Here is a 230,686-nt window from a genome sequence, read left to right on the forward strand (position 1 = left end):
GCATTCGCAATTTTTCCATCATCGCTCATATCGATCATGGTAAATCAACTCTCGCCGATCGCCTCCTGCAAATTACGGGAACCGTAGCCCAACGGGAGATGAAAGAACAATTTCTTGATAATATGGACTTGGAACGGGAACGAGGTATCACCATCAAGTTACAAGCGGCACGCATGGATTATACCGCTAAGGATGGTCAAAAATACGTTCTCAATCTGATTGACACCCCCGGCCATGTGGATTTTTCCTACGAGGTTTCTCGGTCTTTAGCGGCGTGCGAGGGAGCTTTATTAGTTGTGGATGCGTCCCAAGGCGTAGAAGCGCAAACTTTAGCCAATGTTTACCTAGCACTGGAAAATAACCTCGAAATTATCCCAGTTTTAAATAAAATCGACCTACCCAGTGCCGAACCAGAACGGGTCGCTGCGGAAATCGAGGAAGTGGTGGGTTTAGACTGTAGTGAGGCGATTCGGGCCTCGGCTAAGGCTGGGATCGGTATTAATGATATTCTAGAGTCGATCGTCCAATTAGTTCCCCCTCCCCAAGATACCCTCGAAGAACCCTTCCGAGCTTTAATTTTTGATAGTTATTACGACGCTTATCGAGGGGTAATTGTCTATTTCCGCGTCATGGATGGTCGGGTGAAAAAGGGCGATAAAATTCGTTTTATGGCTTCTGGTAAAGAATTTGTGATCGATGAATTGGGAATTTTATCACCGCAACAGGTACAGGTAAATGAACTTCACGCGGGAGAAGTGGGTTATCTGGCAGCCGCGATTAAAACCGTCGCTGATGCCCGGGTGGGTGATACGATTACTCTAACCGCTAAACCGGCACAAGAGCCTTTACCCGGTTATACAGAAGCAAAACCGATGGTTTTCTGCGGATTATTCCCCACGGATGCTGATCAGTATGCCGATCTCAAAGATGCCCTGGAAAAGTTAAAATTAAACGATGCAGCCCTATCCTACGAACCGGAAACTTCTAGCGCCATGGGTTTTGGTTTCCGTTGCGGTTTCTTGGGACTGCTACACATGGAAATTGTGCAGGAAAGACTAGAAAGGGAATATAACTTAGATTTAATTACCACTGCTCCCTCGGTAGTTTATCAGGTCACTACCACCGATGGCGAAATTGTCGAAGTGGATAATCCCAGTTTGTTACCTTCCCCACAAAAACGGGAAAAAATTGAGGAACCTTATATCCAAGTGGAAATGATTACTCCGGAAACCTATGTAGGCGCTTTGATGGAATTATGTCAAAGTCGTCGGGGAGTTTTCAAGGATATGCGTTATTTTACTAAAACCCGCACCGCTTTGATTTATGAGTTACCTTTAGCAGAAGTGGTGACGGACTTTTTTGATCAATTAAAATCTCGATCGCGCGGTTACGCTAGTATGGAATATCAATTAATTGGCTATCGGGAAAATGAGCTAGTTAAATTAGATATTATGGTCAATGGTGATCCCGTTGATGCTTTAGCGATGATCGTTCACCGGGATAAAGCTTATTATGTTGGTCGTGCTTTAACTGAAAAGTTAAAAGAATTGATTCCCCGGCATCAATTTAAGGTTCCCATTCAGGCCGCTATTGGTTCTAAAATTATCGCTAGTGAACATATTCCCGCTTTAAGAAAGGATGTCTTAGCTAAGTGTTATGGTGGCGATATTAGCCGCAAGAAAAAGCTGTTAGACAAGCAAGCAAAAGGGAAGAAACGGATGAAAGCGATCGGAACTGTTGATGTCCCGCAAGAGGCATTTATGGCAGTCCTAAAACTCGATCCTCAGTAAAATCTTGGGGTGAGTCAATCCTCACCCTTTTTAGTTTTGGCAGAGGGAAAGAAATTATTATGAAACTTTTGAAATTATCCTATCAAGATTTATCCTCTGGATTAAGTATAGATTCTTGCAAATTTTTTCCAGATTTGAATTTATTAGTTGGTATCTCAGGTGCAGGAAAAACCTCGATTTTAAAGGCTATTAGTAATTTAAAAAGAATCGCTAACGGTGCATCCATAAATGGGGTGAAATGGGATGTGGAACTTTTAACCAATGATAATGTTCGTTATCATTGGTTGGGTGAATTTGAGGTAAAAAAAGCGCGTTCTCTCATCAAGATTGAAGAAGATGAAGTCAATGTTAATGACGGCGAAAATAAGGTTAGTATAATTAGGGAAACTCTTTTAAAAGATCAAGATGTTTTGATCGCAAGAAATCAAGAGGTAATTGAGTTTAAACATTCAAAGACACCAAAACTACCATCTTATTTAAGCTGTATAGAGCTTTTCAATCAAGAAGAAGATGTTTTCCCTGTTCGACAGGAATTTAACAAAATGATTTTCAATCCACTTAAGTTTAATACCTCATATTATTCAACATTTGATAAAATCTTTAGAAACGACGAATATACCGAATATAACTCTCTCTCTGAATTACAATCGAGTCAACTTCCTATTTCCGACAAACTACTGATCACTTATGAAAAATATCCCGATACGTTCGAGATAATAAAGAGAAAGTTTTTAGATATTTTCCCTCAAGTTGAAGATTTAAAAATAGAATTTTTAGAACCATCCAAACTAGGTGATCTGTTTGTTTCATCAACTCCAATAGTTTTATTTGAAGAGCCACCTCACATACAAATAAAAGAAAAAAACTCTCATGTCTGGATTTTAGACCCAAATATCTCCTCTGGAATGATAAAAAGCCTGATGTTCTTAGCAACGATCGAATTATCTCCTGATGGCAGCGTTATATTAATCGATGAATTTGAAAATAGTTTGGGGGTTAACTGTTTGGACACTTTAACAGAAGATTTATTAGTTAATTATCGAGATTTACAGTTTATTATTACCAGTCATCATCCCTATATAATTAATAATATCAGTCCTGCCTATTGGAAAATAGTCACTCGTAAAGGAGGAGTAATTCAGGTACACAATGCGGCTGATTTTCATATTTCTAAAACTCGACAAAAAGCCTTTATTGATCTTATCAATGTCTTAGAAGAATTTCCCCAAGGAATTAGTTAATCGATGAATATTTATTTTTTAGTTGAAGGAAGAAGTACCGAAAAAAAGCTTTATACTGCCTGGTTAACTTATCTTATTCCCGAATTTAAGCGAGTTGATTTTTACGATCAAGTCAATCACAACAATTACTTTCTGATTAGTGGTAATGGCTACCCCTCGATACTTGATGAGGGAATTCCTAACGCCATCGATAAAATTCAAGAAGTATCCAAATATAACTATCTAGTCATCTGTCTCGATGCTGATGAGGATACTGTCGAAGAAAGAGAACAATATGTTAATGACTTTATCACCAAACATATTACTATCCCCGCACAACTTGAAATCGTGATCATTATTCAAAATCGCTGTTTTGAAACATGGCTATTAGGCAATCGCACAATATTTAATCCTAAACAACCTTTACAGGGACTTTTAGCTGATTATGTTCAACACTATGATGTTTACGAAAATGATCCCGAACTAATGGGTAGATTTAATTGCAGAAATCATGCCGATTTTCATTTTGCTTATCTAAAGTCTATTTTTAAAGCTAAAGGTTTGTCTTATTCTAAAAAATTCCCTGGGGAAGCTCAAGAACAATACTATCTTAATCAATTAAAAAAGCGTATCGATAAAACCGAACACTTAAAAACCTTTCAGAAATTTATTAATTTTTGTGATAATATTCGTCAAAATTTTAGATAAATTGATCTCTGGTGCTTCTGACGAGGATGAAATATAAGCTGATCTGGCATCGTCTCCTGACTAATAGCTGATTGAGAATACAAGACTATGACAAGGCTTTTGTCCTATAAATTTCTAGGTCGGCAGATTTTTGTAGTATTGTAGTATAATGGTAACTCCAGAAAAACAATCCCAAAAGTGCCTTTAGTCTCTTCAGTTATCAGTTACCAGATAGAAGTTAAAAATTGGCAATTTACTTGATGTTATGGCTTCCTTACGCGATATTCTCAGTTACTATCGCAATTATCAAAAAGCCGCCTTTTTGAGCATTGCTGCCTCCAGTGTCTTTGAAATTATCGATCTGATGGTTCCCTACGCTGTCGGACAGATTCTTAATGTTCTTTCCGATCAACCTTTAGATGGATTCGTGCAATCTTTAGTTGATCGCACCATGATTTTAACTCCCTTTGCCTCAGAAAAGTGGGTTAGTTTGGCGGTATTATTAGGCTTAATTTTCCTAACCACAGTAATTAAAGCACCAATTCAGCCTTGGCTGAGTGTATGGTTTCACTGGGAAATATCCTTAAGAGCGCGACGAGATCATCTCAGAAAAATTATTGCCAAAATTCTCACCTTACCCCTATCTTTTTACGATGAAAATAATCCAGGACGCATCGCTAACCGGATTGCCAAAGGGATAGAAAGTTATACTTGGACTTATCCCGAAGTGGCGGGAATGATGATCCCAAAATTGTTTAGAGTTTTTGGTATCTTTATTGTTATTTGGGTAATTCAATGGCAAATCGCCCTCGCTTTTGTCATTTCTTTTGTATTAATTCTAGTTTTTATTGTCAGAGATTTAAAAGATTTAATGCAAAAAGAAAGAACTCTTGATCGGCACATCGAAAATACTCAAAGTCGCAATTCTGAGATTATTACTAATATCAAAACTGTCAAAGCTTTTGCCACGGAAGGACAGGAGTTATATCGTCAAAAACAGCGTTTAGAGAGAGAATTTACCTACGTTATCCATCGCATTCATAAGGGTTATGTGGACTTAATTACTTGGGAAAAAACCCTTGTACAAGCTAGTTTATTTGGAGTATTTTTCTTTACTCTTCTAGCCACCGTTCAACAGAAAATCTCGATCGGGCATTTTATCACCACCTATACCCTAGCTAGTATGGCCTATGCGGAATTAGATCCCCTATCCCAAATGGCAGAAACTTTCGCTCGTCGCTATGCTTCTATGGCCCGTTTACAGGAATTTATCAACTTACCCAGTGGCACTGATGCAGGTAGTCTTTTAGCCGATCATGCTCAAGATAATCCCTATCATTTTACGGGGAAATTAGAATTAAGAAATCTTAACTTTGGCTATAGTCCAGAAAGAACTATTCTCAAGGATATTAATCTGCTGATTGAACCCTATCAAACCGTGGCATTAGTAGGAAGATCGGGTTCAGGAAAATCCACTTTAGTTAAGTTACTTTTCCGCTATTTTGAACCGAATCAAGGGCAAATTATGATGGATGGCGAGGATATTCGTCGCTTAGATGTCACTTGGTATCGGCGACGGTTAGCGATTGTCCATCAAGAAGTAGATGTGTTTAATGGTACGGTATTAGAAAATCTCACCTACGGTAATCCTAATATTAGCTTCGAGAAGGTAGCAGAAGCCTGTAAAATTGCCCGCGTCGATGAATTTATTCATGAATTACCTAATGGTTATTCCACTATTGTAGGGGAAAGGGGCGTGCGTCTTTCGGGGGGACAAAGACAGCGTTTAGGAATTGCTAGGGCCTTAATTGTCGATCCGGATGTGTTAGTTTTTGATGAGGCTACTTCTAGCTTAGATTATGAGTCAGAAAGAGCCATTCAACTAGCCATGAAATCCATTTTAGGCACTCGCACCACGATTATTATCGCCCACCGTCTCAGTACCGTTCGAGAAGCGGATCAAATTGTCGTCTTGGATAATGGTCGTATTGTCGAGATCGGTAGCCATGATCAATTATTAAATCAGCAGGGAATCTATCAACGTCTCCACTCTTTACAAGAAAGCGGTGAACTGGTTTAGTCTTAAAATAGTCCCGATCGATGACTGTCGATCGGGAACCGAGAAAATATGATCTAATGGGAGTTGCTCACCATGTCTAACGAAACCGTTACCTATTCCCTAGAAGCTGTTTTGACTAGGATTGAGGGGAAAATTGACAGCTTCCAAAAAGATGTTAACCAAAAATTTGACACCTTCCAAAAAGATGTTGACCAAAAATTTGACAAAATCGACGAACGGTTAAATAAGCTAGAGGTAGGACAGGCAAAGTTAACCGAAAAGGTTGAGGGAATCGATAATCGCTTACAATCAGTGGAAGGAACCCAAAAAAATCAGGTTTGGACATTAATTATTCTTTTGGCAAGTGCGATCGCTACAGCTGGTTGGAAAGTATTTTTTTCGGGTAATCCCTAGAATTAATAGTAGCAACCTCACCCCCCCTTATCCTGATCGGCATGGGTTCAATCATCAAGTTTAACCCTCTGCTAACCAGCGCACGGCATCCTTAGCGTGGTAGGTTAAGATAATATCGGCACCGGCCCGTTTAAAGCTGGTTAAAGTCTCTAAAGTCACCCGTTTTTCGTCAATCCAGCCATTTAACGCCGCCGCTTTAATCATTGAATATTCCCCCGATACATTATAGGCAGCCACGGGTAAATTAGTCATTTCCTTGATTCTCCAGATAATATCCAGGTAAGACAGGGCAGGTTTTACCATTAACATATCTGCTCCCTCTAATACGTCTAATTCCACCTCTTTTAAGGCTTCTCTGGCATTACCCGGATCCATTTGGTAGGTTCTGCGATCGCCGAATTGGGGCGTAGAATCAGCCGCATCCCGAAACGGACCATAATAGGCAGAGGCATATTTAGCGGTATAGGAAAGAATTGGTGTATCACTATAACCAGCCTCATCCAATCCTTGACGAATTGCCTGGACAAAACCATCCATCATTCCCGACGGTGCAATGATATCCACTCCCGCTTTTACCTGAGAAACGGCGGTTTTTTGCAATAATTCCAGAGTAGGATCGTTTAACACCCTGCCGGTTAAATCTCCCGTTTGCAGATAACCACAATGACCATGGTTGGTATATTCACACAAACAAGTATCGGCGACAATGAGTAGATCGGGAACTGCCTCTTTAATTGCTGTGGCTGCTTTTTGCACAATACCATGATCGTGCCATGCTCCCGTCGCCTCTGTGTCTTTACTTTCTGGCAGCCCGAATAAAATAATCGCTGGAATTCCTAAATCCCGCACTTCCTTGGCTTCGTCAACAATTTTATCGATTGATAATTGATACACCCCCGGCATCGATTTGACTTCTAAGGCAATACCTTCCCCCGTCGTGGCGAAAAGAGGATAGATAAAGTCATTGGCTGTCAAGACGGTTTCACTCACCAGACGGCGCATTTGAGGGGTTTGACGCAGACGACGGGGGCGATGAATAGGAAACATAGTTTTTTGTGATTAAATCGGGAATCTGGTCTCGATTCTTTAGTTTAAATCTTTGCTGAGGATGAACACAAATCAATTCAGCCAGCTGCTGGCTGCCGGCAGCTATAGGCAATATTTAGTTATTTTGAGCTTAATCAAACTATTTAGGTCAAAAATGACCTGATGAGGCTCTATCGTCGTTTTGAGGGCGAAAAACCAGCAATTTGACTAAAATTTAATCTTTATAGCGATCAATTTTGCTGTCGCCACCACCGCATCTATTTACAAAACTTTACCTCATCAGTTATCAGTTACCAGTTATCAGTTATCAGTTATCAGATGTGAGTTTTCAGTTCACTGATGGCTCTCTTGGATATTGGCTGAAAAATGTTCATGGTGTTACATTAGCGGCGCAAGCGTTCACTGATTACTGATTACTGTTCACTGTTCACTGACTCCCAAAACCCATCTCCATTTGGGAGAAGGATCGTTTATTCTAGTAGGTAAGAGCGATCAATTCAGGATTTTTGCGATGGCCAACTTAGGTGATTTAGTCAAAAAAGCAGTTTATTTGGGTGTAGGCATTGCTACTTATGCCGCCGAAAAAGCTGAAGTAAATTTACAAGAATTAAGAAATCAAGCCCAAAAATTAGCCGATGAAATGATTTCTCGCGGCGAAATAAACGCGGAAGAAGCGAGGAAATACGTTGATGAGTTGGTGAAACAGGCACAACAGCAAACGGTAGCAGCTAACGAATCTAATATTCCCCATGAACCCCGACGGATAGAAATCATTGAAGATGAGGAGGACACCAAAGCAGCCGATCCAAAAGTAGATGAATTGCGGCAACAGGTGGAACGTCTTCAGGAGGAATTACGGAAACTGCAACGGGATTAAAACCTAGATTTTAGCGACAAATAATTAATTATTACCAGACAAGGGATGCAAGTATAAACATGGACGATTGGCAGAAAGATTTTTGGGAAGTTATCGAAACTGTGGCACTGGGAATTGAAACTTTTTTCCAAGAAGTAGCCCAAACTATCGAAGAAATTAATGAGGAGATTATCATCGATCTGGAACAGTTTATTCAAGAGGTTTTACCCCAGGAATTAGAAGAATTTTTTAACCTCGATGAATACCCCTTTTCGGGATTAGATGAACCCTCGGATTTTATCCTCACTCCTAAGGTTAACCCCGATCCTAACACCCATCCTGCTTGTATCGGTTGCCGTAATTATCACGGTTATATCTACGGAGGCAATCTTCTCGTCTGCGGTTTCCATCCCTACGGTTGGGATAGTGATAGTTGTCCCGATTGGCAAGCAGAGGATTAATTATTTTTCTATAAAATCAGGTAGGGTTATTATCCCTACCCATAGCTTTTATCTCAAAGCAATTACCCGTCATTTTTAGTTAAGAATTACCCTTGGGAGCATGGTAAGGTTCAGAATCAAAAGGCTGCATCCCCACATCGGGATATTCATCATTGTTGGGGCTAAAAATGCGAGCGAAAGCCTCTGTTAGGTACTGGACAAAATTGTGTAATGTATCCTTGATATTCATTGCTTTTCTCTCCGACTCTCGACAACAATCTCTGTTCAACTTCGGGTAAGGTTGATTCACCCCTCCATCCCCATTATCTGGCCAGAATCTCATCAATTGCTGACTTTTGAGATAATTCTTGAATAATCTTCATAAGACTTTATGTTTTTTATTGTTTATCTAAACTTTTATAATAATTCTTGTCTTTTTGTCAAGGAACGATTATTCAATTAAATCGCTGATTTGTTGATCATCTAAGCATAAATATCCATTGACAAAGACTTGTAATTGAGCATTATCTATCTCCTCATCCAAAAAAGGCTCGATGGCTTTCTGACGAAGTTATTTAATTTTGTTGAGGTTTAATCCCAACTTTTCGATAGTATTAAAAGATGGGGTCACTAAAATAGATTCAGGTAAATAGTTAATCGTGAATATAAGCTTTTTACAGTTGTTTTTTTTCGGGGCGATCTCGCTAACCCTAACTTTCACCCTCGGCTATGTTAGCCTGAGAGCGATCTCGCGCTTTACCGTCAAGGAATGTATGGCCCTTGCTGGTGCTTGGGGAATGGCTTTACAATCGGCGATCGCTTTCGTTAATTTTCTTTGTGGCTTTTCCGGAAGAACTTTTTTCCTGTTAGCAACGGCTGGTTTATTTATTATCTCTCTATGGTTACTGACGCGACAATTGTGGCAAGCGGAAGAAAGAGAAAACTATAGATGGCTATACCTAGCGATCTTGTTCTGGCTCGTCCTGCTAGGGATGCAATTCTTCGTCGTGCTTTACAGTGGGGGATTTTACTACGGGGATTGGTGGATGCACTTCGATATCGCTCAAATTTTTTTGGGACTTCAGAAAACCGATACGGTTTACTTTGGAACTTATAATGTTACTTCTAGAACTCCTTTGTTCAATCTATTTTCTAGTTATTATCTGGCACTTTTAGAAAATTCATTTGCGGTTTATCAAATTACCGCAATTTTACCCGGAGTATTCCTGACCCTCCTAATCCCTCTCTTTCTGCGTCCGTCGTTAATTCCGTTAGCCTTTTTCCTCGTGGCTTTCAGTCCCTATTTGAGTAATATGATCACCTACCCGTGGCCGAAGGTATTGGCCACGGTCTATATCTTAACCGGCATCTATTTCTATCTCGACTTGAGAAACAATCCCCGCACAAGAGTCTATTCGCTTTCCGGGATTGGCTGTGGAGTTAGTTGGGGATTAGCTTTTCTCAGTCATCCTTCCGCTATACTCTATGTTATCGCCCCGATCGTCGATAATCTCTGGGTAAATCGTAAAAATTTAGCTCTTGTAGTTCGTCAGTTATTTTTTCCATTAATCCTCATGATCGCCGTGTGTCTTCCCTGGTATTTATGGGGAATCTCTCACTTCGGTCTCGCTTCTATCTTCCAGACGGCAATGGGAACGACGGGGGGGGCGACCGCGAGCGTTAGAATTTCCGATGCTTTCAACAATGCGTGGTCTACCGTTTATCCCCTAGAACTTTCCGACGCGGTTCAAGATCGAATCCAGAAAGGCCCCAGAGAGGGGGGCGAGTTTTACATCTTACGCTATCGGCTGTGGAATTCATGGTTTCGCTTGTATTTTAGTGTTTTAGCCGGCTCTATAACGATAACCCTGAGCGCCGTCCTTCTGACGGTTTTCGGGAAACGAGTTTTGGGAAAAGTTAAGGGTAAACCTTTGTTTCCCAGATCATTTTTAGTATCGGTACTTGTGATCGGTTTTTTGGGAGGTTGTTTCCTGCAACCCGGATTTCATCGCGGGGGAATTATCGGCGAGAGTATGACTCCTATCGTGGTTCTGTTGCTCTTGATCGTTACCGAATATCTGGCCATGTTACCCGTGAGACTGAAACAGTTAATTATCTTCACTATCGTGGGAGAGTTCGTTCTTTCTCGGGGGATTCACTTGTTATTTCTCGGTGCGGAAAAAACGGTAGTTTGGGATGGAAATGCCGATCTAAAAACTAACTATAGTTTACAATTCGCCCGGGATCTGATCGGTACTCCGATCGGCTTATTTATGGCGATAGTTGCTTTAATCATTTTTCTGGTGATCGGTTGGAAAACCGTATCGGGAGGCGGTGATCTTCGAGAATCCCTGAAATAACGATTTCCCTTTGCGGGCGATCAATTTTTTGCAAGCAGGATTAGCAATCAATAGAACTGCAAGTGAAATCAATCGAGTGACCGAAAAACCATTTTTATTTTGCTACTCCTTATCATTCTTGGGAGTTAATCGTACTATTAAAAACGGATTTAGTATCATACCCTATTGACAATTGGCCAATTGTGTGGGCATTTCAAGTGATACCAGTCAATCAGAATAGTTACGAACTCGACCCATTTGGTCGATTTTTGTTTAACAATTGAGATGGCAAATTCTCCTCAAATATGCCTGAATCGTCATCTGGGTAAGCAACTCACATAAAGTTCATTTTGTCAAGGATTTTTAAGATACCCTTACCCTGTCTGTTAGGTACTGGACAAAATTGTGTAATGTATCCTTGATATTCATTGCTTTTCTCTCCGACTCTCGACAACAATCTCTGTTCAACTTCGGGTAAGGTTGATTCACCCCTCCATCCCCATTATCTGGCCAGAATCTCATCAATTGCTGACTTTTGAGATAATTCTTGAATAATCTTCATAAGACTTTATATTTTTTATGGTTTATCTAAACTTTTATAATAATTCTTGTCTTTTTGTAAAGGAAAAATTATTCAATTAAATCGCTGAACAAATATTTGATTGTTGTCCAGAAAGGTTTGTATCTTTGTTGATCATCTAAGCATAAATATCCATTGACAAAAACTTTTAATTCGTCATTATCTATCTCCTCATCCAAAAAAGGCTCGATGGCTTTCTGACGAAGTTATTTAATTTTGTTGAGGTTTAATCCCAACTTTTCGATAGTATTAATTGCTTTTTGATCATCTTCTTGTACGGGTTTAATTGTGCCATCATAGTTAAAAGCAAAGTGAGACTCACAATCGGGATTAAGTGGAGAGATTAAGAGATTTTCATCAAACCAGTTATCTTTTAGATTACCACAGTGCCGAGGTTCACCAGACTTAAGATTTGCCTGACAGGAACATAGCAAATTGGCATAATCTAGGGGATCAACAGTGGGATAACTTTAAGGTTTAAAATGTTCTATATGGCATTTACCATCAATCAATCGATTTTCACAATAACAACATATTTCTCCCTGTTCTGTCATCAACGCTTTAATTAGTATTTCTTTTGGTTTTCCCGCTAAATTTCTAAAGTCGGGCTGCCAATCTGAGTTAGCTTGCTCTTTCCAATTCTTAAACTCCGGTGGTTCTTGTCTTTTCCTAATATACTTCATTTTCCGATAATTTCCTTGCGTCGAATAATAACTTCAGCTTTAATTAATTCTGGATCATTTTGAATTTTAGCTCTGAGATCATTGATATTATTTTTAGCTGCCTCTAATTGATTTTGAGATATTTGTTCATAGATATCTTTCAAAGCTTCAGCGATTTCCTTGGGACGAGTTGTCTCTAATCCCATCAAATCTTCTAAAATTCGATCAACATTTTTGCCGTAGGACTCCTGCACGGGATGAACTTTTATTCCCATTTCTGTTTGTTCCATGAAGTGTAAACTTTCTGGTTGAACATGAGTGATAATATTAGGAGAATGGGTGGAAATAAAAAATTGACAGTTAGGAAAAACTTCTAGTAATTTAGGTACTACAAATCTTTGCCATTGAGGATGTAAATGTAAATCAATTTCGTCAATGATAATAACACCATTACCCGTTAAGGGATAAGGATTTTGAGGATTAGCAATCGCCATTCTTCGAGCTAAATCTCCAAGCATAGCAATCAGACATTTTTCTCCATCAGAAAGTTGATTAACAGTAACTATTTTATTCTTTTTTGTTACTTCCATTCTCAAGGGATTACGACGGACGCTAAGATTACTAAAATCGGGTAGAAAACGTTCGATCGTTTCCCGAACCGCTTCCAATTGGGGATCAGGAAAACAAAAACCTTCTGGTTTAATTAGATAATCCTGATATTTTCTATTTTCATTTTCTAAATCTTCGCGCTCGCGAAACCATTCAAAAAAAGTGCGAAAATCTGATCCACTGGTTAAAGCATTTTCGTAGGCACTTAGAGATTCAAATTGATGTTTTGTTTTAATTTTTAAGGGTATATCCAGCACTGCTCGATTAACAGAATAATAAACAAATAAAGGTAAGTTAATTTGTCCTTGATGATCAGTAATTTGTCGTTGTATTTCTTGACTGTATTCATTTAATTGGCTAAAATTACTCCGTTCCCCAGCGTGGATATATCCAGTCCTAGTTTTTACTATTTTCCAAGTAATCTCTTGACTATCTTCCGTCACCCCAGTGATTTCAATTATAGCCGTCCACTGACCATTATTAATCTCGGTTTCGTTAATCTCTGGAAGTCGTCCACTGGCATTAGTATTTTTTAGGCGATTAACTAACCATGAAAGCATAATAGCCAAACTGTCTAAAATGGTGGATTTTCCCGCACCATTAACTCCTATGAATACGTTGAGTTGCCGATGAAAGTCGATGTTTAAACTGACTGCACCTCGATAATTAATAAGCTTTATAGACTTAATTTTCATGGTTTTTGTATCGGCAAGAGCTGCTTGTATTTGAGATAATTGTTAGAGAATGACTCTCCAATAATTGCCAGTAAAACTTAGATAGGGTTAAGAGACAGTAGGACAAGGAATAGAAAAAAATATCGACCAAAGAAATAATATCTAGTTTTGGCACAGAACTGGATAGTCATAATGATTATTTATCATTTACCCTCGACTAACTCAAAAAAACCCCGGCTGACTTTCCCGATCGCTGCCGTCTGTGAGACAATCGATCGAGTGTTATCCTAAACTCTGCCAATTTTCATGTCCGACGACGCTACTATTCGCACTGCTGTACAACGTCTCTACAATACCTATCCTTTCCCCCCCGAACCGCTCCTAGATGAACCTCCTCCGGGTTACAATTGGCGCTGGAATTGGATTGCTGCCTATAACTTTTGTTGTCATCGTAAACCCGAACGAGAGGATATCCGCATTCTCGATGCGGGTTGTGGTACTGGTGCGGGAACTGAATATCTGCTTGCGCTCAACCCTTTCGCTCATGTAGTCGCGATAGATATCAGTGAAAAAGCACTAGAAATTGCCAAAGAACGCTGTAATCGTTCGGGAGTTGCGACAAAGCACCGAGGTTCTCTGGATTTTCACCATTTACCCCTTGAATCAGCCACTAATCTCCCGGGAGAATTTGATTTAATTAACTGCGTCGGGGTGCTGCACCATCTCCCGGACCCGATTAAAGGGATTCAATCCCTCGCACAAAAACTGGTCCCCGGTGGTCTGCTGCACATTTTCGTCTATGCACAATTGGGACGCTGGGAAATCCAGTTAATGCAATCTGCGATCGCACTTTTGCAGGGAGACCGACGCGGCGATTATAAAGATGGGGTCGCTGTCGGCCGAGAGATTTTTGCCTCCCTACCGGAAAATAATCGCATTTTGAAACGGGAAAAAGAGCGTTGGTCAATGGAAAATCATCGCGATGAGTCCTTCGCTGATATGTACGTTCACCCCCGGGAAGTGGACTACAATATCGATACCCTCTTTCAACTGATTGATGCGTCAGGATTAGCCTTTATTGGCTTTTCTAACCCTTCCTACTGGCAATTAGAGCGTTTATTGGGTAAATCCCCCGAATTGATGGCTAGAGCGCAAAATTTAGGGGAAAGGGAACGTTATCGCTTGACGGAATTATTAGACCCGGAAATCACCCACTATGAATTTTTCCTCGCTAAACCACCGATTCTGACTGCCGATTGGTCCGGGGATCAAGTCCTAGAGAATGCAGTGGCCGAAGTTCATCCCTGTCTTTACGGCTGGCCTAGTGCAAGTGTTCTAGACTACGATTATCGACCGGTTAATCTCTCGGAAAGAGAATTTGCTTTTTTACAAGCTTGTGATGGTCGTTTAACCGTGGGAGAAATCGACGCTCAAGTTGCTTTAGGATTAACTGGTGTGCGTTCTTTACAACAGCGCCAACTACTGATTTTAAGTTAGAGAAAATTCTGGGATGTTAGAGATAGCGTCCCTTGGCAATGGGCAACTTTTAAACTAACTTGGCAAAATTTTGCCAAAACTTCTTTTTTCTTAACAATTACACCCTTCCTATCCCCATAGTTTCAGCCCCAGAATTAACCGGGGCTGAATTATAATAGTTTAAGAAAGTGGACAAGGCTGCTAAATTTCTGATCAGTCCGATTTTTGCCCATCGGCAAACGGGAGATTTTAATCATTATCCCAAGATTCCGAGGCGATTAAGTCACCAATTTGGTCTCTGAGAAGGTAGTCACATCGTTCTAGTTCACATTCAACACAAACCCACTCCCGGGGGGGAATGAACTGACAGAGGGTGTAGATCGGTTGGTGTCTGCTCACTACCCCCTGTTCTACCATCTGACGGACTTCGTCCTTAATCATCCTGATAGAGTAAGCGGTGGGAGCGGTGGAGAAAGTTATGGCACTCATGGGAGATTTCCTGCAAGATCTACAAAAGAAGTCTTATCACTAACTATATTCTAACCTATAGGGGGACAAAAGAGATTTTTTGCTGTATCGACGATTACAATTTTTTATATATAGCGAAACCCTCTCCCCTCGCCAGTTTAGGCTTAGGTTAAGAAAAGTTAAATTTATCGGCTAAAAGCTGTCGAGTCCCCTTATGTCAAATCAGTGATCAGTGATCAGTTATCAGTTAAGCTGTTGACTATCTAGGGTTGGCTGAATAAATGTGAAATGTAGGCAAGGTAAGGGTTTTGGGGCTTTTCTTGCGAAACAGGTGCAAGATTTTGAGAGAATCGTGGTTCAAAACCTTGCATCTTCATCGGCCCGCGTCCTGTAGGGGCGAAGCATTCGGGCAATAACCTATCGGTGAAACCGGAGATTTTCTATCCGAATGCTTCGCCCGTACTTTTTGCCGCAAACCCTATCTAAATTACTGGTTAGGACTGCACTGGAGTGCCGGAGTTGGCAGCAGGGAGGAGAAGTCAGAGCATTTGTACTTAATTTTTCCCTACGCAGTTTAAATTCAGTACAGCTGATCACGGAAAAAAGCTTCCAGCTTAAACTAATAAATGGGGAATAAAAATAAAAGCCGCTACGAGTAAAGCGGCGATCGAGGCGATTAAAACGGCACCAGCGGCACAATCTTTCGCTATTTTGGCTAAATCATGGTAGGATTGCCCCACCGTCAGGTCTACCACTGATTCTAGGGCGGTGTTGATTAATTCTAAGACCATCACCAGAGCGCAGGTAAGGGTGACAATCGCCATTTCCATGGCATCAACCCGCAAAAATAAGCCCCAACTAACCGCTACTAGGGTAATCAGGGTGTGAATGCGAAAATTTCTTTGACTGACAAAAGCATAACGGACTCCGGCCCAAGCGTAGCGAAAACTGACTAACAGATTCGAGGCGACTTGCCAAGCGTATTCTCTTTGAGTGGGATTGTTGCCCTCACTCACCTGTCCCGATCGAGGGATAAAATTATTGTTGAGATAGGGATTAGATAGGCTGGCAGATTGGTTGGCTTTATGATAGTTTGTCTTCATATTCCTCAATAATGCTTGACAAAAATAACTAACTATGTATCGGCAATTTTGACGGTTTTTAACAAAGTTTCCTGTAAAGATAGCATTTCCAAGAGACTTGTTTCATCGGGATGATCCCAACCCAAGAGATGTAAACAAGCGTGGGCAGTTAACCAGGCCAATTCTCGCGCCAAAGGATGATTTTGTGTTAAAGCCTGTTGTTGTGCTGTCTCCACAGAGATGATAATATCCCCCAAATATAAAGGTTCTGTCTCTAAAATGCCCTGATCGATCGGGAAATCCACTTCGAGAGCGGCAAAAGCGAGAACATCCGTCGGTTGATCTTTGTGGCGATATTGGCAATTATAGGTCCGAATTTCTTGATCGTCTGTTAAACGCAAACTTAGTTCATAACCGGCGGCAACGGGGAGATAATCCGATAGATAGCCTAACCATGTCTCCAACCAATAGTGCCAAGTTTGGCCATCCACAGGACTATTTCCGGGATTAAAATAATTATCCTGTAGGCATAAATCCACCACTAGGGGCAAAGTCTCACTCACCAGATTTCATCCTAGGGACGCGTCAGATAGGAAACACCGACAAAAAAGGCCAGTAAGGCTGCCGTAGTCAAAAAAAAGTGTTTTAACGAGACGCCTTTTTTCTTGACCATATTCCGCATCGCCAGCTTAACGTAACTGGGTTGCGCTTCCGTGGCGGTTTCTACTGCGGGGTCAGTGGTGCTAACAGGTTCAGTCATCAGTAATTCCCCAGACAAAGATTGATCGCTATAAGTGTAACAGATTATTAAAAAAGTGCCAAAAAAATTCAATTATGGGAAAAATTGTTACCCTTCCAGGATAGTAAAAACCGCTCAAACTGTTTAACCCAGAGGTTTCTAACCGGTTGCGCCTTTAAACCAGCCCCTGAATTTTAATACAAATGCTCTCCCCTCCCCCGCTCCTTTCTCCCCTCTCCCGGCTCTTCTAGGTTCTGTGTGATAAGTTTAACTTATATAGAATCGATCAATCTTTGTGTCCTTTGTGTCTTTGTGGTTCCTTCCACTCGCTCGCTAGGAAGAATGTATCTTAGAATACATTTTGCCCACCAAACCTAAGAGAGCCCTCTCCCCAATTCATAATTCATAATTCATAATTCATAATTCCCACACCCCACACCCCACTCTCCTGCTCCCCAATTCATAATTCATAATTCATAATTCATAATTCCCAGCAGTCTAACCATGTCTTCCCAAGATCCCGAAAGCATCCAGACTATTTTTCAAAAAATTTGGGGCTATGAGGCCTTTCGCTTTCCCCAACAGGAGATTATCGAGACAATTCTAGCGGCACAAGATGCCCTAATTGTTATGCCCACGGGATTCGGTAAATCTATCTGTTTTCAATTGCCCGCTTTATTAAAAACCGGCTTAACCCTAGTGATTTCTCCCCTAGTGGCCCTGATGGAAAATCAGGTGGAGGAATTATTAGCTAAAAAACTACCCGTTGCCCTGATTCATCACGAAATCCCCCGACAACAGAGAAAGAAAACCTTAGCAGCGATCGCAGACCAAACCCTGCGACTTCTCTATCTTTCCCCAGAAACCCTCTTAAGTCCGCCCCTCTGGTCAAAATTAACCCTTCCCCACGTTAAAATTAACGCTCTCATCCTCGACGAGGCCCATTGTTTAACCCAGTGGGGCGACAATTTTCGTCCTGCTTACCGTCGTCTTGGGGCTGTCCGTCCCGCTCTGCTGCAATCGAAACCGGCCGGCAGCCAAATAGCGATCGCTGCTTTTACCGCCACCGCTAACCCCGCCACCCGTGAGAGTCTCACCCGCGTCTTACAACTAGAAAAACCACAACTTTTCTTAATAAATCCTTACCGTCAAAACCTTGACTTAAGCACCAAAATATGTATTAGCCCCGGTTGTCGTCGTCATCAACTATTAAACTTCCTCACCAGTCAACCTCGACAATCCGGCCTGATCTATACTCGTTCCCGTCGCCATAGTGAAAATTTAGCGGCATGGTTGCAATCTCTCCACTATCGCACCAGTGCCTACCACGCCGGTTTATCCCCCTTTCAGCGTCGGGAAATAGAACAAAATTGGCTGCGGGGAGATTTAACTTTTGTTGTCTGTACCTCAGCTTTTGGCATGGGTATCAATAAACCCGATGTGCGTTGGGTTGTCCACTACCAACCCCCAGCTTTACTATCGGAATACCTACAGGAAATCGGCCGCGGTGGTCGCGATGGGGGTAAAATGCAGGCTCTCACCTTAATTAGTGAACCGACGGGATGGTTAGATAATAGCGATAAAAACCAGCAAAAATTCTTTAACTCCCAACAGGAGCGCCAATACCGACAAGCTTGGCAAATTTTAGCCCAAATTCCCCTAGAGGGCAAAGTAGAGGCGATTAGTGCCGAATTTCCCGATGGTGCGCTCATTCTCTCCCTTTTACACAGTCTCGATCGCCTAGAATGGCTCGATCCTTTTCATTATCGGCTTATTTATCGCCATAATTCAGCCAAGATGACTTTTAAACCCAAAAATGAGATATTTCCCTACCTCTATACCCGTCGCTGTCGTTGGCACTTTCTCTTAAATGCCTTTGGTTTTCAGGAAAATGCCGATAATTTTCGCTGTGGTCATTGCGATAATTGTCGTCGCAATCGACCTCTGGTAAGCTAGGGAGCGCCAGAGCAGGGAGAGCAGAGCGTTTGTACTAAATTTTCTATGTCTTTTTTCTCCTCCTGTCTAGGATTCTCCTCACTTAAGGTCAGATTTTTGATTTTTGCAGAAGATCTATAGCGGGTTTCCCAGAAGTTAGTCCCGATTGAATCTATCAAGGGATTTACCATACCTTACCCGAAATAATAGTGAAATTCTGTGACAAAGTGCAGCCAGATACAAGAATCTTTGCTAGATTCCTAGAAAGCTTCTGTGATAAGTTTCCTTAAAAGGAGATTGTTTGCAGTAAGCTAATCTGGCTAACAGGCTTTTGGGCGTGATATGGGGGAGGATACAACCATGACTCATGAGATTTTAGGTGAATTTTTATCTTTGCCTGCTGAAGCACAGAGCCAAGTAAGCTAAAACGCACTTAAACCACCTAAAATAGTACGATCGCCGATCTTGTAGGGTGCGTTCCCTAATGTGGCTCCTACTGCTCCACCGATCGATTTTTGGGGAACGCACCATGCACATTTATTGAAGCTGTGATACCAAATCCTGTTATAATAAAACGAGATATAGGGTGCGTCCCATGCAGCCTTTACCTTTTTGAAAACACTTTCAATGATGTAGCTATGGACTGGGAAACTCGAATTACACTAAATCCCGATATTTTGGTGGGAAAACCTATCATTAAAGGAACAAGGATTGCGGTTGAATTTATCATCGATCTTCTCGCCCAAGGTTGGAGTATTGATGAAATTCTGCGAAACTACCCAGGTATTACAGTAGAAGATATTCAAGCTTGTCTTAGCTATGCTAGTGTAATGCTCAAATCTGAGAAAGTCTATGCTATTCCTGCTTAACTGATCCGTTTTCTAGCGAACGAAAATTTCCCCCTTGATGCGGTTGAAGCCCTACGACAAAATGGCCATGATGTCCTGTGGATTAGGGTGGAATCCCCCGGAATCTCGGACTGTGAAGTTTTAAGTCGCGCCCAAGCAGAAAATCGTATTCTCTTGACATTTGATAAAGATTTTGGAGAACTCGCCTTTCGTTCAAGGTTGCCGGCCAGTGTTGGTATTATTTTGTTTAGAATAAGAGTACCTTCTGGATCTGTAGTCGCTGAGAAAGTTGCCAAGGTTATCTCATTGCGGGATGACTGGTATGGACACTTTACAGTTATTGAAGAAGACAAAATTAGAATGAGAGACTTAACGGTGAGATGCCGAAGGCACTGCGTAGCAGTACGCCGATCTTGTAGGGTGCGTTCCCTAATGTGGCTCCTACTGCTCCAGCGATCGATTTTTGGGGTACGCCAATTTACGCCATTGAACCCCTTGGCTCTTTTTCCCGCGAAGTTTATGCGGCTTTACAGGAACTTCTTTCGGGACAAGTGCAAGCAGAAGACAGCCCCGAATATATCGAGCGTGTCAGTATTCCGGGACGGATTACTGGGCGGACAGTACGCCTGTTCTCAGGGCAAGTTGTTCCCGTCATTGAACCGGATAGCCCCCGGGGAATTTATGGTTGGCACGTTAATACTTTAGTCAGTGCGGCAATAGAAGCCGTTGGTGCAGAACAAACAGAAGCCCAAGAAAGCCAAATGCGCCGCACTTTGAGTAGTTTCCTCAACCGCATCTACTACGATTTACGCAATTTAGGGCAAACTTCCCAAGACCGCGCCCTCAATTTTGCCGCGACTAACGCTTTCCAAGCAGCGCAAACTTTTTCTGAGGCTGTGGGTGCGGGGATGGAACTCGACAGTATTAACGTTTCTAAGAGTCCTTTCTGTCGGCTGGATAGCGATTGCTGGGACGTACAGTTAAAATTCTTCGACCCGGAAAATAGCCGCCGCGCTCGTAAAGTCTTCCGTTTTACAATAGATGTGAGTGATTTAATTCCTGTTACTTTGGGCGAAGTGCGTTCCTGGTCTTCTCCTTATTAGTCCTCTCCCCTGCGCTGACTTCTGACTTCAAGTACAGGCGAAGCATTCGGATAGGAAATCTAAGGTTTCAGCGATAGGTTATGCCCGAATGCTTCGCCCCTACCCCCATTATTTACCCGAAAACAACCGTGAGACTTCCCAAACAATCTGCTCCCGTCAAACGACCCCATTTTATTCATCCCCATGAATGCGTCGATATTGTTCATGGAGATGGCGATGATTTAGTATCTATCTTAGTTAAGTTAGTTCATGGCGCTAACTACAATGATCCAGCACAATTCCAATACCCTCACTATGGCTATCTGAAAATGTCCTCTTTTGGCGGTTTTCGTTATTAGTATCGACTTCTAAAACCTAGTAAAAAACACTGGAGGAAATCAAACAATGGCTAGTAAACCTAAAGGTGCGCCAGAATCAACACCCGCTGCTGCGAATGTTGACCAACCAACCACGGAAAAACCCAAGATTGAGCAACCAGAAACAACTCAACCTAAAGCTAAATACGTTCCCGCCACTGGTTTAGAAGATTACGGACGCTGGAAAACCATGTTCAAAGATCGCAAAGCGAATCCCAATGATCCGCCGTTTCGTCGGGGTCGAATTTGGTGTTAAACACTTTCCATTAATCTTCAGGTTCTATCCCCAAGGCCCTTAACTGTTCCGCTAGGCGATCGGCTCGTTGTCGTTCCTGTTCGGCTCGTTGTCGTTCCTGTTCGGCTCGTTGTCGTTCCTGTTGAGTAGATTCCTGGGAAGTTAACAACAAGTTACCTTCCCCATCCCACCAGCGAAGCCAGGGAAAGGATTGATTTTGGTATTCCCCCTGCCAAATTCCTAACTCTACCTTTAAAGGAACAATGGGATAATGACCGCGCTGATTAGGAGTCATTTTTTGGTAACGGCCATTAACTAACTGGTACATCTCGATCTGGGCCTTGTTAACCTCATAAATTCCATAAAAAGGAATTTGAATCGCTCGCTCATAGATCCAAAATTTACCCTTAACAGGCGTTTTATCCCGTTCTTCTTCACCATTGCCAGAGACAAATTCTAAGGCAATAACCGGTTCAATGGTTTCTTTCCACATCACAAAGGAACGGCGAACTTGACCCTCAATCGTTGTAGGGACATGGGGAACATAAAACCAATCGGGAGCAACAGCCCCCTTTTCTAGGGATTCTGGATACTCTGGTAATCGCCAATAAATCCCACAATCTCGACCCAAACAGTAATTACCGTCAGGATGTAATTGCTCTAAAAGGGGTGTAATAGTATCCGTTAAAAGGTCTGCTTGGGGAGGCTCTTGATAGTTTTTCACAAAACTTCCATCTTTATCGGGGAGTTGGGTGTGGTCGGGTAAAGGGGAAGAGCAATACACCGTTGCAGAAGTTTCCTGAATTGTGGTTGAGGATTGTACCGTTGGGGTCATTGAACTCATCTTTAATTCCCCTATTTATTGTTATCTAGCTTTTATTCTATAACTGTTCTTGAAAACCTGCAAAAACTATGCCTGATCTCAATGCTATCCCCGGAATGACTGCTCTTCGCTCCCATACCAAAGGCGATCCCCGCATCAAAATCGCCGTTCTTGATGGACCGATTGACTTAGACCGCGCCTGCTTTCAAGGAGCAAATATTACCCGCCTTGATCCCTATTGGTCGCAAGAATTTCCCATCGATCCGCAATACTTACAAGCCTTTTTAGATGTAGAAAAAAGTGACAAAAGTGAGGAAGAAAAAGAGCATCTGTTCAAAGAAGCAATCCCCGATAAAAACATCCTCCAGAGTTTGCATTTGCGCTTCCATGCTAACCATATTATCAGCACCATTTGCGGCCAGCCAGATTCACCGGTAGAAGGGATTGCTCCTAACGCTACTGTAATTAATATTCCCATCGCCTATAGCAACGAAGATTTTATTAATCCCCTCAATCTTTCCAGGGCAATTAGTACCGCAATTGAACAGGGAGTTAATATTATCCATTGTGCGGCTTGTCACCCAACTCAAAGCGGATTAGCTCACGAATTTATTGATAAAGCAATTCGTCAGGCTCAAGCTAATAATATCCTGGTGATTGCCCCCGGAGGTAATGATAAAGGAGAGTGTTGGTGCGTTCCTGCGGTATTAGAAAATGTCCTGACAGTAGGAGCAATGAAAGATACAGGCGAGCCATTTAAATTTAGTAATTTTGGTGGTAAATATGCAACTCAAGGGATTCTCGCTCCAGGAGAGAATATTTTAGGCGCTCAACCCGGAACCGATGACCCCATCCGCAAAAAAGGCACTAGCTGCGCCGCTCCAATTGTGACAGGAACAGCCGCTTTATTAATGAGTTTGCAATTAGAACAGGGGTTATCTCCCGATGCAGAAGCAGTAAGAGCCGCCTTGACAAATAGTGCCATCCCCTGCGATCCTAATGAAGTAGAAGAACCGGAACGCTGTTTATTAGGAAAAATTAATATTGCGGGTGCTTATGAACTGCTGACGGGAGAGAAATTACAAACTGTTGAAGCGGATAACAATTCGTCGAATAATATCATAGAATCGGCGGTAATTCCGATGACAGTGACAACCTCGGTTATCCCATCTAATACAACCGAGATGGCAACTCAGGGAATAACTATAACCCCCCCAACAGCAGCGACAATAGAACTGGCAATCCCTCCTAGCAATGCTTCAGAAAATGTTTCCTCAACTGGATTAATACAAAATCATCAAACAAATAACAAGATTGTCTTTAATAGTGTCGTTCCTAGTCAACGGTCAAACCTGGTTTATGTGTTAGGAACTTTAGGTTATGATTTCGGCACAGAAGCGCGTCGGGACACCTTTAAACAGTTAATGCCAACCATCACGAACGATAATCTTGAATTACCTCCCAATCCCTACGATGCGCGGCAAATGGTAGATTATTTAGAAAGTAATCTATCAGAAACTAAGTCTTTAATTTGGACAGTTAATTTAGAACTAACTCCCATCTATGCAATTAAACCCGTGGGAGCTTTTGCCGCCGAGATTTATCAAGTCATGCAATATATGTTAGCAGGCCAAATATTGCCAGAAGCTGACGAAGATTATGTGGAAAGGGTGAGTATCCCCGGTATGCTGACCGAGGAAACCGTGAGACTTTTTTCGGGTCAAATTGTTCCCGTCATCAAGGTTAATAGTCCCCGGGGAATGTATGGCTGGAAAGTTAATACTTTGATTGAATCAGCGCTAGAAACTGTTAGCGCAGAACATGAAATCGCCGATGAAGCGAGGATGCGTCGTTCTCTGACCAGTTTCTTGAATCGCATTTATTATGACTTACGCAATGTCGGACAAATCGCCCGCAATCGCGCTTTAAATTTTGCAGCTACTAACGCTTTTCAAGCCGTACAAACCTTCTCCCAAGCAGTGGCGATGGGAATGGAATTACACAGTATTGAAGTGGAAAAAAGCCCCTTCTGTCGCTACGGAAGTGAATGCTGGGATGTGAAATTAAAATTCTTCGATCCCGAAAATGGTCTGCGCGCTAAACGAGTTTTTCGCTTTACCATTGATGTTAGCGATCGCACCCCTGTAACCCTAGGTGAAGTGCGTTCTTGGGCTGTTTCTAAATAGCCTCAGTCTGCTAAGTACCTAAGCAAAAAATGATTAACCAATAAGGCCTAGGTTAACTTGTCAAAATTGTACCAAATGTACTTAGCAAAAATGTTGCTCAAATTCAATTATAAAGCGTTTCCTAAGCTAGTGAGGTACACCTATTTTTCTTCCCTTTTGCCTTTTGCCTAAAACCCATAACTTTTGTACCTCAGCAGCCCGAAAAACGCTATAATTAACTTCTTATTCAAAATTTTAGTTAATTATGCGTTACAAACTTTTAGGTAATAGTGGTCTGCGGGTTTCCGAACTATGTCTAGGGACGATGACATTCGGGCAAGATTGGGGTTGGGGGTCGGATAAAGAGGAAAGTCGGGCGGTTTTTCAGGCTTTTGCGGAAGCGGGGGGCAATTTTCTCGATACGGCCAATATCTACACAAACGGAACCAGTGAAACATTAGTGGGGGAATTTGTCAAGGGCGATCGAGAAAAATGGGTAATCGCCACGAAATATTCTCTCAACACGCGCCCCGGCGATGTCAATGCTTGCGGAAATCATCGAAAAAACCTCTTTCAAGCGGTAGAAGCTAGTTTAAAGCGTTTAGGCACTGATTACATCGATTTACTCTGGCTTCATATTTGGGACTCTCTCACTCCTATCGAGGAAGTGATGCGCGCTTTCGATGATTTGGTCAGGATGGGAAAAGTCCTTTATATTGGCATTTCTGACAGTCCTGCTTGGATTGTCTCCCAAGGGAACACCCTGGCCACCCTACGGGGATGGACACCCTTTATCGGACTACAAATAGAATATTCTCTCAAGGAACGCACCCCCGAACGGGAATTATTGCCCATGGCCAAAGCATTAAATATCGGGGTGACAGCTTGGAGTCCCCTGGGAGGAGGAGTTTTAACGGGAAAATATAATCAACCCAACCCCGTCGATGGTCGTTTAAGCATGACCGACCAACCTTTTCAAATTCTCGATCGCGATCTGAAAATTGCCGAGACCGCCCTAGAGATTGCCAGAGAAATCGGCAAATCACCGGCACAGGTGGCGTTAAATTGGCTCAGAAATCGCCCTAACTCCGTAATTCCCATCATTGGCGCTCGAAAATTGTCCCAATTGCAGGATAATTTAGCCTGTGTGGACTTTAACCTGACTGGGGAACAGCTGCAACGACTCGATAATATCAGTGCCATTTCCCTCGGTTTTCCCCACGAACTTTTAGCCAGTCAATTTGTTTGCGATATCCTATTAGGAGGAGTAGCAGCACAATTGGATCGATGATGGAAGTCTTTGTTTATGGAACCCTGAAACCCAAGGAAAGTAACTATTCTGCCTACTGTGCAGGAAAAGTGATCAACTCTAAAACCGTCTACACAAGGGGGCATTTATACCATCTTACCGCCCTCGGTTATCCCGGACTGACCGAGGGCGAGGGCTGGGTGAAAGGAATTTTATTGACTTTTAACGCAGATTATGATCTGGGGCTTTTGGATGGGTTGGAAGATTATCAACCCGGCAGAGATCCAGAAGAAAACGAGTATCAGCGTCGCAGAATCCCTATTTATAATCTAGAGCGAGAATTAATCGGCGAAGCTTGGGGATACATGATGACACCGGCAAAAATAGCTGTTCATGGCGGTGTTTGGCTGCCTTCCGGTTGGTGGACCAGTAGCGATCGAGAATAGGGATGAGGGGGCCGATTCTGTTAAGATATACAAATTAAAAGCTTAATCGTGAAAAAATTATGTATCTACTCCTAGAAGTGGCCAGTGGCAAATTCCCCGTTTATTTTGTGGCCGTTTATGTGGTCGGTTTTCTGGCTGCTGTCACCATCGGTTCGATCGCTTGGTACAATTCTAAACGCCCGGTCGGTTGGGAAGATGCCCAAAGACCTGATATTATCCCTGAAGTGAAGACCGGGATAGATTCTGATTCTCAATCCTAGAAAAAGGCAGTGATCAGTTATTTTAACCGTCAGCTTTTTTCTCCCTTCTCAGCAATCAGGTTAGTCGCGGGGGCTAAAGACCTTACTAGGCGGTTATTTCAGGCATTTGGCTCCTTATTTGATGCCTAAACGTTTCGCACCTATGAGAAACGCTCTCAATCAACCAAGATCGATCGCAAATCGCTATGATAGAATATTGGGTCTTTAATTTCCGTCCCCTCCTCCTCTTATGAAACTGCCTGTTGTCGCTATCATCGCTAGGATATTTAGTTGACAAGAGGCTCCGAATACGATAGTATTCAACCATGAAACAACAAATTATCGACTTATTTTCTGGTGCGGGCGGATTGACCACGGGATTTCATTTAGCCGGGTTTGAATCTATCTGTGCAATTGATGTAAATGCGAAAGCATTAGCAACCTATCAACATAATTATCCTAAAACACGCACTTTTCAGGAAGACATCCGCAAAGTTAATCCATCAGAACTGCGCTTATACTTAGGTTTACAAAGAGAAGAATTAACCGCCCTTATCGGGGGTCCACCCTGTCAAGGATTTTCACGAAATATCCCGGCTGGGTATCGCTATCTTAATGATTCTCGCAATCATTTATATAAGTCTTTCTTAGGATTTGTTCAAGAGTTTCGTCCTCTTCATGTAGTCATGGAAAATGTTCCTGAAATTTTGAAAGCTTATGGCGGTATCATCAGAGATGAAATTGTAGCACATTTAGAATCTTGGGGTTATCAAGTAGTTACTACTTCCCTAAACGCCGCTTATTATGGAGTGCCACAAACTCGCTCAAGAGCCTTTTTTTTAGCTAGTCTAGAGCGTTTACCATCCCTTCCCCAAGCAACTCATTCTGGTGATATCAGAAGTGATTATAAAGCTGTAAAATCTTGGACACAGCTTACTGTACTAGAACCAAATATTGCCCCAGTTACTACTGTTAAAGATGCCATTAGTGATTTACCTACTTTAGAAGCAGGACAAGCTTATGATCACGAAATTTATACTAGGGAACCCGAGACCATATATCAACAGAAGATGCGTGAGCAAAGTCAAAAAATTGTTAATCATATTGCCCGTGCTTTAACACCAATTCAAATGTCAAGAGTGCAAATTCTGGCGGAAGGACAAGATGCGAGAGATTTACCTGCTGAATTAGCACCGAAAAAACACTATAGCGGGGCCTATGGTCGACTTTCTTGGGATAAACCAGCAAGAACAATTACAAGGTGGTTTTTTCATCCCGGTTCTGGCAGATTTTTTCATCCGACCCAGAATCGGACAATCACAATTCGTGAAGCAGCAAGATTACATTCTTATCCCGATCATTTTCACTTTTTAGGGACTTATACTGATATGGCCTCTCAAATTGGAGAATCTGTGCCACCACTGTTAGGCAAAGTGGTAGCAGACTCTATGGGACAAAATCTTGAGTATTAGTTTGGGTTTGTAGCGCTGCAAAAATTGTCTCCACATATCGATCTATTGTCAGACGAGTTCTCTCAATTCTCAGACGAATAGCGGCAGCGGGGATTGTTCTGCTTCTAAACAACTGTTTCTGATTTTTGTACCAAACTAACTGAGTTTTGCCAGCGATGCTTCCCTGTAAACCTGCCCCTACTCCCCCAGTTTTTTTATCTATTGCCCATGCCCAAGAAAAAACATTAGGATCAAGAGGATTAAGGGGGTATTCACAGTAAACATATTCATTGCCCTCTCGGTTTTTTAGCAATATTCCCTCATAGCTGTTGATGACATTTTGAGCAGTTTGACTGGAGCGAATCTTCTCGTTCCAGTGTTGAATAATAGCGGTTCCCAGTTGTGCGGGGGAAGATTGCAGATTCAAAGAGGGAACCCCAAGTTGAATGGCTTTTTTGATAATATCTGCTCGTTGAATTACGAACAAAAAGGTATTATCTGTAGTTAAACTATTCAGTTGTAGAGATTTTAGCGACCAACCACTGGCAGTTTTACTGTCCACTGCATCGTAGAGTAGTTTGCTTCTGCCTAGGGCAGGATCGGATAAAGGAATATTCTTGATATAATGGAAAATTGCTTCCCAGCTATAATCCTCGATCGAGCCAATCAATGGTGAGGCAATTGCGGCTAGAATGTCCTGCTTTAGTCTTTTAGTCTCGTCGTTCGTTAACACTTAGGGATTCCTCTACGGAATACAAAAATTCACTCATCCTCAGACCTAAAGCATTAGTAATATGACTAAGCACTCTCACCGATGGACTTTTTAATCCTCGCTCTAGTTGACTGATGTAAGTTCTATGCAGACCTGTTACTTCCGCCAAATACTCTTGCGACCACCCTTTTTCTTGGCGATAACGCTGTAGCTCTCGTCCTAAAATTTGCTCTAGTTGACCAGATTGCATAAGCTGAATTCTAGTCTTTTGTATACCAAAGTTCTACAGACTAAAGTATTCAATGTCTCGGTGCCGAACAGAAACAGATAAATCAACCAAGGTCGATCGCAAATCGCTATGATAGAATATTGGGTCTTTAATTTCCGTCCCCTCCCCCTCTTATGAAACTGCCTGTCGTCGCTATTATCGGTCGTCCCAATGTGGGCAAATCCACCCTCGTCAATCGTATCGCTGGAGATCAACAGGCGATCGTTTTCGATCAACCCGGGATTACCAGAGATCGCACCTATCAACCAGCTTTCTGGTGCGATCGAGATTTTCAAATTGTCGATACAGGGGGGCTAGTTTTTAACGATGACAGTGAATTTCTCCCTTTAATCCGCGAACAGGCTTTAATCGCCCTAGCAGAGGCAAGTGTGGCGATTTTTGTCGTCGATGGCCAGGCAGGAATTACCGCCGGCGATCGAGAAATTGCCGCTTGGTTACGACAGCAAAATGTGCCGATACTTTTGGCCGTCAATAAATGTGAATCGGTGGAACAGGGTATCCTGCAAGCGACGGAATTCTGGGAATTGGCCATCGGTGAACCCTTCCCCATCTCGGCCATTCACGGTTCTGGTACGGGAGAACTACTTGATGCCCTGATTAAATATTTGCCACCCGGGGCGGAAATTCCCGAAAATGAAGAGATTAAAGTGGCAATTATCGGTCGTCCTAACGTGGGTAAATCCAGTCTCCTCAATGCTTTAACCGGACAACAACGGGCGATCGTCAGTCCGATTTCGGGAACCACCAGAGACTCGATCGATACTTTAATTGAACGAGAAGGACAGGTGTATCGGTTAATTGACACCGCCGGCATTCGCCGTAAGAAGAATGTGGACTATGGAGCCGAATTTTTCAGTATTAACCGTGCTTTTAAGGCAATTCGCCGGTCTGACGTGGTGCTATTCGTCATCGATGTGCTAGATGGTGTCACCGAACAGGATTTAAAATTGGCGGGACGAATCATTGAAGAAGGGCGCGCGGTGGTGCTAGTAGTCAATAAATGGGATGCGGTGGAGAAAGACACCTACACCATCAATACTTATACCAAAATACTCCAAGATCGACTGTATTTCATGGATTGGGCAGAAATGATCTTTGTCAGCGCCATGACGGGGCAAAGAGTCACCAAAATCCTCGAATTAGTCGATATTGCCGCCGAATCTCACCGTCGTCGCGTCAGTACCTCGGTAATCAACGATGTGATCGAAGATGCGGTTAAATGGCACAATCCCCCCACCACCAGGGGTGGAAAACAGGGGAAACTATACTATGGCACGCAAGTATCGAGTCAACCCCCCACGATCGCCCTTTTCGTTAACGATCCCCAGCGCTTTAATGATAACTATCGCCGTTACATCGAAGGGCAATTCCGGCAACAGTTAGGCTTTAAAGGAACCCCGATCCGCTTAATCTGGCGCGGCAAACCGGCGCGAGAAGTGGAAAAAACGGTTAATAGAGCCACCAAGGTCTAATTTATGGATTTATTGCGAAGTTTGCCCATCGGTCTTTATCTCGATCAACCGATTACCCGACTACATCAACTGGATGCGCGGGTAAAATTTATCTGGTTAATGGCTTTTTTAGCAGCACCCTTATTGGCTAATCCTTGGTGGCGTTTAGCTTTGGTGGGATTGTTAATATTTTTAACCCTGCTGGCACCTATTCCCCCCCGCGTCTGGCGGCAACAGATGGGCTGGCTGATATTTTTGGCGATTATCGTCTTTCTGATTACTGCTATCACTCCCGATGGTTTAGCGGTGAGTATTCAGCCGCGTTTACCAGAGGAAGGGCTGAATTTACCGCCAGCAAGTGATTATCAGTATGTTTTATGGGATAGAGGTCGTTTATTTGTTACCCGGCGTTCTTTGGAATTAGCAGTGAGAATTAGTACCTTAGTTTTTACTTTAATTTATAGCACTAATCTCTTTTTGTTGACGACGGCCCCGGAAGAAATTACCGAAGGTTTAGAGAATTTAATGAGTCCTTTACGGCGATTTAATGTGCCGGTGACGGAAATTTCTCTGACTCTGACCCTGTCTTTGCGCTTTATTCCTCTGGTTTTAGAAGAAGTGCAAAATCTAGCCAGGGCAGTGCGAACTAGGGCGATCGATTGGCAAAAATTAGGGATTAAAAGAAGTTTAAACCTCTGGTTAACAGTAGTGGAAAAATTACTAGATAATTTGCTTTTGCGCGCTGAACAAATAGCGATCGCTATGGAGGTTCGCGGTTTTACCAGTCCCAATCAGCATCAAGTACGCTGGCACCAATTACAGTTAAGATCGGCTGATTTTATCGCTTTATTTTTGTTAATTCCCTTTTGGGCAGCCCGATTAGTTTGGGGTGGTTTATAGCCGTGATCGGTGATCAGTTATCAGAGGCGAGTTTTCAGGATCGAAAACAATTGACAAAAATCACCGAATGCCTTTCTCTATAGTGGTTTCATCCCTGATCACCCCGTCCATTGATAACAAGAACCCAAGAGCCTCACTCCTCATTTCCCCACCTCCCCACTTCCGTTCGGACCTCGGCGTGAGACTTCGGACGTTCGGCGAGACTTCGGACGTTCGGCGAGCTCAGTCGAGCCGCGTGAGCTTTTGTCGAACGCTCGCTCGAACGCTGATCTCACGGCCGAAGCCCACTCGCTAATTTCCTACTAAAGATAGATATTTAAACACATCAAAAGTATTACTTATAAAAGTAAGTTACAGCGTTTCTGATCATAGATGAAGTATGACACAATTTAGCATTTGGCAAAGCCCATCTCATTTTTGTAAATCCACTAAGTTGCGATTTTTCAAGGGAGACTCACTGCCAAAATTGGGCGTTAACTGCGATTTTATCACTTAATCCCAGCTTTTGGCCAGTTATAGACCCCAAACTATCCGTCGGGGGACTAAGCTCCCGAACGCCAGATCAGAGGAATTGTCTTATTTTTTCCGTGAGATACCTACAAGCATTTGTTAATGTATTTGTAGCAACTCATCTAAGAGTCACCGATCATTACTAATGATCTATATTTATCATTCCTAATTGTCTATACTTCTGCCAATGTGAGATGCAGCCATTTGGCATCATCTCCAGGGGACTAGCTCCTGTTCTGGTGTTGCCTAAAACTGGAGACTTCGTACCTCACTATTAAGATAACTGCCATAGCCATAACAACTAACAACTTAAAAACTATGTTCGATCCAGATATTCCCGATAGTGCCTATTTACCCCTGATTTCCCTCCTCGACTTGAGAACGTACCTGAGATTCATAAATCTCATTACCACGTCGAGCAAACTCTTCTTTGCTGTAGCGGGTTTGACGGACTGTCATGATTGTAAATTTTCCTCGATCATTGCCTTATCTGGCATGATAACTGACCAGAAACTGCGCTGAATAGATTGCTTTGATTAAAACAAAATAAGGTGCGTTACATTTCATTAACGCACCCTACAAGATCGGCGTACTGCTACGCAGTGCCTTCGGCATCGCACTGTATCGACTTGCAACCGATAACCGCGCAACAGGCTCATTCCAATCAATGGCTCTGTCTCTGCCGCGTTAATCTCGATTTCTCAATACTGCCCACCCCAAATCACCATGCCATCATAGCTATCAAATAAGACTTCGCTACCATCGCCCAAGGTTGCCCGATCGCGGTAACTCGAAGACAGTTCAAGTTCTCTAATAGTAGCAATCGGGAGACTCAAGACCCCTACCCCTGTAAACCCTGTATCGATCACAGCAGTAATGGATTTAAGTTTGTCGCCGTTCCTCACAACCAAGGAAAGCATTAGACCTCTGGTAAAAATCAAAAATTGTTGTTAGGGTTAGGAGTCAGGAGTCAGGAGTCAGGAGTCAGGAGAATTAGGAATGAACAATAATCAATTAAATGGTCTATTTAAGGATTTTATGCAATTTAATCCTTATTCTTACCGTTTTTGAACCCTCAAAAATTAATTATGCAAGAGGTTTATTGCTTCGTAATTCTGATTGACGTAACCCTGCATCATCATAGAGCGTCTTTCAAACTCCGTGCGCCGAAACGATGAACGGCGCGATAGCCGATCCGAACAACCCAAGGCTGAGCATCAGGCAATCGTTCATAAAGTCGCCGAGTCGCAGTCATCGTATCGTCGGCAAGCTCAAACGCTCCAGTTTCGATGTCGATCGCCACAATTCTACCATGATTACCTTCCTCAATTTGGGGGCGCACCTGAGATTCATAAATCTCATCGCCACGTCGGGCAAGCTCTTCTTTGCTGTAGCGGGGTTGTCGAACTGTCATAGATTTGACCTCTTTTCAACTATGCCCCTTCATTTTACCCTAAGCAATGGAGGTGTCTATCGTTGAGGTGGCGGAGGGGATTAAACTAGAAGTTGTTGGGTTTCCTTTTGTCAACCCAGCCTACATCTGACTTTAACTTGCATTAGGGAACGCGCCCTACAAGATTGCGATCGCACTACGGCGATGGCGATCTAACTTCAATTACTGCATACATATTTTAGGGACGAAGGAGACTCTGAACGCTGTTCCAAACATCTTGTTGATTGCCAAAACTAAATTTGACTTTGAGAGGAACTATATGAGCATCTTGACCAGAAGGTGATGCTAGAGGTAATGATTGGGTAGTAGTGGCGTAGCCCTCTTGCTTACCTGGTATGAATTGTGTAAAATATTTATTAATAAAAATAATTGGAACCCGATCAGTCTTTAAACCTCTAGCTTGATCATGACTTTTCTGATAAATATCTTTTTCTGGCTCCTGTCTGGCTTACTCAAATATCAGTCTAGCACCGAACAAAATCCCCCCCTAGTTCACCTCTATTCCCCTGTCCTAATTGTGGTTCTCACCATAGGATTAAGAATGGTTCTATTCATAATGGAAAACCCAAACGTCAATGTAAAGAGTGTGGTCGTCAGTTTGTGATCAATCCCACTAATAAAACCGTCTCTGACGAAACCAAACAATTAATTGATAAACTCTTGCTCGAACGAATTTCCTTGCGAGGAATTGCTAGAGTAACAGGGGTAAGTTGGTCATGGTTACAAAACTATGTCAACAATAAACTGGCGGCTGTCCCCCGTCAAATAAAGGTTTCGGACAAACCAAAAGGTAAATTGGTTAGAGAATGTGATGAGATGTGGTCTTTGGTTTTTTCTAAGACGATAAAGGTTTATATTTGGCTGGCAATTGATAGAAAAACAAGGGAAATTATTGGTTGCTATGCGCGGAGATAGTAGTCGTCAATCAGCTAAAAAACTTTGAGGCCAGTTTACCAGGTGTTTACCGACAATGCGCGGTTGCTTACACAGACTTTTGGGAGTCCTATAAGACAGTAATTCCTAGTAAACGTCATCGACCCGTCGGAAAAGAAACTGGTCAAACTAATCATATTGAAAGATTAAATAATACCTTTCGACAAAGGATTTCTCGGCTGGTGAGAGAGAGTCTATCTTTCTCTAAAAAAATGGAGAATCACGTTGGGGAACCCTTTGGTATTTTATCCATGACTACAATGCACAGCAAAGCAAAGGATTAAGCCGCCATCACTACTACCGAATCACCACCAATTAATAAACCTGATCATGAGTACCAATATCAATTAGAATAATTACCTCTTTTTGCTCCTTATCATTAGTTTCTGTTGTTTCCAAAGAAAATACAATTCTACAATCATAACCACAAGAACAAGCTTTTAATCCTAGCAATTTTCCCTGTAATGAATGAGTAGCTAACTGGGGGGTAGAAATATCTTCTTGCATTAACTTTAATGTTTCAATAATTTTTTGTTCAAGTTGAGCATTACGCTTGACAAATTTACGAAATGATCGTTTAAACTTCTGTGTTGCAATAATCTCTCTCATTCATCTTCTGTTAATATAGTTTTTAATTCATTAATAATATCTTCTAAGGGTTGAGGTTTTAATTCTCCTCTTTGAAAAGCTTCCTTTGCTTCTTTAGCATTTCGGGCTATTTCTTCTCGATAGGATTCTATCATTTGATTTTTGATAATTTCTATTAACATTTCTCTCTGTTCAATAGGTAGTTGATTAACTGTTATAAGAGCTTGTTCTAATGTTATCATAATTGATCCTCTCTTGATTTAATTTAAGTAATAAGTTTAACTGATTGGCATCTTGAATATTAGAATAAGCAATCCGATCATTGATGCTTTCTAAATCTTATTTAGCTCTTGCGGATATTAAAATAACGATCATAATTTAATATTCACAATTCTGAAGATTGTTTGCTTTAAATCTGTTGATGACTTCTCTACCATCAAAACTTTCCCCACGTTTCAACTCTTGCCCCCCAATCATGACTTCCCGTTTCAATTCTTCAAATCTTCCTCGGTAAATTCTGTCTCTTTCTGCCAATAAACGCAATCCCTCTTCAATAACGGCTAAATCATCTTGATATTTTCCTGTTTTGATTTGTTGAGCAATCAAATCTTCTATTTCCGGTGTCAGTTGGATAGTGTTCATCGCTTCTCCTAATTACCTTTATATCATCCTAATGGAGTATTATAGCGCAGACTTTTTAGCATCTTATAATTTTAACAGATTATACAAGACTTGTCACACCCCCCAGCAAATTACCTGATCGATCAAATCTTGACTGATGCCAAAAAAAATGGCTCTCCCCGGTTTGGTGGGTAAAATGTATTCTAAGATACAGTCTTGGGGCAGTGAGTGGAACGAACCACAGAGACACAAAGGACACAAAGATCGATCGATCATATTGTAAGTTAAACTTATCACACAGAATCTAGAAGAGCCAAAAACTTAAATATAGAATAGTGATTCAGTGGTCTGAGGAAGACAATTGTTATCTAGTTGGCTTACCAGACTTTCCAGGACAAAAATGGATAACTCATGGTAATACTTATGCTGAATCAGTGAAAAATGCTGAAGAAGTCCTAGAATCTCTGATAGAACTTTATCAGAAATTAGGGGAATCTTTACCTGAGACTGAAGTAAATAAAAACAGAGAAATTTTACCCAAATAAACTCTTGTAAGGGAATTGATGATTATTGCATTGATAAATTAGCCAAAAAGGGTTAATTGTTCTTAGGAAATTAATTTTGCACTACTACTTAGAGCAGTTATCTTAATAGTGAGGTACGAAGTTTTCGTTTTGGGGAGTCGGTCCTCGATGGCAAATTATACAATTTTTCTAAAGTAATGGCAGAGATAGTTAATTGGCCTGACCCCCAATCCCTCTCCCAGAAAGGGACAAGGTTGGGGTTGAGGGACACGAATAAAGAAAAATGGTATGACGGCGTGATTGTTCTAAAATAAGGTTATCGCCTGATCAGTATATAGCAATGACCTTAATCGCTGTCATCGATTACGACATGGGAAATCTGCACTCTGCCTGTAAAGGACTGGAAACCGTGGGTGCAGTGCCGAAAATTACCGATTCTCCCCTAGATCTGGAAAAAGCTGACGCTATTGTCTTACCCGGAGTCGGTTCTTTTGATCCTGCTGTCCGGCAAATTCGGGCCCGTCATCTCGAAAAACCGATCAAAGCTGCGATCGCTAATGGTAAACCCTTTCTCGGTATCTGTCTCGGTTTACAAATTCTCTTTGACTCATCGGAGGAAGGACAAGAGGCGGGTTTAGGGATTATTCCGGGGACAGTGCGCCGTTTTCGCTCGGAACCTGGCATTACCATTCCCCACATGGGTTGGAATCAATTAGACTTCACCCAGCCGGATGATGCTCTTTGGCAGGGATTACCCCCCCATCCTCACGTCTATTTTGTCCATTCCTATTATGTCGATCCCCTTGATCGTCATCTAACTGCCGCCACCGTCACCCACGGCAGTCAAACGGTGACAGCAGCGATCGCTCGTGATCGTTTGGTAGCGGTGCAGTTTCACCCGGAAAAATCCTCGACTAATGGCTTAAAAATTCTGGCTAACTTTGTTGAACAGGTGCAAAAATTAGCTTTAGTCTCCTAAATAAGCCTTTAAAACCCGCTCGTTTTTTTGGATTTCGCTGGGAATGCCATCGGCTAAATTTGTCCCTTCTGCTAATACCCAAACGTGGTGACAAAGAGACATAATCACATCCATATTATGCTCGATAATTAAAAAGGTAATTCCCTGACGATTCCATTCGATAATATGGTCGCTGATTTGACCGATTAAAGTGGGATTAACTCCGGCGGCTGGTTCATCTAATAAAATTAATTTTGGCTCGGTCATTAGCGCTCGGCCAATCTCTAATAATTTCCGCTGTCCTCCCGATAAAGCTCCCGCATAATCGTGCGCTTTCTCCCCCAGACCGATCGAATCTAATATCTGCAAAGCTTTGTCACGATTGTCCTGTTCCTGTTGGCGAATTTTTGCCCCCTGAAACCAGACTTTGAGAAAATTTTCTCCCGTTTGCCCCGGACTAGCTAAGAGCATATTTTCTAACACCGTTAATCGGGATAATACCCTGGCGACTTGAAAAGTTCTTACACATCCTTTCAGGGCAATTTGATAGGGAGGCAGCTGATGAATGGGCTGACCATCAAGAAAAACTTCCCCTTTATCCGGGCGAATAAAATTAGATAAAAGGTTAAAAAGTGTGGTTTTGCCGGCTCCATTTGGCCCGATTAACCCGGTGATACTGCCCTGCGGCACGTCCAAATAAGCATTATTGACGGCGCGAATGCCTCCAAAACTTTTCGATAATCCTTTGGCAGAAAGTAACATATATAAATTATGAATTATGAATTATGAATTATGAAGTGGGAAGTGTTTTCAGTGAAGAGTAATCGATGAACTGATAACTGATAACTGATAACTGAAATTATTTTCCCAAAGTTAACTCCTCTTTTTTGCCGAGGATACCCTGGGGGCGCCAGATCATTAAAACCATGAGCAGCAGACCGATAATCATAATCCGTAAAGCCCCTAATTGGCTATCATTAAAAATATCTAATTGGGGCAGAATAAAGCGAGTCAGGGAATCGTAAGCCCAGAAAATTACTGCTCCTAGTAAGGTGCCGGCATTGCTACCAGAGCCACCGAGAATGATAATAATCCAAGCGTTAAAAGTCAATAACGGCTCAAAATTAGTCGGGTAAATAGTGGTTAATTGCCATGCTAAAAAAGCCCCGGCTAAACCAGCGATCGCACCGCCTAACATCAAAGATTGTAACTTATACCAAAAGACATTTTTTCCCAAAGCCCGGGGAATTTCTTCATCTTCCCGAATCGCTTTGAGGATGCGTCCCCAAGGCGAGCGCAAAAGTAATTCTAAACCAGTATAAACGAGAGCGAGGAGTATTAAAACTACCACCATCAGCCCGGCTTTGTAATTATAGTCATTCAAGGCAATTACACCGTTTATATACAGAAAAAGCAGGATTATCGCCCCTAAAGACCCCCAAAAGATTAAAGCACTCTTTGGCGTCGGTTGATAGCTTTTACCGCTAATTTGCGACGCTTCGCGCCATTGTCGTTGCAGATTGCGCCCCAATTGCCAGAGAGCAAAGATAGCAAGCAGGGTAAACAGGGCAATAATTAATAATTTGACGGGAAAACTGGGATTTATATCCAAAGGTAGGGGATAACGTTGTAGTCCGAAACTGCCTTTCGTTAACCAATCCTCGTTAAGCACCAGTAAACGAATTAACTCAGACACCCCGATGGTGACAATCGCTAGATAATCGGCTCTTAATCTCAGGGTGGAAAAACCGATGGCTAATCCCAACAATGCCCCTAGGAACGCCCCGACAATGGCGGCAAAAATCATCGGTACACCCTGTAAAGTTAATAAAACCGTTGCATAAGCCCCTAAAGTGGCAAAAGCAACGTGACCAAAGTTAATTAAGCCAGTAAATCCCCATTGTAGATTTAAACCGAGGGCAAAAATCGCGTAAATACCCGCCCAAATTGTCAGGGAAACTAAATAATCTGTCATGTTATGGCAATTATCTTAATAGTGAGGTACGAAGTTTTCGGTTTCGGGAGTCAGGAGCCAGAAGTCAGGAGTCAGGAATCATGAGACGATGCCCAATCCAGTTATACTTCATACTTATGAGAAACGCTATAACTAAAAAATGATCTTCAAAGTAAAAAGTAAACAAGGGGTTGGGGAAGTGGGGAGATGGGGGAGTGGGGAGATGGGGGAGTGGGGAGTGGGGGAGTGGGGAGAGGAGGAGAAAAAAGCTGAAAACTCACATCTGATTACTGATTACTGATTACTGATTACTGATTACTGATCACTGAAAAGGCTGATTGCTAACTGCTAGTATAATATCAGTTAAAACGGCCTCTGTAGCTTGATAGACGATTGTGGCGAGCGGAGGGTGCTAGGCTATCAATACCGAAAAAACCTTGTCCTGTTAATTTCTATGCCTCTTTTGATTCTAATTGCCGATGATGACCCCGGTATCCGCCTAGCAGTCAAAGACTATTTGGAATTAGCAGGTTATAGTGTCGTAGCGGCGAGTAATGGTTTGGAAGCTTTGACTTTATTGGATACCTATCATCCCCATCTTTTGGTATCGGATATCAAAATGCCCCGTTTGGACGGTTATTCTTTGGTGACTAAGGTGCGGCAACAGCCAGAATTTAGGTTATTACCGGTAATCTTTTTAACCGAAAGAGGGTCAACGGAGGAAAGAATTCGCGGTTATCAAGTGGGTTGTGATATCTATCTTCCTAAACCTTTTGAGATGGAGGAATTAAAAGCGGTTATTCGCAATCTTTTAGAGCGAGCGCAAATGGTGCAAAGCGAACGTCAATATCAGAAATTAAAACCAGAAGAAAGCCCCAAAACTAGGGATGTTTTAACTTCTTCTTTACAGGACGATTTTAAGTTAACTAATCGCGAGCGGGAAGTGTTAGAACATTTAGCCCGGGGACTTTCTAACAGTGAAATTGGGCAAAAACTGCATCTTAGTTCTCGCACGATCGAGAAATATGTTAGCAGTTTACTCAGAAAAACCAATACTAACAATCGGGCTGAATTGGTTCGTTTTTCCCTCGAACATAGATTAATCGATTAGCTGAAAGAAAAAACTTAAATTTTGTTTTTTACTTCCTCCAAAAGACTGCCACAGGAGTCTAAAAGTAGCTCGATTACGCGGTCAAAACCTTCACGACCACCGTAGTAGGGATCGGGAACTTCTTTTTCTGGGTGATAACGAGCATAGTCACACATTAACTTGACCTTTTCTTGATATTTTCCTGTCCGATCTAGGGATAAAATATCTTGATAATTGGCTTTATCCATGGCTAAGATTAGATCAAAATTATCGAAATCTTCGCGGGTAAATTGTCTGGCTGTCCCTTGCAGAGGAATACCGCGTTTTTTGGCCGCCGTATTCATGCGAGAATCGGGAGGAGAACCGATATGATAACCGGCAGTCCCCGCAGAATCACAGAGGATTTTATTACCTAATCCTTCTTGTTCAATCAGATAAGTCATGATATTCTCGGCAGCGGGAGAACGACAGATATTTCCTAAACAGACGAAGAGTAGTTTATAGGGCATAAATTCACTGGTAGAATCATCACTAAATTGCCAATTATAGGGCATTTCTAACATCCCGATAAAGATTTATCCTCAAAAAACTCCTCGCTGTCCATTAACCTAATTTTGGCTAATCCCAAGCTTTCTAAATAATCTTGCCACCCTTGGGGAGTATCTTCGATCGCTAATAATCCTAATACCCTAGCTACGTCTGCTACCCAGGGTAGGGTATGAATTCTATAACCCTGCCAGTTTACCTCTAAGGATAACCAAGCGGGAATCTCTTGGGGGTTAAATTGTTGGGAGGCAAGATAATCAGCTTGAAAGCAGTAAATTCGAGGTGGTTTTTGACTCTCTAACAAGGTTAAACACTCCTTCTAATCTGGACATTAATCTCTTTCCTCGTATTTTAGGGGAACCTCAGCATAATTTTTGTTAAATATGAACTTCTCTTGTCAAGAAATAGTTAAGTTTGCTCAAGACAATTTACCCTTAATTCTCCCCTAAGCGAGGACGAATAATTAAATAAATTGCCGGACCGATTAGAGGCAAAAGGGAAATTACCGGCAACAGGAAAGGATTTTTTAACCCCCGTCGGGTTAGATCATCTTGCAGCAAAATTGGACATAATAGGGTTAAAAGACAGAAATCTAAACTCATAACATGAATAAAACGGCTAGTTTGCCACTGATGCCAAAAATCAGACCAATTGCCGTTAATTAATCCGTAAGCGATTAAAATTGCCGCAGTAATTAGGGCAATTACTCCCAACCAAGGTGAGTCTAAAAGTTTAATGACCAGATTTTTTTTACCGGTAAAATTGCTGTTGGGTTGACGGAGAGTTAGATAGGGTAAAATAGCGAAAGCACCCACGGCAAAGGAGGCAAAAGTAAAGGGCCAAGCGATGATTTTTTGGTCACGACCATCGATAATTAAAAGGCTAGTGTAGATAAGTGGCCAAACTCCCATCAGGTTAAAAAGAGCGATAATTAACGGGTTGATATTTTGCCATTTTCCAGTGGAAAGATCGATAATTAAATTCACTGTATCTGGTTGATCAGGGGGTGCTAGTAAAAAAGCGTATAATCCGAAGCCTAACCAAAGCAAACCGAGAATAATTTTTGTTAACATGGGAGTAGATAATTAGGTTAATTGAGTAATGGGGTGTCTAGCAGATATTTTACTAGAAAAGTGATCAAAAAATCAAGCAATATTACCTAATCAATGATCATTAAGTAGGTAGGCACAATTATTTGTAGGATGGGTTAGCGGTAGCGTAACCCATGCGGGCGTTGGGTTTCATGCTTCAACCCAACCTACGTTCATTTTATATTTAATTCCACCCACCTACTTAAGTAGGTAGGCGTTAAAAATTATCAGATGCCCCCCTTATCAAGGCTATCCATTAGTCAGATCTTTCTTAACAAAAAGAGAAGAAACTTAAAAAAAGGGGAAACGATTGATAGGTATAGTTTTGAAAGAAGGAATTAAGGTGGAGGTAAGCAAAAAAATGGAGAAATGGGCAGCCCAAGAATTACAGTATGCAGACCTAGGGGACACCAGAAGAAAGAAAAGGTTAATCAGTATCGTAGAAAACTTGGCCAGCCAACCTAGTACAAGTGTGCCACAAGCTTCGGGAAATCTAGCCGCCGCCAGTGCCACCTACGACTTTTGGAATTCCCCCTATTTTCACCCCTCAGATATAATTGCCGCCCAAGCTAAAAGTACAGTAGAAAGAATCAAAGAACATCCAATAGTTTTGGCAGTGCAAGACACAACAAGTTTAGACTTTACGACGCAAAAAGCCAAAAAAGGAATGGGTTATCTAGATTGTAAAACATCCTTTGGTCTCAAAGTTCATACCACCTTAGGAGTCTCAGCGCAAGGAGTACCTTTAGGACTGATTAATCAATATGTCTGGGCAAGAGAAGAAAAGAATTTAGGGATTGCCAAGCAAAGAAAAAAAAGAGAAACTCAAGAAAAAGAAAGTCAAAGATGGTTAGATTCTTTGTCAGAAACACAACAACAAATACCCGAAGAAATTCAAGTCGTAACAATCGGAGATTCTGAGGCAGACATATTTGATTTATTTGCCCAGTCAAGAAATCCTAACTCTCATTTATTAATTCGAGGAACTCATAACCGAAAAGTTAACTATCTCGAAGACAAGCAAAGGTCAGGGCATCCAGAGACTAAATATTTACATCAATCCATCAGAGAAATAAAAGCCTGTGGTAGCCTAGATGTGCAAGTAAAACGCAATCCTAATCACGAGGCTAGACTAGCTAAACTAACAGTTAGATTTGCCAGTTTTGAAATACAAGTACCTAAGCATCACTCGAAAGCGAACCCTCGTCAACCGGTCAAATTACAGGTAATTTTAGCTGAAGAAGAAAATCCGCGTCCTGGAGTTAATCCTATCAGTTGGCTCCTCTTAACTAGCCTAGACATTAGTAGCTTTGAATCAGCGATAACCTGTGTGCGCTGGTATAGTTATCGCTGGTTAATAGAACGCTATCATTTTGTTTTAAAAAGTGGTTGTGGATTAGAAAAACTGCAATTAGAAACGGGTCGGAGAATTGAGATGGCCTTAGCTACCTATTCAATTGTAGCTTGGAGATTACTTTGGTTAACCTATCAAGCACGCTTACACGGAGAGGAGAGTTGTGAAAGTTTTTTGGAAGAACATGAATGGCAATCTTTGTGTGCCACTATTCATAAAAAGAGTCCGCCACCTGAAAAGCCGCCCTCCTTTCGAGAAGCGGTCAGAATGATTGCTTCTCTTGGGGGGTTTTTAGGTAGAAAAGGTGACGGTGAACCAGGTGTTAAAACTATTTGGTTGGGACTGCGAAGGTTACATGATATCAGCCAGACTTGGAAACTATCTCATCAAATTAGTTCCCCCATAGAACCCCCTTGAGCCATCTGGCACACTTTTCTCTTTTTGTCAAATTTTATGTTAAGAAAGATGTGACTAATGGATAGCTTATCAAGGGGAGATCCCCCCGCCTATCGGCACCCCCCTTATCAAGGGGAGATCCCCCCGCCTATCGGCACCCCCCTTATCAAGGGGAGATCCCCCCGCCTATCGGCACCCCCCTTATTAAGGCTATCCATTAGTCACATCTTTCTTAACATAAAATTTGACAAAAAGAGAAAAGTGTGCCAGATGGCTCAAGGGGGTTCTATGGGGGAACTAATTTGATGAGACAGTTTCCAAGTCTCGCTGATATCATGTAACCTTCGCAGTCCCAACCAAATAGTTTTAACACCTGGTTCACCGTCACCTTTTCTACCTAAAAACCCCCCAAGAGAAGCAATCATTCTGACCGCTTCTCGAAAGGAGGGCGGCTTTTTAGGTGGCGGACTCTTTTTATGAATAGTGGCACACAAAGATTGCCATTCATGTTCTTCCAAAAAACTTTCACAACTCTCCTCTCCGTGTAAGCGTGCTTGATAGGTTAACCAAAGTAATCTCCAAGCTACAATTGAATAGGTAGCTAAGGCCATCTCAATTCTCCGACCCGTTTCTAATTGCAGTTTTTCTAATCCACAACCACTTTTTAAAACAAAATGATAGCGTTCTATTAACCAGCGATAACTATACCAGCGCACACAGGTTATCGCTGATTCAAAGCTACTAATGTCTAGGCTAGTTAAGAGGAGCCAACTGATAGGATTAACTCCAGGACGCGGATTTTCTTCTTCAGCTAAAATTACCTGTAATTTGACCGGTTGACGAGGGTTCGCTTTCGAGTGATGCTTAGGTACTTGTATTTCAAAACTGGCAAATCTAACTGTTAGTTTAGCTAGTCTAGCCTCGTGATTAGGATTGCGTTTTACTTGCACATCTAGGCTACCACAGGCTTTTATTTCTCTGATGGATTGATGTAAATATTTAGTCTCTGGATGCCCTGACCTTTGCTTGTCTTCGAGATAGTTAACTTTTCGGTTATGAGTTCCTCGAATTAATAAATGAGAGTTAGGATTTCTTGACTGGGCAAATAAATCAAATATGTCTGCCTCAGAATCTCCGATTGTTACTACTTGAATTTCTTCGGGTATTTGTTGTTGTGTTTCTGACAAAGAATCTAACCATCTTTGACTTTCTTTTTCTTGAGTTTCTCTTTTTTTTCTTTGCTTGGCAATCCCTAAATTCTTTTCTTCTCTTGCCCAGACATATTGATTAATCAGTCCTAAAGGTACTCCTTGCGCTGAGACTCCTAAGGTGGTATGAACTTTGAGACCAAAGGATGTTTTACAATCTAGATAACCCATTCCTTTTTTGGCTTTTTGCGTCGTAAAGTCTAAACTTGTTGTGTCTTGCACTGCCAAAACTATTGGATGTTCTTTGATTCTTTCTACTGTACTTTTAGCTTGGGCGGCAATTATATCTGAGGGGTGAAAATAGGGGGAATTCCAAAAGTCGTAGGTGGCACTGGCGGCGGCTAGATTTCCCGAAGCTTGTGGCACACTTGTACTAGGTTGGCTGGCCAAGTTTTCTACGATACTGATTAACCTTTTCTTTCTTCTGGTGTCCCCTAGGTCTGCATACTGTAATTCTTGGGCTGCCCATTTCTCCATTTTTTTGCTTACCTCCACCTTAATTCCTTCTTTCAAAACTATACCTATCAATCGTTTCCCCTTTTTTTAAGTTTCTTCTCTTTTTGTTAAGAAAGATCTGACTAATGGATAGCTTATTAAGGGGAGATCCCCTCGCCTATCGGCACCCCCCTTATCAAGGGGGGCAGGGGGGATCGAACCTAAAATCCATTTTTAATTTAATTATAACCAGCTACTTAATTTTTAGGGAAGACGACGGGAATTCATGGTTTCTGCTGGGTTAGTTTCTGCACTTTGAGAGTGGAGTAAGCGAGTTTGTTCGAGGATAGTTTCTAATTCTTCATCCGAAAATTCTTGTACATAGTTTAATTTCACTTCTTCTAGGAAGATAATTAACAACATCTCGATTCTTTCTAAACTGTGACGGGATTGTAATTCCCCAGCGAGAGATTGCCCGAAACGCTGGACTAATTGCTGTAATAAACGTTCAAAAACTTCGTCTTCTTGGGTAATCTTTTCCGCTATGTTAACAAAGGATTGATACAGTTGACTAGATATACGATTGCTCAAGTCAGTTTTTAATCCTTTCATGCCGGGTAATCGCAATAAGCTTTGATAAGCGGGAGTTTGACTGAGAATTTTCTCGATATTGTATTTAATTAAAGCTTCTGCTTCTGGTTTAACTTGCGGTAAAACCTTGTTAACGGTGCTATTAACTACTAACTGAAAAATTTCGATAACTTCATTAGTATCATTGAGATTATTATATCCGCCATTGAGGGATCGATCGAGAATTTTTTCCACTTGTCCCTGTCGAATATATTCCTGAATTTTATTAATGATTCTCAGGACAATTATCTCAGTAATATCTTTAGAAATTAGCGCTACTAAGCCTTTAACTGCCTGTTCTTTAATCAACCTTAAGTTAATGATTTTAACTTGATCTAGGCGAATAACGGTAGGAATAAATCGCAGCCATCTCCAGATAGGAATAAACAGAAAAATATCGTACCATCGCCATAACATAGCCTCCCGCCAACGCAGACCTTTATGAGTGCGAGCAATCCACCAAGTTCTCAGCATAAATTCCCAGAAAAAGATGGTTCCAAAGAAAAAATCGATCGCCTCAAAGTTATCTATCGGTCTCCCATCTTCTCCCAGGGGACGAAAATAATTAGTTTCTATTAAAGGTTGAATTTCTTGATTAAAAAACTTTAACTCTTTTTCCCAGCCATTTTGACTGAGATAATCCCAAGTCCAAAACTTCTGAAAGGCTGCTTTTGCGGAAATATTTTCTGTTTTAAAAACCCGCAGGCGCATTTTATTTTTAATCTTTTCTAAAGTCCCAGTTTTCTCGGCCGAGGCAAAGGGATTATTATCGATCATATCGACACTTTTTTGGCGTAAATTGGCTAAAATTTTCTCAATCTCTTGGCGATATTCTTGCAGATTAAACTCTGGGTTAAAGACCTTTTGATTGATTAGTTCATTAAGTTTATCAACCGTAGCTAAATATTCACTGGTACTGCGATAGGGTTTAATCCCTTTCACCACATCATACTTAGCAATTCCTTTAACAAAGGGAATTTCTAGGGGTTTATCGGGAGGTATTTGTAATTCTTGAAAGGAAATCGGCCCGAATTTTATTGGTTCATTAAATCTTAATAAAGTTATTTGCAAGCGTCCCTGTAACCAAAAATCTCGCAGGGGAATATAAGTTAAATCGAAAATAACCAGAATATAATTACATAACACCAATAGGGCCATGCAAGTCTCAAAGAGATTGCGCGGGGAAAAACGACGGTTTCTGCTCACGGGGTTTTTAGTCAAAGTCATTAGCCTAGAAAGCACACTTTGACTATGGTAAACCGAAAACGCCTAATTTTTTTACCTGAAAGCGATATAAGTAGTTAAAAAAGGAGCGGTTAAACTTAGTTCTGCCTCAGCAATTAATAGATGTAGTCTTCTATTCTGTAATAGCATCCTAGCAGATTCAGTTAAGTAGTTAGCTACAACTTCTTTGGCAAGAACATTTTTATTATAAGTCGGTAAGTTGCAGATTAGCATAAAATCACCCTGAATTGATTTTTATCTGTCAATAAGCCTAGAGCCTCGTAGGGTGTTTTTCCTTGCGTCAACCCAACCTATAATAAGTAGGTGGGTGGAATTAAATATAAAATGAACGTAGGTTGGGTTGAAGCATGAAACCCAACGCCCGCATGGGTTACGCTACCGCTAACCCATCCTACAAATAATTGTGCCTACCTACTTAATTGCTGCTCTCGTAGGGTGTGTTAATAAAGTATTGACAATGTAAATACATCCTGCCTATACTACAAGTATGGATGTCTATTTTGTCCTCAGTGGCATTACTTTTGTTTGGAATGACGAGAAATCTAGGATTAACCCGATCAACCATGACGGTATTACGTTTCAGCAAGCAGCAGAAGTCTTCTTCGATCCACTGCTGGTTGTTGTTGATGCAAGTCGCAATGATGAGGCACGAGATGCGATCATTGGGTTAGATAGACGGTGGAATCTCCTGTACGTCGTTTATATTGAGCGTGAAAACGACATCATTCGGATCATTTCGGCTCGCAAAGCCACACGCAAGGAACGTGAGTATTATGAAAGTTGAGGCATTAAAAAAACGGCTGGAGAGAAATCGCCCTATGACTACAATCACGATTCGTATTCCTGAAGATGTGATTGAAGATTTAAAGCGGGTTGCACCGTTGCTTGGTTTCTCAGGTTATCAACCTTTGATGCGTGCTTACATTGGACAAGGGCTGCGTGCGGATTTGGAGCGTCTAGAGGGAGATACAATTTCTGCTCTCGTTGCTAGTTTGAAGCGTCATGGTGTAAGTGATGAAGTGCTGCAAGAAGCGTTGAGTGAAGTTACTCCGCGTTAGTCTAGGTTTTCAGTTGTAGTGCGATCGCTTGTAGAACATAGAGTTTTATCTGTCGAGGGCGCTTCTTGCGGATAGATTGCTGGAGAGTTTGGAATTCGACACCGATTCAGCGATTGAGTCGATTGAGTTTCTTTAATCTAGCTTTCCAAGAACCAGACTCAGTTTAGTTCATTTGTTCGCTTGTTTCCCTCTATTTTCTCAGCTTACAATATTTTTTTCTCACCCATCAATTTTTCCAGCTTCCCTCAATTTTCTGGGATAAGTCCTCATGTACTATCCTAAATAAATGACTAAAGATTATTGTCAGGAGTGACTTTAAAAATGCGACCAGATTTGCAAGAACTAGAAATCACGCTAGGAGAGTTAAAAAGATTAACCGGATTTAATTGGCAGAGATATCAAAAATCAAAAAGAGTATATCTGTTGCGTCCAATAAGGACAATATTGTTTTTGCAAATGTATTTATTGGGTATGCTAGGTTCATTTTTTGGAATTGGTGCTTTCGGAGTATTGTATGATTCAGGTAACTTTTGGAGTTTTATTTTATGCGCTTTACCCTCTATGTTCTTTTTTTGGCTACTTGCAAGGCTTGGCAACGAATATAATAAAACAAATGTTTTTGGTCAAGAAATCAATCAATATTATCAACTTATTTTAAACATTAATACTTTAGATCAATTAGAAGCAGTGGGTAATCCCGTTAAATTAAATGAAAGAGAGAAAGTTTTAGAAGCATTAAGAATTAATCGGGAAAATCTAGTTCGAGCTTTACAAACAGAACGAATTTTGAGAGAAAATCCCCAATTTAGACCAGAACAATTTAATATTGATTTAAGTGACTTGAGAACCTTACAAGCAACCGAAAAAGCCACAGAATACGGTAGATTTTTAGATGAAGCCTTACAAATTGGTGTTAGCGTACAAACAGAGATGAGAAAACTAGAAAATAAACGTTTGGGTTTATAGTCGGCTCTCCATCTTGTATATCTTGTCGGCTGCATTGAGGGTTAAAATTGGTTCCTTCTAATGGTTGCTAGAAATGGGTTATGATGTTTATGTGTTTAGGCGCTAAAGGAGAAAAATTATGGTACGTTGGTCACTAACCGGATCAGCTTTAGGACAAAAAGGCGCAAAAAAGGGAAGCTTATCCCAATACGTTGAAGAAGCGGCACAAAGAGCGAGCTTTGAAGAAACCGTGGATTCTGTCCAAGAACGTAACTCGCGTTATTCCGAGGAAGAAATCGAAGAATCTATCAATGAGGCTATCCGAGAAACTCGTGCTGCGTCTCGTTCTTGATACCAATATTCTAATTTCTGCACTGTTACGCAAAAACACACCGCCTTATCTTCTTTATACAGGTTATCCCTACCTAGGATGAAAATAATTATAAATTTCCTTAGCTAATTGTTCCCCAATTCCTGTCACCTGTTGCAATTGTTCTAGGGAAGCTTCGCGAATATAATCCAGAGAATGAAAATGAGCTAATAACTCTTTTTGTCGCTTAAAACCTAACCCCGGTATCTCATCCAGACGGGAACGGCGACTTTTTTGCATCCTTTGTTGTCGGTGAAAGCTAACAGCAAAGCGGTGCGCTTCATCCCTGACTCGACGCAATAATTGCACTCCGGGTTGTTCCTTATCCGTCTCTAAAGGAGAGGATTCCCCTGGTAAAAAAATCTCCTCTCTCTGTTTAGCTAAACTAACAACTTTTACCTGTTCTAATAAATTCATCTCCCCTAAAACTGTCACCACGGCCGATAATTGTCCTTTTCCCCCATCAATCATGACCAAATCGGGAAAATCATCACTTTCGGCAATATTATCGGGATTTTCGGCATAACGACGGAAACGCCGGCGAATTACTTCTGCTAAACTGGCGAAATCATCGGAATGGCCGATTTTAACCTCGGGATTTTTGATTTTATAGTGACGATAATGTTGATTAGCGGCCACCCCATCGATAAACACCACTCCCGACGCGACTGCATTAGAACCCTGAATATGAGAAATATCATAACCCTCGATGCGGTGGGGTAGTGCCGGTAAATCGAGAATTATCGCTAAATCCTGCAAAGACTGTAAATCTCGGTCGGCGCTTCTTTTCGTCTTTTCTAACTCATAAAGAGCGTTTTTCTCGACCATGGCTAATAAATCCGCTTTACTTTGCCGTTGGGGGACAGTTAACTCGACTTTGCGACCTTTTTTTTCCCTTAACCACCCCGCTAACACCTCACCTTCCGGTAATTCGCAGGGTAACAGGATTTCGCTGGGAATTTCCACCCCTTCCACCGATAAATAATGTTCTTCCAGGACTTTTTGCAGGATTTCTCCCTCGTTTGCTGACTGACTATCGGCAAAAAATCCCAAACGTCCCACCAAACGACCAGAACGCACTTGGAATAATTGTATGCAACAATGCTGCTCGTCTTTAGCTAAAGCGATCGCGTCCCGGGATACGGTATCATCAGGTAAAGAGACTTTTTGATCGGTATTAAGGGCCTGTAATCCGCGAATTTGATCCCTAATCGTGGCCGCTTTTTCAAAATCTAGGTTTTCCGACGCTTCTAGCATCTTTGCTGCTAATTTCTCTAATAATTCCCCCGTCCTTCCCTGAAAAATCATCGCCACTTTCTGCAAGGTTTCCCGATAATCTTGGGGACTAATTAATTTTTGACAAACCCCCGGACAACGACCGATATCATAATTTAAACAGGGACGGTCTTTAAACAGAGGTTGGGGACGTTGACGCAGGGGAAAAGTGCGTTTAATTAGGTGTAAAGTGTAGCGCAGCAGCCTAGTATCGACGTAGGGACCATAATAACGGTCTTTTTGGTTATTTATGCTACGTTTGCGGGTGATAAAAATGCGCGGGTAGGTTTCCGACCAAGTAATACAAATGTATGGATATTTTTTATCGTCCTTGAGGAGAGTATTAAAATGGGGCTGATGTTGTTTAATTAGATTAGCTTCCAGGGCCAAGGATTCTGCTTCCGTGTCGGTGACGATAAATTCAATTTCTGTCACCTGTCGCACCATCAAAGCAATGCGGGGACTGAGGGGTTGACTGGGACGAAAATAGGAACGGACTCTAGACCGGAGTTTTTTGGATTTACCGATGTAGAGAATTTCGCCATTTTGGTCGCGCAGGAAGTACACCCCCGGTTCGAGGGGAATTTCCCGAAGACGATTTTCTAGGCGATCGAGGTCTTGGATTAGGGTAGAGTTAAGATTATTCCCGAACATCTTTTTAAGTAGGTGGGTGGAATTAAATATAAAATGAACGTAGGTTGGGTTGAAGCATGAAACCCAACGCCCGCATGGGTTACGCTACCGCTAACCCATCCTACAAGTAATTGTGCCTACCTACTTATATTAGGGTTTGCGGCAAAAAGTTTGTCTTGGGTGTGGGGTGTGGGGTGTAGGGTGTGGGGTGTAGGGTTTTACCGATTTTCAGGGAAAAAGTCCAGGAATTTTCCCCCCCATTACTCCAATGGCCGGTACTTTTGGATTGCAAAAAGGTCTAAAAGTCTTATCGAACAATGTTTTTAGATTTATTCAGCAAACCCTATGTTAGACAAAAAAATTACGCCAGTGGGTATTAGCTGACGTTTGGCAAGATATTTAGGGCAAATCTTCACAAAAATTAATAGGCTTCTGATTCGATTTGCTTAATCGGGACGAAACACTCTCCCGGGAGAAGAATCGGTTTATTGTTAAAAATCAATTGGCCGCGATGATTGTCGCGGTTAATAGCGACACCGAAAGGACGTTTACTAACTCTGCTATTGAGGGTACAGTAGATGCGATAAATGCGTCTGGCTGCCCGTAAGACAGTAGGATCTAACAAAATTGGGATTTCCATATCGACACGCTGTTGTTCTGTTTTCTCGGATAGGGCCACCATCTCACTCGTCTCCCCACGATTAAATTGACGTATTTATTAAATCAATGGTATATGACGATTTCCGAATTTGTCACTTTTGTTATGATTCTAAAACTTTCAGGATGGCCTGGCCCATAGCTTGGCATCCCACTAAGGTCATACCCTCCGAGAAAATATCTCCAGTACGATAACCGAGATCTAAGACTTTTTCTACGGCTTTTTCCAGCGATACTGCCGCTAAAGGCTGATTTAGGCCATATCTTAACATCATAGCAGCACTGAGAATCTGGGCGATCGGATTGGCCTTATCTTGGCCGGCGATATCCGGGGCCGAACCGTGGACGGGTTCAAAAACTCCCACCCCAGCAGTCCCTAAACTAGCGGAGGGTAACATTCCGATACTACCGGTTAACATGGCCGCTTCATCGGAGAGAATATCACCGAATAAATTGCCCGTGACGATAGTATCAAATTGTTTGGGGGCCCGGACTAACTGCATGGCTGCGTTATCGACGTAGAGATGGGAAAGTTCCACATCGGGATAATTAGCGGCCATTTTCGTCACCCGGTCGCGCCAGAGTTGGGAAACATCAAGAACATTAGCTTTATCGACGGAACAGAGTTTCTTGCCGCGTTTTTGGGCAATTTCAAAGGCCACCTTAGCGATGCGGTCCACCTCCGATTCCAAGTAAACCATGGTATTTACACCGCATTTTTCTCCCGTTTCCGTCTCAAAAATCCCCTTCGGTTGACCGAAATAGACACCCCCGGTCAATTCCCGGACGACCATGATATCCACTCCCTCGATAATCTCCCGTTTGAGACTAGAAGCGTCGATTAATTGCGGAAAAATGGTGGCAGGACGTAAATTAGCAAAAAGACCTAAACCAGATCTTAAGCCTAATAATCCCGTTTCCGGCCTTTGCTGCCGGGGTAAATTATCCCATTTATAACCCCCGATAGCGGCCAGGAGAACAGCATCACTATTTTTACAGGCGCTCAGGGTTGCTTCGGGGAGAGGATTGCCGGTTTCATCAATGGCTGCCCCTCCAATTAAAGCGGTTTGGAAGTCCAACTGGAGGTCAAATTTTTTAGCGATGACTTTCAGTATCTCTACGGTGACAGCGAGGATTTCCGGCCCGATGCCATCGCCGGGTAGTAGGGTAATGCGATACTGTTGCGTCATAGTTCTAGAACGGTAAAATAGGTCAGACTCTTGATTATAACATAGTTAGGGTTGGCTGAAGAAATCTAAAAACCTTGTTGGATAAGGCTTTTAGACTTTTTTCCCAGCAAAAAGTGCCAGCGATTGGAGTGATTGGGGTGAAAATTCCGGGACTTTTTCCCTGAAAATCGGTAAAATCCTACACCCTACACCCAGGAAAAACTTGGCTCTCCTAGGTTTGGTGGGTAAAATGTATTCTAGGATACATTTCTCCTAGCGAGGGGGTGGAACGAACCACAAAGACACAAAGGACACAAAGATCGATCGATCCTATGTAAGTTAAACTAATCACACAGAACCTAGAAGAGCCAAAACTTTTTGCCGCAAACCCTAATTAAAGGGGCAGTTAATCCCCAATAACTACACTAATTCCACATGGGAATCATCCCCAATCATAAAGCGTAAAGCTTTTGGACGTTGGGGAGCAATTTCTAATTTTGCCCGTCGTCCAATTACACTATCAACTATGCGCTGATGAATGCCAATAATCGTGGCATCTTTGAGAATTACACTGTGTTCTATGTCGGCATCGATTAATTTTACTCCATTAGCGATACTACTATATGGACCGATAAAACAATTCTCAATCTGACAATTTTCTCCAATAATGACAGGGCCGCGAATGGTACTATTAATAATTTTACTCCCCTGACCAATTTGTACCCGTCCGATCACCTGACTATTAGGATCAACTTCTCCTAGTAAAGCAATTTCTAGAGAGGTATCTAGGATAATCCGATTTGCTTCTAATAAATCATCTTTTTTACCCGTATCTAACCACCAACCCAGTAGTTTATTGGCTTCTACTGCTTTATTTTGATTGATTAATTCTTGGATAGCGTCGGTAATTTCTAACTCACCCCTGGCCGATGGTTGAATAGATGCGATCGCTTGGTGAATGGTGGGGGCAAAAAAATAAATCCCCACCAAAGCTAAATTTGAGGGGGGTTCTTTGGGTTTTTCGACTAAGTATAAAACTTTGCCGGTTTCATCTACTTTTGCCACCCCAAAAGCACTAGGATTAGACACTTTTCGCAGGAGAATTAAAGCATCAAGGGACTGTTTTTGGAAAGAGTCTAAAAAGGGCGATAAATCATCCTCAATTAGGTTATCACCCAAGTACATAATAAAGGGGGAATCTCCTAGGAAAGATTGGGCAGTTTTAACCGCGTGAGCTAATCCCGCTGGTTGGTCTTGGCGAATATAAGTTATCTTAGCCCCAAACTGTTCACCACTGCCCGTGGTCTGACGAATTTCTTCCCCGGTTTCGGGACTGATAATAATGCCAATATCGGTAATTCCTGCGGCCACAATTGACTCGATTCCATACCATAAAATCGGTTTATTGGCCACGGGAACTAACTGTTTTGCCCCAGTATAGGTTAGGGGACGTAACCTCGTACCTTTACCACCGGATAAAATTAGTGCTTTCATAGTTTTAAAGATTAAATATTTGGGTGAGCATAGCTTTGAGAGAATCTCGCCAATAGGGAGGAATATAACCCAATTGTTGCGAGATTTTTTGACCAGAAAGAACCGAATAGGCCGGACGCACCGCCGGGGTAGGATATTCAGCAGTAGTAATGGGAATTACTCTCTGAATTTTTAGGGGAATACCGCTTATTTTTGCCTCCTCAAAAATCGCTTTAGTTAAATCAAACCAACTGGCGACACCGCTATTAGTAAAATTATAGATTCCTGTGGGATTATCGGCATTAATTAAAAGGTGAGTAATGGCCGCGGCGATATCTTTTGCCCAAGTGGGACTTCCCACCTGATCAACAACTACTTTTAACTCCTCTCTTTCCTTGCCTAATCTCAGCATGGTTTTGACAAAATTACTTTTGCCATAACTGCCGTAAACCCAAGCAGTCCGCAGGATAATTGCCTGAGAATTAACAGTTTTAATCTCCTCTTCTCCCCTTAACTTTGATTGTCCATAAACCCCTAAAGGATTAGTCAAATCGGTTTCTAGATAGGGGGTATTTTTCCGACCATCAAAGACATAATCGGTAGAAATATGGAGAAATTTAGCTTTAATTTTCTCGGCAGCTTCCGCCATGATTTTTGGAGCTATAGCATTGATAGAATAGGCTAAATCTGGTTCGGTTTCGGCTTTATCCACTGCCGTATAAGCGGCGGCATTAACCAGATAATCGGGGTGAATTTCCCTAATTAACTGGCTGATTTTTTCCGAGTTAGTTAAATCTAGTTCTTCTCGACCGATACTAATAACTTCGCCCAAGGATGGTAAAGTTACTTGTAACTCTTGTCCCACTTGACCTTTAGCACCAATTAATAAAACTTTTTTCATCGTCTTTAGGGGAAAACTTCCACGGATTTAAAGGGTTGTCCAGCTTGGTCTTTAGGGGAGAGAATCGGCGGGGTATCTAGGGGCCAATCAATCCCTAAATCGGCATCATTCCATAAAATAGTTTTTTCGTATTGGGGATAATAATAATTAGTGGTTTTGTAGAGAAATTCTGCTCGATCGGAGAGGACTAGAAAACCATGGGCAAAACCTTCGGGAACCCAGAAAATACGTTTATTTTCCGCACTTAAAACACAGCCTACCCATTGCCCAAAAGTGGGGGAACTTTGACGCGCATCCACTGCCACATCAAAAACACTACCGCTCACTACTCGCACCAGTTTACCCTGGGGATTGGGGATTTGATAGTGCAATCCTCGCAGGACATTTTTTAAGGACATAGAGTGATTATCCTGGACAAAAGTGGTATTAACCCCAGTTTTTTCTCGAAAATCTTTCTGATTAAAACTCTCCAAGAAAAAACCTCGATCGTCTCCGTAAACTTGCGGTTCAATGATTAAAACATCAGGAATTTCCGTGGGAATAACTTTCATAAAATCGGAGACAAGATAACTTTTGCGGGTAGTTTAGCACAAAAGGGTATTTTTTTCTAAAGTTTTTTATTAATCTTTCCCCGGTAACTGAATAATGATAAGATGAGCCTAACTTAGTTAGAGCATAAACGACGTGGTACAAGTCTCTACACACACCGCTACTCAATCTATCCCCGTGGAGGGAGAAGCCTTAAAAAACTGGTTACAGACTAGGGCTAATCAGATTATCGCTGGCGATCGACTCAGTAAGCAAGAGGCCCTAGCTTTAACTGCGATCGAAGGTCAGGAAAATATCTTCAGCTTATGTGAAGCTGCCGATCGCATTCGTCAGGCCTGTTGTGGCAATACGGTGGATTTATGTAGCATAATCAACATAAAATCGGGAAGTTGTTCGGAAAATTGCAGTTTTTGTTCCCAATCCGCCCACCATCCCGGACAAGATTCGCCTATCTACGGTTTAAAAAGTCGCGAGGAAATCGTCAGCCATGCGAAAGCGGCAGCCGACGCGGGGGCCAAACGCTTCTGTTTAGTTAGTCAAGGTCGGGGATTAAAGTACAATAGCCCCAAATCGCAGGAATTCGAGGAAATACTGGCCACAGTTCAAGAAATCATCGAAACCGCCAAGATTAAACCCTGTTGCGCCCTAGGAGAGTTAACCCTCCCCCAAGCGCAAGCCTTAAAAGAAGCCGGAGTTACCCGTTATAATCACAATCTGGAAGCTTCCGAGAATTTTTATCCTAACGTGGTCTCCACCCACAGTTGGCAGGATCGGGTAGAAACGGTAAAAAACCTGAAAGCTGCGGGAATTCAAGCTTGTACGGGCGGAATTATCGGTATGGGGGAAAGTTGGACCGATCGCATTGATTTAGCTTTTTCCCTAGCGGAATTAGAGGTGGAATCAGTGCCGATTAACCTATTAAACCCCAGAAGTGGCACCCCTCTAGGTCATTTACCCAAACTGGATCCTTTTACTGCCCTAAAAGCGATCGCTATTTTCCGGTTTATTTTACCCCAACAAATCCTTCGTTATGCCGGGGGACGAGAGGCGGTGATGGGAGAATTGCAAAATCTGGGGTTAAAATCGGGAATTAATGCTATGCTGATTGGACATTATTTGACCACTCTAGGACAACCCCCCCAACAGGATCAGGCGATGTTGGCTGATCTTAGTTTAATAGGAGGAGAAGCCCCCATCCCCGGTGAATACCAACCCTAACAGGCAACCTAAATCACGTCGAGGAGGAGAATCTCCGCCGCGGCGCACTTCCGCATCGGTTCCCAATGAGTTAATCTGGGCCTTGATTGGTTTGTTGCTGACAATTTTTAGTACATTTGTTCCAGTAAGCCTAGCTAGTTGGTCGGCTGCGGGTCTATCTTCGCAAAAACTAGGCATAACTTACCAAATTGGCGCAGTATTGTTAACGGGCTGTCTGGGGGGCAAAAATGCCGGGCTTCTTGCCCAGGTGGCCTATATTTTTCTCGGTTTAACTTGGTTGCCTGTGTTTGCTCAGGGTGGGGGAATAGGTTATCTGAAAGAACCCAGTTTTGGCTATATTTTAGGCTTTATGCCGGGGGCATGGCTGTGTGGTTGGTTGGCTTTTCGCTGGCGCGCCAAGATAGAAACCCTGGCTTTAAGTGCCTTTGCCGGTTTGTTAGTGATTCATCTGTGCGGTTTATTATATATGCTGGGATTGTCGATTTTTCAGCCCCAAGCTAGTCAAATCACCTTTCCCGATAGTTTGCCCACCCTATTTATGAATTATTCAGTCTGGCCATTTTTAGGGCAGTTAGTAGTAATTTGTGTGGTGGTAATTATTGCCTTTTTCTTCCGTAAATTATTATTTTATTGATGCCACAGCCAATGTTAAAAAAGAATCGCTGGTTTTGGATAGTGGCGGTTATTGGTCTAATTTTAGACCAAGTAACTAAGTATATAACCGTGCAGAGTTTTGAGCAAATTGGTGATACTTTCCCGATTATTCCGGGGGTTTTTCATTTCACCTATGTGATTAATACCGGGGCGGCTTTTAGTGCTTTTCGGGGCGGTGTTGGTTGGCTAAAATGGCTATCCTTATTAGTTAGTTTGGCATTAATGGCTTTTGCTTACTTTGGACCCCATTTAACCCGTTGGGAACAATTGGCCTACGGTTTTATTTTAGCAGGGGCTTTCGGCAATGGTATCGATCGCTTTTTGTTTGGTTATGTGGTGGATTTTCTCGATTTTCGATTGATTAATTTTCCTGTTTTTAATCTGGCTGATGTCTTTATTAATATCGGTATTATTTGCCTATTAATTTCGACTTTTCCCCACAAGTCAAGGGTCCCGTAGGGGCAAAACATTCGAGCCATAACCTATCGCTGAAACCTTAGATTTCCTATCCGAATGCTTCGTCCTTACTTTGCATCGATAATACTAATATTCCCATTAAGAAAATTCTGTTTAATAGTGCGGCGTTATTTCGCCCACTTCAATAGCCCTCCAGTTGTGTCGTGGCGCGGTAACGTAAGAGTTCTACTAGGGCTGCCGGTTGAATTAAGGTTTCAGTCATCGTTGTTATCGGGCTTATTGGCGCTATTGTATAGAAGTTTTAAGATATTTGCCGATGGCGCTAGGATAAAGTGCGAAAGGCGATCGGTCAAGGTATAGGATTAAGTTATTGGTTATAATTAAATTAAAAATGGATTTTAGGTTCGATCCCCCCTAGCCCCCCTTGATAAGGGGGGAAGCCGAAGGCGGGGGGATCCCCCTTGATAAGGGGGGTGTCTGATAATTTTTAACGCCTACCTACTTAAGTTATTGGTTAAAATCCCCCCGCCTTATCTCTGCAATTGTGAGAAAAAGCTATAATTAATCAATCCTAAAATACCGGGAAAAAGTCATGACAGCCCTAGACATTATCCCAGATGTCACCTATCCCCCCACAGATTTATGGAGTGATGAACCACCATTGGAAAGTGATCTACACCTGCAACAGATCATCATTCTCCTTAGTTGTCTAGAATTATTATGGCGCGAGAGGAGTGATTACTACGCTTCGGGAAATCTAACCATCTACTACAACGAGGAACAACTAAAAAAACGCGATTTCTGGGGTCCCGATTTTTTTGTGGTTTTAGATACCGAAAAACGTCCCCGCAAAAGTTGGGTGGTTTGGGGAGAACAGGGTAAATATCCCGATGTAATTGTCGAGATTCTCTCCGATTCTACGGCCAATATTGACCGCAATAACAAGAAAATTCTCTATCAAAATACCTTTCGCACTCCTAATTATTTTTGGTTCGATCCTAATACTTTAGAATTGCAGGGATTTAGACTAATTGAGGGACAATATCAAGCCATTTCTCCCAATGAACTGGGTTATCTGTGGGGTGAACAGTTAGGATTATATTTAGGTATATTTGACCGTAAACTGCGTTATTTTACCGCCAATGGTCAATTAGTCCCCACTCCTCAAGAAGCGGAATTAGAGCAAAGACAGGCAAAAGAACAGGCTCTTTTAGAAAAAGAACAGGCTATTTTAGCCAAAGAACAGGCTCTTTTAGAGAAAGAACAGGCTCTTTTAGAGAAAGAAAGGGAAGGTCAGGCTAAGGAAAAATTGGCACAAAAACTACGAGAATTAGGCATCGATCCCGATACAATTTAACTGAAGTGGCAAAAGTCCTAGAGAAAGTAAACCTAAATGAGAGGTCGTGAGAAAACTTATGAGTGATATTGAACTTCGGCAGTCAGTTTATGACCTTCTTTCATCCCTGAGAGGATTAGATGCGCTCAAAAAATTATTCTGGTCCGAGTTAAATTACGAGCGAGAAAATCAAACCCTGTCCCGACGCAATTGGCCGGATAAAGCAGTAGAAGCATTAGCAGAAGACCCAATTTTATTGGCTTCTGGGGGGGAAGATTTTCAGGTTATCTATGCTCGTCTCAACTCTAAGCAACTGCTGCTCAATTTAGAGCGTCTTGTCGTTACTCAACTGCTAAAAAACCATCCCTACTCTCTCTTTGTTTTCTCTGATTTCCACCAAGAACGGTGGCATTTTCTCAATGTTAAATATGATGTAAAACAAGAAAAACGGCAAGTCTTGCGGCGAATTACAGTGGGTCGGGGGGAACAGTTACGAACCGCCACAGAACGCCTAAGTTTACTAGATTTAGATAATATTAGTTCCGAGTCTCCTTTAGCGATTCAGGAACGTCATGATGAAGCTTTTGATGTTGAGAAAGTTACTAAGAAATTTTTTGAACAGTATCGCTCGGTCTTTGAAAAAGTTGAGCAATTAATTACTAAAACTATCCCTAATGCTGACCAGAGAAGACTATTTACTCAGAAGCTATTTAATCGCCTGATGTTTATTGTTTTTATCCAGAAAAAGGGTTGGCTGAAGTTTAACGAACAAACAGACTATCTAGAAACATTATGGCAGGATTATCAGAATGATAACAGCACCTCGGACAAAAACTTTTATCATAATCGCTTGACTCATCTGTTTTTTACGGGACTAAATAATCCCCAACAAACGGATATTATTGGTATCAATAACGGTGGTTTTCTTCGGCAAATAATTGGCACAGTTCCCTATCTTAATGGGGGATTATTTGAACAGGATGAAGATGACCGCAATCCTAATATAATAGTACCCGATCAGGCGATCGATGTTATCTTACAGGGCCTTTTTAGTAATTTTAATTTCACTGTAACTGAGAGTACACCCCTTGATGTGGAGGTAGCAGTGGACCCAGAAATGTTGGGAAAAGTGTTTGAGGAATTAGTCACGGGAAGACATGAATCAGGTAGTTATTACACACCTAAACCGATAGTTTCTTTTATGTGTCGGGAGGCTTTGAAGGGATATTTAAGCAGTAAATTAACTTCTGAAAACAAAGAAGCGATTGAGCTTTTTGTTGACGAATATAATGCTATTAACTTAAAGAATCCAGAGGCAGTTTTAGAAACCTTAAAACAGGTCAAAGTCTGTGATCCTGCCTGTGGAAGTGGAGCTTATTTATTGGGAATGTTGCATGAGTTATTAGATTTGCGTCAGTGTTTATTTGCTACTAAAGGCATTGATTATAAAACGGTTTATCAGCGCAAGTTAGAGATTATTGAAACTAATATCTATGGAGTTGATATCGATCCTTTTGCGGTTAATATTGCTCGCTTAAGGTTATGGCTTTCCTTAGCGGTTGAATATGAGGGAGACAATCCGCCACCGCTACCCAATTTGAAGTTTAAAATCGAAACAGGAGATAGTCTAACTGCTCCTAATCCCCAAGGTTCTGGGATGGTGCGCGAGGAGTTTATCCATCGGTTTAGGGAAGCTAAAGCGAAGTATTTAAGAGCGCATTTAGGCAGTGATAAACAAAGTCTTGAACAGGAGATTAATGAGGTTAAGAAACAGATTGCTTTATTAACCCATGGCAGTGCTTCTGTGATTGCGAGTGAAAAGGAAGCTATCTCAAAAGGGTTTGATTGGGTGGTGGAGTTTGCCGAGGTATTAGCGGAGGGAGGTTTTGATATTCAGGTAGCAAATCCCCCCTATGTGAGACAGGAATTAATTAAGGATTTAAAACCAACTTTAAAGCAAGTTTACCCGGAAGTTTATACGGGAACATCGGATTTATATTGTTTCTTTTATGCGAGAGCTTTACAATTACTTAAAACTGGGGGAATGTTAGCTTTTATTTCTTCTAATAAGTGGTTTCGGGCAAAGTATGGGGAGAAGTTAAGAAAGCATATCGCTGATACTTGTCAGGTGAGAAGTATTACCGATTTTGGGGAATTGCCAGTTTTTGAAAGTGCAGCTGTTTTAGTGATGATTTTTCTCGCTCAGAAGCAATCAGATATAAAATTAAACACTCAATTTACTCAAGTTCAATCTTTAGAGTCACCTTATCCTGATATTAAAACTGTTATTAATGAACAGGGAACAATTTTACCTAATAATTCTTTAAATGGTAAAAATTGGCTATTAAGTGATTCTACTACGGCAAGTTTAATCAATAAAATGTCAGCAGCCGGTATTCCTTTAGGTGAATACGTCAATGAAAAAATTTATTGGGGTATTAAAACTGGTTTTAATCAAGCTTTTGTGATTGATGGTGCAAAACGAGCAGAATTAATTGCTAAAGATCCTAAAAGTGCAGAAATTATTAAACCTTTAGCTGTGGGTGATGATGTGAGAAAATGGTGTATTAGAAGTAAAGATAAATACCTAATCGTTACTAGCATTGGAATTGATATTAAAAAATATTCTGCTATTTTTGAACATTTAAACCAGTGGAAGCTCGAACTAGATAAACGCTATGATAAAGGTAAATTTTACTGGGAATTACGCGCTTGTGCTTATTATGCAGAATTTGATAAACCTAAGATTGTTTTTCCAGATATTGCAAAAGAGTCACGTTTTGCCTTAGATGAAAAAGGTCTTTATGTTAACAATACAACCTTTATGATTCCAGTTTATGATCTTTATCTTCTGGGGGTACTTAATTCATTAACGGTATTAAAATATTATCATCAATTAAGCCCTCAGATTTTGGGGGGACATTTAAGATTTCAACGTCAATATGTAGCCAAAATCCCCATCCCTCCCGCTTCTGAATCTGAAAAAGAACCCATCATCAAATTAGTACAAAAATGCTTAGATGCCAAAGGAGTTAACTGTGAAGAATGGGAAAAAGAGATAGATGAGAGAGTAGCGGCATTGTATGGATTGTAAGGGGTTAGATACCCGACTTCTTAAAGAAGTCGGGTATCTGAAATCATCACAGCGAATCTGTTAAAATAGAGGTAAATAAACCAGTCGTCAGATGAGAGAGTAGCGGCATTGTATGGATTGTGAACCTTAAGATTGTTACAAGATGCTAAAATTAGGAAAACCTGCTAAAATTAGGATATGCCAGCTAGGGATATCACAGAGAGGAGATCGTAGAATGGCAATCAACTACAGTGAATTAGTTAAATCCCTAATTGAAGAACAAGCTAAAATTCAGCAGTCTAGTGAAATTTCCCTAGAAATAATCTTTGACGATCTGAGAAAACATTATTTATTAGTACAAGTTGGTTGGCATAATAATCATTGGATTTATGGATGTCTTTTACATTTAGATATTATTAACAACAAAGTTTATCTTCAACAGAACAACACAGAAATTTCAGTAGCTGAAAAGTTAGTTAAACTAGGAATTCCTCAAACAGATATTGTCATCGGATTTCACTCTCCATTTAAACGAAAATTCACAGAATATGCCATTAATTAGGAGTAAAAATAATATGGAAAAACAACTTATCAAGCATTACAATTACCGATTGAATTAATTCAGAAAACTCTCTCTATTCTAGATCGTGAAACTGCCGTCTTAGTTGAGCAAGCTTTATCCTAAAATACCATGAAAATACAAGGAATTATCAAAGGCAATACTATCGAGCTATTAGAGGATTTATCTCTTCCTAATGGCGTAAAAATTTCTCGGTCAATCCCCGATAATTTAATTCAAAAAAAATTATTGTGGGAAGACTTAGAAACTCTTATTGGAGTATGGAAAAATCAACCAGAACTCGATGATATTTTTTCTGAAATTGACCGAGAGCGCCATAGATCATAGTTCAATCAAGGCAGCAGAGACAATGATTGAGTAGGTGGTATAATGTGAAATTACCCAATCCTAAAAATACCATTATTGATGATAACAAATTGACCGGTTATGCCCTGAATCTAAATCATTCAGATGGACAGCATAAAGCTAGGGTTTTTAAATCCGTCTTAAACTTAGATATTAATAACGTTCAATTTCTTAAAAATGCACTCCTAGAAGCAGTTAAAACCTATGATGCTATTCCTGACAAAATCAATCAATATGGACAAAAGTATGTTATTGATTTTCCCCTGACTCATCAAAACAAAACCGCCATTATTCACAGTGTTTGGATCATCAGAAATGACGAAAACTTTCCCCGCTTAGTGACTTGTTATGTACTTTAAGGAGATAATCAAATGAAACTCTTAGATGTAGTTGCCTTATTAGAAGACTTACCCCAATTAGGATTATATTGCGGACAAGTCGGAACAATTGTAGAAGTTTATGAACCGACAGTTTTTGAAGTGGAATTTAGCGACACATCAGGACGTGCTTATGCTATCGAAACCTTACAAGAAAATCAACTAATGTTATTACATCATTCTCCCTTAGAACCTAAAAATTTAGTTGTAAATATAGGGTAAATTTTCTTAAAAAACATTATTGATATAAGTAGTCGTGCAAAATAAATTTCCTAGTGAAGAAAGGCAAAAGGCAAGAGGCAAGAGGCAAGAGGCAAGGGGGGGTTAGATTTGTGTAATTAATTTTGCTTAGGTACTTAACAATTATCTTATGGATATCGAACTATGCCTACCCACGACATCATCGACAATCGCCAGCAAAAATTAGTCGATAACATCAACCAAATTCTCCACTCTTCAGAAGCCGCTCATTTTGCCGTCGGTTACTTTTTCCTCTCCGGCTTTACTGCGATCGCACCCCGTCTCGCCACCATCCCACAAATGCGCCTCCTAATTGGCAACACCAGCAACCGGGAAACCATCGAACAACTAGCAGAAGGCTACCGCCGCTTAGAACTAATTAAAGACCATCTGGAAGCACAAGAATACCCCAAACGGACAGAACGCAAGCAGATGGCAACAGAAACCGCCGACAATATTCGTTCCAGCGTCGAACTGATGGACCAAACAGATCAAACAGAAACCTTAGTAAAAAATCTGGTTCTTATGATTGAAGAAAAACGCCTTCAGGTGCGAGTTTATACTAAAGGGCGACTCCACGCTAAAGCCTATATCTTCGACTACGGGACAATTTATAACCAGCAGGGACAACCTTTGGAACGTCAAGAAAAAGGCCTTGCTATCGTTGGTTCTTCTAACCTTACTTTATCAGGAATTTCCCACAATACCGAACTTAATGTTATCGTTCACGGTAATGAAAATCATGCCAGTTTAACAGAATGGTTCAATCAACTTTGGCAGGAAGCAACAGAATTTGATGAAACACTGATGCAGTCTTTACAACAGTCTTGGGCGATGATGCCAGTACGTCCCTACGACATCTATATGAAAACTCTCTATATGCTCGTGCGCGATCGATTGACAGAAGAAACTGCCAGCGAAATGATGATAGATAACGAAATTACCGAGAAACTAGCAGACTTTCAAAAAGTAGCAGTTAACCAAGCGATCAAACTCATCCGCGAGTACGGAGGTTGTTTCGTTTCCGATGTGGTAGGACTAGGAAAAAGCTTCATTGGTGCTGCCATTGTCAAACGCTTTGAACAAGTGGAAAAAGCCCGCCCCCTCATTATTTGTCCAGCGCCACTGGTGGAAATGTGGGAACGCTACAACGAAATTTATCAACTTAACGCCCGCGTTTTATCGATGGGATTGCTGCGGGAAGATGAAACCAGTGGCATCAGAGTTTTATTAGAAGATTTTAAATACAAAGATCGAGATTTTATCTTAATTGATGAAAGTCATAACCTGCGGAATGCCGCAACCCAAAGATATAAAATCGTCGAAGCCTTTTTAGCAGCTGGGAGACAATGCTGTTTCCTGACAGCAACTCCTCGCAATAAAAGTGCTTGGGATATTTACCATCAGATTAGGCTTTTTCATCAAGATGATAAAACAGATTTACCCATAGATCCGCCCGATCTAAAAGAGTATTTTCGATTAGTAGAGAAAGGAGAAAAACAGTTACCTGACTTGTTATCTAACATCTTGATCCGGCGCACTCGCAACCACATTTTACGCTGGTACGGCTTTGATGCCAAGACTCATAAACCCGTAGATTCAGACAATTTCAAGGATTATTTAAACGGAAATCAACGCGCTTACGTTATTGTGGGTGGTAAGCATCAGTTTTTTCCCAAAAGAGAACTACAAACCATTGAATATAGTATTGAAGATACCTATCAAGGACTTTACCAAGAACTGCGCCAATATTTAGGGAAATCTCGCCAACAGCAACCAGCCAAACCTCGTAAAAATGAACTTTGCTATGCTCGTTATGGTTTGGGAAATTATGTATTACCAAATAAGCGCAAACAAGAACCATTACTCAGTTTACAAACTGGAGGGGCAAATTTAAGAGGACTGATGCGAGTTCTGTTATTCAAACGCTTTGAATCTAGCGTTTATGCCTTCCAACAAACTGTTAAGAAATTACTGCAAGTCCATCAACGCTTTCGAGAAGCTTTACGCCAAGGAATTATCCCCGCCGGAGAAGAAGCTCAGGCAATTCTCTATGAGCCAAACAATGGGGAAGAACAAGACATTATCGATGCCTTGCGTCAGGCATCTGGGAAGTATGATATAGCTGATTTTGATGCCCCAAGATTGCAGAAACACCTCGAACATGACATCCAATTGCTAGAGAAAATTTTGCACTTAGTTGAGCCAATTACCCCAGACAAAGATGCGAAATTACAAACTCTCAAAAATTGGTTGAATAAACCTCCGCTGCAAGATAGCAAGTGCCTCATCTTTACTCAGTATGCTGATACCGCCTATTACTTGTATCAAAACCTCAATCCTAACGGCGATCGAGACGATCTAGAAGTCATCTACAGTGGCGATAAAAATAAGGCGCGGGTAGTGGGAAGATTTGCCCCCAAAGCCAACAAATACTATAAATTACAACAGGGAGAGTCGGAAATCAAAACTTTAATTGCTACCGATGTTTTAGCCGAAGGTTTAAACCTACAAGATGGCAACCTGATTATTAATTATGACCTGCATTGGAATCCCGTCCGACTTATTCAAAGGTTTGGTCGGATTGATCGGATTGGCAGCGAGAATGATGTGGTTTACGGCTTTAATTTTCTCCCAGAGACTGGATTGGAGCGGAATCTAGGATTACGACAAAAACTCAAAAACCGCATTCAAGAAATTCATGAAACCATCGGCGAGGATGCGGCAATTCTCGACCCAACGGAACAGCTTAACGAAGAGGCTATGTATGCAATTTATGAAAAAAGTGGTAGTCATCAATTAAGTTTGTTTGAAGATGAGGGAGAATTTCTCGACCTCAACGAAGCCGAAGAAATTCTCAGACAACTCCAGCGAGAAAATCCGGCTGAATACGAACGGATAGCTAACCTGCCTCATGGCATCCGAACGGCTCGCTTTTCTCTCAATAAGGGCATAATTGTCTTCTGTGAAGCTTCTTATCCGAACCGCAAAGATTGGAAGGGCTACCAGCAATTATATTGGCTCGATGAACGGGGAGAGATCATATCAAAAGATACTGCCCGCATTTTAGGAATGCTCAAAACCACCCCAGAAGAAGCAGCGCTGCCGCTGCCCAAAAATTACAACCAAGCAGTCATGCAAGTCAAGATTAAATTTGCCCAAGAAGTCCAACACCGCCAATCGGAACGGGAGTACAGCCGTTCTCTGACTCAAGCACAGCGCTACATCTTGCGAGAACTAGGACTGCTGTTTAAAACCACTCAGGATGAAGAAATCCGTAAGCAGGTTAACCTATTAGAACAGGCCTTTCGCCAACCGATTACCACTGTACTCAAGCGCGAGTTAAACCTGATTAAGCGCCGTAGCCTGACAGGAGAAGCTTTGTTTAGCGAACTGAAGAAATTATACAGCCAACATGAGATGCGGGACTGGTTAGATCGCCGCCGCTTGCAAGGTGAGGAGCAACCAATTCCCATCATTATTTGCAGTCAGGCTTTAGTTTAGAAACGGCGATCGGTCAAGGTATAGAATTAAGTTATTGGTTAAAATCCCGCCCGCCTTATCTCTGCAATTGTGAGAAAAAGCTACAATTAATCAATCCTAAAATACCGGGAAAAAGTCATGACAGCCCTAGACATAATCCCAGATGTCACCTATCCCCCCACAGATTTATGGAGTGATGAACCACCATTGGAAAGTGATCTACACCTGCAACAGATCATCATTCTCCTTAGTTGTCTAGAATTATTATGGCGCGAGAGGAGTGATTACTACGCTTCGGGAAATCTAACCATCTACTACAACGAGGAACAACTAAAAAAGCGCAATTTCTGGGGTCCCGATTTTTTTGTGGTTTTAGATACCGAAAAACGTCCCCGCAAAAGTTGGGTAGTTTGGGGAGAACAGGGTAAATATCCCGATGTAATTGTCGAGATTCTCTCCGATTCTACGGCCAATATTGACCGCAATAACAAGAAAATTCTCTACCAAAATACCTTTCGCACTCCTAATTATTTTTGGTTCGATCCCAATAGTTTAGAATTGCAGGGATTTAGACTAATTGAGGGACAATAAGTAGTCGTGCAAAATTAATTTCCTAGTGAAGATAGGCAAGAGGCAAAAAGCAGGAGGCAAGAGGTGGTTAGATATGTGTAATTAATTTTGCTTAGGTACTTATCAAGCCATTTCTCCCAATGAACAGGGTTATCTGTGGAGTGAACAGTTAGGATTATATTTAGGCATATTTGACCGTAAACTGCGTTATTTTACCGCCGATGGTCAATTAGTCCCCACTCCTCAAGAAGCGGAATTAGAGCAAAGACAGGCAAAAGAACAGGCTCTTTTAGAGAAAGAACAGGCTCTTTTAGAGAAAGAAAGGGAACGACAAGCTAAGGAAAAATTGGCCCAAAAATTGCGAGAATTAGGCATCGATCCCGATACAATTTAGGGGAAATATTATTTTCTAGTAACTATGGTGACAGCAGCGCCCCTAGTGGGTGTAATTATGGGTAGTGATTCCGACTTACCCACCATGAAAGAAGCGATCGCAGTTTTAGAGGTTTTTCAGATTAGCCACGAAGTCGCCATCGTCTCAGCCCATCGTACCCCCGAAAAAATGTTTGAATACGGCAAAAACGCTCATTTAAGGGGAATAAAAGTGATTATCGCTGGAGCCGGCGGCGCTGCCCATTTACCCGGGATGGTGGCATCTTTAACCCCCTTACCCGTGATTGGAGTTCCCGTAGTCACGCGCACTTTACAAGGGTTAGACTCTCTCTATTCAATTGTACAGATGCCCGCAGGCATTCCCGTGGCCACAGTGGCGATCGGTAATGCCAAAAATGCCGGACTTTTAGCGGTTCAAATTCTCGCCACTGGTAATGCTGATCTTTTAGAGCAAGTTATCGCCTATCGTCAATCCCTCACCGATTCCGTCCTCGAAAAACAAAGCAATCTTCAACGAGTAGGCTATCAAGACTATCTAGAGCAGAGTTCACCTAAGTAGGGTAGATTGAGAAAAGATTAAGTAACAAATTATGAAGTAATTATGCGTTGGATCACCGCTTGTGTATTGAGTCTATTGCTCTTTTTTGCCCTACCCATGGCCGCTTATGCCGATAGCCCGACTATTAGCGAAGAACAGATTAGAGAAGGGGAAGTTATCGCCGAAAAAGCCCTAGAAGCCACAGAAAAAGGGGATTACGCCCAGGCCGAAAGCTATTGGACCCAATTAGTCGCCAAATTCCCCACTAATCCCGCCGTCTGGAGTAATCGCGGCAATGCCAGAGTCAGTCTCAATAAATTAGAGGATGCGATCGCTGATTTTAACCAAGCGATCGCCATTGCCCCCGATGCCCCCGATCCCTACCTCAATCGCGGCACCGCTTTAGAAGGAGAAGGCAAATATCAAGAAGCGATCGCCGATTATAATAAAGTTTTAGAACTAGATCCCAATGATGCCTTTGCCTATAACAATCGCGGCAACGCTGAGGGCGGTTTAGGGGACTGGGAAGCCGCCGTCAAAGACTATCGCCAAGCCACTCAACTAGCCCCGAATTTTGCCTGGGCGCAAGCTAATCTGGCCCTGGCCCTGTACGAATTGGGCAGATATCCAGAAGCAGTCCAAAAAATGCGGAATATTGCCCGCAAATACCCCATGTTTCCCGATGTCAGAGCCGCCTTAAGCGCCGTTTTATGGACCCAAGGACAACAGGGAGAGGCGGAAAGCAATTGGGTAGCCGCCGTCGGCATGGATACCCGCTATCAAGACCTCGATTGGGTAAAAAGCGTGCGCCGTTGGCCGCCAAATATGGTTCTAGCCTTAGATAAGTTTCTTAACTTAAAGTAAAGAAGGACTAAATAGCAATTTTTCTCGCAGTAGCGGGACTCAGAGGCAAATTATCCAGAAATCGGCGACTAAGATACAGTTGAGATGTGCTGGGTTGTACTGCATTTAAACTGCGTCGGGGAATTTTTAGTACAAATGCTCGAACTTCCTCGACCCAGATATGGTTAAATTATCATTTCTGGACGACCGGCTACTGTTGCCCGTTCCCCAAAAAGAAAACTTTGCACCTTACCATTAAGATAACTGCTTTATCTGCAATGGCCTTTTTTACTCTCACTCACATTAACCATGACCGAGCCAACCCAATTAAACTATCACGATACCTATTCTTGTCCCGTCTGTCGCCATGGTAAAATTGCCGCTTTACCACTAATGGAAGCCTATGCTTGTAACTTTTGTCAACACATTTTTACTGCTAATTTAGAACAACAGGTTTTAAAAATGGCCGATAGTCAATTACCCTTAACTTGGTATTGGAATGGTAAGTATTGGCAGGGTTTACCGAGAGAAGGAATGGAGATGGCAGGTTTTTACTTAATTATCGGTTTAGGATTTGTGATTTTTCCCACGGCAATTGTGGCTACGGGGGCCTATCTTTTTCCTCCAGTCGAGGGGAGTCCTTTGTCATGGTTGCCTCTATTTTGGTCGATTTTAACCTTTGTTTGCCATGGTATTTGTTTACTCTGGTTAATTATCGAATATTATCAGTTTCCCGTTAATATGTATCTGCGGGCCTTGGCTCGTCGTTGGCAAAATTCTGTCGTCACTAGATTATTATCCTAGTAGTGATTCAATCCCAGACAGGGGAGCAGGAAGTGGGGTGTAGGGTGTGGGGATAAAAAATCTGATAACTGATAACTGATAACTGATAACTGTTCCCTAAATTATCCCCAAAGGACAAAATTGACCCGATAATTCTAGTTTATTGTTTTGCAGCAGATATAAACCGTATTCAATTCCTTCTACTACTGCTTGATAGGAAGCTTCCAAAATATTACTAGACACTCCCACGGTAGTCCATCTTTGTTGACCGTTACTTGACTCGATTAAAACCCTAGTTTTCGCTGCCGTCCCCGAACCACTATCGAGGATTCTCACTTTATAATCGGTCAGGTGAAAGTTAGCAATTTCGGGATAGAATTTGACTAAAGCCTTTCTTAAAGCTCGATCTAAAGCGGCCACCGGTCCGTTACCCTCGGCCACTTCTAATAAATCTTCCTCTTTTACCCGTACTTTAATTGTAGCGATCGCATTACCACTATCCCGCAGCATATCACAATAAACTTGGAATCCTTTTAATTCAAAAAGGTGGCTTCTCTGTCCCAAAGCTTCCCGCATTAATAACTCAAAACTAGCTTCGGCCGCCTCAAATTGATAACCCTGACTTTCCAAGATTTTTAAACGTTCCAAAATTTGCCGGCAGGTGGGATCATCTTTATTTAAATCGATGCCAAAACTGCGCGCTTTCGCTAACACATTACTTAATCCCGATTGGTCAGAAATGACGATGCGGCGCTGATTCCCGATCGCTTCTGGGTTAATATGTTCGTAGGTGAGGGGATTTTTCGCCACCGCAGAAACGTGAATACCACCTTTATGGGCAAAAGCGGAACGTCCGACGAAGGGAGCATGATCATCTGGGGCTAAATTGACCATTTCGCTGATTTTTCGGCTAGTTCCCGTCAATCGGCCTAATTGATTTTCTTCTAGGCAAGAAAAGCCCATTTTTAACTGAAGATTGGGAATTAAAGTACATAAATTGGCATTGCCGCAGCGTTCCCCATAACCGTTAATTGTGCCTTGAATCATGCGTGCGCCCTCGTTAACTGCCGCTAAGGAGTTAGCCACGGCGGTTCCTGCGTCATTATGAGCATGGATGCCTAATTTAGTCCCATTTTCGTTATCAGGATCGATGCCCAATTGCTCCCGCACTTTCTCCACAATCGGGGCGATTTCTTGGGGTAAAGTGCCACCGTTGGTATCACAGAAAACTAACCATTCGGCCCCAGCAGCTAGGGCGGTTTTGAGGGTTAAAAGGGCGTATTCGGGGTTATTTTTGTAACCATCAAACCAATGTTCGGCATCATAAATGACTCGTTTTCCCTGACAGCGTAGATACTCGATCGTATCTCCTATCATGGCTAAATTCTCCTCCAGACTGGTTTTTAAGCCCTCTGTGACGTGCATATCCCAAGATTTGCCGAAAATTGTCACCCAACGGGTTCTAGCGGCGAGAATGGCGGTTAACATCGAATCTTCCCGGGCCTCGATATGGGGGCGACGAGTGGAACAAAAAGCGACTAATTCCGCTTGTTTTAGGGGTTCTTCCTGCATTTTCCAGAAAAATTGACCGTCCCTAGGGTTTGCGCCCGGCCAACCGCCTTCGATAAAAGGAATACCCATTCTATCTAATTCCCTGGCGATTTTAATTTTATCTTCTAGGGAGAGGGAAATACCTTCTCGCTGGGCCCCATCCCGGAGAGTAGTGTCATAGACCCAAATGCGCTTACCATTGTTCATAGAAATAGTCAATAAGTGTTAATATTAATTAATAACTGTAGCCACTTAAAATCACGTCCCTAATGCCTAGAATAACAGTTTACGGTCAAACAATCACCTGCGATCGAGGTGCAAATCTCCGCCGCGTATTATTAAAACATGACATTTCTTTGTATAACGGCGGTTCCCAGTTGATCAATTGTCGCGGCATCGGCAGCTGTGGAACCTGTGCGGTGGCAATTGTGGGCGAAGTTTCTGCTATCAATTGGCAGGAAAAAGCGCGTCTTTCTTTACCTCCCCATAACCCCGATAATCACCGTCGTCTTGCTTGTCAAGTCAGAGTTTTTGGTGATATTGAAGTGACTAAATACGATGGTTTTTGGGGACAAGGAGACTCAGTGATCACTGATCACTGAGCAGTTTTGAGTTTTCAGTGAACAGTATTAAGTGTTAAAGTGTTAAATTATTAACTGGCAAGTTCGCAGCCTTCTTTTCACTGATTACTGATGACTGATTACTGCGGGTCGATCTCCTATCTGTGACTTTCCCTCACCTATAGGTGAGCAGCAGCAGTTATTCAAAGAGGACGCAGGCAATCATTAGTGTCAACTTAAGGAAATAGCCGCCCAAATTTGTTGAGAGAGAGCATCCCTTTGCCTGTGTCGTTTACTTTCAGCTTTAACTAAGCCAAAAAGTTGAGCTCCGTCGGCTAAATAACTTAGCACATTGGCTGAATGCTGCCACTATCATCATTATCTTACTGGCCAATTGCACTTTTTGCTCTGGGGCGATTTTGAGTCTTCTTCTTAACTGCTCTAGGGTTGAGCCATCTGCTATCCAGATAGCAGTAAATTTTGGTCTAACTCTTGGCCATCGGGCTTTTCTCGGCAGATTTTGCGGTTTTTCCTGACTTTTCTCTAACACCTGTTTGAGCAGAACTGACCAGATTTCACAGGGTAAGTGGATCAAGCGTTTGGAGACAGCTTGTTTACTTACTTCTCAAGGCTTTACCCATAATAATCCTTCTTCTTTTAAGACTCTTACTGCTTCACTTAATCCCGCTATTTGACAATAGACTAAGCTCAATACTAAAGGGACCATTACTGGTGGATTTAAAAGCCTATTTCTCATTAATTTCTCATGATTTACCTGGAGATATTTTAAGGGAGCAAATAAAGTGGGTGTTAAGTATTGAGTTAATTCTTCTACCATGGGAGGAATTGCCAAGGTGGGTGACTGACATTAACGGCGTAAGTCGGGATTCCCCTCTTTTTTCGCTCGTTGCTTAGAGTGCGTTTCCCCTGACTCACCTCTGATTTCTCTGGGCTATTTTACCATTTTTTACTTCCTTTCTCTGGGATGATCAGCTACTCTTGATCATTCAGCTTCTTGCTTAAGTTGACACCAATGACCGCGGGAGCCCAAAATGTCCTCGAGATATTTCGACCAAATTGAGATGCACAACCCAGAAACCATCACCTCTATATATTGTTACATTCCCCAAGATGTTTTGACGAAAAAGCTTCCTTGTAGAAACTACGATTGAGAACATTTTCAATACTTGATTTTTTCTGAGAAAAAAAATTACGATTCTTCACCTTGATAAAAATCAATCATACTAAATTCGGTTATTAAAAACTGATTATCTATTACCTCTTTTGCCTTTTGCCTATTGCATGAGTGCCTGTCCTCATAAGTAGCCTATACTCAACGGATTGAGTCTCATTGTCGCTATAGTCCCCACGGGGAATCGGTGTTAAGCAATATATTAGTAAAAATTATCAATTGAATGTTAAGAAGTGCAAAAAGTGGGATAAATTTTCTTTTGCCTGTTAGCTGCACTGAAAAAATGGGCATACTATAGGGATGTAGTGGGTTGTACAGTCTTAACTGGCTCTATTCCATGTCATCAGCAAACGAGAAACTTCCTACCAAGCTGTCTTCCTTTGCCCAAAAGTTAGTGCAATCGGGTTATGTCACGATCCCGCAACTACAAAAGGCAATGATCGAGAGGCAGAAAAGTCATCTACCTCTAATCGAAATTTTACCCCTGATCACCGGCCGTCCTTTACCCAAAGAGGTACTGGCATACTACCGACTCGAACAACTGTCAAAATTAAAAGCCAAGTATGGGGTAGAATATCTTGACCCTGAAAGTGAGACCCTCGACTGGAGAGAAATCGAGAATCTGTTTCGCACGCTCCTTCCCTTGGAAATTTGCCGTCGTTATCGGATCCTGCCCCTACAAAAACAGCAATCCGCTGCCAATGTCCTGCACCTAGCCATGGTGGATCCGGCTAATCAGGAGATTCTCGATGATTTACGTCGTATCCTCCGAGATCAAGAATTGCAGTTTGAACGTCGTGTCATCGATCGAGCAGATTACCATAAATTGGTCGAAATCTATCATTCTCGCCAAGAAGAAGCCCTATCTAGCCGTTTTCTTCCCGAAGAACAAGAGCTAGAGACCATAGTTGACATAACCAGCCTTTTTGAAGATGGCCAATCTCTCCCCCATCCCCAGCACAAATTAGCCGACAAGGATCTCGGTCTGATTCAACAGGCCAATCAAAGGATGATCGTCAGTGTCGTTAATAATATCCTGCTTCAAGCCATCGAAAGTAAAGCCACGGAAATTCACCTAGAACCCCAAGAAAATCAATTAACTGTCCGTTTTCGCCAAGATGGTCTCCTGCGTTCTGCCTGGGAACCGATTTCTCCAGAAGCGACCCCAGGGATTATCTCACGGTTTAAAATTCTGGCTAACCTCGATGTCAGCGAAAAATCGCGACCCCAACAGGGAAAAATGACCATAACTTTTTCCGGTCGCAAAATAGATTTTCGTCTCCACACCCTACCCCGTCCACAGGGAGAAAAAATTCTCCTGCGGGTTTTTGATTCTCGATCGCCACTTTGGCTCCTCGATGAGTTGATTACTAGCCAAGAAACCTGTAAACTGGTACGCACCATGATCGATCGCCAGGCGGGGTTGATTCTGCTCACCGCACCGGCCGGAGGCGGTTGTTCCACCAGTTTCTATTCTCTACTAGCCCATCGAAACCGGGGTGGGGTTAATATCGCTACCCTGGAAACCTCGATCGAACGCAGCCTTAACGGTATTACCCAAGTGGAAATCGCTGATGGTCAAGGCCGAGATTATGCCTCGATTTTGCCCTCTTTGCGCCATCAAGACCTGGATATCATCGGTATCGATCGCCTGGCGGATTCTGCCACCCTTACCCATGCCCTAGAAGCGGCTTTGACTGGACATTTAGTTATCTCTAGTTTACCCCTCAATGATGCCTTTGCCGCGATCGCTCGCCTCCATCAATTAGCGGAGCCGGCCCTAGTGGCTGATAACCTAATTGGAGTGATCAATCAAAGACTGGTGCGACGGGTTTGTCCGGTTTGTCGGCTGAAACATCAACCAAAAAGGGAGGAATTAGCTAAATTTGGTCTTTCTCCCGCCCAAGCTGCTCAATACAGCTTTTATAAAGCTAATTCCCTCACTGCCGAAGAAATCATCCAAGCGCGGGAAAAAGGCAGATTATGCCGTCATTGTCACGGCAGCGGTTATCATTGCCAGATTGGGGTCTTTGAAGTAATCACGATTACCCCTGACCTGAAAACTTGCATCGCTGGCAGGAAACCCGCCGATATACTCAAAAAAGCGGCAACACGGGCAGGATTCAAGTCTCTCCTCGCCTACGGTTTGGAATTAGTCCGCCAAGGTTATACTACCCTAGAGGAAATCGAGCGCGTCATGGCTGATCAATTAACTTTACCCTCCCTCTCTGCTGCCAATAATCCTGAGATTCCCCCGGATGTTTTCGGGAGAATCGAGGCGATCGAGCAGTTATTACAGGCTCTCAACCGTGAATTACAGTCACTAAAGCGAGAAATTAGCCTAAATTCGCCCATAGCTTCCCCTGAGAGCGCAAATCCAACTACTATCGACCAGGAGTTGCCTGATTTGACTAATCCAGTCCTTCCTTCCCGAAACTGGTCATCGGACAAAGAAGCGATCGTTTCCGATGATCCTGTTTATGAGGAGTTAACCGACCCCGGCGATTGGGAACAGTTAAAACGGGAACTAGACCAGAATCAAGAACTGATCGTCTCCTCGCCAGTCGATACCTTTTTTCCTTCCGCCCTCGATCCTTGGTCTTAGTCGGGGAAAAGAATTAAAATTTAACCTGGACAATATTTGAGAACTAAAAAGTAATGACCACAGAATTAGAAACCAAAAAAGTTACTCCTACTCGCTGTTTAGTTGGTGCGGCAATTTCGGCAGCACTGGGGACAATTCTCTATTATCTCACGGCAGCGATCGGTCATTCTTTTTACTCAAAACCAATGGTTGCTCACAGTCCGATCGCCTTGAGAATTGGCAGTGCTGTCCGGACTTTAGTTTTTGGTTTAGCTTCTCTAGGAACCTTTATTTTTGTTTTTGTCACCATTGGTTTAATTCTTTTGGCTATCCAATTACTACTTAAAGGCCCTCAAAAAATATAAATTATGAATTATGAATTATGAATTGGAAGTGGGGAAGTGGGAAAGTGGGGAGCTTTTCAGTGTTGCCAAAGGCACGGCGTAGCCGTCCAGTAAACAGTAAACAGTGAACTGATAACTGATAACTGATAACCGATTAACGGACATTTTGAGCGGTAAAATCTTCGATGAGTTGTTCTAAAGCGGCCGAGGAGGCGCGGGTAATCAGAAAACATCTAAACTCTTGGCCTTGACTAAGATATTGGGAATAGGCCGCCTGTAAAAAAGGTTTATAGCTGGGGTTTTTGCGAATATAAACCTCAAAAAAGGCCAAAGATAGGGAATGGGCGTAACTATCGATCAGATATGGTGCTGGCAGGGTAAGATCGGCTACGGATTCGATCGCTTCGTTAATTCCCGCATCTAGTACCGAAAAATCAACGTGAGCTTGACCTTCAATCAGAGCTAAATATTTATTTTCAGTATTGAGCAGGGGAAAAGAGCGCACCTGTTCAAAAATAGCGGGGGTAGCGGGATCGTAGGTTCCTGCCGCCACAAAAGTGGGAATTTCGATCTTAGCCAGTCCTTTAGCCCCGAAAATACTCCAATTAAACGGATTAACCGCAAAAATCGCTTTTATTCTCGGATCGCGAAAGTTGTATTCTTCTCGGGGTAAATCCAAAGCACGACACTGCAGCAAGAGGGAGAGATTGAGAAAAGCTAATCTTCTTTGACAGTCCCGTTGTAAATTCTCGAAATCGATCGTCGCTCCACCTACAGCTAAGGCTGTATAACCGCCGAAGGAATGTCCAGCGACTCCCACATTATCTAAATCTAATTGCCCCTGAAATTCCCTAGCGTTGCGTCTTTGCAATTCATCGATCACAAAAGATATGTCCAATGGACGATTGACAAATTCGTTGCTATAAAAAACCATCCGCGATAAACCGGCGAGCAGATTCTGCACCTGTAGGGTATCGCTACCGGGATGTTGGGGCATGGCAACGAGATAACCGTAACTAGCCCAATGTTCCGCTTGTCGGACAAAATCTTCAGGACGGGAAGCTAAACCGTGGGAAAAGACGATAACAGGGGTTTTCTCGGTTAATTGCCCCTTGGGTTTGACAATGATTAGATAAAGTTCCCTCTGACGACGGCTATCGGTTAAATCCAGCCGCATTTGTTCCACTTGTCGCGGTCCCGGTTGTCGGGGGTCGGTCATGGCGGTAAAATTAATTTCACCGGCCTTTTTAGCTTCTTTTAAGGATAATTGCGCCACCTTTTCCGTGAATACTGTGGTGGCTTTCAGGACGATATCGATCGCCCGGGCTAATCTTTGCACTCTGGTGACATCAATCTGCATATTAGTGGGCAGATTACGCAGCAGGTTAAGAATAGTTACCCCTTCCGGTTCAAAGGCTGATTTAACTAGGGCAGAACGCAGGGCAAATTTACCATTAATACCCCCTTGAATGGTGATCAGTTCCCCTAAAAGGGTTAGGATATCTTCCCCCATTCTGGTGTTAAAAAAGCGCGAGATCAGGACGGGATTAACTTCTTTACTTGTGGTTAAAGCTTGGCGAAATTCTTTTTGTTGTTCGGCGGTTGTATTACCTAAATATTGTCTTAGATTAGCGTCAATTCTGCCAGTTTTGGCAAAGTTTTCTAGGGAACTAATTTCTAGGGTACGACTAAAGGGCACTAAGATAAAAGTGATTCTCTCGGCCGAGAGGACAGGAAAGCTAGTCAGTATCGTTCCTAAGCAACCCAGAGCGATTGAGCGGCTAATTTTGGCTAATTGCAACAAGTTTTTCTGCTCCTTTTCTTCCTGCGATCTTATTCCTCCTGGATTATAACAGTAACCTAGCAGTTTTTAACGGTTTTCTTGTTTGATTATCAACAAAAGTTATCAATTTACCTTGATCGATAATCTTGACCTAGAATAAGTACCTGGGCAAAATTAATTATACATATCTCACTACTTTTTGCATGAGTGTATGAGTGCCTATCCTAACCAAGAAATTAATTTTCTACGACTACTTAATAGGTAACAAGTCTCGAAAATTTCCATCTTGCCGATTTCAAGATTTCAGGGTAAAAATGCCAAAGTTGCCACCACTTTCACACCAAATTCTTCCTCAAAAACAGGTTTTTTATAGTCTAAACTCCATAATTCTAAAGCACAATCATCTTCAGCATTATTGGGAAAAAGATGCAGATGTAGGGTTCTATACTCAGGATCGTACTTACATTCAATCTTTTTAATCGCTCCTATTTGTCGTCGATCTAAAGCCACAGCCAAGCGCAGTATAGCACTTAAATGTCTGATCATATACTGATAGTATTCCGTTAATTTCATAAAATCATCGTGTCTTTTCTTCGGTTTACTTTTGCGGTGATAACGAGCGATATTAGCGATAACTTCTAACTCTATTTCTGTATAGCCCAACAGTTCACCATTGCGAATTAAATAATAGGAATGTTTATGATGGGCCGCATGACTAACATATAAACCACTATTATGTAAAATTGCCGCCGCCCATAATATATCTTTAGCCTCCTGATTCCAGGAATGTAATTGACCTTGAGTTTGCTCGAACAAAGACAGGGAAAATGTCGCTATTCTCTCAGCAGATTCTAAATTAACTTGATACTTTTTGCCTATTTTCAAGACACTGCGCTGGCGGATTTCACTCTGATAAAGTAACCGATTATCAATTAACCCGTGGGTCAGCATCCAATCGACGATTACCCCTTCTCGCAAGGCCCTTTCACAGAGAACTAACTTATCAACATCTAACATGGTCATCGCTTCCAAAAGCACGATCGAACCGGCTAGAATTATCTCGGCCCGTTTATCGGACATCCCCAGAATTGCCAGTCTTTGGTGATAGTCCAAAGTGGCGAAACGTTTGACTAATTCTTTGACATCTTTGCGGGTTAATTGATAGCCATTTAAAGGATTGGGAATTTCCCCCAATTTCTCCAAAGCATGGATAGTCATCAAAGTTTCGATCGTCCCAGAAGTTCCCACTAACCGCGGCACTTCTCCCAGCTGTAAATGATGTTTAATTTCCTCTACTGCCCGCTCTAACATTCCGCGGGTGTATGCCCTTAAATAGGCCAATTCTGTGGTACTAATGGGATCGGTGGTCATGAAATCCTGGGTCAAACGCACCGCGCCGATTTTGGTACTACTAAGAAAGCGAATTTCTTGACTATCAGCTAAGATTAATTCCGTGGAACCGCCACCGATATCGATAATAATATGGGCTTGATTTTGGAAATCCATCCCCGAGACGACACCGAGATAAATCCGGCGCGCTTCCTCCTGTCCAGAGATAAGATTTACAGAAATACCGACTTCTTTCTCGATTAAAGCCAAAAATTCGTCACCGTTGGCCGCTTCCCGGGTGGCGCTGGTGGCGACGGCAATAATCTGATCCGCATGGAGACTAATAGCTAAATCGTGACAGCGTTTTAAAGCGGCGATCGCTCTTTCCATGGCTACTAGGGTTAATTTACCGGTTTTCCGATCTCGATCGCCGAGACGAACTGTATCCTTTTCTCGGGCAATAATCGTAAAAGCGGGTAAAGACGGTTCAATTTCCACCACTACCATGTGAACCGAATTCGTACCAATATCGATCGCCGCTAGGATTTGGGCATCGGGGACTTTTGCCAGGGGAGCTAGTCCCTGATCGGGTGTAACTTGATTAGAAATATTCACCATCGCTTATCAGTGATCAGTTACCAGTCGGTGGATAGGGGTTAGGGAAAAGGGCAAATAACCTTATCGAGCATCGGCAGCTAACTCCGCTGCCGCTGACACCCGATCGATCGGGGTTGGTCTTATTATCCCTCTAATTGTCCGCCTCGGCGCCGCAATTTTAGCTTTGTATAGCAGTTATCGAAAATTTGGGTTGAAAACCCCGTGGTAGAACGACGGCTTTTCTTGCTTCTTAATAGAGTATCTGAGAACTGCCAAAGGCTTAGATCCCACAGAAGAAACAGAATAACCAGGAGACCAAAGAGCATCTTTCCCCTCTGGTTTAGGATAGCCAGCTTGTCCATGCCTGCGACTAGAAACCCATTTTATCCTAAATCCTGTTTAAAAAGTATAGGATAGTGGGGTGTGGGGAGAAACAATTCATAACTTGAGAGTGATCAAAATTCTCCGTCGTCAAGCTTCCCAAGCTGAAAGTTTAGGTGACAGGGGAACCCGTTATCTCTACGAACAAATCCCCCTGAAAACCGAAGAAAGGGCCTATCATCTCAGTCATTTCTTAACCCGAGACAGTTTAACTGTTGCCTTTGTTGGTCATAGTGCCAATTAATAGCATCTGGGTCAATCATCTCCAATAGAGGGTCGAAGACTAGACTCTCTTTTTTTATGGCCATTTTCACCCCCTGGGGAACAGCTTATCTGTGGATTCCACTTTTTTCCACTTCTGTCACCCAGAATTATGGGACTGACATCACCCCAAACCCTCTCGTATTCTAAGGTTATCGACAGGAAAGAGAGGTAACAACCATGTTAGTCAGCCACCAAAATCCAACTTTTGTCCGTAACTACTTAATCGCAGTTATCTCCGTGGTGATGATGGGTGTGGGAGTTGCCGATCTCGTCAATAATCCCTCTCGAATCGCTCAACAAAACCGTCTTGATGGTTATGGTCGCTATGTTAGCGCTGGTTTGGTTAGCGGTGCGGTCAATAATATGCGTTAATTTGCCTCTGATTCTCAATCCTGTTGAAAAGGTGTGAGTAATTATGAATTATGAATTATGAATTATGAACTGGGGAGAATAAATAAAAATAATCTCCTGACTCCTGACTCCTGACTCCTGACTCCTGACTCCTGACTCCTGATAACTGATAACTGATAACTGACTCCTGACTCCTGACTCCTGATAACTGATAACTGATAACTGATAACTGATAACTGATAACTGATAACTGATAACTGATAACTGATAACTGATAACTGATAACTGATAACTGATAACTGATAACTGATAACTGATAACTGATAACTGATAACTGATAACTGATAACTGATAACTGATAACTGATAACTGATAACTGATAACTGATAACTGATAACTGATAACTGATAACTGATAACTGATAACTGATAACTGATAACTGATAACTGATAACTGATAACTGATAACTGATAACTGATAACTGATAACTGATAACTGATAACTGATAACTGATAACTGATAACTGATAACTGATAACTGATAACTGATAACTGATAACTGATAACTGATAACTGATAACTGATAACTGATAACTGATAACTGATAACTGACTCCTGATAACTGATAACTGATAACTGATAACTGATAACTGATAACTGACTCCTGATAACTGACTCCTGATAACTGATAACTGATAACTGATAACTGATAACTGATAACTGATAACTGAAACTGCCTAAACCCAAGAATGGAGAGCGCGTAATTGGGGGGTTTTTTTAGCTTGGTGGCTCTGCATTCTTTGTAAAACATCATCGAGAATTGTCACCGCTTCCCGGATATATTCCCCCTTATTCAGCATGACACATTCGGCCCTTTCGGCCATAGCGGCATCGGTAATCTCGGCCCGGGAGGGAATACTTTTCTTGACCAGATTTTCTAGGACTTGGGTAGCCCAAATTACTGGAATATGGGCCGCTTCGCATAACCAGAGAATTTCCTCTTGAATTTCTGCTAATCTTTGATAGCCAATTTCTACAGCCAAATCACCCCGGGCAATCATCACCCCAAAAGGTTGTTTACCGGCGGCATGGATGATTAATTCCGGTAGATTTTTCACGGCTAAAGGTGTTTCTATTTTGGCGACAATTGCTTTTTGTCGCCAAGCATCCCCCAAACGACTTTGTAACTCTAGCTGTAGTGTCTCGATATCGCTGGCTTTTTGTACGAAAGAGTAACCGATAATATCGGCATTTTCGGCAATAAAATCTAAATCTTGCCGGTCTTTTGCGGTCAAAGGATCGATATTTAAGACCGTATCGGGGAAATTTAAGCCCTTATCTGCTTTGAGTTTTTCCCCTTTCTCCCTAGCGTGGGTAATTTTTAGTAAGAGACCTTCTGGCATTATGGCAATAACTTCAGCCCCGATATGACCATCATCAATCCAAACTTTCGCCCCGACGGGAATTTGGGGAATAATCTCCGGTTGGGAACAATTAGCCTGAAAATACTGAGGATGGGCAGTATGGGGCGGTTGGGTGGTTAAGAGGAGAAAATCCCCTTGATATAGTCTGGTTTGGGACTGGGGGGCTAAAATCTGTTCTAAACGGATTTTCGGGCCGGCTAAGTCCATATAAACTTTACAGGTATGTCCATTGACTAAATTTTCGGGATTTTTGACCGCCTCGCGCAGATTTTCGATCATTCCCTGCCACTCTTTGGGTCCATCATGGGCGCAATTAATGCGAATACAGTCCATCCCGCAACGCAGTAATTGAGCGATAAAATCGGGGTCGGTTGCCGCCTCCGTCGGCATTGTCACCATAATTCGCACCCGACGCCGGGGGGAAGGCAGGCCGAAAACTTCGGCGCTATGGGAGGCTAAAAGTTGATCTCCTTGGAAAAATGCCTCTAAAGGGGGATGTTTTGGCAATAATGAGGCTTCTTGATGACAAACCGCCCCTAAAGTGGCAATTACGGCATCGAGGGTCGGTAAAACTTTCGATTCAATCCGGCCGAGGGAAGATAATCCCCAGGGCATTAAAGCTAATTGTAAATCCCGGATATCTTCTTGTCTCAGGGCGAGATAATAGGCTAAATTACGGGTGCTAGGTTGAAAATTATCCTTTTCAATCAGGTTTTTCCACTGCTGCAATTTCTCCTCTCCTTCTACTGTCACAAAATGCCGTAACCTTTGCAGATGATGGAGGAGAGTTTGGGGATAGGATAATTGTTCTCGTTTGAGTTGTTCTGAGAGAGTTAAAGACATAAAATCAAGTAAAAATTAAAAATCGTCAATTACTAAGGCAATACTTGCCTAGAAAATGATCACTTTCGCCGCTTATATTGCTTGTGGGCGGTTATGGGGTCAGTTCTCAGGTATAATCTCTCTATTTCTATACTAAGCAAATATCCTGTCTCTAGAAGTTAATTTTTGCTGCGATTTATGGCGGTTATCTTCATGGTGAGGTGGGAAGTTTTGGTTTTCGGGGTTCGCTGGTCGGTGGTCGCTACTAGAAAAGCTAGGTTTATCGGTGAAAAACTATCGATAAGCTTCCCTGTTTTATTCCATAAAATTAAAAATAATGGCGGACATTGGTTGAATCAATTATCTTTTTTGAGCTATATTCAGGCTGTATAAAGTGATTAGTAACTACAGTATTAAGTTTTATGAAGGGAGGGAATGCTCCAGAATCGCGACTATAATGAGTAAACAGATCATTCCTGTGTCGGCGAGAGCGAGAAAATATGTCTGCCACTGAATACGAAGCAATTATCGGTTTAGAAACCCACTGTCAACTCAACACCAAAAGCAAGATATTTTGTCCCTGTCCCACCAACTTCGATAGTCCCCCCAATACTAACGTCTGTCCCGTCTGTTTGGGTTATCCTGGGGTATTACCCGTCCTTAACCAAGAGGTCCTAGCCAGTGCCGTTAAACTGGGATTAGCTATCGATGGTAAAATTACACCTCATAGCAAATTCGATCGCAAACAGTATTTTTATCCCGACCTGCCGAAAAATTATCAAATTTCCCAGTATGATCTCCCTATTGTCGAACAGGGTCAACTAGAAATCGAGATCGTCGATAAAAAAACTAAGGAAGTTAGCCGCAAAATTATCGGCATTACCCGTCTGCACATGGAAGAAGACGCGGGAAAACTGGTTCATGCCGGCAGCGAACGTCTCTCCGGTTCCACCCATTCCCTCGTGGATTTTAATCGTACAGGTGTACCATTATTGGAAATTGTCTCGGAACCGGATTTACGCACTGGGGCCGAAGCGGCGGAATATGCCCAAGAATTAAGGCGTTTAGTGCGTTATCTCGGCATCAGTGACGGTAATATGCAGGAAGGTTCCCTGCGCTGCGATGTCAATATTTCCGTTCGCAAAAAAGGCACTGAAAAGTTCGGGACTAAGGTAGAAATTAAAAATATGAACTCCTTTAGTGCTATCCAAAAAGCCATAGAATACGAGATTGATCGACAAATTGAAGCGATCAAAAATGGGGAATTGATCGTACAGGAAACCCGTCTTTGGGAAGAAGCTACTCAACGGACGATTAGTATGCGGAAAAAAGAAGGTTCTAGCGATTATCGCTATTTTCCCGAACCGGATTTACCCCCCCTAGAAGTCTCCCCAGAACAGTTAAAAGCTTGGGCGGAAGAATTACCGGAATTACCCGCGCGTAAACGTCGTCGTTATGAAGAAGAATTTGGTCTTTCCGCCTACGATGCCAGGGTTTTAACCGATGATCGCACCGTGGCCGAATATTTTGAAACTGCTGTAATTGCGGGGGCAAATGCGAAATTAGTCGCTAACTGGATCAGTCAAGATATCGCCGCTTATTTGAATAATAATAAGCTGACGATCACAGAAATCGCCCTGCAAGCGTCAGACCTAGCCGAATTAGTTAAACTGATTGAAACCGGAACAATTAGTGGCAAAATTGCTAAGGAAATTTTACCCGAACTTCTCACCCAGGGCGGTTCACCCAAAGCGCTGGTGGAAAAGAAAGGATTAATACAAATTTCTGACACTTCTGCCATCGAAAAACTGATCGAGGAAATTATCGCCGCCCATCCAAGTGAGTTAGAAAAATTCCGGGCTGGTAAAACCAATCTTAAGGGATTTTTTGTCGGTCAAGTCATGAAAAAAAGCGGCGGTAAAGCCGATCCTAAATTAACTAGCCAAATCTTAGATCAAAAACTTTCTGGTTAGTTATATTCAGTGATCAGTAATCAGTAGAAATTATGAATTATGAATTATGAATTATGAATTATGAATTATGAATTGGGGAGGGGGGAGAATAAATAAAAACACTCTCCCGAATACTGTCTCCTCTCTCCTGTTTCCTGTCTCCTGAGAGCTAAAATAACCGATAACTGAAAATGCCAAATTCCCCAACAAACTCGCAATTAAAGCCTAATAGCCCAAAAATTCTCGCTGTTGTCAACGGTAAAGGTGGTGTGGGTAAAACCACCACTGCGGTTAATTTAGCGGCAATTTGGGGGCAGAATCAGCGTGTTTTGCTGGTGGATGCGGATCCGCAGGGTTCCTCCACTTGGTGGGTGGAAAGAAATCAAGCGGGTATGGTATTTGATTTAGCCAAGCAAATCAATACAGAGAAATTAGGAGAATTGCGTCAAATTATCGAGTACGATCTGATCGTGATTGACACACCACCAGCTTTGCGCTCCGAATTACTTACGGCAGTAATAGCAGAATCAGATTATTTAATTTTACCGACTCCTCCCGCACCGATGGATTTAATGGCTTTAATTGACACGGTACGCACGGCAGTTAAACCCCTAGGAATTGCCTATCGGGTTTTATTAACAAAAGTGGATTCTCGTAGTCTTAAGGAAACTTTAGAAGCACAAAATACTTTATTAGAATTAGGTATTCCCGCCTGTCATGCTTTTGTCAGAAATTATAAGGCCCACGAAAAAGCCGTTTTAGACGGGGTTGCTATTACCAATTGGCGGGGTAAAAACGCCCAAGAAGCCAGCGCCGATTATCGTCGTGTGGCCGAAGAATTAGAACGGGATTGGTAGATTTAAGGACAGGTTTTCTAAGGACAATATTTTTGCAGTAAAGAAATGACTAAATTTAGACCATCGGGCTGAACTTGAACAGTATAGGCTTCCGCTTCAATTTGTCGGCTAAAACCCTCATAATTCATAAAAAATCTTCTGGTCATTGCCGGGGGTTCTATGCCTAAATTAAGAGCTTTAACTGTTTTGCCTCCATGACAAAGTTGAGCAGCATGGACAGCTTCATGAATTAATGTTGGTCGGGCAATACCTAAGTCAAAAACTAGGGGATGAATCCAAATAATTCTAGTTTTACTATCAAATAAACCATAGGCTTCTCGCACTGGTGGCGGGGCAATTTTGACGATGAAATTGTGTTTTTCTAGAGCTTTTTGCAGTCGGAGAAAATCAGGATTTGCCGCCGCTAAATTTTCTCCTGTGGCTAATTGCATTCCTAGAAAAACAGCAGCGATTGTGTAATAAATGCCCATCCGGTGATAGTTCCTATTAAAGAAAAATCAAAATTAGCAGGAGGTTATTCATTGATGAATCGAACCATCGGGGAGAATTGTTCCTGTTAAAATTGCTCCAGTTAATTTCACCATAATACGCTTACCAAAGCCAATTTTTGCCCCGCGTAAATCTGCCGCCGACAGATCCGCCCCGCTTAAATCCGCCCCGATGAGATTGGCTTCCTGTAAATTTGCGCCTTTAAGGTTAGCTTCGAGGAGATTGGCGCGAAAAAGATTAGCTTTATACAGATTAGCTTTTTCTAGGTTAATTTTGTGCAGGAAGCTATCGCTTAAGTCGGCATGGCTTAAATCTGCCCCGATGAGACTGCGACTAGAGAGATCTTTTTCTTTCAGGTTAGCTCCCTGTAAATCGGCTCCGTTTAAATCCCGATAGTGAGGGCGCCAGGCGGCATGATTGTGGACCTGATGGTTATTCTGGGAGTGGCTGTGTTGACTATGGGTTTGTTGACTATGGGTTTGTTGACTATGGGTTTTATGACTATGGGTTTGTGAATTTTGGCTGGGTTGGCTAGGGTGAGGCTGATAGGGGGAGGCAGTTTTATAGGCGTGGGCGGGCTGTTTTTCAGTTTTAGGGGCGGAATTGGATCGTTTAGGAGAATTTTGATGAATTTCCCGCAATTGTTCCCTAGCTTGGTTAATTTCTTGCAGTTTAGCAGTGGCTTTTTCCAAAAGACGCTGATTATCTTTGGGAATGCGATCGGGATGCCAAATAAACACCAAATCTTTGTAGGCTTGATTGATCTCGTCGAGAGATGCCCCATGATCTAACCCTAAAACTTTATAGTATCGCTCCAATTCTTTCATTATCGAAGTCCTAATACAAGGAAAAAGCATTAATGGCTACAATTTCTCTGCGTCTTGTCGGATTTTCTAGGAGAGGATTTCTTTCAGCATAATTTGACTCTCGGAGAGTTGCCATAAAATTTTAGAAAATGTCTGGTAATTAAGAAAATCTCGTTTTTCTATCCTGTTTTGGATCGTAACTGTATAGCACATAACAGCAAAACTAGCAAGTTTTTGATACAAAACTTAATTTTTGCTGTGGGGAAGTGGGGAGGTGGGGTGTGGGGAAGTGGGGAGGTGGGGTGTGGGGAAGTGGGGAGGTGGGGAAGTGGGGAAGTGGGGAAGTGGGGAAATTGAACTAAAACCCCAAAACCCCAACACCCCAAAACCCCAACACCTAAAACCTGCCGACCGCCGACCGCCTCCCGACTGCTGTATGATAAAACTTGTCCCGATAGGATAAATCAAGGTTGTGAAATTTGGTCAGTGGTTGGGGTTTATCTGTTTAATAATGGCTCTGTATGTATTGTGGCAGATTCGACAGCTGTTATTATTGATTTTTATGGCGATCGTGTTTACCGTAGCCTTAAATAGATGTGTGAAAGGATTGCAGAGATTGGGGATTAAAAGGGGTTTGGCTATTTTAATCACCCTGCTGACGAGTCTAGCAATTGTGATTTTATTTTTTATAATTATCGTTCCCCCCTTTATCGAACAGTTTCAAAAATTAATTGAACTTTTACCGAAAGCTTGGGATTTAGTCCGTAATAACTCGATTCGATGGCGACAACAATTCCAATTTGATTGGTTGCCATCGCTGCCTAATTTAAGTGATTTAGTCCAGCAGTTACAACCTTTAGGAACCTTTGTTTTTAGTAACTTTTTTACTTTCTTTTCTAACTCAGTAGCGGCCATTTTGCAATTATTATTCGTGCTGGTGTTAGCAATGATGATGTTAGTCAACCCCCAACCCTATCGACAAGCTTTTTTAAAATTATTTCCTAACTTCTATCGTCGTCGTGCCGAGGAAATTCTTACCCTATCGGAAGCGGGTTTAGGTAATTGGTTGTTGGGAATTGCCATTAGTTCAACTATGGTAGGATTATGCAGTGGTTTCGGTCTTTTGCTTCTACAAATTAATCTAGTTCTCGTTCATGCTATCCTAGCAGGATTGCTCAATTTTATCCCTAATATCGGACCGACTGCTAGTGTGATTTTTCCCATTCTAATTGCTGTTATCGATGCACCTTGGAAAATTGTCGCTATTCTGATTCTCTATTTTATTATCCAAAATGTCGAAAGTTATTTGCTGACACCCACTGTCATGGCTAAACAGGTATCTTTACTACCAGCAATTACCCTAATCGCTCAAATTTTCTTCGCTCAAATATTTGGCATCTTAGGTTTATTATTGGCTTTACCTTTGACAGTGGTAGTAAAAACATGGTTAGATGAATTATTATTCAAAGACATTTTAGATCAATGGGATCACGGCCATAACAAATCTTAAATAATCTCGGCAAAAACCATGAAATTAATTATTCTTACTCTCGTTATTTTATCTAATGTTTTTGCTGCTCTCCCAGCTAAGTCTGAAACGGTTCTAGAAAAAATTAAACGCACGGGATTATTAGAAGTAGCTATGAGAGAAGATGCGATTCCTTTTGGCTATCGAGATAGTAATAATAATTTGCAGGGATTATGCTTAGATTTTATCCAATTGCTCAGGGAGGAACTCAAGCATAAATTAAACCTCCGAATCATCAGTGTCAAAATTTATAAATCAACTTTATTTAATCGCTTCCAGTTATTGGAAAATAAAACCGTTGATTTCGAGTGTGGTCCGAATAGTATCAGAAAAAATATACCCAATGGTGTCAGTTTTTCCCGTCCTTTTTTTGTGACGGGAACTCAGTTTTTAGTTCGGAGTGATAATCAGGATAATTTTAACTTTTCTTCGTCCTTAGAAGGTATAAGTATTGGAGTTTTGCGAGATACCAGCACTCAAGAATTATTAAGACAAAAATATCCTCTTGCTACCTATCAGGAATTTCAAGGAGTGACGGGAAGACTGCGGGGTATCCAAAGTTTAAGAAGGAATAGAATAGATGCTTTTGCTAGTGATGGCATTCTGCTAATTGGAGAAGCTGTCATTCTCGGTTTATCCTTAGAACAAGATTATCAACTTATACCCCGCAATCCTTTAAATTGTGATTATTATGGTTTCATTCTTCCCGCTAATGATCCCCAATGGCAAGAGTTTATTAATGGGGTTATCGTCACCAGTGAGAACAGAAATATTTTTAAAAAATGGTTCGCTGAAGTTGCTTCCTATTTTAGAGATACCTGGCAGTATTGTCGTAATAATCCCGAAAAATCCCAGTAAAACTTAGCGATTATGCTCAAAAAAAATTATTTATTTTGGTTAATTGGTTGCGCTACAATAATCCTGTTTATTTGCAGCAGCATCAGACATATTTTATTTCAATCTAACGCTCTCGATCTTGGTTGGTTTGATCAGGGAGTTTACCTAATTTCTCAAGGTAAACTACCGATTATATCTTTTGTTGACTACCATATTTTAGGCGATCATATCGCTTTTATTCTCTATCCTATAGCCTTACTTTATAAAATTTATCCGAGCGTTTATTGGCTGCTTTTATTGCAAGCTTTTTCCCTTTCCCTTGCCGCTTTTCCCCTCTGGCAATTGGCAATACAAGCGGGATTAAAAGAAAAACAAGCTTATACATTAGCCTTAGTTTATCTGCTCTATCCCCTGATTTTTAATGTTAATCTCTTTGATTTTCATCCTGAAGTGATCGCAGTGCCAGCGATTTTTTGGACAATTTTGGCCGCAAGATTAAATAATCTCTGGGGATTTTGTCTAGGAATCATTGTTATTCTCGGTTGTAAAGCAATTCTCTCTTTAACATTGTTGGGAATGGGTATCTGGTTACTTCTCTGGGAAAAGAAAAAAATCTCGGGAATAATTGCTATTATTAGCGGCATTCTTTGGTTTATTATCACCACGAAGTTATTAATTCCTCTCCTGACAGGAAAATCAGCAGTTATTGAAATGGCCGATTCTCGATATAGTTATCTAGGAGATAGTTTACCAGCAATTATCTTTAATCTTTTCCTCAAACCCGATCTTGTCTTGGGAAAAATCTTTACTGGCAATAATCTAGAATACCTCATCCTATTATTTATTCCCTTACTTTGGGGTTTATCTTGGCGCTATTCTGCCCCAATAATTGCTGCTATTCCCGCACTCGCTTTAAATTTATTAGCAGATCATGCCCCACAAAAAAACTTAACCACTCAATATTCCCTGCCAATTTTGCCCTTTTTATTTCTAGCGGTTATCGCCACTTTAGCCCATAATAGCAGCTGGTTGAAGCAGCCTAAATGGATAATTACTTGGGCAATTATTGCCTTTTTTGCCTTAGCTAAATACGGCTATTTTTGGTCACTGTATTTAAATTCCCTCGATACTTGGTCCGCCACCCAAAAAGCTCTCACCCAAATTACCACCAATGAGAGTGTCTTGACTACTTCTAGAATTGCCCCCCATCTTACCCATCGAGAAATGATCAAATTAGCGATCGAAGGTTCCCAATCCCTAGATTTAAATCAATTTAATTATATTCTACTCGATCGCCGTCATCCCGGTTGGTCTAGTTCACCAGAACTAATTGATGATCACTTAAATAAACTGAATCAAAATGAGAACTTCCAGTTAATCCTTAATCAGGATGATGTGTTTTTATATCGGGCCTTGACAACCCCTCAAGAAACAAAATAATTTTTCGTTCCACCAATTCCAATAAATTTTCTTTATCGATGGGAAACCAGATAATATCAGCATCGGCACGAAACCAAGTGCGCTGACGTTTGGCAAATTGACGGGTATGGAGGATAATTAAATCGATCGCCTGTTCTAAAGAAATTTCTCCGAGGAGATATTGCTTAATCTCTGCATAACCCAAAGTCTGCAAAAGTGGCAAATCCCAACCGTATTTATCCCCCAAATTCTGCACCTCTGCTACTAATCCTTTTGCAATCATTTGATCAGTACGAACAGTGATCCGCTTGTCTAAACTTTCTGGGGAACAATCTAAACCAATTTGTAAAATTGGATAAGTGGGAGGGTTTTCTCCCTGCTGACTAGAAATAGGTTTTCCTGTCAGATAAAAAACCTCTAAAGCGCGTAAAGTCCTTACCTGATCATGGGGATGAATTTTTTTAGCAGCCTCCTCATCTACCTGCGTCAGAATTTGATAAAGATAGGATTGTCCTAAAGCTTGTAATTGCTGTCTTAAATCCGCTTGAGGAGAAACCCTCGGTATTTTTAAACCTTTGACAATGGACTTGATATAAAGTCCCGTACCACCGACCAAAAACAGAGGAGAATAGTGGAGAGTGGTGATTAAATCCTCAGCCTGTTCTTGGTACTGTGCTAGGGTAAAATTATCTTGAGGAGCGCAAATATCAATTAGATAATGGGGAATCCGCTGACATTCTTCTAAGCTAGGTTTAGCGGTACCAATATTAAATTCTCGATAGATTTGTCGGGAATCGGCACTGAGAATTACTGAATTAAACTTTTCGGCCAATTGTAGTGCCAAACTGGATTTTCCTGTGGCAGTTGCCCCACAAATAACAATTAAAATAGGTAAAGAGGAAGTAGTCATCGACGCTACATGACAGTAATCAGTAATCAGTGAACAGTAATCAGTAATCAGTGAACAGTAATCAGTAATCAGTGAAAAGACAGGACTGTTAAGCTAAGTGGGTGGGTGGAATTAAATATAAGATCAACGTAGGTTGGGTTGAAGCATGAAACCCAACGTCCGCTCATGTTGCGCTACCGCTAACCCATCCTACAAATAATTGTGCCTCCCTACTTAAGACGCATTTAAACTGGGTATTGTGAAGCTGATTAACAGGGGTACATCCCACATTAATTATCAGTGACTCTTAAATTATTACAGATATATCAGCAGCTATCTGTAAGCATCCCACCGAAAAACTAATGCGCTTCGGGGTTTGGGTAGGGTTGATTCATGAATCAACCCTACCTTGAATCAACCCTACCTTGAATCAACTTTAGGAGAAAGTTTCCGCTTAAAAATCCCAAATTACATGAGTAGAAAACGGGTTTCTCCGAGAAACCCGTTTTCTCTGTGTGGGATTGACAAAAATTGAGATGCACCCGATTAACAGCTATCAAAAAAAACAGCACCCTGATGGATGCTGTTTGTCAAGAAAATGTTACAAAACTTAAGCTAAAGCCGCCATTTTCACATCGTTATTAGCGAGGATATTTTGCAACTCCTCCGCGTCCACGGTTTCTTTTTCCACTAACATTTGCGCTAACTGGTCTAAGATGGCGCGGTTATTGACTAAAACCTCTTTAGCGCGACGATAGGCCTGTTCCACTAAGTTACGCACTTCCTCGTCAATAGCTGCCGCAGTTTCATCGGAGAAATCTCGATCGGAAGCGATATCACGACCTAGGAAAACATTACCATTTTGACGACCTAAAGCCACCGGCCCTAGGCGATCGCTCATGCCGAAACGAGTTACCATTTGCCGCGCTACTCGTGCCACCTGTTGCAGGTCATTAGAAGCACCCGTAGTCACTTCTTCCTCACCGAAGATAATTTCTTCCGCTAAACGACCCCCCAAAGCTACAGCCATCTGATTTTGCAGATAAGCGCGAGAATATAACCCGGATTCCATGCGATCCTCGCTGGGAGTGAACCAAGTTAAACCCCCAGCGCGACCGCGAGGAATAATACTAATTTTTTGGACGGGATCGTAATCCGGCATTAAAGCACCCACCAAAGCGTGACCAGCTTCATGGTAAGCAACTAAAGTTTTGCGTTTTTCACTCATGACGCGATTTTTCTTCTCAGGACCTGCTAGAACACGATCGATCGCATCGTTGATCTCATCCATGGAAATCTCGGTTAAATTGCGACGTGCCGCTAAAATTGCGGCTTCGTTGAGCAAATTAGCCAGATCCGCACCGGTAAAACCGGGGGTACGACGGGCGATTTTATCGAGATCCACGTCTTGGGCCAAAGTTTTGCCTCTGGAGTGGACATTAAGGATTTCCTTACGGCCAGCGTAATCGGGACGATCCACCACCACTTGGCGATCGAAACGACCCGGACGTAATAAAGCGGCATCCAGCACATCGGGGCGGTTAGTGGCGGCGATAATGATAATACCTGTATTACCTTCAAAACCGTCCATTTCCGTTAATAATTGGTTGAGGGTTTGTTCCCGTTCATCGTTACCACCCCCTAAACCGGCACCCCGTTGACGACCGACAGCATCAATCTCATCGATAAAAACTATACAAGGTGCATTCGCTTTCGCTTGTTCAAATAGGTCGCGGACGCGAGAAGCACCCACCCCGACGAACATTTCCACAAATTCCGAACCGGAAATGCTAAAAAACGGGACTCCTGCTTCTCCAGCTACTGCGCGAGCGAGCAGGGTTTTACCTGTCCCCGGAGGACCGACTAAAAGGACTCCTTTGGGGATTTTTGCCCCAATTGCCGTGAAGCGATCGGCATTTTTGAGGAAGTCCACCACTTCGTTTAATTCTAATTTTGCCCCTTCAATCCCGGCCACATCACCGAAAGTAACCTGGGTTTGGGGTTCCATCTGTACTCTTGCTTTCGATTTGCCGAAGTTCATCGCTTGGGAACCGGGGCCACTTTGGGCGCGACGGAGCAAGAAAAATAGACCAACAAGAAGCAATATAGGGAAAAATAGGCTACTGAAGGCTCTTACCCATACTCCTTCTTCTCTTTGGGGCAGTACGGAAATATCAACGTTATTTTCTGCCAAGATGTTGATTAATTGCGGATCGTTGGGCAGGTTAACTAATACATTTGCTCCATCTTGGGTGGGTACGATCGCCCGTTGCCGGTCGGCACTTAAGCGCACGGTTTCTACTTTACCTTCCCGTACTTCCTGTAAAAATTCACTATACTTCCAAGTCTGTTGCACTGCTGGCTGGCGATCAAAGAAAGCTGAGGCCAAGGCAAGGACTACGATTAACAATAGGGCATATAGTCCCGCATTGCGCCATTTTTTGTTATTACCGTTTTTGTTCACGCTGTCGAACTCCTGATAAATTGGGGATGATCTTATCGGTTGTTAAGGGGTTGTTAACTTATGTTAACGTTTCTCAGGAACAGTGGACAGGTTTTTTTTTAATATGCCTGTTCTGGTCCTGCATGAGGGTTAGCTGTTGGGGGTGGGGGAGTATGTCAATGTGACTCTCCTAGACCGAGTATGATCAATTTGTAACAAAATGCCAAAATACTGCATAAAAGCTGCAAGTGGAACGATAGAGAGTTTAGTTGACCTCCACGGGGAGTAGCTAGATGAAAAAACGAGAGACTTTGCTGGAGAAGTTTTGTTGCTTTTTAGTTTTGCAGCAAAATAGGACACAATGGAATTGCGATCGGCGTTTGCGTCGTAACATGGAAAGCTATGGCCCAATCGATCCTAATGTCGAGTCCGAGGAGTATTGGTCCCTATTCTTTCACCAACAGTATCAGAATCACGGTTCCCAAAATCATCTTTTCCGTGGGCATTTATACGCTTATTTGCAGGAACCTTGCTACTGGGCTGCTGCCGAAATCTATCAAAAATATCAAGCTAAACTAGATTATCAGATCGAAGACTACTTTAACGAAGGAATTCTTGGTTTTGAGGCTATCTTAGCTGACTTTAAGCCTTTATTCTCCACTCGCTTCGATAATTTTGCCACTCAGAGGATTAAATATCGCTTAATCGATCGCATCCGTCAGATTAGTCAAGCATTCGGCCATAATACTTGGAGCCTACTACTTAATTCTACCGGAGCGCGTCTCAGCCAAGCTCTCCTGGCGAGGGGATTAGTGGGGGAAACTCTCGAAAATTACCTTTTAGCTTGGGATTACTATAAAGAAATTTATGCCCAGGCAAAAATCAAAACCGATGGTAAAATTCAGGAACCTAGTCCAGAAATCTGGCAAAAAATCGCCGCTGCTTATAACTCGGATAGCCACTCTACCATCAAAATCAATTCTGCGACAATTACCCGATGGTTAAAGGATGCGGGACAAGCTATTTTTGATCATTTATTTCCCCAAGGAAAAACAATTTCTCTACAGCAACCTTTAGGGGGTGGGGAAAGTAGCACGAGGGAAGAAATGATCGAAGATACTCTCCATAATAACCCTTGGCAGCAATTGGAAGCGGCGGAAAATTTTCGCGAGTCGCAACAAAATCACCAAAAAATTCTAGCTTGGTTACGCGCAGAAATTTCACAGATTTGTCAGCAGCCGCAACAGGCAAAACTGCATCCGCAAATTCAGTTAATTCTAGAGATGACTTATGGTTCAGGGTTGGGACAAGTGGCAATTGCCGCTAAGATTACAGAAATCACCACGGTGGTTATCAAACAATATCAGGTTTCTAGGGAACTGGATAAAGTTTATCGTCACCTCGCTAAAAAGTTTTTACCCTGGGCCAGCGAAAACCTGCATATTTCTTTCCAGTCTCACGATAGAGAAGTTATTAGTAAGGCAATAGAACCATGGCTAACATACTACTATCAAACCAGCGCAACAACTCAGGAGGATTAATTATGGTTAATGATTGGTTAGAACTAACTCCTGATAGCATTTGGCTAGAAATACCCGCAGATATTCAAGAGATAAGTTGGGCAAAGAGTGCCAGTTTTACTGATGCCAGTATTCGTCAGAGATTTTATATTAATTATCTCTGTCAACAAGTTATTTTTAACTATCTACAGTCAGGGATTACAGGGGTTAGCTTAGTAGAAAATCAAGAGGATTTCTGGCAACTAGGAGTTAATGGTTTTACCGTTAAATTAGGCGAAAAGTCAGTAATAGTTATTGCCAGCGAAACTCTGGATCTAGAAGCGATCGAAATTCCTCAAGAATGGGTAGATATTCCTCAATTAATTGGTGATTATTATCTAGCGGTACAGGTAAACACTGCCGAAAGTTATCTGAGAATTTGGGGTTATACTACCCATAAAGATATTAAGGAAAAAGGACAATATATTAAGCGTAATCTTAACTACTCTCTACCGAGAAATCAACTGCAATCAGGATCAGATTCTTTGGATTTATGGGGAGAGTGTCAATTACAAGCAGTTAAGATTGAACGGGAAAAGATGGAAGAAAAACTATCTTTAGATAGATTGACAACCTTACTAGACATCTTAGCTAATCCTCAGTTAATCTTTCCCAGAAAAGCCGTTACTTTTCAAGAATGGGCAGCAGTTATCGTCAATAGTAACTGGAGAAAAATTTTAATTACCCGTCGGCAAAAATCCCCCGTCAAGTTAACCAATTGGTTTACTGATAATTTCCCCATTGATTGGCAAAGTATTCTCAATTTTAGCTCACTGTCACTGGTTCCAGCTTTCAAAAATACAGAAATTAAACGCATCAAAGATTTAGGAGTAGAATTACTGGGAAATCCCCTCGCTTTGATGATTACTATCGCTAAAACTGAAGAAGTATTTAGCCTGCAAGCGACTGTTTACCCCACCGGAGAAACAAGCACTTTACCCCCCCATTTAAAATTAACTATTCTCACCGAAACTGGTCAGGTTTTTCGAGAAGTAATTGCCACAGATAACGATGAATTTATTCGTTATCGATTTGATGCTGAATTGGGGGATAAATTCTTTATTGAAGTGGCCTTAGAATCGGCAAGAGTAACCGAATATTTACAAGTATAAGCGAGGAAAAACTTAATGATTAAACTCCTAACTCTCGAACTAGATGGCACATTTGATCGGGGATTTAAAGTAAAATTAGAAATTCGTCCCGATCTTAATTCTCGTCCCCAAACTGTGATCAAAGCAAGGCTACCAGCTAATTTAGAGTTATTAACTCTTTACCGTCAATGGCAACGTCACTATAGTGAATTAGAGGGATTTTTTAAAGTCTTAAAAGATAGCAATCCCCAACAAATTACCAATAGTTCTCAGCAGAGTTTAGTCTTTAAAAACTGCCAAGAAAAAGCCAAATTATTTGAGGATAACTTAAACAAATGGTTGAATAATAGCCCAGAATTTGAAACGATCAAAACCGCAATTCTGCGCTCTGGCAATAACTTTCGTATCTGGTTACAAACCGATAATATTTGGCTGCAAAGATTCCCCTGGGAAAAATGGGAAATCCTCCAAAATACCGGCGCAGATATAGCCATTATTGTCTCGGAATACGATACCTTAACCAGACAATTAAAAAATCATGAAAAAATTCGGATTTTAGCCATTTTAGGCTATGCCACCGACTTAAGATTTCTCGAAGAAGATCGCAAAACTTTAGACGATATTGCGGGAAAAGCAGGAGCAGAAATTATCTGGGAAAAAGCCCCTCACCCGCAAAAATTAAATCAGTTATTGCGTCAAGAAACTTGGAATATCCTCTTTTTTAGCGGTCATAGTGCCAGTACAGAAGATGGTCAAGATTGCGAAATTCAACTAACAGAAACTCATAAATTAAAGATAGCTGATTTTAGCTTTTCTCTGGGAGAAGCCACTAAAAACGGGTTAAAGTTAGCGATATTTAACTCCTGTGATGGTATCGGTTTGGCACAACAACTATCACGGGAAAAAGGGATGGCATTACCCCATCTAATCTTTATGCGCGAGAAATTACCCGATCCCGTTTCTCCCAAATTTCTGCAATACTTTTTAACCGCTTTTACCAATAATAAATCTCTCTATAGCGCCGTACATGAAGCCCAAAAAAATCTCCACGATGACTGGGAAAAAGACTATCCCTGTGCCAGTTGGCTGCCCGTAGTTTGCCCCAATCCCACCGAAGAACCCCCCACTTGGCATAGTTTCAGTAACTCCCCTCAAAAACAACAAAATTGGCGACGATTCGCTCTAACTTTCGGTTTAGGTTTAGCCGTAGCCATGACAGTCTTGGCAATAAGAGAAACAGGAATTTTAGAACCCTTAGAATTAAATATTTATGATCGTCTGATGCAACTAAAACCCAAAGATAAACCCGATGAAAGATTATTAATTATTACCATTGATCGCCAAGATTGGGAATATCAAGATCGCATGGGTATGAAAAGACCAACAATACCGGGAAGCGATCAAAAACGTTCCCTCGCAGGAGAAGCATTATCGCAGCTTTTAAATAAATTACTGCCCTACGAACCGCAAATTATCGCCTTAGATATCCTCCGTCCCATCGCTGCCAGTCAAGATTATCCACCCCTAGCCAAACAATTACAAAATACTCCTAATTTTATCTCGATTTGTAAGTTTAATAATTACCCGCAACCGGACGGATTTCCCCCACCACCGGAACTGCCAAAAAATCAGAGTGGTTTTAGTAACATAGTCCCAGACGAAACCATTGCCGGAGTTCCCCGAATTCGTCGTTTTTTATATCAGGCAAAACTCGATCGCACCTCTCCCTGTCTTCCCCCGGATTCTTTGGCCAAAGTTGACTCAATGTCCTGTAATTTTAAAGATTATGCTCCTAGTTTTAGTCTCCTAATTGCCAAACGATATCTAGAATCCCAGAATCAAGATTTTGACTGCAATAAACTGGAGCGGGGAATTCTAGAAATTAATATCGGGGATACTCATCTCGGTGACTGGCTACAATCCAACCGCGGCCCCTATAGAACCAGTCAATCCGATACCCGATCCGGCCGTCAAGTTATGCTCGCTTACCGTCGAATCGCCGATAATGGCAGCGATGCAATCACAAAAATTGCCCCGAAAAAATCTCTCCAACAGGTTTTAGATCCGCGTTTTAATTCCGAATCAGTCCGGGAAAAAATTGTCCTGATTGGAGTAACAGAACCCGGGATTGATGATTTTTTAACCCCCTTTAGTCGCAACCCATCGGAAGCAATTCCGGGGGTTTATTTGCACGCGCACGCAGTCAGTCAAATTCTCGATACAATGACAGGAAAACGTACCTCGATCGCTTTTTGGAATCCCCTACAGGAGGCTTTCTGGGTGCTAGGTTGGTCCCTGGTGGGGGGATTATTAACGTGGCGTTTTCTTCGGGTAAAAACGGTACTTTTGACAGTGGTGATCGCTGTGATTTCCCTTACTGGTATCGGTTGGCTTCTCTTTAGTTATTTCGGTCTCTGGGTTCCGATTATTCCCCCAGCGATCGCACTTCTCACCACCTCCAGTATCTTCTTTTTTCTTCGTTCTTATACTAAATCCGTTAAGTAACGCACAGAAAACGGGTTTCTCGGAGAAACCCGTTTTCTACTATTTAAAATAGCTAGGTAACAGCCATGATCAAACCTTCGATCGCCCTCATCCTTCTTTTCTCCCTACTGCCTCAACCCGGGTTAACCCTTATCACCCCGGCTGCCGGAAATATTTCTAATCATCCCATTCTGACGGCACAGGGCGATCGGGAGCTTACCGAGGAGCAATTCCTACAACGAGTCACCGTTCGGATTACTAGCGAGACAAATCGGGGATCGGGGACGATTATCGCTAAAAAAGGCGATAATTACCTTATCCTAACCAACGCCCACGTTACCCGCAACACGAAAACCCTACAGGTACAAACTTACGACGGCCACAGCCGTGCGGCCCGCATTGTCCCCAATTCCCTATCGGAGAATCAAGATCTCGCTCTGCTGGAGTTTAGCGATACCCGGGACTATTCGATCGCCACCATCGCGGAGTTTACCCCCAATCAAGACAGGATCGGTTTAGAAGTGGTGGCCGCGGGATATGTTGCCGAAACGGGACAGTATCGGACGACAAAGGGAACCCTCGAACAGGTGAGCGATCGACCCCTCCGGGAGGGCTACAGCGTCGGTTATAGTGGCGATATCGTGCAGGGAATGAGCGGCGGCGGCATTTTTGTCGATGGGGAGTTAATCGGCATTAACGGGCGATCGGCCCATCCGATTCTCTCTAACTACATCTACGAAGACGGCACAAAACCCACAGACGCAGAAATCCAACAGATGAGAGCGGTTAACTGGGGCATTCTCCTTCATACCCTATTAACCTACATCCGGCCCGAAATCCTCAGCGCCTATAACCTACCTCTACCGCCGGTGAACCCCGATATAGAAACCACCGCCCCTACTGACTATATCGCCGAATTAGAAACAAAAGCCAAGGGTTTCACCGTGCGGATTGATAGTACGAGCGGTGGAAACGGTAGCGGTGTCATTATCGCTAAAGAAGGGAATATTTACACGGTTTTAACCGCCGATCACGTCTTCTGCGAAAAAATCAAAGGCACAAACACCTGTGCCAATTTCACCTACACCGTCGTCACCAGCGACGGCAAAACTCGAAACATCGAGAAAAGCACCATCATCCGGCAGGAAGGGGTAGATTTAGCAGTTTTTCAGTTTGAAAGCCTGGACAATTATCCCGTTGCGGAAATAGCGAATTATAACCCAAATACCGGTGATTTTGTTTTCGTAGCAGGCTTCCCTAAAATTGGACAAAATCCCTCGAAATGGTTGTTTAGTGGCGGTAGAATTCACGATAAAGAAACGGGATTAATACAAACCCGCCAAAGTGACTTAAGCACGCAACAAAGTGGAACATTACAAAGTGTTGCTTCTTTAACCGGAGGCTATGAATTAGTTTATACCAGCATCACATTTGGGGGCATGAGTGGCGGTGCAGTCTTAGACTCCCAGGGGAGAGTAATAGGGATTCATGGAAGTTCGGAAACAGCAGGGGTAACGGAAATTCAGCTAGGGTTTAGTTTAGGGATTCCCATTAGCACTTTTATCGGATTGCAAGAAAGATTGAAGGTAAAACCGCAATTATTAACCACTGCTCAACCCCAAGTTAGTCCGCAACAACAACAAGAAATTATTCAAGCGATTACTGGTGTTATTGTCCCTAATACCAATGCGAAGGCGGATATTTGGATAGAAAGGGGGGGACAATTATGGCGGTTATTCAGGTTTGAGGAAGCAATTAAAGCCTTTGATGAAGCGATTAAGCAAAATGACCCCGAGAATGTCTATTTAGCCTGGTATGGGAAGGGATTAGCGTTATTTGAATTACGCGAACATCAACCAGCTATAGAAGCTTTGCAACAAGCGATTAATACCTTACCTAAACGGGAAGATTTAAAGAAGTTTCACAGTAGTATTTTACAACGGCAAAGTGTAGTTTATCGCTTTTTAGGTGACTTCTCAACAAGTGCTGGTAGAGAAAGAGAAGCCAGAGAAAATTATGAGCAAGCATTAACGGTGATTAATCAGGCGATTTCTCTGGTTCCCAATAACCCCAATTACTATAATGAGAAATGGTCAGTATTAAGTGAATTAAAACGCTATGATGAGGGATTAGCCGCAATTACTCAGGCAATTGAGCTCGCTCCCCGTGCTGCTTGGTATGTCAATCGGGGGATTCTTTACTATAACCAAAAAAAATACGAATTAGCATCAGACGATTACAACAAAGCCATTGAACTTAATCCTAATTCAGCTATGGCTTACAACAATCGGGGGAATATTTACTATGACCAAAAAAAATACGAATTAGCTTTAGCTGACTGGAACAAAGCCATTGAACTTAATCCTAATTTAGCTATGGCTTACAACAATCGGGGGAATATTTACTATGACCAACAAAAATACGAATTAGCTTTAGCTGACTGGAACAAAGCCATTGAACTTAATCCTAATTTAGCTATGGCTTACAACAATCGGGGGAATATTTACTATGACCAACAAAAATACGAATTAGCTTTAGCTGACTGGAACAAAGCCATTGAACTTAATCCTAATTTAGCTATGGCTTACAACAATCGGGGGCTTCTTTACTATAACCAACAAAAATACGATTTAGCCCTCTCTGACTACAACCAAGCTATTAAAATTAATTCTGATTTTGCTGAGGCTTACAACAATCGGGGGAATCTTTACCGTCGCCAACAAAAATACAAATTAGCATTAGATGACTACAACCAAGCTATTAAAATTAATCCTAATGATGCTGAGGCTTACAACAATCGGGGGAATCTTTACTATGACCAACAAAAATACGAATTAGCTTTAGCTGACTACAACCAAGCTATTAAAATTAATTCTGATTTTGCTGGGGCTTACTACAATCGGGGGAATATTTACTATGACCAACAAAAATACGATTTAGCCCTCTCTGACTACAACCAAGCTATTAAAATTAATTCTGATTTTGCTGAGGCTTACAACAGTCGGGGGAATCTTTACTCTGACTTGCAGAAATACGATTTAGCCCTCTCTGACTACAGCAAAGCCATTGACATTAATCCTAATTATGCTAATGCTTACAACAATCGGGGGATTCTTTACTCTGACTTGCAGAAATACGATTTAGCCCTCTCTGACTACAGCAAAGCTATTGACATTAATCCTAATTATGCTAATGCTTACTACAATCGGGGGCTTCTTTACCATAACCAGCAGAAATACGATTTAGCTTTAGCTGACTACAACCAAGCTATTGAACTTAATCGTAATTTAGCTATGGCTTACAACAATCGGGGGAATATTTACTATGACCAACAAAAATACGAATTAGCTTTAGCTGACTACAACAAAGCTATTGAACTTAATCGTAATTATGGTGAGGCTTACGCCAATCGTGGTATTTTATATGCCATATTAGGACAACCCGAAAAAGCAAAAATTGATCTACAACAAGCAGCTATATTATTCCGCCAACAGAATAATATGGCTGCTTATGAAAAGGTGATGCAGATTTTACAACAATTAGGGGGGTGAAATAGAAATCATCAATTATGGAAAGTCGAGAAATTATCAAAAAACCGAAGGATGAGGGATGGTATCAAGTAGGTACAACAGGAAGTCATCATCATTTTAAACATCCCCATAAAAAAGGGAAAGTGACTGTTCCTCACCCTAAAAAGGATATTCCCCTTAAAACCCTAATCAGTATCGAAAAACAAGCCGGTATTAAATTACGATAAAGGAGAAATCAATGATTACTTATTTAGCCACCGTTCATAAAGATAAACATAGTGATTATGGGGTACAATTTTATGACTTTCCGGGTTGTATTAGTGCAGGAGAAACCATCGAAGAAGCGAAAAAAATGGCAACTGAAGCCTTAAAAGGTCATATTTCCTTTATGTTGGCAGATGGGGACGAAATTCCCACCCCTAGCACCCTCGAAACCATTTTAACCGACGCGGATCATCAAGATGCGATCGCTTTTCTACTCATTGAGGTATCAGTAGTTCCGTAGGTTGGTTTGAGCGAATAAATATGTTAAGGAAAACCTCTCAATTCTCAGGAAAAGCGAAACCCAACACCCAACACCTAAATCCGTCTGAATCTTTTTGTTGGGTTTCCTTGGGTGTATTGTTGGGTTTCCTTGCGTCTATTGTTGGGTTTCCTTGGGTTTATTGTTGGGTTTCCTTACGTCAACCCAACCTACGAAACTGTAGCGACTGTCTTGATTGTCAAGGGGTAACTCAAAAAACAATCAAGGAGTTGCTGTCGAACCTAAAATCTCAAGCCAGAAAAAAGCGCAGCAAAAACTAAGTCGCTCAGGTTAAACCAAAGCAAGCGCAACCCTTGATCAGAGATAACAAAAAGTGTGAATCTCTAGGAACAAGGTGGTAAATTGTCAGCAAGCTGCCAAGGCTGATTTTGGCGAACCATTGCATTAAGAATAACTAAGATTTTCCGCACACAAGCAGTCAGAGCCAGTTTTTTTGATTTACCTCGTCCGACTAGGCGTTCGTAAAAAGTTTTAATCACCGGATTATGACGCATAGCTACCACCGCTCCCATGTAAAGAGTCGCCCGAATCTGAGCGCGACCTCCCTGAATCATTCGCTTACCTTTATGTTGACCACTATCATGATTAATCGGTGCGACACCGACTAAGCGAGAGATTTGTTTGGCGGTTAATTGACCGAGTTCTGGTAAGTCGGAGACGAGAGTAGTAGAAATTACTTGACCAATCCCCGGCACGGTTTTGAGTAAATTGACTTTCTCGAGCCATTGTTGGTTAGCTTGGGTCAATTCCTCAATTTCTTGATTGAGTTTTTCGAGGCAGTTATCGAGATACTCAAGATGGGCTTCGATATCGACCAAAGCTTTACCGCGAGCGCGTTCCCGTCGGTTTTTTTCGGCAGTCCGCATCTCGACAAGTTGCCGGCGACGACTAATTAAGTCGCCCAATTGACGAGATTCTTCCGACTCAACCGCTAATATTTGCGGTTGCATTGCTTCGCCAAAATGAGCTAAAATTTGAGCGTCAATGGCATCGGTTTTGGCTAATTTACCAGTGGCTTTAGCAAAGTCTCTTCCTTGACGGGGATTGATTAAGGCTACAGGTAAATCCGCTTCTTGTAATTGAATCACCAGTTCAGTTTCTAAACCTCCTGTTGCTTCCAGAACGATGAGGTTGACAGTGTAGGATTTTAGGGTTTCGACCAGTTTAGATATGTCCTCCTTTGTGTTAGCAACTTTCATCGCTTTACTGAGGGGACGAAGGTAAACATCTAGGGTCGCTTTACTAATGTCAATGCCTACCCATTGAGAGATATTTTCCATGATTAAACCTGAGAAATTGGCGGGATTAATGGTTCTTTTGGAGAGCATCCCCTTGATTTTACTCATCCTTGCCCGATACGGTCTCTTAGCTTAACAATTGATTGTTTTCGCCACGACCCCGGCGACTGTTCGAGTTTTGTCAGGGAGATTATGGTGGTGACCCTTGCTACGAAGCGGTCTTTTCCGACCAAGGTTGGGACGGTCTACCACCTCTCTCAATATACAAGGTTGGGTTGAGCGAATCAATATGTTAAAGAAAACCTCTCAATTCTCAGGGAAAGCGAAACCCAACAGCCAACACCTAAATCCGTCTGAATCTTTTTGTTGGGTTTCCTTGGGTTTATTGTTGGGTTTCCTTACGTCAACCCAACCTACTTTAGTTTCCTTGGGTGTATTGTTGGGTTTCCTTACGTCAACCCAACCTACGGTAGTTTCCTTGGGTCTATTGTTGGGTTTCGTGCCTCAACCCAACCTTGTATATTGAGAGAGGTGGTAGACCGTCCCAACCTTGGTCGGAAAAGACCGCTTCGTAGCAAGGGTCACCACCATAATCTCCCTGACAAAACTCGAACAGTCGCCGGGGTCGTGGCGAAAACAATCAATTTTTAAGCTAAGAGACCGTATCGGGCAAGGATGAGTAAAATCAAGGGGATGCTCTCCAAAATAACCATTAATCCCGCCAATTTCTCAGGTTCAATCATGGAAAATATCTCTCAATGGGTAGGCATTGACATTAGTAAAGCGACCCTAGATGTTTACCTCCGTCCCCTCGGTAAAGCGATGAAAGTTGCTAACACAAAGGAGGACATATCTAAACTGGTCGAGACCCTAAAATCTTACACGCTCAACCTCATCGTTCTGGAAGCGACAGGAGGTTTAGAAACTGAACTGGTGATTCAATTACAAGCAGCGGGTTTACCCGTCGCCTTAATCAATCCCCGTCAAGGAAGAGACTTTGCTAAAGCCACTGGTAAATTAGCCAAAACCGATGCCATTGACGCTCAAATCTTAGCTCATTTTGGCGAGGCAATGCAACCGCAAATATTAGCGGTTGAGTCGGAAGAATCTCGTCAATTGGGCGACTTAATTAGTCGTCGCCGGCAACTTGTCGAGATGCGGACTGCCGAAAAAAACCGACGGGAACGCGCTCGCGGTAAAGCTTTGGTCGATATCGAAGCCCATCTTGAGTATCTCGATAACTGCCTCGAAAAACTCAATCAAGAAATTGAGGAATTGACCCAAGCTAACCAACAATGGCTCGAGAAAGTTAATTTACTCAAAACCGTGCCGGGGATTGGTCAAGTAATTTCTACTACTCTCGTCTCCGACTTACCAGAACTCGGTCAATTAACCGCCAAACAAATCTCTCGCTTAGTCGGTGTCGCACCGATTAATCATGATAGTGGTCAACATAAAGGTAAGCGAATGATTCAGGGAGGTCGCGCTCAGATTCGGGCGACTCTTTACATGGGAGCGGTGGTAGCTATGCGTCATAATCCGGTGATTAAAACTTTTTACGAACGCCTAGTCGGACGAGGTAAATCAAAAAAACTGGCTCTGACTGCTTGTGTGCGGAAAATCTTAGTTATTCTTAATGCAATGGTTCGCCAAAATCAGCCTTGGCAGCTTGCTGACAATTTACCACCTTGTTCCTAGAGATTCACACTTTTTGTTATCTCTGATCAAGGGTTGCGCTTGCTTTGGTTTAACCTGAGCGACTTAGTTTTTGCTGCGCTTTTTTTCTGGCTTGAGATTTTAGGTTCGACAGCAACTCCTTGATTGTTTTTTGAGTTACCCCTTGACAATCAAGACAGTCGCTACGAAACGGTAGGTTGGGTTGAGCGAATCAATATGTTAAAGAAAACCTCTCAATTCTCAGGGAAAGCGAAACCCAACAGCCAACACCTAAATCCGTCTGAATCTTTTTGTTGGGTTTCCTTGGGTGTATTGTTGGGTTTCCTTACGTCAACCCAACCTTGTATATTGAGAGAGGTGGTAGACCGTCCCAACCTTGGTCGGAAAAGACCGCTTCGTAGCAAGGGTCACCACCATAATCTCCCTGACAAAACTCGAACAGTCGCCGGGGTCGTGGCGAAAACAATCAATTGTTAAGCTAAGAGACCGTATCGGGCAAGGATGAGTAAAATCAAGGGGATGCTCTCCAAAAGAACCATTAATCCCGCCAATTTCTCAGGTTTAATCATGGAAAATATCTCTCAATGGGTAGGCATTGACATTAGTAAAGCGACCCTAGATGTTTACCTTCGTCCCCTCAGTAAAGCGATGAAAGTTGCTAACACAAAGGAGGACATATCTAAACTGGTCGAAACCCTAAAATCCTACACTGTCAACCTCATCGTTCTGGAAGCAACAGGAGGTTTAGAAACTGAACTGGTGATTCAATTACAAGAAGCGGATTTACCTGTAGCCTTAATCAATCCCCGTCAAGGAAGAGACTTTGCTAAAGCCACTGGTAAATTAGCCAAAACCGATGCCATTGACGCTCAAATTTTAGCTCATTTTGGCGAAGCAATGCAACCGCAAATATTAGCGGTTGAGTCGGAAGAATCTCGTCAATTGGGCGACTTAATTAGTCGTCGCCGGCAACTTGTCGAGATGCGGACTGCCGAAAAAAACCGACGGGAACGCGCTCGCGGTAAAGCTTTGGTCGATATCGAAGCCCATCTTGAGTATCTCGATAACTGCCTCGAAAAACTCAATCAAGAAATTGAGGAATTGACCCAAGCTAACCAACAATGGCTCGAGAAAGTCAATTTACTCAAAACCGTGCCGGGGATTGGTCAAGTAATTTCTACTACTCTCGTCTCCGACTTACCAGAACTCGGTCAATTAACCGCCAAACAAATCTCTCGCTTAGTCGGTGTCGCACCGATTAATCATGATAGTGGTCAACATAAAGGTAAGCGAATGATTCAGGGAGGTCGCGCTCAGATTCGGGCGACTCTTTACATGGGAGCGGTGGTAGCTATGCGTCATAATCCGGTGATTAAAACTTTTTACGAACGCCTAGTCGGACGAGGTAAATCAAAAAAACTGGCTCTGACTGCTTGTGTGCGGAAAATCTTAGTTATTCTTAATGCAATGGTTCGCCAAAATCAGCCTTGGCAGCTTGCTGACAATTTACCACCTTGTTCCTAGAGATTCACACTTTTTGTTATCTCTGATCAAGGGTTGCGCTTGCTTTGGTTTAACCTGAGCGACTTAGTTTTTGCTGCGCTTTTTTCTGGCTTGAGATTTTAGGTTCGACAGCAACTCCTTGATTGTTTTTTGAGTTACCCCTTGACAATCAAGACAGTCGCTACGTTCATTTTATATTTAATTACACCCACCTACTTACCTAATTTTTAGGGAAAAAGTCCCGGAATTTTCCCCCTGATCACTCCCATACCTGGTACTTTTTGATTGACAAAAAGTCTAAAAGTCTTACCCAACAAGGTTTTTAGATTTATTCAGCAAACCCTAATTATCTGATTGCTTAAAAACTAGACAGTTGTTCGGCAATAATAGATACTAACTTATCCACTGCTCCTGCTTGCCCACGCACTGCCCGCAATTTTTGCCGGATAGCCTCTAATTGTTCGGGATTTTCTAACCAAGATCTAGCCATATTTGCCACTTCTTCTGGTTGTAATTCCCCCAATAATTCTGGAACAATTTCGGCACCAGCCCAAATATTTGGCCAAGCATATAAACGTTTTTTTCGCAACATATAGAGATTAATTATCTTAGCAAATAAAGAACCCACCCCCGGCAGTTGGGCTAATAAACCGGGTAAACCGTCCCAAGTTCTCATCGCATCTAGTTGCTGAGTCGGTAGTAAAATAATCATCGGGATTGCCAGCGCCCCTAATTCGGCAGTATTAGCACCCACCGTCGTTAAAGCTAAATGACAGCGAGAAAGCTGGTTATGGGCGGGAAAATCGGTAATTAGGTCAACTTTTACCCCCTTAGCTGTTTCTAAATAGGGTTTTTCTCCGTTTTTTAATTGGGCAGCACTCCAACCGGTTTTAGTAATCATCGGATTATAGCTAGGATCGGCAAATTTCGCCAAATAAGCTAAATTTAGGGTAGGAGCGACGGGAATTAAGAATTTAGTCCGGGGAGCCTGCGCGTGTATCTTTTCGGCAATGGCTAGGGTTAGGGGTACACCCTGAGCTAATTTCGAGGGTTTGGAACCCGGGAGAAGTGCAATTAAGGGATCGTCATCGGGGGTGATAGCAGTGGGCAAATCCACCATTAAATCGCCGATAACAGTAAATTTATGCTGATATTGTTGGGGAATATTATTTAATACACTTGTATTCATTACGGCAAAGCGATCGATCCCCCGATACCAACGCGCTTCCCATTCCCCATAGATAACGCTGCGATAACCCAAACGTTTACCGATGGTGAGGGCAAAAAATTGATCGCCCCCTAAAAATAAAACGATGCCCTTGGGATGCCAATCCCAATTATCGGCGGTTTTTCCCCAGAAAAGAAAATTAAAGAAGTTTTCTGGCGACTGGACTCGATCGACCTCTGGATATTTCCTAACCACTTCCGTTTCCGCCCCCATAGAATGGGTACAAGGGGAAAGAATCACCGAAATCCGCAACCGCGATCGATCTTCTGTTAAGTTTTGTCGCAATCTCTTGACAACTGGACGCACCCATGTAGATATTTCTCCCGGACCATTAGAGAGAATGAGAAGATCAACAGGAGAATCAAACATGATAAGTGGTGAGGTAGGAAGTTTTCCTTTTGGCGAGTTAGTATTCAGGAGTCAGGAGATAGGAGATGTGCTTTTATTTATTCTCCCCGTCTCCCCAATTCATCATTCATCATTCATAATTGATCATTCCCCACAACGCACAGGAAGTGGTTTTCCCAGTTGCGGTGTTGCCTAGTTGCCATGGAATAAAGAACGAATCGCCTGATGTTTAGGGTGATCAAATTCTGGGGGAACCTTGCGGGTATCGGTAATCAACCAATCCAAGGCTGCCGCTTCCACATCGATCGCCGCGCCGGTTTTATCAACACAGTAGCGCCCAAAGACCAACTTATCCACCAAACGCGCCCCTGAACCGAGGCGAGAATATTCAAAAATAACGCTATTATCCACCGTCGCGCCGCCACAAATCCAACAATTCGGGCCAATCATACTCGGACCGACAATTTTCGCTCCGTCCTCAATGCGCGTCATTGCCCCAATGTACACAGGTCCGGTGATATCGACTCGATCCCAGTTTACCCCCACATTTAAGCCCGTGTAGATGCCAGGTTTAACTTCGATGCCGGGGATAGCAACATTTTTAATTTTCCTGGATAACACCCCGCGAATTGCCTGCCAGTAGTCGGGGACTTTACCGATATCCACCCATTCAAAATCCATGTTTAAAGCGTAGAAAGGCGCACCTTTAGCGACTAATTGGGGGAATAACTCGCCCCCGATGTCGTATTTACTATTAGGGGGAATAAAATCAATGATTTCTGGCTCAAAAATATAGATACCCGTGTTAATGCAGGTACTCAAAGCTTCATCGATGGCCGGTTTTTCTTGGAAACTGAGAATCTTTCCCTCCTCGTCGCTAACTACCACCCCATAACTGGATACTTCCTCTCTGGGGACGGTTTTGGTGACAATAGTGGCGAGCGCTCCTTTTTCTCGATGCCATTTAACGGCTGCGGTTAAATCGAGATCGATCAGCGCATCACCACAGAGAACCACAAAGGTATCGTCAAAAAAGGGATTAAAATCTTGAATTCGTCGTAAACCGCCCGCCGATCCGAGGGCATCACCGATTAACTTGCCCTCTTCGATTCTACCCTCGAAAGAATAGCCGATATGCACCCCAAAACGCTGACCATCACGGAAATAACTCTCAATTTCTTCGGCTAAATGACTGACATTGACCATGATCTGATCGAAGCCATGCTGTCGCAACAGTTCCAACAAAAACTCCATCACCGGCTTTTGTAAAATCGGGATCAGCGGTTTGGGGATCGTATGGGTAATCGGACGGACGCGAGTTCCTTTGCCTGCCGCCAAAATCATGGCTTTCATCGATGTTTATTTCCTTTTGCGATCGAGGTTTGTAGTTAAATCATGCCTAGTGTATCATTACCGGCTCGGAATCAGTGGTTATCGATCCTCTTGACCATTAGATCAACCTAGACTCCTTGCCTAATTTTTCCAACAATCCGGTTAACCGCAAGCAGTCTAGGCGAAAAATGGCGAGCAAAAATTTGACTACTTGAGATAGTAAAAAGCGATTTCTTTCTCCTTGAGAGGGGCAAAATCGGCGGCTAACAACAGCTGATTTAATTCCTCTTGGGGGATATGTTTGGCCCCGATGCGGACAATTCGCGATCTCATCGTGTTAGATACTCCGCTTCTTTGTCGTCCTGCTTCCAAACCCATGACCCGGTGATAAAGTTCCAATTTTGCCTGGGGAATTGGGGAACCATCAAAATCAATGCCATTAGCGATCGCCACATCGATGGCATCAGCGCCCGTAGTCGTGGTTAAATTAGTTTCGATGGACATAAAGATAATATAAAAGATCGTTGCTATTTTATCAGGCGATCGATATCCGCCGCTATGATCAGGAAAGTAATCTTCATTTCTGTGTAACTATGGCTCAATTGCCCACCTATCAACCAAAACAGTTATCCCTAGGCCCCCTAGAAGCGGAAATCCTCAATATTGTCTGGGAATTGGAAACCGTCAGCGTTAAGGATGTCCACGATCGCATTTTAGCCGATCCAGAACGGGATCTGGCCTATACTTCTGTGACTACGGTACTGCGTCGTTTAACTAATAAAGGCTGGTTAAGTTGTTATAAACAGGGTCGGATTTTCTACTGGAAACCGATGGTTTCTAAGGAACAAGCACAGGCAATTAAAGCCTACGAACAATTACATCGTTTTTTGGCTATTGGTAATGCGGATGTGGTGGCTTCTTTTGCCGATAGTCTCGATACTGCTAGTGTGGAACAATTAAAAGCAATCGCCGCTCGTTTAGATACCCTTCGTCAACAACGGGGAGAACGCTAATGCACAGTTTAATGTTATTACTAGCATTAACTATCGCCATTGGTTTACGTTGGTTTCTGCCCAGCTATCAGCGTCGTTGGCAGACAACGCTATTTTTCTTCCTCTTTCCGCCTTTGCTGCTGTTAATGACAGTTATATCTGTGGTTTGTATGGGCTATCGGGGGCAAATGTTGGGCTATAACTCCAGTTTAATTAGTTACTTTAGTGCCATAATTTGGCTAGTTTTTGCTCTATTTTGTTTGATAAAACTCTCCTATCAAACTTGGCAAACCCATCGGGATTTTAGCAGTTATCCCCTCAAAAAAATCACCGCTCAGAAGGCGAGAGTTTTAGCAGTGAATTTTCCCTACAGTGCCAGAGTTGGCTTTTGGAATTCGGAATTAATTGTAACGCAAGGATTATTAAATCTCTTGGATCAAGAACATTTACAAGCAGTTTTAGCCCACGAACAAGCTCACCAAGAATATCATGACACTTTCTGGTTTTTCTGGTTAGGTTGGCTGCGCTCCATGTCTTCTTGGCTGCCCAATAGTGAGAATTTATGGTCAGAATTGGTCTTCTTGCGGGAATTACGCGCCGATAAGTACGCCTCCAGACAAGTGGATTATTTACTATTAGCTGAGTCCCTGCTTTTAGTGGCAGAAAAAGTTAATCAAGTAGCGGAAATAAGTTTTTCCGATAGTTGCTGTGTCGCTCTCAATGATAATTCCTTAAATAATCGTTTATTAGAGAGAATTGAAGCTTTAGTCGATTCAGAAAAACCCGAACTTCCCAGATTTAACTATCAAGTCTGGCTATTGCTTTCCCTCTCCCTCGCTCCTTTCTTACTGTTGCCTTTGCACTCCTAAAAATGACCCTAGAAATTGGACAAAAAGCCCCCGAATTTGCCACCCCCAACCAAAGGGGCGAAATTAGCAATTTAGCAGATTTTGCCGGTCAGTGGTTGGTCTTATATTTTTATCCCAAAGATAACACCCCGGGCTGCACCGCAGAAGCGATCAATTTTACCGCTTTGTCGCCGCAATTTCAGCAATTAAACGCGGTAATTCTAGGAGTTAGTCCCGATTCAGCCAAGTCCCACTGTCGTTTTATTGAAAAACACAATTTAACCATTCAATTATTGAGCGATACCGAACATCAACTGGCGGAAATTTACCAAGTCTGGGGATTAAAAAAATTTATGGGTAAGGAATATATGGGGATTCGACGCTCCACTTTCCTGATCGACCCCCGGGGAAATATTGCCTATATTTGGTCAAATGTCAAGGTAAAAGCCCACGCAGAAGCGGTTTTGAAAAAACTTGAGGAATTGCAGTAGCAAGCCCTCAGTACCGAATATTTACGGGTAGGCAATCGCGCCCTTTCGTGTTAGACTAGAAAAGTTGTCAAAAATCGCACATCTAGGCGATCGGGTGTTTCTAGGAATCTAGAAATCCAGCCCTAGATGGAGGATAAACCCGAAAAGGAGAAAAATATGCCCGTTGTCTCTCTCGCAGAATTGCTAGAGTCTGGGGTTCACTTCGGCCATCAAACGCGCCGTTGGAACCCGAAAATGTCTCAGTACATCTACACTGCCCGAAATGGGGTTCATATCATTGATTTGGTGCAAACTGCCCAATTAATCGAAGAAGCTTACGAATTTGTCCGAGGAGAAGCCGATCGCGGTAAACGCTTTTTATTCATCGGTACGAAACGGCAAGCGGCAGGAATCATCAAACAGGAAGCTTTACGCAGCGGTAGCCACTTCGTTAACCAACGCTGGTTAGGGGGAATGTTAACCAACTGGGAAACCATTCGCGGCCGGGTAGAAAGACTCAAAGAATTAGAAGAATTAGAAAGTAGCGGCGCCCTCGATAGACGACCGAAAAAAGAAGCATCGGTACTGCGTCGGGAATTGGGCAAACTAGAAAAATACCTCGGTGGTATTAAAACCATGCGCCGGCTGCCGGACTTAGTCGTCGTAGTCGATCAGCGTCGGGAATACAACGCTATCCAAGAATGCCAAAAATTGGGCATTCCCATCATCTCCCTCTTGGATACTAACTGTGATCCCGACTTGGTAGATGTGCCGATTCCCGCTAACGATGACGCGATTCGCTCAGTCAAACTAATTTTAGGCAAAATTGGCGATGCGATCATCGAAGGTCGTCGCGGTGGTCAAGCGGCGGTGGAAGAATACGAGGAAGACTACGAGGATGAAACCGAGTACGAGGAAGAAGGTGATTATTCCCAATACGCCGCCGAATTTGCCAGTGGAGACGAGGATAACTAGGGAAAATTAGCTATTGATCGCCGCTAGGTTCGGGGGGAAACTTTCCGGACTTAGCGAGCGGTCAAACCTGCCCCTCTCGTGGCATGATCAATTATAAGCAGTAGGTTAGGAATTTTATGGCAGAAATTACAGCACAACAGGTTAAAGAACTTAGGGAAAAGACCGGCGCCGGCATGATGGATTGCAAGAGGGCGCTGACGGAAAACGCGGGGGATATAACCAAAGCGATCGAATGGTTGCGTCAAAAAGGGATTACTTCCGCCGAGAAAAAAGCCAGTCGGGTAGCGGCAGAAGGGATGATCGGCAGTTACATCCACACCGGCAGCCGCATCGGTGTTTTAGTAGAAGTGAACTGTGAAACCGATTTTGTTGCCCGTCGCGAGGAGTTCAAAAAATTGGTTAATGACGTGGCCATGCAGATTGCCGCTTGTCCTAACGTCGAATATGTGAAAGTAGCCGATATTCCCGCCGAAATCTCCGCCAAAGAAAAAGAAATTGAGATGGGACGGGACGATTTAGCCAATAAACCCGATAATATCAAAGAAAAAATCGTAGCTGGCCGCATTGAAAAACGTTTGAAAGAACTTTCCTTGCTCGATCAACCCTTTATCCGCGATCAGAACATCAGTATTGACGAATTGCTTAAACAAGCGATCGCAACTTTGGGAGAAAATATTCAGGTGCGTCGTTTCCAACGCTTTGTACTGGGTGAAGGGATCGAAAAAGAAGAAACGGATTTCGCCGCCGAAGTAGCCGCCCAAATGGGACAAAAAGCCCCGGAACCCGTAGCAGCAGCCCCGCAAGTGGAGGAAAAAGCCCCGGAACCGGCAGCGAAGGATAATCCGCCCGCTAAAGGCAAAAAGAAAAAGTAAGTTAAATGAAGATGAATCCGGTGGGGTGCGAGTTTCGTACCCTTTTTGTCTTCAGGGAATTATGAATTAGGAATTAAGTGGGTGGGTGGAATTAAATATAAGATGAACGTGGGTTGGGTTGAAGCATGAAACCCAACGCCTGCATAGTTTACCCTACCGCTAACCCATCCTAAAAATAATTGTGCCTCCCTACTTACTACTTATCGATGATGATTAAATTTGCTGCTGAAGACTATCTAGTTGTAGTTGTTGATGATGTCAGTAAAAATCGGCAATTAGCGCTGGATATTCTTGATTCTGCTGGTTATGCCACCATTTGTGCTAGTACTGTTAAACAGGCAATAGAACGAGTAAAAACTGCTAATCCTGACCTAATTCTTCTTGACTTAATGATGCCAGAGATGGGGGGTATAGAAGTTTGTCAAAGGCTAAAAAGTGACACTTTGTACGCTCATATACCGATTATCTTTATGACAGCTAGTAACGAAAAAAAAGATATTCTCAATGCTTTTGATTTTGGGGCTGTGGACTATGTAAATAAACCCTTTCATAGTTGGGAACTGTTAGCCAGAGTTAAAATTCATTTAGAACTGAGAAAAACGCAAGAAGATCTGAAAAATATCAATTCTCAACTAGAAAAGCTAGTTAGAACTGATAGCCTAACTGGGGTAAATAATCGTCGAGAGATCCTCGCCTTGGGCGAGAAAGAATGGCAAAGATGTGGTCGTTATCATCGTTATTTTTCGCTTTTACTCATCGATATCGACCATTTTAAACATATTAACGATACCTTTGGTCATCTCCTAGGGGACAAAACTTTAATTACTGTCGCTGGGGCAATTAAAAACTGTCTGCGTCAAGTGGATAGTTTTGGACGCATTGGGGGCGAGGAATTTGTCGCTATTCTCCCAGAAACTAATCTTGAAGATGCTGCTACCACAGCCCGGCGCATTTGTCAAGTAATTAACCAGCTAAATATTGAAATTGATCGACAAAAAGTACGAGTTACTGCTAGTATTGGTGTGGCCACATTTAGCCCTGAAGATAATAATGTAGCAGCGGTGATCGAGCGGGCAGATCGTGCCATGTTCGCCGCTAAAAATCAAGGTAGAAATCGGGTTATTGTCGCTAAAACAGTATGAAAAATTTGTTATTTATTCTTGGTTTTTTGCTCTTGGGTGTAGCCCCAAGTTTGAGCGCCGATCTCGATACGATTATACGTCGGGGAAAATTAATTGTTGCTGTCAAAAATAATCTCCCTCCCCTCGCTTTCCTTGATGCTCAGGGTAATCTGCAAGGATTGGAAATCGACATCGCTAAACGTCTAGCTAAAGAAATTCTCGGTTCTGACAGTGCTATTATTCTTAAGCCCGTTAGTAATCAAGAACGTTTACAGGTGGTTATTGATGATCGGGTGGATTTGGCGATCGCTCGTGTGGCGATTACTGCCGCACGTCAGCGTCTCGTGGATTTTAGCCCCTTTTATTACCTCGATAGCAGCGGTTTTGTGACGAAAAACCCGCAATTTCAGCGTTTAGAAGACCTAGCTAACTCTAGAATTGCGGTACTCAACGGCTCGACAACAATCGCCCTTGTGCGTTCCAATTTACCTAACGCTATCCTGCGCGGGGTTGCTTCCTATCAAGAAGCTTTAAATTTACTGGAAACGGGGGAAATAGACGCTTTTGCGGCTGATAATAGCCTTTTAACTGGTTGGGTGCAGCAATTCCCCAATTATCGTCAATTACCGATCCAGTTGGGGGCGATCGCTCTAGGAGTGGTTCTCCCTAAAGGTTTACAGTACCAAAGTCTCCGAGAACGCGTCAACCAAGCGATCGAGCGACTAGAATCCACCGGCTGGTTATTAGAACGGGTGAACTATTGGGGCTTACCCCGGAGAATTCGGGAAATGGGGAGATAGGGTGATGGGAGTGGGAATTATGAATTATGAATTATGAATTATGAAGTGGGGAGTGGGGAGCAGGGAGTGGGAATTATGAATTATGAATTATGAAGTGGGGAGTGGGGAGTGGGGGGGTGGGGAGAAGGGAGTTTTTTGCTGTGAACAGTGAACAGTGAACTGAAAACTCACATCTGATCACTGATTACTGATCACTGACTAAATCCTGCTATAATCTGATGGAATAAGTATAAAAATATTAATTGATCGATCGCTAATTATGGAAGATACCCTGCCGCTTATTTACGTTTCTGGATTGCTAATTTTCGTGATTGGTTTAGGAATTTTTGTCATCGTGCAAATCGTTAAAACCCGTCGAGTGGAAGGAACCTTTAACAAGCTACAAAAGAAATTGCAAAAAGAAAAAGGTACAGCTAAAGAATACTATGAATTAGGAAGTCTGTATCTCGATAAAAAACTCTATGTTCAAGCCTTGAGTTTACTACAAAAGGCTTTAAAAATCTCCGAGGAAGAAAGCATCGAACCAGAAAATCAAGCCCTAATCTACAATGCGATCGGTTTTTCCTATTTTGCCCAAGAACAATTAGAATTAGCGATTCGTAACTACAAAGAAGCCATTAAACTTTATCCTCAATACTCGATCGCCCTCAATAATCTTGGCAATGTTTACGAAAAGAAACAAATGGCTAAGAAAGCTCTCGAAACCTACGAAGAAACTCTCAAATTTGAGCCTAATAATACCGTGGCGAAAAAGCGCACCGAATCCCTGCGTAAACGCTTCGCTGAATCGAAATAGTTTTGACTACTATCAAATTCTTTTTAGAGATCGAAGATTCTTCGATCTCTTTCTTTACTTCAAGCCATAAAACAAGACAATTAAACTAGGGGTTAAAATCGTCAAAATTAAATTTAGGGGCGCACCCAAACGGGTAAAATCGAGGAATTTATAGCCCCCCGGTGCATAAACCATAGTGTTAGTTTGATAGCCAATCGGTGTTAGATAACTATTAGAAGCAGCAAAGGTGACAGCATACATAAAAGCCAAAGGATTTAAACCCAAAGTTTTCGCCACTTCCACGGCGACGGGAATCATTAACACCACGGCGGCGTTATTAGAGAGAATTTCAGTTAAAACTGAGGTAATTAGATAGAAGAAAACTAAGATCCAAAACCCGGAAAGATGACCGCCGATAGCCACTAAATTATCTGCCAACCATTTAGTCGTTCCCGAGTTATCCATGGCAGTACCCAGGGGAATCAAACCCGCTAATAAAAAGATAATATCCCAACGAATGGAACCATAGACTTCCCCGGGTTTTAGACAGCCAGTAATTACCATTAAAACCACCCCAACTAAACTGGTGACGAGAATTGGTTGAATATCAAAAGCGGCAATAATAATCACTAACAAAGTAATTATTATTGCAATAATCCCCTTATCCTTTCGCAGGGATTCGATATCTTTTTCTTCTAAGACTAATAATTCTCGCGTGGTTTGTAAACCAATAAAACTCTGTTTTGGTCCCTGAACTAAGAGCAAATCGCCAAACTTTAAAGGAATTTTACCTAATCTTCCTTGTAGTAATTCCGAACCACGCCGAATCGCCAAAACCGTGGCGTTATAACGCTGACGGAATTTCAAATCTTTTAAAGTTGTCCCAATTAAACGAGAATTAGAGAGAATCAAAACCTCGGCTAATTTTTCCTCACCTGTAGTAATTACCGATTCAATATCTCCTTGGTGAAATTTGACATCGGCAAAGATTTCTAAGCCCCGTTCATCTTTGATTTTTAATAGTTCTTCCCGACTACTGTGAACGATTAAAATATCGCCAGCATTGAGAACTTTATCGGCTAAAGGTTGGGGTAAATGTACCTTATTTCTGATTAATTCCAACACATCAAAATCAAACTTTCTTTGTAGTCCACTTTCGGATAAAGTTTGACCGATAAGATTAGAACGAGGGCTAATAATTACCTCACTCAGATATACTTTAGAACCGTAATCATCGTCTAAAAATTCCCCCGTGGAAGATTTGCGATCTGGTAATAATTTCGGGGCAAAAATTGTTAGATAAATCAAACCTGCTAAAAAAGTTACTAATCCTAAAGCAGTGAACTGAAATAAACTAAATTCCCCATAACCCAGCTTGGCAGAAATACCACTAGCGAGAATGTTAGTCGAAGTTCCCACCACGGTAATCATCCCCGCTAAAACCGTGGCGTAGGAAAGGGGAATTAATAACTTAGAAGGGGAAATTTTTTGTTTTTTACACCAATCTTCAACGATAGGTAAAAAGATCGCCACCACTGCCGTGTTATTAATAAAAGCACTAATCGGCCCCACTAATGCCCCTAGGACAAATACCTGTTGGTGGGGACTTTTGCCCCCCCAAACCAGCAAGCGATCGCGAATTACTTGAATCACTCCCGTGCGGGTAATTCCGGCACTAAGCACAAACATCGCCATCACTGTCACCGTGGCAGAATTACTAAATCCGGCGATACCTTCTTCGGGAGTAACTAAACCCAAAAGAATCAGGACAATCGCCACGCATAAAGCGGTTAAATCTACCGGTAGCCATTCCGCCACGAAAGCGACTAAAGCAACGACTAAAACCGTTAAAGTCAGAATAATTGGTGTTGGCATTGATTTATTTTTTCGTCATGAACCAGCGAATAAATAACTTCTCCAACTCGATCCAAACAAACATTAAGGCACTAAATCCAAAACAGATTAATAATTCCGTGCCACTAATCCATTGAGTGCCGAAGAAGCTTTGTAGAGGAGGAGCATAAATTAACAACAATTGTAGGATCGTTGTCAAGCCCACGGCGGCAATAATATAAGGATTAGAGAAGGGATTCATTTGCACAGCTAACTGGGTATGGGAACGCACCGCTAAAGCATGACCCATTTGTGCTAAACAGAGGGTAGTAAATACCATGGTTTTCCAGCGTCCGGGATCTCCGATTTCGGGGGTTGCCTGAGTATATTGGTAAGCCCAAGCCATCATAATAATGGTCAGAACCGCAAACACCACACCGATGCGAATCATATACCAACCCAAACCGCGAGCGAAAATGCTTTCCCGGGGGCTAAAAGGTGGACGTTTCATCACATTAGGTTCGGCGGGTTCCATTGCCAGAGCCAGAGCCGGTAAACCGTCGGTGACAAGGTTCATCCAGAGGATTTGCAAGGGAGAAAGGGGTACACCGCCTAAACCGAGCAGAGGAGCCGCAGCAATCGTTAAAACCTCGCCAATATTACTGCCGAGAATGTATTTGATAAAGCGCCGAATGTTACTGTAAACCACGCGCCCCTCTTCGGTGGCGGCGACGATGGTGGCAAAATTATCATCCAGCAAAATCATATCGCTGGCTTCTTTGCTGACATCGGTTCCGGTAATGCCCATGGCGATGCCGATATCCGCTTGTTTTAGTGCCGGAGCATCATTGACTCCGTCCCCCGTCATGGCGACGAATTTACCCTGTTTTTGCAGGGCTTGTACGATTCTCAGCTTATGTTCAGGAGAAACGCGAGCATAGACGCTCACACCATCTACCTCTCCCTCTAGGTCATTCTGAGACATTTTTTCTAATTCTTTCCCCGTGATTACTCGCTCCCCGGCAGCAGCAATGCCCAATTCACTGGCGATCGCCTTAGCCGTTAATTGGTGATCTCCAGTAATCATAATCGGACGAATTCCCGCTTGACGACAGAGGGCAACCGCTTCTTTAACTTCTTTGCGGGGTGCATCGAGCATTCCCACCAATCCCAACCAAACCAGGGATTGTTCCTCACTATCTTCTCTTTCCGCTTCTGGAACTTCTGTCATCGGTTTATAGGAAAAACCTAAGACTCGTAGGCCATTACCCGCCATTTCGTCATTTTGTGCCAAAATACGGCTTCTTTGTTCAGCTGTTAAGGGTTGACTTTCCGCCCCAACTTGGATCAGAGAACAGCGTTCGAGAATTAATTCCGGTGAGCCTTTGGTAAACATTAAATAGGCAGAATCCCCCAAACCTAACTGAGCATTCTCACAGATTACTGACATTCTCTTTCGTTCGGAAGAAAAGGGAAATTCGCCTAAACGAGGGCTTTTGGGCTGCAATGCTTCCCGATATAGTCCTCCTTTACCCGCTAACGTCAGTAAAGCTCCTTCGGTAGGATCGCCTAAAATTGACCATTCTTGCGCTTTATTTTGCAAAAGTGCATCATTACACAGCACACAAGCCGTTAAAATTGCCTGTAGTTCGGGATCACTTTCACTCGCACCACTAAACTCACCGATGGGCGCGTAACCTTCCCCCGTGACAGTAATTGTCTGCCCGCAAGTATTGACTTTCTGCACCACCATTTTATTTTGAGTTAAAGTTCCAGTTTTATCGGAGCAAATCGTCGTTACCGAGCCTAAAGTTTCCACTGCCGGCAATTTACGAATTAAAGCTTGTCTTCTCACCATTCTTTGGGTTCCAATTGCCAAAGTCACCGTTACCACTGCCGGTAAACCTTCGGGAACAACGGCCACAGCCATACTGAGGGAGGTTTCTAGTAATGACTCAAAAAACTGCCAACCGAAGCGAATTACGCCCCCAAGCACAACTACAGCCACTAAAGCTAGGGAACCACTCACTAAAACGTTACCTAACTGCGACATTCGCTGCTGTAGGGGAGTTGGTTCACTTTCTACTCCTTGTAACATGGCGGCGATTTTACCGATTTCCGTATCCATTCCCGTCTTGGTAATCGCCACTTTCCCACGCCCCTGTACTACCTCTGTACCCTGATAGACGAGGTTAATGCGATCGCCTAAAGAGGCATCTTCCGCTAAAACCTTCTGTGCTTGTTTATTCACCGATTCCGCTTCACCCGTTAAGGCAGCCTCGCGGATTTGCAGGTTTTGTGCCTCTAATAATCTGCCATCGGCGGCAATTTGTACCCCCGCTTCCAGTAACATGATATCCCCGGGTACAAGTTCCTTGGCCGCCACTTCAAAGGTGCTACCATTACGAATAACCCGGACTTTCGGCGAGGATAACTGCTTAAGGGCTGCTAATGCCTTTTCTGCCCGACTTTCCTGTAAATATCCTAAAATACCGTTTAAAATAACAATCGTAAAAATAGCGATCGCATCTTTGGGAAATTCCCCTTTTTTCAGATCCAAAACCGCCGAAACCACCGCCACGGCAATCAGCATCACTAACATAATGTTAGTAAACTGTTCCCAGAGAATCATTAACGGGCTACGTCCCCCCGTTTCTTTTAGTTCATTTAAACCGAAAATATCCTTTCTTTTAACAATTTCCGCCTCGATTAAGCCGGTTTCCCCATTGGTTCTCAGGATTTCGAGGGTTTGTTCCCCAGTTAAATTATGCCAAGCACGATTATTCTCTATTTCCGAGACTTGAGGTGACGTAGTGGGAAAAGTCATAGCGATCGATTGAAGAGGGTGTACGCGTGAACTAAAAAGGTAAGCGAATTAAGCTAATTACATATCACAATATCAGTTATCAGTTATCAGTGACCAGTTATCAGTTATCAGTGACCAGTTATCAGTTATCAGTGACCAGTAAGCAGTCAGCAGTTATCAAGGAAGTGGGGAGGGGTAATTATGAATTATGAATTATGAATTATGAATTATGAAGTGGGGTGTGGGCTTCGCCCGTGAGCTTTTGTCGAACGCTGAACTCAGGCCGAGGTCCGAACGGGTGTGGGGAAATGGGGAGAATAAATAAAAATAATCTCCTGTCTCCTACCTTTTGCCTCCTGCCCCCTGCCTTCTCGACAATCTGAAAAAAAATGTAACGAAATGTGAAGTATAATAGCGAATGTGATAAAGACAAGACATTAGAGAGTAGATAGGAAACGATGCGAGTTGCGATCGCTGGTGCGGGACTAGCCGGATTATCTTGTGCGAAATACCTGGTCGATGCGGGACATACGCCCATCGTACTGGAACGTCGCGATGTATTAGGGGGAAAAATTGCCGCTTGGAAAGATGCCGATGGGGACTGGTACGAAACCGGTTTACATATCTTCTTTGGTGCTTATCCCAATATGCTGCAATTATTCAAAGAATTGGGCATAGAAGATCGCCTACAGTGGAAAGAACACTCGATGATCTTCAATCAGCCGGAAAAACCGGGGACCTATTCGCGGTTTGACTTCCCTGATATTCCCGCCCCAATTAACGGTATTGTTGCCATTCTCCGCAATAACGATATGTTAACTTGGGAGGAAAAAATTAAATTTGGACTCGGTTTAATCCCTGCCATTGTTAAAGGCCAAAGTTACGTTGAGGAGATGGATAAATATTCTTGGTCGGAATGGTTAGAGAAACAAAACATCCCCCCTAGGGTAGAAAAAGAAGTGTTTATCGCTATGTCGAAAGCCCTAAACTTTATCGATCCTAACGAGATTTCCGCCACGATTCTACTAACAGCCCTCAACCGCTTTTTACAGGAGAAAAACGGCTCAAAAATGGCTTTTCTCGACGGTTCACCCCCGGAAAGACTCTGCCAACCTTTAGTCGATTACATCACCGCTAGAGGTGGCGAAGTGCGCTTGAATGCCCCTTTAAAAGAAATTCTGTTAAATGAAGATGGCACAGTTAAAGCCTTCTTAATGCGCGGTTTAGACGGTGGGGAAGATTATCTTTTTGCCGCCGATCTTTACGTTTCGGCGATGCCTGTAGATCCTTTAAAAGTTTTGATGCCTAAGCGATGGCAAGAAGATAAATTCTTTCAAAAATTAGAAGGATTAGAAGGAGTTCCCGTCATCAATTTACACCTCTGGTTTGATCGCAAACTAACCGACATCGATCATTTATTATTCTCCCGTTCGCCTTTACTCAGTGTTTATGCTGACATGAGCAACACCTGTAAAGAATACGCTAACCCCGATCGCTCGATGTTAGAATTAGTTCTCGCTCCCGCTCAGGATTGGATTACTAAATCCGATCAAGAAATTATCGCCGCGACGATGAAAGAATTAGAAAAACTCTTTCCCCAACATTTTACTGGCGATAATCCCAGTCAATTGTTAAAATATCATCTGGTGAAAACTCCTCGATCAGTTTATAAAGCCACCCCTGGCCGACAAGCTTATCGACCTTCCCAGAAAACTCCGATCGAGAATTTTTATCTCGCCGGTGACTATACCATGCAAAAATATTTAGGAAGCATGGAAGGAGCGGTTTTATCAGGAAAATTAGCGGCAGCAGTGATCAGCAAAGATCACCCCGCAGCACCGCTAAACCCGAATAAAACCCAATCCACACCAGTGTCCAGCGCTCGTTAATTCTCTGGCTAGGGACTAATGACGAAAATGGCCTTGAGTGAGACAATGCTATATCATTAGCCACAGTTCGCCGTTAATCTAAGTCAATCATTCCGCCCCAGCAGAATGCTCCAATTGCCAAAACCGACCCACCCCACCAAACCCCTCGTCTCCCTTGCGGAGTCCTACGAACTCTGTCGCCGGATTACAGAGAAGTATTCCAAAACGTTTTATCTCGGTACTCTCCTGATGCCGAAAGCAAAACGTCAAGCGATCTGGGCAATTTATGTCTGGTGTCGTCGTACCGATGAACTGGTCGATGGACCCCAAGCCCGGTTAACTACCCCTGAAACCCTTGATTTATGGGAAAAACAGCTAGAAACCGTCTTTTCTGGGGTTGCCCTTGAGGATGCCGATGTTGCTCTCGTGGATACTCTAGAAAAGTTCCCCATGGATATCCAACCCTTTCGGGATATGATCGCCGGGCAACAGATGGATCTCTATCGCAGTCGTTATCAAACCTTTGATGAACTAAAACTGTACTGCTATCGGGTGGCAGGGACGGTGGGGTTAATGTCCAGCGCGGTGTTAGGATTGGAAGATGGCGATCGCTCGGCTCCTTGGCGACGCCATCAAAGCGTCTATATTCCCCAAGAAGAAGCGATCGATCTCGGTATTGCCAATCAATTAACCAATATTTTGCGGGATGTGGGGGAAGATGTCCATCGTGGCCGGATTTATCTACCTTTAGAGGATTTAGAGCGTTTTCACTACAGCGAAGACGATTTACTCAAAGGGGTTAATGATGACCGTTGGAAGGCGTTAATGCGCTTCCAAATTGAGCGGGCCCGTTATTACTACGATTCCGCCGAAAGGGGGATCCGCGCCCTTAATCCCGATTCCCGTTGGCCGGTTTGGGCGGCTTTACTGCTTTATCAAGGCATTTTAGACGTAATTGAAGCAAATAATTATGATGTCTTCGCCCGTCGTGCCTTCGTGCCTTTACCCAAGAAAATACTCTATCTACCCGTGGCTTGGTTGCGATCGCAAGCGTTATAAAAACGCGACGGGTTTTGTCGCTTACCGACTCCACCCGTCAAATCTTACCTAGGTTGGGCTTTTTCAGCGTGATTTAGGAGTCACCAACCAGAAAGGTCCAGTTTCCGTGCAGGGAACATCTCGATCGGTGTCGTAAACCACAAGACCATCTTGCCGATCCAAAACCAAGGCCTCTCCTAGACGGACGTAGGATATAAATGGGCCAAGATAGCGGACAACAGGCTCATCACTACAGGCTGGCAATACCCGATCGTTAAAATACTCCCACCCCACATCCTCGACGCTTTCATAGTAGCGGATGCTGAGATCGTCGATCACTTTCCCCGGAAAGCGGTCTTGGATAGCTGACCGGAGAAATTCTGGCAGCGGTCGATCGGGCGATAATAATATTCCAGATTTCATGGCTTTTCCCCCTAAAACTAAAGGAAGCGGGAAACTCTGACAAATGCCGTCCCGATCGGAACTATTGGCTTCCGCTCTCCACCTGGCCAATTTTTTACTAGGTATGGAAGCCAGCGCAGGGAGTCCCTTTGTATTTATTGTAACAAATTTCTCCGCAAAGGTTCAGGGCGATACGGTGAGAACAGTTTTTCTTGATTTTTCGTTACAAAGATTGACAAATTTATCCTTTTATTTTGGCGATAATAATAATTACCCGGCGACAAGCCCGAAAAAATAATGGAAATAGGGAAAGACGGACGAGGCTGGGACTAACTAACTGGCAATAATGATAGCGAGAAAAGAAGTAGTTTAGTAGTGCCGAATTCTCGTTCCCGATCATTTAGGAGGTAGGAAAGATGACAATTTATGTCACCCGCGAGGGGGATAAACTGGTGGCCGATTCCCCACTGGAATTGGTGGAAAAATTACAACAATGTCAGGGTACAATGACGGAAACAAGACAGGACTTCATGACTCGGATGGCCAAGAAGATGGTGGCCAGCCAAGGCGTTACCGTTCCTATCACCGATCCGGAGAATTTTATCGCCGAGCTAATCCACAACGATTTTCTCAGCGTGGTGGACAGTATTGATGGCTGAAAGTCGGCCGGGGAATTGGCGGCAAAACTTAGCCCCTAGGGTTCCTAACACTCAACCCCACTACCCTAGGTCAAAAAGCAAAATTTCCGAGTCTTCTAGGGATTGAATAGCCAAAGAGGTTTCGTCGCTAATTGCCGCTCCATCCCCCGCTCGTAAATGCACGCCATTCACGGTTATTTGCCCTCTAGCCACCTGTAACCAGCCATAACGACTGGGAGCTAAGGAATGGGTGAGGGACTGGCCTGGGGGCAAAATTCCCGCGTAGAGATTAACGTCTTGATGGACTTTAACCGCGTTGCCGGCACCGGTGGGAGAGGCGATTAACTGTAAGGTATGGGGAGAAAATTCGATCGCTTTTTGTTGATAACTGGGTTCTAGATTTTTTTGATCAGGAATAATCCAAATTTGCAGAAGATGGAGGGGATTAGTGGCAGAATGATTAAATTCACTGTGCTTTATCCCTGTTCCTGCGCTCATCCGTTGAATTTCACCGTGTCGAATCAGGGAACCCGTGCCGAGACTGTCTTGGTGTTCTAGTTCTCCCGCCAAAACATAGGTTAAAATCTCCATATCCTGGTGTCCGTGGGTGTGAAATCCTTTTCCTCCAAGGACTTTATCCTCGTTAATAACTCTGAGACTCCTAAAATTAATCTGTTGGGGATCATAATATTGGGCAAAAGAAAAAGTATGATAGGTATCCAACCAACCATAGTTAGCGTGGCCTCTTTCCTCCGCTTTGCGTATAGTAATCATCAGTTTTCCTCTTTTTTATCTCTATTATATTCTCAAGGCTTTTTGCTAGATCAACTAAGGATAGCTGATGGGTTTTGTTATCCCTTTTCTGTCAGAGTAGGGATAGAAAGTGTAGATAGTCAAGGTAAGCGCATCTTAACAATTTTTGACAAAATCAACCTAGAGGGCGATTTGGGTATATTTGGGTAGAATTTGCCCTCTCAATTGTTAAGCAACAATCGACCAAATAGGTCAAGTTTGTAACTATTCTGATTGACTGCTATCATTTGAAATGCCTAGACAGCAAGCGGCTGACAAAATTAGCCAATTATCGACAGCGTTTGAGCTGCGCTTACCCAGGTAAATAGTGTAATAAAACTTAATAAATTATCCTGATTGATGACTTGACAAGAAAAATTATTACTGTAAAATTGCAGGAAAGAATGTAGTTACTCGAAGGAGTTTCAGTCAAATGATTAATACTCGGTTAAAACCCGTCACTACGGGTCTCATTGGTGCTGTAGGTTTGGGGGTTGCTTTATTAGGGATGCCAGAAGCGGCGAAAGCTGCAACAGTAGTGGCAGGAACAGATTATCTTAGTTCACCTGCAGGCTCTAACTTTGTGACTATTGATGGATTGGGAACAGTCCAATTAAAAGGACTACCCTTTGGCCCTGGTAACACTGATACTACTGTTGAACGGCAAGCTGACTGTGTTTTTAATGCGGGTACTTGTAATATTCCTATTGAGATGACCAATCTCTCTTTAATAAGCATTGACCCGGTAGCTATTAATGGTCAGTTAGTTGATCTGTTTGTTAAGATTGCCCCCGGAAGCAGGTCAACTGGGATAATGACAATCAATCAGGATCATACATTTAGCTCTGTTTTAAACTTAGATTGGCAAGTTCTAGCTGCTCCAGTAGGTAGTGGGATGCAAAATGCTATATGTGTGGCTGAAATTGCTGCATTGCCTGGGTTTGAAGCTGACTGTTCTTTGCTTACCCCAGATCAATTAACGGCTAGTGGAAGTTGGGGATCAACACCTCCTCCTGGTGCTGTAATTGTCAAAGGACCGGTCGGTGATCAAACAGCGAATCTTCATACAAATCTGGGTGCTGATCAGATGGACTTTTTCTTGATAGGTGATGTTGAACACAATCACAGAGACTATGCTGCTAACCATACAGTGAGACAAGCAAAGGTACCTGAACCTTCAACTGTATTAGGCTTAATTGCGGTAGGTTTAAGCTCAATAGTCGGATTTAAAGGCAAAAAAGAGCCAAAATAAGCCTTTGATCGCTTCTTTTTTACCAAGAAAAAGCCCCCCATTGGGGGCTGAGGAAGAATGTAGTTACTTCTTGGAGTATAGCAAATCATGTCGAGAATTGGCAAATATAGCTCGATTTTTGTTTATTGTTGCGGTAAAAACGCCTAACTGTAGCATTTGGGCAGATTACTTCATAAGTTGCAGTTCAGCTGGCTTGAGCGAGATTTCAGGTCAAACTTAAGTCAAATCTCGCCAATCTATCCCTAAATCTTGTAACTTCCGAGCCATCTTTTCTGCCACTTCTTCAGGGGTGGGAACAAGTTTACCTTCAGGGGTAAAAAAGCGTAATTGGCTGTCATGAATCCCTAAAAATAATTCTAACTGTTGACTCCATAACCAGCCCTGTTCATTCGCTGCAATTTCTTCGTATTTTCCTACCATCAACTGAAAACCCTTAAATTCTAAACTATTGGGATCAAACCAAAAATAGTTAGGAGTCCGGAAAGTTTCCTGATAAATTTCTTTCTTGAGACCTCGATCAGTTTCTGCCGTTGAATCAGACAAAATCTCGATGATGACATGGGGATATTTCCCCTCTTCTTCCCAGACTACCCAACTTTTACGCGGTTTTCTTGCTACTCCCAAAACCACAAAAAAATCAGGACCCCTAAAATATTCTGATTTACGTTGATTAGGGCTGTAATAAATAGTCAGATTACCAAAAGCATAGAAATCTTGGCGGTCTTTCCATAATAACTCTAGTGATTGGATCAAAAGCATCAATTGACGCAGATGTAACTCTGTTTCCATAGGGGGTTCATCACTCAGTAAATCACTTTTGGGAAAGATAATTTCCTTTAACTCATCTTCAACAATAACCATGACAACCACTCAATTATTTAATCTTCCCTATTTTAGCTCTTCAGTAGAGCGTTCTACTGTTTCCTATCAACCCAACCGTTTAGCAGGATTACGACGCTTTGCCATAGCGATTACCTTTCTCAATATTTTAGGTCATACTGTCCTCGGATTTGAACAATCTTGGGCGCAACCTCTGGTGGCTTTAGCAACAGGTTACAGCGTAGAATTATTATTAGAAAGCGTTGATGCTAGGGTAAATGGCTTTAAACCTAGATATTTAGGAAGTATCGGTCAGTTTGTCGATTTTCTGCTTTCTGCCCATATTACCTCATTAGCGATCGCTATGTTACTCTATGCTAATGAGCGTTTATTTCCGATTATGTTTGCAGTAGCGGTGGCTATCGGATCTAAAGCAATTTTTCGGTTAAAAGTGGCAGATAAAACCCGTCATTTTCTCAATCCTTCTAATTTTGGTATTAGCGTTACCTTACTCTTATTTCCCTGGATTGGCATCGCGCCCCCCTATCAGTTTACCGAGAATTTAAGCGGTTGGGCAGATTGGATTTTACCCGTCTTAATTGTTTGTACGGGAACGTTTTTAAATGCCCGTTTTACTCGTAAATTGCCTTTAATTGCGGGATGGTTAGGGGCTTTTATCTTACAAGCAATCCTTAGAAGTGCTATCTTTCACACAGCGTTAATCCCCGCCCTATTACCCATGACAGGGGTGGCTTTTGTCCTCTTTACTTTCTATATGGTAACGGATCCGGGAACAACACCGATTAACCCCCGTGAGCAGATAATTTTCGGGGCATCTGTAGCCGTTGCTTATGGCATTTTGATGTCCTTTCATGTTGTTTTTGGGATGTTTTTCGGATTGACGCTGGTGTGTTGTTTCAGAGGGTTGATATTAGCGGTTGAACCCCTGAAAGCAAAATTACCCCTAGTACAGGCTTCCGGCATTTTATCAACTCCTTAACCACCAAGATGCTTGTACTAGCAAAAAACTCGTGGGTGCAAGTTTCTGGCACTCCCTACAGTAACATTCTCCTGGTCATTGACTATGAAAGCTTCTCCTCAAATTGCTATTGTTGGCATGGCTTGTCTTTATCCTGATGCCGATTCTCCACAGGAATTATGGGAAAATGTCCTGTCTCAGCGTCGGGCATTTCGTCGCTTTCCCTCAGAGCGATTATCGTTAAGTGACTACTATTCTCCCGATAAAAGCGCCCCCGATGTCATTTATTCGACTCAAGCTGCCGTTATTGAGGGCTATGAATTCGATCGCATTGCTTATAAAGTGGTGGGGAGTACCTTTCGTTCGGCTGATTTAGCCCACTGGTTAGCGTTAGATATTGCGTCTCAGGCGTTGAATGATGCGGGATTTCCCGGCGGAAAGGGGTTAAATAAAGAAACAACCGGGGTTTTACTGGGAAATACCCTCACAGGCGAGTTATCGCGGGCTAATACCCTAAGATTGCGTTGGCCCTATGTGCGTCATAGGGTAGAAGAACAATTATTAAAACAAGGATTATCGGACAAAGAACGGCAAATTTTCTTAAATGAATTAGAAAATCGCTTTAAAGAACCCTTTGAACCGATTGGAGAGGAGTCTTTAGCGGGAAATCTTGCGAATACGATAGCGGGGAGAATTTGTAATTATTTTGACTTAAAAGGGGGCGGATATATCGTCGATGGGGCTTGTAGTTCCTCTTTACTGGCAGTAGCGAATGGTTGTTCGGCTTTAGTAGCTGAAGATTTAGATATCGCTTTAGTCGGGGGTGTGGATATTAGTATGGACCCTTTTGAGTTGGTGGGTTTTGCCAAAACGGGGGCCTTAGCCTCTGGGGAGATGAAAGTGTATGATCAAGGGTCTAATGGGTTTATTCCGGGGGAAGGATGCGGTTTTCTGGTGTTAATGCGTCATGAGGATGCCCTAGCCCAAAATAAACGGATTTATGCTGTTATTCAGGGTTGGGGGATTTCTTCCGATGGCAAAGGGGGAATTACTCGCCCAGAAGTGGAAGGACAGTTATTGGCTTTAAATCGCGCCTATAAACGGGCTGAATTTACGGGAGATACTATAGCTTATTTTGAAGGCCATGGTACGGGAACGGCGGTGGGTGATGGAACCGAATTAGAAGTCTTATCTCGTATTCATCCAGATACGGTAAATAAAGCCGTTATTGGTTCAATTAAAGCGAATATTGGCCATACTAAGGCGGCGGCAGGGATAGCAGGGTTAATTAAGGCGACTATGGCGGTTCATCGTCAAATTTTACCACCGGTGACGGGATGCGATCGCCCTCAGGCTCGGTTAACCGAAGACAAGGCAAGGTTACAGGTATTAAAAGAGGGGCAAATCTGGCCAAATTCCTTACCTTTACGGGCAGCAGTGAGTGCCATGGGTTTTGGGGGCATTAACAGTCATATTATCATCGAGGGATTAAGTCAGATTCGTCGTCACACTTTAACGCCACAGGAACAAAAATTAATCCATTCTCCCCAAGATGCGGAGTTATTCCTATTGAGTGCAAATAGTCAAGAAGACTTACAAGCACAGGTTAATCGGTTATTAAATATTGTTCCTCGCATATCCCAGTCAGAAATGACGGATCTTGCCGTTGAATTAGCGAAAAAGGTAAATCCTCATTTACCCTATCGTCTGGCCATTATTGCATCTTCCCCCGATAGCTTAACCAATCACCTTGTAGGAGCGCAAGGCTTGCACTCGTTGATCCCCCCCGGTCAAAATTTAGATAATATCTTTACCAATAACGAAAAACAGATCAATAAAATAGGTTTTCTCTTTCCGGGGCAATCCGCACCGGTTTATCTTCATGGGGGACTCTGGGAAAGACGTTTTCCTGTGATTAAACAATTATATAACAAGGCTCAGTTAGCCAAGGGTAAGGATAACACGGTCACGAATATTGCTCAACCGGCGATCATTACGGCTTGCCTAGGGGGGTTACAACTCTTAGAAAACTTAAATATTAAAGCAGATTTAGCCATAGGACACAGTTTAGGGGAATTATGCGCTTTATTTTGGGCAAATGCCTATGATAAGACTCAATTAATTAATCTAGCTAAAATTCGCGGTCAAGCAATGGCACAACTGGGCCACCCAACAGGTAGAATGGCCAGCATTAACGCCGATGCAGAAACGGTTAAAAGTTTATTAAATGGACGTATCGTTGAGATTGCGGGATTAAATTCACCCTATCAGACAATAATCTCAGGAGAGGCATTAGGGATTAAGGATGTTGTTGAAAAAGCCCAAAATAAAGGTATTAAAACCGTTTATTTGCCTGTCTCCCACGCTTTCCATTCTCCCCTAGTGGCCCGGGCTGTGCAACCCTTAGAAGATTATTTACAAACTTATCCCTTAAATTCCCTGGAAAAAACGGTTATTTCTACCGTAACGGGCGAAAAATTGCCATTAAATACCGACTGGCGCTCGCTTTTGTTAGAACAAATCACCTCACCGGTGCGCTTCATCGATGCAGTCAAGTCAGCAGAGAAAGAGGTTGATTTATTCATTGAAGTGGGTTCCGGTTCGATATTAAGCCGTTTAGTGGCAGATATAACGGATATTCCCGTAATTTCTCTCGATAGCAGCAGTGAGTCTTTACAAGGGTTATTGAAAACGGTTGCAGTGATGTTTGTTAATGGTGTCAAGGTTAACTATCAAGGGTTATTTGAAGATAGATTTAGTCGTCCCTTTAATTTAGACTATCAACCCCATTTTATTGCCAATCCATGTGAGATTAAGGCAAAAGGCAAAAGTCAACAGGCAAAAGTAGAGAATATTGATCTTTTATTACCTAATCATAGCCAAAAACTCAAACCTGAAACCTCAAACCTCAAACCTGAAACCTCAAAAATTGAAGTTATTCGTCAATTGCTGGCACAAAAAACAGAATTACCCCTAGAAACCATTGAAAATCATCATCGCTTGTTGGCGGATCTGCACCTTAATTCTATCAGTGTCAGTCAATTAGTGATCGAAGCAGCGCGTCAGTTAGACTTATCTCCTCCCCATTCACCGACAGATTATGCCAATGCAACTATTCAGGATCTAGCGGCAGCTTTAGAAGAATTAGGCAAAAATAATCCCCCAATTCCTCAAGAATCAATCCCTATGGGTGTTGATAATTGGGTGCGTGCGTTTACGGTTGAATTAATCGAAAAACCGTTAATTAAATCAGATAAAAAGCAAATAAATCGAGAAAAAGCAGGAAATTGGCATATTATCGCCCATGCTGATCATCCTTTATTGCCTAACTTATCTGTTTTACAACCCACCTTAAAGCATGAGCAGGAAAAAGGGATCATTATTTGTTTAAAACCCTATCCTGATGAATCAGAAATCGATTTGCTTTTAAAAGTGGCAAAATTATCTATAAAAGAGAAAAAACCCTTGATTTTGATTCAACAAGGAGGAGGATATGCGTCCTTTGCGAGAACTTTTTATCTAGAAAATCGTCAAATTCCTACCTGTGTGATTGATATTCCTTTTCATCATCCCAATGCAGTTAATATCATTCTCTCAGAAATCACTGCAACCGATAGCTATACAGAAGTTTATTATGATGAAAACGGAAAACGGTTTGTTCGTCAATTAAACGTATTAGGGTTAGAAAAAGATACCGATAACCCTAAGCAGAAAAAAGCCCTAAAAAGGTCAAATAAAAGCAAAATCAAGGAGCTTCTTTTGGTGACGGGGGGAGGGAGAGGTATTGCCTCAGAATGTGCCTTATCCTTAGCTAAAGAAAATAAAGCCACCTTAGCGATTTTAGGACGTTCTCAACCTGAAGATAACCGAGAATTAGCCGAAAATTTAGCAAGAATGAAGTCTGCAAACATCCAAGTTCATTATTATTCTTGTGATGTCAGTGATGCTGAGTCAGTTCAGCAAACTATCGCCGAAATTAAGACAAATTTAGGAGAAATTACGGGAATTTTACACGGTGCAGGGGTTAATACACCGAAATTAATTCAACATCTCGAACCAGAAGATTTCTTAGCAACTTTAGCCCCAAAAGTCAAGGGTTTGCAACATATCTTAACGGGAATTAACCCCGATTCTCTCAACTATTTAATCACCTTCGGTTCAATTATTGCCGAGACTGGATTGAAAGGAGAAGCAGACTATGGGTTAGCCAATGAATGGTTAGGGAATATTGTAGCGGAATTTAGTCGAAAATACCCTAATTGTCGCTGTTTAAACCTAGAATGGTCGGTTTGGTCCGGTATTGGCATGGGAGAACGTTTAGGAACAGTTGAAAAGCTAAGAAATGAAGGTATTACCCCTATTTCTCCCGATATTGGCATTAAATACTTACATTTACTTTTAAATCAATCCCTAACCACTGCCTCTGTCATCATCGCCGGGCGTTTTGGTGAACCTCCGACTTTAAGCTTAAAACCGCAAGAATTATCTTTTTTACGCTTTTTAGAGACAAAGAAAGTTCATTACACGGGAATTGAACTGATTACTGAAGCAGAATTATCCTTAGACAATGATCCTTATTTACAAGATCATGTTTATCAAGGAGAATACATTTTCCCCGGTGTCTTGGGGTTAGAAGCGATCGCGCAGGTGGCCACTGCATTACTCCCCACCTTAGCAAGGAAGGAGGATCAAACCCTTAACAAGGGGGAAAACCAAGATCCCCCTTCCGTCCCCCTTAACAAGGGGGAAACTGGAGGATTAAGGTTTGAATCGGTTAAATTTAACCGTCCGATCGTGGTTTCTGCCGATCAACCCTTAAAGATACAAATTGCTACCTTAATCACCGATTCTGGAAAGGTTAAGGCCGTTATTCGCTGTGCCAATACAGGGTTTAGTATCGATCATTTTGAAGCCATCATCAGCCATTCTCCTGTGGGGGCGCCAGACTGTCGCCCATTGATTCCCCCTGTCCCCCTTAAAGAAGGAAAAAATAACCCTCAAATTAATCCAGATAAGGACTTATATGGTCATTTATTGTTCCATAAAGCAAGATTTCAACGAATTAAGGGTTATTCTCATCTCAAAGCAACCGAATGTATTGCAGAAATTAAGATTGAGCCAAAAACTGCTTGGTTTAGTCGTTATTTACCTCAATCCCTGATTTTAGGCGATGCAGGGGCAAGAGATGCCGTTATCCATGCTTTACAAGCTTGTGTTCCCCATGCCACTATTTTACCCACTGGCATAGAACGCTTAACGGTATATTCTGTCAATTTAGGCGAAAATCAGTTTGTTTCAGCCAAAGAAAGACTGCATCAAGGAGATACCTTTGTCTATGATCTTGAGGTATTGGATGACGATGGCAATCTCTTAGAAGTGTGGCAAGGATTGGAATTAAAGGTGATTAAACACAGAAATCCTCAAGATCCCTGGATTCCAGCCCTTTTACCCTGTTATTTAGAACGAAAGATTAAGGAGGTGATGCCTAATGTCGATTTAACTTTAATTCTCGATCAGGATGCAACGGTAGAAAGACGAGTCAGAAGCGATCGCAGTTTAGGGATGTTAACCTCATCCCCTAGTGTAATTCAGCGTCGGGGGGATGGCAAGCCCGAATTAAGCGATAACGAGGCGGTTTCGGTGTCTCATGCGGAAGATTTAACCCTTGTGCTTAAGGGTGCGTCAGGATGCGATCTGGAACCGATTATCCCCCGTGATGTGCAGATGTGGCGCGATTTATTGGGGGAAAATTCCTTTAATTTAGCGGAGGTAATTAGTCAAGAGAATCATGAGGATTTTAATATGGCAGCGACTCGCATTTGGTCTGCTAAAGAAAGTATTAAGAAAGCGGGTTTGAGTCTCGATATCCCGTTAACTTTATCGTCTTTCTCTCAACAATTAACCCCTTTATCCCCTATTTTGTGGTTATCTTCAGGAAAGGATTTAATCATCACTTTACCTGTTTCTTTCCGAGAAATCAAGACAGCTTTCATCTTGGCAATATTTGTCCAAACAGTTCAGAAAAAATCGGACTTACTTCAGACAGAACCAGCAAAGGTTTTCTGATAAAAATTATCCAGTTTTACCCTTTTTTAAACCACAGGAGAACCAAATCATGACTACAGTTCGACAAATTCCCAACCAAAGAAACCCTATTCAACTGATTTCAAATATCATCCGTTCTTTCGTTTATGCGATGAATGGACGCTGGCATAAATTGGGGATGCAAATCTTTATGATAGTGACTATTGCCCACATCTCAGAACATATTATTCAAGCTTATCAATTGTGGGGTTTAGGATGGCCGAGACCAGAATGTTTAGGGTTATTAGGACTCTGGAAACCTTGGTTAATGCGCTCGGAATGGCTACACTATGGACACGCTCTTTTTATGTTATTAGGGTTAGCTATTTTTCGTCCTTCTTTTCATGGAAAAGCTCGTCTTTGGTGGGATTTGGCATTAGGATTACAATTCTATCATCATTTTGAACACGCTTTACTCTTAGGACAGGCAATTATTGGTCAAAACTTATGGGATTCTCGCGTTCCTATTAGTATTGGACAAATTTGGTTTCCTCGGTTAGAACTACATCTTTTCTATAACTTAATGGTTCTAATTCCCATGATGATTGCCATGTATTATCATCGTTTTCCACCTATGAATGAGGGGAGATTAGTTTAAATTTGAGTCCAAGTCAAAGAAAGTATTAAGAAAATGGGGGTAAATGAGTATTTACCCTATTCTTCTAGTTAATTGTGCTGAAAAGTTGTCTCTAGTCCTTAAAAAAGGCATGATTGCTCTCCTCCTCGTATTAATTAAGATAAAGAGTCATTAACTAAATGTTGAAATTCCTCCAATGAATTAATAGTAATACTGGGAACAAAAAGACTCTCTAAGACAGACACATCCTCAATTTGGTTAATCGTTTCAATCAGGGAATTAGGAATCTCCCCAAAACGACTTTGTAAAGCTAAAATAATATACTTTTGGCTAGTTAATTTAGCTCCTTCTTCGAGAGCCATTTCTTCTATGGTGCTTAAAAAAGGCATGATTGCTCTCCTCCTCGTATTAATTAAGATAAAGAGTCATTAACTAAATGTTGAAATTCCTCCAATGAATTAATAGTAATACTGGGGACAAAAAGACCCTCTAAGACAGACACATCCTCAATTTGGTTAATCGTTTCAATCAGGGAATTAGGAATCTCCCCAAAACGACTTTGTAAAACCAAAATGATATGTTTTTGGTTAGTTAATTTAGCTCCTTCTTCGAGAGCCATTTCTTCTATGGTGCTTAAAAAAGGCATTTTGTTTTCCTCCTCGTATTGACTGAGTTTTGTTTTAAAGTTAAGTTGAAGTTGCGGGGGTAAGGTCATCATTTTATCAATGAATTTCCCTAGATTGATAATCTCAAACTTGGTTAATCCCCTTTGATATAAACCTCTGACTAAGTTCCACTTCCATTGTTCACGCTCCCTGAGATTATTAGTCGTAGCCTTAGTTTTTAGGTGTGCCATGACTATTATAGCCCAAATATTCTCACTTTGTTCTAAGTCTTCCCATTGATAATCCAATAATTTGACCATTAAAAAATCGACTCTCACTTGACTTCCCCCTAACCCATATTGATAAAAATCAGGTCGCCAAGACCTACTTTCATCCCCTAAAATAGCTAAACTAATAACAGGTTTATGGTACAAATCAAAGGCTCGATAATTATAAATAAACATTCGTTGAGGGAATTTTAGATCATATTGACTTTGGACTTCAATATGAATTAAAAGCCAGATTTCCTGATTATCTAATAACCAAACTTTCAATAATTTATCAGCATAGCGTTGCTCAGTTTCCGCAGCTGCCGTAATTTGTTCTAATTCTTTATCAAGGGAAATAGGGGTTTGATTCCAGTCAATTTCTTGATAAATATTGGGATAAAAGAAGTTTAAGAACTCTGCCAAATAAGTGCTAATCGCTTCTTTCCATGTTTTGTCGTAATTAGCTGTCACCTCAGCCATGCCTTTCCCACCTAATTGCTATATAATAAATAATATCCTAATCTTTTAAAAACAATGGACAATTCTAACCCTACTCCTATCCCCTGCGAAAATAGTGATACTTCTTCCTTAGAAACCGCTAACCACAAACCCTTTTGGAAAGCTATTGTGGAAATTGGTGAAAAAGTTCCCATTGAAGAGTGGAACAAATTACCTAAAGATTTTGCTCGCAATTTTGAACATTATATGTATGGCGCACCCAGAGACGAGGATTACGAAGACGAATGAGAAAGATTTTTTTAGATACTGCTTATCTTCAAGCACTGGTTGACACTCGTGATAGTTTACATCAATCTTCTGTAGCTATTACCGACGAGTTAGATATATTTCTATCTGTTACTAGCGAAATGGTGTTAACTGAACTACTCAATGCCTTATCTGGAAGGGGTGGGTATTTAAGGGATGCTGCCCTAGATATTGTGGATAAATTACACCAAGACTCATCAGTAGAAATTATCCCTCAAACCTCTCAGTTATTTACCGAAGCATTGCTATTTTATCGCCAAAGACGAGATAAAAGCTATAGCTTAACAGATTGTGCTTCGATGTTGATTATGAGACAACAAAATATCTCCGATGTTTTAACTTGTGATCGCCATTTTCAACAAGAAGGATTTAAGGCACTACTGAGAAATTAGGAGGTAAAATAATTAATTGACTTTTTGAGCTACTTCTGCTAAACAATCAAAGTGACGACCATATTTAACAATAATCGTCATCGATCCTCGATAATCAATTAACCCTGTCATAACGGCTTTAACTGCACCAATTTCTTGATTAACAAATCGTTCCCAATTCTCTCTAGTCGCTGAAAAAATCGGTAAAGATTCATCCATTTCCTCAATCAGTTCTAAACTAACAATCTGACCCTGATCATCCCATTCTGAACAAACAGAAACTCCCTGATGATCACTAAACCAAAGAATTACTTTTCCCAATTTAGTGAACTTTTTACCTAAGTTTTCTTGTTCGTTCCATGTCGTTTGATAGGCAGACCACCATTCTTGAGAAAAACGAGTTAACGGTTGATTCATGAGGTATAATCAGAAAATAAAAAACTTGTGTTTAGTTTACCATTATCAGGATAACCTATGATCATCTTAAAATTCCTACTTTATGCCCCTCAGGGTAAGCGCATCTTAACAATCCTTGACAAAATGAACTTTATATGGTTTGCCTACCCAGAGCGCGGTTCAGACATATTTGAGTAGAATTTGCCATCGCAGTTGAGAGCATAACTATTCTGATTGACTGGTATGATTGCAAATGTGTAGAGGACAAGCAGCTGACAAAATTGGTCAATTGTCAATAGCGTTCTTTTAAAACCGTTGTTAATCTCGAAAAATCGCTAAATAATCATGATGAAAGCCTACGAATATCATCACATTGTCAGTTTTCAAGAAACTAACTTAGTCGGTAATGTTTATTATGCCAATTATGTGCAATGGCAAGGTCGTTGTCGAGAAATGTTTCTCAAAGATAATGCCCCAGATATTATCACAGAATTATGCCAAGGACTAGCCTTAGTAACGGTTCGAGTATCCTGTGAGTATCTGTCCGAATTATTTGCCTTTGATCATGTTATTATTCGGATGCGTTTAGGAGAGATTAAACAAAACCGAATTACCATGTTATTTGAATATTGGCGAGTGACTGATGAAGGGGAAGAATTAGTGGCAAAAGGGGAACAACAGACGGCCTGTATGCGACGAGAGGATGGTGAAACCAGACCCACTCCAATTCCCGCTCAACTGAAATTAGCTTTAGAGAAATATCACATCGCGAGCTAAAGGATAATTCTAGGAATGTGAGATAAAAATAACCGATAAAAAATGACTCTCCTAGACTGGTTATAGACAATTAGTGGTTTAAATGAGCTTAACCCGAAACTTCCGTAGCTTTCATTTATCCCAGTATGAGCCGACTCCTGTTGAGGCGGCTTGCCTAGATGACCACACTACCCGTAAACCTTTTCAAACATCCTCTAAAAAATATCGGCAGGATCGGCATATTGGAGCTTATTAATAGCCGTGGCTCCAGCAATCAAGGACATGAGCAAGGTTAAGCCAAAGACGAATATTGCTCTAGTAGGGGTCATTTCAATGGGAAGTAAAGTAGATTTTTGGGTAAAATAATACTGAATCATCCCTAATAAAAAGCCAGGAATATAACCCAATACTGCAATAATCAGAGCTTGCTGCAAGACAAGCCACAGAAGATAACGATTGTGATATCCCATTGCTTTTAGAGTTGCATATTCTGCTAAGTGTTCTGTAACATTGGTATAAAGAATTTGATAAACAACCACAATCCCCACCACTAATCCTAAAAATACCCCCAAATTAAAAATAAAACCAATAGCTGTACTGGTTGCCCAATAATTTTTTTCAAAGTTAATAAACTCTTGCTTGCTTAATATTTTGACATCTTTCGGCAAATATTTCTTTAACTTTTTGAGTAAGGATTGCCGATCAATATCTGGTTGAAACTTAATTAAGCCAATATCAATGAACCGAGATGAACGATTCTGAAATATTCTTAAAAAGTTAGGGTAGCTCATTAGTAAGTTACCATCTGAACCAAAAGATGTACCTAATTCAAAGAGACCAACCACTTCTATTTTTCGATTATTACCAGAATTTCCCACCTCGGTAATAATAGTTTTACCCTTCTGGAAATCTTCGGCAATATTTCCAAACTCACTACGAGAATTTTGGTCAAATAAGGTGGTATATTTTAGCTTTAATTTTTGCCAATTTTCTTTGATTCCCACTGCCTTAAATGCTTGATATCTTAAATCAATTCCAATTACAAAAATATTACGCCAATAGTTTTTTGTATCAGGATTTTTCCATTGAGCATAGCCTACATAGATTGGACTGACTAATTCCACTTCATTAAAGGATAAGGTTTGTAATAGTCTTCGCTCACTAAAACTTTCCATGGCAATTAAGGATGTAGAACGAGGACTAATCAGGAAAGCATCACCTTCTAAACTATTATGTAAATGAACAGCACTCTCAAATAAAGCATCTCGAATTCCCAACTGCATAAAAATAATTACAGTCGAAAAAATAATACCAGACAGTGCAACAATTAAACGAGTTTTTTTATGAGCTAATTGTAACCAAGCGGTGGGAATATTCATCTTATGAATGACTTATTTAGTTAGGGTGAATGATAACATTAACTTTTAAGTTAGTTAACCGATTAACTTTAGCACTAGAGAGATGATCTAAGCTAATTTTTACCTCTACGACTCTAGCATCTGTATCGACAACAGGATCGGTTCCTAAAACATCTTGTCGTCCCACTTTCCAACCTATTTCTTCCACGGTTCCCTTTAAATCTCCGAGCATTTTATCAGTTTTTATCGTTACAGATTGACCTAATTTAACTCGACTAATATCGGTTTCATACACTTCTGATGTCACATACATTTTTTGAATGTTTCCCAAATCTAAAATCCCTTCATTTTTCACTAATTCTCCAGGGAAAGTATGAATTTTTAAAATTCTTCCTGCATGGGGCGCACGCACATAGGATAATTCTAATTCTGCCTGAGCGCGTTCTACATTAGCCTTAGCTGTCATTACTTCATCTTGAGCAATTTGAAGATCAACAGGACGAATTTCCGTCACTGCACTTAGCATAGCTTGGTTTTCTTGAATTTGTTGTTCTAAAGTCTTAAGAGTTCGTTGTAGATTGGCTCTAGCTTCCTGAATTTTTTGTTCTAAAGTATTCGTAATGCGTTGCAAGTTAGCCTCAGCTTCTTGGAGTCTTTTTTCTGTAGTTGTCGCCTCTAAACAAAATCGCTCTTTTTCCCCTTGAGAAACTGCACCATTACGGTATAAAGATTGATAACGTTGACAATCTGTGAGAGAATTATTCAATTCTGCTTTAATTCTTTCAACGGTAGCTTTTTGTCCTAGTTTTTCCCCTTCAAGTTCCGATTCCAAACTAGAGATCGCTGCTTTTTGCCTCATTATTTGTCCCTCTAATTCCGCTTTGCTTTGACGCATACGGGAATCTTGAGCCATAATTTCGCCTTTTTTTGCCCCTTCTCTCACTTTTTCGAGTTTAGATGCTGCTAAACCCAGATTTGCTTGAGCTTGTTTCAGGGCTGCTCGCAAACGGGCATTATTATCTAAAATAGCAATAATTTCGCCTTTTTCAACTTTTTCTCCCTGTTTTACCAGTATTTTATCCACTCTACTTCCTTCCAAAAAGGCAGTGGCTGATATTTGAGTAATTCCACCTTGGGGTTCAAGATAACCAAGGGCAGCAACAGCTTCGGGAGTATCAGGAGAAACCGTCGGGGAAATCGATAACTGGGAAGCTTTCAAGGATGATTCTGGTCTAAAATAGACGATAATAACGGTTGTTCCCAAGCTAAATCCCATAAAAGCTCCTAAAAGACCCCAAAACCAATATTTTAAAGAATGGGAATTTTGAAGGCGAAAGTTAGCCATGGTTGTTGACAGGGATAAGGATTCATCGGCCTAAAATTGATTAATTCTTAAGATTACAGTGTTTCTGCTCAGGATGAAGTGTAACCTAATTTTATCGACTGGCTCGCCAAAACGACCACTTCGTACCTCATTATTAAGATAACTGCTATAATATCAAATCAATTTTGTTTAAGGTAACATGAGGTCATATCTTAGACCTCCCATCAAGGGTTGTCAACTTTGTCAACTTTGTCAACTTTTTTTAACAATGGCATCTAATTTCTCAGGCACACCCTTCGAGCATCCTGCTGTCAATTTTGATCACAAATTTTCTCCTAGGCAGGTAAATCGTTTTCCACAACGATTGTTGCTCCTTTCACCCCAAGCGGCAACCTTTAATCAGCGTGGATTCATCTGTGATCCGCAAAGCGGCGGCCTGGCTGTTCAGCCTCAAAAACAGATATATTTGGAAACGATCGGGCAAACTTTTATCTATGGCTATAATGCAGCAATTATGGCTCATTCTCTCACGGACTTGTTTCCTCTTCTTGAAGGTGTCACGCTCAATCTGAGAGGATTTGCTTATGAAGGGGCAGCGATGGCTTTATCTTTGCTAGATTGTTTAACCCTGAGGAAGCGCAATCGCTTTGAGCATTTTTTAGCAAACGAGGGGAAAAAGCATATTTACATGGCCTATGTAGGGAAAGGATGGCAATTAGCCCGTATTCCCTTTTCTTTGCGCTTTTATCTCCAAAAATTAGCAGATTCTGCCCAACATTTTCCAGATTCTCTATTAGGTTGGTTAGCCCTTGACGGCTATGGATTTCATCAGGGATACTTTGCCTGGCCTAAGTATATCCGAGAGAGAAAGTCTCCTCAAGAATTATCGGGTTATGCGCGTCTTGTCTTTGCTCAAGGGTTAGGGCGCAGTCTTTGGTTTGTGAAAGGGGCAAATATTCCCGAAATTGCCGATCAGATCCAAAAATTCGACCCGCTGCTTCAACCCCATTTATGGAGTGGGATCGGCTTGGCTTGCACTTACGCGGGGGGAGTTTCTCCCGAAGAAATTCAACATCTAAAACAGCTGGCTGAACCTTATAGGGCAGAATTAGCCCAGGGAGCAGCTTTTGCGGCAAAAGCACGTTTACTAGCCGAAAACTGTTCGGAAAATACCGAAATAGCCTGTCAAATTTTGTGTGGAATGGCTATTACTGAAACAGCCAAGATCACTGATGATACCCTCATTGGCTTAGATTACCACGACCAAATCCCTGCCTATGAACAATGGCGACAAGCCATCCAAAGTCATTTTCGCACCTAATCCCCTAAACTGTCTTAAGCTTAGATTGAATGTAGTTACTTCTTTGAAACCATGAATCGTTTGGAAAAATTCATCCGACGCCATAGCAAGTCTATCTTGGCATTGGGGCTAATTTTAGTCTTATTCTTTGTTTCCCGTCTCCCCGCCCTATCAATGGCCGAAAGAGATGCGATCGCTTCTCGCTTTGCCTTTACTCGTTTTCCCTTACCTGAATTAGAAAATCAACCCTATCAAGTAGAAAGACCGACAAATCCCAGTTTAAGCCGTCATTCGGCCTGGATTTCGGCAGTTGGGGCGGCAGTTGCCCTGGGGGATCTCGATGGAGATGGCTTGGATAATGATCTCTGTCATGTAGAAACCCAAAGCAATCAGGTGATTATCTCCCCTGTTCCGGGTACGGGCAATCGTTATCAGCCCTTCACCCTGAATGTCACCGATTTTGACTATAACGACCAAACCATGGCCCCGATGGGATGTATTCCCAGTGATCTCAATGAAGATGGACTCAGGGATTTATTGGTGTATTATTGGGGACGAACACCGATCGCTTTTATCAAGCAAGATCAAGGTTATCTCCAGCAGCAAATCAGCCAAAAAAGGGAAAAATGGTACACCAATGCGGCAACCTTCTCGGATTTAGATGGGGACGGACACCCAGACTTAATCATTGGCAATTACTTCCCAGATAATGCCGAGATTTTGGATGTCAATTCTCAGAAAATCGAGAAAATGCAAGATTCGATGACCCGTGCTTATAATGGCGGTAAAAATCGAGTTTTCTTGTGGTCCGATGCCTCTACCACTGGAGTGACTTATCAAGAAGTCCAAGATGCTTTTGAGGAGAAAATTGCTCATGGTTGGACATTGGCCGTCGGAACAGCCGATTTAGACGGGGATTTATTGCCAGAGATTTATTTTGCCAATGATTTCGGACCCGATCGCCTCTTACATAATCGTTCTACCAGAGGACATCTCCAATTTGCCTTACTGGAAGGGCAAAAAGGGTTAACGACACCTAATTCTAAGGTACTCGGTCATGATGGCTTTAAGGGAATGGGGGTAGATTTCGGGGATATTAACCATGATGGACTCTTAGACATCTATGTGAGTAATATTGCTTCGGAATACGCCCTAGAGGAAAGTCATTTTCTCTTTACCAGTACGGGAGAAACGGAGAAAATGTCCCGAGGAATCGCCCCTTATGTCGATAAAAGCGAACCCTTGGGAGTCTCTCGTAGTGGCTGGAGTTGGGAAACAAAATTCGGCGATTTTGATAATGATGGGGAGTTAGAAGCGTTGCAAGCTACGGGATTTCGTAAGGGTGACATCAATCGTTGGCCGGAATTACATGAGTTAGCCATGAGTAATGATCAAGTCCTGAAAATCCCCAATAGTTGGTTTCATTTCCAAGATGGAGACGATTTAAGTGGTCATCAACATAATCCCTTTTTTGTGCGGGGTAAAGATGGACGTTACTATGATTTGGCATCGCAATTAAGCTTAGATGATCCCTCTGTCACCAGAGGAATTGCCACCGCCGATGTGGATGGAGATGGGGATTTAGACTTTGTAGTAGCAAATCAGTGGGAAACCTCTTATTTTTATCGTAATGATAGTCCAAATATCAGTCAATCTCTGGAATTAGAGCTTTTAACCCCTGCGCTCTCCCCTAATGCTTCTTCAGAAAAAGGGAAAATGGGTATCCCCGCAATTGGCGCAGCGGTTAAGGTGTCTCTACCTGATGGCAATCACCTGGTGGCGCAGGTAGATGGGGGCAATGGTCATTCTGGTGTGAGAAGTCCAGTATTACACTTTGGTTTAGGCAAAATTGACCCTAATACCGCTTTACCCGTTGACATTCAATGGCGTAACCACAAGGGAGAAATTAAGCAAACCCAGTTATTATTAACGTCGGGTAAACAGACAATTTTGCTAGAGGAATCGGTTTAAAATCATTCTGTAAAGGGCGTAAGGTTTGCGCCCTTATCGTTCACCGTCTAAAATTAATCTGTTGAGTATAGGCTACATATCAGGAGAGGCAAAAGCGGCAATAGATAATCAGTCTTTAATAACCGGATTTAGGATTAGATGGACTGATTCACCGAAAAGTTTATCCAGAAATGCCTGCTAAAGTTGCATATTCTTTAACCGCTTTCGGAGAAAGCCTGAAACCGATTATTCTGCAAATGCGCCGCACCAATTAGGAATTGAGAAAAATACCAGACTTTAAGGTTTTAAATTTCCTTCTCGAATAAACCAAGTAATTGTGGCACTGGTAAAAGCAGTGATAGCGACAATAGCTATTTGTTTCCAGTTTTTAAATTCCCCAACTTTCTCGATTAAATCGGGAATTTTTTGGGTTAATACTGCTTGGGATTGAATTGTTCCTTCAATTTTAGCCGTGATAATTTTCACTTCCGTGATTTCTTTGTGTAGATTAATAAATTGCTTGTTATTTTCTTCTCTCAGGGTTTCTATTTGTTGGCGATTATCTTCCTTTAGCGTATCAATTTGCTCGCAGGTTTCTTCTCGCAGGGAACTTATTTGCTCGCGGTTTTCTTCTCGCAGGGAAGTTATTTGCTCGCGAGTTTCTTCTCGCAGGGAAGTTATTTGCTCGCGGTTTTCCTCTCGCAGGGAAATCATCTGCTCGCGGTTTTCCTGTCGCATTGCCGAGAGTAAGTCTTTCAATTCTTGAATATCATTGCTAGTAACAGTAGTCATAGAATTAACCCCAAGAGAATCTATTTAACCGGCACTCTTTGATTTTATTATATTTCACCTACGCTAAAAAGGTCAAATTCATCAAATTTAATTACCTCGGAGTCAGGATAACGGGTATCAAAACGATAACTGCTCACGGTTCCTTTTTCTGTATCTAAAATGCTAAAAACCGTCAGATCATTACTGGCAATATAGGGTAAAGGTTGATTAACCCAATCCACTAGAGGAGCAATGTTCGGGATAATTGCTGGCAATCCATTGGGATTACCGACGCTCGCATAATTTCTATCGAGAGGTACAGGACGTTTTTTATCACCTAAATGAGCGCCATAACTATTACCAACGTTAGAAGATTCGAGAAAATTCATACCATTAGGACTAAGAAAACGATTCCATAAATGAGAATGACCATAAAAAACCAAATTAACCTTGGCTGATTCTAATAAAGGAATTAGATCACGAATAATATAATCATTTTCTTGGGGATAATCATAACGTACTGATCTAACTTTTCCCGTGGCATCCTGTTCAATGGTCGGCACGGGATCGGTGTAGGGTGGCACGATATTTCCTCCTAGGGTATGGGGAGGATGATGAAACATAACTACCTTATATTTAGCCTCTTGAAATTCTCGACTATTTAACTCTTTTTCTAACCATTGATATTGAGGACTACCCTGAGCAATTGGCTCAAAAATATGCTGACCGTAACCCCAGAGTTCTGGTCTATCTAAATCTCTTTGATTTTCGTAATATCTTCCCCTTGTACTGGGTTCTAAATTGGGATTTCTCCAGATATTAGTAACATATAAAACCACTAAACGAATATCACCAAAGGTCAGAGAATAATATTTATTTTGAGGCAAAGAAAAAATTTCTTGGTAGGTTTCTGTGTTAAAAGCATTATTTTTTAACCATTTTTCATTAATTGCTGCTGTGTCCTCTGCTAGTTGTTTAGCAATAAACTGAGGAATAGCATCTTCAAACTGTTCATTTAAACCTCTGGAATTAGAAATTCTGCCCATAACTTCATGATTACCAATAGCAGGAAATAAGGGGGCATTTTGAATAATTTCTCCCCCTTTATAAATAGTCTGAATACCATTCTTGGTAAGAGGATAATTAGCACGACCTTGTAAACAGGGAAAAAATGCCCCACCGCGACTATCATCAAACCATTCGGAAGCTCGATCGGGTATATTAACTAAATCTCCCGCTAAAAAAACTGCATCTACCTGTCCAATAGTTTCGCTAACTTTTTGTAAATTAGCGGCAGTCATGGGCATTAATTGATGATCGGAAGTGAGCAGAATTTTGAGATTAGTTCCTTTTTTGGGTCTTGGGGTAAGGGTATAAATATCACTTCTAATCGCTGTATTTTCCTGAAAACTGGTGACTTGATAGGGAATCCTTTCCCCTGGATTTAAATCAGTAATTTCGGACTGATGTCGCCAGATTTCTCGCTCGCTTAAAGATTGATAAGCTTCAAGGGTTCTCGATTTGGCATCTTCTCTAACTCTAGTTAATTTGCTAGTACGAGCGAGGGACATTTTCTCTAGTTTTTCCCCGTAGCGCACCTGATGACCAGTGCCAAAAAATTCCGTAAACCAAATCACTTGTATTGATGTTTCGGTGGGTAATTGTAAAAAAGGTTCGGTTAAAAGTTGATCCTTGTTCATTGTCGCTAAAAGATAACTGCTGTACTGCATTTAAACAGTTCTAAGGAGTAATTGAGATAGTCCAGAACTTAACTGGTAATAATTAGCAGATTCCCTATTTTATCGGCTAATGTAAAACCTTAGACTCTAACTGCTGCTGTTGCCAGAGATTTTGATAGACTCCGGGGACTGCGATTAACTCCTCGTGGGTTCCCATCTGGACAATTTCTCCGCGATCCATGACAAAAATGCGATCGGCAGTGGCAGCGGCCGATAATTGATGGGAGATAAAAATCACGGTTTTTTGGCTTTCTTGGCTGAGATTTTCCAAAATAGCCGTGGCCGTTTGATTATCGACGCTAGATAGAGCATCATCGAGGATTAAAATTGGCGCTTGGATGGCTAAAGCACGCGCTAAAGAGACCCGTTGACGTTGACCCCCGGAAAGAGTAATCCCACGTTCTCCCACTAAAGTGCTGTATTTTTGCGGGAAATTCTCGATTTCCTCCTCAATTCTCGCTTGTTTGGCTGCCGATTTCACTGCCAGAAAATTCAGCAGCGGATCGCCGTAACGGATATTATCTTCGATGCTGGTACTAAATAAAAAACTTTCTTGGGGAACATAAGCGATCGCTTTTCGCAGCTCTTCCAGGGCAATTTGAGTGACATCTTGATGATCAATAAATAACTGTCCCTCGGCAATATCTAAAAGACGGGGAATAGCGTTAGCAAGGGTAGATTTTCCCGATCCGATCGCACCGACGACCGCTACCGTTTCCCCCGGATTAATGGTAAAAGAAAGAGATTTTAATGCGGGTTCCTTAGCATCAGGATAGAAAAAAGTCAAGGCTTTGGCGGTAATTTTTCCTTGAATATTTTTTAAGTGAATACAATCGGCATTGTCTTTAATTTTAGCCTCAGCTAACAGGATAGTTTCTAGGCGATCGATACTCACTTCTCCCTGTTGGTAGGCCGTAATAGTGAAACCTAATAAAGTAGTAGGAAAAACTAATCTTTCGGCCAAAATTAACAGAGCAATAAAGTCCCCAATCGTGATATTGCCCGCTATAATTTGTCTAGTACCGAGGGAAAGCAAGGCCAACAAACTCACATAGGCTAAAGCTTCGACCAGGGGAAAAAGAAAATTACGAGTCTGGGCTAAATCTAAATTAGCCTTTAATAATTCGCCATTTCTTTGTTTAAATGCTAGGCGCTCGTTAGCTTCTTGGGCATAGATTTTAATTAGAGTAATACCACTCATATCCTCTTGAATTAAATCGCTCAGATGCGAGAGTTTTTCCTGTACTTTTTGCTGTTGCTGCTGCAGACGACCACTAAATAACTGCACGGCAATTAACATCAAAGGATAGACAGAAATAGCGGCGACTGAAAGGGGAATATGAATCGCTAACATTACGGGCAAAGTTAACCCATAGGCAAAAAAAGTATTAGCCAAACTGAGCAAAGCAAAACCCAGCAGACGACGCACATTATCTACATCGCTAGTGGCACGGTTGATTAAATCTCCTGAAGTTTGCCGAGAAAAGTAGGCTGGTTCAAGGGTTAATAAATGCTGAAAGATTTTTTGTTTAAGATCGAACTCTACCTGACGACCGATCCCGAATAATAACACTCTGGAAATCATGCGGATAAACCACATAATCGAGGCTAAAGCGACAATTAAAATCACATAATAAATGATTTTTTGGAAGTCAAAGGATTTACTCAAATCATCGATGCTATCCCGGATTAAAAGCGGTATGTAAACACCCAAAAGATTAACAATAAGCAAAGCAACTACCCCCCCAGTTACCATTTGCCAATGGGGACGTAGATAATTTGCTAGTTTTTTAATGCGAGAATAAGCCATATTCAGTTACCAGTTATCAGTTAGAACAGGGAAGAGGCAAAAGAGGGAATAGATAATCACTGGGTTATCAGATGCGGCCACATTTCCCACCTAAGAATTTTGATTTTTTCTCCTTGTCCTGATTTAGCCGCAGTTTAAGATTAGAACCAGCCTTGGGCGGTTTACCTGGGGGCTGATCAATTTTAGCTTGCTGAGAAATGAGAGTCAAGACAAGCAGCTATTCTCAGTTTAGCGGCTTAAGAGATTAGAAAACGGGTTTCTTAAAGAAACCCGTTTTCTAAGAAACCCGCTTTCTTTAAGAAAGCGGGTTTCTGGTCAATATCTCAGGGTAAACTAAAAGTCTGAGCAAGGTTTTTCATGGTACGGAACAGCTTATAAGACTGGTCAGGAAAAGTTTGAAAGTCAAACCTTTGGTAAAATCTTACTGCTTGATCGTCAACCGCCTCTACCACTACCGCAAAACACCCCGTTGTTTGACTGACTCTCAGACTTCTATATAAAGCATCCATAATCAACAATTTCCCCCAACCAGATCCCCGACAATCAAGATCCACTGCTAATCTACCAATTAAAGTCACGCCAACTAGCGGATATTTAGGCGACTTTTTACCAAGACTTTGGGGTAGCGATTCGAGATTGATGCTACTCATGGATAAAGTATAGTAGCCCATGATTTTTTCGCGTTCTCGGTCAACGAGAACGTAGGGAATGGCAATATTTCGCTTCTTATCTTGGGTAGCGAGATCGTGCAAGTAGCGATCCAGTTGTTCGTTACCACAGCTAAAAGCTGCCCGATTGTGATGGCTTTCGAGAGTTTCTAGACAAAAATCAACAGATTCCGAATTTAACACAAATCTAGCAACTATTTATTCATCATTTGCTCGTACCATTGAGCGTCTGCTTGAGCTTGCTCGGAGGGAGCGGGGGGATTTAACAAGGCCTCGACAAAAGTGAATTGATCGCGTTCGGTTAATTCTACCAATTGGCTATCTTTGATCGTTTGCATAGCTGCCTCAGCCAAAACTGACACCATAAACTCAGTCAAGTTCTGTCCCCGTAAAAAGGCAGCCATCTCCATCAGTTGCTTTTGCTCTGCTGTTATGCAAGCCTCTAACCGCGCATTGTTGCCGATTTTAGTCCCTTGGGGTAAATCTTTATCTGGTTTCGTTCTCATGGCTTAGAAATTATCTAATTTAAGCACATTATATTCTCAGAAAACGGGTTTCTGAGTTGATAAGAAAGCGGGTTTCTGGGTTGTTGACGAGAAAACGGGTTTCTTAGAGAAACCCGTTTTCTGGATCTCTTTGAAGCCTTACTCATCTAACAACAGCCCCTTTAACTCTGGAGAGATGACATCTATATCCATCATCATAAATGAACGACAAGCAGCCATCGAGCCTAAAATCGCGACAATAATTTCCAGATTGGGTAGTGTTCCTTCTCGCCATCCCACATATTCGCGAAAACTGGAGAATTCCCATTCCTGTGGCTGACTTACCAAACCCGCTTTCACTGGATTACAATGAATATACCTCGACAAATTTAATAAATACTCTGTATCATTTACTAGAATTGCCTGAAACCGCCCTTGAAACAATGAGCCAACTCGCCCATATCGCCGATTTATGGCTTTGGTATAAGACAGGGAAAAGGCTTGCATTGCCGCAGAAAGCTCGGCTTTTTTCAGCTGTATTAGCAGGTGATAGTGGTTGGGCATCAAGCAATAGGCAATAACATCTAACGTTTCTAGCAGATATTTACGCACCAATCGCAGAAAAAAAAGATAATTTTCTCGCTCAAAGAAGATATCTTGACGGTTATTGCCGCGATTATAGATATGGTAGTATTGTCCTGGTTGAAAGATATTCTGACGATAGGGCATATTTATCTTATCTCTAGAAAACAGCTTTCTCTGGCTTACTATTCTAAGCTAAGAGAAACCCGCTTTCTGAGTTGATGATGAGAAACCCGCTTTCTGGGTTGATGAGAAACCCGCTTTCTGGGTTGATGAGAAACCCGCTTTCTGAGTTGATGATGAGAAACCCGCTTTCTGAGTTGATGAGAAACCCGCTTTCTGAGTTGATGAGAAACCCGCTTTCTGAGTTGATGATGAGAAAGCGGAGAAAGCGGGTTTCTGAGTTGATGATGAGAAACCCGCTTTCTGAGTTGATGATGAGAAACCCGCTTTCTGAGTTGATGATGAGAAACCCGCTTTCTGAGTTGATGATGAGAAACCCGCTTTCTGAGTTGATGATGAGAAAGCGGAGAAAGCGGGTTTCTGAGTTGATGATGAGAAACCCGCTTTCTGAGTTGATGATGAGAAACCCGCTTTCTGAGTTGATGAGAAACCCGCTTTCTAAAGATTGTATTAAAATGTATCATAAGATACAGTTCGGGGGGGGGGAGAGGGTACTTTTGGCAGCGAGCTTTAGGATTAGGTGCGCCGTGTCTTGGCCCAACTGAAAAAAGCTGTGATCGCCGACAAATTTATCTTTATCTCAATGTATAGATGAAGCAATCATGAATACAAAAATGAAAAATAGTGCCTTTGACAAGCTGAAACTGGCTCCCATCGCCCTAGCGGCGGGTGCGGGCATGATGCTGGCTGCGGCTGCCCCCGCACAAGCGGCAGTGGTCAGTCTGAGTCAGACGGTGACTCAGGGGGGGGTTGTATATTTTGCTATCTACAACAGCACTGTCGACAGTCCCCTTACCCAGCTTCCCGGTGCAACAGGAAGCAACGCCTATGGCATAAGTTCTGCGGCGATTGTCGGCGGGCGAAGCGATGCTTTTGACGGTTTCGGTGGCATCACCGTCAACGGAGCAGCCTTCAAGCAGCCCAATGACGAGGTGGATCTGACCACCACTGGGGCGGGAACCTTCGTCAACACCATCAGCCCCGTCAACCTTGGCGGCATCAACACCAGCCTGGACTACTTCATGAGTGCTTCCAGCCCCACTGTGCGGGTGTTTGGTACCTTCACCAACACCACCGCCAATCTCCTCTCGGCGGCGATCGCCTATGGCGGTAACTTGGGTTGTGATAAAAATTGTAGGATTGAGGACAGCAGCACGGGAGACAACGCCTTCCAGTCGGCCCTCGACCGTTGGTTCATTACCTCTGATGGTCCAACGGATTTGGATCCCTTTCTAACTTTCGTGCGCTTCGGGCCGGGGGGGCAACTTGCCTCTTCCACGCCGGCGGTACCGAGTGAGGACTTTGATGGTAATGTAGATCAATTTGCGGATATCTGGACTTTGAGCCTTGCCCCTGGAGAGACTAAGAGCCTGATGTGGTTCGTTAACTTTAACAATAGTTTGGCCGAAGCCCAGGCAGGTACTCCGGTTTTCGATGACTTGAGTACTTTGGGAGCCGCTGGCTTGCTGGCGGGTTTGTCGCCCACCCAGATTGCGGGAACTGCCAACTGGAAGCAGACTCCCGAACCTTCTAGCCTCATAGGATTGGGAAGTTTACTAGGTTTTGGGTTGTTGTCTAAGATCAAACGAAGAAACCCTTAAAGAAAACGGGTTTCTTAAAGAAACCCGTTTTCTGGGGCTGACTTGCCAAACCCGCTTTCTTTAAGAAAGCGGGTTTCTGGGTTGTTGATGAGAAACCCGTTTTCTGGCTTATGCTATAACCATACTACTATGCGCTCTAAATCTACAAAAACAACCGGTATAACCATTGAAACTGGATTCGATCGCCTGCGGACAGGTCGCCTTCAGGAAGCGGCGGCGATCGCCAATCAACTCCTCAGCAGTAATCCCAACCATCACGGTGCGCTCAACTTATCGGGATTGATTGCCCTCAACCAAGGAGAAAAAGAACAAGCCGTCCGACTATTACAGAGAGCAGTAAAATTAAAACCCAGTGAACCAATTTACCAGTGCAACCTAGGCGCCGCTTACCGCCAGAGTCACCGCTATAACGAAGCAATTTCCGCCTGTCAAAAAGCGCTCAAACTGCGTCCCAACTACCCCAATGCCCTAACTACCCTTGCCAGTACCTACTTTGCCTCGGAGCAGTACCAGGAGGCGCTGACAACCTACGAACAAGCGATCGCAATCGCCCCAGAACAGGCTCTACTGCAAGCCTACCGAGCCGATACCTTGCGGGAATTAGGTCAGATTCGTGCGGCGATCGAGGCTTACGAACAAGCTCTCCATCTTTCTCCCGACTTACCTCACGCCATGGGCAATTTTGGACTAACTTTATTGGCAGTCGGGCAACCGGAACGCGCCCTAGAATATTGCCGCCGGGCTACCGAATCCGAAGCAAAAAATAGTCAAGCTTGGATGAATTTGGGAACCGTCTTCCGCACCTTGGGACAGTTGGAAGCGGCCATGGATGCCTATGGCAAAGCTTACGATCTCAATCCCGATTCTGCCATGCTCTGCACCCTGATCGGTCAGATTTGGCAGGAAGTCAGCGAATTGCCACAGGCACTCACTTGGTACGATAAAGCCCTAGCAATTGAACCAGAGCGCCTTGATAGTCGCTGTGCCTTCGCTGGGGCAATTCTCGACTTAGGGGATAGCGCCACCGCCATCACTCGCTACCAAGAAATTATCGAGCAGCATTCCGACTATGGCGAGGCCTATTCAGGACTCAGCCAAGCTCTCTGGGAAGATGGCGACGCAGAAGAGGCAGTCGCGGTGGCCTATCGAGCAGTAGAACTCAAGCCCGAAAATGCCAGCTTGCGGGCGCATCTAGCCAGCATTCTCGCCTCTGCTGGGGATGTGGAAAGCGCCAACGCCGCCAACCGCGAGGCCCTGGCCGTCAATCCTAACTGTATTCCCGCCCTGGTCAATTTAGCCCAGAATTTGCGGGGAAAACTGCCGCCAGAGGATGCTCAACAGATGGAGACATTACTCGAAGCCAAGTGGGCCAGAGAAGGCACACAGTCGGAGCTTCATTTTGGACTCGCCCACTACTACGACGGTTGTAAGAACTACGCCCAGGCCGCCACCCATGCGATCGCTGCCAACAAACTACACACCGCCCACAAGCAGGAGCGAGGCTGGGATTACAATCCCGATGACTACGCCCAATATATCGACCAATTAATCGCCCACTTCACCCCCGAATTTTTCCAGCGCACTCAGGGGATGGGCAATCCCTCCACCGCCCCCGTTTTCATCGTCGGGATGCCCCGCAGCGGCACGACTTTGACGGAGCAGATTCTCGCCAGCCATCCCCAAGTATTTGGGGCCGGTGAGCGCAACTTTGCCGGTAATTGCTTTAACAGCCTACCGGCACTGATGGGGCATCCCGGCAGTACAACCGTCTGGGACTGTCTCCAGCAGCTTGGTCAACCTCAGATTCTTCACCTAGCCGATTGGCATCTGGCACAGTTAGAACAACTGCTCACCAAAGCAGGGACAGAGAGGGAGAATGTCCAGAGAATTGTCGATAAAATGCCCGACAATTACAGCCTTTTGGGCTGGATTGTTACTGCTTTTCCCAATGCCAAGATTATCCATTGTCGCCGCGATGTGCGGGATGTGGCGGTTTCCTGTTGGATCCCACATTCCGCACCCTAAGCTGTCACAGAGAGAAATTACGGAGAGAAAAAATCAAAGTGAGCATAAAAATAAACATAAGGAGCGAAAAAAGGCATTTGAGAAACAGTAAAGCACCAAAAATGGCATCAAAACCTATTCTCAATAAGGAGCAATAAGAATTAACACCACCTAGAGGAGTCAACAGATAAATAAAAGAAGAAATCCAAGAGATAAATCATAATTTAGACTAATCAATTAAAGTAAAAAACTAAATTATAGACATAGTAAAGTGGAGCTATAAATCAAAGATATTAGCTCATGTTCACTCATAGAAATTAAATTGATAGAGATAATAATTAGGTGGCTAATTGATAGTAACGTAAACAATCATCTGGTAAAAGACGCAAGATAAAATCTCTGTCCTTATTCCAATTAGAAATATGTTCCTCCTGATTAAGTGTAATCAAATGAATACAATGAAAGCATTGAAAAATCCAGCGTAAAGTAGGGGAATTAGTTGCTTTACCTAATTGATTTTTAATTGTTGATTTAGACTCTTTCAGAGCATTTCTAATTTGACGTTGAGCCAATGTATAAACCAAGAGACATAAACCCATAATCATTCCCATAGACTCTATTCTCTCAGGACTTTTAAGGAAAATACTATCGGCAAAAAATAATGGGTCTTTGAGAAAACCAAACCCCCGTTCACATGATTGTTGAGCTTTATATTCCCTGAGCATAGAATCATCACTAAGTTCCTGTGAATCTAAAACATTCGTAGCAATAATAAAACATCCTGCACTCAGCAATTCTGTATTAATTTTACTTTCATCCTGGCAGACTGTAGCTGATATTTGGTAGGATATTTCATTTAGAGAATCTTTTTTATTAGATTTGGCTGGAGTAACCTTACTTTCGTTAATTTGGTGATATTTGAACTGGGTTGATAATTTTGATAATGCCTTGATAGCATCTGCTTCACAAGCAAATCTCTCTTGTGATAACTTTTTCAAATCAAGAACCGCTTTTGATTCGGCTTTGGTAATTTTTTGGGTTAGTTTACGCAGGTCTGATTCTCTTCTTTCTTGACTTTGTACTACTAACCATCTTTGTTCTATTCCTGCATAATTTTCGGTTTTTGATACTAATTTATATCCTGGTATTGTACTATCAATAAATTCTGATTCTGGTATTGTTGATATTAATGATTTTGCTGCTTTTATGCTTAATGGTACTCGACATAACCACTGTAAATCTGACATCATTTTCAGGTTTGATTCTGTATATAAGGCAGAGTCAGCAACCATGAGACTATTAACTTCTAATTGTTTGTGATATTCTACTGCTATTTGACCAAAACATGATGAGTCTGCTTGGTTTCCTGATGCTAGTTTCAAAAATATTGGGATGTCTCCATCTCCTGAACATATCATTTCTATGATGAACTGTTTTAAGTCCGGCCGATGGTCACGAGAATAACCATAAGTGATGGTTATTTCTTTTGGTGATTTTACTGCTATTTCTTCTAATTCTTGGTTATTTCCTATTTTTTGATTCTCAAATATTACTTCTGGTAAGCTAGTGTTATACTGCCCATGTACGTGGATTGATGATGAGTCTAGATGTGATGTTGATAGTGATACTCCAAATTTTTGGGCGGCTTTTACTGCGATGATGAAAAATATTGTATCTAATCCTTTTATAAATAGTTTATCCATGACTCTCCCCAATTTATCGTCGTTGAGATATTCTGGTTTTACTCCTGTTCCTATTAGATGTTCACAGGCGATTGTTTCAAAATATTCGGGAAACATATATAAGGGTTTGGAAACAAATCCTAACCCGTTGATTATCATGGCTTTTACTACTTGACCTGCATTTACTTTTTCGTCTTTTTCGACTCCTATCAATTCGTTTATTATTTCTACTATTCCGATTGAGTCTATTATTCCTGCCACTATCCCTAGATGGTCTATGTTCTGAATTTCTATTTCTTGGGGTTTTAATTTCACAACAGATTCCTCCACTACTTCTAAGTACCTAAGCAAAATTAATTACACATATCTAACCCCGCTCTTGCCTCTTGCCTATCTTCACTAGGAAATTAATTTTGCACGACTACTTATTGTAATCAATTATTTCTTGTTTTCTGAACAATTATTTTTTTCTCTTGAATTTTCTCTTTCTCGCTCCATACCCCTTTTAATGCTATATATTCTCATTAACCCTTTTAACCTTTGAATTAATTTTAGTTATTATGTACTACTTTAATGGCTTTTTTGATCTGTGACAGTTGAGGGTGCGGAATGTGGGTTGGATGACTCAGTTTAAGTCTATTCGCTGGGCGTTTGACTTAACTCATATTGCCGAACGCATTCAGCAATATTGGCGGATTATGGAACATTGGCGGCGCGTTTTGCCAGTTCCCATGTTGGAAATTGACTATGAGGAAACGGTTGACCAGCAAACGGCGCAAACAGTTCGGCTCCTGGATTTTATCGGATTAGAATGGGATGATGCTTGTATGCAGTTCCATAAAACCGATCGCTTAGTGCGTACTGCCAGTGTCACCCAAGTAAGGCAACCGATATATAAGCGCTCGGTAGAGCGCTGGCGCAGTTATGAAGAAGCCCTGCAACCTCTGCTCGAAAGGTTAACCATCTAAGCTACAGCGTTTCCCATAACTGCGAAATGTTTAGGCATCAAATGGGGTTGAAATACCCGAAATAACCGCCTAGTAGGGTTCTCAGTCCAAAATTGGGAGCTTCAAAAACCTTGCATTACCACTTTCATAGTACATAAATTAGTACAAAAAAGAGGACAACAAAGCCTGAAACTCCTGCCGCCTGACTGATACTAAATCCAGTTATTAAAAACTGATTATTTATTCTCCGTTTTGCCGTTCGGCAAAAGCTCACGGCCGAAGCCTTTTGCATGAGTAGAAAACGGGTTTCTCCGAGAAACCCGTTTTCTGTGCGTTACTCAGTCTCCAACGCGGAAGCGATACTTCCCAGCAAATTCTCCCTTTAATGCTTTAATTTGAGGGTGATTTTTTGGTGTTTCTTGAAGGAGTTTTAAACACTTAGCAATCTTCTTTTTTAAGATTGGATCCGCTTCAGAATAAACTTTATTTGCTTTAGCTGTCAAACGGACTTTATAAGTTATTTCAGCTTTCCCAATCAATGAGGCAACCTGATTGTAAATCCATTTCAGCTTCTTTCAAATGTTCCATAATATTCGGGATTGCTCTAATTTCTTGCGTTGCCTTTTCACTTTCTTTATCTGACAAATAAGCGGCAAATTCTAGAATCATCTTTAAATTTTCTACTGATAGGGTTTGTAAATATTGTTGAATCTTTTGCTGCATTAAATTGACCTGTACTAATGTTTCAGAATCTAAAAAATCTTCTGGAGTCGAGGGATTTACTTCAACGTCAGTTAGAGTCATATTTAATCAAGTGCTTCTCTCAAGTTTCTTATTTGTATCTTAGCGTGTATCCCGTCTCCCGTCTCCTGACGACCGACTCCTTACCCCACAGTTAACTTTACTTTTGTCCAACTACTTAATACTGCGAATGTATGAAAACGCATCAATTGGGCAAAAGCTCAACGATGCGTTTTTAAGTTCCAAAAACCGCTATATTTGTAACCCAAAACAAATTAATTCTGATTAGGGTCAGTGGCTGCGGCCATTTGCATTCTCTGCACCAGATTATCGAGGGCTAATTCTAGATGTAAACCGGCATCTACGGCGGTCCAACCCTGTTCGGTTAGGTGTCGCCATTCAAAGTGTAGGTGCGGACCGGTAGAAAGTCCCGTACTACCCACACGACCGATAACTGCGCCCTGTTCCACCCATTCTCCCGGTTTGACGGTAATTTCTGAAAGGTGGGCATAACGAGATTCTTGACTACCATCGAGGTGACGTAAAATCACCGTTAATCCGTAACCTCCTAACCAGTCGGCGGTGGCCACTTCCCCTGCGTAGGCGGCTAATACAGGTGTTCCCATCGGTGCGCCTAAATCAGTACCCGCGTGCATGGCCCGATTCCCGCTGACTGGATGATTTCGCCACCCGAAAACCGAGGTAATTTGGGCGGGAAGGGCGAGGGGAAAGAGTAAATCGGTGCGTTGAGTTTGGTTAGAATCCGTGGGACTTAAACGGGTGGCCCGCTCATAGGTGGTCGCTTCGCTGATTGCTTCCACTTCTGCGCGAGTCACGGGGGCTAAAGCTAATTTTACGCCATTCCATTCCGGGGGATTGAGGGCCACCACCTGACTTGGAATCACCGTCGGGGCAGCCAGACGTACCGGGGCGCTAGAAGCCACGAGAGTGGGGGCATAACGACGGAGGGAATTATTAGCGATAACCGGCTGATTTCGGGGCTGCCGTCCTACTCGCACCGCCGGATTAGGATTGAGACGCACCCGGGCCAGATTAACCGGGGGTAAGGGTTTGGCCACAGTGCTGACCGGCTGACGACGGGAGGACCGAGCCGCCAGATTACAGCTACCTCCTACCAGTTGACCATTTTGGGCGATGGTTTGGCAACCACTGCGGCGCTCGGTGACAACAACGGAACTGGGGGGGTTAAAGTTTCTAGTATCGATAAAGTTATTTTTACCGCCGGCCCGGGGGGCAAGGGTAGGCATATCGGTTTGATGGTTTTCGGGGATAGCCAGACGGGGGGCAGGATTAGTATTTTCTTTGATAACGGGGGCTTTCAGAGTCGGGGCGGCATTTTCCACTACCGGGGTTTCGCTGCCAGTTTCGGAATTAGCGATCGCATTGGGAGCAAGAGTGAGCAGACCGCTGATTACTAAACCAAGACCACTGCATAAACTCAGCTTCTTTTTTAAGGATTTTCCGAGAAAAAGTTTCAATATCACCGATGAAGGATACATAGGGCGGCCTCACTTCTCACAGTTTAGTCAAAAAAATATTTAGACTCAATTATAGCCGAGACTGACCCTACCAGCCGGTATATAGATTTCGCTACTGGCATTGTCCGAGGTGAGTTTAACTTTTAGTTCCCCTCGATCGCTTACCCCGGTTATTATGCCCTGATAGCCCTCGAAAGCTATCTTTTGACCAAAATTGGCAAAAAGTTCTAAATAGGAGGCTAATAGGGCTTTTATGCCGTGATGACAGTAATATTCATAGCCGTATAGGATAGCATCGCTGGTGAGAGAGGTTAACTGAGCGATCGAGGTGATTTTATTGCCGGCCAAAGCTTGTAAATTAATGCCAGTGGGGGGGACGGGATTGGCCCAATTGATGCCCACTCCGATGACTGCTTGCGGGATTTTTTGACCCTGAATACGGGTTTCTAGGTTAATTCCCCCTAGTTTGCGCCCTAGTAATACTAAATCATTCGGCCATTTGATTTTAACAGGTATTTCTTGACAATTGAGGTGATAAGCGATGCCCCAAACTGTAGCGAGAACGAGATGGGCAGATTTATCCACCTCTAAATCCAGATTTAAAGCTAAAGATAAATATAATCCTCCCGGTTCAGAAATCCATTCCCGTCCCCATTGTCCTCTCCCAGCACTTTGTTGACTAGCAGTCACCACAAAAGGCGGATTTTCCCCCGACTCTAATAATTGCCAAGCTTTAGTATTAGTGGAAGGTAATAGCTCAAAGTGATGGATTTTGGGCATAAATGGGGAATTATGAATTATGAATTATGAAGTATTTTCAGTGTTGCCAAAGGCACGGCGTAGCCGTCCAGTAAACAGTAAACAGTAATCAGTGACCTGATACTAAATCCGTTGAGTATAGGCTAAATATCAGGAGAGGCAAAAGGCAAGAGGCAAAAGGCAAAAGAGGGAATAGATAATCAGTTTTTAATAACCAGATTGAGTATGAAAACTGACATCTGATCACTGATAACTGAATCACTGATAACTGATCACTGATAACTGATCACTGACCAAAAGCTTGGATTGAATGATCAAGTGGGAAGTAATGCTAAATCCGTTGAGTATAGGCTACATATCAGGACAGGCAAAAGGCAAGAGGCAAAAGAGGGAATAGATAATCAGTTTTTAATAACCGGATTGAGTATCAAAACTGACATCTGATCACTGATAACTGAATCACTGATAACTGATAACTGATTAGGTGCAAGGAAGAGAACGCAGGTACTCACTGAGGTGGGAACGTAAACCGATGCCATGGAAAAGCGGGCCACGACTGCCTAATTCAACAATACTGACAGCGGCCACGGGCATTTCAAATCGATCGCGATAACGGCCCACATCAATACCCATCAGACTACAGAGCATGATCCGGATGGTGGCCTTGTGGGAAACGATCAAGATATTGCCATCACTGTGGGTGTGTTCAATTTCCTCCAAAACGGCCGCGGAACGACGGGCTATATCGATACCCCTTTCCCCGTTGGGGGGAGCATTCCAAGCAGGATCCGTCAACCAGCGCACATAGAGATCATGATATTGACGATCGATATCGTTGGGGTGCATACCTTCCCAAAGACCATAACCGATCTCTTGTAATCCCTGGCGGATTTCTAATTTCAGTCCCACCGCTTCACAGAGGGGTTTAGCGGTTTGAATAGCTCTTTGTAGGGGACTGACGTAGGCTGCGCGCCAAGGTAAAGAACGATAGACATCGGCGAATTCCTGCGCCATTTCGATGCCTTCGGCAGTCAAACCGGGGTCATTTTCTGGAGTACCACAGTATCCTCCCGTTTTGCTATAGGCCGTTTGTCCGTGTCGTAGAAAATATAACATCAAGCACATAGTTTTTCAGCAGACCAAATCCGGGGCTTCCCTTGTTACTGTTGACTGGTTAGGTTCCCGCTCGCGAGCGCAGGTCATTGCGGAGGTGAGAGCGATCGCCCATAACTTGAAAGAGGGGACCGTGTTCGGCTAATTCGACGATCGTCAGCGAGGCCACAGGCATGGCAATTCGATCGCGATAACGGCCGATATCAATGCCTAAAAGAGAACATAACATGATTCGGATCGTTGCTTTATGGGAAACGATCAAAATATGGCCATCATCGTGATTATGGTCGATTTCCTCTAATACCTCCGAACTGCGACGAGCGATATCGATGCCTTTTTCGCCTCCTGTGGGAGAATTCCAGCCCGGATCTGCTAACCAGCGCACATAATCATCATGAAACTCCCGATTAACCTCGGCTGCGGTTTTTCCCTCCCATTGGCCGTAGGCAATCTCTTTTAACCCTTCCCGTTTCTGGATGGGAATAGCCAAGAGATCGCTTAAAGGGGTGGCGGTGGCCAGGGTGCGTTTGAGGGGACTAGAATAGATCGCTGTCCAAGGCAGATCTCGATAGACAAGGGCGAAATCCTTGGCCATTTCATCGCCGGCCAGGGTTAGTTGCAAGTCTAATCGACCGCAAAAACTACCCGCTTGACTGGCTGTGGTTTCGCCATGACGCAAAAAGTAAAGTTTTAGACTCATCTTTTGGGTGCATCTCACATTTGTGACTCATTTCCACTTATACTGATAAGCAGAAGTTATTAAAAGAGGGCGAAGGCAATTCGCCACCACAATCATCCTTTTTACCTTTTGTTTCCAGGTAACTCTCTAAATTACCACTATATTTAGGGTTTACTAAAAAAGTTTTTCCAGGGTGTGGGGAGAAAAAACGAAAACTTTCTATCTCAGTCGGACAGCAAGCTGACTCAGCAATTGAAGCGAAAATTCTACCATTCTCTAGGATGCCATTCCGGGTTAATCTGGGTTTCGGGACAATTTATGACTAAATTTTAAGAGGCAGTATGGAACGCACTTTCTTAATGATTAAACCCGACGGTGTACAGCGCAATCTGGTGGGGGAAATTATTCAACGCTTTGAAGCTAAAGGTTTTACGCTGGTTGGGTTGAAAATGATGCAGGTTTCTAGCGAATTAGCGGAAAAACACTACGCTGTTCATAAAGAAAGACCCTTTTTCCCTTCTTTAGTCGATTTTATTACTTCCTCCCCCGTGGTGGCCATGGTTTGGCAAGGAGAAGGAGTAATTGCCTCCGCTAGAAAAATTATTGGCGCCACTAATCCCCTCAATGCTGAACCTGGTACGATTCGCGGTGATTTTGGTATTAGTGTCGGACGCAATCTTATCCATGGGTCCGATGGTCCAGATACTGCCAAAGATGAAGTTAGTCTCTGGTTTAGCGATGCAGAATTGGCTAATTGGACTCCCGCAATCACTCCCTGGGTGGTAGAATAAATCCCTTTGAGGCAGTCAGGAGCCGGTCGTCAGGAGACAGGAGATGGCTTTTATTTTGGGGTTGGCTGAAAAAATCTAAAAACCTTGTTGGGTAAGACTTTTAGACTTTTTGTTAATCAAAAAGTACTAGGCATGGGAGTGATCAGGGGGAAAATTCAGGTACTTTTTCCCTGAAAATTAGGTAATTGGCCACCTCAAAACCGGTAAAACCCCACACCCCCCCTACCCCCACCGAAAAACTTTTTCAGCATACCCTATTTATTCTCCTCTCTCCCCACACTCAACCCCTCATCTTGCGACTTATGACCGTAGAATCCAGCTTACAACAGTTAAAAAGAGCTTCATCGGGACGATTACCCAGCAGTTACGGGGTCTATTTTAAGAATACCCTGGTCGCCCTCTGTCATGCTCTTGAAGATCATATCTTGCAAACTAGCAGCCCTGATAGTACAAATAAACCACTGGTCTTAGTCACCTTTCAACAGGGAAAATGGTATTTACAGGAAGCTGATCGCTATTTAGATATGGCTCGCTCTTCTCGTCATATTGCGATCGCCGCCGTGGCCGATAGTGGTTTTTCTGAGCATAAAACCGGCAGTTTAGAGAATGTTTCGCTAGTGAACTTAGATAATAGCGATAGTTTGGTTAATGAGTGGAATTTAATCATTCTTTCCCCCGATTACGCATCCATGGTACTCTGTCATGAGTTATCCCCGGAAGAATACCGGTCCGATAGTCAACCCCAAATAGACACGGAGCGAAAATTCTACGGTTTATGGACATTCGATCGCGATTTAGTCGAAAAAGCCGCTAGGATCTTAATTGAGCGTCTGCATCCCTATAATCCCAGTCTAGCGGCCGATTTAAGCAGACAACAAGAGGAAATTAGTCAAAATATTAATCCCATTCCCACGGATTTAACGGGAGTAGTCTCTCGCATTGTCACCTATCTGCAAACCAGTCAACAGCAGTTAGTCACCGTCAGCAGACAAGCACGAGAATTAAGTGACTTAGAAGGACAAGCATCCCGTTTAAATAAAAATTTAGCCGCTAATAAACTGCAAGCTTTTCTCAGAATGGCCCAAAAAGTCGATGAAAGAGATATTGATAATCCCCTTGCTTCCCTACAGGTGGCCGCTTTAGCGGAAATGTTGGGACAATTGCTCGATTTACCCACCCTGAGATTACGACGCTTACGATTAGCTGGTTTATTATACCGCATCGGTCTAGCGGAGGCTCCGATCGAAGTTTTTAGACAGCGTGCCAGTCAGTTAGAGGGAGCAAATGCGTTATTTTGGCGGGATCGATCGGTGTTAGGCGCACAATTACTCGCCACTATGCCCGAATTAGCCCCAATTCAACAGATTATTTACCATGAGTTTGAATACTGGGATGGTAGCGGGGTTCCCAACGGCTTAAAAGGGGAAGAAATCAGCCTAGAGTCGCGAATTTTAGGATTATCAGCCTATTTTCAGGAATTAACTCAACCGCGAGGCGACCGACTAGCTCTAGATTTAGGAGAGGCCCTAGAGCGCTGTCAAAATTATAGCGGGATTCGTTTTGATCCCGCTTTGGTAGAAAAATTAAGTTCGGTAATTCGTCTGTGCGAAATGGGGTGGATGCAATTACCCGATCGCCCTAGTCAAGTCCCCGCCGTCTGGTTAGAATCAGTTTAGGATTAGACTCCGATTAAACTCTGCATGGCACGTCCCATATTAGCCGGTTTAAAAGCTGCCATGGCCGCGGTCGGTTCATAGCCGCAATGTACCATACAATCGGCACATTGCGGATTGCCACTGGCCCGACCGTAGTTATCCCAATTGGTTTCTTCTAAAAGTTCCCGAAAGCTTTTGTAATGTCCTTCGTTGAGCAGATAACAGGGTTTTTGCCATCCTAAAAGACTATAGCTAGGACTACCCCAAGGGGTGCATTCATAGTCCTGTTCACCGATGAGAAAATCGAGAAAGAGAGGATTATGGTTAAAATTCCACTTTTTCTGACCTGATTTCCAGGGTGAGAGAATTTCTCGGAATAAAGCTCTGGTTTGCTCCCGTTTCAAGAAACTATCTTGATCCGGGGCCCACTCATAACTATAACCCGGGGAAATCATCATGCCATCGATACCCAAAGTAGCGAGAAAATCAAAAAATTCCTGCATTTCTCGCGCATCTGTGCCTTCAAAAACCGTGGTATTAGTAGTAACCCGAAAACCTCTCGCTTTCGCTGCTTTAATCCCTTGTACTGCCTTATCGAATACTCCCTCTCGATCCACACAGCGATCGTGATGTTCTTTGAGACCATCCAGATGGACACTAAAGGTAAGATAGGGTGAAGGAGTAAATTTATCTAGGCTTTTCTCCAATAACAGGGCATTGGTGCAGAGATAGACAAATTTTTTTCTGTCCACTAACCCCTTGACAATTTCATCGATTTGTGGGTGTAAAAGCGGCTCGCCCCCGGGGATGGAAACCACGGGAACCCCGCATTCTTCCACCGCTGCGAAACATTCTGCTGGGGTAAGATGATTGCGGAGGATTTCCGGGGGATGTTGAATCTTCCCGCAGCCAGTACAGGCTAAATTACAGCGAAATAGGGGTTCTAGCATTAAAACTAAGGGAAAACGCTTTTTTCCTGCTAGACGCTGTTTCAAGATATAGGAAGCAACCACTAAAGCTTGTTGTAGTTGGACAGCCATTTGCTCACACCAATAGGATTCTAAGTCATTATAGACTGTTAACAGGACATCAAGGCATAGAAGCCTAGAAAATGGCAAAATAAATAAAAGCTGAGGGCTTTTCTGGCTGTTTACTTTGATTACTGGATAGATTAAACCTCTTGCCTGATTAATTTTTGCCAGTTTAAAAACGTCCTATCAGTGATCAGTCTTTTTAGCTATCAGCTTTTATTTATCTCATTGAATTGGTCCCTATCACCTTGATCTAGCTGATGGCTCCAAGACTACTGACTCCTAACCTTAACGACAATTTTTGATTTTTACCAGAGGTCTATTATGGGTTCTTTAGGCGATCGCTTCAAGAAATTTGCGGGTAGAACTCGCTATGTGGTCTGTCGCTTATTTTTGCATCTCTACGGCCAAGAAGTCGCACCCCTGATCGGTATTCTTAATCGTGCCGGCCGGGAGGCGATCGATTCCGAAGGCGATTTAGAGGTCATGGGAGAGGGTTTAGTAGAAATTTGTCAAAATCTGCTGCAGATGAACCTCTATTGGTTTTCTGTGGCTAATGAGGGCGATGTTTTTTGGAGTGAGGGGGAAGCGGGAGACTACGTTAACGAACTGTTTACCGATTCTGCGGGGAGATACCTAAGTGAATCGGTGTCTTCACAGCTGGGAGAAAAGGAACCCTTAACTTTACCCGTCACCGATAACTTAGTTGTTATGATCACAATAGCATTCGAGGGTGAGAGTGCTGCTTTAGAAACTAGCCTAGCCGATCGAGAGGCCCTGGAAGATGGTTTAAAATCAATAATTAACCTCCACTACCAAGGTCGGCTGCGTGCGATTCAGGTACATTTTTCTCCTGCTCAATTGGGAGATGAATTGACCAATGAGCAACTATTACTCAATTTCCCCGAATTACTGCCTTTATAGTCTTAATTTTGCCATTATGCTGCGCCAAGTAACGACAATCCTTTTAATTCTTACCCTTTGTTGCACAACGGTGGCCTGTGGTTCGTCGTCAAATCAAACTCAGTCACCGTCAGCTAATAACAGTAGTGTAAGACAAGAATCCAATCAGGTTAGTAGCGGTCGCTACGAGGTGCAACAAGCTACCTACGATGATGGAGATGGCACTTATACCTTAATGCTGTTAAACACCCCCGGGGGGACTTCTCCCCTCTTCCGCACTACTAACCTGCAAATGGCTAGATTAAGCGATGAAGCTATCGCTAAAGGGGAAAAAACCGCAGTGGAAATCAACGGCGATCAGGCTACCCTGTACATGACCGAAGATTTTAAAATTGAGTATGTCCACAATGTCACGGAAGTGCGGAACAATCCCCAAACCGGACAACAAGAAACCGTGGTGATTCGGCAAGAATCGAGTTTTTGGAGTCCTTTTCTCGGTGCTGTTGCCGGTCAAGCTTTGGGTAGTTTGCTCTTTCGTCCTCAATACTACGTTCCTCCCCTTTATACTCCGGGGGGTGTGATGACCGGTTTTGGTGGTTACGGTTCCACCTATAATCAGGCAGTGGATCAATACCGGACTAAACATAATAGTCCACCTCCGGCGGTCAAAAACCGGCAAACTCTCCGTTCTACCGGCAATTTACGTCGTTATCCTAGCAATACTCCCTCCAGTCCCAATCGCAGCACCACCACAAAACCCAGTGGTTCTGGTTATGGTTCGAGTACCCTGAAGAATTCGGGTAAATCTGATAATGTCAAACGTTCTCCTAGTTTCGGTTCCTCTGGTTCCCGTCGTACCCCTAGTCGCAGTGGTTTTGGCAGCAGCAGACGCGGCCGACGTTAGGAGGATTTGACTGGAGTGGTGGAAGATTAATCCTGTCTTCCCCACCTCAGACATTGGGGATGGCAGCTACTTAAGAAGCAACCATTTTGCGAATTTCCGAGTAGAAAACCGTCTGGCGATCGCCATTGGCCGACTGGATAATACTGGTACGCAATCTCAGATTAGGACTAGCAAACCAGATTCTTTCCTCGATACGATGGTGATTATGCTCGATGGTTAAAGTTAAAGCTTGATCGCTTCTGAGATGATATTCTCCCAGCGCTGCCGATTTAGCGTCCGATGTGATCAATTTTCCTTGCCAAGGATTCTCTGAGGGCAGCCAAACTAAATAGCTAGAACCGATTTTTTTCGGTTGTCCATAGTCCACGGAATTATCCCAAGTCGCTTTCCATCCCCCTAGACTGGCCTGGGACTGACAGTTATTTTCTAAACATAATTGCACCACATCGGCAGCATCGGCAGTCAGTAAATCGATGGTGATTTCTGCTTTATTATTGGCAACTTTTTGGGCGGCTAATTGATAACTGGTACGCTGGGAAAACCATTTACCCGCACAGAGATTAATAAATTCTTGAATGTCCATGAATGGCTGTAGGCAAAGATTGATCGCTCTGGAAGACTAGATTATTTATTCTATCCTATCCCTAGACGTTGGCCAATTTTTGCAAGGATAAACGGGACGCTTCGCGCACTTGCGGATGTTCGTCTTTAACCAAAAATTTTAAGGCCGCGATCGTTTTTTCCGCCGGAAGGTGGCCTAAAGCTTCCGCTAATCGCTGCCGGATTAACCAGTCATCGGAGTTAACAAAGGTTAAAAGCTTTTCGACGGTTTCCACTGCTTTGATTTCACCAAGGGCAGCAATAGCGGCCTGTTGAATAACCGCTTCGTTACTGTCTAACGCCGATAATAACACCTGTTTAGCCCGAATATCGCCCAAATTGCCCAAAGCGACGGCGGCACTAAAGCGGACTAACCATTGCGTGTCTTCGTAAAAAGCCCGTTGTAGGGGTTCAAAAGCGCGAATATCTTCTAAATAACCTAAAGCTCCCGCAGCATCGGCGCGAATGCCATAATCGGCATCATTGGCTAACAAATCCACGAGGATAGGAAAGCATTCCTCGGTTTGTTTGACTCCCAAAGCAAAGACAGCCATCGATCGCACCGGCAGCATTTCATCATAAAGGACTTTTTTGATCAAGGGTACAGCCTCCTCCGGGGCCACTTCTCGCAGGGATGCCAAGGCCAGCAGACGATCTTTAGAGTTGCTGCTTTCTAACTGGAGGGCAATGGCTTCTATATCAGGCTTACTCATTTTTGTCAATCACTTGTAATATTTCTTTAATTCTAACGCAATTCTTGGCAATTCAGAAACGAGAGCGGGGAAAGTAATTATCTTGCTAAGGCGATTTTATGTCTTCCGCGTAACATCTGAGCAATTTTTTTTAGCTAAAGTTACCCAAAAGTCCCAATTAAAAATTAAAAGTATTGACAATTTTACCCATTAAAAATCTTCAAGATCCAAGTTTTACATCGGTCTTTTATGTGACTTAAGATAATTGTTGGCTAACCAGAGAATTTTAAGCCAAGATTATCGATAAACTGGCTAATTTAGGTAATTAAAATCCTTGAGAAGCTTGTTTTATTGATCCATGTAGTTTTGGGAGGAAACTGTCGGCTGAATTTTTCAAAAAATGAATATTTATGATTAAGCCTAAAGATAGATGGCTCTTCGGTAATTGTTATGCAAATAATTAACTTAAAATAAAATTCGATGAGAGTACCTACGCTCAAAAATAGCTGAAACCCATACAGGGAAAGATTCAAGGCACAAACAGGTGAATGCCAAAAGATAGACAATTGAGTTAAGATTTGATATAATAGCCAAAAACCAGATTATTTTACTTATGATACTTGACAAATTTTTGAACCTACAAGGAACCTGTATTCAAGGCTATCGACTTCTCCAAAGTCTGACTACAGAAGTTTAATCCCCCTAAATCCCCCTTTTTAAGGGGGACTTAAATTCGATGTGTAGTTTTCATTTAGAGAAATGGTATAAGTCAGCAGTCTTAGGGGACTGGAACAGCTAATTTCTGTGTGTTACAGTGTTTCTCCTAAAGATGAAGTGTAATCTAATTTGGTATCGAAGACCGACTCCCGAAAACGAAAACTTCGTACCTGCTCATTAAGATAACTGCTCGGCTCTCTTATTCTTTGTGTGATCTCGCGTAGCGAGCGCGTTGCGACCAGTTTAACTTATATAGTAGTGATCGATCTCTGTGTCCTTTGTGTCTCTGTGGTTCCCCTTCCACTCACTTGCCCGCAAAACTGTATCTTAGAATACATTTTACCCACCAAATCGGGGAGAGCCACTGCTCTAGCTAATATCCTTAACAATAGGGTTAATTTAGCTAAACCTCCTGTAAAAGTAAGTTTTCGAGGCGCTATCTGGTCAAAATATCGAAAACCTTTATAATTCCTACTGATAACTTAGGAACTATGCAAACAATCTTTCAGCGCGTAGGCTACCTGTTGTTGTTCCTCGAAGCTTAAATCGGGGAACATAGGTAAAGATAACACTTTTTCGCTGGCCAATTCAGCCATGGGTAAATCACCTTTTTTATAGCCTAAATACTGATAAACCGGCTGTAAATGTAGGGGAATCGGATAATAAACCATAGATAGGACATCTTTTTCCTGCAAAGCTGCCCGAATTTGGTCACGATTTTCCGTTAGGATTGTGTACTGATTCCAAACGTGCTTACCCCCGGCTAAAGCGGCGGGTAAAGTGATATTAGGCAAAGGTTGCAGTAATTCCCGATAACGTTGGGCAATCTCGATCCGTTGATTATTCCAAAAATCGAGATATTTCAGCTTAATTTGCAAAATAACCGCTTGAATGGCATCTAAGCGGCTATTCACCCCGATTACCTCATGGAGATAACGCACCTTGCTGCCGTGTTCTTTAATCATGCGAATTTGTGCCGCTAACTCGGGGTTATTGGTGGTAATTGCGCCACCATCGCCACAACCGCCTAAATTTTTGGTGGGAAAGAAGCTAAAACAGCCAATATCGCCGATACTCCCCACTTTCTGCCCATGCCATTCTGCTCCCGTTGCTTGAGCGCAATCCTCAATCACCAATAAATTATGGGAACGAGCGAAATTTACCACCTCAGACATATTGACAGATTGCCCAAAAAGGTGTACTGGGATAATCGCTTTAGTCTGGGGAGTAAGCGCTTTTTCCAACAGTGCCACATCGAGGTTAAAAGTATTAATATCGATATCGACAAAAACCGGCACTGCCCCGACTAAATTAATCGCTTCGGCGGTGGCAATAAACGAAAAAGTAGAAGTGATGACTTCATCCCCCGCTTGAATACCGAGGGCGCGCAGTGCCAGATAAAGGGCATCGGTTCCCGAATTACAGGCGACACAATCGCTAACACCATGATAGAGGGCAAATTGTCGTTCTAATTCGCTCACAGCTTCACCGCCAATGTAGCGCCCAGAACGGAGGATTTCTAAAACGGCATGGTTAGCTTCTTCGCTGATGACTTGGTATTGACGGGATAAATCGACGGGGGGAATTGTACTCACGCGCTTTCACTCAAATTAGAGACTAATCGGGATTTGTTGGCGAAAAGAAGGAATAATTAGTCAAAAATAATTATAAACTTGCTATTTATAGATGAAGTACCCTTGTAATTTGTTTCTTTTATTTTTATGGATGGATTAGTAGAACTAAATCTGGTGGATTTGGGTTGGGCTTTGGGGATGATGGGCATTTGTTTACTCCTCTCCCGTTGGTCAAATTTAGCCCTAGAGGGACAATTATTATTAGCGACCGGTCGCTCGATCCTGCAATTATTAGTGGTAGGCTACGTTATCGCCGTTATTTTTTCCCTCGATAATCCTCTAGCAGTGCTGGGGATTTTGGCAGTGATGATGACTATCGCGACTATTGTTGCTAAAAATCGCATCGATAGCCGAGATAAAGGCTTATTACCCCTAGTTTTCGGCTCTTTATTGATTAGTAGCTGTCTAACTTTAGGTTATGCGATCGCTTTAATTATTCAACCAGAACAATGGTACTCACCCCAATACTTAATTCCCTTGACGGGGATGGTGTTAGGGCAAGCGATGAATAGTGCCTCTTTAGCCGGGGAAAGATTAAGCAGTGCGATTAAAAGTCACCGTTTAGAAATCGAAACCCATCTTTGTTTGGGGGCAACCCCTCAACAAGCGATCGCATCCTATCAAAAAGCGGCGATTCGAGCTAGTTTAATCCCCACCCTCAATCAGATGATGGTAGTGGGTTTAGTCAGTTTACCCGGAATGTTCACCGGACAGGTATTGGCAGGAAGTGAACCTTTAAACGCCGCTTCCTACCAGATACTGATCCTGTTTATGATTGCCCTAGCTAACCTAATCACCGCACAATTGGTGACAGAGGGAATCTATCGGCGCTTTTTCGGTGAGAATTTATCACTTATCAGTTGAAAGGAATCGGGGGGCGGGGGTTAGGGTTTTAGGGTGTTGGGGTGTTAGTTGAATTCCCCCATTCCACCATTTCCCTATCCCCTAACGGCCAAAAATTAGGCCTTCCACTTGCTGGCAACGACTTCAGCGAGATCAACCACCCGTTGGGAGTAACCCCATTCGTTATCGTACCAAGCGATAACTTTTACCATATCGCCACCCATCACCATGGTGAGACTAGCATCAACGATCGAGGAGGCATCAACACCGCGATAATCAGAGGAAACGAGAGGTAAATCATTATATTCGAGAATTCCTTTCAAAGAATTTTCCGAAGCTTCTTTGAGGACTTCGTTTACCTGTTCCGCGATCGTGCTTTTTTCCACTTGCGCCACTAAATCCACCACAGAAACGTTAGGAGTGGGTACCCGCAGAGCGATACCGTTAAGTTTCCCTTTCATTTCCGGGATAACTAAGGCTACAGCCTTGGCGGCGCCGGTGGAGGTGGGAACGATGTTAACGGCGGCGGCGCGAGCGCGACGCAGATCCCGGTGACTAGCATCCAGAATCCGTTGATCACCAGTGTAACTGTGGGTGGTGGTCATCGTCCCTTTGATGATGCCGAAGTTTTCGTGAATCACTTTAACGACAGGAGCCAGACAGTTGGTGGTACAACTGGCATTACTGATGACGTTGTATTTATCGTGTTCGTATTCGTCAGCGTTGACACCAACCACATAGGTTCCCACACCCGAACCTTTACCCGGTGCGGTAATGAGGACTTTTTTAGCTCCTGCGACAATATGCTTAGAAGCGCCCTCTTCATCGACGAAAACACCGGTAGCCTCGATAATCAGATCTACACCCCATTCTGCCCAGGGCAGATTGAGGGGATTGCGATCGGAATAACATTTAATAGTTTTACCGTTAACAATTAAAGAATTATCATCGGCATCGATATTAGCGTTAAGTTTGCCTAACATCGAGTCATATTTGAGCAGGTGAGCGTTACTCCGGGGATCGGATGTATCATTGATCCCCACTACCTCCAAGCCACTATTAGTCCTTCCTAACCAACATCTTAGGAAATTACGTCCAATCCGTCCGAAACCATTGATCGCTACTCTAATCACTGCTGCTTGCCCTCTACGTTTTAGTGCAATACATAAAAAAATAATTAATGTTCCCAATCATACCTTAAAGGTTGAACTTTGCGATCCCGATCGAAAATAATTTATTAGCTCACCATTGAGGAGACTCCGAGACAGGAGACTCCGAGACAGGAGACTATTTTTATTTATTCTCCCCACTCCCCACTCCCCACACCTCACACCCCACTTCCCACACCCCACTCCTCGCAGCCTAGAAAAAAGGAATTGGGAGAAAAAATTTTAATTCTGCGTCAAGGATGTTGCAGGGGGACCGGGCAACATTTGGGAATTCTGGTCAAATGCCCCTATCATGAAGTTGACTTTACTACCGATCGAGTTTAAAACTTATATAATCGTGGGTCTGAGGAGTGAAAACAGTGAAAAAAGTTAAGTTTAACGGCCAACCTTTCCATTTTATCGGTATTGGCGGTATTGGGATGTCAGCCCTCGCTTATATCCTAGCCAAGCGCAATTTACCCGTGTCTGGCTCTGATTTACGTCCTACTCATATTACCCAACGGCTACAGGGAGCGGGAGCGCAGATTTTCCACCGTCAAGAGGCCAATAATTTAGCTGTATTTCATTCTCCGGTCCCTCAAAACAGTAGCCAAACAGTTCCGCAAGTAATCTGCTCCACGGCGATTAATGACCATAACAAGGAATATCAAGCGGCCAGAGACTTAGGATACCCAATTTTTCACCGTAGCGACGTTTTAGCGGCTTTAATCGCTGATTATGACAGTATCGCCGTTGCTGGAACCCACGGCAAAACCACCACTAGCAGCCTAATCGGTTACGTTTTGTTAGAAGCGGGATTAGACCCCACGATCATTGTCGGTGGTGAGGTGGACGCGTGGGAAGGTAACGCTCGTCTTGGTCAAGGGCGTTTTTTAGTGGCAGAGGCCGATGAGTCCGATGGTTCCCTGACCAAACACGCCCCGAAAATCGGCGTAATCACTAATATTGAGCTAGATCACCCGGATCATTACCATAATTTAAGCGAAGTTATCGATACTTTCCATGAATTCGCCCATCAGTGCCAGATTTTAGTCGCTTGTTTAGATTGTGACACGATCGCCGAGCATTTCCGTCCGACAATCAGTTATAGTCTCGATCCCGAAAAAGGTGCCGATTACACCGTCAGCGAGATTATCTATGAACAGGGAATGATGAAAGCTTCCGTCTGGGAAAAAGGCAGTTATCTGGGACAAATGGAAGTGAAAATCCCGGGGCAACATAATATTAGTAATGCTTTGGCAGTGGTGGCCATCGGACGTTATCTCGGTTTAGAATTTGCCGTTATTGCCGATGCGATCGCTACTTTTGCCGGGGCAAAACGCCGTTTTGAACACAAGGGAGAGGCAAACGGCATTACTTTTATCGATGATTATGCCCATCATCCTAGCGAATTGTTGGCCACGTTAGCGGCGGCAAAATTGAAGGTAGAAGGCAAACAGTACCAACGTTCGATCGCTATTTTCCAACCCCATCGCTACAGTCGCACCACTGCCTTTTTAGAGGAATTCGGCTCCGCTTTCAGTTCCGCCGATGTGGTAGTCTTAACGGATATTTATAGTGCTGGGGAAGTGAATATCAATCACGTCACCGGGCAGCAAGTGGTCGAACAGGTGAGAAAACACCATAAAAACGCCTACTATCACCCTGAATTGAGTTCTTTAGGTCAATTCCTGCTAGAAATTCTCCAACCAGGGGATCTGGCTCTGTTCCTCGGCGCTGGCAATCTCAATCAAGTTATCCCCGAAATGCTCTCTCTTTACCGTGAACAATTAGCAGTTAGAGTATAGGATTCAGTTATCAGTTATCAGTTATCAGTTATCAGATTTGAGTTTTTAAGTGAGCAGTATTAAATAAGTAGGGAGGCACAATTATTTGTAGGATGGGTTAGCGGCAGCGTAACCCCTGCGGGTGTTGAGTTTCATGCTTCAACCCAACCTACTTTCTGCTCCTTTGCTCCCCATCTCCCCAACCCCCAATTTATAATTCATAATTTATAATTTATAATTTCCAATCCCTAAAACCCTATGATTAAATCCTCTGTTTCTCTAGCTGAGTTCACTTCCTACCGGGTGGGGGGAAGAGCGCAATGGTATGCCGAACCAGTTAATCTAGAGGAATTAAGAGAAGTGTTCGCTTGGTGGCAATCACAAGATTTACCTTTGAATGTTTTGGGGGCTGGTTCAAATTTACTGATCAGCGATCGAGGTTTACCCGGACTTGTCCTCAATACTCGCCATCTGCGATCGAGTTGTTTTGATGCCGAAACTGCTACGATTACAGCAGCGGCGGGGGAACCCCTGCCAAAAATAGCTTGGAGAGCGGCAAAACGGGGCTGGAGGGGCCTAGAATGGGCGGTGGGTATCCCCGGGACGGTGGGGGGGGCTGTGGTGATGAATGCGGGCGCACATACCTCCTGTGTGGCGGATCGATTAGTGCGGGCGCTGGTATTAAATCCCGATGGTCAGTTAGAAACTTTAAGCAAAGAAGATTTAAATTATAGTTATCGCAGTTCTTCTCTGCAAGGGAATCAACGTTTAGTTATCGAAGCTACATTTCAGTTAGAAGCTACCGATAATTGTGAGGAAATAATGGCAATTACTACCCATAATTTACGCCATCGCAAAAGTACCCAACCCTATGATCGTCCCAGTTGTGGTAGTGTTTTCCGCAATCCTAAACCGCAATTTGCCGGGGCTTTAATTGAGGGAATGGGATTAAAAGGTTATCAAATTGGTGGGGCGCAAGTATCAGAATTACACGCTAATTTTATCCTGAATATTGGTTCAGCAAAAGCCTCGGATATTCTGCGTTTAATTCGTCATGTGCAGGAACAAGTGTTCGATCGCTGGTCTCTCTGGTTAGAACCAGAAGTGAAAGTTTTAGGGGAATTTGACGGGATTTAACTATTTTTCTCGATAACGGTTGAACTCAGCCGCGATGGGCTGGAGTGCGACAGCAGATATTTTTATAATCCTCTAGCATGGTGCGTTCCCCAAAAATCTATTGGTGGAGCAGTAGGAGCCACATTAGGGAACGCACCCTACAAGATTGCTATTTTTAATATATCTCGTGGGTGGTGCGTTACATTTAATTAACGCACCCTACGCGATCGCTGATCGCACTGATAGCCGTTTGACTTTGATATTGCCAATTGTCTGCTCTGCTTGCCATAGATCGTATTGCATTTGCTGATTGAGCCAACTTTCAGGAGATGTATCGAAAGCTTTCCCTAAGCGAATTGCCATTTCGGGGCTAATACCTGCCCTACCATTTAAGATGGCAGATAGGGTTTTTCGACTTACACCCAATGCTTCAGCAGCCTCAGTCACAGTCAGATTCAAAGGTTCGAGACAAAGTTCTTTAAGAACTTCACCAGGATGTGGTGGATTATGCATTTTCATCAGTGGTAGTCCTCAAGATCGACATCACAAGCACCAACACCGTCAAAGGTGAAAGTGATCCGCCAGTTTCCAGATACTCTCACCGTCCAGGTTCCTTTACGTTGCCCTGCCAGTTCATGAAGTACCAATCTGGGTAAGCAATTATTGTAGGTTGGGTTGACGCAAGGAAACCCAACAAAGAGTAACCTTTGGGGTGGTTGGGTTTCGCTTTTTCAAGCGAATTAAGCTATTTTCGCCTCAGTATTGTTTCGCTCAACCCAACCTACGAGGCTATTTTTAATATATCTCGTGGGTGGTGCGTTACGACGGATTGCTAGTCCTAAGTAAGAGCAGAGATTGTCGCCGTCTAACGCACCCTACTGGACTATTGATTATACGGAAACTTTCCGTATATCACGCCCAAAAGCGTGTTAGCCAGATTAGCCTACTGCTAGTGGAGCGGTAGGAGCCACATTAGGGAACGCACCCTACAAGATCGGCGATCACACTGATTAGCTTTCGTCGGTCGGAGTGCATTGGGGTTGTTATGCTGTGTCACCAACAGATATGATGCGCCAATCACCTTATGGAATAAACAACCGACCAGCCCCCATATAGTCTTGGATATCGATCACAATTTCTACAAGCCTTTCAACGCAGCGTTCTCGATAGTCAGATTCATTGACCCTATCCGGATCGCCAATCGTAATGATCGGAAATGAAGTCGGTTGATTTTCTTCACGCATTACTTGTTCCAACGAGTCTTCACCCTTCGCATTCCGGTTTGCCGTAAGTAAGAGCATCCCGTTGGTTTGGGCAAATCTCCAAACTACTCGATCATTGCTGTCTGCGGGTAAGCCAACGTCTTCAAATGTCCTCAACCGAATTAGAGCGAGATCTAATAACCCGCTAACAACAAGACTTCCAGAGATCAGAATTGCCTGCCGATTCAAGTTGTAATCAGCCAGAACAATCATTGCTTCTTCGCTTCCCGCTTTGCTCTCCGTTCCTGAAGTTTAGCTCTAACCGCTTCATAGCCTGGACGAGGAGGAGTAGCAGCGATCCGAGCAAAACGTTCGCGATTCCTCTCTTCCCAAAATTGTTTAGTTTCTGCGGCAGTCTTTAAAACCTCCTGATACTCCGCTTCCACTTCTGTTCGATGTGTTTCAATGTAGGAAAGGGCAGCATGAATCTGAGCATCTGTAAGATTGAAGGCATCACGAATAAACTTGGGTGGATACTGAGCTTTGAGATAATCGATTACGTCATACAGAGTAATACGAGTATCCGCAATTGTAAGCCCTCGCTCTGTGCGGATTATAGCTGTTTGTTTATTCGATGCCAGTGCCATAGCAGTCTTAGCTTTTAATCATTTAATTCCATAGTAGCGCACAAAAAAAGCAAGGGGAGCCAACGCCCCCCAACGACTGATTCACAAAATCCTTAATCCTCAACCCAGACCTTCAAAATGTATTTCAGCCTCGTTCCTGCATCTAGCCAGTAGTGAACTCCAACATCTGGCAGTTCAGTATCATTTGTGTGAGCGTCACCCCGTCCTATGCCATCATCAAAGGGAGTAATACGGTGTTTGGAAACTTCTTTGTGGAATTCTACCCGTGTTATTCTTGCTCCGGTGCAAGGAAATTTATCGTCTCCTCGCTTGCCAAGCATACCAGATTCGTAAGTTCTCGAAACATCAACTGCTAGTCATTCAGCCATAATAAACCTCCTTTTTTGCTGTAACTTTTCCGTATATCACGCCCAAAAGCGTGTTATCCAGATTAGCCTACTGCTAGTGGAGCAGTAGGAGCCAAATTAGGGAACGCACCCTACGGCTAACTGTGAGTATGAGGCACACGGGATGTGAAGCCGCCTAACGGCTTAATTGAGCAGCAAGAGATTCCGTTCAACTAAGCGTAAACTACTCTAATATTGTCCGCTCCAATGATGTGTTATGCCCCGATCGCTTATCAATTATTTATCTTTGCGATCGCCGACAATCTCTCGGAACTCATCAACGAAACCGATAACTTTTGCTTGCTTAAACTTGTCTAAAAATAGATAACTTTAACGGGCGTATCGTTTCAGCATAACGTTCGAGTTCAGGGGCGCTGCGCAGCTTTATTGCGCAGCGGACCCTGGAACGAAGTGTTATGTTTCAAGTTTATCGAAGGCACTGATTAACCAATCGATCTTCTGATCTTTTCTATATGGACTGGGATAGCGGTACCAAGGGTAGTCCAACTGTAGCCCCTGCACCCCAGGGATTTCGGATAAGAATGCAATAGCAGCATTTCGAAGTACTTCAGTAGAACCCCATGCTGCAACTATGCGAGAACTTCCCGCACAATCACGTTGAAGCCCGCCGAGCCGCTTGGGATGGATAATGCTATGGGGACTGGAGGGGTCACGCTTCTGAGCATCCTCAAAATCCACTGAAAAGCTGCCGCTGTTTCCGTTTCTGAGATCTGATAGGTTGAGAACCCTGACGTGCTTCCACCTCTTTAGCAACATCAGGCGCATCAGTTGGTACTGCGCGTTATCTGGCCTGGCTGGAATCAGTTCCCTCGACCATCCGCCATCAAGTACATCGCTCACTGAGTAGCATTTTGGAATGTAACTTATATCGAGTGGCCTAGAAGAACCCGGATTCATCATTATCACTACCGCGTCCGGCACCCCTGTGGCTTCAGAATCTCCGGCATTGGCGATAATTTCCAAAACGCTTCGGCACGGAAACACTTTTCCGGCGATTTCTACGTCATAGAAATGCCCTCGCACCGAGAAGGAGCGCTTCAATTCATCTGCGTAAACAAATTCCACTTAGGCTAGCGCTCCGAATGAAACATAACGGCTTAATTGAGCAGCAAGAGATTCCGTTCAACTAAGCGTAAACTACTCTAATATTGTCCGCTCCAATGATGTGTTATGCGCCGATCGCTTATCAATTATTTATCTTTGCGATCGATATGATGTAGCCTGTGTTAGCGTTAGCGTAACGCACGGATTTTGAACATTAGATAAGGTGCGTTACATTTCATTAACGCACCCTACAAGATCGGCGATCGCACTAAATCCCTTGAGTAACGCACAGAAAACGGGTTTCTCCGAGAAACCCGTTTTCTACTCATGCAAAAGCAATTTTGTAGGGTGCGTTAGGCGGTGATAAGCTTGGAATGAAAAACCAAAATTAGTAATCCGCCGTAACGCACCAGTTAAGTATTATCAAAGTTCTCGTCAACCAGAAGCTTAATCATTCTTGCTGCGCTGCTTTACGCGCAAGAAAGCGATCCCGCAATCCCTGGGGGTCAAATCTCCCTTGATTGATTACCGGAATCTCCTGTGCTTGCTGTTGTCGCTGTTGCAAGTAGGATTCTACTTCCGATTGGTGCTTGAGGTAAAAAGCGATCGTGGCGTAAACGTCAGCTAGATTTAGTGATGGGTAACGATTAACGATTTCCTCTGCTGTCGCACCCTGATGAAATAAGGTCATAAGCATTTTCGTCGCCGTGCCTAGAATTTTCTTGTCTAGTACAGCATCGCTACCATAGCACGATCGATTTAACTTGACTAGGAATGGATAAAGGCAAATAATCAATTAATCGATCGAGATCAAGACTCAATGTCTGATAACTTGTTATTGGTGGGGTAGGAAATCACCTAAGTCACCCTGTCGAATTATTGATTGTCACTAAAAATGTTTAAGCGATCGCTTTTCTTGCCCCTGTTAATTTTATCCCTTAGTTGTACGCTGCTTTTTAGTGCTTGTCGTCAACAAACAGCTAATAATCCTCCGGCAACGACCAATAATAATTCAGAAACTTTAAAACTTTTGTATTGGCAAGCACCGACGATTTTAAATCCCCATCTCTCCACGGGATTCAAAGACTCAGAAGCGAGTCGCATTACCTTAGAACCTTTGGCTAGTTTCGATGAAAAAGGGGAATTAGTTCCTTTTTTAGCGGCAGAAATTCCTACTATTGAAAATGGGGGAGTTGCCCGGGATGGTAAATCGGTGACATGGAAGCTAAAAAAAGATATTAAATGGTCGGATGGTACTCCTTTTACTGCCAAAGATGTCATCGCTACCTATAATTTTATTACCAATCCGAAAACTGGTTCCACTAGCGCCGGCAATTATGAAATAGTTAAAAGTGTGGAAGCGATCGATCCCCATACAGTTAAAATAACTTTTAAGCAAGTTAATCCCGCTTGGTCATTAGTTTTTGTGGGGACAGAAGGGATGATTTTACCAGCACATCTCTATGAAAAGTATAGCAATGAAACGGCACGCCAGGCCCCTGCTAATTTATTACCGGTGGGAACTGGTCCATATAAAGTGGTAGAATTTAAACCAGGAGATACGGCAGTTTATGAACCAAATTCTTTCTTTCGAGAAGCGGATAAGTTAGGTTTTCAAAGAATAGAATTAAAAGGAGGAGGTGATGCAACTTCGGCGGCACGAGCGGTTTTACAGACACAGGAGGCAGATTATGCCTATAATTTGCAAGTAGAGGCTAAGGTTTTAAGTGATTTAGAAAAAGCGGGTCGGGGTCAGTTAATATCTAGTTTCGGTTCTTTGATTGAAAGAGTTTTATTTAATCTGAGTGATCCTAATCAAGCTACTCCTGAAGGTGAGAGGTCTAGTATTAAGTTTCCCCATCCTTTTTTGAGTGATGTAAAAGTAAGAGAAGCTTTATCTTTAGCCGTTGATAGAGATACTATTGCCACGCAGCTTTATGGTATTACTGGGAAAACAACTCCTAATTTTATTGTGATGCCATCGGAATATAATTCGCCCAATACTAGCTATGAATTTAATCTAGAAAAGGCTAATAAATTACTAGATGATGCGGGATGGAAAGATAGTAATAGTGATGGCACTAGGGATAAAAATGGGGTAGAAATGAAATTAGTTTTTCAAACCACGGTCAATCCTCTCCGTCAGAAAACCCAAGAAATTATCAAACAAAGTTTACAAGCGATCGGGGTAGGAGTAGAATTAAAAACTGTTGATGCCAGTATTTTCTTTTCTAGCGATCCTGCTAACGATGACACGGTAGAAAAGTTTTATGCTGACCTACAAATGTACACTACAGGTAATAATAGTCCCGATCCGAAAGCCTATTTTAAAACCTTTACCTGTAGCGAAATTCCCCAAAAAGCTGATGGTTGGGCCGGGGATAATTATGCTCGTTATTGTAATCCTGAATACGATAAATTATGGCAAGCTTTTAGTCAAGAATTAAACCCAGAAAAACGGCGAGAAATAGCGATTAAAATGAATGATATGTTAATCAATGATTTTGTGATTATTCCCCTAGTTCATCGTGCCGATGTGGTGGCAATTAGCAATAGTTTGTCGGGGTTTAAATTAACTCCCTGGGATAGAAATACTTGGAACATCAAGGACTGGAAGCGTAGTAAATAAATGCTCAAATATTTTCTGAGAAGATTATTATTTTCGATTCCCACTCTTTTAGCTATTAGTATGGTGGTTTTTGGCATTTTGGCCCTAGCGCCGGGGGATCCGATGGGAGAATTTGCAGCTAATCCAGCTATTACGGAAGCGGTGCGAGAAAATATTCGCAAAAGTCTCGGATTAGATCAACCGCTTCCCGTGCGTTATGTCAAGTGGTTGTTAGCATTTCTTCAAGGAGATATGGGCTATTCTTTCACCAGTCGCAGCCCAGTTTTTACCCTCATTTGGCAGCGTTTACCCACAACTCTCTGGATTGTCGGTATTGCCTATATGTTCGGGGTTTTAATTGCTTTTCCTTTAGGCGTAATTTCAGCAGTCAAGCGCTATTCTTGGTTAGACAAAATCATCTCTACTTTTTCCCTGCTTGGCTTTTCTTTACCCACCTTTGTGACGGGATTGTTATTAATAATTATCTTTAGTGTGCAGTTAAACTGGCTACCATCTTTTTATAATAGTACCCTAAAAATCAGTGATTTTAATAGTTTGATCGAGCAGGTTAAACAGTCAATTATGCCCGTAACTGTATTAAGCTTATATCAAGGGGCGATGTTGATGCGTTTTGTGCGTTCTTCCGTAACTGAAGAAATTCACCAAGAGTACGTTAAAACTGCCTTAGCCAAGGGACTAACTAATTTTTCTGTCCTCACTAAGCACATAGTTCGCAATGCTTTAATCCCCGTTGTCACCCTGATTGCTCTTGATATTCCCTCAATTTTTACCGGTGCTTTAGTCACAGAACAAGTGTTTCGTGTGCCGGGTATCGGTGCTTTATTAATTGATTCTATTTCCCGCAGTGATACCCCCGTAGTCATGGCGATTACCTTTATCTATGGAATTTTAATTGTTATCTTTAACTTAATTGCCGATTTAACCTATAGTTGGCTCGATCCGCGAGTCAGATATTAACTATGAACATCATGCGATCCTTACACACGGGGATTTTAGTCACCGATCTAGAAAAAGCTGTTAACTTTTACGAAAATGTTCTAGGATTGACTAGAATCGATCGCCCTTTTCAATACGATGGGGTTTGGTATCAAGTGGGAGATTATCAAATTCATTTAATTGTCGATACCAATTATCAAAACTACCGTCCCAATCCCCAAAAATGGGGACGCAATCCTCATATTGCCTTCGCTATTGATGACGTGACAGCCATGGGTAACTATCTAGAAAGTCAAGGTTATACAATTCAAATGAGTGCCTCGGGTAGAAAGGCATTATTTGTCAGTGATCCCGATGGTAATATCCTAGAAATGAGCCAAATTTAGCCTGAAAAATTCCCCGATATGTTAGACCAATTACAGACTCAACTCTATCACCTTGAACAATACGCCGATCGCTTAGTGACTTCCCAACTAACTCACCTTAGTTTTGTCAGTATTGCCGTGATTTTTCTAGCCGGTTTACTTACCAGTCTTACCCCCTGTATGCTGTCGATGTTGCCGATTACCGTCGCTTATATCGGGGGTTACGAAAATAAAGGTCGTTTAGCGGCTTTTTGGCAGTCCACATGGTTTTCCCTGGGATTAGCCACCACCTTAGCGGGATTGGGACTAATTGCCGCTACTTTAGGGAAAGTCTATGGACAGGTGGGGATCGGTTTACCAATTATCGTCAGTGCGATCGCTATTTTGATGGGGTTAAACCTCTTGGAATTATTACCCCTGCGCTTCCCCTCCCTTGGTGCTACCGATTGGATTACCGGGGATTTTCCTCCGATTTTGCGGTCCTATCTTCTCGGTTTAACATTTGGTTTAATCGCCTCTCCATGTAGTACACCAGTTCTAGCAAGTTTATTGGCATGGGTGGCAAATACGGGAGATTTAAGCTTAGGAGGGGGATTATTGTTATCCTACACTGCCGGCTATGTTTTACCGCTAATTATCGTCGGTTCTTTTACTGCCTCGCTGAAAAGCTTTCTTTCCCTACGTCAATGGTCCGGGTGGATTAATCCTGTCAGTGGGGTTTTATTAATCGGTTTTGGAGTTTTTTCTTTATTATCCCGTCTGCTGTGATGGTGGAGAGTTATGATAGATAATTGGCTAGAATTGTAAAACTTTTAACTATGACTATATCGGAAACTTCCTCAAATTTAAAGAATACACCGCCTCAATGGGGACGTAAATTTATCCAGACTATTGCCGATCTACGATTGGCAATTATCCTCTTACTTTTAATCGCTATTTTTAGCATTTCTGGAACGGTAATTGAACAGGGACAATCTCTATCTTTCTACCAAGTTAATTATCCTGAGAAACCCGCTTTATTTGGCTTTCTGACTTGGAAAGTTTTATTACTATTGGGATTAAATCATGTTTATAGCACTTGGTGGTATCTATCATTATTAATTCTCTTTGGTTCCAGTTTAACCGCTTGCACCTTCCGACGACAATTACCCGCTTTAAAGGCGGCAAGAAACTGGCAATTTTATCAACAATCTCGCCAATTTCAAAAACTAGCTTTAAGTGCTGAATTAGAAACTGGTTCCCTAGAATCCCTCACCCCTCTATTAGAAAAAAAAGGCTACAAAGTTTTTCTAGAAAATAACAGTCTTTATGCTCGTAAAGGTCTGATCGGTAAAATCGGTCCGATTATCGTTCATGCAGCCATGTTAATTATTTTAGCAGGGTCGATCTGGGGAGCGTTAACGGGGTTTTTCGCTCAAGAAATGGTAGCTAGTGGCGATAGTTTTCAGGTTAAAAATATTATTGAAGCTGGACCCTTATCTAAAAATTCTCTCCCTAAAGATTGGGGGATTAAAGTTAATCGTTTTTGGATTGATTATAGTCCTAAAGGTGATATAGAACAATTCTATTCTGATTTGTCGGTGATCGATAATCAAGGAGAGGAGATCGATCGCAAAACTATTCAAGTTAACCAACCTTTGCACCATAAAGGGGTGACTTTTTATCAAACCAGTTGGGGAATTGCTGGGGTAAAAGTACAGGTGAATAATAGTCCGATTCTACAGCTACCGATGGCTAGTTTAGACACCAAAGGTAATGGACAAATCTGGGGAACTTGGATTCCGACTAAAACCGATCTTAGTGAGGGAGTTTCTCTTTTAACCAGAGATTTACAAGGTACGGTAATCGTCTATGATGCTAAGGGAGATTTAACCTCTGCGGTACGAGAAGGAATGACGATTCCTATCAATGGAGTTAATCTAAAAATAGTCGAATTAGTGGGCAGTACAGGGTTACAAATTAAGGCAGATCCGGGAGTACCTATCGTCTATTTAGGTTTTGCTTTATTGATGATGGGAGTGGTAATGAGTTACTTTTCCCATTCGCAAATTTGGGCTTTACAATCGGGCGATCGCTTTTATATTGGTGGTAAAACTAATCGCGCTCAAGTCAGTTTTGAACGGGAAATAATTGATACTATCGAAATGTTAAAGTTAAAGTAGAATTGACGTTAATTTGGTGTCGTTTCCCGATGAAAAGTTCTGTTTATCTATCTTTTGCCTTTTGCCTACCCTAACCAAGAACTTAATTTTGTTCAATCACTTATATGCCAGAATTGCCAGAAGTAGAAACGGTGCGTCGCGGATTAAATCAAGTTACCCAAGGCAAAAAAATTATCGGTGGGGAAGTATTATTACAGCGTACCCTAGCCTATCCTAATTGTGAGGCAACTTTTCTGCAAGGAATTACTCAGACCACGATTACCAATTGGCAGCGCCGAGGCAAATATCTCCTCGCCAATTTAGATAATGGTAGCAGTATCGGGGTTCATCTGCGTATGACTGGACAATTGCTCTGGGTAAAAGATACCACTCCCCTGCCGATTCATACGCGCTTACGCTTCTTTTTTGCCAATCAGCAAGAATTGCGTTTTGTCGATACCCGCACTTTCGGGAAAATTTGGTGGATTGCCGCCGATAAAACCCCAGAAAGCGTGATTACTGGTCTCAAAAAACTGGGACTGGAACCCTTTGATCGCAATTTTACCCCCGATTACCTCTATAGTCACTGTCAAAAAAGTCGTCGTCCGATTAAAACTTTTCTCCTCGATCAAAATGTGGTGGCAGGAATTGGCAATATCTACGCGGATGAAGTTCTTTTTAAAAGTGGCATCCATCCCCAAACTGCCGCCAATCTCTTGAAAATTGAGCAAATAGACTTATTGACAAAAAACATTATTTCTGTATTGGAAACGGCGATCGCTGAAGGCGGCACCAGTTTTAGCGATTTTCTCCACGTTACGGGAGTTAATGGCAATTATGGCTCGATGGCCTGGGTTTATGGACGTACTGGCGAAAATTGTCGCCTTTGCGGTGCAACTATTGCCAGAATTAAATTAAGTGGACGATCCTCTCATTTTTGTCCCCAGTGTCAAGTCTCAAGGGAATTATGAATTATGAATTATGAATTATGAATTGGGGAGAAGGGAGAGGAGAGAAAAAAGCTGCTCACTGATTAGGGGCTGTGGCTTCAATTTTGTTATTTTCCTCGGCTAGGGTCTGAATCTCCTGTCTATAGGCAAAAGGAGCGCGACTGAGAGCCTCTTGAAAGAGGGGTTGAGCCTCTTGATTTTTGCCCTGTTCTTTCAGTACGATCGCTGTCGCCAAAATCGGACGGAAATCGTTAACATCCATCTGTTGAGCTTGTTTATAGGCGTTTAAAGCTTCCGGATAATTTTGCTGCTCGAAATAGATTTTGCCTAAAAGTAACTGAACGGAAACGATATCGATGGAACTAGCGGGATTATTGGGATCGGCAGCCGCTTTGAAAGCGCGATCAATCGTCTCTTTAACCAGACTAATCGCCTCGATCGAGCGGTTTTGGCTGAGAAATAAATTAGTTAATCCGGTCAAGGCCCGTAGATCTTGGGGATGGGAGGCTAAAAGGGAGCGATAACTGCCGGTGGCTCCTGCATAGTCCTCTATTTGCTGTTTCGCTTCCGCCAAAAGTAGTAGATAATCGGATTGTTGGGGGTTAAGTTGCGCTAATTTTTCTAAAGGTTCGATCGCTTGCTTTAAATCACCCTGCTGTAAGCGAGTATCTAATAATCCCCGTAAAGCCGTCTGATTATCGGGTTCGCGCTCTAAAACCATCTGATAACCCAGTGCTTGACTGGCTAATTCCTCTTGTTTGACTGCGGACAGATGACTCTGGCCCGAGGAGTGCTGACTTTTGAGAATAGAAGTCAATAGCGGCATGGTCGAGAAAGACAGCAAAGCAAATAACATGAGGACGAGACCGATGGACAGCCAACGACGGTTAGAGAGAGAGGCTTTCATAGACTGGGGTGGGAGAGGACAGACAGGAAAATGTTATGGAAATCTGGAGATTTGATGAAGGGATCGATCGAATTCGCCGCTCTTTATTGAGTACAATGGGCAAACGGTCAAGACTCAAAAGGGTTTTGACCAGGTTGACAGTCAAAAGATCATGGTTCTTAATATATAGATGCCAGTAGAGTCGCCCTAGAGGGTTATTGTAACCTCCCAGATCGCGCTTTTGACTTGCTTGATTACTAATTTACTATGTGTCTCCGCCGCTAGGAGTGTGATATGAATCGTCCTGGGAATCGGTTTACCGAATCACCGAAAACCCCCCCGACCCCTGAAGTGGAAATTCAGGAAGTCCCCCTTGAATCCCCCCATACTGAGGCTGATTTAGCCGTAGAGTCAGCCACCCCCGAAGAAGTCAAACGTCAACAACCGATCCCCCCTCCCAGTCATCTGCGGCAGTACCGGGCGATCGGTCTCGTCTATGGCCATTATCAGCGATCGGAGGAACAATTAACTAAAGGCAATATTTTAACTGCCGATGGTACTCTGATCGATTCTGTGATTCTCGGTCGGGTGATCAGTTTGGTTAAAAATCATCTCGATCTGGAAAAACCCCATCTTTGGGTGGTTTATCCGCGCACCCGTCAGGAAAATGATGCCCTTCATGTTCAGATTGTTGGTGTTTGGGAACCAGAAACCCTGAAAAAGGAGGATGATCCAGAGATAGAACCGCTCCTCGCTTCTACCCCTGGTTATTTTTCGATTCGAGGTGAAGTCATCTTTACCGAACGGGAAAATCAAGCGGTAGTGGTCAAAATCCGACAAATGCCCAAAACTGAAGCGGACAAACCCAAGTTTTTTAAACTAAAATTGCGCGGCACTTTACCTGGTAAACCGGTCAGTCGTTTTTGGGATTTTCAGGTACAGCTTAAAGGAGATGCCTTAACTATTTTGGAAGGTTTAGACCTCGGTTTTGCCAGCAAGAAAAAACCGATGGGTAAGGGAGGTTTTAAAAAGCCTTTTGATAAAAATCGTCGTCCCCCGGTCGATCGATATTCTCAACTGGAAGGGGAAGGAGAAAAACGACCTTTTACCCCCGGACAATCTCCCCTTCCTAGGCCTTCCCGACCGAAACCCGTATCGGAAACCTAATTTTTTTCTAAGGATGGGTTCTGCACCCATCCCTAGTCTAGAATTTGGTTTCAGAAGTTGCTTGATACTTAGTATTGGGAATATAAGCGCGAATTCTATAACTATAATCTGTTCCTAAAATCTCGGTGATAAAAACCGCTAACTGAGTGCCTAAAATCGCTTCATCGGCAGCACTAAAAGATTTATAATCTTCTATTAACCATTCTTGACCACCATTAACTAAAGTACATCTAAATGTACCGAGAGATTCGGCGATTTCTGTATGTTCTCTATAGTTTCTCGTTCTTACTTCCCCCCCACTATCGGCCCTCAAACACAATTGATTAAGTTCTGCATAAAATTTGGCGGGAATTTTGTCTAAATCACCCCCTTTAGTCACCCAACGCATAAAAAGATGGAAAGACCAAGGCAGATTAAGGTAAACTAGATAAGACAAAACCAGAATGCTTGTTAAATATAAGGAGGAAGTCAGGAATTTATTATATTTCCTTTTTCGGGATCGATTTAGACGTTTGGCTAGATCTACCTTTGATTTTTTCATAAATTTTAATGGGACAAAAGTAATTCGTAAAAAGTAAGATGTATAAAAAAATCCTGCGTTTTGCTCCGATTATCCTCTCTTTAAGTTTATTTATTCTAGCGGTCTGGGCAATTAGTCAAGAATTTAAACACGACACTTTCGCCCAACTGTTGGACAGTTTAAATCATATTACCACAAGTCATAAGCTAGAAGCTATTTTTTGCATGGCCTTGGGTTATTTGTCGATGACGGGTTATGATCGCCTAGGTTTTTATTATATTAATCATCCCTTAGCTTTAGGCACTATTATCCGTACTGCTTTTATCAGTTATGCTCTTGGTAATACCATTGGTTTAACCTTATTTTCTGGAACTGCGATCCGTTATCGTTTCTATACTCCTGCGGGGGTGGGGGTGGTGGATATTGCCAAAGTTATCACTTTTACCCATTTAAGCTTTTGGTTAGGAATGTTAGGCATTGGTGGGTTAAGTTTCCTCCTTGATCCCCAACGGATTCCCCAACTTTTAAAATTACCTTTCTTAACTACTAAACCTTTAGGAATAATTTTTTTATTGCTGGTTACTGGCTATTTTTTCTTGGCTCTCACCTATAAAAAACCCATAAAAGTCGGCAAAGAAAATATATATCTACCCTCTTGGAATCTTTCCCTGGCTTTGATTTTGGTGACTTTTATCGATTGGATATTAGCGGCTAGAGTTCTATATCTTCTTCTCCCCGTCAACTACAATACTTCGTTTTTAGGATTTTTCGGTCTCTATGTATTTGCCATGACCGCAGGGGTATTAAGCAATGTGCCGGGGGGGATAGGTGTTTTTGAGTTTATCATGCTGAGATTACGGCCCGAATATGTATCTAATGGCGAGCTTTTAGGTTCTTTAATCGCCTATCGAGCTATTTATTATTTCCTGCCTTTAATTGTCGCTTTTGTCTGGTTATTGGGTTACGAAGCTCGCAGAAAATAGGGCCCGCCAATTAGCTTAAACGGACAAAAAAGTCCCCATGCCGTCATAGCTGGGGAGCATCAATCTAGTAGGCTAAAGTTTCTAAAGTTTCCCGTAGATAGGAACAAATGCGAGCATCAGCATCGTCTCTATTTTTACCTGATTCTAGTTGTTCTTGCTGCCAACGCCGAAAACCCGAACTAGCGGCGATGGCTTGTTTTAAATGCTCCCAAGTGTGATGCTCTTTGTGAAATGGGGTGTCAGAAAATGTGGTATAGTTGCCCATCTTTACCTCTGGTGGTAGGGTTGTACCTTTTAACATAACTTAAAAATCGCTGAAAATTCTGATAACTGGGACACAATTAGGCAGAAAAAGGTGTTGCCTAGCGGGAAATCTGCGGGGATGCCAACACCTTTTTTGAGGGAATCTAGCGGATTTTTAGGAGATTTTGCTGGTTTCTGCCGCTTCTTCCGTCACCACTGCCACGTTTAAAGCTGCGGGGGGAATGGGGATAGAAAATACCGCCGGCAGGTTAGCGGTGGCATCTTCGGGAGGCTGCCCGGAGTGAAAACGACGGTAGGTTAAAACACCAGCTACGGTGATTGCTCCCGTAGCACCGGCAACCCCTAAAATAAGTTTGTTAGCATCCACAGGGAGGGTGTGATTGCTGCCAAAAATGCTTTTACCTTTAGCGAAAGCACAAGCGGAGGCACTGCCGGCATCAAGAGTACCTAAAACAATGCTACTGACGAGGGTAGCACTAATGGCCATGGAGGTGAAAAAAGTTTTCTTCATAATTGCCTTGGGGATAGGTTGTCAATAGCGATTATCCTTGCATTATAGATATCTAAATCAGAATTGTCTATTTTATTTCTGTTGGTGACATTGAAATAACTTTGTTTAAGGATAATGAATTATCAATATCGTGTCGGGGGTAGTCTTGCCTATAACCATCCTACCTATATCGAGAGAAATGCCGATCAAGAACTGTTAACAGCGTTAAAAAATGGTCAATTTTGCTACATTTTTAACTGTCGTCAGATGGGCAAATCCAGTTTAAGGGTACGAGTAACCCATATTTTACAGCAATTGGGCATGGATTGCGCGTCCGTAGATATAACCAGTATTGGTAGCAATGATAATTTATCCCAATGGTATAACGGCGTGATCACCCGTTTGTTTTTAGGATTTAATCTGACGGGAAAAATTAATCTTAAATCCTGGTTGCGCGAGCGAGAGGATTTACCCCCCGTGCAGCGTTTGGGACAATTTATTGAGGAAGTTTTATTAGTTTATTGTCGGGGAGAGAAAATATATATTTTTATTGACGAGATTGATAAAATTCTCAGTTTACAGTTTTCTCTAGATGACTTTTTTTCCCTGATTCGTTATTGTTATAACCAAAGGGCAGAAAATACCCAGTATGAAAGAATTACTTTTGCTTTATTCGGTGTGGCTACCCCAGCAGATTTAATTCGCGAAAAGACCCAAACATCTTTTAATATCGGCCAGGCGATCGAATTAACGGGATTTAATCTGGCAGAAATTGCTCCTTTAGCCGCAGGATTATCCAGTCAAAGTAATTATCAACCCGACTGCTTAGAAAAAGTTATTTTTTGGACGGGAGGACAGCCATTTTTAACCCAGAAAATCTGTCAGCTATTGCGGGAAACTAATTTAGATATTGAGACGCTGATCAAAGAGAGAATTATTAATAATTGGGAATCTCAAGATGAGCCAGTTCATTTGCGAACTATTGCCGATCGCTTGTTAAGAAATCAAGACAAAGCCGGTCGTTTGTTAGGTATCTATCAACAAATTTTAGAAAAGGGATCAATCCTGTGCGATGATAGTCCAGAACAAGGGGAATTAAGGTTATCGGGGTTAGTGGTAAAAAAGGATAATAAATTAGTAGTTTATAATCCTATTTATCGAGAAATATTTAATCTCAATTGGGTGGAAAAACAATTAGAGCAATTGCGTCCCTACTCAGAAGCAATCGCCGCTTGGCAACAGTCTAATTATACCGATGAATCGCGGCTTTTACGCGGAAAAGCTTTAAATAATGCCCTCGATTGGTCTCAGGGGAAAAGCTTAAGTAATATTGATTATCAGTTTTTAACTGCTAGTCAAAATCTCGATAAAAGAGAGGCAGAAATTAGCCTAGAAACTCAGAAGCAAGCTAATAAAATTCTAGCAATTGCTCACCAAAAAGCTACGAAAAGAATTCAAATTGGCTCGGTAATTTTAATTGCTTCTCTTTTGGGTTCTCTCTTAGCTTTTATTCAGGTAAAACAAGCGTGGCAGCAAGTAGAAACCGCTCAATTAGGTATTCAATTACAGCGCAAGGGTGATAGTGATTGGCAACAATTTAAATTTGAACAATTAGAATCTTTAATTGCGGCGATGCAAGCAGTCAATAGTTTAAAAAATATCGTTACTGATGGGCAAACCTTGAGTAAATATCCCGCTACCAGTCCAATTATTACCCTACAACAAATTTTAGATCGTATTCAAGAAAAAAACCAACTGCAAGGACACCGGGGAACTATTTATAGTGTTAGTATTAGTCCTGATCGTCAAAAAATAGCCACTGCTTCTCAAGATGGAACGGTAAAAATTTGGAATCAAAAAGGTGAGAATATTCAAACTTTGACAGGTCATCAGGGAGCAGTTTATAGTGTTAGTTTTAGTCCCGATGGTCAAAAAATTGCTACCGCTTCCGAAGATAAAACCGCCAAAATTTGGAACTTGCAAGGGCAAAATTTAGTCACCTATCCTGACCATCAAGAATCAGTTTATAGTGTTAGTTTTAGTCCCGATGGTCAAAAAATTGTCACCACTTCCAGGGATAAAACCGCTAGATTATGGAATTTATCAGGTGAAACTTTACAGGTATTTAAGGGACATAAAAGATCGATAGATGCAGCTAGTTTTAGTCCCGACGGTCAAAAAATTGCCACCGCTTCCCGGGATGGTACGATTAAAATCTGGGATTTATCAGGTAAAATTATCTTGAGTTTAGGTCAAGAAAATATTGAGGCTTTTTATAGTGTTAATTTTAGTCCCGACGGTCAAAAAATTGCCGGAGCAGCGGCCGATAAAACTGCTAAAATCTGGGATTTACAGGGAAATTTAATAGCTACTTTCCGGGGACATCAAGATTTTGTCAACAGTGTTAATTTTAGTCCTGATGGCAAGTTTATAATTACTGCATCTAGTGACGGTAGTGCTAAAATTTGGGGAATGCAAGGGGAAGAAATAACTACTCTTAGAGGACATCAAGAATCAGTTTTTACTGCTGTATTTAGTCAAGATGGAAAAGAGGTGGTAACTGGATCGAGTGATGAAACGGCTAAAATTTGGCAGCTGAACAATTTAAATCAAGCTAGGACCGATAATACCAGTGTTAGCATTAATTCCCAGGGCAATATTATCGCTATTGCTAACAAAGATGGTCAAATTACTTTACTCAATTCCCAGGGAAAAAAAATTAGAGAATTTGCCACAAAAATGCGCTCAATCTATAGTATAGCTTTTCATCCTGATGATAATCAGATAGCGATTACAGGAAGAAATGGAAAAGTACAAATCTGGAGCAAAAAAGGAACAATGCTTCAAGAATTTACTGCTAGTCAAGTACCGATTTATAGTCTTGCTTTTAATGGAGAGGGAACAGCAATAATCACGGGAACAAGCGAGGGAAAAGTTGAATACTGGCATTTAAGTAATCATCGGACTAAATTGATTAATTCTTGGACAGTTGATGATAGTATTATCTATGATTTGGTGTTTTCTCCTGATCATCAAAAAATTGCTACCGCTACTCGGGGAAAGATTAAAATTTGGGATTTACAGGGCAATCTTTTAAAGGAGATTAAAACCGATTCTTTTCCCGTTTATGGAGTTAGTTTTAGTCCCGATGGTGAAAAAATCGCTGCTATTTCAAGGGATGGTACAGCTAGACGCTGGGACAGGGACGGAAATTTGCGCTCCGAGTTTAAAATAGAAGAAGATATCGTCTATGGGATCACTTTTAGTCCTGATGGTCAAGAGATTGTGATTATTGCTAGGGATGGTCAAAAGCATCGCTGGCCCTTAGAAACAGAATATAATTATTTACAAAAATTGCTCGATCGAGGTTGTTTTTGGCTAGAAGATTATCTCAGGACTCGTCCCGAAAAACGAGAAGCACTATCCCTGTGTAATGGGAAAATAAAACCATCGAATTAAATTAATTTTTCAAGTCATATTGTCAACTTGGTTTGACTGGGTGGGGGCAAAGGTTAAATTAATTAGTTAATTTTTTGAGTAATTATTGCCTAAACCACCCGCTAAATAATCTTAACTTTTAATCCGATGGGGGGGGATTTTCTTCCCTTTTTGAGCGAGTTTCTGGGGGAGTATCTTCTCTGATGGTTTCTTCTGGGGGCAAATTTTCCTCGGTAACTTCAATAATCACCATTTCGCTAACAGCAATAGTTTCGACTTCAACATTAGCCACAGGTTCAGTCGGGGGAATTTCTGGGGGAATTTCTGGGGTATTTTCGGAAGGGTTGATCTCTTCTGTGACAAAATCAAAATCATCGAAATCATCGAAAGTTTCTTCATCATCAATAATTTCTGCGGGGTTTTCCCCAATTTCTGTCACTGATTCTGTAGTAGTTTCCCCGATAGCTGCGGCTTTTTCGGCAACGGGGGCAACCGTTTCTTGAGCTTTTTCCTCAATTTCTGTCACTGATTCTGTAATAGTTTCCCCGATAGCCGCGGCTTTTTCTATAACGGGGTCCACCGTTTCTTTAACCGTTTCTTTAACTTTTGCTGCTACTTTCTCAGGTTTAGCTTTAGTTTTAGGGGATTGGGAGGGAGTAACTTTGCCGAGACGATTGCCTAACCAACCGACAATAGTAAATAATTTAACCGGTTTGTCGGGATAAAAAAGTGCTTGTCTGAGTTTGAGAGTTTGCCAAGCAAAAGCGATAAATAATATGGCCGCAGCAGCTTGTCCGAGGAGGATAGTGCCTGTAATCCTTCCCGCGCACAACCAGAGGACAAGGGCATAGAATAATCCTACCGCACTCCAGAGAAAATCATCTTGACGGTGGCGATCGGGGGCGATAAAAGCGGTGGTGAGGAGGTACAGACTACTCAATCCCACAACGACCGCTAGGATATAGGGCAACATTTGCGATTCTCCTTTGACATTTCCTTTTTTATTGTGCGTTATTTGGGGTCGATCGAGTCTATTTTTTGATTAATTTTCAAAATTATCGAGTCAGATCGTCTTCACCTGTGTTTATGAATAGCCAGCCTCAATATTAGGAAATTCTGGGTTTATCCTCTAAACAAGCTTTCGGATCAAATGATTAAGTTTTGGTCTTTAACAAGCAAAGGAAAATTAGCAACCCTTGATCAACCCACAGAAAAACTGTTATCTTTAGTAATTAGTGCCGATGGGAAATATTTAATTAGTGGTAGTGCTGACAAAACTGTAAAAATCTGGCAAAATGGGTAATAGTAACACCTCAAAAAACTTATGCCGACAATATTTTATTGGGGAGAAGATGAATTTGCTATTAAACAAGCGGTGAAAAATCTGCAAGCAAAACTTCTCGATCCCAATTGGATACAGTTTAATTATGATCAAATCAATGGCGATCGTAATGAGGCAATTATCGAGGCCCTTAATCAAGCGATGACTCCAGTTTTCGGCCTGGGAAATCGTTTAGTTTGGTTAGCCGATACGGTGATTTGTCAACAATGTTCCGAGGATGTTTTCAAGGAATTACAGCGCACTTTGCCCAATTTACCCGAAAATTCCTATCTGTTATTAACCAGTGCCAAAAAACCAGACTCCCGCTTAAAATCGAGCAAGTTTATCCAAAATCAGGCAGAGGTTCGAGAATTTGAACTAATTCCCCCTTGGAAAGTCGAGGAAATTGCCCAAAGAGTTAGGGAAATTGCCAAAGAAGTGGGAGTAAAATTAACTCCTGATGCGATCGAACTCTTAGCTGAATCAGTGGGAAATAACAGCCGCTTGCTGTGGATGGAGTTAGAAAAACTGCGTTTATTTAAAAATAATTCGGCGGCAACTATTGACAAAAAGGACATTTTAAGCTTAGTCAACGCCAGCAATCAAAGCAGCCTACAGTTAGCCAGTGCGATTTTAAAACGGGAGACAGGCAAGGCCCTAGAATTAGTTAATGAATTATTAAATCGCAACGAGAACCCCTTGGCTATCACCGCCACCCTAGGGGGTCAATTTCGCACTTGGGCAATAGTGAAATTAAAAATTGAAGAAGGAGAAAAAGACGAGAAAAATATCGCCGCCGCCGCCGAAATTGCCAATCCCAAGCGACTATATTTCATTCGCAAAGAGATACAATCCTTTTCTTCTAAACAACTTCTGGCCACCTTGCCCATACTTCTCGAATTAGAATATCGTCTCAAGCGGGGTGCAGAACCTTTGGCAACGTTGCAAACCAAAATTATCGAACTTTGTTGTTTATTGGTAACTTAATACTCTTCCTTAGCTTTCAGAAATCCTCTAGAATAAGATTCTATAGACTTCAGACTTCTAAATAACCACAATGACCGATGATGCCATCCCTAGTCTAAATTTAGCGATCTCTAGTTTAGCCACGAGTAATAACTTCGCCCGTTGGGTGACGAAAGCACCCCTACCGGGGGGATATGTGCATCATGACTGTGAATGGACCGGGAGTCTAACCTCGGAATGGATGGCATGGCAGGAAATGTTCTGTCTGCAAAAAATGCCTCCCTTGCCGATGTTAGAGCAATTAGAGGGAAATTCTCCACCTAAACTGATTCTTGCGGGAGAAGGCGGCAGTTATGGCGGTCAATTGATGCAGAAACTAGGTATTAGTCTCTGGCAATGGTTATTTCAAGCATCAATTAGTCAAAGTTTTGCCCAAAGTCAGGGAATCGCCCTCGGCAAAAATCAGCCCCTGCGAATTCGCTTGGAATGTCGCAATCCCTATTTAATTCTGCTGCCCTGGGAAATTATGCAGCAAGCGGGTAAACAGGCCATATCTCTGCATCCGAATATACTCTTTAGCCGCACCACCAGCGATGTGGACCCACTGCCACCGATAAAACCAAGTAATAGTCTCAATATTCTCTTAGTTATCGGCGAAAAACAGATTAAACCCGCCGCTAGTTCCCTCAACCTCACCGCCATTAATACGGGTGGAGAAACTAATCCCGACCAGGCACTGGAATCCGAGGCCGCCAATCTCATCCAGGCCATCTCCCCCAGTGGTTCCCTCCAGAATTCGGGAGTGAAAGTCAAAGTCGATACCCTAATTCGACCGGGGGCGAAAGAACTAACCCGGGCCTTGGATACGGGTAAATATCAAGCTTTTTTCTACGCTGGTCACGGAATGGCCGCCCCCAATGGCGGTTCCCTATTTCTGCGGCCGGGGGAACAGCTAAACGGGACGGAGTTAGCCCAAGCTTTGGTGAGAAATCAAGTTATTTTAACGGTTTTTAATGCCTGTTGGGGTGCTTATCCCGCTAAATCAGGTCAGGAGATGATCCCCCGCAGCAGTCTGGCGGAAGTCTTGATTCACCATGGCGTTCCCGCAGTTTTGGCCATGCGAGATGCGATCGCAGATCGCGAGGCCTTGAGTTTTATCGAAGTTTTTACCCGCAGCCTCCTCGGTTTCAAAGACAAAGAAGCACAGATATCTAAGTTGCTTCCAAGTCCGCGAGTCCCTATCGATCAGGCCGTTCGCATCGCCAGGCAGCAGTTATTAACCCTCTACAAGTACAATCAGCCTGCTTGGACTTTGCCGATTCTCTATATGCACCCGGAATTCGACGGGCAATTGCTGCAAACCTTTGATGAGACTCAATCACCGACGGTTATGCCCAATGTCTCCGGAACCATGCCCGCCGCTTTCTTATACTATCTCGATCATCCCGAAAGAAAATGGTCAATCCGTGGTGGTGGCATGAATATAGGAAGGGACATGGAAAATGATCTACAGGTCCCTGAAAAATGGGTTAGTAAAAACCATTGTCGGATCATTTGCCGTAAAAAACCCGATGATTCAGACTATCAATACTTTCTCGAAGATTTCTCCCGTTTTGGTACTTTTATCTACCAAGATGGCCACTGGAAGCAGGTACATAACCAAGAAGTTCCCCTAGAGTCCGGTTTACAGATTCGCTTCGGCAGTTACCAAGGCCAAATCCTCGCATTTGTGGTGGAATAATTAGGGTTGGCTGAAAAAGTTTGTCGTCGGGTGTGGGAAGTGGGAATTATGAATTATGAATTATGAATTATGAATTATGGCTCTACCGAACCTGTCATGTAAAACTATCAACAACTCATGCTTGTAAAGTTTATATACTAAGGCTTTGAGTTTTTGTCAGATTGATATTTATCAACTTTAGAGCATTGCTGTGCAGAGAGGGAGCTTGAGGAATTTTCTACAGTGTAAGTTCGGAAGAACCTGAATTATGAATTGGGGAGGTGGGGAAATTGAACTAAAACCCTAAAACCCCAAAACCCCAAAACCTGCCTCCTGCCTCCTGTCTTCGTTAACTAACTTTTTGCTTCCTCTTTCAGGGAATAAATTGGTTTAAACCAACCTTTGCGCCAGAAGTAGAAAATCAAGCCTCCCGCTACGGCTAACATGATTAACCAAACAATAAAATAACTCCATTCTCCTTTTAATTCTGGCATATTCTCAAAGTTCATGCCATAGACACCAACGATAAAAGTTAAGGGAATAAAAATGGTTGAAATTACGGTTAAAAACTTCATAATTTCGTTTAATTTATTGCCCATAGTGGACATATAAACATCCATCAAACTCGCCGCTAATTCTCGATAAGCTTCGATAATTTCCAGAATTTGAATGACGTGGTCGTAGGAATCCCGAAAATAAATTTGTACTTCATCGCTGACTATACCATGATGGTCACGCATCAGTAGATGTAGGACATTTCGCATCGGCCAAATTAAGCGACGCAGTGCCAATAATTCCCGACGGACATCATAGATTTCCTGCATAGTATCTCGATCGGGATTACTAATGATCATATCTTCCAAAGCCTCAATCCGATCTTCGTAGTGTTCTACCACGGGAAAATAACCATCAATAATCGTGTCTAATAATAAATAGGTTAAATAATCCGCCCCCGATTTTCGTACTCGTCCCTGGGAAGTGCGAATTCGATCTCTGACTATCTCAAAACAGTCCTGTAATTCCTCCTCTTGAAAACTCAAAAGATAGCGTTTTCCCAAGACAAAACTGACCTGTTCTGTATCAAAACCGCTTTCATCTTCTTTCAGTCGCACCATCTGAGAAATCACTAACAATTGATTGTTATAGTCCTCTAACTTGGGACGCTGCGGCACATTAACCACATCTTCTAATAATAAAGGATGCAGATTAAAAATTTCCCCTACTTGTTTTAAAACCGTCTCACTACCTAACCCTTGAATATCCATCCAAGACACGGTATTTGTGCCAATATAGGGGGCGCAAGCATTGGGGGTAATATCCACCTTGCGAATGGCGTTATCTTCATCGTAGTCAATTAAAATAATCCGCGAGGGTTTGGCATCCGGTTCGATAATTAATGTCCCCGGTTCACTACCCGGTTCATCATAAAAATAATCGAAGTAGTCTTCTTCCTCGTCTCCATCGGTATCGGGACGGTTGTTAACGAATATATCGGGTTGTAGTTGGGTCATAAGCTTACAACAATCTGGCTAATTTGGGCAATAAGAAAACAGAAAAGTTAAAAAATTTAATTTGCCTAAAGTTACTATCTATCGCCATGAGATTACAGTAAACTGAAGATTGTTTACTGATTTATTCCCTCCTGATAATTGTCAACGATCAGATTAATCGGGAGAATTAGCCATCTTGACGGCCAAAATTTATGGAATCCGCCTATTTTATTCCCCGTCTAGTTATCCCCGTCGGTGATCCCGCCGGGATCGGCCCTGAAGTGGTGTTGAAAGCGATCGCCGATTCCCCAATCTCGTCTATTTGTCAGATTACTCTAATCGGCACCAGAACGCTTCTCGAAAAAGCCTATCACGATCCCCATCTCCTCGATCGCTTTTCTCTGATCGATTTGCCCTACAATCAAGAAAAAATCGTTTGCGGGCGTGGGGATGCCCATAGTGGTGAAATTAGCTTTCTTTACCTGCAAGAAGCCATAAAACGCACCCTCAAGGGCGAATTTGACGGTATTGTCACCGGTCCGATTGCCAAATCCTGTTGGCAGTTGGCTGGTTATGATTTCCCCGGTCAAACGGAGGTTTTAGCTACCATGGCGGGAATTAACCGTTATGGGATGCTATTCGTCGCTAAATCCCCTCACACTGGCTATAGCTTACGCACTCTCCTCGCCACTACCCACATCCCCCTGCGAGAAGTTCCCGATACTCTTAACCCCGATCTGATGACCCGAAAACTAGACCTATTGATCGAGTCTTTAAAGCTAGATTTCGGCATCGATCGCCCAAAAATCGCCATATCCGGCCTTAATCCCCACAGTGGCGAAGCGGGAAAACTGGGAAGGGAAGAAAAGGACTGGTTACAGCCTTGGCTGCAGTCAATGGGACAGAAATACCCGCAAACCCAATTAATCGGCCTTGTCCCCCCCGATACGCTTTGGGTGGAACCGGGACGCGCTTGGTTTAGCGGTGCAGGGCAACCCGCCGACGCATATCTGGCATTATACCACGATCAGGGCCTAATTCCCGTCAAATTAATGGCTTTTGACTGTGCTGTTAATACTACCATCGGTTTACCTTTTGTTCGCACCTCTCCAGACCACGGTACGGCTTTTGATATCGCTGGTCTTGGCATCGCTAGACCCCAGAGTATGCAAGCGGCGATCCAATTAGCGATCGAATTATGTCAGCAGCGCCGTATAGATGGGTTTTAGCTGTTGGGGGTTGGGGAAATGAGAATTATGAATTAGGAAGTGGGAAGTGGGAAGTGGGAAGTGGGGAAGCTGTCTCATCACCCTATCACCCCAAAACCCTATCACCCCAAAACCCCATCACCCTATCTCCTGACTCCTATCTCCTGACTCCTGAATCCTAATCCCGATCGCCAAATTAGTGTGAGCAGCGGTACAACCGGAGAACTAAACTAGAGATATAGCCCTCGATAGGAGACAATTGGGATATGGGTATCGCTTCAGTTAACCCTGCCACGGGAGAAATTCTCAAGACTTTTACCCCTCTAACCTCGGAGGAATTGGCGGCGAAATTGGCCTTAGCTGAGGCGACTTTTCAGCAGTATCGCCGCACCGCCATCAGTCAACGGGGACAGTGGTTACGGCAAGCGGCGGATATTTTAGAACGGGATCAAGTAGCATTGGCTACAACCATGACTTTAGAGATGGGGAAACCAATCAAGTCAGCGATCGCAGAAGTTCTCAAATGTGCCTTGGTTTGTCGTTTTTATGCCGATAATGCCGCCGGTTATCTGGAAGATGTGCCGATTGCCACCGATGCTAGTCGCAGTTTTGTCCGTTATCAACCGTTAGGGGTGATTTTAGCGGTTATGCCCTGGAATTTCCCTTTATGGCAAGTATTTCGCTTTGCTGCACCCGCTTTAATGGCGGGAAATGTCGGCCTACTCAAACACGCTTCTAATGTCCCTCAATCAGCTTTAGCGGTGGAAAGAATTTTATTAGAAGCCGGTTTTCCCGAAGCTGCTTTTCAAACTCTTTTGATCGGGGCCGATCGCGTTAGTGATTTAATTAACGATGAACGGGTAAAAGCCGCCACTTTAACCGGTAGTGAACCGGCGGGGATCAGTTTAGCGGCTGCGGCGGGAAAACAGATCAAAAAAGTGGTTTTAGAGTTGGGAGGTAGTGATCCTTTTATCGTTTTAGATAGTGCCGATATCGAGGCGGCAGCGGCTACGGCAGTGACGGCAAGATTGTTAAATAATGGTCAGACTTGTATCGCCGCTAAACGGTTTATTGTTATGGAAACTGTCGCCGATCAATTTGAACAGTTATTAGTGGCCAAATTCCAAGCTTTAAAAGTGGGTGATCCCCTCGATGAAACCGTTGATATCGGTCCCTTGGCCACGGTATCGATCGTCTCGGAAATTGCCGCTCAAGTGGAAAAAACCGTCGCTATGGGTGGTAGAGTCCTTGTGGGGGGTCAGCGTTTAGAGGGAAAAGGTAACTTCTATCTACCGACGATTTTAACCGATATTCCCGCCGGTTCTCCGGGGGAAAAAGAGGAATTTTTCGGGCCTGTGGCTTTACTATTTCGAGTCAAAAATATCGAGGAAGCGATCGCTTTAGCTAATGATAGTCCCTTTGGTTTAGGTTCTAGTGCCTGGACGAATAACCCCGAAGAAATTGAGCATTTAATTACCGAAATTGAGGCCGGTTGTGTGTTTATTAACGGTATGGTTAAATCCGATCCTCGCTTACCCTTTGGGGGTATTAAACGTTCTGGTTTTGGCCGGGAATTAAGTGTGGAAGGCATTCGCGAATTTGTCAACGTTAAAACGGTTTGGATTAAGTAATTCAGTAGGGTGGGTTAGCAACGCGTAACCCACCACCATAACCAAAATCACCCACCACAATTGTCGGTGCGTTACGCTATCGAAGAGCGCACCCTACGGATTAAAAATATGCTGCGCATTTTTGATAATATTGAGTCCCATTTATGGCCAATTTTACAGAAAAGTTTATTAGCAGATCAAGGGGGCGATTTTTATCTGGGTTATTTTAATTTGCGCGGTTGGCAGTAACCTTTAGACCTTTAACACCTTTGACCTTTATGAGCAGCTAAGGCCATTTAATCATAAGAAATGGGGGATAGTCTTTTTAATCTTTGTCCTCACTAATAGATAAAAAAACAACAAGAAAGGGAAGAGAAATTAAAATTATTAATAAATCAATCAAAAAATTTATGTCTCGACTATTATATTTACAAAAACGAAATAAGCCATTTTCAAATTGATTCCACAATCGGTAAATTCACCTCAAAGCTGAGTCAATTTTTCTAGATTCAAATCTTACTCTAAGTTTCATTTTTAAAGTATCTAAACTTGTGTTAATAAACCTTGGAAAGTGAAAAGATACATTAATAGGTTCTGCCTAGGGATTTATTGACACTGGCTTCAATTTGATAAATAGATGAAAGGACGCTACCTTGATGGTTATTGACTAGATCGTATTTGACTTCTTGTAAATAATTAAAAATGGCATCCCGCAGAATCGGTTGTTCAATGTTTACCCGGTGCTGATAGTCCCATAAATCCCAAACTATCAAACCAATTCCCACGATTGGATCGATTAATTCTGCCCCAAAACTACTTGCTACTGCTCCACCGGTTTTAGTGGCAATTTTTGCGCCCGTTTTTCCCGCTAGGGACAAATAAACTGTGCTGCCCACTTTCATCACTGGGACCAGAGATTTAACTCCTAAAGCAGTGGCACCACCGACTAAAAGTTTGATTGATGTGTTAGAAATATTGCCCTCGGTATCTTGAATTGTTACGGCTATATCGCTAAGATAACGATCCCATTTGCCTTGGGGAATTTGATAACTGGCCTGAATATTCGCTAATTCATTGCTTAAATTATTGACATATAAACTAACAGTATCCCTAGTAATTCTCTCTAGACGCAATTGGGCCTCTTGGGGACGGATTACCCGTTTGGTAAACTCGGTTTGAATAGTTTTGGTCAAATTTTCTGCCACCACCTGTTCTGCGGGTGGATTATCTGTATTGACCCAGTGAGCGATCGAGGAGTATAATCCGCTTAAAAAGGCCTTGCCCTCAAATTGTTTTTGATTGAAATAGTTAAAATACCAAGGCAGAAAACTCTGATCTACTCGTGTCATCAACTCCTGCACCCATGCCTCAATTTGTACTAGGGCAAAGGTTTGAGAATTTGCTCTCGCTGTCTGTAAAGCTTGGCTAATCTCCCGATCGATTTGACCGTTCGATTTTTCGGGTATAGTGATGGGAATCTCTAGGTTAGTTTCGGTAGCAACCCTAGTTTTTAACGGTTCATTGCCAGCAGTTCCTAGCCAAATTTTCCCTAAAAGAGGCACGATAACCACTAGAACAACTATAGCCCAAATTAACGGGGTTATCGCCTTAATCAGTTGACTGATTGCCTGAATGCGGTTAGTTTTTTCACTATACTGAGGTGGCTCAATATTTTCTTCTGAATCTGGCCTGGAGTTCATCAGCTAACCTAGTTAAAATTATTAGATCATCGTTCTCGAAAACCCGCAGAAACCCCAATTTTCCGAGCAGTAAACAGCGAGAGAGTATTATCGGGCAGAAGACAGCCAATACCCGATAAATATCGGCAATTTTAGCGAATTTCTGCCTTCATCCGCTCAAGGGTTTGCTGCATTTGGTCGAACATCATTTGCGGAGTCATACCAAATTGACCTAATTGGGTTTTTAGCTGTTCTACGGTCATTTGGGCGGAAAAATCCTCAGATAACTCGAAACGCTTCATAAATATCTTGTAGCGTTCCATTAACTCCTCCATCCTATCGATAAAGATGATTTTACCCTCTCGATCGAATTTCCCGTACTCGCTGCCCAGTTGTGTGAGAGACTGGTAATCTTCAAATAGCTGTCTAGCTTCCTGTTGAACCACTTCTGAGTCAAAGAATCCCATAATCTTAAAACTGCTTATCGTCGATAGTTATTCTCCCCCCTATTTTATTTTAGTCGGGGAAAAAGTCTAGCTCTGGCCGATTTACGGATTACCGTATTGGGGAAATCGACAAGATCACAAACGGCCTTCTCGTCGCGGTTTGACCGTTGCCCCAGGGAGTTTAAGATTAAAAGTGAAAAATCAAGAATTGTCCTTTAACTGCTCCACAGTGGCTATTTCGCTCAATTTAGGCCGCAGCCCTTATAATTTGCCAAAACGACGATGACGACCCTGATAATCTTTTAAAGCGCGGTGAAATTGCACTCGATCGAAATCCGGCCAGAGAGTGTCGGTAACGTAGATTTCCGCGTAGGCCATTTGCCAGAGTAAAAAATTACTAATTCGCATTTCCCCACTACTGCGAATTAACAGGTCTGGGTTAGGAATCCCGGCAGTATAAAGATACTGTTCAAAGAGAGATTCATCGATCGCTTCCGGGGAGACTAAACCCTGTTGCACCTGACGAGCGATCGCCCGACAAGCTTGTACGATTTCCTCTCGGCCACCATAGTTAGTCGCCACCGTAAATTGAATACCGGAATTTTTGCTAGTTTCTGCTTGAGATTTAGCAATTTCCCGTCTTAAAGACTCTGGCAAGACTGATAAATTACCAATAAAGCGAATTTTAACATTTTCCTGCATCATTTCCTCCAATTCCCGCCGTAAAACCCGCTCGAATAGAGTCATTAAAAACTCTACTTCCTCCAGGGGACGACCCCAATTTTCCGTAGAAAAAGCATAAGCGGTCAAAGCGGGAATACCCCAGTCACGACAACAGCGCAGCAAGTCTTTGAGCGCATCTACTCCCCGTTGATGGCCCATAATCCGCGGCAAACCACGATTTTTCGCCCAACGACCGTTCCCATCCATAATCACTGCGACGTGCTGAGGCAAACGGTTTTTATCTAAATCCGTAGGTAATTCTGGTGATAAGCTCGGTTTAACAGTCATTTTCTATCTTTGGGGGTTGCGCTGGGCGAACGGGAGAATTTTTCTAAGATTAGACGACCTTTTAAGCCAATTGTACGCCCTAAACGTCCCCAACTCGGTGCGACCACTTCCCCCTCTCCCGACGGAGAAAACTTCGCTTCGAGCAGCTCTTTTAGTTTACTACTGGTTAAAGGCCGGTCCAGATTACCCCCCGACGCGAGGGAAATCGAGCCAGTTTCCTCAGAAACCACAATACAGATACAATTATCTAGCCTTTCGGTAATGCCCATAGCCGCCCGATGACGGGTGCCTAATTGCCTTGAGGTACTGCGCTCCGATAGGGGTAGAATAACACCGGCGGCCACCACTCGATCGCCTCGAATAAATACGGCCCCATCGTGTAGTAAAGTTTTAGTTTGAAAAATAGTTTGAATTAATTCCTTCGATACCTGGCCATTGAGTGCCACCCCCGGATTGACAAACACCCTGGTGTCGAGATTGCCACTGGTTTCTAATACCATCAGCGCGCCGGTGCGATTTTGAGATAGGTCCTTCACTGCGTCCACTAACTCATCAATGACATTATCGGTCTTGGGAGTGGGGGAACTTTTTTTAAATAATTCCCACACTTGACCTTTGCCCAATAATTCTAAAAAACGGCGGAATTCCGACTGAAAAATCACAGCGATGGCCACGGCTGACCCTAAAATCAATTTTTCTAGGACTAACCCCAGCAAGCGCAATCCTAGGGCATCGCTAATCACCGAGGCCAGCATTAAGTAGATTAGTCCTCGCACCATCCAAAAAGTACGCCGCTCGCCGATAATTAGCAGCAGCATATAGGTAAGGAGGAGAACTAACCCAAAGTCTAGCAATGACAGACCATGGCTGAGAATCCAGGACAATAACCGGCGAGGGTCCAGAAAAAAACCCGACATGGGGGACGATGGCGATGAGGTTTATATCAAGGAGAGTCGATTGGGTAAGCGGTCTTGACGCAGCAGATCCGCCAGGTTTTCCCGTTCAAGGATGAGATTGGCTTCTCCGTTTTGGACAATTACCGCCGCCGGACGGGGTAAGCGGTTGTAATTAGAAGCCATACTGTAGTTATAGGCCCCCGTGGCTAAAACCACTAAAATATCCCCTGGGTTGGTTTTCGGTAGCGTAATATCCTTAATTAGAATATCGCCAGATTCGCAGTGTTTTCCAGCTATTGTCACCACTTCCTGACATTCTTGACTCATTTTATTGGCGACCACGGCCCGGTAAACCGATTGATAGGTAATCGGTCGGGGATTATCAGACATTCCGCCATCGACGGCGATATAGGTGCGGATTTCGGGGATTTCTTTGCGATTACCCACTGTATAGGCCGTTACGCAAGCGGTGGCAATCAGAGAGCGTCCCGGTTCGGCAATGAGCAGCGGATAAGCGATACCTCTTTCCTGACAAGCTTTAGCCACTGCTAAGGACACTGCTTGCACCCATTCCTCGATACTTGGGGGGTCATCACTTTCGAGGTAGCGAATCCCTAAACCACCACCGACGTTTAATTGCTCTAGGGGTAATCCCCGTTCTAAACCTAATTTAAACCAATCTGCCAACACAGCGGCTAAGTCTTGGTGGGGTTGACGTTCAAAAATCTGGGAACCGATGTGAGCGTGTAAACCCAGACAATTCAGCACCGGATGAGCTAAAACATAGTCAAATACCGCTTCGATTTGATGAGGGTCAAAACCAAATTTACTGTCTAAGTGACCCGTGCGAATATATTCGTGGGTGTGGCACTCGATGCCGGGGGTTAACCGCAATAGGATCGGAATAGGGGTATCAGGACGATTTTCGCCTAATTTAACCAGATTTTCTAACTCTAGCCAGTTATCAACGATAATAATGCAGTTATGCTTGATCGCATATTCTAACTCGGCGATCGATTTGTTATTACCATGAAAGTATATCGGCACATCGGTTTTATTGATCTGGTCTAAAGCGGTTAACACCGTGTGAATTTCTCCGGCCGAGACCACATCAAAACCTAATCCCTCCCTAGCGACCACGGCCGATAGGGCCAGGCAATTCCACGCTTTCGAGGCATAAATTACCCTAGATTCTCCGGGATAATGAGTCTGGAAACCTTGCAGGTATTGACGACAGGCAGTGCGGAGGGTGACTTCATCGACAATATACAAGGGTGAACCGAAACGTTCCACTAGGGTGGTCACATCACAACCACCGATTTCTAGACAATCGCGGTTATTAACCTTGGCTGTCAGGGGGAACAGGGTTTGATTCGGGGATAGACAATCTTGATAGGCTAAATATTTTTGTCCGGAATTGCTGATTTTAGGTTCAGTTGATAGCATGATCGGTGTTTTTTGTCAAGAAATCGATAAATTTTGTTACAATCTCCGCGCATCCCCGATTCAGTTAAGGGAATTTTGACCGACGGTGATCTAGATAACCAAAATAGTTCTCTCTTTCAGTGTACGATCAACCACCCGCTAAAAATCCCTTTTTTTCAGGAAAAAATCGAGCAGCGACCCCGAAAAAGTGGTAATAGTATTGAAGGAGTGGTCTTAAAAGTGATGATATGACTGACCAGAATGGCGTGTTAGTAGAAGAACAGAGCGAGGATATTACCCGTAAGATGAGTCAATTAGCCACCGAGTCGCCGAAAAACCAATTACAGATTCTGACACAATTAGCCGGGGCCGGAGAAGTTGGCCTAACTGTGTTGAGAGATTTTTTGTTGGCCAAGCAGCCCACTCCTGTTAATCTGGTGACAGGTAAGGCTTATCAATTGCTCTATCAAGATAATAGCGCTCAGAGCAAGGAATTTTTAGCTAATTATTTCCCCACGGGTATTGTTCCCCTCGATAGTGCCAAGGGTATTGATTATCGACTTTTACAGGAATTATTGGCTAAACAGGATTTTCAAACTGCCGATAGTCTCACCCGTCAAAAACTCTGTGAATTAGCAGGAGAAGGAGCAATACAGAGAAAATGGGTCTATTTTACGGAAGTAGAAGCTTTCCCCGGTGTGGATATTCAGACTATTGATCATCTTTGGTTGGTTCATTCGGAAGGGAAATTCGGTTGGTCGGTGCAGCGCAAATTATGGCTCGGTGTGGGTCAAGATTTCCCGAAACTCTGGCCGAAAATTGGCTGGAAAAATGGCAATAATTGGACAAAATACCCCCAAGAATTTACCTGGGATTTAAGCGCTCCCGTGGGCCATTTACCCCTGTTAAATCAACTGCGCGGGGTGAGAGTGGCTGCCTCTTTATTCTCCCATCCCGTCTGGAGTGAAAAATAGATTGAGAGCATTCGGCCCGCTCGTCTATCAGATTTCTACATTTTCGGGACGATTTCTTGTAAGGCCGCTTCTAGATTAGGATAACGATAGTCAAAACCGATCGCTTGGGTGGCTTTTGGCAGCACTTCTTGACCTTCTAAGACGATTTTTGCCCCTTCTCCCAAGAGAATTTCGAGGGCAAAATCTGGCACTGGCAACCAAGAAGGACGCTTCATTACTTCCCCTAATATCTGACAGAATTCTTTCATCCGGACGGGATTGGGTGCAGTAGCGTTGAAAGTGCCGCTAATTTCCTGGCGATCGAGACAATAGATGATTAAATTAATTAAATCATCCCGATGAATCCAAGAAAACCACTGACGACCGCTGCCAATCGGTCCGCCGGCAAAAAGTTTGAAGGGTGGGATCATTTTCCCTAAAGCACCCCCATTGCCTAAAACAATACCCGTGCGAAGAATGACTAAACGAGTGCCGTAATCTTTAACTTTTTGGGCGGCTGTTTCCCACTTTTTACAGACATCTGCCAGAAAATCGCCACCGGGAGGGCTGTTTTCGTCAAAACTAGCGGTTTCACTGGTTCCATAGTAACCGATCGCCGAGGAGTTAATTAAAACTTTCGGTTTCTGGGCGGCATTGGCGATCGCCTCGACAATTTTCTCGGTGCCGATTTGCCGACTAGCGACGATTGCCTGTTTCACTTCACCGCTCCAGCGTTCCGAAATCGGTTCTCCCGCTAGATTAATCACCGCGTCACATCCGGAAATCTCTTTTTGCCAATCCCCCGATTCTGTGGCGATATAGGGGATAATCTCTATCTTAGGATAGATTGACTTTGGGTAAATTCTCTGGGTTTTATCGGGATTGCGCGTTAAAATTAGGATGTCATCGCTGCGATCATAAAGTTTGACCACCAATCGACTACCCACAAATCCCGTCGCCCCAGTAATCGCTATTTTCATGGTTTCTTGACTAAATTTATCCTTATTTTAGCTGGTTTTTGGCTATTCGTATTCAGGAGTCAGGAGTCAGGAGTCAGGAGTCAGGAGATTATTTTATTTATTCTTACCACTCCCCAATTCATAATTCATAATTCATAATTCATAATTCCCACTCCTGTCTTCTCACTTATCCTGATACCCCATACCGTTGGCTGCCGCATAACGATTCATAAAGCGCATAAAACGCTCCCAGTGTTCATCGGTGATTTCAAAACCACATTCTACCCGTTGAATTTCATCCCCTTCATCTCCTCCAAAAATAAATTTAGTCGAGTTGGGGATAACTGTAATCACTCCTTCCTCATCGGTGAGACGGAGATCGCCGTAGGTGCGGGTGGTGAAACTTTGGAAACGTTCGATCGCTTTCAGGGTTTTAAAAGTCATCAGGACATTGCGAATCCCGGTATTTTTATTTTGGCGGAGACTAACACCGCTTAATTCTTCTGATAAACCGACAAAAAACTCGATCGTGGGAGTGGTCATAGGTGTGGGTATAAAATTTTAGTTATTGATTTTCTCTTAATTACTTTGGACGGGAGAAAAGTAGTTCATGACTACTAATAAAGTAACCATGAACTGAAAAACAAGCTATTCCGCTTCTCCACCTTGGATTTTGAGGAGGAGAAAACCCCAAGCTAATCCGACGAGGACGAGAACGATCGCCACGATCGGCCCATTAAATAACATACTTTCTGCGGTCATGGTGATTGCTCCTGAGCCTACAATAATCGATAAATCGTATTTTAACCTACGAAGGCGATCGACTGCTGCCGCACTAGGGCAAAATTGAGGGGGAAAATCGGCAGACAACTTTGAGAATTTTCTTAGTATATATGTTCTAGCCCAGCTGCCCCTCTCCTCAAGGAAGGATGCTCACCCCTAGGCTGGATATTTTTAATAATATCTTTATCTTTGCTGTCATCACTTTATGTTAGTGTCTTATCTGCTTAATTCTCCCCCTATCCTGGGAAAATTAAGTATTGATAACTATTGGTGATGACTGGTAAAAAATCATTTATGCTCAAGATCAAGTTAATATTATTCTTAGGTTTGTTGCTGCTGAGTTGTCAATCGACTAATCTCAATGGTAATAATAGCTCAATGGCTCAGATTACAACTGAGAATCAAGGGCAAATATTACCGATCACGGCCAAAGCAGATATTAATGGTCAGATGATTGAGTTAGAAGTAGCTCAAACCCCCGAACAACAGGCTAAGGGTTTAATGTATCGCTCGTCTTTGGAGAAAAATCGCGGTATGCTATTTCCCTTTGGACAACCTCTGATGGCACGGTTTTGGATGAAAAATGTCTCGATTCCTCTAGACATGATTTTTCTAAAAGATGGTATAGTAAAAGCAGTTTTGCTCAATGTCCCTCCTTGTGGGGTGGATCCTTGTCCTGTCTATGGGCCAAACACCATGGTTAATCAAGTGATCGAACTAGCTGGGGGCCGAGCCAAAGAATTAGGAGTGAAAGAAGGAGATAAAATTAAGATTGAGTCTATCTCAAGACCTTAATTTTTCAAAATGGTGTTAACTTTCCTATAGAAAGTGTCCCTTGTCCGGAAATATAAGTATGGCTTTTATAAGCTATTACGCATTGATACTGTTTAAAATCTAACCATATCGATTAAGATTTTTATAGTCGGTCAAGTGATAGATTGAATAATCTTCACTCTTGGTATAGATTGAACAGAGACAAAATTCTGCTCGCTCTAACGGGACTATCTTGAGAGAGCCAGCGATTTTTAGGAAAGCACTCTCTATCATCGAGATAGCTTAGATACAGAAAAAACAGTCGCGAGACTAACTGTCCTTGAAACCGATCGGTGGTGTTTTGTTAAAATTACGAGATGTACTATTGAGGAAAAAATCCCCCTATGTCCACGATTGCCTATTCCCAATTCCGACGATTTCTACAAGAGGAATTGTCCCTTACCCAAGAATCGATCGCTATGGCCGAGCGCTCGATCCAATCTGATAAAATTCATTTACCGATGATTCTCTGGCAGTACGGTTTAGTGACCTTGGAACAATTAGACAAAATTTATGATTTTCTCGAAGAGGTAGTATAATCTTGCAATTGCTCACTATTGACAAGGAGAATAATTGCCATGGCTGCTCATAGTTTCTGGCACAGTTTGAAAATTCCCATCCTAAAAACTACCAATCATCACCTGAGAAGTGGGTTTAAATAACCCACTTTTTTAATAACTATACAATTGAGAATTATCGATTAACTGCTCACTCCATGAAACCCCATGACCAATTTGCCAAAAATTACCTTGAACAATTACTTTCTCCCCTGGGAATCGTCGAAATCAGCAAAGAAGTCAGCGACGAAACCCGACAGATAGATGTATTTTTTTCCCCCAATCCCGAACCCAACCCCGATTATCTGGGATTATTAGGCAGAATTGTCCTTAATACTGTCTTAATTGAACCCTATCGCAATCCTCCCAACCGGAGCGAGATTCGTAATTGTTTAGCAAAACTTTTGGCGATTTTGGCCGAACTGCAAAGACAAGCTAAACGGGAAAATCAGAGTTACAATGAAGACAATGCCCCTCGTTTGTGGATTTTATCCCCTTCGGCTGGTATCACTGTTTTAGAAGGATTTGGGGCAAAATTAGAGCCAGATTGGCCAGAAGGAGTCTATTTTCTTCCCTTGCTTTATCGCACGGCAATTATCGCTATTAATCAATTGCCTGTGACTGCTGAGACTCTCTGGTTAAGATTATTAGGACGGGGAAAAACGCAAAACCAAGCGGTGCGAGAATTGTTAGAATTACCTCAAGGTAATGCTTTCCGGGAAAATGTCCTGGAATTATTAATTAGTTGGCGGGTTAGTATGGAAATAAATAACATCCTAGAAACTGAAGATAGAGAGGTGTTTATGACTTTATCTCAAACCTATCAGGAATGGAAAGAAGCAACTAAACGGGAAGGACTCGAACAAGGACTAGAGCGAGGACTCGAACAAGGACTAGAGCGAGGACTAGAGCGCGGAAAACTAGAGGCTAAACTGGAATCTATTCCCCGTTTGCTGGCCTTGGGTTTAAGTGTGGAACAAATCGCTCAAGCTTTGGATTTAGACTTAGAACAAGTCCGACAAGCTATTGAAGAAACTCCATGAAACCCCATGACCAATTTGCCAAAAATTACCTTGAACAATTACTTTCTCCCCTGGGAATCGTCGAAATCAGCAAAGAAGTCAGCGACGAAACTCGACAGATAGATGTATTTTTTTCCCCCAATCCCGAACCCAACCCCGATTATCTGGGATTATTAGGCAGAATTGTCCTTAATACTGTCTTAATTGAACCCTATCGCAATCCTCCCAACCGGAGCGAGATTCGTAATTGTTTAGCGAAACTTTTGACGATTTTAGCCGAACTGCAAAGACAAGCTAAACGGGAAAATCAGAGTTACAATGAAGACAATGCTCCTCGTTTATGGATTTTATCCCCTGCCGCTAGTCTGACTCTGTTAGAGAGTATTGGGGCAAAAATAGACCCAGATTGGCCAGAAGGAGTGTATTTTCTTCCCGCGCTTTATCGCACGGCAATTATCGCTATTAATCAATTGCCTGTGACTGCTGAGACTCTCTGGTTAAGATTATTAGGAAGGGGAAAAACTCAAAACCAAGCGGTGGGAGAATTGTTAGAATTACCTCAAGGTAATGCTTTCCGGGAAAATGTCCTGGAATTATTAATTAGTTGGCGGGTTAGTATGGAAATAAATAACATCCTAGAAACTGAAGATAGAGAGGTGTTTATGACTTTATCTCAAACCTATCAGGAATGGAAAGAAGCAACTAAACGGGAAGGACTCGAACAAGGACTAGAGCGAGGACTAGAGCGAGGAAAACTAGAGGCTAAACTGGAATCTATTCCCCGTTTGCTGGCCTTGGGTTTAAGTGTGGAACAAATCGCTCAAGCTTTGGATTTAGACTTAGAACAAGTCCGACAAGCTACGCAAGGGTAGAGAATTGATTTAACTATAATCTGAGTCAAAATCAATCAAGATTCTGGTTAAAACGCCGATTTAAGCATTTTTGTCCTTGAAAAAACCAATGCCCGATGAAAATAGTTTTGAGGAGTTAATTAACGAACTAAAGCTTAGAAATATTAAACACAATTCCCAAGATATTATTGCCATTACTCAATTAGACAACGGGCGGATAATCTTTTTAGAAATCGGTAATTCTTCATCGGGTTGGGAACATATTCTTAATAAACATGGAGAAGATTTTCAGCGTCGAGGCATTGCGATTAATAATATTATTGATTTCTTGATGAAAGCAATTACCATGGGTCAATTAATCGGCACTCAAGGAACGAGCAGAAGTATTTATAAAGTTGATTATCAAGGAGAAATTCAATACATTTCTATCGATATTGGTAGTAATGGTTATGTAGTTAGTGCGAATCCCACTCCCCGAAAACTCATCCAACGTTTCTTAGGAGAAGACCTTGATGAAAAGAAAAATTAAACTAATGGCAGAATATAACTATTCGCCTCTTTGGGATATGGAAACTGCTGATAACCTTGACTTAGATGAGTTACCTTTATCGAGTTCTATCCAAAAGAAGTTAAGTAATTGGGCAGAGATTTATAATCAAATTATAAATTGGGACAATCCCGCCGATTCACATTTTTTTGATGCAGTAAGTCAAGACAATTTTGAGAGGGAAGGTGTCAATATTTGGCGGCAATTACAAGAGGAATTATCACCCAATTATCAAATATTTTACTTTAGTGAAAAACAGCAACGACTTTTGACTCCAGAAGATGCAAGTGAAGCGATCAGAGAAAAAGAGGTTAGATATAAATAGCCCCAAAACTCAAGCGCTTTTATTGTCAATTTTTTAGCTCATAGATTATTTTGAGAAAATAAGTCTTCTGCCAAACGTATTCAATTGATAGTAACTTTTTCCCGTGTTAGGATCGTTAACTATCGGCACAAGTCCCCCACAATCTTTTGTCCACGGATTTGAAGGTGGTAGATATACGTTATCATAGACAGAAATACATTTTCTTCCTTCGGCGGGAATATAGCAATAACCCCTATGAATAAAAGACCCTGATATATTAGGTGCAATCGTAGTACCCGATCCATTAAACTGACAAACAAATTCACGACCACGAGGAGCAAATTGAGCGATAATAAGGTGATATTGCTGACTAATTTCGGCTGTGGCACTGGTCGCTATAGCAGTATATCCGATCGCTGTAGTTGCTACTAGAGAAAAGACCTGAAGGAGAGAATTGCATAAGCTTTTATTATCCCCCTCCCATTTTTCATAATTGTTGCTAATGTCATGATGCTCAAGGGAATTTATCGAAGACAATCGTAAGTTAACAAACCTGATTTTTATTTGTCAAGGGATTTCTGAAATATCTGACATTTTTGTTAACATAAGTTTATAAAACCATTCAAAAATCGATCAATACAATTGAGAATTATCGATTAACTGCTCACTCCATGAAACCCCATGACCAATTTGCCAAAAATTACCTTGAACAATTACTTTCTCCCCTGGGAATCGTCGAAATCAGCAAAGAAGTCAGCGACGAAACCCGACAGATAGATGTATTTTTTTCCCCCAATCCCGAACCCAACCCCGATTATCTGGGATTATTAGGCAGAATTGTCCTTAATACTGTCTTAATTGAACCCTATCGCAATCCTCCCAACCGGAGCGAGATTCGTAATTGTTTAGCGAAACTTTTGACGATTTTGGCCGAACTGCAAAGACAAGCTAAACGGGAAAATCAGAGTTACAATGAAGACAATGCCCCTCGTTTGTGGATTTTATCCCCTTCGGCTGGTATCACTGTTTTAGAAGGATTTGGGGCAAAATTAGAGCCAGATTGGCCAGAAGGAGTCTATTTTCTTCCCTTGCTTTATCGCACGGCAATTATCGCTATTAATCAATTGCCTGTGACTGCTGAGACTCTCTGGTTAAGATTATTAGGACGGGGAAAAACGCAAAACCAAGCGGTGGGAGAATTGTTAGAATTACCTCAAGGTAATGCTTTCCGGGAAAATGTGCTGGAATTATTAATTAGTTGGCGGGTTAGTATGGAAATAAATAACATCCTAGAAACTGACGATAGAGAGGTGTTTATGACCTTATCTCAAACCTATCAGGAATGGAAGGAAGCAACTAAACAGGAGGGACGACAGGAAGGACTAGAGCGAGGACTCGAACAAGGACTAGAGCGCGGACTAGAGCGCGGACTAGAGCGCGGACTAGAGCGCGGAAAACTAGAGGCTAAACTGGAATCTATTCCCCGTTTGCTTGCTTTGGGTTTAAGTGTGGAACAAATCGCTCAAGCTTTGGATTTAGACTTAGAACAAGTCCGACAAGCTATTCAAGAAACTCCATGAAACCCCATGACCAATTTGCCAAAAATTACCTTGAACAATTACTTTCTCCCCTGGGAATCGTCGAAATCAGCAAAGAAGTCAGCGACGAAACTCGACAGATAGATGTATTTTTTTCCCCCAATCCCGAACCCAACCCCGATTATCTGGGATTATTAGGCAGAATTGTCCTTAATACTGTCTTAATTGAACCCTATCGCAATCCTCCCAACCGGAGCGAGATTCGTAATTGTTTAGCGAAACTTTTGACGATTTTGGCCGAACTGCAAAGACAAGCTAAACGGGAAAATCAGAGCTACAATGAAGACAATGCGCCTCGTTTGTGGATTTTATCCCCTTCGGCTGGTATCACTGTTTTAGAGGGATTTGGGGCAAAATTAGACCAGGATTGGCCAGAAGGAGTCTATTTTCTTCCCGCGCTTTATCGCACGGCAATTATCGCTATTAATCAATTGCCTGTGACGGCTGAGACTCTCTGGTTAAGATTATTAGGACGGGGAAAAACGCAAAACCAAGCGGTGCGAGAATTGTTAGAATTACCTCAAGGTAATGCTTTCCGGGAAAATGTGCTGGAATTATTGATTAGTTGGCGGGTTAGTATGGAAATAAATAACATCCTAGAAACTGACGATAGAGAGGTGTTTATGACCTTATCTCAAACCTATCAGGAATGGAAGGAAGCAACTAAACAGGAGGGACGACAGGAAGGACTAGAGCGAGGACTCGAACAAGGACTAGAGCGCGGACTAGAGCGCGGACTAGAGCGAGGAAAACTAGAGGCTAAACTGGAATCTATTCCCCGTTTGCTGACTTTGGGTTTAAGTGTGGAACAAATCGCTCAAGCTTTGGATTTAGACTTAGAACAAGTCCGACAAGCTATTGAAGAAACTCCATGAAACCCCATGACCAATTTGCCAAAAATTACCTTGAACAATTAAGTACCTAAGCAAAATTAATTACACATATCTAACCACCTCTTGCCTCCTGCCTTTTGCCTTTTGCCTATCTTCACTAGGAAATTAATTTTGCACGACTACTTACTTTCTCCCCTGGGAATCGTCGAAATCAGCAAAGAAGTCAGCGACGAAACTCGACAGATAGATTTATTTTTTTCCCCCAATCCCGAACCCAACCCCAATTATCTGGGATTATTAGGCAGAATTGTCCTTAATACTGTCCTGATTGAACCCTATCGCAATCCTCCCAACCGGAGCGAGATTCGTAATTGTTTAGCAAAACTTTTGGCGATTTTGGCCGAACTGCAAAGACAAGCTAAACGGGAAAATCAGAGTTACAATGAAGACAATGCTCCTCGTTTGTGGATTTTATCCCCTGCCGCTAGTCTGACTCTGTTAGAGAGTATTGGGGCAAAAATAGACCCAGATTGGCCAGAAGGAGTGTATTTTCTTCCCGCGCTTTATCGCACGGCAATTATCGCTATTAATCAATTGCCTGTGACTGCTGAGACTCTCTGGTTAAGATTATTAGGACGGGGAAAAACGCAAAACCAAGCGGTGCGAGAATTGTTAGAATTACCTCAAGGTAATGCTTTCCGGGAAAATGTGCTGGAATTATTGATTAGTTGGCGGGTTAGTATGGAAATAAATAACATCCTAGAAACTGACGATAGAGAGGTGTTTATGACCTTATCTCAAACCTATCAGGAATGGAAGGAAGCAACTAAACAGGAGGGACGACAGGAAGGACGACAGGAAGGAAAACTGGAATCTATTCCCCGTTTGCTGGTTTTGGGTTTAAGTGTGGAACAAGTCGCTCAAGCTTTGGATTTAGACTTAGAACAGGTCCGACAAGCGGCACGAGAGTAAAGGTGGAGAGTTAAAACGCAAAAATGCCACAATGGATAAAATAGGCATTTTCTGACTAACTGACATCTTCTATGAGCAACCACCTAAGCGGAAGCGAGATTCGCCAGCGATTTTTAGACTTTTTTGCGGCCAGAAACCATAAAATTCTCCCTAGTGCCTCTCTAGTACCAGAAGACCCCACCGTTTTGCTGACTATTGCGGGAATGCTCCCTTTTAAGCCGATTTTCTTGGGACAAAAGACCCCAGAATTTCCCCGAGCTACCACTTCCCAAAAATGTATTCGCACCAACGATATCGAAAATGTCGGCCGGACTGCTAGACACCATACTTTTTTTGAGATGTTGGGCAATTTTAGCTTTGGTGATTATTTTAAAGAACAAGCGATCGCCTGGGCCTGGGAATTGTCCACAGAAGTTTTTAACCTTCCCCCCGAAAGATTAGTCGTTAGTGTCTTTAGAGAGGATGAGGAAGCTTTCGCTATCTGGCGCGATAAAATCGGTATTCCTGCCCATCGTATCCAAAAAATGGGCGAAGCGGATAACTTTTGGGTATCGGGTCCCACGGGTCCCTGTGGTCCCTGTTCGGAAATTTACTACGATTTTCACCCGGAATTAGGGGATAAAACCATCGATTTAGAGGATGATAGCCGTTTTATCGAGTTTTATAACCTCGTCTTCATGCAGTATAACCGCGACGCGGACGGCAATCTAACACCCCTAGCGAATAAAAATATCGATACGGGGATGGGTTTGGAACGGATGGCGCAAATCCTGCAAAAAGTCGCCAATAACTACGAAACTGACCTAATTTTCCCGATTGTCGCCGAAGCAGCCCGGTTAGCAGCCATAGACTACCAGAAAGCGGACGAAAAAACGAAAGTTTCCCTAAAAGTCATCGGCGATCATGTGCGTTCAGTAGTACACATGGTGGCGGATGGTATCTCAGCATCGAATACTGACAGAGGTTACGTCTTGCGTCGTCTGATTCGTAGAGTAGTACGGCACGGGCGTTTAATCGGTATTGAAGGTCAATTTATCACCAAAGTGGCGGAAGTGGCGATCGCTCTTTCCGAGTCCGTCTATGGCAATGTTCGGGAACGAGAAACGGTGATCAAGGCAGAATTAGAGCGAGAGGAAGCGAGATTTTTAGAAACCCTAGAAAGAGGCGAGAAACTGCTCGAATCGATTCTAGAAAAAGAAAAAAGCCAGATTTCGGGAGTCGATGCCTTTACCCTTTATGATACCTATGGCTTCCCCCTCGAACTCACTCAAGAAATCGCCGAGGAGCAGGGTTTAAGCGTCGATACGGCGGGTTTCGAGCAGGAAATGAAAAAACAGCAGCAAAGATCAAAAGCCGCCCACGAAACCATAGATTTGACGGTACAGGGCAGTTTAGATAAGCTGGCAGAACATATTCACCCGACGGAATTTCTCGGTTATACGGATTTGCAAGCAACCGCAACAGTAACGGCGGTTTTAGTCGCTGGTAAAACGGTGGAATCGGCCGCAGCAGGCACTGAGGTGCAGGTAGTTCTGGATCAAACGCCTTTTTATGCTGAATCGGGTGGACAAATCGGTGATAAGGGTTATTTAACCGGCGATAATCTGCTTATCCGCGTTGAGGATGTGCAGAAAGAATCGGGGATTTTTATCCATTTTGGTCGGATTGAGCGGGGAATTGTCACCACCGGCGATACAATTAATGCTCAGATCGATCGCTCCTGTCGTCGTCGCGCCCAAGCTAATCATACCGCGACCCATCTGCTACAATCGGCCCTGAAAAAGCTTGTCGATGCCGGGATTTCCCAAGCGGGTTCCCTCGTCAGTTTTGAGCGCCTCCGTTTTGATTTTAACTGTCCTCGTCCCCTGACTAGCTCTGAATTGCAACAGGTGGAAGAACAGATTAACACTTGGATTGCCGAAGCGCATGACACCGAGATAGCGGTGATGGGATTGGAAGAAGCGAAGCAGAAGGGAGCTATTGCCATGTTTGGCGAGAAATACGGCTCAGAAGTGCGAGTTATTGATATTCCTAGCGTTTCTATGGAATTATGCGGGGGAACTCACGTTAAAAATACCGCCGAGATCGGTTTATTTAAAATCATCTCCGAGACGGGAATCGCCGCAGGAATTCGACGCATCGAAGCGGTGGCCGGCCCCGCCGTGTTAGCATACCTGAATGAACGGGATCAGGTGGTGCGGGATCTGTGCGATCGCTTTAAGGTCAAACCTCTGGAAATTCCCGATCGCATTACAGCCCTACAATCGGAGTTAAAAGGCACACAAAAGCAGTTAGAAGCGGTTAAACAGGAGTTGGCACTAAATAAATCGGATGCTTTGCTATCTCAAGCTGAATCTATCGGCGAATTTAAGCTATTAGTCGCTTCTTTGGGCGATATTGATGCTAATGATTTGATGGCCGCAGCCGAAAGACTACAGCAAAAATTAGGGGAAGGGGCGGTAATTTTGGCCTCGACTCCCGCAGCTGATAAAGTGAGTTTAGTGGCCGCTTTTAGTCCCCGGGTGATTAAAGATAAGGGTTTACAAGCGGGTAAATTTATCGGTGCGATCGCTAAAATCTGCGCCGGTGGTGGTGGTGGTCGTCCCAATTTAGCTCAAGCTGGGGGACGGGATGCTAGTAAGTTAAGCGAAGCTTTAGCTAAGGCCAAAAGTCAGTTAACTAGCAGTTTACAATAGTTTTAAGGGTGGGCATTTTGTCCACCTTTAAAAAATTAGTTATCCTCTCGGTGTGATTGGTAAAAATAATATGGAACTACTGATCAAGAATTTGGGATCAATTAGAAATAATAATCAAACTATAGATTTAATGGTTATTGGTGCGCTTCCATATAGGCTCGAAGCAACTGATTGATCTGTGTTTGATAGCCTTTTCCCTGAGATTTAAACCACTCGAATACATCATTATCAATGGAGAGAGTAACTTCAGCTTTGGCCTTGGTTACGGGGACACTTCGCAGCACTACGGATTTAGCAAACATTTCAGGTGTAATTTCTGGACAGTCTGACAAATCAATATCTTCGTCGCTCGGCTCTCCCAGCTTTGGTGGGTAAAATGTATTCTAAGATACATTTCTCAAGAGCGAGGGGGTGGAACGAACCACAAAGACACAAAGGACACAAAGATCGATCGATCCTATGTCAATTAAACTTATCACACAGAACCTAGAAGAGCCGTCGCTCATTGCGTCTAATCGTTGCCAATCAGTTTGAGAGTTGCTTAAAGTAGGTTCGTTGTTCATATTTCGTTGCCTTTCTTGCAGAAATAATACGAGTGTAATCCTCACGTTCAGTATGGACAACGGCAATAATTCGCCCTTTTAGTAAACCCAATGTAACAAAACGCTGCTCTCCATAATCGAGACGATCATCTTCAACCGTTAAAAGGTCCCCATCGAAAACGGCGGGAACATCGGCTAAATCTATACCGTGTTTAAGAAGATTAGTAAGTCGTTTTGCTTCATCCCATCAGTATTCCATAACTGAACGACTGTTACAACTTTCAATTAAATAGTCATTATCAACACATTTAGACTCTCATTGTCATATTATAGACTTAGTTAAGAGAATTATTAGAGAACCTTAACCATGCTCAAACATTATGACGTGACCATCCAAGGTGATCGCATCCAATGGCTAGGGGAAAAGCCCAAAGCACAGAATATTCGCGCCATCATTATCATTGAAGAAGAACCATCTCTCTCGACCCAAGTAAAACGCACGACCCCTGCTCATTTAATCGGTAAAGGCAAAACCTTAGGGGATATTGTCAGTCCTATCGTGGAACAAGAAGATTGGGAATGTCTAAAATGATCATCCTTGATACCCATATTTGGTTTTGGTATATCAATGAAAACTTTGAGCAATTTCCCCTAGAATGGAAAGCCCAGATTCAACAAGCCGATAGCGTAGGAGTATCCCCCATTTCTTGTTATGAAATGGCTTTGGCCCATCAAAAAGGTCGTTTAGCACTGGATATTCCCATCCAACAATGGCTTCTCGATGCCCTAACCCCTTCAGGCATTGAATTATTACCTTTAACTCCAGAAATTACCCTAAAAGCGGTTAATCTCTCTCCCGTTCACAAAGATCCCTTTGACCGCATCATTATTGGTACGGCTTTGGAATATAAGGCAAAACTCGCCAGTATTGATAGCTTATTTCCCAAATATCCCGAACTCAAAGATTACCTGATGTCAGCTTAGAAGCCCACTCTCCGAACCCTAAATTTTTACGTCATACCCAAGGACAAAAGAGCGGCGATCGCACGATAAATCTCTATAATCTGGAATATCCCCCCATTCCAAACCACCCATGACAGCCAAAGAACAACTCCTGCAGGAAATTGAGAAAAGCTCCGAGCCTCTCCTACAAGAAGTTCTCGACTTCCTCCTATCGGCACGCTCAGAAAAATATCCTGAAACTCGTAAACCCATCTGGCAAATCGCTCAGGAAATTATGGCTGATGTTCCGCCAGAAATTATCGCTCAACTCCCCACTGACGGAGCCGAACAACACGATTATTATCTTGACAGGACACCAAAATGCGAAGATTGACATCCTCGCCGCCGTAAACGGACGGTGATTCCCAAACCTCACGATTTAGGTTTCTGCTTCTTTCCCGAAGGATTTTTCGCACCTGCCTTAACAGATTTACTCTGTCTATCTATTTCGATGTAATTTCTGCCGTACCAACGGCATTTATAGGCTAATTGTCGGGTGATTTCTCCCCAACTAACGTCAGATATTGCCTGAGATAATTTCGGGTTTTTGACCATATTCTTGACGGCTAAATTCTCAACCACAATCGTTTGGTTTTCACGAACTAATTGAGTGGTTAGCTTGTGTAAATGGTCTTTTCTACTATCGGTGATTTGAGCGTGAATTCTGGCTACTTTGATTCTCGCTTTTTCTCGATTCTTTGAGCCTTTCTGTTTTCTAGAAAGGCTTTTTTGTGCCTTTCGCAGTCTCCGATAATGTTTCTTAAAATGCTTGGGATTAGATACTTTATCGCCGTCGCTGGTAATCACGAGGCTACTAATTCCTAAGTCAATTCCAATGGCTTTATCTGTTACTGGTAAAGGCTTAATTGTTGGGTCATCAAATCTAATTGAGATATGCCAACGTCCAGAAGGGTGTAATCTGACTGTTACTGTGCTTGGTTCACAGCTTTCTGGGATTTGTCTTGACCATCGAATAGGTAAAGGTTCTGTGCATTTAGCTAAATAGATTTGTTTGTCTTTGAACTTAAAAGCAGATTTGGTAAATTCGGCACTTCCCCCCTGATGTTTTTTCTTAAAGTTGGGATACTTAGTACAACCAGCAAAGAAATTAGTGAAAGCTGTTTGTAAATGTCTTAACCCTTGTTGTAAAGGAACACAGCTTACTTCATTGAGAAAGTTTAATTCTTCTTGCTTTTTCCAATCAGTCAACATTGAAGAAGTTTCAGTATATCCTACTCTTTCTTGTCTTTCGTACCATGCTTGTGTTCTGAGATGGAGTGCCTTATTGTAAACCAATCTTACACAGCCCAAAGTGCGCCGCAATAGCGACTCTTGTTCGGGTGTTGGGTAAAATCGGTAAGAATAGGCTTTTTCCATACCTCACATTTTAGCATATATTTTGTAAACGATGCTCATATTTGACAGTAAAGCCGCCGTAAAACGGCAGGGTTTCAGACCCAAATTTTTCAATGAAAATAATTTTGTAACCGTTCAGGGGGGGGGTTCAAGCGACCAGTGGCATTGACTCTGTGGGCAAAAATTGCTATTAACTACCCGGAGGGGGAATTACAGGAATTTCGATCCCGTCCGGCGCTAAGGGGGGAGGTGTGGGGGTTAGTTCTGGCTGGTAAATAGGTTCAGGCGTACTAACTAAGGGAATATTTTCCAGCACGGGAAGACGGGGAGTGATGGGTTGGGAAAACAGCGCTTGAATTGCCGCTTTTCTGGTTTCTGGAGATTCCAAAGCTTGCTGCCAGAGACTTTCATAAAAGAAGAAAATCACCCCTAAACCCCGTTGACGAGCAGCCAATACCTTTTCTTCAATAAAGGGTAACGCGATCGGTCGATTGCGTAAACCGGTTAAAACCCCCACACCAGTGGGTATCGTTTGCTGGGTTTCCTGAATTTCGGGACGCTCTAATTGTTTGAGAAAACTGGGCAGATCGGGACGATAAACCTGTACAATTAACTCATCGACTAATCCTTGCCGCACCCAACCGAGCCAATCCTGTAGATGACCATTATAGGCGAATTCGTAGGGATTAGGGGCGATCGAAAGCAGTATATTCGGTTTAATTGCCTCAATTGATTCTTTGAGATTAGCCAGAAAAGCGGTGATTTTATCGGCCCGCCATTTTGTCCATTCGGGATCCCGGGGGTTAGCTGGAGGCGTTTTTTCCGTTTCCTGTTGATAAAGGGCGATAGTATAGGGATCATAGCCGAATTCGTTGGGTAAACTCAGATGATCGTCGAATTGGATGCCGTTAATATCGTATTGTCCCACCACTTCCAAGACTAACTCCCGCAGAAAATTCTGCACCTCGGGACGGAAAGGATTCAACCACACCACCTCACCGGCTGCCCCCACCCAAGTGGTCCCCCCGTCGCGTTTTTGGGTTAACCAGTCCTGATGTTTTAACGCTAATTCTGAGGTAGGAGGGGCCATAAATCCGAATTCAAACCAAGGAATGACCAATAATCCCCTGCCACGGGTTTGTTCCACCAATTCTGCCAAGATATCTTGTCCCTGCGCTCCCGTAGGCACAAAAGGCTGTATTCCTTCCCGTTGGGCGATCGCACTGGGATAGAGAGCATAACCGGAATTCCAGACCACGGGATAGATAGCATTAAAATTAAGATTAACTAATTGCTCGATCGCCTGTTGTCGTTTATCCCTGTCCATCAGCATCGCAGTATCGTTGGTGGTAATCCAAACACCGCGAATATCAGGATCTCGACTTTGAGACAAAGCAGCGGAAAAATAGCCTAATAGTAGGACTATGAGAAAAGATGCTAAGAATAGTAGTATGGGGAGCTTTTTAAGAATTTGCCGCCAAATGCTGGTCGGAATTAGAAAAGTCATTTCTTTAAGGTGAAGATTAACGCTTTTAACTGGTTATGATAACAGCTTTGCTCAACTCTTTCAGGCTAGATCGACCAAAAATATATAGCTAGGGTTTGCCGAAAAAGTTTTTCGTGGGGACAGGGTGTGGGGTGTGGGGTGTGGGGTGTAGGTTTTTACCCATTTTCATCTGGTAAATTACCTAATTTTCAGGGAAAAAGTCCCAGAATTTTCCCCCCGATCCCTCCCAGATATGGTACTTTTTGATTGACAAAAAGTCTAAAAGTCTTACCCAACAAGGTTTTTAGATTTATTCGGCAAACCCTAGCTAGACACAATTAATTAGACATATCTAACCATCTTTTGCCTCTTGCCTCTTGCATGAGCGCCTATCCTAACCAAGAAGTTAATTTTGTCCTACTACTTATATATTTACCTATTTCTTCACTTGCGACAATTGACCTTGAGGATAGAAATCATCACGACGAACATCCAATTGATCTAGGGCCAGTAATAACCGATTGGAAGGACGAAAAAGAAATAAGTTGGCCTGGGGAATTTCTAGAACTTCTTTTAACTTATCGGTATCGGGGTTAGTGGTAGTCAGGAAGTATTGTACATCAGCATTAAGACGATAATTAAGGGAAAGCAAATCACCTAAGTTAGTCCAGTCATTACCTTCGTCGCTGATAATAATGGCATTGGGTACAGCATTAATTTTTCTGGCAACTTCGCCATTCCAATAACTAGGAACTTTTGCCCAACTGGTTTCGGAAAGAGCATTATTAAAGTTAGATATTATACTAGCAGTTAACAAAAAAGTCAAGATAATTTTACCTGAAAATTTACCTTGATTAAGCAATTGTGACAAGAAAAAAGCCACAGTTATATAGATAGTGGGAAAGGTCGCAATTAGATAACGGGTGACAGTTGATCTAGTGGTGGTCAAAATTAGATCGGGAATGACTAAAGCTAGGAAAGGTACTAGGGTTGAGGTAATCAGAAAAGTAAAAACTATCGGGTTATTGTAGCGATAAACTCGCTCAAAAGCATAGATAGTTAAGATTAAAAAAATTAGTCTATATATATAGGTGAAGATGTTATTAAAACCAAAATCGCTATCGCTAAATGGACAAGTAAAAGTTAAGAGCCATAATTTACCGAACAATACCCAATCGAGATAGTTAACGGCAGCCCAACTGGTGGAGTTAAAGGCCCTTTGAGAGTTAGTTAAAAAAACCTGTAACCAGGGTATATATAAAATTATCATTGTTAACCCAGATAACAGGAAAAATATCAAGTTATTTTTTCGCTCTGGTTTCATAACAAGATACCAAAGTATAAAGACTGCTTGAGCAAATAAGTTAAGAATAAAAAAGAGATGGGTGTAGAGTCCGAGAGTATTAGATAAGGTATATAAAGACCAATTAACAAGAGTTCTTTTTTTGAGGCATTTTAACAGCATTAATTGACTGATTATCGTTAACAGAACCAAAAGACTATACTGACGAGACATTTGAGAAAATATTATATCAACTGGAGAGAGTGCCAATAAAATTACTGCTAAAACTGCCGTTAACTTTGATGTAAATAGTTCTAGGGATAGATAGTAAATAAATGGCAGAGATATAAGACTAAAAACAATCGCTAAACTGCGGGAAGAAGCGGGAGAAAAACCGAATATTTTTTCCCAGTAGCGAGAGATAATAAAGTATAAAGGTGGGTGTTGAGGGTCTTCTTGAGCGAGAGATTGTATTGTATCAAAAATATTACTTTCGGGTTTAAGTTGTTGAAATTTTTCTAATTCTGTGGTAGATAAAAGACGATTTTGAAAGATAGTATCAGCGATTTCCTTTGCTTGATAACCAGTGGTTCTAATCGTGGTGTAGGATTCATCATGCCAATAGACTTTTTTATCGATATTTGCCCAACGAAAAACCACACCAAGAGTTAGGATAATTGCCAAAAGTATTAAGAGCCAATTGGTTTTTATATAATTAATATTTGCTTGCATTTTAATAATTAGAGCGACTTTGTTTAAGATTGAGAAACTTGGTAAATTCTGGTTGAAAAAGTAGCTTAATTGTGCCAGTGGGACCATTACGATGCTTAGTAATAATTACTTCAGCCACACCTCGATCGGGACTATCGGGGTTATAATATTCATCTCGGTATAACATCATAATTAAATCCGCATCCTGTTCGATACTATTATGAACGATGATATTATTGGCAATAAAGTTATGCAGTTTATCTACTGTTAAATCATACACTTCTGTCTCTCCATCCGCTTGAATTGCCATAACTTCATCCCAATTAAAAGTTAGGTCTGAATTACTAAGAGAGCGAGGTAAAGCGATATAATTACCAATATTTAATTCATCTAATCTTTGCCAACCGTGGACAGTCAAAAATTGATGATTGGCTGTAGCTCTAATCGTGCGACCTAAACGAGTTGTTAATCGAAAAACTGGCTTAAATCCTGTGGAAAAGACCTTAGTTACCAGTGCTTTTTCTAATTTCATTGTTTCCTCATTAAGAGCAAAAACCGTAAAATTAGAGCAATTCACTAACTGACGAATTGGCACTTTAGCACGAGGATCAGCTAACTCAACTAAACTATCACCCGCTAAACATCCCGACTCGCGTAAATCGGACATCATCGGTCTTTTATTATTGCGAGATTCCACGGCGCGACTTAACTGAGAAAGAGCAATTACTGGAGCATGAATTTCTCTCGCTAAACCCTTAAGACTGCGGGTAATTTTAGAAATTTCCTGAACGCGATTATCACCTCCCCCTTCCATTAATTGCAGATAATCGATTAAAACTAAGCCTATTTGTCCCTTTTTTTCTGCCTGTAAACGACGCACTTGGGAACGCATTTGAATTACACTTAAATTGGCACTATCATCGATATATATGGGCAACTTTGATAACTTATCTAGTCCCTCAAGAACCTTCTCTAAATCATTTTGTCCCAAACGGCCAGAGCGAATCCGATTACTTTCGATTTTAGCCTCATTCGATAACAAACGTTGGGCTAATTGTTCCTTAGACATCTCCAAACTAAAGACCGCCACAGGTAAATTCTGTTGAGCGATATTATAGGCAATATTAAGAGCAAAAGAAGTTTTTCCCATGGAAGGCCTCCCCGCGATAATAACTAAATCCGAGGGTTGTAAACCACTGGTCATCGCATCGAGATCATAAAATTGAGTTTCGATACCAGGTAGAGTGGTGGTCTCCTGCATCTTCTCAATTTCGTTAAAAGTTTCGATTAAAGTATCCCCCAGAAAAATTAAACCCTCCTGGGGTCGTTTTTGGGTGAGACGAAAAATCTTTTGTTCCGATTCATCGAAAACATTTTCTAATTCTAGCGTCGTATCCCTAGCTAACTCGATAATTTCTCCCCCGGTGGAAATTAACTGACGACGCATATATTTATCCATCACTAATTCAGCATAGCGATCGATGTTAGCAGCCGAGACAGTGCGCTCAATTAATTGTAACAATCGCGGCATTCCCCCGATTTCTTCCAGCAGATGATTATCCTGTAACCAACTGCTAACCGTCATTAAATCCGTCGGTTTTCCCTTCCCTTGTAAAGCAAGTGCCGCACGATAAATATCTTGATGGGTTTTCACATAGAAAGCTTCTGGAATTAAAAAATCACTGATTCTACCTAACGCTTTTGGATCTAGTAAAATACCACCTAAGATAGATTCTTCCGCTTCAATATTTTGGGGGGGGAGGG

At 42.5% G+C, this 230,686-nt stretch carries 216 protein-coding genes and 12 pseudogenes (2 of these 228 cut by a window edge); 127 read left to right on the forward strand and 101 right to left on the reverse strand.

Going from position 1 to position 230,686, the window contains the following annotated elements; genetic code table 11:
* From lepA to B5D77_RS13375, 5 genes are all read left to right on the forward strand, one after another.
* Positions 1 to 1,790: the 3' portion of a translation elongation factor 4 gene (gene lepA, locus B5D77_RS13355; protein WP_002762209.1), read on the forward strand. It extends 22 nt beyond the left edge of the window; 1,790 of the gene's 1,812 nt are visible here — the last part of the coding sequence; the start codon falls outside the window, past its left edge; its stop codon occupies positions 1,788 to 1,790.
* Between the two features lie 59 nt (positions 1,791 to 1,849).
* Positions 1,850 to 3,031: an AAA family ATPase gene (locus B5D77_RS13360; RefSeq protein WP_106908995.1), complete on the forward strand. Its 1,182-nt coding sequence runs from the start codon at positions 1,850 to 1,852 to the stop codon at positions 3,029 to 3,031.
* Positions 3,032 to 3,034: 3 nt separating this feature from the next.
* Positions 3,035 to 3,718, forward strand: a complete 684-nt coding sequence (locus B5D77_RS13365; protein ID WP_106908996.1) for a hypothetical protein — start codon at positions 3,035 to 3,037, stop codon at positions 3,716 to 3,718.
* 244 nt (positions 3,719 to 3,962) lie between these two features.
* Entirely contained in the window at positions 3,963 to 5,777 is a 1,815-nt protein-coding gene (locus B5D77_RS13370) for an ABC transporter ATP-binding protein (RefSeq protein ID WP_106908997.1), read from the forward strand.
* A gap of 72 nt (positions 5,778 to 5,849) precedes the next feature.
* Positions 5,850 to 6,170, forward strand: coding sequence for a DUF4164 family protein (locus B5D77_RS13375; RefSeq protein WP_039900492.1), 321 nt, complete (start codon positions 5,850 to 5,852; stop codon positions 6,168 to 6,170).
* A gap of 60 nt (positions 6,171 to 6,230) precedes the next feature.
* Here the strand turns inward: B5D77_RS13375 and hemB are convergent, their stop codons facing one another.
* A complete protein-coding gene (gene hemB, locus B5D77_RS13380) occupies positions 6,231 to 7,217 on the reverse strand; it encodes a porphobilinogen synthase (protein ID WP_008205555.1) in 987 nt (328 codons plus the stop codon).
* A gap of 511 nt (positions 7,218 to 7,728) precedes the next feature.
* Here hemB and B5D77_RS13385 point away from each other — a divergent pair.
* Together B5D77_RS13385 and B5D77_RS13390 are read left to right on the forward strand one after the other, a co-directional pair.
* Positions 7,729 to 8,094, forward strand: coding sequence for a phasin family protein (locus tag B5D77_RS13385; protein WP_008205559.1), 366 nt, complete (start codon positions 7,729 to 7,731; stop codon positions 8,092 to 8,094).
* A 59-nt stretch (positions 8,095 to 8,153) separates the two neighbouring features.
* A complete protein-coding gene (locus B5D77_RS13390) occupies positions 8,154 to 8,534 on the forward strand; it encodes a hypothetical protein (protein ID WP_008205561.1) in 381 nt (126 codons plus the stop codon).
* A gap of 79 nt (positions 8,535 to 8,613) precedes the next feature.
* Here B5D77_RS13390 and B5D77_RS13395 read toward each other — a convergent pair whose 3' ends face one another.
* Positions 8,614 to 8,763: a hypothetical protein gene (locus tag B5D77_RS13395; RefSeq protein ID WP_002752187.1), complete on the reverse strand. Its 150-nt coding sequence runs from the start codon at positions 8,761 to 8,763 to the stop codon at positions 8,614 to 8,616.
* 409 nt (positions 8,764 to 9,172) lie between these two features.
* Between B5D77_RS13395 and B5D77_RS13410 the strand changes: the two genes are divergently transcribed.
* Positions 9,173 to 10,873, forward strand: coding sequence for a hypothetical protein (locus tag B5D77_RS13410; protein ID WP_159036967.1), 1,701 nt, complete (start codon positions 9,173 to 9,175; stop codon positions 10,871 to 10,873).
* A 765-nt stretch (positions 10,874 to 11,638) separates the two neighbouring features.
* Here B5D77_RS13410 and B5D77_RS27240 read toward each other — a convergent pair.
* From B5D77_RS27240 to B5D77_RS13420, 3 genes and pseudogenes are all read right to left on the reverse strand, one after another.
* A pseudogene (locus B5D77_RS27240) lies at positions 11,639 to 11,869 on the reverse strand (TIGR02646 family protein); the annotation flags it as partial.
* Between the two features lie 33 nt (positions 11,870 to 11,902).
* Positions 11,903 to 12,115 carry a hypothetical protein gene (locus B5D77_RS27245; RefSeq protein WP_008205566.1) on the reverse strand — a complete coding sequence of 71 codons (213 nt, stop codon included), beginning with the start codon at positions 12,113 to 12,115 and terminating at the stop codon, positions 11,903 to 11,905.
* A complete protein-coding gene (locus B5D77_RS13420) occupies positions 12,112 to 13,398 on the reverse strand; it encodes an AAA family ATPase (protein WP_106908999.1) in 1,287 nt (428 codons plus the stop codon). The genes B5D77_RS27245 and B5D77_RS13420 overlap by 4 nt, the downstream gene beginning before the upstream one ends.
* 285 nt (positions 13,399 to 13,683) lie before the next feature.
* Between B5D77_RS13420 and B5D77_RS13425 the strand changes: the two genes are divergently transcribed.
* A complete protein-coding gene (locus B5D77_RS13425) occupies positions 13,684 to 14,874 on the forward strand; it encodes a bifunctional 2-polyprenyl-6-hydroxyphenol methylase/3-demethylubiquinol 3-O-methyltransferase UbiG (RefSeq protein ID WP_008205570.1) in 1,191 nt (396 codons plus the stop codon).
* 228 nt (positions 14,875 to 15,102) lie between these two features.
* Here the strand turns inward: B5D77_RS13425 and B5D77_RS13430 are convergent, their stop codons facing one another.
* From B5D77_RS13430 to B5D77_RS13450, 4 genes are all read right to left on the reverse strand, one after another.
* The gene (locus tag B5D77_RS13430; protein WP_002738935.1) at positions 15,103 to 15,342 is read right to left on the reverse strand and encodes a DUF4327 family protein; all 240 of its coding nucleotides are present in this window, start codon (positions 15,340 to 15,342) and stop codon (positions 15,103 to 15,105) included.
* A gap of 593 nt (positions 15,343 to 15,935) precedes the next feature.
* Entirely contained in the window at positions 15,936 to 16,424 is a 489-nt protein-coding gene (locus B5D77_RS13440; protein WP_008205575.1) for a diacylglycerol kinase family protein, read from the reverse strand.
* A 32-nt stretch (positions 16,425 to 16,456) separates the two neighbouring features.
* Positions 16,457 to 16,966, reverse strand: coding sequence for an rRNA maturation RNase YbeY (gene ybeY / locus B5D77_RS13445; protein WP_008205577.1), 510 nt, complete (start codon positions 16,964 to 16,966; stop codon positions 16,457 to 16,459).
* Between the two features lie 11 nt (positions 16,967 to 16,977).
* Positions 16,978 to 17,163: a DUF3285 domain-containing protein gene (locus tag B5D77_RS13450; RefSeq protein WP_008205579.1), complete on the reverse strand. Its 186-nt coding sequence runs from the start codon at positions 17,161 to 17,163 to the stop codon at positions 16,978 to 16,980.
* Positions 17,164 to 17,646: 483 nt separating this feature from the next.
* On the opposite strand from B5D77_RS13450, the gene B5D77_RS13455 reads away from it, so the two are divergent.
* The 6 genes and pseudogenes from B5D77_RS13455 to B5D77_RS13480 all read left to right on the forward strand — a co-directional run bounded on the left by B5D77_RS13455 (position 17,647) and on the right by B5D77_RS13480 (position 21,640).
* On the forward strand, positions 17,647 to 19,098 hold the full coding sequence (locus B5D77_RS13455) for an ATP-dependent DNA helicase RecQ (RefSeq protein ID WP_106909001.1): 1,452 nt from the start codon (positions 17,647 to 17,649) through the stop codon (positions 19,096 to 19,098).
* Between the two features lie 617 nt (positions 19,099 to 19,715).
* A complete protein-coding gene (locus B5D77_RS13460; protein WP_002779924.1) occupies positions 19,716 to 19,946 on the forward strand; it encodes a DUF433 domain-containing protein in 231 nt (76 codons plus the stop codon).
* Between the two features lie 3 nt (positions 19,947 to 19,949).
* Positions 19,950 to 20,261: pseudogene (locus tag B5D77_RS27250) on the forward strand (DUF5615 family PIN-like protein); the annotation flags it as partial.
* A 134-nt stretch (positions 20,262 to 20,395) separates the two neighbouring features.
* A pseudogene (locus tag B5D77_RS13470) lies at positions 20,396 to 21,028 on the forward strand (peptidase S8); the annotation flags it as partial.
* A gap of 80 nt (positions 21,029 to 21,108) precedes the next feature.
* The gene (locus tag B5D77_RS13475; RefSeq protein WP_106909002.1) at positions 21,109 to 21,366 is read left to right on the forward strand and encodes a cyanobactin biosynthesis system PatB/AcyB/McaB family protein; all 258 of its coding nucleotides are present in this window, start codon (positions 21,109 to 21,111) and stop codon (positions 21,364 to 21,366) included.
* A gap of 46 nt (positions 21,367 to 21,412) precedes the next feature.
* Entirely contained in the window at positions 21,413 to 21,640 is a 228-nt protein-coding gene (locus B5D77_RS13480; RefSeq protein ID WP_052278192.1) for a cyanobactin biosynthesis PatC/TenC/TruC family protein, read from the forward strand.
* 10 nt (positions 21,641 to 21,650) lie between these two features.
* On the opposite strand, the gene B5D77_RS13485 is transcribed toward B5D77_RS13480, so the two are convergent.
* Entirely contained in the window at positions 21,651 to 22,463 is an 813-nt protein-coding gene (locus B5D77_RS13485; protein ID WP_106909003.1) for a Uma2 family endonuclease, read from the reverse strand.
* 68 nt (positions 22,464 to 22,531) lie between these two features.
* Here B5D77_RS13485 and B5D77_RS13490 point away from each other — a divergent pair, with 68 nt between their 5' ends.
* The 5 genes from B5D77_RS13490 (at position 22,532) to B5D77_RS13510 (ending at position 28,013) form a co-directional block, all read left to right on the forward strand.
* Positions 22,532 to 24,628: a PatA/PatG family cyanobactin maturation protease gene (locus B5D77_RS13490; protein WP_106909004.1), complete on the forward strand. Its 2,097-nt coding sequence runs from the start codon at positions 22,532 to 22,534 to the stop codon at positions 24,626 to 24,628.
* Positions 24,629 to 24,872: 244 nt separating this feature from the next.
* Positions 24,873 to 25,898, forward strand: coding sequence for an aldo/keto reductase (locus B5D77_RS13495; RefSeq protein ID WP_008205609.1), 1,026 nt, complete (start codon positions 24,873 to 24,875; stop codon positions 25,896 to 25,898).
* A complete protein-coding gene (locus tag B5D77_RS13500) occupies positions 25,895 to 26,302 on the forward strand; it encodes a gamma-glutamylcyclotransferase (RefSeq protein ID WP_008205611.1) in 408 nt (135 codons plus the stop codon). The genes B5D77_RS13495 and B5D77_RS13500 overlap by 4 nt, the downstream gene beginning before the upstream one ends.
* Positions 26,303 to 26,361: 59 nt before the next feature.
* Entirely contained in the window at positions 26,362 to 26,562 is a 201-nt protein-coding gene (gene psb35 / locus B5D77_RS13505) for a photosystem II assembly protein Psb35 (RefSeq protein ID WP_008205613.1), read from the forward strand.
* Positions 26,563 to 26,867: 305 nt separating this feature from the next.
* Positions 26,868 to 28,013 (forward strand): DNA cytosine methyltransferase, encoded by a 1,146-nt coding sequence (locus B5D77_RS13510; RefSeq protein ID WP_008205615.1) that lies wholly within the window; start codon positions 26,868 to 26,870, stop codon positions 28,011 to 28,013.
* Here the strand turns inward: B5D77_RS13510 and B5D77_RS13515 are convergent.
* Positions 27,988 to 28,725, reverse strand: coding sequence for a hypothetical protein (locus tag B5D77_RS13515; RefSeq protein WP_008205617.1), 738 nt, complete (start codon positions 28,723 to 28,725; stop codon positions 27,988 to 27,990). The genes B5D77_RS13510 and B5D77_RS13515 overlap by 26 nt on opposite strands.
* On the reverse strand, positions 28,703 to 28,954 hold the full coding sequence (locus tag B5D77_RS13520) for a helix-turn-helix domain-containing protein (RefSeq protein ID WP_002761350.1): 252 nt from the start codon (positions 28,952 to 28,954) through the stop codon (positions 28,703 to 28,705). Before B5D77_RS13520 ends, B5D77_RS13515 begins: the two co-directional genes overlap by 23 nt.
* Positions 28,955 to 29,106: 152 nt before the next feature.
* Here B5D77_RS13520 and der point away from each other — a divergent pair, with 152 nt between their 5' ends.
* Positions 29,107 to 30,465 (forward strand): ribosome biogenesis GTPase Der, encoded by a 1,359-nt coding sequence (gene der, locus B5D77_RS13525; RefSeq protein ID WP_008205619.1) that lies wholly within the window; start codon positions 29,107 to 29,109, stop codon positions 30,463 to 30,465.
* Between the two features lie 3 nt (positions 30,466 to 30,468).
* Positions 30,469 to 31,344: an energy-coupling factor transporter transmembrane protein EcfT gene (locus B5D77_RS13530; RefSeq protein WP_008205621.1), complete on the forward strand. Its 876-nt coding sequence runs from the start codon at positions 30,469 to 30,471 to the stop codon at positions 31,342 to 31,344.
* 1,076 nt (positions 31,345 to 32,420) lie between these two features.
* On the opposite strand, the pseudogene B5D77_RS27255 reads toward B5D77_RS13530, so the two are convergent.
* Both B5D77_RS27255 and B5D77_RS13540 read right to left on the reverse strand, forming a co-directional pair.
* Positions 32,421 to 32,774, reverse strand: a pseudogene (locus B5D77_RS27255) (clan AA aspartic protease).
* Positions 32,775 to 32,992: 218 nt separating this feature from the next.
* On the reverse strand, positions 32,993 to 33,268 hold the full coding sequence (locus tag B5D77_RS13540; RefSeq protein WP_106909005.1) for a hypothetical protein: 276 nt from the start codon (positions 33,266 to 33,268) through the stop codon (positions 32,993 to 32,995).
* A 573-nt stretch (positions 33,269 to 33,841) separates the two neighbouring features.
* On the opposite strand from B5D77_RS13540, the pseudogene B5D77_RS13545 reads away from it, so the two are divergent.
* A pseudogene (locus B5D77_RS13545) lies at positions 33,842 to 34,559 on the forward strand (IS1 family transposase).
* Here the strand turns inward: B5D77_RS13545 and B5D77_RS13550 are convergent.
* From B5D77_RS13550 to B5D77_RS27850, 4 genes and pseudogenes are all read right to left on the reverse strand, one after another.
* The gene (locus B5D77_RS13550; RefSeq protein ID WP_008205630.1) at positions 34,556 to 34,849 is read right to left on the reverse strand and encodes a type II toxin-antitoxin system mRNA interferase toxin, RelE/StbE family; all 294 of its coding nucleotides are present in this window, start codon (positions 34,847 to 34,849) and stop codon (positions 34,556 to 34,558) included. The pseudogene B5D77_RS13545 and the gene B5D77_RS13550 overlap by 4 nt on opposite strands.
* On the reverse strand, positions 34,846 to 35,070 hold the full coding sequence (locus B5D77_RS13555; RefSeq protein WP_008205633.1) for a hypothetical protein: 225 nt from the start codon (positions 35,068 to 35,070) through the stop codon (positions 34,846 to 34,848). The genes B5D77_RS13550 and B5D77_RS13555 overlap by 4 nt, the downstream gene beginning before the upstream one ends.
* A 136-nt stretch (positions 35,071 to 35,206) precedes the next feature.
* On the reverse strand, positions 35,207 to 35,470 hold the full coding sequence (locus tag B5D77_RS13565; protein WP_008205635.1) for a type II toxin-antitoxin system ParD family antitoxin: 264 nt from the start codon (positions 35,468 to 35,470) through the stop codon (positions 35,207 to 35,209).
* A gap of 79 nt (positions 35,471 to 35,549) precedes the next feature.
* Positions 35,550 to 35,746: pseudogene (locus B5D77_RS27850) on the reverse strand (hypothetical protein).
* Between the two features lie 38 nt (positions 35,747 to 35,784).
* Here B5D77_RS27850 and B5D77_RS13570 point away from each other — a divergent pair.
* Together B5D77_RS13570 and hisH are read left to right on the forward strand one after the other, a co-directional pair.
* Positions 35,785 to 35,994: a type II toxin-antitoxin system HicB family antitoxin gene (locus tag B5D77_RS13570; RefSeq protein ID WP_008205638.1), complete on the forward strand. Its 210-nt coding sequence runs from the start codon at positions 35,785 to 35,787 to the stop codon at positions 35,992 to 35,994.
* Positions 35,995 to 36,313: 319 nt separating this feature from the next.
* Positions 36,314 to 36,952 (forward strand): imidazole glycerol phosphate synthase subunit HisH, encoded by a 639-nt coding sequence (hisH, locus tag B5D77_RS13575; RefSeq protein ID WP_008205640.1) that lies wholly within the window; start codon positions 36,314 to 36,316, stop codon positions 36,950 to 36,952.
* On the opposite strand, the gene B5D77_RS13580 is transcribed toward hisH, so the two are convergent.
* Positions 36,941 to 37,693, reverse strand: coding sequence for an ABC transporter ATP-binding protein (locus B5D77_RS13580; RefSeq protein ID WP_008205642.1), 753 nt, complete (start codon positions 37,691 to 37,693; stop codon positions 36,941 to 36,943). The genes hisH and B5D77_RS13580 overlap by 12 nt on opposite strands.
* A gap of 97 nt (positions 37,694 to 37,790) precedes the next feature.
* Positions 37,791 to 38,906 (reverse strand): branched-chain amino acid ABC transporter permease, encoded by a 1,116-nt coding sequence (locus B5D77_RS13585; protein WP_008205644.1) that lies wholly within the window; start codon positions 38,904 to 38,906, stop codon positions 37,791 to 37,793.
* A 433-nt stretch (positions 38,907 to 39,339) separates the two neighbouring features.
* On the opposite strand from B5D77_RS13585, the gene B5D77_RS13590 reads away from it, so the two are divergent.
* Positions 39,340 to 39,996, forward strand: a complete 657-nt coding sequence (locus B5D77_RS13590) for a response regulator transcription factor (RefSeq protein ID WP_106909006.1) — start codon at positions 39,340 to 39,342, stop codon at positions 39,994 to 39,996.
* 14 nt (positions 39,997 to 40,010) lie between these two features.
* Here the strand turns inward: B5D77_RS13590 and B5D77_RS13595 are convergent, their stop codons facing one another.
* The 3 genes from B5D77_RS13595 to B5D77_RS13605 form a co-directional block, all read right to left on the reverse strand.
* Positions 40,011 to 40,529, reverse strand: coding sequence for a low molecular weight protein-tyrosine-phosphatase (locus tag B5D77_RS13595; protein ID WP_002802607.1), 519 nt, complete (start codon positions 40,527 to 40,529; stop codon positions 40,011 to 40,013).
* A 2-nt stretch (positions 40,530 to 40,531) separates the two neighbouring features.
* Positions 40,532 to 40,825, reverse strand: a complete 294-nt coding sequence (locus tag B5D77_RS13600) for a hypothetical protein (RefSeq protein WP_002733401.1) — start codon at positions 40,823 to 40,825, stop codon at positions 40,532 to 40,534.
* 130 nt (positions 40,826 to 40,955) lie between these two features.
* Positions 40,956 to 41,594 carry a DUF2834 domain-containing protein gene (locus tag B5D77_RS13605; protein ID WP_106909007.1) on the reverse strand — a complete coding sequence of 213 codons (639 nt, stop codon included), beginning with the start codon at positions 41,592 to 41,594 and terminating at the stop codon, positions 40,956 to 40,958.
* A 379-nt stretch (positions 41,595 to 41,973) separates the two neighbouring features.
* Between B5D77_RS13605 and B5D77_RS13610 the strand changes: the two genes are divergently transcribed.
* On the forward strand, positions 41,974 to 43,383 hold the full coding sequence (locus B5D77_RS13610) for an IS4 family transposase (protein WP_106909933.1): 1,410 nt from the start codon (positions 41,974 to 41,976) through the stop codon (positions 43,381 to 43,383).
* 254 nt (positions 43,384 to 43,637) lie between these two features.
* Here the strand turns inward: B5D77_RS13610 and B5D77_RS13615 are convergent, their stop codons facing one another.
* The gene (locus tag B5D77_RS13615) at positions 43,638 to 45,047 is read right to left on the reverse strand and encodes an IS4 family transposase (protein ID WP_106909948.1); all 1,410 of its coding nucleotides are present in this window, start codon (positions 45,045 to 45,047) and stop codon (positions 43,638 to 43,640) included.
* 222 nt (positions 45,048 to 45,269) lie between these two features.
* On the reverse strand, positions 45,270 to 46,862 hold the full coding sequence (locus B5D77_RS13620; RefSeq protein ID WP_106909008.1) for a hypothetical protein: 1,593 nt from the start codon (positions 46,860 to 46,862) through the stop codon (positions 45,270 to 45,272).
* A gap of 505 nt (positions 46,863 to 47,367) precedes the next feature.
* Here B5D77_RS13620 and B5D77_RS13630 point away from each other — a divergent pair.
* From B5D77_RS13630 to B5D77_RS13645, 4 genes are all read left to right on the forward strand, one after another.
* Positions 47,368 to 47,664: a BrnT family toxin gene (locus B5D77_RS13630; protein WP_002784536.1), complete on the forward strand. Its 297-nt coding sequence runs from the start codon at positions 47,368 to 47,370 to the stop codon at positions 47,662 to 47,664.
* Complete coding sequence (locus tag B5D77_RS13635; protein WP_103111899.1) at positions 47,654 to 47,938, forward strand: hypothetical protein; 285 nt, start codon at positions 47,654 to 47,656, stop codon at positions 47,936 to 47,938. Before B5D77_RS13630 ends, B5D77_RS13635 begins: the two co-directional genes overlap by 11 nt.
* A gap of 321 nt (positions 47,939 to 48,259) precedes the next feature.
* Positions 48,260 to 48,904: a hypothetical protein gene (locus B5D77_RS13640; RefSeq protein ID WP_106910005.1), complete on the forward strand. Its 645-nt coding sequence runs from the start codon at positions 48,260 to 48,262 to the stop codon at positions 48,902 to 48,904.
* Between the two features lie 118 nt (positions 48,905 to 49,022).
* Complete coding sequence (locus B5D77_RS13645; RefSeq protein ID WP_106909009.1) at positions 49,023 to 49,235, forward strand: ribbon-helix-helix domain-containing protein; 213 nt, start codon at positions 49,023 to 49,025, stop codon at positions 49,233 to 49,235.
* Positions 49,236 to 49,304: 69 nt separating this feature from the next.
* Here B5D77_RS13645 and uvrC read toward each other — a convergent pair whose 3' ends face one another.
* From uvrC to rfbC, 6 genes are all read right to left on the reverse strand, one after another.
* Positions 49,305 to 51,182 carry an excinuclease ABC subunit UvrC gene (uvrC, locus tag B5D77_RS13655; RefSeq protein ID WP_106909010.1) on the reverse strand — a complete coding sequence of 626 codons (1,878 nt, stop codon included), beginning with the start codon at positions 51,180 to 51,182 and terminating at the stop codon, positions 49,305 to 49,307.
* 400 nt (positions 51,183 to 51,582) lie between these two features.
* On the reverse strand, positions 51,583 to 51,843 hold the full coding sequence (locus B5D77_RS13660; protein ID WP_002734814.1) for a hypothetical protein: 261 nt from the start codon (positions 51,841 to 51,843) through the stop codon (positions 51,583 to 51,585).
* Positions 51,844 to 51,922: 79 nt separating this feature from the next.
* On the reverse strand, positions 51,923 to 53,008 hold the full coding sequence (gene leuB / locus B5D77_RS13665; RefSeq protein ID WP_106909011.1) for a 3-isopropylmalate dehydrogenase: 1,086 nt from the start codon (positions 53,006 to 53,008) through the stop codon (positions 51,923 to 51,925).
* A 399-nt stretch (positions 53,009 to 53,407) separates the two neighbouring features.
* Entirely contained in the window at positions 53,408 to 54,481 is a 1,074-nt protein-coding gene (locus B5D77_RS13670) for a glucose-1-phosphate thymidylyltransferase (RefSeq protein WP_106909012.1), read from the reverse strand.
* 4 nt (positions 54,482 to 54,485) lie between these two features.
* Positions 54,486 to 55,361, reverse strand: coding sequence for a dTDP-4-dehydrorhamnose reductase (gene rfbD / locus B5D77_RS13675; RefSeq protein ID WP_106909013.1), 876 nt, complete (start codon positions 55,359 to 55,361; stop codon positions 54,486 to 54,488).
* Positions 55,362 to 55,366: 5 nt separating this feature from the next.
* The gene (gene rfbC / locus B5D77_RS13680; protein ID WP_106909014.1) at positions 55,367 to 55,912 is read right to left on the reverse strand and encodes a dTDP-4-dehydrorhamnose 3,5-epimerase; all 546 of its coding nucleotides are present in this window, start codon (positions 55,910 to 55,912) and stop codon (positions 55,367 to 55,369) included.
* A gap of 133 nt (positions 55,913 to 56,045) precedes the next feature.
* On the opposite strand from rfbC, the gene bioB reads away from it, so the two are divergent.
* The 15 genes and pseudogenes from bioB to B5D77_RS13760 all read left to right on the forward strand — a co-directional run bounded on the left by bioB (position 56,046) and on the right by B5D77_RS13760 (position 70,781).
* On the forward strand, positions 56,046 to 57,128 hold the full coding sequence (bioB, locus tag B5D77_RS13685) for a biotin synthase BioB (protein WP_106909015.1): 1,083 nt from the start codon (positions 56,046 to 56,048) through the stop codon (positions 57,126 to 57,128).
* Positions 57,112 to 57,762, forward strand: coding sequence for a biotin transporter BioY (locus B5D77_RS13690; protein ID WP_008205676.1), 651 nt, complete (start codon positions 57,112 to 57,114; stop codon positions 57,760 to 57,762). The genes bioB and B5D77_RS13690 overlap by 17 nt, the downstream gene beginning before the upstream one ends.
* An 11-nt stretch (positions 57,763 to 57,773) precedes the next feature.
* Positions 57,774 to 58,241, forward strand: a complete 468-nt coding sequence (gene lspA / locus B5D77_RS13695; RefSeq protein ID WP_008205678.1) for a signal peptidase II — start codon at positions 57,774 to 57,776, stop codon at positions 58,239 to 58,241.
* 550 nt (positions 58,242 to 58,791) lie between these two features.
* A complete protein-coding gene (locus tag B5D77_RS13705; RefSeq protein WP_106909016.1) occupies positions 58,792 to 59,556 on the forward strand; it encodes a Uma2 family endonuclease in 765 nt (254 codons plus the stop codon).
* Positions 59,557 to 59,614: 58 nt separating this feature from the next.
* Positions 59,615 to 62,629, forward strand: a complete 3,015-nt coding sequence (locus B5D77_RS13710; protein WP_106909017.1) for an Eco57I restriction-modification methylase domain-containing protein — start codon at positions 59,615 to 59,617, stop codon at positions 62,627 to 62,629.
* A gap of 214 nt (positions 62,630 to 62,843) precedes the next feature.
* Positions 62,844 to 63,170, forward strand: coding sequence for a XisI protein (locus B5D77_RS13715; protein WP_106909018.1), 327 nt, complete (start codon positions 62,844 to 62,846; stop codon positions 63,168 to 63,170).
* Positions 63,171 to 63,299: 129 nt separating this feature from the next.
* Entirely contained in the window at positions 63,300 to 63,515 is a 216-nt protein-coding gene (locus B5D77_RS13720) for a hypothetical protein (RefSeq protein WP_072923986.1), read from the forward strand.
* A gap of 26 nt (positions 63,516 to 63,541) precedes the next feature.
* Positions 63,542 to 63,892, forward strand: coding sequence for a DUF6883 domain-containing protein (locus B5D77_RS13725; RefSeq protein WP_199308296.1), 351 nt, complete (start codon positions 63,542 to 63,544; stop codon positions 63,890 to 63,892).
* Between the two features lie 12 nt (positions 63,893 to 63,904).
* Entirely contained in the window at positions 63,905 to 64,132 is a 228-nt protein-coding gene (locus tag B5D77_RS13730; protein WP_106909019.1) for a DUF4926 domain-containing protein, read from the forward strand.
* Between the two features lie 162 nt (positions 64,133 to 64,294).
* A complete protein-coding gene (locus tag B5D77_RS13735; RefSeq protein ID WP_106909020.1) occupies positions 64,295 to 67,654 on the forward strand; it encodes a helicase-related protein in 3,360 nt (1,119 codons plus the stop codon).
* A 117-nt stretch (positions 67,655 to 67,771) separates the two neighbouring features.
* Positions 67,772 to 68,221: pseudogene (locus B5D77_RS13740) on the forward strand (Uma2 family endonuclease); the annotation flags it as partial.
* 97 nt (positions 68,222 to 68,318) lie between these two features.
* Positions 68,319 to 68,597: pseudogene (locus B5D77_RS13745) on the forward strand (Uma2 family endonuclease); the annotation flags it as partial.
* A 24-nt stretch (positions 68,598 to 68,621) separates the two neighbouring features.
* Positions 68,622 to 69,155 (forward strand): 5-(carboxyamino)imidazole ribonucleotide mutase, encoded by a 534-nt coding sequence (gene purE / locus B5D77_RS13750; protein WP_106909021.1) that lies wholly within the window; start codon positions 68,622 to 68,624, stop codon positions 69,153 to 69,155.
* A gap of 42 nt (positions 69,156 to 69,197) precedes the next feature.
* Positions 69,198 to 69,998 (forward strand): tetratricopeptide repeat protein, encoded by an 801-nt coding sequence (locus B5D77_RS13755; protein WP_106909022.1) that lies wholly within the window; start codon positions 69,198 to 69,200, stop codon positions 69,996 to 69,998.
* A 288-nt stretch (positions 69,999 to 70,286) separates the two neighbouring features.
* The gene (locus tag B5D77_RS13760; protein ID WP_008205728.1) at positions 70,287 to 70,781 is read left to right on the forward strand and encodes a hypothetical protein; all 495 of its coding nucleotides are present in this window, start codon (positions 70,287 to 70,289) and stop codon (positions 70,779 to 70,781) included.
* 96 nt (positions 70,782 to 70,877) lie between these two features.
* On the opposite strand, the gene cimA is transcribed toward B5D77_RS13760, so the two are convergent.
* Entirely contained in the window at positions 70,878 to 72,518 is a 1,641-nt protein-coding gene (cimA, locus tag B5D77_RS13765) for a citramalate synthase (protein WP_008205730.1), read from the reverse strand.
* Between the two features lie 62 nt (positions 72,519 to 72,580).
* On the opposite strand from cimA, the gene B5D77_RS13770 reads away from it, so the two are divergent.
* Positions 72,581 to 72,913, forward strand: coding sequence for a 2Fe-2S iron-sulfur cluster-binding protein (locus tag B5D77_RS13770; protein ID WP_008205732.1), 333 nt, complete (start codon positions 72,581 to 72,583; stop codon positions 72,911 to 72,913).
* Positions 72,914 to 73,175: 262 nt separating this feature from the next.
* Here the strand turns inward: B5D77_RS13770 and B5D77_RS25885 are convergent, their stop codons facing one another.
* Positions 73,176 to 73,466, reverse strand: a complete 291-nt coding sequence (locus tag B5D77_RS25885) for a hypothetical protein (RefSeq protein WP_008205735.1) — start codon at positions 73,464 to 73,466, stop codon at positions 73,176 to 73,178.
* A 30-nt stretch (positions 73,467 to 73,496) separates the two neighbouring features.
* Positions 73,497 to 73,709, reverse strand: a complete 213-nt coding sequence (locus B5D77_RS13775; protein WP_008205737.1) for a hypothetical protein — start codon at positions 73,707 to 73,709, stop codon at positions 73,497 to 73,499.
* 691 nt (positions 73,710 to 74,400) lie between these two features.
* On the opposite strand from B5D77_RS13775, the gene B5D77_RS13780 reads away from it, so the two are divergent.
* Together B5D77_RS13780 and B5D77_RS13785 are read left to right on the forward strand one after the other, a co-directional pair.
* The gene (locus tag B5D77_RS13780; protein ID WP_106909023.1) at positions 74,401 to 76,668 is read left to right on the forward strand and encodes a GspE/PulE family protein; all 2,268 of its coding nucleotides are present in this window, start codon (positions 74,401 to 74,403) and stop codon (positions 76,666 to 76,668) included.
* 53 nt (positions 76,669 to 76,721) lie between these two features.
* Positions 76,722 to 77,012: a DUF3082 domain-containing protein gene (locus B5D77_RS13785; RefSeq protein WP_008205740.1), complete on the forward strand. Its 291-nt coding sequence runs from the start codon at positions 76,722 to 76,724 to the stop codon at positions 77,010 to 77,012.
* Between the two features lie 133 nt (positions 77,013 to 77,145).
* Here the strand turns inward: B5D77_RS13785 and B5D77_RS13790 are convergent, their stop codons facing one another.
* Positions 77,146 to 78,795, reverse strand: a complete 1,650-nt coding sequence (locus B5D77_RS13790; protein ID WP_106909024.1) for an alpha/beta hydrolase — start codon at positions 78,793 to 78,795, stop codon at positions 77,146 to 77,148.
* 282 nt (positions 78,796 to 79,077) lie between these two features.
* On the reverse strand, positions 79,078 to 80,721 hold the full coding sequence (locus B5D77_RS13795; RefSeq protein ID WP_106909025.1) for a Ppx/GppA phosphatase family protein: 1,644 nt from the start codon (positions 80,719 to 80,721) through the stop codon (positions 79,078 to 79,080).
* 430 nt (positions 80,722 to 81,151) lie between these two features.
* On the opposite strand from B5D77_RS13795, the pseudogene B5D77_RS13805 reads away from it, so the two are divergent.
* Together B5D77_RS13805 and B5D77_RS13810 are read left to right on the forward strand one after the other, a co-directional pair.
* Positions 81,152 to 81,325 (forward strand): annotated as a pseudogene (locus tag B5D77_RS13805) (DNA starvation/stationary phase protection protein); the annotation flags it as partial.
* A gap of 197 nt (positions 81,326 to 81,522) precedes the next feature.
* Positions 81,523 to 81,717, forward strand: a complete 195-nt coding sequence (locus B5D77_RS13810; protein ID WP_002738625.1) for a hypothetical protein — start codon at positions 81,523 to 81,525, stop codon at positions 81,715 to 81,717.
* Positions 81,718 to 81,779: 62 nt separating this feature from the next.
* Here the strand turns inward: B5D77_RS13810 and B5D77_RS26640 are convergent, their stop codons facing one another.
* Complete coding sequence (locus B5D77_RS26640; protein WP_216824523.1) at positions 81,780 to 82,442, reverse strand: hypothetical protein; 663 nt, start codon at positions 82,440 to 82,442, stop codon at positions 81,780 to 81,782.
* Positions 82,433 to 83,962, reverse strand: coding sequence for a pyruvate kinase (locus tag B5D77_RS13825; protein WP_008205756.1), 1,530 nt, complete (start codon positions 83,960 to 83,962; stop codon positions 82,433 to 82,435). The genes B5D77_RS26640 and B5D77_RS13825 overlap by 10 nt, the downstream gene beginning before the upstream one ends.
* Positions 83,963 to 84,441: 479 nt before the next feature.
* Here B5D77_RS13825 and gatB point away from each other — a divergent pair, with 479 nt between their 5' ends.
* Positions 84,442 to 85,914, forward strand: coding sequence for an Asp-tRNA(Asn)/Glu-tRNA(Gln) amidotransferase subunit GatB (gene gatB, locus B5D77_RS13830; protein WP_106909026.1), 1,473 nt, complete (start codon positions 84,442 to 84,444; stop codon positions 85,912 to 85,914).
* Positions 85,915 to 86,084: 170 nt separating this feature from the next.
* A complete protein-coding gene (locus B5D77_RS13835) occupies positions 86,085 to 86,750 on the forward strand; it encodes a ParA family protein (RefSeq protein ID WP_008205760.1) in 666 nt (221 codons plus the stop codon).
* A 17-nt stretch (positions 86,751 to 86,767) separates the two neighbouring features.
* Here B5D77_RS13835 and B5D77_RS13840 read toward each other — a convergent pair whose 3' ends face one another.
* Both B5D77_RS13840 and B5D77_RS13845 read right to left on the reverse strand, forming a co-directional pair.
* Complete coding sequence (locus B5D77_RS13840) at positions 86,768 to 87,220, reverse strand: hypothetical protein (RefSeq protein WP_106909027.1); 453 nt, start codon at positions 87,218 to 87,220, stop codon at positions 86,768 to 86,770.
* Between the two features lie 48 nt (positions 87,221 to 87,268).
* A complete protein-coding gene (locus B5D77_RS13845; protein WP_106909028.1) occupies positions 87,269 to 88,066 on the reverse strand; it encodes a pentapeptide repeat-containing protein in 798 nt (265 codons plus the stop codon).
* A 451-nt stretch (positions 88,067 to 88,517) separates the two neighbouring features.
* Between B5D77_RS13845 and B5D77_RS13855 the strand changes: the two genes are divergently transcribed.
* From B5D77_RS13855 to B5D77_RS13865, 3 genes are read left to right on the forward strand one after another with little or no spacing between them, the layout of a single operon-like run.
* A complete protein-coding gene (locus B5D77_RS13855; RefSeq protein ID WP_008205766.1) occupies positions 88,518 to 89,555 on the forward strand; it encodes an AI-2E family transporter in 1,038 nt (345 codons plus the stop codon).
* An 18-nt stretch (positions 89,556 to 89,573) separates the two neighbouring features.
* Entirely contained in the window at positions 89,574 to 90,431 is an 858-nt protein-coding gene (locus tag B5D77_RS13860) for an amino acid ABC transporter substrate-binding protein (RefSeq protein ID WP_106909030.1), read from the forward strand.
* A gap of 12 nt (positions 90,432 to 90,443) precedes the next feature.
* On the forward strand, positions 90,444 to 91,850 hold the full coding sequence (locus B5D77_RS13865; RefSeq protein WP_106909031.1) for a DUF2079 domain-containing protein: 1,407 nt from the start codon (positions 90,444 to 90,446) through the stop codon (positions 91,848 to 91,850).
* Here the strand turns inward: B5D77_RS13865 and miaA are convergent.
* Together miaA and ftsH3 are read right to left on the reverse strand one after the other, a co-directional pair.
* Positions 91,792 to 92,739, reverse strand: a complete 948-nt coding sequence (gene miaA, locus B5D77_RS13870) for a tRNA (adenosine(37)-N6)-dimethylallyltransferase MiaA (RefSeq protein WP_106909032.1) — start codon at positions 92,737 to 92,739, stop codon at positions 91,792 to 91,794. The two genes, B5D77_RS13865 and miaA, sit on opposite strands and share 59 nt — an antisense overlap.
* A gap of 589 nt (positions 92,740 to 93,328) precedes the next feature.
* A complete protein-coding gene (gene ftsH3 / locus B5D77_RS13875) occupies positions 93,329 to 95,182 on the reverse strand; it encodes an ATP-dependent zinc metalloprotease FtsH3 (protein ID WP_002763074.1) in 1,854 nt (617 codons plus the stop codon).
* A gap of 272 nt (positions 95,183 to 95,454) precedes the next feature.
* On the opposite strand from ftsH3, the gene B5D77_RS13880 reads away from it, so the two are divergent.
* The 6 genes from B5D77_RS13880 to B5D77_RS13905 all read left to right on the forward strand — a co-directional run bounded on the left by B5D77_RS13880 (position 95,455) and on the right by B5D77_RS13905 (position 104,330).
* Positions 95,455 to 96,702 (forward strand): sigma-70 family RNA polymerase sigma factor, encoded by a 1,248-nt coding sequence (locus B5D77_RS13880; protein ID WP_106909033.1) that lies wholly within the window; start codon positions 95,455 to 95,457, stop codon positions 96,700 to 96,702.
* Between the two features lie 2 nt (positions 96,703 to 96,704).
* Positions 96,705 to 97,832: a DUF1822 family protein gene (locus B5D77_RS13885; protein ID WP_106909034.1), complete on the forward strand. Its 1,128-nt coding sequence runs from the start codon at positions 96,705 to 96,707 to the stop codon at positions 97,830 to 97,832.
* A gap of 15 nt (positions 97,833 to 97,847) precedes the next feature.
* The gene (locus tag B5D77_RS13890; RefSeq protein WP_106909035.1) at positions 97,848 to 100,316 is read left to right on the forward strand and encodes a CHASE2 domain-containing protein; all 2,469 of its coding nucleotides are present in this window, start codon (positions 97,848 to 97,850) and stop codon (positions 100,314 to 100,316) included.
* 65 nt (positions 100,317 to 100,381) lie between these two features.
* Positions 100,382 to 103,846 carry a tetratricopeptide repeat protein gene (locus B5D77_RS13895; RefSeq protein WP_106909036.1) on the forward strand — a complete coding sequence of 1,155 codons (3,465 nt, stop codon included), beginning with the start codon at positions 100,382 to 100,384 and terminating at the stop codon, positions 103,844 to 103,846.
* Positions 103,847 to 103,863: 17 nt separating this feature from the next.
* A complete protein-coding gene (locus B5D77_RS13900; RefSeq protein ID WP_002784337.1) occupies positions 103,864 to 104,052 on the forward strand; it encodes a type II toxin-antitoxin system HicA family toxin in 189 nt (62 codons plus the stop codon).
* A gap of 11 nt (positions 104,053 to 104,063) precedes the next feature.
* Positions 104,064 to 104,330 (forward strand): type II toxin-antitoxin system HicB family antitoxin, encoded by a 267-nt coding sequence (locus B5D77_RS13905; RefSeq protein ID WP_106909037.1) that lies wholly within the window; start codon positions 104,064 to 104,066, stop codon positions 104,328 to 104,330.
* 362 nt (positions 104,331 to 104,692) lie between these two features.
* Here the strand turns inward: B5D77_RS13905 and B5D77_RS26645 are convergent, their stop codons facing one another.
* Complete coding sequence (locus tag B5D77_RS26645) at positions 104,693 to 105,649, reverse strand: IS110 family transposase (RefSeq protein WP_216362947.1); 957 nt, start codon at positions 105,647 to 105,649, stop codon at positions 104,693 to 104,695.
* Positions 105,650 to 106,348: 699 nt separating this feature from the next.
* Between B5D77_RS26645 and B5D77_RS26650 the strand changes: the two genes are divergently transcribed.
* Both B5D77_RS26650 and B5D77_RS26655 read left to right on the forward strand, forming a co-directional pair.
* Positions 106,349 to 107,305 (forward strand): IS110 family transposase, encoded by a 957-nt coding sequence (locus B5D77_RS26650; RefSeq protein WP_216824543.1) that lies wholly within the window; start codon positions 106,349 to 106,351, stop codon positions 107,303 to 107,305.
* 546 nt (positions 107,306 to 107,851) lie between these two features.
* Positions 107,852 to 108,808: an IS110 family transposase gene (locus B5D77_RS26655; RefSeq protein WP_216362947.1), complete on the forward strand. Its 957-nt coding sequence runs from the start codon at positions 107,852 to 107,854 to the stop codon at positions 108,806 to 108,808.
* 337 nt (positions 108,809 to 109,145) lie between these two features.
* Here the strand turns inward: B5D77_RS26655 and B5D77_RS13920 are convergent, their stop codons facing one another.
* Positions 109,146 to 110,384 (reverse strand): hypothetical protein, encoded by a 1,239-nt coding sequence (locus tag B5D77_RS13920; protein ID WP_008206022.1) that lies wholly within the window; start codon positions 110,382 to 110,384, stop codon positions 109,146 to 109,148.
* Here B5D77_RS13920 and B5D77_RS25895 point away from each other — a divergent pair.
* Entirely contained in the window at positions 110,383 to 110,559 is a 177-nt protein-coding gene (locus B5D77_RS25895) for a hypothetical protein (protein ID WP_159036968.1), read from the forward strand. The two genes, B5D77_RS13920 and B5D77_RS25895, sit on opposite strands and share 2 nt — an antisense overlap.
* On the opposite strand, the gene B5D77_RS13925 is transcribed toward B5D77_RS25895, so the two are convergent.
* Entirely contained in the window at positions 110,556 to 111,716 is a 1,161-nt protein-coding gene (locus B5D77_RS13925) for a sugar phosphate nucleotidyltransferase (RefSeq protein WP_008206021.1), read from the reverse strand. The genes B5D77_RS25895 and B5D77_RS13925 overlap by 4 nt on opposite strands.
* Before the next feature lie 186 nt (positions 111,717 to 111,902).
* Positions 111,903 to 112,199 (reverse strand): DUF4090 family protein, encoded by a 297-nt coding sequence (locus B5D77_RS13930; protein WP_008206020.1) that lies wholly within the window; start codon positions 112,197 to 112,199, stop codon positions 111,903 to 111,905.
* Between the two features lie 20 nt (positions 112,200 to 112,219).
* Here B5D77_RS13930 and B5D77_RS13935 point away from each other — a divergent pair, with 20 nt between their 5' ends.
* The 8 genes from B5D77_RS13935 (at position 112,220) to B5D77_RS13970 (ending at position 118,569) form a co-directional block, all read left to right on the forward strand.
* Positions 112,220 to 112,708, forward strand: coding sequence for a BlaI/MecI/CopY family transcriptional regulator (locus tag B5D77_RS13935; RefSeq protein WP_008206019.1), 489 nt, complete (start codon positions 112,220 to 112,222; stop codon positions 112,706 to 112,708).
* The gene (locus tag B5D77_RS13940) at positions 112,708 to 113,556 is read left to right on the forward strand and encodes a M56 family metallopeptidase (protein WP_008206018.1); all 849 of its coding nucleotides are present in this window, start codon (positions 112,708 to 112,710) and stop codon (positions 113,554 to 113,556) included. Before B5D77_RS13935 ends, B5D77_RS13940 begins: the two co-directional genes overlap by 1 nt.
* A 2-nt stretch (positions 113,557 to 113,558) precedes the next feature.
* Positions 113,559 to 114,026 (forward strand): thioredoxin-dependent thiol peroxidase, encoded by a 468-nt coding sequence (bcp, locus tag B5D77_RS13945; protein ID WP_008206017.1) that lies wholly within the window; start codon positions 113,559 to 113,561, stop codon positions 114,024 to 114,026.
* A gap of 156 nt (positions 114,027 to 114,182) precedes the next feature.
* Positions 114,183 to 114,980: a 30S ribosomal protein S2 gene (gene rpsB / locus B5D77_RS13950; protein ID WP_039900525.1), complete on the forward strand. Its 798-nt coding sequence runs from the start codon at positions 114,183 to 114,185 to the stop codon at positions 114,978 to 114,980.
* Positions 114,981 to 115,096: 116 nt separating this feature from the next.
* Entirely contained in the window at positions 115,097 to 115,852 is a 756-nt protein-coding gene (gene tsf / locus B5D77_RS13955; RefSeq protein ID WP_106909040.1) for a translation elongation factor Ts, read from the forward strand.
* A 209-nt stretch (positions 115,853 to 116,061) separates the two neighbouring features.
* The gene (locus tag B5D77_RS13960) at positions 116,062 to 116,994 is read left to right on the forward strand and encodes a diguanylate cyclase (protein ID WP_106909041.1); all 933 of its coding nucleotides are present in this window, start codon (positions 116,062 to 116,064) and stop codon (positions 116,992 to 116,994) included.
* Complete coding sequence (locus tag B5D77_RS13965; RefSeq protein ID WP_008206013.1) at positions 116,991 to 117,773, forward strand: transporter substrate-binding domain-containing protein; 783 nt, start codon at positions 116,991 to 116,993, stop codon at positions 117,771 to 117,773. The genes B5D77_RS13960 and B5D77_RS13965 overlap by 4 nt, the downstream gene beginning before the upstream one ends.
* A 259-nt stretch (positions 117,774 to 118,032) precedes the next feature.
* Positions 118,033 to 118,569: a tetratricopeptide repeat protein gene (locus tag B5D77_RS13970; protein WP_106909042.1), complete on the forward strand. Its 537-nt coding sequence runs from the start codon at positions 118,033 to 118,035 to the stop codon at positions 118,567 to 118,569.
* Between the two features lie 54 nt (positions 118,570 to 118,623).
* On the opposite strand, the gene B5D77_RS13975 is transcribed toward B5D77_RS13970, so the two are convergent.
* Positions 118,624 to 120,423 (reverse strand): SLC13 family permease, encoded by a 1,800-nt coding sequence (locus B5D77_RS13975; RefSeq protein ID WP_106909043.1) that lies wholly within the window; start codon positions 120,421 to 120,423, stop codon positions 118,624 to 118,626.
* A gap of 4 nt (positions 120,424 to 120,427) precedes the next feature.
* Positions 120,428 to 123,208, reverse strand: a complete 2,781-nt coding sequence (locus B5D77_RS13980; RefSeq protein ID WP_106909044.1) for a cation-translocating P-type ATPase — start codon at positions 123,206 to 123,208, stop codon at positions 120,428 to 120,430.
* A 437-nt stretch (positions 123,209 to 123,645) separates the two neighbouring features.
* Between B5D77_RS13980 and pds the strand changes: the two genes are divergently transcribed.
* Both pds and crtB read left to right on the forward strand, forming a co-directional pair.
* Positions 123,646 to 125,076 carry a 15-cis-phytoene desaturase gene (gene pds, locus B5D77_RS13985; protein ID WP_008206009.1) on the forward strand — a complete coding sequence of 477 codons (1,431 nt, stop codon included), beginning with the start codon at positions 123,646 to 123,648 and terminating at the stop codon, positions 125,074 to 125,076.
* Positions 125,077 to 125,181: 105 nt separating this feature from the next.
* Positions 125,182 to 126,114, forward strand: a complete 933-nt coding sequence (gene crtB, locus B5D77_RS13990; RefSeq protein ID WP_106909045.1) for a 15-cis-phytoene synthase CrtB — start codon at positions 125,182 to 125,184, stop codon at positions 126,112 to 126,114.
* Between the two features lie 63 nt (positions 126,115 to 126,177).
* On the opposite strand, the gene B5D77_RS13995 is transcribed toward crtB, so the two are convergent.
* Entirely contained in the window at positions 126,178 to 126,654 is a 477-nt protein-coding gene (locus B5D77_RS13995; RefSeq protein ID WP_039900523.1) for a hypothetical protein, read from the reverse strand.
* Positions 126,655 to 126,911: 257 nt separating this feature from the next.
* Between B5D77_RS13995 and B5D77_RS14000 the strand changes: the two genes are divergently transcribed.
* Complete coding sequence (locus B5D77_RS14000; RefSeq protein ID WP_008206005.1) at positions 126,912 to 127,154, forward strand: hypothetical protein; 243 nt, start codon at positions 126,912 to 126,914, stop codon at positions 127,152 to 127,154.
* 60 nt (positions 127,155 to 127,214) lie between these two features.
* Here the strand turns inward: B5D77_RS14000 and B5D77_RS14005 are convergent, their stop codons facing one another.
* A complete protein-coding gene (locus B5D77_RS14005) occupies positions 127,215 to 127,907 on the reverse strand; it encodes a pirin family protein (RefSeq protein WP_008206003.1) in 693 nt (230 codons plus the stop codon).
* A 451-nt stretch (positions 127,908 to 128,358) separates the two neighbouring features.
* Between B5D77_RS14005 and B5D77_RS14010 the strand changes: the two genes are divergently transcribed.
* Positions 128,359 to 129,177, forward strand: coding sequence for a PEP-CTERM sorting domain-containing protein (locus tag B5D77_RS14010; protein ID WP_106909046.1), 819 nt, complete (start codon positions 128,359 to 128,361; stop codon positions 129,175 to 129,177).
* Positions 129,178 to 129,393: 216 nt separating this feature from the next.
* On the opposite strand, the gene B5D77_RS14015 is transcribed toward B5D77_RS14010, so the two are convergent.
* Positions 129,394 to 130,038, reverse strand: coding sequence for a Uma2 family endonuclease (locus tag B5D77_RS14015; RefSeq protein WP_079209467.1), 645 nt, complete (start codon positions 130,036 to 130,038; stop codon positions 129,394 to 129,396).
* On the opposite strand from B5D77_RS14015, the gene B5D77_RS14020 reads away from it, so the two are divergent.
* The 3 genes from B5D77_RS14020 (at position 130,037) to B5D77_RS14030 (ending at position 137,657) form a co-directional block, all read left to right on the forward strand.
* Complete coding sequence (locus B5D77_RS14020; RefSeq protein ID WP_106909047.1) at positions 130,037 to 130,996, forward strand: enediyne biosynthesis protein UnbU; 960 nt, start codon at positions 130,037 to 130,039, stop codon at positions 130,994 to 130,996. The two genes, B5D77_RS14015 and B5D77_RS14020, sit on opposite strands and share 2 nt — an antisense overlap.
* Before the next feature lie 84 nt (positions 130,997 to 131,080).
* On the forward strand, positions 131,081 to 137,041 hold the full coding sequence (locus B5D77_RS14025) for a type I polyketide synthase (RefSeq protein ID WP_106909048.1): 5,961 nt from the start codon (positions 131,081 to 131,083) through the stop codon (positions 137,039 to 137,041).
* 49 nt (positions 137,042 to 137,090) lie between these two features.
* Positions 137,091 to 137,657: a hypothetical protein gene (locus B5D77_RS14030; protein WP_002762574.1), complete on the forward strand. Its 567-nt coding sequence runs from the start codon at positions 137,091 to 137,093 to the stop codon at positions 137,655 to 137,657.
* Positions 137,658 to 137,791: 134 nt separating this feature from the next.
* On the opposite strand, the gene B5D77_RS14035 is transcribed toward B5D77_RS14030, so the two are convergent.
* A complete protein-coding gene (locus B5D77_RS14035; RefSeq protein ID WP_106909049.1) occupies positions 137,792 to 138,025 on the reverse strand; it encodes a hypothetical protein in 234 nt (77 codons plus the stop codon).
* 23 nt (positions 138,026 to 138,048) lie between these two features.
* Positions 138,049 to 138,990 carry a hypothetical protein gene (locus B5D77_RS14040; protein ID WP_106909050.1) on the reverse strand — a complete coding sequence of 314 codons (942 nt, stop codon included), beginning with the start codon at positions 138,988 to 138,990 and terminating at the stop codon, positions 138,049 to 138,051.
* Between the two features lie 54 nt (positions 138,991 to 139,044).
* On the opposite strand from B5D77_RS14040, the gene B5D77_RS14045 reads away from it, so the two are divergent.
* Positions 139,045 to 139,257 (forward strand): hypothetical protein, encoded by a 213-nt coding sequence (locus B5D77_RS14045; protein ID WP_002762577.1) that lies wholly within the window; start codon positions 139,045 to 139,047, stop codon positions 139,255 to 139,257.
* The gene (locus B5D77_RS14050; protein ID WP_106909051.1) at positions 139,254 to 139,667 is read left to right on the forward strand and encodes a type II toxin-antitoxin system VapC family toxin; all 414 of its coding nucleotides are present in this window, start codon (positions 139,254 to 139,256) and stop codon (positions 139,665 to 139,667) included. Before B5D77_RS14045 ends, B5D77_RS14050 begins: the two co-directional genes overlap by 4 nt.
* 12 nt (positions 139,668 to 139,679) lie before the next feature.
* Here B5D77_RS14050 and B5D77_RS14055 read toward each other — a convergent pair whose 3' ends face one another.
* Positions 139,680 to 140,063, reverse strand: coding sequence for a hypothetical protein (locus B5D77_RS14055; RefSeq protein WP_002762579.1), 384 nt, complete (start codon positions 140,061 to 140,063; stop codon positions 139,680 to 139,682).
* 324 nt (positions 140,064 to 140,387) lie between these two features.
* On the opposite strand from B5D77_RS14055, the gene B5D77_RS14060 reads away from it, so the two are divergent.
* Positions 140,388 to 140,819: a thioesterase family protein gene (locus tag B5D77_RS14060; RefSeq protein ID WP_008205969.1), complete on the forward strand. Its 432-nt coding sequence runs from the start codon at positions 140,388 to 140,390 to the stop codon at positions 140,817 to 140,819.
* A 194-nt stretch (positions 140,820 to 141,013) separates the two neighbouring features.
* Here B5D77_RS14060 and devC read toward each other — a convergent pair whose 3' ends face one another.
* Positions 141,014 to 142,177 carry an ABC transporter permease DevC gene (gene devC, locus B5D77_RS14065; protein ID WP_008205967.1) on the reverse strand — a complete coding sequence of 388 codons (1,164 nt, stop codon included), beginning with the start codon at positions 142,175 to 142,177 and terminating at the stop codon, positions 141,014 to 141,016.
* Between the two features lie 16 nt (positions 142,178 to 142,193).
* Positions 142,194 to 143,501 carry an ABC exporter membrane fusion protein gene (locus B5D77_RS14070; RefSeq protein ID WP_008205965.1) on the reverse strand — a complete coding sequence of 436 codons (1,308 nt, stop codon included), beginning with the start codon at positions 143,499 to 143,501 and terminating at the stop codon, positions 142,194 to 142,196.
* A gap of 247 nt (positions 143,502 to 143,748) precedes the next feature.
* Between B5D77_RS14070 and B5D77_RS14075 the strand changes: the two genes are divergently transcribed.
* The 3 genes and pseudogenes from B5D77_RS14075 to B5D77_RS14085 form a co-directional block, all read left to right on the forward strand.
* Positions 143,749 to 144,801 carry a DUF1702 family protein gene (locus B5D77_RS14075; RefSeq protein ID WP_039900514.1) on the forward strand — a complete coding sequence of 351 codons (1,053 nt, stop codon included), beginning with the start codon at positions 143,749 to 143,751 and terminating at the stop codon, positions 144,799 to 144,801.
* A gap of 51 nt (positions 144,802 to 144,852) precedes the next feature.
* Positions 144,853 to 146,751 carry a CRTAC1 family protein gene (locus B5D77_RS14080; RefSeq protein ID WP_106909052.1) on the forward strand — a complete coding sequence of 633 codons (1,899 nt, stop codon included), beginning with the start codon at positions 144,853 to 144,855 and terminating at the stop codon, positions 146,749 to 146,751.
* 140 nt (positions 146,752 to 146,891) lie between these two features.
* Positions 146,892 to 147,005 (forward strand): annotated as a pseudogene (locus tag B5D77_RS14085) (winged helix-turn-helix transcriptional regulator); the annotation flags it as partial.
* Between the two features lie 22 nt (positions 147,006 to 147,027).
* On the opposite strand, the gene B5D77_RS14090 reads toward B5D77_RS14085, so the two are convergent.
* The 6 genes from B5D77_RS14090 to B5D77_RS14115 all read right to left on the reverse strand — a co-directional run bounded on the left by B5D77_RS14090 (position 147,028) and on the right by B5D77_RS14115 (position 152,932).
* Entirely contained in the window at positions 147,028 to 147,522 is a 495-nt protein-coding gene (locus B5D77_RS14090) for a hypothetical protein (protein ID WP_008205958.1), read from the reverse strand.
* 47 nt (positions 147,523 to 147,569) lie between these two features.
* Positions 147,570 to 149,231, reverse strand: a complete 1,662-nt coding sequence (locus tag B5D77_RS14095) for a metallophosphoesterase family protein (RefSeq protein ID WP_106909054.1) — start codon at positions 149,229 to 149,231, stop codon at positions 147,570 to 147,572.
* A 76-nt stretch (positions 149,232 to 149,307) separates the two neighbouring features.
* A complete protein-coding gene (locus B5D77_RS14100; RefSeq protein ID WP_106909055.1) occupies positions 149,308 to 151,050 on the reverse strand; it encodes an ABC transporter ATP-binding protein in 1,743 nt (580 codons plus the stop codon).
* 323 nt (positions 151,051 to 151,373) lie between these two features.
* The gene (locus B5D77_RS14105; protein WP_106909056.1) at positions 151,374 to 151,901 is read right to left on the reverse strand and encodes a GNAT family N-acetyltransferase; all 528 of its coding nucleotides are present in this window, start codon (positions 151,899 to 151,901) and stop codon (positions 151,374 to 151,376) included.
* Between the two features lie 11 nt (positions 151,902 to 151,912).
* Positions 151,913 to 152,224, reverse strand: coding sequence for a DUF1778 domain-containing protein (locus tag B5D77_RS14110; RefSeq protein WP_002790954.1), 312 nt, complete (start codon positions 152,222 to 152,224; stop codon positions 151,913 to 151,915).
* Positions 152,225 to 152,362: 138 nt separating this feature from the next.
* Positions 152,363 to 152,932 carry a transposase gene (locus B5D77_RS14115; protein ID WP_008205949.1) on the reverse strand — a complete coding sequence of 190 codons (570 nt, stop codon included), beginning with the start codon at positions 152,930 to 152,932 and terminating at the stop codon, positions 152,363 to 152,365.
* Between the two features lie 74 nt (positions 152,933 to 153,006).
* Here B5D77_RS14115 and B5D77_RS14120 point away from each other — a divergent pair, with 74 nt between their 5' ends.
* The 3 genes from B5D77_RS14120 (at position 153,007) to B5D77_RS14130 (ending at position 156,594) form a co-directional block, all read left to right on the forward strand.
* The gene (locus B5D77_RS14120; protein WP_106909057.1) at positions 153,007 to 153,513 is read left to right on the forward strand and encodes a hypothetical protein; all 507 of its coding nucleotides are present in this window, start codon (positions 153,007 to 153,009) and stop codon (positions 153,511 to 153,513) included.
* Between the two features lie 57 nt (positions 153,514 to 153,570).
* Positions 153,571 to 154,569 (forward strand): PEP-CTERM sorting domain-containing protein, encoded by a 999-nt coding sequence (locus tag B5D77_RS14125; protein WP_106909058.1) that lies wholly within the window; start codon positions 153,571 to 153,573, stop codon positions 154,567 to 154,569.
* Positions 154,570 to 154,698: 129 nt separating this feature from the next.
* The gene (locus B5D77_RS14130) at positions 154,699 to 156,594 is read left to right on the forward strand and encodes a tetratricopeptide repeat-containing sulfotransferase family protein (RefSeq protein ID WP_254052963.1); all 1,896 of its coding nucleotides are present in this window, start codon (positions 154,699 to 154,701) and stop codon (positions 156,592 to 156,594) included.
* Between the two features lie 317 nt (positions 156,595 to 156,911).
* On the opposite strand, the gene B5D77_RS14140 is transcribed toward B5D77_RS14130, so the two are convergent.
* Positions 156,912 to 158,570 carry an IS1634 family transposase gene (locus B5D77_RS14140; protein WP_104395285.1) on the reverse strand — a complete coding sequence of 553 codons (1,659 nt, stop codon included), beginning with the start codon at positions 158,568 to 158,570 and terminating at the stop codon, positions 156,912 to 156,914.
* A 305-nt stretch (positions 158,571 to 158,875) separates the two neighbouring features.
* On the opposite strand from B5D77_RS14140, the gene B5D77_RS14145 reads away from it, so the two are divergent.
* Positions 158,876 to 159,223 (forward strand): sulfotransferase, encoded by a 348-nt coding sequence (locus B5D77_RS14145; RefSeq protein WP_254052964.1) that lies wholly within the window; start codon positions 158,876 to 158,878, stop codon positions 159,221 to 159,223.
* Positions 159,224 to 159,540: 317 nt separating this feature from the next.
* Here B5D77_RS14145 and B5D77_RS14150 read toward each other — a convergent pair whose 3' ends face one another.
* From B5D77_RS14150 to B5D77_RS14175, 6 genes are all read right to left on the reverse strand, one after another.
* Positions 159,541 to 159,741 (reverse strand): type II toxin-antitoxin system RelE/ParE family toxin, encoded by a 201-nt coding sequence (locus B5D77_RS14150; protein WP_008205943.1) that lies wholly within the window; start codon positions 159,739 to 159,741, stop codon positions 159,541 to 159,543.
* Positions 159,725 to 160,006, reverse strand: coding sequence for a hypothetical protein (locus B5D77_RS14155; protein WP_106909059.1), 282 nt, complete (start codon positions 160,004 to 160,006; stop codon positions 159,725 to 159,727). The genes B5D77_RS14150 and B5D77_RS14155 overlap by 17 nt, the downstream gene beginning before the upstream one ends.
* Before the next feature lie 212 nt (positions 160,007 to 160,218).
* Positions 160,219 to 161,463: a M23 family metallopeptidase gene (locus B5D77_RS14160; RefSeq protein ID WP_106909060.1), complete on the reverse strand. Its 1,245-nt coding sequence runs from the start codon at positions 161,461 to 161,463 to the stop codon at positions 160,219 to 160,221.
* Positions 161,464 to 161,508: 45 nt separating this feature from the next.
* Positions 161,509 to 162,222 carry a biotin--[acetyl-CoA-carboxylase] ligase gene (locus B5D77_RS14165; protein ID WP_106909061.1) on the reverse strand — a complete coding sequence of 238 codons (714 nt, stop codon included), beginning with the start codon at positions 162,220 to 162,222 and terminating at the stop codon, positions 161,509 to 161,511.
* Between the two features lie 459 nt (positions 162,223 to 162,681).
* Positions 162,682 to 163,326 (reverse strand): histidine phosphatase family protein, encoded by a 645-nt coding sequence (locus B5D77_RS14170; protein WP_008205937.1) that lies wholly within the window; start codon positions 163,324 to 163,326, stop codon positions 162,682 to 162,684.
* Positions 163,327 to 163,375: 49 nt separating this feature from the next.
* Positions 163,376 to 164,014, reverse strand: coding sequence for a histidine phosphatase family protein (locus tag B5D77_RS14175; protein ID WP_106909062.1), 639 nt, complete (start codon positions 164,012 to 164,014; stop codon positions 163,376 to 163,378).
* A 320-nt stretch (positions 164,015 to 164,334) separates the two neighbouring features.
* On the opposite strand from B5D77_RS14175, the gene ndk reads away from it, so the two are divergent.
* Both ndk and B5D77_RS14185 read left to right on the forward strand, forming a co-directional pair.
* Positions 164,335 to 164,784 carry a nucleoside-diphosphate kinase gene (ndk, locus tag B5D77_RS14180; RefSeq protein ID WP_008205931.1) on the forward strand — a complete coding sequence of 150 codons (450 nt, stop codon included), beginning with the start codon at positions 164,335 to 164,337 and terminating at the stop codon, positions 164,782 to 164,784.
* Between the two features lie 302 nt (positions 164,785 to 165,086).
* Positions 165,087 to 166,460 carry a DICT sensory domain-containing protein gene (locus B5D77_RS14185; protein ID WP_039900517.1) on the forward strand — a complete coding sequence of 458 codons (1,374 nt, stop codon included), beginning with the start codon at positions 165,087 to 165,089 and terminating at the stop codon, positions 166,458 to 166,460.
* A gap of 2 nt (positions 166,461 to 166,462) precedes the next feature.
* On the opposite strand, the gene hpnH is transcribed toward B5D77_RS14185, so the two are convergent.
* Entirely contained in the window at positions 166,463 to 167,479 is a 1,017-nt protein-coding gene (gene hpnH / locus B5D77_RS14190; RefSeq protein WP_008205928.1) for an adenosyl-hopene transferase HpnH, read from the reverse strand.
* A 315-nt stretch (positions 167,480 to 167,794) separates the two neighbouring features.
* On the opposite strand from hpnH, the gene B5D77_RS14195 reads away from it, so the two are divergent.
* On the forward strand, positions 167,795 to 168,394 hold the full coding sequence (locus B5D77_RS14195) for a DUF1517 domain-containing protein (protein WP_008205926.1): 600 nt from the start codon (positions 167,795 to 167,797) through the stop codon (positions 168,392 to 168,394).
* Positions 168,351 to 169,277: a hypothetical protein gene (locus tag B5D77_RS14200; protein ID WP_106909063.1), complete on the forward strand. Its 927-nt coding sequence runs from the start codon at positions 168,351 to 168,353 to the stop codon at positions 169,275 to 169,277. The genes B5D77_RS14195 and B5D77_RS14200 overlap by 44 nt, the downstream gene beginning before the upstream one ends.
* Before the next feature lie 70 nt (positions 169,278 to 169,347).
* On the opposite strand, the gene B5D77_RS14205 is transcribed toward B5D77_RS14200, so the two are convergent.
* From B5D77_RS14205 to B5D77_RS14225, 3 genes are all read right to left on the reverse strand, one after another.
* Positions 169,348 to 169,860, reverse strand: coding sequence for a phycobiliprotein lyase (locus tag B5D77_RS14205; RefSeq protein ID WP_008205922.1), 513 nt, complete (start codon positions 169,858 to 169,860; stop codon positions 169,348 to 169,350).
* Positions 169,861 to 169,921: 61 nt separating this feature from the next.
* Positions 169,922 to 170,590 (reverse strand): HEAT repeat domain-containing protein, encoded by a 669-nt coding sequence (locus B5D77_RS14210; protein ID WP_106909064.1) that lies wholly within the window; start codon positions 170,588 to 170,590, stop codon positions 169,922 to 169,924.
* A gap of 1,178 nt (positions 170,591 to 171,768) precedes the next feature.
* Positions 171,769 to 172,881, reverse strand: coding sequence for a DegT/DnrJ/EryC1/StrS aminotransferase family protein (locus B5D77_RS14225; RefSeq protein WP_008205915.1), 1,113 nt, complete (start codon positions 172,879 to 172,881; stop codon positions 171,769 to 171,771).
* A gap of 126 nt (positions 172,882 to 173,007) precedes the next feature.
* Between B5D77_RS14225 and fetB the strand changes: the two genes are divergently transcribed.
* Positions 173,008 to 173,784, forward strand: coding sequence for an iron export ABC transporter permease subunit FetB (gene fetB, locus B5D77_RS14230; protein WP_008205913.1), 777 nt, complete (start codon positions 173,008 to 173,010; stop codon positions 173,782 to 173,784).
* Between the two features lie 95 nt (positions 173,785 to 173,879).
* On the opposite strand, the gene B5D77_RS14235 is transcribed toward fetB, so the two are convergent.
* The gene (locus B5D77_RS14235; RefSeq protein ID WP_039900510.1) at positions 173,880 to 174,896 is read right to left on the reverse strand and encodes a type I glyceraldehyde-3-phosphate dehydrogenase; all 1,017 of its coding nucleotides are present in this window, start codon (positions 174,894 to 174,896) and stop codon (positions 173,880 to 173,882) included.
* Positions 174,897 to 175,291: 395 nt separating this feature from the next.
* Between B5D77_RS14235 and murC the strand changes: the two genes are divergently transcribed.
* Positions 175,292 to 176,719 (forward strand): UDP-N-acetylmuramate--L-alanine ligase, encoded by a 1,428-nt coding sequence (gene murC, locus B5D77_RS14240; protein ID WP_106909066.1) that lies wholly within the window; start codon positions 175,292 to 175,294, stop codon positions 176,717 to 176,719.
* Positions 176,720 to 176,956: 237 nt separating this feature from the next.
* The gene (gene murB / locus B5D77_RS14245) at positions 176,957 to 177,835 is read left to right on the forward strand and encodes a UDP-N-acetylmuramate dehydrogenase (protein ID WP_106909067.1); all 879 of its coding nucleotides are present in this window, start codon (positions 176,957 to 176,959) and stop codon (positions 177,833 to 177,835) included.
* A gap of 198 nt (positions 177,836 to 178,033) precedes the next feature.
* Here the strand turns inward: murB and B5D77_RS14250 are convergent, their stop codons facing one another.
* From B5D77_RS14250 to B5D77_RS14280, 5 genes are all read right to left on the reverse strand, one after another.
* Positions 178,034 to 178,333: a HigA family addiction module antitoxin gene (locus B5D77_RS14250; protein ID WP_046662171.1), complete on the reverse strand. Its 300-nt coding sequence runs from the start codon at positions 178,331 to 178,333 to the stop codon at positions 178,034 to 178,036.
* Positions 178,334 to 178,896: 563 nt separating this feature from the next.
* Entirely contained in the window at positions 178,897 to 179,289 is a 393-nt protein-coding gene (locus B5D77_RS14260; protein ID WP_002791850.1) for a hypothetical protein, read from the reverse strand.
* Positions 179,286 to 179,663, reverse strand: a complete 378-nt coding sequence (locus B5D77_RS14265; protein WP_106909068.1) for a DUF433 domain-containing protein — start codon at positions 179,661 to 179,663, stop codon at positions 179,286 to 179,288. The genes B5D77_RS14260 and B5D77_RS14265 overlap by 4 nt, the downstream gene beginning before the upstream one ends.
* Before the next feature lie 800 nt (positions 179,664 to 180,463).
* A complete protein-coding gene (locus B5D77_RS14275) occupies positions 180,464 to 181,135 on the reverse strand; it encodes a hypothetical protein (protein ID WP_016514528.1) in 672 nt (223 codons plus the stop codon).
* A gap of 430 nt (positions 181,136 to 181,565) precedes the next feature.
* Entirely contained in the window at positions 181,566 to 181,805 is a 240-nt protein-coding gene (locus B5D77_RS14280) for a DUF433 domain-containing protein (RefSeq protein WP_254052965.1), read from the reverse strand.
* Between the two features lie 204 nt (positions 181,806 to 182,009).
* On the opposite strand from B5D77_RS14280, the gene B5D77_RS14285 reads away from it, so the two are divergent.
* The 6 genes from B5D77_RS14285 (at position 182,010) to B5D77_RS14310 (ending at position 188,156) form a co-directional block, all read left to right on the forward strand.
* On the forward strand, positions 182,010 to 183,743 hold the full coding sequence (locus B5D77_RS14285) for a peptide ABC transporter substrate-binding protein (protein ID WP_106909070.1): 1,734 nt from the start codon (positions 182,010 to 182,012) through the stop codon (positions 183,741 to 183,743).
* Positions 183,744 to 184,700, forward strand: a complete 957-nt coding sequence (locus B5D77_RS14290) for an ABC transporter permease (protein ID WP_106909071.1) — start codon at positions 183,744 to 183,746, stop codon at positions 184,698 to 184,700.
* 2 nt (positions 184,701 to 184,702) lie between these two features.
* Positions 184,703 to 185,065, forward strand: coding sequence for a VOC family protein (locus tag B5D77_RS14295; RefSeq protein WP_103112773.1), 363 nt, complete (start codon positions 184,703 to 184,705; stop codon positions 185,063 to 185,065).
* Between the two features lie 18 nt (positions 185,066 to 185,083).
* On the forward strand, positions 185,084 to 185,812 hold the full coding sequence (locus B5D77_RS14300; protein ID WP_002803236.1) for a cytochrome c biogenesis protein CcdA: 729 nt from the start codon (positions 185,084 to 185,086) through the stop codon (positions 185,810 to 185,812).
* A gap of 50 nt (positions 185,813 to 185,862) precedes the next feature.
* Positions 185,863 to 187,206, forward strand: coding sequence for a cytochrome c biogenesis protein (locus B5D77_RS14305; protein ID WP_106909072.1), 1,344 nt, complete (start codon positions 185,863 to 185,865; stop codon positions 187,204 to 187,206).
* A 104-nt stretch (positions 187,207 to 187,310) separates the two neighbouring features.
* The gene (locus B5D77_RS14310) at positions 187,311 to 188,156 is read left to right on the forward strand and encodes a DNA-formamidopyrimidine glycosylase (protein WP_008205885.1); all 846 of its coding nucleotides are present in this window, start codon (positions 187,311 to 187,313) and stop codon (positions 188,154 to 188,156) included.
* A 55-nt stretch (positions 188,157 to 188,211) separates the two neighbouring features.
* Here the strand turns inward: B5D77_RS14310 and B5D77_RS14315 are convergent, their stop codons facing one another.
* Positions 188,212 to 189,042 carry a lipopolysaccharide assembly protein LapB gene (locus tag B5D77_RS14315; protein WP_008205883.1) on the reverse strand — a complete coding sequence of 277 codons (831 nt, stop codon included), beginning with the start codon at positions 189,040 to 189,042 and terminating at the stop codon, positions 188,212 to 188,214.
* Between the two features lie 273 nt (positions 189,043 to 189,315).
* On the opposite strand from B5D77_RS14315, the gene B5D77_RS14320 reads away from it, so the two are divergent.
* Positions 189,316 to 190,188 (forward strand): hypothetical protein, encoded by an 873-nt coding sequence (locus B5D77_RS14320; protein ID WP_008205881.1) that lies wholly within the window; start codon positions 189,316 to 189,318, stop codon positions 190,186 to 190,188.
* Between the two features lie 37 nt (positions 190,189 to 190,225).
* Here the strand turns inward: B5D77_RS14320 and B5D77_RS14325 are convergent, their stop codons facing one another.
* On the reverse strand, positions 190,226 to 190,729 hold the full coding sequence (locus B5D77_RS14325; RefSeq protein WP_008205878.1) for a hypothetical protein: 504 nt from the start codon (positions 190,727 to 190,729) through the stop codon (positions 190,226 to 190,228).
* A 38-nt stretch (positions 190,730 to 190,767) separates the two neighbouring features.
* Here B5D77_RS14325 and B5D77_RS14330 point away from each other — a divergent pair, with 38 nt between their 5' ends.
* On the forward strand, positions 190,768 to 191,691 hold the full coding sequence (locus tag B5D77_RS14330; protein WP_106909073.1) for a lysylphosphatidylglycerol synthase domain-containing protein: 924 nt from the start codon (positions 190,768 to 190,770) through the stop codon (positions 191,689 to 191,691).
* A gap of 64 nt (positions 191,692 to 191,755) precedes the next feature.
* Here the strand turns inward: B5D77_RS14330 and B5D77_RS14335 are convergent, their stop codons facing one another.
* Positions 191,756 to 191,992, reverse strand: coding sequence for a hypothetical protein (locus B5D77_RS14335; protein WP_106909074.1), 237 nt, complete (start codon positions 191,990 to 191,992; stop codon positions 191,756 to 191,758).
* A 117-nt stretch (positions 191,993 to 192,109) separates the two neighbouring features.
* Positions 192,110 to 192,466, reverse strand: a complete 357-nt coding sequence (locus tag B5D77_RS14340; RefSeq protein ID WP_008205870.1) for a hypothetical protein — start codon at positions 192,464 to 192,466, stop codon at positions 192,110 to 192,112.
* 114 nt (positions 192,467 to 192,580) lie between these two features.
* On the opposite strand from B5D77_RS14340, the gene B5D77_RS14345 reads away from it, so the two are divergent.
* On the forward strand, positions 192,581 to 195,904 hold the full coding sequence (locus tag B5D77_RS14345) for an AAA-like domain-containing protein (protein WP_106909075.1): 3,324 nt from the start codon (positions 192,581 to 192,583) through the stop codon (positions 195,902 to 195,904).
* A gap of 118 nt (positions 195,905 to 196,022) precedes the next feature.
* Here the strand turns inward: B5D77_RS14345 and B5D77_RS14350 are convergent, their stop codons facing one another.
* Positions 196,023 to 196,856 (reverse strand): Ycf66 family protein, encoded by an 834-nt coding sequence (locus B5D77_RS14350; protein ID WP_106909076.1) that lies wholly within the window; start codon positions 196,854 to 196,856, stop codon positions 196,023 to 196,025.
* Positions 196,857 to 197,033: 177 nt separating this feature from the next.
* On the opposite strand from B5D77_RS14350, the gene B5D77_RS14355 reads away from it, so the two are divergent.
* The 3 genes from B5D77_RS14355 to B5D77_RS14365 all read left to right on the forward strand — a co-directional run bounded on the left by B5D77_RS14355 (position 197,034) and on the right by B5D77_RS14365 (position 199,911).
* The gene (locus tag B5D77_RS14355; RefSeq protein WP_008205864.1) at positions 197,034 to 197,186 is read left to right on the forward strand and encodes a WD40 repeat domain-containing protein; all 153 of its coding nucleotides are present in this window, start codon (positions 197,034 to 197,036) and stop codon (positions 197,184 to 197,186) included.
* Between the two features lie 21 nt (positions 197,187 to 197,207).
* Entirely contained in the window at positions 197,208 to 198,191 is a 984-nt protein-coding gene (holA, locus tag B5D77_RS14360) for a DNA polymerase III subunit delta (protein ID WP_106909077.1), read from the forward strand.
* 70 nt (positions 198,192 to 198,261) lie between these two features.
* The gene (locus tag B5D77_RS14365) at positions 198,262 to 199,911 is read left to right on the forward strand and encodes a CHAT domain-containing protein (protein WP_008205860.1); all 1,650 of its coding nucleotides are present in this window, start codon (positions 198,262 to 198,264) and stop codon (positions 199,909 to 199,911) included.
* A 332-nt stretch (positions 199,912 to 200,243) separates the two neighbouring features.
* Here B5D77_RS14365 and corA read toward each other — a convergent pair whose 3' ends face one another.
* Complete coding sequence (gene corA / locus B5D77_RS14370; RefSeq protein ID WP_008205859.1) at positions 200,244 to 201,401, reverse strand: magnesium/cobalt transporter CorA; 1,158 nt, start codon at positions 201,399 to 201,401, stop codon at positions 200,244 to 200,246.
* Positions 201,402 to 201,592: 191 nt separating this feature from the next.
* On the opposite strand from corA, the gene pdxA reads away from it, so the two are divergent.
* The 3 genes from pdxA to B5D77_RS14380 all read left to right on the forward strand — a co-directional run bounded on the left by pdxA (position 201,593) and on the right by B5D77_RS14380 (position 204,219).
* Positions 201,593 to 202,609, forward strand: coding sequence for a 4-hydroxythreonine-4-phosphate dehydrogenase PdxA (gene pdxA / locus B5D77_RS14375; protein WP_008205857.1), 1,017 nt, complete (start codon positions 201,593 to 201,595; stop codon positions 202,607 to 202,609).
* Positions 202,579 to 202,770, forward strand: a complete 192-nt coding sequence (locus B5D77_RS25900) for a hypothetical protein (protein WP_149037221.1) — start codon at positions 202,579 to 202,581, stop codon at positions 202,768 to 202,770. Before pdxA ends, B5D77_RS25900 begins: the two co-directional genes overlap by 31 nt.
* An 84-nt stretch (positions 202,771 to 202,854) precedes the next feature.
* Complete coding sequence (locus tag B5D77_RS14380) at positions 202,855 to 204,219, forward strand: NAD-dependent succinate-semialdehyde dehydrogenase (RefSeq protein ID WP_106909078.1); 1,365 nt, start codon at positions 202,855 to 202,857, stop codon at positions 204,217 to 204,219.
* A gap of 563 nt (positions 204,220 to 204,782) precedes the next feature.
* Here the strand turns inward: B5D77_RS14380 and B5D77_RS14385 are convergent.
* The 5 genes from B5D77_RS14385 to lysA all read right to left on the reverse strand — a co-directional run bounded on the left by B5D77_RS14385 (position 204,783) and on the right by lysA (position 209,676).
* Positions 204,783 to 205,898 (reverse strand): hypothetical protein, encoded by a 1,116-nt coding sequence (locus B5D77_RS14385; protein ID WP_106909079.1) that lies wholly within the window; start codon positions 205,896 to 205,898, stop codon positions 204,783 to 204,785.
* A gap of 131 nt (positions 205,899 to 206,029) precedes the next feature.
* On the reverse strand, positions 206,030 to 206,344 hold the full coding sequence (locus tag B5D77_RS14390) for a DUF1825 family protein (RefSeq protein ID WP_002738222.1): 315 nt from the start codon (positions 206,342 to 206,344) through the stop codon (positions 206,030 to 206,032).
* Positions 206,345 to 206,584: 240 nt separating this feature from the next.
* Positions 206,585 to 207,334, reverse strand: coding sequence for a polyprenyl diphosphate synthase (gene uppS, locus B5D77_RS14395; protein WP_008205847.1), 750 nt, complete (start codon positions 207,332 to 207,334; stop codon positions 206,585 to 206,587).
* Complete coding sequence (gene cdaA, locus B5D77_RS14400) at positions 207,331 to 208,251, reverse strand: diadenylate cyclase CdaA (protein WP_008205845.1); 921 nt, start codon at positions 208,249 to 208,251, stop codon at positions 207,331 to 207,333. Before cdaA ends, uppS begins: the two co-directional genes overlap by 4 nt.
* Before the next feature lie 21 nt (positions 208,252 to 208,272).
* A complete protein-coding gene (gene lysA / locus B5D77_RS14405; RefSeq protein ID WP_008205842.1) occupies positions 208,273 to 209,676 on the reverse strand; it encodes a diaminopimelate decarboxylase in 1,404 nt (467 codons plus the stop codon).
* Between the two features lie 33 nt (positions 209,677 to 209,709).
* Between lysA and B5D77_RS14410 the strand changes: the two genes are divergently transcribed.
* Positions 209,710 to 209,907 (forward strand): hypothetical protein, encoded by a 198-nt coding sequence (locus B5D77_RS14410; RefSeq protein WP_106909080.1) that lies wholly within the window; start codon positions 209,710 to 209,712, stop codon positions 209,905 to 209,907.
* Entirely contained in the window at positions 209,904 to 210,629 is a 726-nt protein-coding gene (locus tag B5D77_RS14415) for a GUN4 domain-containing protein (RefSeq protein ID WP_106909081.1), read from the forward strand. The genes B5D77_RS14410 and B5D77_RS14415 overlap by 4 nt, the downstream gene beginning before the upstream one ends.
* Before the next feature lie 35 nt (positions 210,630 to 210,664).
* Here the strand turns inward: B5D77_RS14415 and B5D77_RS14420 are convergent, their stop codons facing one another.
* The 3 genes from B5D77_RS14420 to B5D77_RS14430 form a co-directional block, all read right to left on the reverse strand.
* A complete protein-coding gene (locus B5D77_RS14420; protein WP_106909082.1) occupies positions 210,665 to 211,588 on the reverse strand; it encodes a TIGR01777 family oxidoreductase in 924 nt (307 codons plus the stop codon).
* 162 nt (positions 211,589 to 211,750) lie between these two features.
* The gene (gene psb28, locus B5D77_RS14425) at positions 211,751 to 212,110 is read right to left on the reverse strand and encodes a photosystem II reaction center protein Psb28 (RefSeq protein WP_002780430.1); all 360 of its coding nucleotides are present in this window, start codon (positions 212,108 to 212,110) and stop codon (positions 211,751 to 211,753) included.
* A gap of 105 nt (positions 212,111 to 212,215) precedes the next feature.
* Positions 212,216 to 212,329, reverse strand: coding sequence for a PetM family cytochrome b6-f complex subunit 7 (locus tag B5D77_RS14430; RefSeq protein ID WP_002731506.1), 114 nt, complete (start codon positions 212,327 to 212,329; stop codon positions 212,216 to 212,218).
* A 294-nt stretch (positions 212,330 to 212,623) separates the two neighbouring features.
* Here B5D77_RS14430 and B5D77_RS14435 point away from each other — a divergent pair, with 294 nt between their 5' ends.
* The 6 genes from B5D77_RS14435 to B5D77_RS14460 all read left to right on the forward strand — a co-directional run bounded on the left by B5D77_RS14435 (position 212,624) and on the right by B5D77_RS14460 (position 216,465).
* Positions 212,624 to 213,145, forward strand: coding sequence for a DUF192 domain-containing protein (locus B5D77_RS14435; protein ID WP_008205833.1), 522 nt, complete (start codon positions 212,624 to 212,626; stop codon positions 213,143 to 213,145).
* 362 nt (positions 213,146 to 213,507) lie between these two features.
* Positions 213,508 to 213,702 carry a DUF2949 domain-containing protein gene (locus tag B5D77_RS14440; protein WP_008205831.1) on the forward strand — a complete coding sequence of 65 codons (195 nt, stop codon included), beginning with the start codon at positions 213,508 to 213,510 and terminating at the stop codon, positions 213,700 to 213,702.
* A gap of 176 nt (positions 213,703 to 213,878) precedes the next feature.
* Positions 213,879 to 214,763, forward strand: a complete 885-nt coding sequence (locus tag B5D77_RS14445) for a flagellar assembly protein H (RefSeq protein ID WP_106909083.1) — start codon at positions 213,879 to 213,881, stop codon at positions 214,761 to 214,763.
* Positions 214,760 to 215,614, forward strand: a complete 855-nt coding sequence (locus B5D77_RS14450; protein ID WP_106909084.1) for a flagellar assembly protein H — start codon at positions 214,760 to 214,762, stop codon at positions 215,612 to 215,614. Before B5D77_RS14445 ends, B5D77_RS14450 begins: the two co-directional genes overlap by 4 nt.
* Positions 215,615 to 215,702: 88 nt before the next feature.
* A complete protein-coding gene (locus B5D77_RS14455; protein WP_002802432.1) occupies positions 215,703 to 216,122 on the forward strand; it encodes a hypothetical protein in 420 nt (139 codons plus the stop codon).
* Positions 216,106 to 216,465, forward strand: coding sequence for a hypothetical protein (locus B5D77_RS14460; protein WP_002747335.1), 360 nt, complete (start codon positions 216,106 to 216,108; stop codon positions 216,463 to 216,465). The genes B5D77_RS14455 and B5D77_RS14460 overlap by 17 nt, the downstream gene beginning before the upstream one ends.
* A gap of 45 nt (positions 216,466 to 216,510) precedes the next feature.
* Here B5D77_RS14460 and B5D77_RS14465 read toward each other — a convergent pair whose 3' ends face one another.
* Positions 216,511 to 216,981, reverse strand: a complete 471-nt coding sequence (locus B5D77_RS14465) for a hypothetical protein (RefSeq protein ID WP_106909085.1) — start codon at positions 216,979 to 216,981, stop codon at positions 216,511 to 216,513.
* A gap of 134 nt (positions 216,982 to 217,115) precedes the next feature.
* On the opposite strand from B5D77_RS14465, the gene B5D77_RS14470 reads away from it, so the two are divergent.
* From B5D77_RS14470 to alaS, 4 genes are all read left to right on the forward strand, one after another.
* A complete protein-coding gene (locus B5D77_RS14470; protein WP_106909086.1) occupies positions 217,116 to 218,024 on the forward strand; it encodes a flagellar assembly protein H in 909 nt (302 codons plus the stop codon).
* Positions 218,021 to 218,917, forward strand: a complete 897-nt coding sequence (locus B5D77_RS14475; RefSeq protein ID WP_106909087.1) for a flagellar assembly protein H — start codon at positions 218,021 to 218,023, stop codon at positions 218,915 to 218,917. The genes B5D77_RS14470 and B5D77_RS14475 overlap by 4 nt, the downstream gene beginning before the upstream one ends.
* Before the next feature lie 129 nt (positions 218,918 to 219,046).
* Positions 219,047 to 219,847 carry a flagellar assembly protein H gene (locus B5D77_RS14480; RefSeq protein WP_254052966.1) on the forward strand — a complete coding sequence of 267 codons (801 nt, stop codon included), beginning with the start codon at positions 219,047 to 219,049 and terminating at the stop codon, positions 219,845 to 219,847.
* 71 nt (positions 219,848 to 219,918) lie between these two features.
* Positions 219,919 to 222,543: an alanine--tRNA ligase gene (gene alaS / locus B5D77_RS14485; protein WP_106909088.1), complete on the forward strand. Its 2,625-nt coding sequence runs from the start codon at positions 219,919 to 219,921 to the stop codon at positions 222,541 to 222,543.
* A gap of 134 nt (positions 222,544 to 222,677) precedes the next feature.
* Here alaS and B5D77_RS14490 read toward each other — a convergent pair whose 3' ends face one another.
* The 3 genes and pseudogenes from B5D77_RS14490 to B5D77_RS14495 all read right to left on the reverse strand — a co-directional run.
* Positions 222,678 to 222,875, reverse strand: coding sequence for a BrnA antitoxin family protein (locus tag B5D77_RS14490; RefSeq protein ID WP_232306231.1), 198 nt, complete (start codon positions 222,873 to 222,875; stop codon positions 222,678 to 222,680).
* Positions 222,827 to 223,022, reverse strand: a pseudogene (locus B5D77_RS28120) (hypothetical protein). The gene B5D77_RS14490 and the pseudogene B5D77_RS28120 overlap by 49 nt, the downstream one beginning before the upstream one ends.
* A gap of 46 nt (positions 223,023 to 223,068) precedes the next feature.
* A pseudogene (locus B5D77_RS14495) lies at positions 223,069 to 223,332 on the reverse strand (BrnT family toxin); the annotation flags it as partial.
* 120 nt (positions 223,333 to 223,452) lie between these two features.
* On the opposite strand from B5D77_RS14495, the gene B5D77_RS14500 reads away from it, so the two are divergent.
* The 3 genes from B5D77_RS14500 to B5D77_RS14510 all read left to right on the forward strand — a co-directional run bounded on the left by B5D77_RS14500 (position 223,453) and on the right by B5D77_RS14510 (position 224,421).
* Entirely contained in the window at positions 223,453 to 223,677 is a 225-nt protein-coding gene (locus B5D77_RS14500; RefSeq protein ID WP_008205812.1) for a hypothetical protein, read from the forward strand.
* Positions 223,674 to 224,069, forward strand: coding sequence for a type II toxin-antitoxin system VapC family toxin (locus B5D77_RS14505; RefSeq protein WP_008205811.1), 396 nt, complete (start codon positions 223,674 to 223,676; stop codon positions 224,067 to 224,069). The genes B5D77_RS14500 and B5D77_RS14505 overlap by 4 nt, the downstream gene beginning before the upstream one ends.
* A 109-nt stretch (positions 224,070 to 224,178) precedes the next feature.
* Positions 224,179 to 224,421 (forward strand): hypothetical protein, encoded by a 243-nt coding sequence (locus B5D77_RS14510; RefSeq protein WP_008205809.1) that lies wholly within the window; start codon positions 224,179 to 224,181, stop codon positions 224,419 to 224,421.
* 38 nt (positions 224,422 to 224,459) lie between these two features.
* Here B5D77_RS14510 and B5D77_RS14515 read toward each other — a convergent pair whose 3' ends face one another.
* From B5D77_RS14515 to dnaB, 4 genes are all read right to left on the reverse strand, one after another.
* Positions 224,460 to 225,464, reverse strand: a complete 1,005-nt coding sequence (locus B5D77_RS14515) for an RNA-guided endonuclease TnpB family protein (protein WP_106909089.1) — start codon at positions 225,462 to 225,464, stop codon at positions 224,460 to 224,462.
* 169 nt (positions 225,465 to 225,633) lie between these two features.
* Entirely contained in the window at positions 225,634 to 226,950 is a 1,317-nt protein-coding gene (locus tag B5D77_RS14520; protein WP_106909090.1) for a family 10 glycosylhydrolase, read from the reverse strand.
* A gap of 415 nt (positions 226,951 to 227,365) precedes the next feature.
* On the reverse strand, positions 227,366 to 228,943 hold the full coding sequence (locus B5D77_RS14525) for a glycosyltransferase family 39 protein (protein ID WP_106909091.1): 1,578 nt from the start codon (positions 228,941 to 228,943) through the stop codon (positions 227,366 to 227,368).
* A gap of 1 nt (position 228,944) precedes the next feature.
* Positions 228,945 to 230,686 carry the 3' portion of a replicative DNA helicase gene (gene dnaB, locus B5D77_RS14530; protein ID WP_106909092.1) on the reverse strand. The gene runs 16 nt beyond the window's last position, so only the last 1,742 of its 1,758 coding nucleotides appear in the window; its start codon lies beyond the right edge, outside the window; the stop codon is at positions 228,945 to 228,947.

Source organism: Microcystis sp. MC19 (assembly GCF_003019735.1).
Lineage (GTDB): Bacteria > Cyanobacteriota > Cyanobacteriia > Cyanobacteriales > Microcystaceae > Microcystis.

What these genes read in the sequence shown, in the direction of transcription:
- B5D77_RS13425 (WP_008205570.1), top strand. Translation starts at nt 13,684, where the DNA reads ATGTCCGACGACGCTACTATTCGCACTGCTGTACAACGTCTCTACAAT.
- murB (WP_106909067.1), top strand. Translation starts at nt 176,957, where the DNA reads ATGATTAAATCCTCTGTTTCTCTAGCTGAGTTCACTTCCTACCGGGTG.
- B5D77_RS13775 (WP_008205737.1), bottom strand. Translation starts at nt 73,709, where the DNA reads ATGGTAGAAGAATTAACTCAATACTTAACACCCACTTTATTTGCTCCC.
- B5D77_RS26645 (WP_216362947.1), bottom strand. Translation starts at nt 105,649, where the DNA reads ATGGAAAATATCTCTCAATGGGTAGGCATTGACATTAGTAAAGCGACC.
- B5D77_RS14285 (WP_106909070.1), top strand. Translation starts at nt 182,010, where the DNA reads ATGTTTAAGCGATCGCTTTTCTTGCCCCTGTTAATTTTATCCCTTAGT.
- B5D77_RS14100 (WP_106909055.1), bottom strand. Translation starts at nt 151,050, where the DNA reads ATGGCTTATTCTCGCATTAAAAAACTAGCAAATTATCTACGTCCCCAT.
- pds (WP_008206009.1), top strand. Translation starts at nt 123,646, where the DNA reads ATGCGAGTTGCGATCGCTGGTGCGGGACTAGCCGGATTATCTTGTGCG.
- B5D77_RS13780 (WP_106909023.1), top strand. Translation starts at nt 74,401, where the DNA reads ATGTCATCAGCAAACGAGAAACTTCCTACCAAGCTGTCTTCCTTTGCC.
- B5D77_RS13450 (WP_008205579.1), bottom strand. Translation starts at nt 17,163, where the DNA reads ATGACTGAACCTGTTAGCACCACTGACCCCGCAGTAGAAACCGCCACG.
- B5D77_RS13670 (WP_106909012.1), bottom strand. Translation starts at nt 54,481, where the DNA reads ATGAAAGCACTAATTTTATCCGGTGGTAAAGGTACGAGGTTACGTCCC.
- lspA (WP_008205678.1), top strand. Translation starts at nt 57,774, where the DNA reads ATGTTAAAAAAGAATCGCTGGTTTTGGATAGTGGCGGTTATTGGTCTA.
- miaA (WP_106909032.1), bottom strand. Translation starts at nt 92,739, where the DNA reads ATGACTACTTCCTCTTTACCTATTTTAATTGTTATTTGTGGGGCAACT.
- cdaA (WP_008205845.1), bottom strand. Translation starts at nt 208,251, where the DNA reads ATGTCGGGTTTTTTTCTGGACCCTCGCCGGTTATTGTCCTGGATTCTC.
- B5D77_RS13640 (WP_106910005.1), top strand. Translation starts at nt 48,260, where the DNA reads ATGCGACCAGATTTGCAAGAACTAGAAATCACGCTAGGAGAGTTAAAA.
- B5D77_RS13835 (WP_008205760.1), top strand. Translation starts at nt 86,085, where the DNA reads ATGCCAAATTCCCCAACAAACTCGCAATTAAAGCCTAATAGCCCAAAA.
- purE (WP_106909021.1), top strand. Translation starts at nt 68,622, where the DNA reads ATGGTGACAGCAGCGCCCCTAGTGGGTGTAATTATGGGTAGTGATTCC.
- der (WP_008205619.1), top strand. Translation starts at nt 29,107, where the DNA reads ATGAAACTGCCTGTCGTCGCTATTATCGGTCGTCCCAATGTGGGCAAA.
- B5D77_RS13880 (WP_106909033.1), top strand. Translation starts at nt 95,455, where the DNA reads ATGAAAAAACGAGAGACTTTGCTGGAGAAGTTTTGTTGCTTTTTAGTT.
- B5D77_RS25895 (WP_159036968.1), top strand. Translation starts at nt 110,383, where the DNA reads ATGATAAGTGGTGAGGTAGGAAGTTTTCCTTTTGGCGAGTTAGTATTC.
- B5D77_RS14195 (WP_008205926.1), top strand. Translation starts at nt 167,795, where the DNA reads ATGGGTTCTTTAGGCGATCGCTTCAAGAAATTTGCGGGTAGAACTCGC.
- rfbC (WP_106909014.1), bottom strand. Translation starts at nt 55,912, where the DNA reads ATGAAAGTTATTCCCACGGAAATTCCTGATGTTTTAATCATTGAACCG.
- B5D77_RS13720 (WP_072923986.1), top strand. Translation starts at nt 63,300, where the DNA reads ATGAAAATACAAGGAATTATCAAAGGCAATACTATCGAGCTATTAGAG.
- B5D77_RS14165 (WP_106909061.1), bottom strand. Translation starts at nt 162,222, where the DNA reads ATGCCCAAAATCCATCACTTTGAGCTATTACCTTCCACTAATACTAAA.
- B5D77_RS14205 (WP_008205922.1), bottom strand. Translation starts at nt 169,860, where the DNA reads ATGGACATTCAAGAATTTATTAATCTCTGTGCGGGTAAATGGTTTTCC.
- B5D77_RS14515 (WP_106909089.1), bottom strand. Translation starts at nt 225,464, where the DNA reads ATGGAAAAAGCCTATTCTTACCGATTTTACCCAACACCCGAACAAGAG.
- tsf (WP_106909040.1), top strand. Translation starts at nt 115,097, where the DNA reads ATGGCAGAAATTACAGCACAACAGGTTAAAGAACTTAGGGAAAAGACC.
- B5D77_RS25900 (WP_149037221.1), top strand. Translation starts at nt 202,579, where the DNA reads ATGTCAGCAGCGCCGTATAGATGGGTTTTAGCTGTTGGGGGTTGGGGA.
- B5D77_RS14305 (WP_106909072.1), top strand. Translation starts at nt 185,863, where the DNA reads ATGACTATATCGGAAACTTCCTCAAATTTAAAGAATACACCGCCTCAA.
- B5D77_RS13520 (WP_002761350.1), bottom strand. Translation starts at nt 28,954, where the DNA reads ATGCAATCTGGTCAACTAGAGCAAATTTTAGGACGAGAGCTACAGCGT.
- B5D77_RS14385 (WP_106909079.1), bottom strand. Translation starts at nt 205,898, where the DNA reads ATGAACTCCAGGCCAGATTCAGAAGAAAATATTGAGCCACCTCAGTAT.
- B5D77_RS13925 (WP_008206021.1), bottom strand. Translation starts at nt 111,716, where the DNA reads ATGAAAGCCATGATTTTGGCGGCAGGCAAAGGAACTCGCGTCCGTCCG.
- B5D77_RS13585 (WP_008205644.1), bottom strand. Translation starts at nt 38,906, where the DNA reads ATGACAGATTATTTAGTTTCCCTGACAATTTGGGCGGGTATTTACGCG.
- B5D77_RS14505 (WP_008205811.1), top strand. Translation starts at nt 223,674, where the DNA reads ATGATCATCCTTGATACCCATATTTGGTTTTGGTATATCAATGAAAAC.
- B5D77_RS14110 (WP_002790954.1), bottom strand. Translation starts at nt 152,224, where the DNA reads ATGAGAACGAAACCAGATAAAGATTTACCCCAAGGGACTAAAATCGGC.
- B5D77_RS14125 (WP_106909058.1), top strand. Translation starts at nt 153,571, where the DNA reads ATGAATACAAAAATGAAAAATAGTGCCTTTGACAAGCTGAAACTGGCT.
- devC (WP_008205967.1), bottom strand. Translation starts at nt 142,177, where the DNA reads ATGAATATTCCCACCGCTTGGTTACAATTAGCTCATAAAAAAACTCGT.
- B5D77_RS13590 (WP_106909006.1), top strand. Translation starts at nt 39,340, where the DNA reads ATGCCTCTTTTGATTCTAATTGCCGATGATGACCCCGGTATCCGCCTA.
- gatB (WP_106909026.1), top strand. Translation starts at nt 84,442, where the DNA reads ATGTCTGCCACTGAATACGAAGCAATTATCGGTTTAGAAACCCACTGT.
- B5D77_RS13940 (WP_008206018.1), top strand. Translation starts at nt 112,708, where the DNA reads ATGCACAGTTTAATGTTATTACTAGCATTAACTATCGCCATTGGTTTA.
- B5D77_RS14520 (WP_106909090.1), bottom strand. Translation starts at nt 226,950, where the DNA reads ATGACTTTTCTAATTCCGACCAGCATTTGGCGGCAAATTCTTAAAAAG.
- B5D77_RS13610 (WP_106909933.1), top strand. Translation starts at nt 41,974, where the DNA reads ATGGAGAAATGGGCAGCCCAAGAATTACAGTATGCAGACCTAGGGGAC.
- B5D77_RS14185 (WP_039900517.1), top strand. Translation starts at nt 165,087, where the DNA reads ATGACCGTAGAATCCAGCTTACAACAGTTAAAAAGAGCTTCATCGGGA.
- B5D77_RS14070 (WP_008205965.1), bottom strand. Translation starts at nt 143,501, where the DNA reads ATGGCTAACTTTCGCCTTCAAAATTCCCATTCTTTAAAATATTGGTTT.
- B5D77_RS13440 (WP_008205575.1), bottom strand. Translation starts at nt 16,424, where the DNA reads ATGAAGACAAACTATCATAAAGCCAACCAATCTGCCAGCCTATCTAAT.
- B5D77_RS13930 (WP_008206020.1), bottom strand. Translation starts at nt 112,199, where the DNA reads ATGTCCATCGAAACTAATTTAACCACGACTACGGGCGCTGATGCCATC.
- B5D77_RS14455 (WP_002802432.1), top strand. Translation starts at nt 215,703, where the DNA reads ATGCCCGATGAAAATAGTTTTGAGGAGTTAATTAACGAACTAAAGCTT.
- B5D77_RS13620 (WP_106909008.1), bottom strand. Translation starts at nt 46,862, where the DNA reads ATGACTTTGACTAAAAACCCCGTGAGCAGAAACCGTCGTTTTTCCCCG.
- B5D77_RS14420 (WP_106909082.1), bottom strand. Translation starts at nt 211,588, where the DNA reads ATGAAAATAGCGATTACTGGGGCGACGGGATTTGTGGGTAGTCGATTG.
- B5D77_RS14335 (WP_106909074.1), bottom strand. Translation starts at nt 191,992, where the DNA reads ATGTTAAAAGGTACAACCCTACCACCAGAGGTAAAGATGGGCAACTAT.
- B5D77_RS14095 (WP_106909054.1), bottom strand. Translation starts at nt 149,231, where the DNA reads ATGCAGTACAGCAGTTATCTTTTAGCGACAATGAACAAGGATCAACTT.
- B5D77_RS14045 (WP_002762577.1), top strand. Translation starts at nt 139,045, where the DNA reads ATGGACAATTCTAACCCTACTCCTATCCCCTGCGAAAATAGTGATACT.
- B5D77_RS13485 (WP_106909003.1), bottom strand. Translation starts at nt 22,463, where the DNA reads ATGAGTTCAATGACCCCAACGGTACAATCCTCAACCACAATTCAGGAA.
- B5D77_RS13705 (WP_106909016.1), top strand. Translation starts at nt 58,792, where the DNA reads ATGACAGCCCTAGACATTATCCCAGATGTCACCTATCCCCCCACAGAT.
- B5D77_RS14330 (WP_106909073.1), top strand. Translation starts at nt 190,768, where the DNA reads ATGTATAAAAAAATCCTGCGTTTTGCTCCGATTATCCTCTCTTTAAGT.
- B5D77_RS14440 (WP_008205831.1), top strand. Translation starts at nt 213,508, where the DNA reads ATGTCCACGATTGCCTATTCCCAATTCCGACGATTTCTACAAGAGGAA.
- B5D77_RS13735 (WP_106909020.1), top strand. Translation starts at nt 64,295, where the DNA reads ATGCCTACCCACGACATCATCGACAATCGCCAGCAAAAATTAGTCGAT.
- B5D77_RS13660 (WP_002734814.1), bottom strand. Translation starts at nt 51,843, where the DNA reads ATGGTGGCCCTATCCGAGAAAACAGAACAACAGCGTGTCGATATGGAA.
- B5D77_RS14470 (WP_106909086.1), top strand. Translation starts at nt 217,116, where the DNA reads ATGAAACCCCATGACCAATTTGCCAAAAATTACCTTGAACAATTACTT.
- hemB (WP_008205555.1), bottom strand. Translation starts at nt 7,217, where the DNA reads ATGTTTCCTATTCATCGCCCCCGTCGTCTGCGTCAAACCCCTCAAATG.
- B5D77_RS13370 (WP_106908997.1), top strand. Translation starts at nt 3,963, where the DNA reads ATGGCTTCCTTACGCGATATTCTCAGTTACTATCGCAATTATCAAAAA.
- fetB (WP_008205913.1), top strand. Translation starts at nt 173,008, where the DNA reads ATGGATGGATTAGTAGAACTAAATCTGGTGGATTTGGGTTGGGCTTTG.
- B5D77_RS13580 (WP_008205642.1), bottom strand. Translation starts at nt 37,693, where the DNA reads ATGTTACTTTCTGCCAAAGGATTATCGAAAAGTTTTGGAGGCATTCGC.
- crtB (WP_106909045.1), top strand. Translation starts at nt 125,182, where the DNA reads ATGCTCCAATTGCCAAAACCGACCCACCCCACCAAACCCCTCGTCTCC.
- B5D77_RS14075 (WP_039900514.1), top strand. Translation starts at nt 143,749, where the DNA reads ATGGCATCTAATTTCTCAGGCACACCCTTCGAGCATCCTGCTGTCAAT.
- B5D77_RS13860 (WP_106909030.1), top strand. Translation starts at nt 89,574, where the DNA reads ATGAAATTAATTATTCTTACTCTCGTTATTTTATCTAATGTTTTTGCT.
- B5D77_RS13885 (WP_106909034.1), top strand. Translation starts at nt 96,705, where the DNA reads ATGGTTAATGATTGGTTAGAACTAACTCCTGATAGCATTTGGCTAGAA.
- B5D77_RS13390 (WP_008205561.1), top strand. Translation starts at nt 8,154, where the DNA reads ATGGACGATTGGCAGAAAGATTTTTGGGAAGTTATCGAAACTGTGGCA.
- uvrC (WP_106909010.1), bottom strand. Translation starts at nt 51,182, where the DNA reads ATGTTCGGGAATAATCTTAACTCTACCCTAATCCAAGACCTCGATCGC.
- B5D77_RS14320 (WP_008205881.1), top strand. Translation starts at nt 189,316, where the DNA reads ATGAATCGTCCTGGGAATCGGTTTACCGAATCACCGAAAACCCCCCCG.
- B5D77_RS13825 (WP_008205756.1), bottom strand. Translation starts at nt 83,962, where the DNA reads ATGTCTTTAACTCTCTCAGAACAACTCAAACGAGAACAATTATCCTAT.
- B5D77_RS14200 (WP_106909063.1), top strand. Translation starts at nt 168,351, where the DNA reads ATGAGCAACTATTACTCAATTTCCCCGAATTACTGCCTTTATAGTCTT.
- B5D77_RS13615 (WP_106909948.1), bottom strand. Translation starts at nt 45,047, where the DNA reads ATGGAGAAATGGGCAGCCCAAGAATTACAGTATGCAGACCTAGGGGAC.
- B5D77_RS14325 (WP_008205878.1), bottom strand. Translation starts at nt 190,729, where the DNA reads ATGAAAAAATCAAAGGTAGATCTAGCCAAACGTCTAAATCGATCCCGA.
- B5D77_RS14365 (WP_008205860.1), top strand. Translation starts at nt 198,262, where the DNA reads ATGACCGATGATGCCATCCCTAGTCTAAATTTAGCGATCTCTAGTTTA.
- B5D77_RS13530 (WP_008205621.1), top strand. Translation starts at nt 30,469, where the DNA reads ATGGATTTATTGCGAAGTTTGCCCATCGGTCTTTATCTCGATCAACCG.
- alaS (WP_106909088.1), top strand. Translation starts at nt 219,919, where the DNA reads ATGAGCAACCACCTAAGCGGAAGCGAGATTCGCCAGCGATTTTTAGAC.
- psb35 (WP_008205613.1), top strand. Translation starts at nt 26,362, where the DNA reads ATGTATCTACTCCTAGAAGTGGCCAGTGGCAAATTCCCCGTTTATTTT.
- B5D77_RS14005 (WP_008206003.1), bottom strand. Translation starts at nt 127,907, where the DNA reads ATGATTACTATACGCAAAGCGGAGGAAAGAGGCCACGCTAACTATGGT.
- B5D77_RS14175 (WP_106909062.1), bottom strand. Translation starts at nt 164,014, where the DNA reads ATGAGTCTAAAACTTTACTTTTTGCGTCATGGCGAAACCACAGCCAGT.
- B5D77_RS13375 (WP_039900492.1), top strand. Translation starts at nt 5,850, where the DNA reads ATGTCTAACGAAACCGTTACCTATTCCCTAGAAGCTGTTTTGACTAGG.
- leuB (WP_106909011.1), bottom strand. Translation starts at nt 53,008, where the DNA reads ATGACGCAACAGTATCGCATTACCCTACTACCCGGCGATGGCATCGGG.
- holA (WP_106909077.1), top strand. Translation starts at nt 197,208, where the DNA reads ATGCCGACAATATTTTATTGGGGAGAAGATGAATTTGCTATTAAACAA.
- B5D77_RS13970 (WP_106909042.1), top strand. Translation starts at nt 118,033, where the DNA reads ATGGAAGATACCCTGCCGCTTATTTACGTTTCTGGATTGCTAATTTTC.
- B5D77_RS13365 (WP_106908996.1), top strand. Translation starts at nt 3,035, where the DNA reads ATGAATATTTATTTTTTAGTTGAAGGAAGAAGTACCGAAAAAAAGCTT.
- B5D77_RS14260 (WP_002791850.1), bottom strand. Translation starts at nt 179,289, where the DNA reads ATGATTGTTCTGGCTGATTACAACTTGAATCGGCAGGCAATTCTGATC.
- B5D77_RS14090 (WP_008205958.1), bottom strand. Translation starts at nt 147,522, where the DNA reads ATGACTACTGTTACTAGCAATGATATTCAAGAATTGAAAGACTTACTC.
- B5D77_RS14035 (WP_106909049.1), bottom strand. Translation starts at nt 138,025, where the DNA reads ATGCCTTTTTTAAGCACCATAGAAGAAATGGCTCTCGAAGAAGGAGCT.
- B5D77_RS14000 (WP_008206005.1), top strand. Translation starts at nt 126,912, where the DNA reads ATGACAATTTATGTCACCCGCGAGGGGGATAAACTGGTGGCCGATTCC.
- B5D77_RS13645 (WP_106909009.1), top strand. Translation starts at nt 49,023, where the DNA reads ATGGTACGTTGGTCACTAACCGGATCAGCTTTAGGACAAAAAGGCGCA.
- B5D77_RS14130 (WP_254052963.1), top strand. Translation starts at nt 154,699, where the DNA reads ATGCGCTCTAAATCTACAAAAACAACCGGTATAACCATTGAAACTGGA.
- B5D77_RS14250 (WP_046662171.1), bottom strand. Translation starts at nt 178,333, where the DNA reads ATGAAAATGCATAATCCACCACATCCTGGTGAAGTTCTTAAAGAACTT.
- B5D77_RS14310 (WP_008205885.1), top strand. Translation starts at nt 187,311, where the DNA reads ATGCCAGAATTGCCAGAAGTAGAAACGGTGCGTCGCGGATTAAATCAA.
- B5D77_RS14080 (WP_106909052.1), top strand. Translation starts at nt 144,853, where the DNA reads ATGAATCGTTTGGAAAAATTCATCCGACGCCATAGCAAGTCTATCTTG.
- B5D77_RS14355 (WP_008205864.1), top strand. Translation starts at nt 197,034, where the DNA reads ATGATTAAGTTTTGGTCTTTAACAAGCAAAGGAAAATTAGCAACCCTT.
- B5D77_RS13385 (WP_008205559.1), top strand. Translation starts at nt 7,729, where the DNA reads ATGGCCAACTTAGGTGATTTAGTCAAAAAAGCAGTTTATTTGGGTGTA.
- B5D77_RS14055 (WP_002762579.1), bottom strand. Translation starts at nt 140,063, where the DNA reads ATGAATCAACCGTTAACTCGTTTTTCTCAAGAATGGTGGTCTGCCTAT.
- B5D77_RS13455 (WP_106909001.1), top strand. Translation starts at nt 17,647, where the DNA reads ATGTCTTCCCAAGATCCCGAAAGCATCCAGACTATTTTTCAAAAAATT.
- B5D77_RS13730 (WP_106909019.1), top strand. Translation starts at nt 63,905, where the DNA reads ATGAAACTCTTAGATGTAGTTGCCTTATTAGAAGACTTACCCCAATTA.
- B5D77_RS13475 (WP_106909002.1), top strand. Translation starts at nt 21,109, where the DNA reads ATGCCCGAATGCTTCGCCCCTACCCCCATTATTTACCCGAAAACAACC.
- B5D77_RS14265 (WP_106909068.1), bottom strand. Translation starts at nt 179,663, where the DNA reads ATGGCACTGGCATCGAATAAACAAACAGCTATAATCCGCACAGAGCGA.
- B5D77_RS14435 (WP_008205833.1), top strand. Translation starts at nt 212,624, where the DNA reads ATGACTGGTAAAAAATCATTTATGCTCAAGATCAAGTTAATATTATTC.
- B5D77_RS13595 (WP_002802607.1), bottom strand. Translation starts at nt 40,529, where the DNA reads ATGCCCTATAATTGGCAATTTAGTGATGATTCTACCAGTGAATTTATG.
- B5D77_RS13975 (WP_106909043.1), bottom strand. Translation starts at nt 120,423, where the DNA reads ATGCCAACACCAATTATTCTGACTTTAACGGTTTTAGTCGTTGCTTTA.
- B5D77_RS14450 (WP_106909084.1), top strand. Translation starts at nt 214,760, where the DNA reads ATGAAACCCCATGACCAATTTGCCAAAAATTACCTTGAACAATTACTT.
- B5D77_RS14415 (WP_106909081.1), top strand. Translation starts at nt 209,904, where the DNA reads ATGACTGACCAGAATGGCGTGTTAGTAGAAGAACAGAGCGAGGATATT.
- B5D77_RS13510 (WP_008205615.1), top strand. Translation starts at nt 26,868, where the DNA reads ATGAAACAACAAATTATCGACTTATTTTCTGGTGCGGGCGGATTGACC.
- B5D77_RS14350 (WP_106909076.1), bottom strand. Translation starts at nt 196,856, where the DNA reads ATGTTGCCCTATATCCTAGCGGTCGTTGTGGGATTGAGTAGTCTGTAC.
- B5D77_RS13960 (WP_106909041.1), top strand. Translation starts at nt 116,062, where the DNA reads ATGATTAAATTTGCTGCTGAAGACTATCTAGTTGTAGTTGTTGATGAT.
- B5D77_RS14145 (WP_254052964.1), top strand. Translation starts at nt 158,876, where the DNA reads ATGACTCAGTTTAAGTCTATTCGCTGGGCGTTTGACTTAACTCATATT.
- B5D77_RS13635 (WP_103111899.1), top strand. Translation starts at nt 47,654, where the DNA reads ATGAAAGTTGAGGCATTAAAAAAACGGCTGGAGAGAAATCGCCCTATG.
- B5D77_RS26650 (WP_216824543.1), top strand. Translation starts at nt 106,349, where the DNA reads ATGGAAAATATCTCTCAATGGGTAGGCATTGACATTAGTAAAGCGACC.
- B5D77_RS14210 (WP_106909064.1), bottom strand. Translation starts at nt 170,590, where the DNA reads ATGAGTAAGCCTGATATAGAAGCCATTGCCCTCCAGTTAGAAAGCAGC.
- B5D77_RS14280 (WP_254052965.1), bottom strand. Translation starts at nt 181,805, where the DNA reads ATGACCTTATTTCATCAGGGTGCGACAGCAGAGGAAATCGTTAATCGT.
- B5D77_RS13555 (WP_008205633.1), bottom strand. Translation starts at nt 35,070, where the DNA reads ATGATAACATTAGAACAAGCTCTTATAACAGTTAATCAACTACCTATT.
- B5D77_RS14390 (WP_002738222.1), bottom strand. Translation starts at nt 206,344, where the DNA reads ATGGGATTCTTTGACTCAGAAGTGGTTCAACAGGAAGCTAGACAGCTA.
- rfbD (WP_106909013.1), bottom strand. Translation starts at nt 55,361, where the DNA reads ATGAAAAAAGTTTTATTAATTGGTGCTAAAGGTCAAGTGGGACAAGAG.
- B5D77_RS14430 (WP_002731506.1), bottom strand. Translation starts at nt 212,329, where the DNA reads ATGACCGCAGAAAGTATGTTATTTAATGGGCCGATCGTGGCGATCGTT.
- B5D77_RS14295 (WP_103112773.1), top strand. Translation starts at nt 184,703, where the DNA reads ATGAACATCATGCGATCCTTACACACGGGGATTTTAGTCACCGATCTA.
- B5D77_RS13490 (WP_106909004.1), top strand. Translation starts at nt 22,532, where the DNA reads ATGCCTGATCTCAATGCTATCCCCGGAATGACTGCTCTTCGCTCCCAT.
- B5D77_RS13420 (WP_106908999.1), bottom strand. Translation starts at nt 13,398, where the DNA reads ATGAAAATTAAGTCTATAAAGCTTATTAATTATCGAGGTGCAGTCAGT.
- ndk (WP_008205931.1), top strand. Translation starts at nt 164,335, where the DNA reads ATGGAACGCACTTTCTTAATGATTAAACCCGACGGTGTACAGCGCAAT.
- bcp (WP_008206017.1), top strand. Translation starts at nt 113,559, where the DNA reads ATGACCCTAGAAATTGGACAAAAAGCCCCCGAATTTGCCACCCCCAAC.
- B5D77_RS26655 (WP_216362947.1), top strand. Translation starts at nt 107,852, where the DNA reads ATGGAAAATATCTCTCAATGGGTAGGCATTGACATTAGTAAAGCGACC.
- B5D77_RS13565 (WP_008205635.1), bottom strand. Translation starts at nt 35,470, where the DNA reads ATGAACACTATCCAACTGACACCGGAAATAGAAGATTTGATTGCTCAA.
- B5D77_RS13895 (WP_106909036.1), top strand. Translation starts at nt 100,382, where the DNA reads ATGATCAAACCTTCGATCGCCCTCATCCTTCTTTTCTCCCTACTGCCT.
- B5D77_RS13605 (WP_106909007.1), bottom strand. Translation starts at nt 41,594, where the DNA reads ATGTTAACAAAAATTATTCTCGGTTTGCTTTGGTTAGGCTTCGGATTA.
- B5D77_RS13785 (WP_008205740.1), top strand. Translation starts at nt 76,722, where the DNA reads ATGACCACAGAATTAGAAACCAAAAAAGTTACTCCTACTCGCTGTTTA.
- B5D77_RS14500 (WP_008205812.1), top strand. Translation starts at nt 223,453, where the DNA reads ATGCTCAAACATTATGACGTGACCATCCAAGGTGATCGCATCCAATGG.
- B5D77_RS13795 (WP_106909025.1), bottom strand. Translation starts at nt 80,721, where the DNA reads ATGGTGAATATTTCTAATCAAGTTACACCCGATCAGGGACTAGCTCCC.
- B5D77_RS14030 (WP_002762574.1), top strand. Translation starts at nt 137,091, where the DNA reads ATGACTACAGTTCGACAAATTCCCAACCAAAGAAACCCTATTCAACTG.
- uppS (WP_008205847.1), bottom strand. Translation starts at nt 207,334, where the DNA reads ATGACTGTTAAACCGAGCTTATCACCAGAATTACCTACGGATTTAGAT.
- B5D77_RS13715 (WP_106909018.1), top strand. Translation starts at nt 62,844, where the DNA reads ATGGCAATCAACTACAGTGAATTAGTTAAATCCCTAATTGAAGAACAA.
- B5D77_RS13395 (WP_002752187.1), bottom strand. Translation starts at nt 8,763, where the DNA reads ATGAATATCAAGGATACATTACACAATTTTGTCCAGTACCTAACAGAG.
- B5D77_RS14290 (WP_106909071.1), top strand. Translation starts at nt 183,744, where the DNA reads ATGCTCAAATATTTTCTGAGAAGATTATTATTTTCGATTCCCACTCTT.
- lysA (WP_008205842.1), bottom strand. Translation starts at nt 209,676, where the DNA reads ATGCTATCAACTGAACCTAAAATCAGCAATTCCGGACAAAAATATTTA.
- B5D77_RS14460 (WP_002747335.1), top strand. Translation starts at nt 216,106, where the DNA reads ATGAAAAGAAAAATTAAACTAATGGCAGAATATAACTATTCGCCTCTT.
- rpsB (WP_039900525.1), top strand. Translation starts at nt 114,183, where the DNA reads ATGCCCGTTGTCTCTCTCGCAGAATTGCTAGAGTCTGGGGTTCACTTC.
- B5D77_RS13540 (WP_106909005.1), bottom strand. Translation starts at nt 33,268, where the DNA reads ATGACAGTTCGACAACCCCGCTACAGCAAAGAAGAGCTTGCCCGACGT.
- B5D77_RS13900 (WP_002784337.1), top strand. Translation starts at nt 103,864, where the DNA reads ATGGAAAGTCGAGAAATTATCAAAAAACCGAAGGATGAGGGATGGTAT.
- B5D77_RS14475 (WP_106909087.1), top strand. Translation starts at nt 218,021, where the DNA reads ATGAAACCCCATGACCAATTTGCCAAAAATTACCTTGAACAATTACTT.
- B5D77_RS14510 (WP_008205809.1), top strand. Translation starts at nt 224,179, where the DNA reads ATGACAGCCAAAGAACAACTCCTGCAGGAAATTGAGAAAAGCTCCGAG.
- B5D77_RS14315 (WP_008205883.1), bottom strand. Translation starts at nt 189,042, where the DNA reads ATGAAAGCCTCTCTCTCTAACCGTCGTTGGCTGTCCATCGGTCTCGTC.
- B5D77_RS13840 (WP_106909027.1), bottom strand. Translation starts at nt 87,220, where the DNA reads ATGGGCATTTATTACACAATCGCTGCTGTTTTTCTAGGAATGCAATTA.
- B5D77_RS13760 (WP_008205728.1), top strand. Translation starts at nt 70,287, where the DNA reads ATGACCGAGCCAACCCAATTAAACTATCACGATACCTATTCTTGTCCC.
- B5D77_RS14120 (WP_106909057.1), top strand. Translation starts at nt 153,007, where the DNA reads ATGATGAGAAACCCGCTTTCTGGGTTGATGAGAAACCCGCTTTCTGGG.
- B5D77_RS14445 (WP_106909083.1), top strand. Translation starts at nt 213,879, where the DNA reads ATGAAACCCCATGACCAATTTGCCAAAAATTACCTTGAACAATTACTT.
- B5D77_RS14060 (WP_008205969.1), top strand. Translation starts at nt 140,388, where the DNA reads ATGATGAAAGCCTACGAATATCATCACATTGTCAGTTTTCAAGAAACT.
- cimA (WP_008205730.1), bottom strand. Translation starts at nt 72,518, where the DNA reads ATGAACAATGGTAAGCGCATTTGGGTCTATGACACTACTCTCCGGGAT.
- psb28 (WP_002780430.1), bottom strand. Translation starts at nt 212,110, where the DNA reads ATGACCACTCCCACGATCGAGTTTTTTGTCGGTTTATCAGAAGAATTA.
- B5D77_RS14380 (WP_106909078.1), top strand. Translation starts at nt 202,855, where the DNA reads ATGGGTATCGCTTCAGTTAACCCTGCCACGGGAGAAATTCTCAAGACT.
- B5D77_RS13920 (WP_008206022.1), bottom strand. Translation starts at nt 110,384, where the DNA reads ATGTTTGATTCTCCTGTTGATCTTCTCATTCTCTCTAATGGTCCGGGA.
- B5D77_RS13500 (WP_008205611.1), top strand. Translation starts at nt 25,895, where the DNA reads ATGATGGAAGTCTTTGTTTATGGAACCCTGAAACCCAAGGAAAGTAAC.
- B5D77_RS14020 (WP_106909047.1), top strand. Translation starts at nt 130,037, where the DNA reads ATGACAACCACTCAATTATTTAATCTTCCCTATTTTAGCTCTTCAGTA.
- B5D77_RS13810 (WP_002738625.1), top strand. Translation starts at nt 81,523, where the DNA reads ATGTTAGTCAGCCACCAAAATCCAACTTTTGTCCGTAACTACTTAATC.
- hpnH (WP_008205928.1), bottom strand. Translation starts at nt 167,479, where the DNA reads ATGGCTGTCCAACTACAACAAGCTTTAGTGGTTGCTTCCTATATCTTG.
- corA (WP_008205859.1), bottom strand. Translation starts at nt 201,401, where the DNA reads ATGACCCAACTACAACCCGATATATTCGTTAACAACCGTCCCGATACC.
- B5D77_RS14155 (WP_106909059.1), bottom strand. Translation starts at nt 160,006, where the DNA reads ATGACTCTAACTGACGTTGAAGTAAATCCCTCGACTCCAGAAGATTTT.
- B5D77_RS14040 (WP_106909050.1), bottom strand. Translation starts at nt 138,990, where the DNA reads ATGGCTGAGGTGACAGCTAATTACGACAAAACATGGAAAGAAGCGATT.
- B5D77_RS14170 (WP_008205937.1), bottom strand. Translation starts at nt 163,326, where the DNA reads ATGTGCTTGATGTTATATTTTCTACGACACGGACAAACGGCCTATAGC.
- B5D77_RS13755 (WP_106909022.1), top strand. Translation starts at nt 69,198, where the DNA reads ATGCGTTGGATCACCGCTTGTGTATTGAGTCTATTGCTCTTTTTTGCC.
- B5D77_RS14340 (WP_008205870.1), bottom strand. Translation starts at nt 192,466, where the DNA reads ATGAAGAAAACTTTTTTCACCTCCATGGCCATTAGTGCTACCCTCGTC.
- B5D77_RS14525 (WP_106909091.1), bottom strand. Translation starts at nt 228,943, where the DNA reads ATGCAAGCAAATATTAATTATATAAAAACCAATTGGCTCTTAATACTT.
- B5D77_RS14115 (WP_008205949.1), bottom strand. Translation starts at nt 152,932, where the DNA reads ATGCCCTATCGTCAGAATATCTTTCAACCAGGACAATACTACCATATC.
- B5D77_RS14010 (WP_106909046.1), top strand. Translation starts at nt 128,359, where the DNA reads ATGATTAATACTCGGTTAAAACCCGTCACTACGGGTCTCATTGGTGCT.
- B5D77_RS13965 (WP_008206013.1), top strand. Translation starts at nt 116,991, where the DNA reads ATGAAAAATTTGTTATTTATTCTTGGTTTTTTGCTCTTGGGTGTAGCC.
- B5D77_RS14015 (WP_079209467.1), bottom strand. Translation starts at nt 130,038, where the DNA reads ATGGTTATTGTTGAAGATGAGTTAAAGGAAATTATCTTTCCCAAAAGT.
- B5D77_RS13980 (WP_106909044.1), bottom strand. Translation starts at nt 123,208, where the DNA reads ATGACTTTTCCCACTACGTCACCTCAAGTCTCGGAAATAGAGAATAAT.
- B5D77_RS13460 (WP_002779924.1), top strand. Translation starts at nt 19,716, where the DNA reads ATGGACTGGGAAACTCGAATTACACTAAATCCCGATATTTTGGTGGGA.
- B5D77_RS13360 (WP_106908995.1), top strand. Translation starts at nt 1,850, where the DNA reads ATGAAACTTTTGAAATTATCCTATCAAGATTTATCCTCTGGATTAAGT.
- hisH (WP_008205640.1), top strand. Translation starts at nt 36,314, where the DNA reads ATGACCTTAATCGCTGTCATCGATTACGACATGGGAAATCTGCACTCT.
- B5D77_RS13495 (WP_008205609.1), top strand. Translation starts at nt 24,873, where the DNA reads ATGCGTTACAAACTTTTAGGTAATAGTGGTCTGCGGGTTTCCGAACTA.
- B5D77_RS13480 (WP_052278192.1), top strand. Translation starts at nt 21,413, where the DNA reads ATGGCTAGTAAACCTAAAGGTGCGCCAGAATCAACACCCGCTGCTGCG.
- B5D77_RS13865 (WP_106909031.1), top strand. Translation starts at nt 90,444, where the DNA reads ATGCTCAAAAAAAATTATTTATTTTGGTTAATTGGTTGCGCTACAATA.
- B5D77_RS14160 (WP_106909060.1), bottom strand. Translation starts at nt 161,463, where the DNA reads ATGTATCCTTCATCGGTGATATTGAAACTTTTTCTCGGAAAATCCTTA.
- B5D77_RS14300 (WP_002803236.1), top strand. Translation starts at nt 185,084, where the DNA reads ATGTTAGACCAATTACAGACTCAACTCTATCACCTTGAACAATACGCC.
- B5D77_RS27245 (WP_008205566.1), bottom strand. Translation starts at nt 12,115, where the DNA reads ATGAAGTATATTAGGAAAAGACAAGAACCACCGGAGTTTAAGAATTGG.
- B5D77_RS14050 (WP_106909051.1), top strand. Translation starts at nt 139,254, where the DNA reads ATGAGAAAGATTTTTTTAGATACTGCTTATCTTCAAGCACTGGTTGAC.
- B5D77_RS13550 (WP_008205630.1), bottom strand. Translation starts at nt 34,849, where the DNA reads ATGAGAGAGATTATTGCAACACAGAAGTTTAAACGATCATTTCGTAAA.
- B5D77_RS13630 (WP_002784536.1), top strand. Translation starts at nt 47,368, where the DNA reads ATGGATGTCTATTTTGTCCTCAGTGGCATTACTTTTGTTTGGAATGAC.
- B5D77_RS13430 (WP_002738935.1), bottom strand. Translation starts at nt 15,342, where the DNA reads ATGAGTGCCATAACTTTCTCCACCGCTCCCACCGCTTACTCTATCAGG.
- B5D77_RS13845 (WP_106909028.1), bottom strand. Translation starts at nt 88,066, where the DNA reads ATGAAAGAATTGGAGCGATACTATAAAGTTTTAGGGTTAGATCATGGG.
- pdxA (WP_008205857.1), top strand. Translation starts at nt 201,593, where the DNA reads ATGGAATCCGCCTATTTTATTCCCCGTCTAGTTATCCCCGTCGGTGAT.
- B5D77_RS14345 (WP_106909075.1), top strand. Translation starts at nt 192,581, where the DNA reads ATGAATTATCAATATCGTGTCGGGGGTAGTCTTGCCTATAACCATCCT.
- B5D77_RS13710 (WP_106909017.1), top strand. Translation starts at nt 59,615, where the DNA reads ATGAGTGATATTGAACTTCGGCAGTCAGTTTATGACCTTCTTTCATCC.
- B5D77_RS13905 (WP_106909037.1), top strand. Translation starts at nt 104,064, where the DNA reads ATGATTACTTATTTAGCCACCGTTCATAAAGATAAACATAGTGATTAT.
- B5D77_RS13770 (WP_008205732.1), top strand. Translation starts at nt 72,581, where the DNA reads ATGCCTAGAATAACAGTTTACGGTCAAACAATCACCTGCGATCGAGGT.
- B5D77_RS13890 (WP_106909035.1), top strand. Translation starts at nt 97,848, where the DNA reads ATGATTAAACTCCTAACTCTCGAACTAGATGGCACATTTGATCGGGGA.
- B5D77_RS14025 (WP_106909048.1), top strand. Translation starts at nt 131,081, where the DNA reads ATGAAAGCTTCTCCTCAAATTGCTATTGTTGGCATGGCTTGTCTTTAT.